A 187,431-nucleotide genomic window follows, 5' to 3' on the forward strand; every position below is an offset into this window, starting at 1 on the left:
GTCCGTCCTCGGTCCGGCGGCTCGGTCGCTTGAGTGGTGCTCGGTTCCGGACGCCGGCCGCTGCGGGCGGACACCCCCCACCCCGTCCCCTTCACGCCGCCGTCGACTGCAGGCGCGTCCACCGTCCCACGCTGTTAGGCGTCCAAAGGCACGTCCACCATCCCCACCCAGGGGCGCGGGGCCGTGTGCGTCCGAAGACGCGTCCACCGTCCCCACCCAGGGGCGCGGGGAACTGCGCGACCAGCCCCCACCCCGTACGCGTCCAAAGGTGCGTCCACTGTCCCCACCCAGGGGCGCGGGGAACTGCGCGACCAGCCCCCACCCCGTACGCGTCCAAAGGTGCGTCCACTGTCCCCACTCAGGGGCGCGGGGAACTGCGCGAACGGCCACGACGGGTCCGCGGCCGCCGGTCGGCGTCACGTGGCACAGCCCCCCGCGCGCGGCGCTACTCCGTGTCCGTCTCCTTCACCGGCACCGGTGCCACCGGCTTCAGCTTGAGCCAGATCAGGAAGAAGATGCCGAGGGCCAGCATCCCCAGCCCGGTCCAGAGGTTGATGTTGACGCCCTCGGCCTTGTCGAGCGTGGCGTCGGACGGGTTGATGCCGGCGATCGTGACGATGACGCCGTAGAGGACGAACAGGCCGCCGATGATGCGGCGCAGGTCGAAGATGCGGGCCGCGGTGGCGGACTTGGCCTGGAGTTCGGTGACTTCCCGCTGGACGTCGTGTTCGGAGTGCTCGGACATGGTCTCTCAATCCTTCCGCGGCTAGAACGAGAACGGGATGTAGCAGGCGGCGGCCAGGACGACCGCGCCCCAGCCCAGCAGGGCCGGCCTGCGGTACCAGGCGTCGTCGCCGGCGGCGGGGGCCTCGGTCATGCCGGGTGAGGTGGTGCCGTAGACCAGGCCCTGGAGTTCCGCGGCCGGCTTGGGGGCCGTGAAGAGGGACACGGCGACCATGACGACCGCACCGGCCACGAAGCCGACGATCGCGGAGACGAAGTTGGCGCCCTGGTCGGAGGGGATGTCGATGATGCCCTGCTTGTAGATCCAGAAGTAGTTCACCATCGCGGAGACCGTGCCGGCGAGCAGGCCCCAGAAACCGGACTTCACGGACGCGCGCTTCCAGAACATGCCGACGACGAAGACGACGAACATCGGCACGTTGAAGAAGGAGAACAGCGTCTGGAGGTAGCTCATGATGTTGGAGAAGGAGGACGCCAGGAAGGCTGTGCCTACCGAGGCCGCCACGCCGATCACCGTGATCAGGCGGCCGAAGCGGACGTAGTACTCGTCCTCGCGGCCCTGGCGTACGTACCTGCCCCAGATGTCGTTCGTGAACACCGTGTTGAACGACGAGACGTTCGCCGCCATGCCCGCCATGAAGGCCGCCAGCAGGCCGGTGACGGCGATGCCGAGGACGCCGTTGGGCAGGAGCTGTTCCATCAGGTACGGGATGGCGTCGTTGTACTGGTAGCCCGAGTCGGGGGTGCCGAAGCCGGGGATCAGGGCGGCGGCCGTCAGGCCCGGGATCATCACCAGGAAGACGATGAAGATCTTCGGGAACGCCGCGATCAGGGGCGTTCGCTGGGCCGCTGAGAGGTTCTTCGCCGACAGCGCTCGCTGGACCTCCGCGAAGTTCGTCGTCCAGTAGCCGAAGGACAGCACGAAGCCGAGGCCGAGCACGATCGTCAGCCAGTTCGCGCCCAGCGGGTTCGCGCTGCCGATGCCGGTGCCGCCCCAGGCGGTGGTGAAGTTCGCTCCGTGCTCCGCCGTGAGTTTGTCCGTGAGGCCGCCCCAGCCGCCGACCTTCTTCAGGCCCAGGACCACCAGCGGGATGAGGGCCGCCAGGATCACGAAGAACTGGAGGACCTCGTTGTAGATGGCGGAGGACAGGCCGCCGAGGGTGATGTAGGCCAGGACGAAGGCGCCGGCGACCACGATGGCCACCCATTGCGGCCAGCCGAGGAGGGCTTCGACCACGATGGCCAGGGCGTAGAGGTTCACGCCCGCGATCAGGATGGCCGCGAAGGCGAACAGGGCCGAGCTGAGGAGGTGCGCCCACTTGTCGAAGCGCAGGAGGAGCATCTCGGGGACCGAGCGCACCTTGCTGCCGTAGTAGAAGGGCATCATCACCAGGCCGAGGAAGACCATGGCCGGGATGGCGCCGATCCAGTACCAGTGGACCGTGTACGCCCCGTACTGCGCGCTGTTGGCGGCCATGCCCAGGATCTCGGTGGCGGCCAGGTTGGCGGAGATGAAGGCGAGGCCCGTGATCCAGGCCGGCAGTGAGCGGCCGGAGAGGAAGAAGTCCAGGCTCGTCTTCACCGAGCGGCGGGCCGCGAAGCCGATGCCGAGCACGACGACGAAGTAGATGCCGAGGATCATGTAGTCGAGCCAGTTGGTGGGGAGCCTCAGCTCGGCCGCCATGTATGTGGCGTTTGCGGCATTTGTGGGGGATTGCATAGTCAGCAATTGAACACCTCGACTGGTGCGCTTTGTTTGTTTCCGATGTTGACGTGGGTGAGCGGTTATGGTTACTTGTGTTTAGTTATGTTTGAGTGAAGGAGTCCAGCGGTGAAGAAGACCTCGACCCGGCTGGCCGACGGTCGCGAGCTCATCTACTACGACCTGCGCGACGACACCGTCCGCGACGCCGTGGACCGACGTCCGCTGGAGCGGACCGTCACCACGTCCGAGGTTCGTCGGGATCCGCTGCTCGGCGACTCCGTGGCCATCGCCTCGCACCGACAGGGGCGCATCTACCACCCGCCCAAGGACGAGTGCCCGCTGTGCCCCTCGCAGGGGGAGCGGCTGAGTGAGATCCCGGACTCGTCCTACGACGTTGTGGTGTTCGAGAATCGTTTTCCCTCGCTGGCAGGTGACTCGGGCCGCTGCGAGGTCGTCTGCTTCACCTCCGACCACAACTCCTCCTTCGCCGATCTGACCGAGGAGCAGGCGCGGCTCGTTCTCGACGCCTGGACCGACCGGACCTCGGAGCTGTCGCATCTCCCCTCCGTCGAGCAGGTCTTCTGTTTCGAGAACCGCGGCGCCGAGATCGGTGTAACCCTGGGTCACCCGCACGGCCAGATCTACGCCTACCCGTTCACCACCCCTCGCACCGCGCTGATGCTGCGCTCTCTCGCCGCCCACAAGGAGGCGACCGGAGGGGAGAACCTCTTCGACGCCGTCCTGGAGCGCGAGCTGGCCGAGGAGCGGGTCGTGCTGGAGGGCGAGCACTGGGTGGCCTTCGTGCCCTGGTCGGCGCACTGGCCCTACGAGGTGCACCTCTACCCGAAGCGCCGGGTGCCGGACCTGCTGGGCCTGGAGGAGGAGGCGCGCACAGAGTTCCCCAAGGTGTACCTGGAACTCTTGAGGCGCTTCGACCGGATCTTCGGGGAGGGTGAGACTCCCACGCCGTACATCGCCGCCTGGCACCAGGCGCCGTTCGGCGCGCTGGAGGAGTTCGAGGGCGTCAACCGCGACGACTTCGCGCTCCACCTGGAGCTTTTCACCATCCGCCGCACGTCCGGCAAGCTGAAGTTCCTCGCGGGCTCCGAGTCCGGCATGAACGTCTTCATCAACGACATCAGCCCGGAGGCCGCGGCACAGCGACTGCGAGAGGTAGCGAGTTCATGAGCAGCGGGAAGTACCTGGTCACGGGTGGCGCGGGATACGTCGGCAGTGTCGTCGCCCAGCATCTGCTGGAGGCCGGCCACGAGGTCGTCGTCCTCGACAACCTCTCCACCGGCTTCCGCGAGGGCGTCCCGGCCGGGGCCGCCTTCATCGAGGGCGACATCCGCGACGCCGCCAAGTGGCTCGACTCCTCCTTCGACGGTGTGCTGCACTTCGCCGCGTTCTCGCAGGTCGGCGAGTCGGTCGTGAAGCCCGAGAAGTACTGGGAGAACAACGTCGGCGGGACGATGGCGCTGCTCAGCGCCATGCGCGAGGCCGGCGTGCGCCGACTGGTGTTCTCCTCCACGGCCGCCACCTACGGGGAGCCCGAGGAGGTGCCGATCGTCGAGTCGGCGCCGACGAAGCCCACCAACCCCTACGGCGCCTCCAAGCTCTCCGTCGACTTCATGATCACCAGCGAGGCGAACGCGCACGGCCTGGGTGCCGTGTCCCTGCGCTACTTCAACGTCGCCGGCGCCTACGGCAAGCAGGGCGAGCGGCACGACCCCGAGTCGCACCTCATCCCGCTGATCCTCCAGGTCGCCCAGGGCAGGCGGGAGGCGATCTCCGTCTTCGGCGAGGACTACCCGACGCCGGACGGCACCTGCGTCCGCGACTACATCCACGTCGCCGACCTGGCCGACGCGCACCTGCTGGCGCTGAAGGCCGCCCAGCCGGGTGAGCACCTCATCTGCAACCTCGGCAACGGCGAGGGCTTCTCGGTCCGCCAGGTCATCGAGACCGTCCGCCAGGTCACCGGCCACCCGATCCCCGAGGTCGTGGCCCCGCGCCGGGCCGGCGACCCGGCCACCCTGGTCGCCTCCGCCGCCACCGCCCGCGAGAAGCTGGGCTGGAACCCGACCCGCGCGGACCTCGCGGGGATCGTCGCGGACGCGTGGGAGTTCGCTCAGACCATCAGCGCAGCAAGGGAGCAGTAAGTGTCGGCACAGCAGGTCCGGGACGGTTTCACCGAGCTCTACGGAACCGAGCCCGAGGGTGTCTGGTCGGCGCCGGGCCGCGTCAACCTCATCGGTGAGCACACCGACTACAACGACGGCTTCGTGATGCCCTTCGCGCTGCCGCACACCGCGGTCGCGGCCGTCTCCCGGCGCGAGGACGGCGTCCTGCGCCTGCACTCGGCGGACGTCGAGGGCGGTGTCGTCGAACTGCGCCTGGACGACCTCGCCCCCGACAGCGACCGGAACTGGACCGCCTACCCGGCCGGTGTCGTCTGGGCCCTGCGCGAGGCGGGCCACGCGGTCACCGGCGCGGACATCCACCTCGCCTCCACGGTCCCCTCCGGCGCGGGCCTGTCCTCGTCGGCGGCCCTGGAGGTCGTGGTCGCCCTCGCGCTCAACGACCTGTACGAACTCGGTCTCCAGCGCTGGCAGTTGGCCCGTCTGTGCCAGCGCGCCGAGAACGTCTACGTCGGCGCCCCCACCGGGATCATGGACCAGACCGCGTCCGCCTGCTGCGAGAGCGGCCACGCCCTGTTCCTCGACACCCGGGACCTCTCCCAGAAGCAGATCCCCCTCGACCTCGCCGCCGAGGGCATGGTCCTGCTCGTCGTCGACACCCGCGTCAAGCACTCCCACAGCGAGGGCGAGTACGGCAAGCGCCGCGCGGGCTGCGAGAAGGGCGCCGCGCTGCTCGGCGTCGACGCCCTGCGGGACGTTCCCTACGGCGAGCTCGACGCGGCGCTGGCCCGGCTGGGCGACGAGGAGGAGGTCGTACGCCTGGTCCGGCATGTCGTCACCGAGGACGAGCGGGTCGAGAAGGTCGTCGCCCTGCTGGAGTCGGGCGGGGACACCCGTGCGATCGGCCCGGTGCTGGTCGAGGGGCACGCCTCGCTGCGGGACGACTTCCGCATCTCCTGCCCGGAGCTGGACCTGGTCGTCGACACCGCCCTCGCCTCGGGAGCCCTGGGCGCCCGGATGACCGGCGGCGGCTTCGGCGGCTCGGCGATCGTGCTGGCGGAGGCGGCCGACGCGGAGAGCATCACCAAGGCGGTCGAAGAGGCGTTCGCCGCAGCGGAGTTCACCGCCCCGCGGGTCTTCGAGGCGGTGCCCTCGGCGGGTGCTCGGCGTCTCGCCTGAGGCCTGACGGCCACTGTTTTGCCCGGCTTGATCCGAACTTGGGGAAAGCCGGGCCTCTCCCTGACACACGCCCCAGTAGCGTCGGAGCGTGAGTCGAAGGCGCCATCGCATCCTGTCGGCGATCGGCATCGGCTGCTACGTGCTGGCCGCGATCGTCGGCCTGTTCCTGCTGGGGGGCACCCAGGGCACCGGTCTCCTGGTGCCCCTGTGGATCGCGCACGGCGTGCTCCTCGCCGTGCTGCTGACGAAGCTGTGCGCCGACGAGACGGGCGCACCCCTCGCCCTGTTCGTCATCGGGGCCTCCCTGGCCGCGGTGTACTTCGCCGACCTGGCCCGCGACGACCTCACCCTGGAGCGGCGGGGCGAGCGGATCGACGCCACCGTCGTACGGGAGTGGCTCGCCCCTGACCAGGGCCGGCAGGTGAACACCTACGACTACGCGCTCGCCGGCCGCGACGGCACCAGGCTGCCGGGCCCCGCCCTCCAGGCCCGGGCAGGCCGCTTCGCCGTCGGCCAGTCCGTCACCGTGCTCGCGGACCCCGAGGGCGTCCTGCGCCCCCGCACCCCGGGTGACGCGGACGCCACCGGAACCGTCCTGGGCGTGGGGGCCTTCGCGCTGGTGGCGCTCGGCATCGTCGCGGCCACGGCCCGCCGGGGCGCGACCGTCGCACGGCAGCGGGAGGAGCGGGCCAAGCTGGACGAACAGGAACACACGCTCCGCGAGGCCCTGCGCACCGCCTCGGCCGACGCCAACGGCTTCGTCGAGGTCCACCCGGAGCACTACCCCGACATCTCCCACCGCCGCGCGGCCGGTATCGCCGGGGAGCTGGGCCTGGAGCCGGCCGACGACCCGGGCTCCTGGCGCTTCAGGGACTGACCGCTCACCCCAGCCGCTTGGTCAGCGTGTACTCCGTGACCCCCGGCGGATAGTCCGGGATCACACACACCACCTCGTACCCCTGCTTGCGGTAGAACTCCGGCGCCTGGAAGTCCCACGTCTCCAGGCGTACGGCGGTGCAGCCCCGGCCGCGCCGGGCCAGGCGCTCCGCCCGTGCGAGCAACTGCGAACCCAGGCCCGCCCCGCGGTGCCGCCCGTCGACCCACAGCTGGCTCACGTGGAGCCAGCTCGTCCAGGTGTGGCCGACCAGTCCGCCGGCCAGGTCGCCGGAGTCGTCCAACGCCCAGACATGGAGCGGAAGTTCCCGTCCACCAGGGGTTCCGCGCAGTGCGCGCAGGACCGGGGAGGCCGCCGTGTTGGTGTCCAGCAGACGTTTGCGGAGCAGATCTTGCCGGGCCTTGTCGACTTCTGTCTCCAGACGAAACATGCGGCTCACCATAAACGCACCGGACAGCCAGTTCTGCAAATAACCTTCCGCTCCTGCCCCCCGGCCGTACCCTGATGAACAGCACCGGTGGGGGCCGGTGCTGATCAGGGGGCGAGACAGTCGGGTACGGCACCCGAAGCGGGGGTAGCAGTTCTTGCGCGGCGGCGGCCGTGCGGCCATCGTGCTTCGGGAGTCGTACCCGCGGCGGTGTCGTCTCCCGAGTCGTCCTCAGACGAAGACGATGGAGTATCCCCCGCTCTTCGAGAGCTTGGGGAAGGGGGTTTCGTGGTTCGCATCCGAGTCCTGGTCGTCGACGACCATCGCATCTTCGCCGAATCGCTCGCCGCTGCGCTGGCGGCCGAGCCCGACGTGGAGGTCTCCGCGGCCGGCAGCGGTCCCGCCGCGCTGCGCAGTCTGGAGCGCGCGGTCGCCGAGGGCCGCCGCTTCGACGTGCTGCTCGTCGACGCGGATCTGGGCGGCAACGTCCAGGGCATCAGGCCCGCCGTGTCCGTGCAGGACGGCAACGAGGAGGGGCTGGTCGACGGCATCTCGCTGGTCGCCGGGGTCCGCTCGGGACAGCCGGCCGTACGCATCGTCGTGCTCGCCGAGAAGGACGATCCGCGGCGGGCCGCGCTCGCCCTGCAGGCCGGCGCCTCGGGCTGGGTCGCCAAGGACTGCTCGCTGTCCCGGCTGCTCACGGTCATACGAGGGGTCCTGCGCGACGAGACCCATCTCCCGCCCGCCCTGCTCACGGGCGTACTGCGGGAGCTCACCGCCGCCCGCAAGCACCGCACCGAGAGCGAGCTGCTGGTGGAGTCCCTCACACCGAGGGAGCGGGAAGTGCTCAGGTGCATGGTCGCCGGGCTGGGGCGCAAGGCGGTCGCCGAGCGCCTGTTCCTCTCCCCGCACACCGTCCGCACCCATATGCAGAACGTCCTCGGCAAGCTGGGCGTCCACTCCACCCTGGCCGCCGTCGCGTTGGCGCGGCGCGCGGGGGTCGGACCCGTCGACCTGGCCGGGGATGTCGTCGAACGGGGCGGTCAACTGGCGTAGGGGAGCAACGGCGTCCAGTCCGACGACGACCTGGCGTGGCACAGCCCGAACGGCTCTCGCAGCGGAGCGCCTAGCCGGGGATGTTGTCGAACGGGGCGGTCAACTGGCGTAGCAGCCCGGCCAGTTCGCCGCGCTGGGCGCGAGAGAGCTCGGCGAGGATCGCGCGTTCCTGTTCCAGCAGACCGGCGAGGGCCTGGTCCGCGCGGTCCTTGCCGTCCTCGGTGAGCCTGACCAGCACCCCACGCCGGTCGCTCGGGTCGGGCAGCCGCTCCACCAGGTCCTTCTTGGCCAACCGGTCGATGCGGTTGGTCATCGTGCCCGAGGTGACCAGAGTCTGCGTCAGAAGCTGTCCCGGAGAGAGCTGATACGGCGTTCCCGCGCGCCTGAGAGCGGTCAGCACGTCGAACTCCCAGGGCTCCAGGCTGTGCTCGGCGAAGGCCAGCCGGCGCGCCCGGTCCAGGTGCCGGGCCAGTCTGCTCACCCGGCTGAGGACCTCGAGCGGTTCCACGTCGAGGTCCGGGCGCTCCCGGCGCCACGCAGCGACCAGCCGATCGACCTCGTCCTCCATGACGATCAGTGTAGTGGTTGTGTCGACGTGAAGTCTCTTGAAGTCAAGTCTCTTGACGTCAAGACAAAAATGGGGGGACAGTGGGTCCCATGACGACCTGGGACCCCGCTCAGTACCTCCGCCACGCGGACCACCGCGCCCGCCCCTTCACCGACCTCCTCGCCCGCGTCGGGGACCTGCCGGGCGACCGGCCGGTGATCGCCGACCTGGGCTGCGGCCCCGGCAACGTGACGGCGCTGCTCGCCGAGCGCTGGCCCACAGCCGACATCACCGGCTACGACACATCGGCCGAGATGCTCGACAAGGCACAGGCCGAGCACGCGGGCCCCACGTCCGGCGGAGGGCACCTCGACTTCGCCCACGCCGACGTCCGCACATGGACGCCCGCACAGCCGTACGACCTCATCGTCAGCAACGCCACGCTGCAGTGGGTGCCGGGGCACGTGGAGCGGTTCCCGGAGTGGATCGACGGCCTCGCCCCCGGTGGCACCCTCGCCTTCCAGGTACCCGGCAACTTCGACTCCCCGAGCCACCGGCTGATGCGCGAACTCGCCGGCCCGGCGGGGATCGCGGAGACACTGCGCCACGACGACGCCGTCCTCCCGCCCGAGGCCTATCTCGCGGAGCTCGCCGACCTGGGCTGCGAGGTGGACGCGTGGGAGACGACGTACGTGCACCTGCTGCGGGGCCAGGACCCGGTCCTGGACTGGGTGAAGGGAACCGGTCTGCGGCCCGTGCTGGCCGCGCTCGCCGACGACCCGGAGGCCCGGGAGACGTTCCTGGCCCAGTACCGGGCGGCCCTGCGCGAGGCGTACCCGGCCGGGCCGCACGGCACGCCGTTCCCGTTCCGCCGCATCTTCGCCGTCGCCCGGAAGAAGGCCTGATGCTCACCGCCGTCGACCACGTGCAACTGGCCGCCCCGCCGGGCTCCGAGGACCTGTTGCGGGCGTACTACGTCGGCGTCCTCGGAATGACCGAGGTGTCCAAGCCGCCGGTACTCGCGGCACGCGGCGGATGCTGGTTCCGGGCGGGCGCCGTGGAGCTGCACCTGGGCATCGAGGAGGGTTTCCGGCCCTCGGCCAAGGCCCACCCCGGGCTCAGGGTCACGGACATCGCGGCGTACGCCGCCCGGCTGGAAGCGGGCGGGGCGAGAGTGGTGTGGGACGAGGGCCTGCCGGGGCGCCGGCGGTTCTATTCGTACGACCCCGTGGGCAACCGGCTGGAGTTCCTTGTTTGACCGGCCCGGTCGGGGTCACCCGCAGTGAGGACAGCGGAGTCGCTAACGCTGGGAGTGAGAGCAGTGGCAGGAGACCAGAAGGCCAAGGGCAAGAAGGAACAGGCCAAGGGCAAGGCCAAGGAGGCCATCGGCCGCGCGGTCGGCAACGAGCGCATGGAGGCCGAGGGCCGCGCCGGACAGGCCAAGGGCGACGCCCGTCAGGCCAAGGAAAAGACGAAGGACGTCTTCAAGCACTGACGGTGGCCACAGGTCAGCTGTGGTTGCTCGCGCAGTTCCCCGCGCCCCTGGGAACGGGGCTTCGCCCCGACTCCCCAGGGGCGCGGGGCTGTCTCGATGTGCGGCCTAGCTCTTGCGGCGCCCTATCAGGCGCGGCTTGGCCTCCAGGCCGTCCAGCCCGTGCCACGCCAGGTTGACCAGGTGCGCCGCCACCTCCGCCTTCTTCGGGCGGCGGACGTCCAGCCACCACTGGCCGGTCAGCGCGACCATGCCGACCAGGGCCTGGGCATACAGCGGGGCCAGCTTGGGATCGAAGCCCCTCCTCTTGAACTCGCGGCCCAGGATGTCCTCGACCTGCGTGGCGATGTCCGAGATGAGCGACGCGAAAGAGCCCGTGGACTGCGGGATGGGAGAGTCCCGGACCAGGATCCGGAACCCGTCCGTGTACTCCTCGATGTAGTCAAGGAGCGCGAAGGCCGCCTGTTCGCACAGTTCACGGGGATGACCTGCCGTCAGGGAACTCGTCACCATGTCCAGCAGGCGCCGCATCTCACGGTCCACCACCACCGCGTACAGGCCCTCCTTGCCGCCGAAGTGCTCGTACACCACCGGCTTGGAGACGCCCGCCTTCGCCGCGATCTCCTCCACCGACGTGGCCTCGAAACCCTTCGTGGCAAAGAGCGTGCGACCGATCTCGAGCAACTGCGCGCGGCGCTCGGCCCCCGTCATCCGGGTGCGCCGCACGCGCCGCGGCTTCGCTTCGTCGCTCGGGGTGCTGCTGGAGTCGGTCGCCACGGCGTCCATCATGCCGCCTCGACGGCCTCCTTCTGACGCCCGGAGCCGTCCCCGTCCGTGTTCCGGCGGGAATCGATACGCGAGCGTGACGGCCAGCGCACGTCGTATGCCCATCCGAGCATCTCGAACCAGCGGATGAACCGCGCCGACGAGTCCACCTGCCCCCGCATCACCCCGTGCCGCGCCGACGTCGGTTCCGCGTGGTGCAGGTTGTGCCAGGACTCACCGCAGGACAGCACCGCCAGCCACCACACGTTGCCCGAACGGTCCCGCGACTTGAAGGGCCGCTTGCCGACCGCGTGACAGATCGAGTTGATCGACCACGTCACGTGGTGCAACAGGCAGACGCGGACCAGCGAGCCCCAGAAGAAACCGGTGAACGCGCCCCACCAGGACATCGTCACCAGACCGCCGATCACGGCCGGCAGGGCCAGGGAGAGCAGGGCCCAGAAGATGAACTGGCGCGAGATCGCCCGCATCGCCGGGTCCTTCACCAGGTCCGGCGCGTACTTCTCCTGAGGGGTCTGCTCCTCGTCGAACATCCAGCCGATGTGGGCCCACCACAGGCCCTTCATCAGCGCCGGGAGCGTCTCCCCGAACCGCCACGGCGAGTGGGGGTCGCCCTCGGCGTCGGAGAACTTGTGGTGCTTGCGGTGATCGGCCACCCAGCGCACCAGCGGCCCCTCGACCGCCATCGACCCCATGATCGCCAGCGCGATCCGCAGCGGCCGCTTGGCCTTGAAGGAGCCGTGCGTGAAATAGCGGTGGAAGCCGATCGTGATGCCGTGGCAACCGAGGTAGTAGAAGAAGACGAGAAGGCCTAGGTCCAGCCAGCTCACACCCCAGCCCCACGCCAGCGGCACCGCCGCCAGCACTGCCAGGAACGGAACGATGATGAAGAGGAGCAGCGTGATCTGCTCGAGTGAGCGCTTCTGCTCACCCCCCAGTGTCGCGGACGGCGGTGCCGAGCCGTCGTTCGCCTGCGGGGCGTCTCCGATCACATCGGAGCTCGTGGTCATGGGCGTCCCCTGTGGGGTTTCGAGGATGGAGAACAGGTGCCGGGCTCCGGGAATCCTTCCCGGGTTCCGTTACAGCGGACCCTACGGTTCCGTAACCTACGGCGTCGTAAGTATGGCAGTGCGTGGCCGCCCGGCGGCAAGAGCCCAGAAGTCCGCGCGCCCGCGTCGACACCTATCCTTGGAGTCGGTCGGACAGCGCGGTCCGTTCTGTTTCTTCCCGGATGTCCGGCCCGTATGCGGCGGCTGCCGCACGACCGAACACCCGGGTTCCCTCCCGGACGAGCTTCAACACTGCAAGGAGCCGCACCTGTGAGCAGTGCCGACGACCTGACCACCAGCGCCACATCGACCAGCAGCGAGCTGCGCGCCGACATCCGCCGGCTGGGCGACCTCCTGGGCGAGACCCTCGTCCGCCAGGAGGGCCCCGAGCTGCTGGAACTCGTCGAGAAGGTGCGCCGCCTCACCCGTGAGGACGGCGAGGCCGCCGCCGAGCTGCTGCGTGGCACCGAACTGGAGACCGCGGCCAAGCTGGTCCGCGCCTTCTCCACCTACTTCCACCTGGCCAACGTCACCGAGCAGGTCCACCGCGGCCGCGAACTGCGGGCCAAGCGCGCCGCCGAGGGCGGCCTCCTCGCCCGTACGGCCGACCGCCTCAAGGACGCCGACCCCGAGCACCTGCGCCAGACCGTCGCCAACCTCAACGTCCGCCCGGTCTTCACCGCCCACCCGACGGAGGCCGCCCGCCGTTCGGTGCTGAACAAGCTCCGCCGGATCGCCGCCCTCCTGGAGACGCCGGTCATCGAAGCGGACCGCCGCCGCTACGACACCCGTCTGGCCGAGAACATCGACCTCGTCTGGCAGACCGACGAGCTCCGTGTCGTACGCCCCGAGCCCGCCGACGAGGCCCGCAACGCCATCTACTACCTCGACGAGCTGCACGCCGGTGCCGTGGGTGACGTACTCGAGGACCTGACGGCCGAGCTGGAGCGCGTCGGCGTCCAGCTCCCCGACGCCACCCGCCCCCTGACCTTCGGCACCTGGATCGGCGGCGACCGCGACGGCAACCCCAACGTCACCCCGCAGGTCACCTGGGACGTCCTGATCCTCCAGCACGAACACGGCATCAACGACGCCCTCGAACTCATCGACGAGCTGCGCGGCTTCCTGTCGAACTCCATCCGCTACACCGGCGCCACCGAGGAACTCCTCCAGTCCCTCGGCGCCGACCTGGAGCGGCTGCCCGAGATCAGCCCCCGCTACAAGCGCCTCAACGCCGAGGAGCCGTACCGCCTCAAGGCCACCTGCATCCGGCAGAAGCTGGAAAACACCAAGCAGCGCCTGGCCAAGGGCACCCCGCACGAGGACGGCCGCGACTACCTCGGCACCGGCGAGCTCCTCCAGGACCTCACCCTCATCCAGACCTCCCTGCGCGAGCACCGGGGCGGCCTGTTCGCCGACGGCCGGATGAACCGCACCATCCGCACCCTGGCCGCCTTCGGCCTCCAGCTCGCCACCATGGACGTCCGCGAGCACGCCGACGCCCACCACCACGCCCTCGGCCAGCTCTTCGACCGCCTCGGCGAGGAGTCCTGGCGGTACGCGGACATGCCCCGCGAGTACCGCGGCAAGCTGCTCGCCAAGGAGCTGCGCTCCCGCCGCCCCCTCGGCCCGACCCCGGCGCCCGTCGACGCGGCCGGCGAGAAGACCCTCGGCGTCTTCCAGACCGTGAAGCGGGCCCTGGAGGTGTTCGGACCCGAGGTCGTCGAGTCGTACATCATCTCCATGTGCCAGGGCGCCGACGACGTCTTCGCGGCGGCCGTCCTGGCCCGCGAGGCCGGACTCCTGGACCTGCACGCCGGCTGGGCGAAGATCGGCATCGTGCCGCTCCTGGAGACCACCGACGAGCTCAAGGCCGCCGACACCATCCTGGAGGACATGCTCTCCGACCCCTCCTACCGGCGCCTGGTCGCGCTGCGCGGGGACGTCCAGGAGGTCATGCTCGGCTACTCCGACTCCTCCAAGTTCGGCGGCATCACCACCAGCCAGTGGGAGATCCACCGCGCCCAGCGCCGGCTGCGCGACGTCGCCCACCGCTACGGCGTACGCCTGCGCCTCTTCCACGGCCGCGGCGGCACCGTCGGCCGCGGCGGCGGCCCCTCCCACGACGCGATCCTCGCCCAGCCCTGGGGCACCCTCGAAGGCGAGATCAAGGTCACCGAACAGGGCGAGGTCATCTCCGACAAGTACCTCGTGCCGTCCCTGGCCAGGGAGAACCTGGAGCTCACGGTCGCCGCCACCCTCCAGGCGTCCGCCCTGCACACCTCCCCGCGCCAGTCCGACGAGGCCCTCGCCCGCTGGGACGCCGCGATGGACATCGTCTCGGACGCCGCGCACGCCGCGTACCGCAGGCTCGTCGAGGACCCGGACCTGCCGACCTACTTCCTCGCGTCGACACCGGTGGACCAGCTCGCCGACCTGCACCTCGGCTCACGGCCCTCCCGCCGCCCCGGCTCCGGCGTCTCCCTCGACGGACTGCGCGCCATCCCGTGGGTGTTCGGCTGGACCCAGTCCCGGCAGATCGTGCCCGGCTGGTTCGGCGTCGGCTCCGGACTCAAGGCCCTGCGCGAGTCGGGCCTGACGGCGACATCGGGAGGAGAGGGCGTCCTCGACGAGATGCACGAACAGTGGCACTTCTTCCGCAACTTCGTCTCCAACGTCGAGATGACCCTCGCCAAGACGGACCTGCGGATCGCCGGCCACTACGTCGACACCCTCGTCCCCGACGAGCTCAAGCACGTCTTCGACACCATCAAGGCCGAACACGAGCTCACTGTCCGCGAGGTCCTGAAGATCACCGGCGAACAGGAACTCCTCGACGCCACCCCGGTGCTGAAGCAGACCTTCACCATCCGCGACGCCTACCTGGACCCCATCTCCTACCTCCAGGTGACCCTGCTCAAGCGCCAGCGCGACGCGGCCGCCGCCGGTGAACAGCCCGACCCGCTGCTCGCCCGCGCCCTGCTCCTGACGGTCAACGGCGTCGCCGCGGGCCTGCGCAACACCGGCTGACCCCGCCGCAGTGCACAAGGCGGTGCCCCCGAGCCCTACGGCCCGGGGGCACCGCCTTGTGGGTCCAGGTCAGGCCCGGCGGCGCCTGACGACGAGGTAACCGCCCGCCACCGTCAGCGCGGCGGCGACACCGGCGAGCAGCCCGACGGGAGCGCTGTTACCGGTCTCGGCGAGATCACCGGCGGAGCCCTGCGCAGAAGCCGAGGCAGAGGCCGACGCAGACGCGGAAACGGGCGCGGAAGCGTCAGCCGAGGTCGAGGCGGAGGCCGACGAGGTGGCAGTGGGCGTCGACGTGGGAGCGGACGCGGTGGGCGTCGCCGTACCGCTGCCGCCGCCTTCCTCCTCCTCGCAGTCCGTCCAGAACACCTTGTGCTTCGCGGCACCCTTCTCACCGTCGAAGTTCCAGAACAGCTTGTAGTGCCCGTCCGGCAGCGACAGGTCGTCCGTACGGCCGTGACCGTCGCCGTCCAGCGTGATCGCACCGGACTTCACGGTCTCGCCCTTGACGTCGGCCGTCGGCGCCCAGGCCTCGATGTGCCAGTCGACCTCCTGGACGGCGTCAAAACCGAACGCGTCCAGATAGAAGGCGCAGACGTGCGGCTCGTTCTTGCGGAGTTCGTCGCCGGTCGTGGCGTCGTGGATCTTCACGGTCCCGTTGTCACCGGGAGCGGTCGCCTGGGCGGCCGGAGCGATGAGAAAGGCCGAGGTGGCGACGGCGGACAGGACGCCGGCGCGGATGAGGGTTCGCATGGGGCAGTGATCCATCTTCGAGAGAGAACGGAAGATGTGGAGGGGGCGGCTCAGCCTCCAGCCCCGACTGACTCCTGGTCAATCACGAACAGGACACGAACAGATCGTTCACAGAAACGACGCCCCCACAACCCGCTCAGATCACCACGAAAGCCGCCGTGAGCAGCGCGACCCCCGACCCCGCCATCACCCACGCCACCCCGTTCCTGCGCAGCCCGCCCGCCACCACCACCGACGCGAGAAGCAGCGCCCCGCCCATCGGCACCCACGCATACAGCACCCCGGCAGGCCCGGACCGCACGACATCGGCACTGCCGGGCTTCACGATCACCGTGTAGGTCCGCCCCTTCCGCACCGCCACCGTCTTCTCGATGACGGCCCGCTCCCGAGCCTCGGACCCGTGCGACAACGGCGTGTACGGCCCACTGCACACATCCTCCGCGCAGCTCGCCACCTCGATCGTGCCGCGCTCACGCCCCTTCGTCAGCATCACGTACTGCGCACTGCCCCAGGACGCCCACACCCCCGCGATCAGGATCAGCACCGCGACCGCGCCCATCGACGCGAGCCGCCCGAACCGCAACAGGACAGCCGAGGCCGGGCGGGAGGCTCTGCGGGAATGGGCGGCTGGGGCACGCATGGCCGGGATCATTGGCCATGGGCCCGCACGTGGTCAACTCCGGCCCCGCCCGCCGGGCGGACAAGTCAGGAGTTGTACGTGCTTTGCGCCCGCTCCAGCCCCTCGGCCACCAGAGCCTCCACCGCGTCCGCCGCCCGGTCCACGAAGAAGTCCAGCTCCTTGCGCTCACCCGACGAGAAGTCCTTCAGCACGAAGTCCGCGACCTGCATACGCCCCGGAGGACGCCCGATCCCGAACCGCACCCGGTGGTACTCCGCACCGAACGCCTTCGTCATCGACTTCAGCCCGTTGTGGCCGTTGTCCCCGCCACCCAGCTTCAGCCGCAGGACGCCGTAGTCGATGTCCAGCTCGTCATGGATCGCCACGACGTTCACGACCGGCACCTTGTAGAAGTCCCTCAGCGCGTTCACCGGCCCGCCCGACAGGTTCATGAACGACATCGGCTTCACCAGCACCACCCGCCGGCTCGCCGGACCCGGCGGACCGAACCGCCCCTCCACGACCTGCGCCTGCGCCTTCCCGGCCCGCTTGAACCGGCCCCCGACCCGCTCGGCCAGCAGATCGGCCACCATGAAACCCACGTTGTGCCGGTTGCCCGCGTACTCGGGCCCCGGATTGCCCAGGCCGACGATCAGCCAAGGGGCGGTGGCAGGGGTGGTCACGTCCATCTCTCCTCACGTGCAACAGCCGCCGCCCCCCGAAGGGAGCAGCGGCTGGAGCTTATACGGCGACTTCCGGGGCTCAGGCCTCGGCGGCCTCGTCGCCCTCGCCCTCGCCCGCGGCCTCCTCGGCCTGCGCGGCCAGGACCTGCAGGACGACGGTGTCCTCCTCCACGTCCAGCGTGGTGCCCTTCGGCAGGGTGATGTCCTTCGCGAGGATGGAGTCACCGGCGGTCAGGCCCGCGATGGAGACGGTGACCGACTCGGGGATGTGCGTGGCCTCGGCCACGACCGGAAGCGCGTTCAGGACGTGCTCCAGCAGGAAGGCACCCGGGGCCAGCTCGCCCTCGGTGTGCACGTAGATCTCGACGTTGACCTGCTCGCCGCGCTTCACCAGCTGCAGGTCGACGTGCTCCAGGAAGCCCTTGATCGGGTCACGCTGCACGGACTTCGGGATCGCCAGCTCGTTGGACTTGCCGTCGATGTCCAGGGAGATCAGGACGTTCGACGTACGCAGGGCGAGCTGCAGCTCGTGGCCCGGCAGGGTCAGGTGGATCGGGTCGGAACCGCGACCGTACAGAACACCGGGAACCTTGCTGTCACGGCGGATGCGGCGGGCGGCACCCTTGCCGAACTCGGAACGGGTCTCGGCGGAGATCTTGACCTCGGACATGTGGATCACTCCTCGTAGAACTGGGGACGGACGCGGTCACCCGGCCACGAACGGCCTGCTACGAAGAGCGCGTCGATAACGGACCGCCGTATCCCCTTCTCACGAAGCGGAACGGCCTCCCTCGCCGAGCAACTGGAGCAGTCTACTCGGAGGGGGAGGCCGTACCAAAAGGATCTTCAGCAGAACCCTTACTGCACTTCTGCCGCGCTTCTACTGCTCGTCGAAGAGGCTCGTCACCGAACCGTCCTCGAACACCTCACGCACCGCACTCGCGATCGTCGGCGCGATCGACAGAACCGTGATCTTGTCCAGATCCCGGCCCAGCTCACCCGGCGTCGGCAGGGTGTTCGTGAACACGAACTCACTCACCCGCGAGTTCTTCAGCCGGTCCGCGGCGGGGCCGGAGAGCACACCGTGCGTGGCGGTGACGATGACGTCCTCGGCGCCGTGCGCGAACAGGGCGTCCGCCGCCGCACAGATCGTGCCACCCGTGTCGATCATGTCGTCCACCAGGACACACACCCGACCCTTGACCTCACCCACGACCTCGTGGACGGTCACCTGGTTCGCCACGTCCTTGTCACGCCGCTTGTGCACGATCGCCAGCGGCGCACCCAGCCGGTCGCACCAACGGTCCGCGACCCGCACCCGGCCGGCGTCCGGGGACACGACCGTCAGCTTGCTCCGGTCCAGCTTCCCCTTCACGTAGTCCGCCAGCAGCGGAAGCGCGAAGAGATGATCCACCGGACCGTCGAAGAAGCCCTGGATCTGATCCGTGTGCAGATCCACGGTCAGGATCCGGTCCGCACCCGCCGTCTTCATCAGGTCCGCGATCAGCCGCGCCGAGATCGGCTCACGGCCACGGTGCTTCTTGTCCTGCCGCGCATAACCGTAGAACGGCACGATCACCGTGATCGAGCGGGCCGACGCCCGCTTCAGCGCGTCGATCATGATCAACTGCTCCATGATCCACTGATTGATCGGAGCCGTGTGGCTCTGGATCACAAAGCAGTCCGCACCGCGCGCCGACTCCTGGTAGCGGACGTAGATCTCACCGTTCGCGAAGTCGAAGGCCTTCGTCGGGACAACCCCGACACCCAACTGCTGGGCGACCTCCTCGGCAAGCTCGGGGTGGGCGCGGCCGGAGAAGAACATCATCTTCTTCTCGCCGGTCGTCTTGAACCCGGTCACAGCACTGTCTCCTCAGAGGTGTCTCAGCCGACCTCGACAGACCGCGCCGCTGGGCGCGACGGGCCATCTCGGCTGGTGGGGTGCGGGTGTGCACTTATCACGGTACGACGACTTCGGCGCACCTGTTTCCGGTCAGTCCTCGCTCGAGCCCTCCCGGGAAGCCGCCTCGGCAGCCCTCGCCGCGGCACTCCCCGGACGCTTCCGGGCCACCCAACCCTCGATATTCCGCTGCTGGCCACGGGCCACGGCCAACGAACCGGGCGGCACATCCTTCGTGATCACCGACCCCGCCGCGGTGTACGCACCGTCCCCGACCGTGACAGGAGCCACAAACATATTGTCCGAACCCGTCCGACAATGCGACCCGACCGTCGTGTGGTGCTTGTCCTGCCCGTCGTAATTCACGAACACGCTCGCAGCACCGATGTTCGTGAACTCGCCGATCGTCGCATCCCCGACATACGAGAGATGCGGGATCTTCGACCCCTCCCCGATGGACGCGTTCTTCGTCTCCACATACGTCCCGATCTTGCCCTTCGCGCCCAGCCGGGTACCCGGACGCAGATACGCGAACGGCCCCACGGACGCCGCCTCGCCGATGTGAGAGCTGTTGGCGACGGTGTTGTCGACCCGGGCGCCCGCCCCCACGTGAGTGTCCTTGAGCCGGCTGTTGGGACCCACCTCCGCGCCCGCACCGACATGCGTGGAGCCGTGCAACTGCGTACCCGGATGCACGACCGCGTCCTGACCGAACGTGACCGTCACATCCACCCACGTCGTCGCCGGATCGATCACGGTGACACCGGAGAGCATGGCGCGCGTCAGCAGCCGGTCGTTGAGGGTCCGCCGCGCCTCCGACAACTGCACCCGGTTGTTGATCCCGGCGATCTCACGATGATCACCGGCCACGCAGGCACCCACCCGATGACCGGCCTCGCGAAGAATCCCGAGAACATCCGTCAGGTACTCCTCACCCTGCGAGTTGTCCGTCCGCACCTTGCCCAGCGCATCCGCCAGCAACTGCCCGTCGAACGCGAACACCCCGGAGTTGATCTCCCGGATCGCCCGCTGCTCGGCACTCGCATCCTTGTGCTCGACGATCTCGGTCACCGCACCCGAGACACCGTCCCGCACAATCCGCCCGTACCCGGTCGCATCCGGCACCTCGGCACTCAGCACCGTCACCGCGTTGCCGTCCGCGGAATGCGTCGCGGCAAGGGAGTTGAGCGTCTCACCCGTCAGCAGGGGAGTGTCCCCGCACACGACCACCACGGTCCCGTCGACACGACCACCGAGCTCCTCCAGCGCCATCCGCACGGCATGCCCGGTGCCGTTCTGCTGCGCCTGCACGGCGGTTCGTACGTCGGCGTCCGTGGCGGCGAGATGCGCGGTGACCTTCTCGCGGGCGTGCCCCACGACCACGACGAGGTTCTCGGGGTCCAACTCACGGGCCGCGGCGAGCACATGACCCACCAGGGTCCGGCCGCACAGCTCATGCAGGACCTTGGGTGTGGCCGACTTCATACGGGTGCCCTCACCCGCTGCGAGAACAACGACGGCTGCCGGGCGAATGGCGCTCACGGGATGCCCTTCGGCTGTGGAGGGGGTGGGGTGACATCCGCAGGATACCGGGGCGTTTCCTGGGGGACATGAGAGCGGGCCCTGACAGTGCTGTCAGGGCCCGCTCGAGTAGGGCTCCCGGGGAAGGAATCGAACCCTCATTCAATGGACCAAAACCATTTGTCCTGCCGTTAGACGACCCGGGATGGTATGTGCTCTATGCCCGATTTCGGTGATCGGCCTCACGCACGGACACCACTATGCCGTACCAGGAGCCCTCGATGCGACGGTACAAGTCGGCACCCTTCAGGACTTTGATCACCAGGCAACCCCGGTATGAATCGCCGACATTCTTGCGCACCGTCTTGGGGTTGTGCTTCTTGACGGTCGTCTTGTTGAAGGCGGAGCGGTCGGCGCCAACCAGGTCGGCCCAGTACTGTTCCGCGCCTGCGATGTCTGCGGTTTCGTGAATCATCACGGCGAACCGGAGGCGTTCCCGCTCTACTTGCAGGAGGTCGAGCCAGGCCAGGAACACCTCGATCATGCCGGGGTCGCTGTTGATGAAGGCGACGATCTCCCGGCGGTCGTAGGGCTTGTCCTTGCCGCCCTCGGCCCAGTACAGGCCGACGCCGAGCAGGAAGAGTTCACGGTCGGACAACTCCCCGATCGCGTCTGCTGCGGCCGACTTGGTCCGTTGTCGTTCTTCGTTCCGAATGGCCAGCTCGTGCTCCCACCTCTTCCTGCCTGCCAGCCGAGCCTGCTCACTGAGGTCGCGTCGCTCCGGCTTCGGCAGGTCCCGTACCCACAGTGAGATCGAACTCTTCGAGCACCCCAGCTCCAGCTGGATCTGGTCGTACGTCCAGCCCCGGAGTCGTAGCTCCCTCGCCCTGTCCCGTAGGTCGTCCTTCGCGTTCGGGCGCTTGGTCCATTCCGGAGCCGGCTCGCCCTCCAGGAGCCGGTTGAGGATGTCGTTGTTGTCGATGTGCAGTCGGTCGCGGATCTGGCGTCGGCTGAGTCCCTGCCGCCGTAGCGCGACCGCCTGCCCCCGCAGCCCCTCGAAGTCCGCGTACTTGCCTTGTGGATGTGCCATGGGCATACCCTCCGGCCGGAATTCGGTCTTCCGGGATCGAACGGTGAGCGATTCGGCAGTTCGAGGGATATCGGGTGGTTTCGTGGTCGATCGGTCACTCGATGTGGTGTAGGCCAGTCGTCGAAAGTCACCGGAAATCCGGCGGGCGCCGAACGTAGGCTGGAGGCATGACCACGACGGGGGAAGACACCGCGACGGCTCAGACGGGGCCGTGGTGGTGGTCACGGTGGCGTAGTGCGGTGCTGGACGTCGGGCTGGCGTCGGCGTCCGCGGTGGAGTGTGCGTTCGAGGGAATCCGGTTCGCGGAGGACGCGGGGATCCCGATGGCCGCGGGGATCGTGTTCGGTGTGCTGGCGGGGTCCGTGCTGGTCGTCCGGCGGAAGTGGCCGATCGCCGTCGTTCTCGTCTCGATCGCGATCACGCCCGCCCAGATGGGCTATCTCATGGGCATCGTCGGCCTGTACACGCTCTCCGCGTCCGAGCTGCCGCGCCGGATCATCGGTTCGCTGGCGGGGATGTCGCTGGTCGGGATGCTGATCGTGATGTTCGTGCGGGTCCGGCAGGATCCGGGGCGGGCGAATCTGGACCTGGGGGACTGGTTCGTACCGTTCGTGTCGATCACGACCGCGATCGGGATGACCGCGCCGCCCCTGCTGCTCGGGCTGTACGTGGGGGCCCGGCGCCGGCTCATGGAGAGTCTGCGGGAGCGGGCCGACAGTCTCGAGCGGGAGCTTCAGCTGCTGGCCGAGCGGGCGGAGGAGCGGGCGGAGTGGGCGCGGAACGAGGAGCGGACCCGTATCGCCCGTGAGATGCACGATGTCGTCGCGCATCGGGTGAGCCTGATGGTGGTGCACGCGGCCGCGCTTCAGGCGGTGGCCCGGAAGGATCCGGAGAAGGCGGTGAAGAACGCGGCTCTGGTGGGGGACATGGGGCGGCAGGCGCTCACCGAACTGCGGGAGATGCTCGGGGTGTTGCGCAGCGGGGACGGGTTCGGGCGCCGGGAGCGGGCGGCGGTGCCGCTCGTCGCGGTGGGGGTGGCGGCGGCAGCGGCGGCCTCTCGGGTCGTGGAGGAGGCCGACGGGCCCTGTCTGGACGATCTGGACGTGTTGATCGGGCAGTCGGCCGCGGCGGGGATGGCGGTGGATCTGTCGGTGGAGGGTGAGGTGCGCACGTATGCCGCGGAGATCGAGCAGACGGCGTTCCGGGTGGTGCAGGAGGCGCTGACGAACGCGCACAAGCATGCGGCGGGGGCGAAGACGCACGTACGGCTCGCGCACCGGGTGTCGGAGATCGCGATGCAGGTGGAGAACGAGCCGCCGCCGGATGTTCCGTCGCCGGCGTCGGCGCGGTTGCCGTCGGGGGGCAACGGTCTGGTGGGGATGAAGGAGCGGGTCTCCGCGCTGGGCGGGGTGTTTGTGTCGGGGCCGACGGATGCGGGGGGTTTCCGGGTGTCGGCGGTGATTCCGGCGGCGTGAGGCTGTGGGGGGCCGTGGGTGCCGTTGGGTTCAGCCCGCGGTGAGGCGGGCCGGTTCGATGCCGGAGACGAGGCCGGCGAGGGCCTGGTCGATGTCGGGGCCGAGGTACCAGTCGCCGGTGTGGTCGAGGACGTAGACGCGGCCTTCGGTGTCGATGGCGATGAGGGCCTGGGTGTCGGTCTCGGCGCCGAGGGGGCAGACCTCGGTGTCGAGGGCGCGGCCGAGGTCGCCGAGGGTGCGGGCCATGTGGAGGCCGTGCAGGGGGTCGAGGTGGAGGTGGGCGGGGGCGACCTGGCGGCCGGGGCCGGTGGGGGTCAGGTGCAGTCCGCCGAACTCGGCCCAGGCTTCGACGGCGGCGGGGAACACGGCGTGCCGGTGTCCGGCGGGTGAGGTGTGTTCGCGTAGGGCGTCGGCCCAGATCTCGGCCTGCTTTATGTCCCAGCGTCCGGGTTGCCAGCCGGCGGTGCGCAGGGCGGCGTCCACGGGGGCGGGGAAGCGGGTGCTGTTGGTGCGGTCGGGGTGCATCTGCCCTTCGCGTTCGTCGAGGTCATGGGTGGGCGCCGGGGTGTGCGTGGGCGCCGTCGTACGGGTCCTGCGGGGTGGGGGGTGTCAGCCGCCGTCCTGCGCGGGGTCGACGATGCGTACGCCGAAGTGGGCGCTGAGGGCGGTGCAGGCGCGGCAGGGTGGGGCGAAGCTGCCGTGGAGCGGGTCGCCGTCCTCGCGGATGCGGCGGGCGGTGAGTTTGGCCTGCTTGAGGGCGCGGCGGGCCTCGCCGTTGGTCATGGGCTTGCGGGCGGCGCGCCTGGTGCGGGCGTCGTCGGCGGCGGTGATGTGCCGGGATATGAGCATGGTCTCGGCGCAGCGGCCGGTGAAGCGGTCGCGTCGGTCGCTGCCGAGGCTGTCGAGGAAGTCCTGGACGAGGGGGTGGAGCGGTGGGGCCAGGTCGCCGCGGGCGGCGGTGGAGGTGAGGGTGGCGCCGCGGACCGAGAGGGCGGCGGCGACGGTGGGGAGTATGCCGTCGCGGCGGTGCCGCAGGGCGGGTGCGTGGGGTCTCTCCGCGCTGCTCCAGCCGATGCGTGGGTCGCCGCCAGGGCCGGTGTGCGGGCTGCCGTCGGTGGCGCTCGTCGTGCCGGTGTGCGGTCCTTGGCGCGGTCCCGTCTGCGTCGTGTTCATGATCGTCTTCCCCTCCCGTGCATCCCCCCGGATGTCACAGACTGCCAAACGGCGTGCCTGGTGCGGTAGCTGGGGCCGTGCGACACGCCCGGGTTTGGGCTGGCTGTCACGGCGGGGTGACGGCTGGTCACGGAAGCGGAGGGGGGCTGGCCGGTGCCCGGTGACCGGTGTCGTCGTACCGCATAGGCTGTCGGCACCGCGATCCAAGTGGTTGCCGCGATGCGCGCGGTTGACGCGTGGAGACGGACGAGACAGTCGATACGGCGTGTGGTGGCCCGCTTTCGCGGAAGGGGTCGCCGTGGGCCGTACCAGAGCGCCGCAGGGGGCTTTCGCCATGACGACAGGTCGGCTCGGGGTGGGGGCTCCGCCCAGCCGCCAGGCCGGGGAGCAGGCTGCGCCGCCGAACGCGGCCTATGCCGGGCAGGTCGTGCATTTCCCGGATCCGGTCCGGGCCGCGCGTCATCCCAGAGGGGTGCGGGTGGACGAGCGTGGCTATCCGGACTTCTCGCCCTATGCGCGTGCCGCGGCGGAGATCGCCGAGCCGCCGGAGGGTTTCGGGGTCGACGAACTGCGGCTGACGGACTATGTGTCGGCGAACGCGGCGTTGTCGGCGACCGGTCACGAGTTGTGGGACACGGTGCCGGCGGTGGCGACGCCGCACGGCTGGACGTGGCATCACGTGGTCGGGACGCGGCGGCTGGAGCTGGTGCCGGTCGAGGTGAAGGCGCTGCTGCGGCACCACGGTGGGATCTCCACGACACGTGTCGACCAGAACAAGCGGGGGACGCGGCCGTTGCAGGAGACACGGCCGGCGCATTTCGGGCTGCCGAAGTCGGCTGTCGCGGTGACCGAGTCGCAGGTGCTGGGGGTCGAGGAGGATCTCGGGTACCGGCTGCCGGGTGCGTACCGGTCGTTCCTGAAGGCGGCGGGCGGGTCGGCGCCGGTGGGGGCGGCTCTGGACGCCGAGTTGGGGCTCCTGGTGGATCAGCCGTTCTTCACGGTGCGGGACGAGGCGGCGGTCAATGACCTGGTGTACGCCAACAAGTGTCTGCGGGACCATCTGACGAAGGACTATCTCGGCGTCGGTTTCGTCCAGGGCGGTCTGCTGGCCGTGAAGGTGAGGGGCGAGGGGGCCGGTTCGGTGTGGTTCTGCGCGTACGACGACGCGCGCGATGTCGATCCGACGCTGCCGCCCGCCGAGCGGGTGGGACGTCTGTTGCTGCCCTGTGGGGCGGACTTCGACGTGTTCCTGTCCCGACTGGCCGGTAATCCGCCGGAGTTGGAGACGGTGGCGAACCTGATGGTGGACGGCGGGTTCGCGCGGTCCGTTCCGGTGGCTGGGGAGTGAACTGACCGATGGTGACGTTCGCGCAGGCGCAGGAGCGCGCGGAAGAGTGGATCAACGGGGATGTGCCGTCGTATCAGCATCGTGAGGTGCGGGTGCGGGAGTTCGGCCTCGGGTTCGTGGTGTGGGCCGAGGATCGTGCGGAGGGGCCGCGGTCGGACGGGGGTGCGCAGCGGCTGGTGATCGCCCGGGACAGCGGGGAGGCCACGCTGTGGCCGTCGTTGCCGGTGGGTGAGGTGATCCGCCGTTATGAGGAGGAGTACGGGCGCGAGGACGGGGTCGAGGACGTGGGGCCGGGGGGTGCGGCCGCGGCGGCTCGGGTCGATCTGAACCAGACGTCGTTTCTTCTGTCTCCGCCGGAGTGGTTGCAGGACGCGGCGGACAAGTTGGGTATCGGCGGGGCGGGGGCGGGGGCGGAGGCCGGGGGTGGCTCCGGTGCCGACGGTGATTCGGCCGGCGGAGACTCGGCCGGCGGTGCCGAGGTGCCTGCCGTGGCGAGGCCGTGGACCGGGACCGACACCAACGGGGGTGAGGACCTCTCCGTGGCGTTGCCGGAGACGGTGTTCTCGCCGCCGCTGAACGAGACGGGCGATGCGGCGGAGGAGCCCGCGCCGGGCTCGGAGATCACCGACTCCAGGACCGCGCGGATCTCGGCAGCACGGAGCGACGCCGGGTCGGGTGTGGCTGGGGTTGTGCCGCCGTCGGCTCCGGCGCCGGGCGGGTCGTCGTACGGGTATCCGCAGGGGCCCCTGGTGTCGGGTGGGCCTGGTGCGGGTGGGACGGGTGGGTCGGGTGTGCCTGGGGCTGTCCCGCCGTCGGCTCCGGCGCCGGGCGGACCGTCGTACGGGTATCCGCAAGGGGTCGGTGGTGGGGCGGGGGCGCCTCGGCCGGGAGGTCCCGGGGGGCATGGTGCTTCGGCGCCGCCACCGCCGCCGCCCGTGCCGAGTGCCGGGGACATCGCCGATGTCGCCACCAGCAGGCTGGCGCCTCCGTCGCGGGGCGGGCCGGCCGGGGGTTCGACCCCGCCGCCTCCTCCCGCCGCCCCGGGAGCGCCGGGCGCGTGGCAGGGGAGCAGTCCGACTCCGCCGCCCGGCCCCGGTGCGACGGGGGGCGGTTATGTGCCCACGCAGTTCGTGTCGGCACCGGGAGCCGAGGGGACCGTGAGTCCGGGGACGCCGCAGCCTCCGGCCGCGCCGTCGGCTCCCCGCCCTGCCCCTGCCCCTGTCGCGGCTCCGCCCGGGGCTCCGGGTATGCCGCATCCGCCGGGCCCACCGGGGTTTCCGGGCGCGCCGGGCGCGTCTGGTGCGCCGCAGTCGTCCGGAGGCCCCGGCGCGCCGCAGCCTCCTGGCGTTCCCGGTGCTCCGGGGGCCGCGGGCGGGGCCGTGCATCACGCGGAGACCATGCTGTCCGCGCCCCCGGTGGGCGGGCCCGGTGTGCCTCCGCCGCCGCAGGCTCCCGGCGCACCGGGAACCGGGACCGCCCCGATGCCGCCCCCGCCTCCTGGCGCCGTACCGTCTCCGGGCCCGGTCCCTCCGCCCGGGCAGCCGGTGCCGGGACAGACCGTGTCGGGGCCGCCCCCGGCCTACGGCTATCCGCAGCCGTCCCAGCCCACCGTCGGCCCCGGCTACCAGGCCGTCCTTCGCTACCGTGCGCAGGACGGGTCGGAGCAGCAGTTGATCCGGCGGTCGGCGCCGGGGACGCCGCACCCGGAGTGGCAGATCTTCCATGAGCTGCGGGGCATGAACGTGCCGCCGGACCAGGTGCTGGAGCTGCACACCGAGTTGGAGTCGTGCGAGCTGCCGGGTGCGTACTGTGCGCGGATGATCCGGGAGCAGTGGCCGCAGGCGCGGCTCGCGAGCATCGCGCCGTACGGGACGGATCACGCGAGCCGTCAGCAGGGTATGCATCAACTGTTGGCGCACCAGGGCGAGTTGCACCAGGTGGCCGACGGGCCGGCGCGTCCGGCGCCGGTGCGCATGCCGCTGCCTCCGGTGCAGGCCGCGCCGCCGGTTCCGCCGGAGGGTGTGGCGCAGGAGCTGGCGGGGGCGTTCGGTCCTGGCATCTTCCGGTTCGAGCAGGCCGCGGTGTCCCGGCAGGGCGTGCCGCCGGTCGTGGCGCACTCGCTGGTGGTGGCGGGACTGCCGTTGGACATGGGCCCGTTCTTCTGGGCGCAGGCCCAGCCGGGGCGGCCGGTGCCGACGCTGGCGGAGCTGGCGGCCGAGCGCGGGGTGCAGCCGGCCTCGGACGCGGGTTCCTACCTCGTCATGGGCAGCGACTTCGGCAAGGCGGTCTGCGTGCAGTACGGGACGGCGAACATCGTCGCCGTACCCGTGGAGGCGGGGCCGGGCGGTGGGCCCGTACCGCCGCAGTTCGTCAACACGGGGCTGCCCGAGTTCCAGCGCTGTCTGGCGTTGCTCGGCCGGATGTGGCGGCTTCGCTTCGGTCTGAACCAGGAGCAGGCGGGGCGCTGGACGGTGGACTTCCAGGCCCAGTTGGCCTCGCTCGATCCGGCCGCGCTGGGTTCGCCGGAGAGCTGGTGGTCGGTACTGCTCGAACAGATGTGGGACGGGCTGCTGTGACGCCCCGCCGCTGATACATGCGCGTGTGTGGAGGGCCGGGCCGGGTCGTGGAGACCGGTCCCGGTCCCGGCCCTTGCGCGTGCGCACGACGGCGACGGCGACGGCCGCGGTGAACGTGGTGCCCGTGACCCCTACGCGGAGTGTCGCGTTATGAACATTTCCGTCCGATACATCAAGATGTGCGCGAAATCATCATTTCGCGTCCGTTCGTGTTGTTTCGGCGGAGAGGGATTCCAGGATGAGCAGCGCACCGGTGTCGCCCCGGGGGTTCGTGGCCGTACGGGGGCGCGGTTACCGCCCGGAACAGGTCGACGCGTACGCCGCCGCCCTGTCCCGGAACCGCGACGCCGCCTGGGAACGGGCCGCCCGGCTCACGGTGCTCGCCAGGGAGATGGAGGCGGAGGCGGTCCGGCTGCGGGAGGTCGTGGCGGCGCTGGCTCCGCAGTCGTACGAGACGCTCGGCGAGCGCGCGCGGCGGCTGTTCGAGCTGGGACAGGAGGAGGCCGCGGCCGTCCGTGAGGGCGCCCGGCAGGAGGTGCGGCGACTGGCGGACGAGGCGCGTGCGGACGGCGTACGGGATGCCGCGCAGGCGCACGCCGACGCGGTGCGCGCCGAGGCCGACGAACGCGCCTGCCATCGACTGCTCGCCGCACGCGCCGAGGCCGACGAGATCCGTGTCGCAGCCCGGCGTGAAGTGAAAGAAGGGCGCGGGGAGGCGCTCGCCGCACTGCGCGAGGTACGCCGGCGCACCGTCGGGATGCTCGCCGAGCAGGCCAAGGAGCATGCGGAGCGCTGGGCCGAGGTGGAGCGGGCCGAGGAGAAGCGGGCGGCCGAGGCGGACGCGCGGGACGCCGAGCGGGTGCGGCGGGCAGAGGCGGCGCTGGCGGAGGCCGAGCGGGGCTTCGCGGAGGCGGAGGCGTCCGTGGTTCGGGGCGAGGAGGAGGCACACGCGCGTGCCGCGGAGATCCTCGCGGAGGCACGGGCCCGTGCGGAGCGGATCGCCCGGGAGACGGAGCGGGTGCTGCGGGAGCACGGGGAACGGTGGGACGACGTACAGGCCCAGATGGACCACGTACGCAGCAGCCTGACGGCCCTCACGGGGAGGGCGACACCGTCGGAGTGACGTGGCGGCGCGGGGGAGCAGGGGCGACTGAACCCACTCAAGGGGCGCGGGGAACTGCGCGACCGGCCCCCACCGGCCCGCGCCCGACAACGGCCCCCGCCCCACCCCCACGTCACCCCTTCCGTACGGCCCCCGCCAGAATCCACCCCTCCACCGCTTCGTACTGCCTGCGCTGCTCGTCCGACTTCCGCCGCCCGGAGACCACCGTCCCCAGCCAGCCGAAGGCGAAGCCCGCCGGGATCGAGATCAGCCCCGTGGTCGTGAACGGCAGCCAGTTGAAGTCGGCTTCGGGAAACGCGGACAGCGGTGACCCGGAGACGAGATTGGTGCCCGGCATCAGCAGCAGCACCGTGAGCGTGCCGCCGATCAGCGTGCAGAGCAGTCCCGTGCGGGTGTAGCGCCGCCAGAAGAGGCCGTAGATGAGGGCGGGGGCGATGGCCGACGCGCCGACGCAGAAGGACAGGATCACCAGCGGCTGCAGGCTCCGGTGCTGGATGAGCGTCGCGAGGAGGATCGTGGGGACGCCGACGGCCAGCGCGGACACCCGGGCCAGCAGGATCTCGCGGCGCGGTGACATCGACGGGGTCCGCGCCGCGAACACGTCGTGGGCGAGGGAGTTCGCGCAGGCGAGGATCATGCCGGCGACGGAGGCGAGGAGGGTGAGGAAGAGGGCCGTGGTGACCGTGGTGAACAGAAGGGTCTCCCCGGTCGACACCTGCGGTCCGAACGCCGCCCGCGACCCCAGCAGATACGCCGTGTTGCCCCGCGGATCCGCCTGTGCGATCGCCGCGCGCCCGACCAGCGCCGTCGCCCCGACCCCGACGACCGTGATGACCAGGACGAACACGGCCACGGCCGACACCGCCCAGGACATCGAACGCCGCACCTGACGGGCGCTGGAGGCGGTGTACATGCGCATGGTCACGTGCGGCAGACAGGCGCCGCCGATGACGACGGCGAGTTGCGAGGTGATCATGTCGACGCGCGGATACGGCCCGCCCGCGAACTCCAGTCCCGAGGTCAGGAAGTCCTGCCCCACCCCGCTCTGCCGGGCCGCGGTGCCGAACAGCGCACCCGGGTCCCAGGAGAACCGGTGCATGACCAGTACGGCGACCACGGCGCCCGACCCGAGCAGCATGACCATCTTCAGGATCTGGATGAGCGCGGTGCCCTTCATTCCGCCGATGGCCGCGTAACTGATCATCAGCAGGCCGAGACCGATGATGAAGCCCGTCTTCAGCGATTCGCCGGAGAACCCCAGGATGAACGCCAGGAGTTGGCCGGCCCCGGCGAGTTGCACCAGCATCAGCGGCAGCAGCGCGGCGAGGGTGACCAGGCACGCGGCGATCCGCACGGCACGCCCGGGCATGCGGCGTGCGAGGGCGTCCCCCATGGTGAACCGGCCCGCGTTGCGCAGCGGTTCGGCCAGCAGGAACATCAGCAGCATCAGCGACAGGGCGGTGCTCAGGGCGAGAACGACGCCGTCGTAGCCGCAGAGCGCGATGACCCCGCCGGTGCCGAGGACGGTCGCGGCGGAGATGTAGTCGCCCGCGATGGCGAGGCCGTTGCGCACGGGGGACAGGGAGTTGTAGCCGGTGTAGAACTCGTCGAGGTCGTCGCCGTCCGGGCCGGTCATCACGCACAGCAGGAGGGTGAGGGTGGCGACGGCGGAGAACGCCACCAGGCTCATCGCCTGCGCGGAGTCGCTGAACCCGCTCATCGCGCCCCCGCCCCTCGCCTGGCGTCGACCTCGGACTGCTTGCGGATGCGGTCGGCGAGCGGGTCGACGTAGCGGCGCGCGGTGTGCTCGTACACGGCGATCGCCAGCCAGGTGACGGGCAGTTGGAGCAGGGCGAGGAGCAGTCCTGTGGGCAGCCCGTCGGTGCCGCCGCTCGCCATGAAGGACGGGGCGTACGCCGACAGCACCAGGAAGAGCGTGAAGTAGCCGAGTGCGGTGAACGTGGCCGTGCGCCGTTGCCAGCGGTACGCGCTGCGCAGGATCCGCAGGTCGCTGTGGTGGCCGATCGGGGGGCGGTGACGCGGGGCGCGCCTGACCGGTTCGGCCGGTTCGGGCGGCTGCCAGGGGTAGGTGGGATACGGCTGGGAGCGGTCGTACGACATCCCGGTGCTCCTTGGACGGGTGAGCGGAGCCCCGCACGTTACCCGCCGGTTCGGAGTTGTCCACCCCTTTCACCAAACTGATCGGTCGGTATGCGCTTACTTCGCTGACCTGCGGTGTTACCCCCGTTAACTCGGACTTTTGAGCGCGCCGGAGTGTGTGCGGGTGCGTACGTGGGGTGCATGGAACGAATCCGCCCACCCTGTTCCCGGTCCCTACAAGGCGGCGATCACCGCACTCCTGCTGTTCGGCACCGTGGGGTTCGTGCTTGTCGAGATGGTCTGCTGTCCCGCTGTCCCGCTGACCCGCTGACACTGGAGGGGGTGCTGCGGGCCGCGGAGGCCGCCTGGCACTGACCGCCTCGACGCACCACCCGCGGCCGTCGCCCGACTGCCGCGCCGTCGTGGCCGGTCGCGCAGTTCCCCGCGCCCCTGGGAAGGCGCCGCCGGTCACGAATGCCAGCCGGTACCGAGTGCACCCCACCCGCGGCCGTCGTCCAGCTGCCGCGCCATCGTGGCCGGTCGCGCAGTTCCCCGCGCCTCTGGGAAGGCGCCGCCGGTCACGAATGCCGGCCGACGCCGAGTGCACCCCACCCGCGGCCGTCGCGCCTGCGCTCACCGTTCCTCGAGCACCGGGAACCTCCGCGGTGCCAGCAGCAACAACGCCATGAAGGCCAGGGCCGCCGCGCACCCCGCGCCCACGTACACCGCGTGCACCGCGTCCGCGATGGCCGCGCGGGTCGCCTCCGGGGCCGTACCGGCGTCCAACGCGCGCGTGACGGAGTCGAGGTCGCCGGCGCCGCCCAGGCGGGAGGCGAGGACGCCGTTGGCCACCGCGCCGAAGACCGCCGCGCCGACCGTCTGGCCGGTCTGGCGGCAGAAGAGGACGGACGCGGTCGTGGTGCCGCGTTCCGCCCAGCCGACCGTCGACTGCACCCCGACGATCAACGGGAGCTGGAACAGGCCGAGTGCGCCGCCCAGGAGCAGCATCAGCAGGGTCGGCTGCCAGGCCGCGCCCGGGTAGGGGAGGAAGGGGAAGGCGAACAGGATCAGGGTCGCCGTACCGATGCCCAGCATCGCCGTGTTGCGGAAGCCGATGCGCCGGTACACGTGCTGGCTCAGCGCCGCCGACACCGGCCAGCTCAACGTCCATACGGACAGCACGAATCCGGCGGCGACCGGGGTGAGGCCGAGCACCGACTGGGCGTACGTCGGCAGGAAGACCGTGGGGGCCACCATGAGGAGTCCCAGGGCGCCGAGGGCCAGGTTCACCGCGGCGATCGTGCGGCGGCGCCACACCCAGCCGGGGATGATCGGCTCGGCCGCCCGGCGCTCCACCAGGACCACGACGGCCACCAGGGCGAGTCCCGTACCGAACAGGGCCAGTGACGGCCCCGACAGCCATGCCCACGCCACCCCGCCCTGGACGAGCGCCGTCAGCAGCACACCCCCGCAGGCGAACACCGCGAGGGCGCCCGCCCAGTCGACACGCGCGCGTGTGCGCGACGCGCGTCCGGGCTCGTGCAGGTGACGGACGATCAGCCACAACGCGACCACGCCGACCGGCAGGTTGACCAGGAAGATCCACCGCCAGTCCGCGTATGCCGCGAGGACCCCGCCGACTCCCGGCCCCGCGACCGCCGCCACCGCCCACACCGTGGACAGCTTGGCCTGGATCTTCGGTCGCTCCTCAAGCGGGTACAGGTCGGCGGCGAGCGTCTGGACCGTGCCCTGAAGAGCCCCGCCGCCGAGCCCCTGCACGATCCGGAAGGCGATCAGCGCGCCCATGTTCCACGCCACCGCGCACAGCAGGGACCCGAGCAGGAACACCGCCGTGCCCGCGATCAGCACCGGCTTGCGTCCGAAGGTGTCGGACAGCTTGCCGTACAACGGCAGCGTCACCGTCACGGCCAGCAGATAGCCGGAGAACAGCCAGGAGAAGACCGAGAAGCCGCCCAGGTCGCCGACGATCTGCGGGACCGCTGTGGAGACGATGGTGGCGTCGAGGGCCGCCAGTGCCATCGCGAGCATCAGGGCCGCTACGACAGCCCCGCGCCGGTTCGTGGAGACGCGCTGCCCGGACTCCCGTATCGCCGGCCTCGTGTCGCCCACGCGGATTCCTTCCCCCTGCATCTATCTGCCGGAGACCACTCTCCCACTTGCCCCTCACGTGGCGGCAGGGTGCAGGCTGACTGCGCCGGAGGGTGGAGCCGGACCCCTAGATCGCCTCCACCTGTCGGTGGACTGCCCCTAGGGGTACCTCCGTACAAGGGCTCGGGGCGGGTTCGTACCGCCGGAGGACGAGAAGGGGCACGGTCCGTCCTTAACCTGGCTTTACGCCGCTGGGGAGCGGTGGGAGGGGAAGGACCGGAGCCGCGGGGGTGGGGTTTTCCCCCGTAGAAGAGGGTGCTGAGCACCAGCGCGCCGGCCCGCCTCGCGGGACCAGACTGAACGCCGTAACCAAGCACCGAACCGATCGCCCTGCTGATCGGCTGTCTATTCGCTGACCGATATAGGAGACATACCGTGACATCGGCTGTGACCATCACCAGGCACGGGGGCACTGGAGGGCGTACGGCCGTTGCCGCGCGAGCGCGACAGGTCGTCAAGGCGTACGGGTCCGGTGAGACCCGCGTCGTCGCCCTCGACCATGTGGACGTGGACATCGCTCGCGGTCAGTTCACCGCGATCATGGGCCCCTCCGGGTCCGGCAAGTCCACCCTCATGCACTGCCTCGCCGGGCTCGACACCGTGACCAGTGGTCAGATCCACCTGGACGACACCGAGATCACCGGCCTGAAGGACAAGAAGCTCACGCGACTGCGCCGGGATCGCGTCGGGTTCATCTTCCAGGCGTTCAACCTGCTTCCGACGCTCAACGCCCTCGAGAACATCACGCTGCCCATGGACATCGCCGGGCGCAAGCCCGACAAGCAGTGGCTGGCACGCGTGGTGGACACGGTCGGCCTGTCCGACCGGCTCAAGCACCGGCCCACCCAGCTCTCAGGCGGCCAGCAGCAGCGCGTCGCCGTGGCCCGCGCCCTGGCCGCCCGGCCCGAGATCATCTTCGGTGACGAGCCGACCGGAAACCTCGACTCGCGCGCGGGTGCCGAAGTGCTGGGCTTCCTGCGCCGCTCCGTCGACGAGCTGGGGCAGACCATCGTCATCGTCACGCACGACCCGGTGGCCGCCTCCTACGCGGACCGGGTGCTGTACCTCGCCGACGGCCGGATCGTCGACGAGATGTACAAGCCGACCGCCGAGGCCGTCCTGGACCGCATGAAGGACTTCGACGCCCGGGGGCGTACGTCATGACCGTCATGAAGACCTCCAGGCGCAACTTCTTCGCGCACAAGGGACGCATGGCCCTGTCGGCCGTGGCCGTCATGCTGTCGGTGGCCTTCGTGTGCGGGACGCTGGTGTTCACGGACACCATGTCCACCACGTTCGACAAGCTGTTCGCGGCCACCTCCTCGGACGTCACGGTGAGCGCCAAGGGCGCCTCCGACAGCGGCGAGACGACCTCCGACAACGGCAGGCCGCCGGTCATGCCGGCCGCCGTTGTGGACGAGGTACGCAAGGCGCAGGGCGTGAAGACGGCGGAGGGGACCGTCTTCTCGACCTCGGTGACCGTGGTGGACGCCGACAAGGACAGCCTCTCGCCGTCCGGCGGCGGCCCGACCATCGTCGGCAGCTGGAACGGCAACGACGCCCGCACCATGAAGGTGACCTCCGGTGCGGTGCCGACGAACCCCGGTCAGGTCATGGTCGACAAGGACACCGTCGACAAGCACCACCTGAAGCTCGGTGACGAGATCGGCGTGATCAGCGCGGTCGGCACACACACCGCGAAGATCTCCGGTATCGCCGCCTTCCAGGTCACCAACCCCGGTGCCGCGATCTTCTACCTGGACAGCAAGACGGCCCAGGAGACGCTGGTCGGCAGGACGGGCGTGTTCACGAACGTCAACGTCACGGCGGCATCCGGTGTCACCGACGACCAGTTGAAGAAGAACGTCGCCGCCGAGATCGGCGGCGGCTACAAGGTGCAGACGGCCAAGGAGACCGCCGACGCCAACCAGAAGGACGTCGAGGGCTTCATGAACGTCATGAAGTACGCGATGCTCGGCTTCGCCGGGATCGCCTTCCTCGTCGGCATCTTCCTGATCATCAACACCTTCTCGATGCTGGTCGCGCAGCGCACCCGCGAGATCGGCCTGATGCGGGCCATCGGTTCCTCGCGCAAGCAGGTCAACGGCTCCGTACTCGTCGAGGCGCTCCTGCTGGGCGTGTTCGGGTCGGTCCTCGGGGTGGGCGCCGGTGTCGGGCTCGCGGTCGGGCTGATGAAGCTCATGGGCTCCATGGGCATGCACCTGTCGACCAGTGACCTCACGGTCGCCTGGACGACCCCGGTGGTCGGCCTGATCCTCGGTGTGGTCGTCACCGTCCTGGCCGCCTGGCTGCCGGCCCGCCGCGCGGGCAAGGTCTCGCCCATGGCCGCCCTCCGCGACGCGGGCGCCCCTGCCGACGCCAGGGCGGGCCGGGTACGTGCCCTGCTGGGCACACTCCTGACCGGTGGCGGCGCCGGCGCGCTCTACCTGGCCGCCACCGCCGACAAGGCCAAGGAGGGCTCCCTCTGGCTCGCCCTCGGCGTGGTGCTTTCCCTGATCGGCTTCGTCGTGATCGGCCCGCTCCTCGCGGGCGGCGCGGTGCGCGTCCTCGGAGCGGTCGTCCTGCGGGTGTTCGGCCCCGTCGGCCGCATGGCCGAGCGCAACGCCCTGCGCAACCCGCGCCGTACGGGAGCCACGGGCGCCGCCCTGATGATCGGCCTCGCGCTGGTGGCCTGTCTGTCGGTCGTCGGCTCGTCCATGGTCGCCTCGGCCACGGACGAACTCGACAAGACAGTAGGTACGGACTTCATCATCCAGTCCGACAGCGGACAGATGGTCACGCCGGCGGCCGTGAAGGCCGTGAAGGACACACCCGGGCTCGAGCAGATCACCGAGTACAGGACGACGGAGGCCGACTACACGACCCCCGACGGCAAGACGCTCAAGGACACCGACATCACGGCGGCCGACCCGACGTACGCGACCGTCCTGCAGACCAAGACGGTCGCCGGGAAGCTCGCCGACGCCTACAAGCCCGACTCGATGTCCGTGCACGACAAGTTCGCCAAGGCGCACGGCATCCACCTCGGGTCGAAGATCAGGATCGCCTTCAAGGACGGCGCGACCGCCAACCTGACGGTGCGGGCCATCACGAGCAGCGAGGGGCTCATCGACGCGGGCTCGAAGTACATCTCCACGGCCACCCTCGCCAAGTACGTGCCGGCCGACAAGATGCCGCTCGACCAGCTGGTCTTCGCCAACGCCAAGGACGGGCAGACGGACGCCGCGTACAAGTCCCTGAAGGCGTCGCTGCACGACTACCCGCAGTACACCGTGCGCGACCAGACCGACTACAAGGAGGCGTTCAAGGACCAGATCGGCCAGCTCCTGAACATGATCTACGGCCTGCTGGCCCTCGCGATCATCGTCGCGATCCTCGGTGTCGTGAACACCCTGGCGCTCTCGGTGGTCGAGCGGACCCGGGAGATCGGCCTCATGCGGGCCATCGGCCTCTCGCGGCGCCAGCTGCGGCGGATGATCCGCCTGGAGTCGGTGGTGATCGCACTCTTCGGTGCCCTGCTCGGCCTGGGGCTCGGCATGGGCTGGGGCGCGACCGCCCAGAAGCTCCTCGCCCTGCAGGGCCTGAAGATCCTGGAGATCCCCTGGCCGACCATCATCGCGGTCTTCGTCGGCTCGGCCTTCGTGGGCCTGTTCGCCGCCCTGATCCCGGCGTTCCGGGCGGGCCGGATGAACGTCCTGAACGCGATCGCGACCGAATAGCCACCACAGACGGGGGAACGGGCCCGGCGCCGAGGAGTCACGGGGGACTCCTCGGCGCCGGGTTCGCGCTTTCAGCCCGTCCGGCGTTTGAGGACGAGGCCCTTCGGGCCGACGGGGGTCTGGGGGCGAAGCCCCCAGAACCGGGGTCGAAGGGGCAGCGCCCCTGGGGACGGGACGGGTAGGGGCGGCGGGGGCGAGAAAACCACAAGGCCCGCCCCCGCACCCACCCTGTGGAAAACGGACCCCGCGGAAACCGGCGTTATCCACAGCCCCCGCACCGTCCGCCACCGCGTCGTACGCTGGAGACCCCCCGGCCGGTCACCGCGTCGGGCCCTTCGCGTTGCCCACCCCCCCCAGACAACTCCCCGGACGGAAGCCGCCAGAATGAGCCTGCACGGTCTGCTCGACGCCGTCGTCAAGGACCCCGCCCTCGCGGAAGCGATCACGGCGGCCCAAGACGGCAACCGCATGCACGTCGACCTGGTCGGCCCCCCGGCGGCCCGCCCCTTCGCGGTCGCCGCCCTCGCGCGTGAGGCGGGCAGGCCGGTGCTCGCGGTGACGGCGACGGGCCGCGAGGCGGAGGACCTGGCCGCGGCCCTGCGCACCCTGCTCCCGTCGGAGGGGGTCGTGGAGTACCCGTCCTGGGAGACCCTCCCGCACGAACGCCTCAGCCCCCGCAGTGACACCGTCGGCCGCCGCCTGGCCGTCCTGCGCCGGCTTGCCCACCCCCGCTCCGACGACCCCGAGACCGGCCCGGTCTCCGTGGTCGTCGCGCCCGTACGGTCCGTGCTCCAGCCCCAGGTCAAGGGCCTCGGCGACCTGGAACCGGTCGCCCTGCGGACCGGGCAGACCGCCGACCTGAACGCGATCGTGGAGGCCCTCGCCGCCGCCGCGTACGCGCGCGTGGAGCTCGTCGAGAAGCGCGGGGAGTTCGCCGTACGAGGCGGCATCCTCGACGTCTTCCCGCCCACCGAGGAACACCCCCTGCGCGTCGAGTTCTGGGGCGACGACGTCGAGGAGATCCGCTACTTCAAGGTCGCCGACCAGCGCTCCCTGGAGGTCGCCGATCACGGCCTGTGGGCCCCGCCCTGCCGCGAACTGCTCCTGACGGACGACGTACGCGCACGCGCGCGTGCCCTCGCTGAGCAGCACCCCGAGCTGGGTGAGCTGCTCGGCAAGATCGGCGAGGGGATCGCCGTGGAGGGCATGGAGTCCCTGGCTCCCGTCCTCGTCGACGACATGGAACTGCTGGTCGACGTCCTGCCCAAGGGCTCCATGGCCGTCGTGTGCGACCCGGAGCGGGTACGCACGCGTGCGTCCGATCTCGTCGCGACCTCGCAGGAGTTCCTCCACGCCTCCTGGGCGGCCACCGCGGGCGGCGGCGAGGCGCCCATCGACGTCGGCGCGGCCTCCCTGTGGTCCATCGCGGACGTCCGCGACCGCGCGCGTGAGCTGGACATGATGTGGTGGTCGGTGTCGCCGTTCGCGGCGGACCTCGAGTTCGAGGCGGACACGCTCCAGCTCGGCATGCACGCACCCGAGAGCTACCGCGGCGACACCGCGAAGGCGCTCGCCGACACCAAGGGCTGGCTGGCCGACGGCTGGCGCACGGTCTTCGTGACCGAGGCGCACGGCCCCGCGGCCCGTACGGTCGAGGTGCTGGGCGGCGAGGGCGTCGCGGCCCGCCTGGCCGTGTCCGACACGAAGACGGGCGACCTGGTGGGGGAGATCTCCCCGTCCGTCGTGCACGTGGCGTGCGGCTCGATCGAGTACGGCTTCGTCGACCCGGCGCTGCAACTCGCCGTCCTGACCGAGACCGACCTGACCGGGCAGAAGGCGGCCGGCAAGGACGGCGCCCGCATGCCCGCGCGGCGCCGCAAGACGATCGACCCGCTCACCCTGGAGGCGGGCGACTACATCGTCCACGAACAGCACGGCGTCGGCCGCTACATCGAGATGGTCCAGCGGACCGTGCAGGGCGCCACGCGCGAGTACCTCGTCGTCGAGTACGCCCCGGCCAAGCGCGGCCAGCCCGGCGACCGTCTCTACATCCCCACCGACCAGCTCGAACAGATCACCAAGTACGTCGGCGGCGAGTCCCCCACCCTGCACCGGCTCGGCGGCGCCGACTGGACGAAGACCAAGGCGCGCGCGAAGAAGGCCGTCAAGGAGATCGCCGCCGACCTGATCAAGCTGTACAGCGCGCGGATGGCGGCCCCGGGCCACACCTTCGGACCGGACACCCCGTGGCAGCGCGAGCTGGAGGACGCCTTCCCGTACGTGGAGACGCCCGACCAGCTCACCACCATCGCCGAGGTCAAGGAGGACATGGAGAAGTCGGTCCCCATGGACCGCCTGATCTGCGGCGACGTCGGCTACGGCAAGACCGAGATCGCGGTCCGGGCCGCCTTCAAGGCCGTCCAGGACGGCAAGCAGGTCGCGGTGCTGGTGCCGACCACGCTGCTGGTGCAGCAGCACTTCGGGACGTTCAGCGAGCGGTACTCGCAGTTCCCGGTGGTCGTGAAGGCGCTCAGCCGGTTCCAGACCGACACCGAGGCGAAGGCCACTTTGGAGGGCCTGCGCGAGGGCTCGGTGGACGTCGTCATCGGCACCCACCGCCTGTTCTCCTCGGAGACCAAGTTCAAGGACCTCGGCCTGGTCATCGTCGACGAGGAGCAGCGCTTCGGCGTCGAGCACAAGGAGCAGCTGAAGAAGCTCCGCGCAAACGTCGACGTCCTGACCATGTCCGCGACCCCGATCCCGCGCACCCTGGAGATGGCGGTCACCGGCATCCGCGAGATGTCGACGATCACCACGCCCCCCGAGGAGCGCCACCCGGTGCTCACCTTCGTAGGACCGTACGAGGAGCGGCAGATCGGCGCGGCCATCCGCCGTGAACTGCTGCGCGAGGGCCAGGTCTTCTACATCCACAACCGTGTCGAGTCGATCGACCGGGCGGCCGCGCGCCTGCGCGAGATCGTCCCCGAGGCACGCATCGCGACCGCACACGGCCAGATGTCGGAGCAGGCGCTCGAGCAGGTCGTCGTCGACTTCTGGGAGAAGAAGTTCGACGTCCTCGTGTCGACCACGATCGTCGAGTCCGGCATCGACATCTCCAACGCGAACACGCTCATCGTGGAGCGCGGCGACAACTTCGGCCTCTCCCAGCTGCACCAGCTGCGCGGCCGGGTCGGGCGCGGGCGCGAGCGCGGTTACGCCTACTTCCTGTACCCGCCGGAGAAGCCGCTCACGGAGACGGCGCACGAACGGCTCGCCACCATCGCCCAGCACACCGAGATGGGCGCGGGCATGTACGTGGCGATGAAGGACCTGGAGATCCGCGGCGCGGGCAACCTGCTCGGCGGCGAGCAGTCCGGGCACATCGCGGGTGTCGGCTTCGACCTGTACGTCCGCATGGTCGGCGAGGCCGTCGCGGACTACCGGGCCGCCCTGGAGGGCGGGGACGGGTCTTCGGAGGAGCAGGCGCCCCTGGAGGTCAAGATCGAGCTCCCGGTCGACGCGCACGTCCCGCACGACTACGCGCCGGGCGAGCGGCTCAGGCTGCAGGCGTACCGGTCGATCGCCTCGGTCAACACCGAGGAGGACGTCAAGGCCGTACGCGAGGAACTCGTCGACCGCTACGGCAAGTTGCCCGAGCCGGTCGAGAACCTGCTGCTGGTGGCGGGACTGCGGATGCTCGCACGTGCGTGTGGCGTCGGCGAGATCGTCCTGCAGGGCACCAACATCCGCTTCGCCCCGGTGGAGTTGCGGGAGTCGCAGGAACTGCGGGTCAAGCGGCTGTACCCGGGCACCGTCATCAAGCCGGCCGCGCACCAGGTGCTGGTGCCGCGCCCGAAGACGGCGAAGGTGGGCGGGAAGCCGTTGGTCGGGCGGGAGTTGCTCGGCTGGGTGGGGGAGTTCCTCACGTCGATCCTGGGGTCGTGAGGGTGCGGCCTGCGGTCGGGCCGTGCGCGTGTCGCTGTACCTTGCGGTCGGGCCAGTGCGTGACTGTGTGGGCCGGGGTGGGGCCGGGGGTGTGAGGGGCGTGGCTCGTGGTCGGGCCGCGGGTGCGGCGCTGTGCCGTGCGGTCGGGCTGTGCGCGTGACTGTGTGGTCCGAGGCGGGGCGTCCGCGGGCGTGAAGGCGTGAAGGCGTGGCTCGCGGCTTGGGGTCGGGTCGCGTGGTCGGGTCGCGCGGCTGGGGGCGGCGCGTGTGGTGAGGTCCCTCGGCTCGGGGATGCCCCGGCATGGTCGAGTTCCGCGGCTTGGGGGCGCCCCGGCGTGGTCGAGGCCCACGTCTCGGGACGCCCCGCGCGGGCGGGTCCCGTGGCTCCAGGTCTCCGTGTGGTCGGGTCCCTCGGTGCGGTGCGGTGCGGTGCGGTGCGGTGCGGTGCGGTGCGGTGCGGTGCGGTGCGGCGCGGCGCGGTGCGGTGCGCGCGGGCAGGGCGTGCGGCCGGGGTTCCCGTGTGCGGTCAGGTCCCGCGGCTCCGGAGATCCGCACGATCAAGGCGTGCGGAACAACGTGGTCGCCAGGGTCCTGAACACCTCCTCGGGGTCCTTGTCGCCGACCGGGCCGTCCAGGTTGTGACTGAGGAGCAGCGTGGCGAAGCCGTGGGCGAGGGACCAGGCGGCGACTCCCGCGAGGCGACTGTCGATGCCGAAGTCCTCGGCCTGTACGGCCGAGACCGAGGTGCGCAGGGCGTCGGTGGCCAGGGCGCGGGCCGTGGTCAGTTCGAGGTCCTCGGCGCGCAGCAGCTCGGGCGCGAACATCACCTGGAAGTGAGCCGGGTGCTCGCGGGCGAAGCGTACGTAGCGCACGCCCGCGTCCTTGAGGTCCGAGGTCTCCTTGAGCGTGGCCGCGAGCAGTCCGAAGCCTTCCGCGGCGATCGCCGTGAGGAGCCCGGTGCGGTCCCTGAAGTGGTGGGCCGGGGCCGCGTGCGAGACGCCGGCGCGGCGTGCGAGATCACGCAGGCTGAGCCCGGCGGGGCCGTCGACGGCGATGGCGTCGAGCGCGGCGGTGAGGATCGCGTGGCGCAGGTCGCCGTGGTGGTAGGGGCGGTTGGGCTGCTTCGTTTCCGCGGGTGCCATGGCCAGCAGCGTACGCGGGATCTAGGCATTGACAAGTTGAGGGACCGTGAGGCAATCTAGTCAGTGTCAAGTTGTGGTGGCGGAGGAGGGGGCAAGCCATGTCGAAGTACGACGATGAGGCGGTGGCCGGTGCGGTCGGCGGCGCTGTGGAACCGGCCCGTGTGCGTCAGCTCTGGCATCTCCTGGAACCCCTGCACGCGGTGCTCTACTACGCGCCGGAGGTCTTCGAGGAAGCGGCGGCGCTGGGTTACGACACGAAGGAGCGCTGGCCGAGCTACTTCCCTCTGCGTGCGGTGCCGCTGGGGCCGGTGGGTGCCGGGCGCGTGGCCTCCGCCTTCTACAGCTTCAGCCCGCGCATGGTCGCCGAGCACATCGACTCGGCGTGGGCGGTCGCCGACCCCGACGCGGTACTGGCGGCGAGACTGCGGGGGATCGACCGGGCCTACCGGGCGATCCTCGGTGACCGCGTCGACGGTCCCGAACTGGCGGAGGCCGCAGCCCTCGCCCGCAGGGCCGCCGATGCGGCGAACACGGCCGGTCGTCCGCTCGCCGCGGCCAACGCCGCGCTGGAGTGGCCCGAGGCCCCGCATCTCCAGCTGTGGCAGGCGGCGACGATCCTGCGCGAGCATCGAGGTGACGGCCATATAGCGGCGCTGCTGGTGGCCGGTCTCGATCCGGTCGAGTCGCTGGTCTCCTTCGCCGCGATCGGCGCCGCTTCCGTGGAGCGCTTCGCGAGTCGGGGCTGGAGCGCCGCGGAGTGGGAGTCCGCGCGGGAGCGTCTGACGGCCCGTGGGCTGGTCGACGAGAAGGGCGGGGCCACAGACGCCGGCCGCGACCTCCGGCACCGAGTGGAGCACCAGACCGACCAACTCGCCGGCACGCCATGGCAGTTGCTCGGCGCGAAGGGCACGGACCGCCTGGTGGACCTGCTCGGCGACTTCTGGGTGGCGGTGCTGTCTTCCGGACTGCTCCCGTCGGAGACGACCCTGGGCATAGGGAAGGTCTGATCGTGATGGGCAGGGCGGATGCTGGGCGACTGTCTCTCATGGAGCAGTTGGACGAGTTCCGTTCGGTGCTCGGCCGCAACGAGATCCTGACCGAGGTGCTTGCCGGAACGGCGACGCTTGACCTGCCGGGTTGGTACGTGACGGCGGGCTGCCTGTTTCAGACCGTGTGGAACGGGGTCACCGGCCGACCACCGGTCCACGGCATCAAGGACTACGACGTCTTCTACTTCGACGACACCGATCTCTCCTGGGAGGCCGAGGACGCGGTGGTCAAGGCGGGGAGGGAGGTCTTCGACGGCCTGCCGGCCGACGTGGAGATCCGCAACGAGGCACGGGTGCATCTCTGGTACGAGCAGAAGTTCGGAGTGCCCTGCCCGCCCTACGACTCCACCGAGTCCGCCATCGACCGCTTCGCCGCGACGACTTGCTGTCTGGGCGTTCGGCTGGAGCCCGGCGGCAACTGGCGCGTCTACGCACCCCACGGGCTGTCCGACGTGTTCAACCTCGTGATCCGGCCCAACCCGGTGCTCGCACCCAAAGAGGTCTATGAGGCCAAGGCCGCGCGCTGGAAGGAGGAGTGGCCGGAGCTCACAGTGCTGCCGTGGCCGGCCTGACGACCCCTCCGGAACGCCGAAGCCGCCCGCGGGAGACGGAGCTCCGCGGACGGCGTCTGGTTCGGAGTGTGGAGGGGGAGCCGGGAGCCCGCTCGGCCGTACCCGGTGCCCGGCGGGTGGTCCGGTGTTCTCCGTGAGGCTTCGGTCCTATGGCTGTTCGGGCCTGTCGCGATCCATGCCGAGCGACCCTTCGATCTTCTGTTGCGCGTCGTCGACCTGGCTCTCGTACTTGTTGCCCGTCTTGTCGTTGGCCTTTCGTTCCGCCATGTCGGACATGCCCTTGGCCTTGTCCTGCATCTGGCGGTTGCTCTTGAACCTGTCGAGGATGCCCATCCAGAGCTCCTTCCGGAGAAGACTCAGAAACGACGATACGGCCGTTATGTCCGTGATGCCCACTCGGGGTGATTGAGGTCCGGGCCTCTCGAATGCAGCGGTGCGCCCGCTCGCTACGGTGTGCGCGACGTCGTTCAAGGGAAGGCGCTCCCTGCGGGGACGGACCGGGTTGCAAGGGGAGGGGCGCACGTGATGCGTCTGAGGGGCGGGACTGCGGCTGCCGTCGTGCTGGTGTTCGCCGTGGCCGGATGCAAGGCGGAGACGACCGTAGGGTCCGGCGGGCCCGAGAAGAGCGGGGGTTCGGGCGCGGCCCTCACCGCCGCGGAGTCGCTCACCGTGAAGGGGCGGGCGCCGAAGACGGGATACGACCGTGACAGGTTCGGCACCGCGTGGGCCGACACGGACTCGAACGAGTGTGACACCCGCGACGACATACTCAAGCGCGACCTGGAGGACGTGAAGTTCACCGACGGGGACTGCAAGGTGTCCTACGGCGTGCTGGAGTCGGACCCGTACTCGGGCAAGGAGGTGACCTACCGGCGCGGGCGCAGCCAGGTCGACATCGACCATGTGGTCGCGCTCTCCGACGCCTGGCAGAAGGGCGCCAAGTACTGGGCCGCAGGCAAGCGCATAGCTCTCGCCAACGACCCCCTCAACCTCCTCGCCGTGGACGCGAGCACCAACCGCTCCAAGGGCGACGGTGACACGGCGACGTGGCTGCCGCCCAACAAGGCGTACCGGTGCACTTATGTGGCCGCCCAGGTCGCCGTGAAGAAGAAGTACGACCTGTGGGTCACGGCCGCCGAGAAGTCCGCGATGGAGAAGGTCCTCTCGGGCTGCGCAGGCCAGAAGCTGCCGACCGGCGGCAACCCGACGGCCGCGCCGCCGAGGTTCCACGCGGACTGAGGGGTCTCGCGGGCTGGGGAGTTGGGCTGCGGCTGCGGCTGCGGCTGCGGCTGTTGCGGGCTCGGCGCCGGGCGGTCGTGTGCGGTGGCGGGCGGGAAATGCGCTGTCCGGTGCCCGGTGCCGCGCCTACGGTGACCGCATGGAGCTGAAGGTATCGAGTCTCGCCGAGCGTCCCGAGATGCGGGAGCGCGTCCTCGACATGGCGAACAGCTGGCCGGAGTTCGTGACCGAGGACCCCGTGGGCAACGCCCACTACGGACGCATCTCGGGCGAACTCCCCGAGTACGTACTGTTCGCCGAGGACGAGCGGGGCGAGATCGTCGCACACGCCCATAGCGTGCCCTTCGCCCTCCGCACCGAGGAGCGCGGTGAACTGCCCGCCCGGGGCTGGGACGAGGTGCTCGTGTGGGCCTTCGACGATCTGCGCCGCGGTGTACCGCCCGACACGGTCAGTGCGATCTCGGTCGTCGTCGATCCCCGTCTCCAGGGCCACGGCCTGTCCGCCCGGATGCTCTCGGCGATGCGGACCAACGCCCGCGCCCAGGGCTTCGGCGAGGTCGTCGCCCCGGTCCGCCCCAGCGCCAAGCACCTGGAGCCGCGCACCCCGATCCGGGAGTACGCCTACCGCGTACGCCCCGACGGCCTGCCGTATGACCCCTGGCTGCGCGTCCATGCCCGGGCCGGGGCCGTTGTCCACGCGGTGGCACCCGCCTCCATGACGGTGTCCGGCTCGCTGGACCAGTGGCGCCGCTGGACCGGACTGCCCTTCGACAGCAGGGGCGACATCGAGGTGCCCGGGGCACTGGTGCCGGTGCGATGCGAACCGGAGCGTGGGTACGCGGTGTACGTCGAGCCCAACGTGTGGATGCGGCACGCCCTTTGAGCGTGCCGCAGCGAGATGCGGCGTGTCCTGGAGACGGGGCCGCGTCCTCGGAGTGGTGGTGGGCCGGCTCCGCGAATCAGCCGCCCAGGGTGTCGAGGTCCAGGATCGCGCCGGCAGGCTTCGCCGTCGGGACCGGCTTGTCGAAGTCGCTGAAGAAGATGGACCCCTGATCCGCTCCTGCCGTGCTGTCGATCCGCAGCAGATACGGCTTGCCCTCGGTGGCGACGAACAGGGTGTACCGGTCCTTGCCGTCCTTCACGTGCAGCGTGATCGCCGGTGCCCCGTCGACGGTGGTCGCCTTTCCACGGCCCGCGTCGGAGTTGGTGTCCTCGGCGCCGTCGAGCACCGTGCCCAGGTCGCAGAAGTCCTCGAACTCCTTGGCGTCGGCGCCCGTCGCCTTCGTCCTGGTCCACTTGCCGGCCAGCATGGCCACAACCGCGTCGGTGTCCGACTTCGACTCGCCCTTGCTCTGCTCGCGCAGCAACGCCTCGTCGAACTTCATGTAGACGGTTTCGCCGGTCTTGATCAACTCGGCCTTGCCCTTGCCGCCCATGCCGATCGTGCCGGCGCACTCACCCTTCTTGTTCAGGGTGACGTCGACGCTGATGATGCCGCCGCTCTCGTCGTCGGGAATGTCACCCTTCATGCGCAGAGAGGAGGCACCGGTCGTCGCCTTCGTGGCCCGGTCGGCTATCTCTCCGCCGGTCAGCCCGGCGAACGCTTCCTTCTTCCCGGCCGGCTTGCCCGGTGCGGCGGATGCGCTGGACGTGCCCGTCCCGCTGTCCGACTGGTCCTGGTTCTGGCCCGGCCCGCAGCCGGTGAGTCCTGCGGTGGCCGCGGCGGCGATGCAGAGAGCGGCAAGTGCGGTACGACGCATGACGATTCCTTGGTGGGGATGCGGTGAGGTGATGGACTGAGGCGTGACGTGGGGCGCGAAGCGCCGGGGCCGGTCGCACCGGGGCGATGCGGCGCGGCAGGCCGCACCTCGGCGGGGCGACCGAGCAGCCGGCTCAAGGGAGTTGGCCGGGGCTGAGGGTCGACGGCGGCGGCCGGGTCAGCCGGTCTTCTTCCAGTCCTTGCAGCCGTCCGTCTTGAAGTAGGCGTCCGAGGCGCTGATCTTGACGACCGCCGTGCCGTTGACGTTGTCGTTCGCGAGGATCGAGTCGATGCCATGGTCGGCGTCCTTGGCGCGCTCCCAGTAGCAGGAGTCGTCGGTGTTGCCGGTGGACCTGTACGTGCCCGGGGCGATGTCGGCGCCGACTCTGAACATGCCGCCGTCGCCGGAGATCCCGGCCGCGGGGGAGCCCTTCGCCTTCTCGTCGACGGCTGCCCAGTCGTTGCAGTCGCTCGACTTGAAGATCTTGTCGGTGGCCTTGACGGTGACGTAACTCGTGCCGGTGACATTGTCATTGGCCAGCAGCGAGTCCATCTCGCCCGAGGCGTCCTTGGCCCGCTCCCAGTAGCACATGCCGTCTCGGTTGCCGGTGGTGCGATAGGTGCCGGGCTTGACGTCCGAACCGACCTGGAAGTCGCCGTCTCCCGAGAACGCGGCCTTCTTCTCGGCGACTTCGGCCCCGTCGGTGGACTTACCACGCTTGTCGCTCTTGTCGCCCGCGGCGTGTTTCCCGTTCTCGCCGCCCCCGGCGTCGCGTTCCGCCGAGGCCGAAGAGTCCTTGCCGCTGTCGCCGGAGATGTCGCCGTCTCCGTTGTTCCCGGCGTTCGCCGATACGGCTCCGATGACGACGAATCCCACAACAGCGCTCAGCGCGATCTTGCCCTTCATGCCCATGGCTGTGTCCCCCTCCCGAGTCGGCGACCACCGTCTTTCGGCAGTCACGCGTTCGCTGGGTCAATGAGAGCAGAATGTGTGAACCGAGTCAACAAGGTTCACACTGTCTAGTGTGTACACGGGCGTGAACGGGTAGATCTTGCGCACGTCGGTATGCTCGGTGCACAAGCAGGGCGCAGGACCGGCCCGTACGACGAGGGGAGCGCCCGGGTGCAGGACAACGCGACTGAGGTGACCGCTGCCGGTATCGCACGGCTGGCCGGGGTGGGCCGAGCGGCCGTCAGTAACTGGCGCCGTCGGCACGCGGACTTCCCGAGGCCTGTCGGTGGCACCGAGACCAGCCCGTCCTTCGGGCTCGCCGAGGTCGAGTCCTGGCTGCGCAAGCAGGGGAAACTCGCCGAGGTGCCGCTGCGGGAGCGCGTCTGGCAGCAGCTCTCCGGCCATCCCGAGGGTCCGGTCACCGCACTCACCCACGCGGGCTGCGTCCTGCTGTTGATCCACGACCGCCCGCCGGTCTGGCTGGACGTGGGCGCCGGCTCCGACGAGCGCCTCGCGGACATGCTGCCGGGTGCGTTGCGGGAGGTGCTGACGCCGCGATTCGGATCCGCGCCGACCGTGAACACACCTCCAGCTGTGAACACCTCAGTCGCCTTGAACACCCCGGCCCCGGTTCACGCGACCGAGAGCACCGAGAACACGGAGAGCACCGCGAACGCCGGGAACACCGCCAACGCCGTGACCGACGCGAACCGCGTGAACACCCTGCCCTCCGCGCCCTCCGGCGTTCACACCCCCTCGGCTGTGAACACCCCTGCCCCCGTGAACGCCGCGTTCCCCGTGAACACCCACCCTGCCGTTCACGCCCCCACCGCTCCCGAGCTGCTTCCCTCCGTTCCCCTCCTGCGCGGGGTCGCCGAGCTGGCCGCAGAGTTGGGCGCCCGCCAGACGTTCGAGTTCCTGCTCGCCCGGTACCTCGACGCCAACCCGCGCCAGTACACGCTCACCCCCGCCGACCTGGCCGCCCTCATGGCCGACCTCGCCGGCCCCGCCCGCACCGTCCTCGACCCGGCCTGCGGCACCGGCGCCCTGCTGCGGGCCGCCGCCACCCGCCCCGACCAGGAGCTCTACGCCCAGGACAGCGCCCCCGAACTCGCCGCGCTCACCACGCTCCGGCTGGCCCTGCACACCTGGTCCACCATCCACGGCGCCACCGGCGACACTCTGCGCGCCGACGCCCACCCTCACCTGCACGCCGACGCCGTCCTGTGCCACCCGCCGTTCAACGAACGCAACTGGGGCCACGACGAACTCGCCTACGACCCACGCTGGGAGTACGGCTTCCCGGCCCGCACGGAGTCCGAGCTCGCCTGGGTGCAGCACACGCTCGCCCGCCTCAAGGACGGCGGCGCCGGCGTCCTGCTCATGCCGCCCGCCGCCGCCTCCCGCCGCTCCGGCCGCCGTATCCGCGCCGACCTGCTGCGCCGCGGTGCCCTGCGCGCCGTGATCGCCCTGCCGGTCGGGGCGGCACCGCCGTACAACATCCCGCTGCACCTGTGGGTGCTGCGCCGGCCGGAGAGGGCGCCCGCGCAGCCGGAGGTGCTGCTCGTGGACGTGGGCCAGTTCGCGGGGGAGGCGCGCGGCGGACCGGACTGGCGGGCCGTGCGCGAGGTCGTTCTCGACGCCTGGCAGGCCTTCGGCCGGGCCGGCCGTTTCGCCGAACGGCCCGGACTGGCCCGCGCACTGCCCGTCATCGAACTCCTCGACGACGACGTGGACCTCGCCCCCGCCCGCCACCTGCCGCCGCCGACGATGGCCGACGGCGCCGAACAGCTCACGGCCGTGCGCGAGCACCTGAACGAGACGCTCCGTCTGACCGTCGACCTCACCCCGCCGCGTGCCGACGCCGCGCACCCCGCGCGCTGGCCGCTGACGACCATCGGCGAACTCGCGCGCGGAGGCGCTCTGTTGCTGCGCACGGGCGGAAGCGGCGGCCACGCGCGTGTGCCCGTCCTCACCGACCACGACGTCCTCTCCGGGGCCGACCCCTCCGGGACGCTTCCCGAGAGCGACGAGGAGGCCGTGCTGACCGAGCCGTGCGACGTCGTCGTACCGGTGCTCGGAGGGGGCTCGGTGGCGCGTGTGATCGACGGGGCGACCGGGGGCGCCGTCCTGGGGCGCAACCTCGTGCTGCTGCGCCCCGATCCCACGGCGCTCGACCCCTGGTTCCTCGCCGGCTTCCTGCGTGGCACCGCGAACAACCGGCAGGCCAGCAGTTACGCCTCCACCGCGACACGCCTGGACGTGCGCAGGCTTCAACTGCCCCGGCTCCCGCTCGACGAACAACGGCGTTACGGCGAGCGCTTCCGTGCGCTGGACGAGTTCGAACGCGCACTCAGGCGCGCGGGTCGGCTCGGGGAGCAGCTCGTACGCGGGATGTACGACGGGCTGACGGACGGAACGGTCGCGCCCGGCTGAGGCGGAACGCGTAACTCCGCGCGACCTGCGCGGCGGTGGGAAGCGATCGGCTCGACAACGGTTCGGTACAACCCGGGAACGCATGTCCGTGTCGGCCTATACGCTCGAACTCCGTCCCCATCGGCTTCACCCGGTCCAGGAGCAGTCATGTACGGCCACGGCGCGGTGCCGCCCACCCGCAGCGCAGGCACCGTCATCACCCTGCGCGTGCTGTTCGCCGCCGCCGGTTTCCTCTCGTGCGGCCTGTTCGCCTGCGCGCCGCTGTTCCGGGTCGCCTTCCTGCGCGGACGCGGGATCGACTGGGTGCTGGCCTGGGCGAGCCTTCCGGTGTCCATCGCGTGCCTCTCGGTGGTCGGCGCGCTGCCGGAGGGCGACCACAGGACCGATGTCGCCCTGTCGCTGGTCCTGCTGCTGGGTCTCTTCAGCAGCGTGTACTTCCTGGTGACCGACATCCGCATCCACCAGCAGTGGCGGTTCACCGGCTACCCGCCGCCCCAGGGCCCGACCGCACACTCCGGCTACGGCTATCCGCATCCGGCGCCGCAGCCCGTCCCGCAGCCCGCCCCGCCGTACACCTCCACCCTCCTGCCACAGCCACAGCCACAGCCCCGGCCGCCCGTGCCGCCGGTCCCGGCCCCCGGTGTCGTACCGCCCCCGCCGCAGCGCCCCGCGCCCGTCCGTATCGACCAGGTGCGCGCCGAACTCGACGAGCTCAGCGACTACCTGCGCAAGCACGACGGCAACCCCGAGGGCGGCAGGTGACCGTGGCGACAGGACGTGTCGTCGCGGGCCGCTATGAACTGTCCACGCTCATCGGACAGGGCGGCATGGGACAGGTCTGGACGGCGTACGACGGAAGGCTCGACCGGCGCGTGGCGGTGAAACTGCTGCGCCCCGACAAGGTGGCCGGACAGGAGGCCGACGAACTGCGCCGCCGGTTCGTGCGCGAGTGCCGGGTGACCGCGCAGGTCGACCACCCCGGGCTCGTCACCGTGCACGACGCGGGCAGCGAGGGCGAGGAGTTGTTCCTCGTCATGCAGTACGTCGACGGCGCGGACCTCTCCGACCATCTCGCCGAGCACGACCCGTATCCCTGGCAGTGGGCGGTCGCGGTCGCCGCGCAACTGTGCGCCGTACTGAGCGCCGTGCACGCCGTGCCGATCGTCCACCGTGACCTCAAGCCCCGCAACGTGATGGTGAAGCAGGACGGCACGGTCACCGTCCTCGACCTCGGTGTCGCCTCCGTCATGGACACCGACACCACCCGCCTCACCCACACCGGCTCGCCCATCGGCTCACCCGCCTACATGGCGCCCGAGCAGGCGATGGGCGGCGCGGTCGGCCCGTACACCGACCTCTACGCACTCGGCGTACTGCTGCACGAACTCCTCAGCGGCGACGTCCCGTTCGCCGGCTCCACGGCGCTCGGCGTGCTGCACCGGCACCTGTACGAGCCGCCGCTGCCCGTGCGCCGCACCCGCCCCGAAGTCCCCGAGGCGCTGGAGGCCCTCGTCCTGCGCCTGCTCGCCAAGGACCCGCAGCACCGCCCGGCCTCGGCGCAGGACGTCTACGAGGACCTGGCGCTGCTCCTGCCCGCGCGCGGAACGCCCACCGGAGCACCCCTGGACCCCACGCGCCCCTTCCTGCGTCCGCACGCCCCCTGGCCGGACCGTGCGCGCACACCGGCGCCGCAGCCCGCCCCGGTCACGCCCGTTCCCGAGAAGGCCGAGAAGCCGGACGTCGCGCGCGCGGTCGACGAGGTCAAGCGGCTCCTCGGCGAGGGCCGCATCACCCAGGCCGTCGACATCCTCGGCGCGATCCTGCCCGCGGCCGCCGAACAGCACGGCGTGCACTCCCCGGTCGTACGCACCCTGCGCAAGCAGTACGCCGCCACCCTCATGGACGACGGCCAGTACCGGCGCGCGCTGCCCGAACTGCGCCGCCTCGCCGACGAACGCGCCGCGGAGGCGGGCCAGGCCGACCCGCAGTGCCTGCGCTTCCGGTACGACGCCGCCCAGTGCCTGGAACAGCTCGGCGAACCGGCGGCGGCACTGGCCGAGTACCGCGCGCTGCTGCCGTACTACGAGAACCAGTACGTGGCCGGCGGCCCCGAACTCGCCCACGACGTCCGTCGCCGCATCGGCCTCCTTCTCCTCGCCCTCGGCGACCGCGCGGCCGCCCATGACACCCTCGCGCGACTGCTGCACGACGTGGAACGGCTCCAGGGGCCCGGACACCCGCTCGCGGCAGAGGTCCATCGGACGCTGCAGTGGCTGAGCCAGGTGCGCGGCTAGAATTTGCCGCCCCCTGAGAGAGATTTGTGATCCCTGGGGGCTTACCTTTCCGCAAGCCATGGGCGGCGCCAGTTAGCTTTACGCTTCGGTTCAGTAGGCACGTCATGCACAGCACAACCAGGGGTGGGGTCGTCCATGTCCAGCCATCGGCAGTCGAAGAAGCGCAGATACGTCACTTGGGGTGTCGCCGGAGCGGCCGTCGTCGCCGGAGCGGGGCTCGCCGCGCAGAGCTCGATGGCCGCGACCACCTGGCCCGCACAGAAGACGTACACCGGCCGCGCGTTCGACACCTGCGCGGCACCCTCCCTCTCCGCGATGAAGGCCTGGCACGGCGGCCTCTACGGCGCCGCGGCCGTCTACATCGGCGGCAAGAACCGCGGTTGCGCCCAGCCCAACCTCACCGCCTCCTGGGTCAAGTCGGTCAGCACGGTCGGCTGGAAGCTCATCCCCCTCTACGTCGGCGCCCAGCCGTCCTGCCAGACGGGCTCCAGCCCCGAGAAGCTCACCGCCTCCACCGCCGCGTCCCTGGGCGCGAAGGACGGCGCGGATGCGGTGGCCAAGGCCTCCGCGCTCGGTATGAAGGTGGGCAGCCCGATCTACCTGGACATGGAGTCGTACGACATCACGAACAAGGCGTGCAACGACGCCGTGCTCACCTATGTGCGCGCGTTCGACAAGACCCTGCGCGCGAAGACGTACCGCGCGGGCTACTACGGCTTCACCAGTTCCAGCGCCAAGGCGATCGCCAACGCGACCGACAAGACCGACCTGCCGGGCAACCTCTGGTACGCGCTGTGGGACAAGCAGAACACCACCACCGCGGACTGGCCCTTCGGCGCCAAGCAGTACACCGATCACAGCCGTGGCCACCAGTACCTGGTGAACAGCAAGGAGAGCCGGGGCGGCTACACGATCACCGTGGACCGGGACGCCTGGGACGGGCCGGTGGCGATCACCGGCTGAGAGCCGCACACGCGTGCGTGGCGGTCGCGGCGCGTCACGGGCCGCGCGGCGGTGCCCGAAGTCCCGGTGAATCGTTGGTCGAATGGCTTGGCCCCAGCCGTGCCACTGCCTACCATCGATCACCGCAAGACCTTGTGCACCGTCGCACAATCTCCTCGGGAGGCTTCCTTGCACCGCCGTCGTCGCACCGCGCTAGTCCTCTCCGCCGCACTCGCCGCCGCGGCACCACTTCTCACCGCCTGCGGAAGCGACGCGCATCCCGGCGCGGCGGCCGTCGTCGGCAACCAGCGGATCACCGTGGCGCAGCTGGAGAACCGGGTGACCGAGGTGCGGGACGCACAGCGGACGGTCGCCACGGACCAGAACGCGCAGGCCGTCCCCGAGAAGGGCACTCTCGCCCGCGCCGTCCTGCACAACATGGTCCTCGACCGGGTGCTGCACCGGGCGGCCGAGAACGCGGGTGTGACCGTGACCCGCAAGGAGGTCCAGGAGCTGCGGTCCGCCCTGGAGCAGCAGGCCGGCGGCGCCAAGGCCCTGGAGGCGGCCTGGGTCGACCAGTACGGCATCGCGCCCGAACGCCTAGACGACAACCTCCACCTCCGCCTCGAGGCCCAGAAACTCGCCACCGATCTCGGCACCGAAACCGGCACCCCGGCCTTCTGGAGCGCCCTCAGCAAGGCCTCCAAGGAACTCGACGTCGACCTCAACCCGCGCTACGGCACCTGGGACGTCAAGACGAGCAGCCGCGTCGACACGAAGACCCCGTGGGTACGGGAGGTCACGACGACGGGGAGCGAGCAGACGACGTGACGGGGCCGCGAAACCGAGCGGCTGCGAAACCGGGCGGCTGAGGGGCCGACCGGACCGACGGGCGGCGAGTGAGGCGAGGTGACACACACCTCCCACAGACGGAAGATCGTACGATCGCATCACCACCCCCGGCCTGTGGACAAACCGATCTCCCTGTCGGCGGCGTGCGTTAGCTTCGAATCGTGAACGCAACCGGCTTCGAGCCCGCCCCTGACCAGGACCCCGACACGGCGTCCGCCCCCGGCCGCATCGTCCTGCTCACCACCAGCCACCGCGTCGCCCCGGGTCTGCTGTCCTGGCCCGCCTGGCAGGCGCTGCACACCGCCGACCGTGTTCTCTGCGCGGACGGGGCCCACCCCCAGCTGCCGTATCTGCACGAGGCGGGCATACGGGTCGACGAGACGTCCCCGACCGCCGAGGAACTGGTCGGCGCCTGCGCGGGCGGGCACACGGTGGTCGTCGTGGCCACGGGCGAAGGAGAGCCGGCCCTCACCGACGGCCTGGCCCGCCTCGCCGGCTCCGGACACACACAGATGCCCGAGCTGGAGCTGCTCCCCGCCTCCTACGACCTGCCGGGTGCCCGCCTCCTCGACCTCGTCCAGGTCATGGACCGCATCCGCGCCGAGTGCCCCTGGTCCTCCCAGCAGACCCACAAGGGCCTGGCGAAGTACGGCATCGAGGAGGCGTACGAACTCGTCGAGGCCATCGAGGAGGGCGACCGCGACGAACTGCGCGAGGAGCTCGGAGACGTTCTGCTCCAGGTCGTCTTCCACTCCCGTATCGCCGAGGACGACCCGGACACCCCCTTCTCCATCGACGACGTCGCCGGTGGCATCGTCACCAAGCTCATCCACCGCCACCCGCACGTCTTCGGCGACGAGACAGCGACGACACCGGAAGAGGTCAAGGCGCACTGGCTGCGCACCAAGGCGACGGAGAAGCAGCGCACCTCCGTGACCGAGGGCGTCCCCCTCGGTCAGCCTGGCCTGGCCCTCGCCGCCAAGCTCACCTCCCGCGTCCGCACGGCCGGCCTGGACGTCCCCCTCCCGGACACCGACGGCATCGGCTACGAACTCCTCGCCCTGGCCGCCCGAGCCGAGACGGAGGGCATCGACCCGGAAGCCGCCCTGCGCGCGGCGGCACGGGTGTACCGGGACGCGATCCGGGAGGTCGAGACACCGCACCAAGCCGGATGACCACGACCACGCCGGATACCGTCGAGGAGTGACCGACCAGCCCGCCGCCACTCCCGCGACTCCCGCCCCCGCGATTCCCGACGCGACAACTGCCGCTCCCCGGCCTCCCGCCTCCGGGACTGACACGCCCGGGGTTGCCGCCTCCGGGGGTGCCGCCGCTGGTGCTCCTGCCTCCGGGGGTGCCGAACCTGGGGATCCCACCCCCGGAACCCCCGCCCCCGCGCACCCCGCCCCCGGGACCCCCACCCCCGAACTGTTCTCCTGGGAGTTCGCCACCAACCCCTATCCCTCCTATGCCTGGCTCCGCGAGCGCGCCCCCGTTCACCGGACCCGGCTTCCCAGCGGGGTGGAGGCCTGGTTGGTGACCCGGTACGCCGATGCCAAGCAGGCCCTCGCCGACCCGCGGCTCAGCAAGAACCCGGCGCACCACGACGAGCCCGAGCACGCCAAGGGCAAGACCGGTATCCCGGGGGAGCGCAAGGCGGAGCTGATGACGCATCTGCTGAACATCGACCCGCCGGACCACACCCGCCTGCGACGGCTCGTCAGCAAGGCGTTCACGCCGAGGCGGGTCGCCGAGTTCGAGTCGCGGGTGCAGGAGTTGACCGACCGTCTCATCGACGGGTTCGCGGAGAAGGGGTCCGCCGACCTGATCCACGAGTTCGCCTTCCCGCTGCCCATCTACGCGATCTGCGACCTGCTCGGCGTCCCCCGTGAGGACCAGGACGACTTCCGGGACTGGGCGGGCATGATGATCCGCCACGGTGGAGGCCCACGGGGTGGGGTCGCGCGGTCCGTGAAGAAGATGCGGGGCTATCTCGCCGAACTCATCCACCGGAAGCGGGAAGCCCTCTCCGCCGAACCGACACCCGGCGAGGACCTCATCTCAGGGCTCATCCGCGCCTCCGACCACGGTGAGCACCTGAGTGAGAACGAGGCCGCGGCCATGGCCTTCATCCTCTTGTTCGCAGGTTTCGAGACCACGGTGAATCTCATCGGCAACGGGGTCTACGCCCTTCTCACCCACCCCGAACAGCGAAACCGGCTCCAGGCGTCCCTGGCCGATCAGGAGAGAGGACTTCTGGAGACCGGCGTGGAGGAGCTTCTCCGGTACGACGGCCCGGTCGAGGTGGCCACCTGGCGGTTCGCCACCCAGGCGCTGCGGATCGGCGGGCAGGACATCGCGGCCGGTGACCCCGTGCTCGTCGTGCTCGCCGCGGCGGACCGGGATCCTGAACGGTTCGCCGACCCCGATGTCCTCGATCTCTCCCGCCGTGACAATCAGCACCTCGGTTACGGCCACGGCATTCACTACTGCCTCGGTGCCCCGCTCGCCCGGCTGGAAGGACAGACCGCGCTCGCCACGCTCCTCACTCGCCTCCCCGACCTGCAACTCGCGGTGGATTCGGCCGATTTGCGCTGGCGTGGCGGGCTCATCATGCGTGGACTGCGCACTTTGCCCGTGGAGTTCACGCCCGTGCGGTAATCGACCAAGACGTCCGGCCTGACCCGGTGAAGAGCCGCTTAAACATGACACGCCCTCAAGTCTGTGATCTTCACGTGATCTACGCGGCATTAACTTGTGACAAGTGATCGAACCCCTATACGTTCACGGACCAGCGCGGTGCCCCTCGTGGAGCGCCGCGCGCGTTTCTGCTGTCTCGGGAAAGGTCCCCTCATGCTCTCCGGGAACGGTCGTCACCGTCGCCCCCGTCAGGCTCCGGCACTCCTCGTGGCGGCCGGCGTGACGGGATCCGCCATCGCGATCCCACTGCTCGGGGCGACCGGAGCCAGCGCCGCGACCGGCACCACCTGGGACCATGTCGCGGAGTGCGAGAGCGGCGGTTCCTGGAGTGCGAACGACGGCAACGGCTACTACGGCGGTCTGCAGATGTCCCAGCAGAACTGGGAGAAGTACGGCGGCCTCGCGTACGCCGAGACCGCGGACCAGGCCAGCCGCAACCAGCAGATAGCCGTGGCCGAGAAGCTCCTCGATGATCAGGGCATCGCCGCGTGGCCGACCTGCGGTCTGCTCGCCGGGCTCAGCAAGGACTCGAGCTCGGCCGACGTCGACACGGGTGTGGGCAGCGGGACACCCTCGGCCTCCGCGCCGGACTCGTCGCAATCGTCCGGTTCATCCGGTTCCTCGGACTCCTCCAACTCGTCGGGACCCGTGGATTCTTCCGGTCTGCTCGACGCGCTGGACGGGTCGACCGCGACGCCCTCGCCGTCGACCACTCCGTCCAGCGGTGACGACGATTCGAACAAGTCGGACAAGTCCGGCTCTTCTGGATCCGAGGGGTCCGAGGGCTCCGCCAAGGGGGACACGCAGTCTTCCGACAGCTCACCCGTGGTGAGCCCGGAAGAGGATGAAGCGGACAAGTCGTGGCAGCAGGGCGCCTCTTCGGCCCTCGTCGACGTCGGCGCCCTCGGCTCCGGCAAGCACCGCGGCGGCAGTGACGCCGAAGTCGCCACGAAGAGCGCGACCGCCGCCGGCGGCCGCCACGCGGCCCCCACCTACATCGTCCAGGAAGGCGACTCCCTCGCCTCCATCGCCGACTCCCTTGGCCTCGACGGCGGATGGCGCGCCCTCTACGCCGAGAACAAGGACCGCATCGGGTCCGACCCGAGCAACATCGTCGCCGGTCAGACGCTCGACACCGGGGCTGAATAGGACTGAAAAGTCCAGAAAAACAGCGGGAGTTCACGTCACACTTCGCACCTAATGTCCACTTTGGTGAAAGTGTGGGATGAGTCTCAGAAGCCCTGATCGTCTTTGAAATTCCGCCGAGCGCGTGTCTACGGTCGTGACCGCTCGGCAACCCGAGCCCCGTCTGTCGCAACGCCGAATCCTGCCAGCGGCCGAACGGGAACAGTCGTCGCGTCAAGCGCCGTAGGCAGGAGCGGGGGACCCAAGGTAAGTGCCGGACCCAGCAGTTCACGCTGGACCGGCTTGGGGTTAAGTCGCGCACCGGGAGGTGCGCGGCCGGGCAACTCAACCGGCCCGAACCCGACAGCTCACCTCGCAGGCGTCGGTGAGGGGATCCACCATGCTGTTTTCCGGACAGGGCAAGCACCGTCGTCCTTCCAAGGCCACCCGCGTCGCCGCCCTCGCCGGCGTCACCGGTGTCGCCATCGCCGCCCCGCTGATGGCGGCCGGCAGCGCCTCCGCCGCCACCGCCTCCGAGTGGGACACCGTCGCCCAGTGCGAGTCCGGCGGCAACTGGTCCATCAACACCGGCAACGGCTACTACGGCGGCCTGCAGTTCTCGGCCTCCACCTGGGCCGCGTACGGCGGCACGGCGTACGCCTCCACCGCCAACCAGGCCAGCAAGTCCCAGCAGATCGCCGTCGCCGAGAAGGTCCTGGCCTCGCAGGGCAAGGGTGCCTGGCCGAGCTGTGGTGTGGGCCTGTCCGGCGCCTCCTACAGCGGCGGCAGCAGCTCGTCCTCCTCCGGCAACTCCTCCTCCGGCTCCTCGAACACGAGCAGCCGTTCGACCGAGGAGCAGAGCGCCTCGCGTTCGACCGAGCGTCCGGCCGCCAAGAAGAAGACCGTCACCACCCCGACCGGCAAGAAGGTCAAGAAGGGTGACGGCGAGTACAAGGTCGTCAAGGGTGACACCCTCAGCTCGATCGCCGAGAAGCACAAGGTCAAGGGCGGCTGGCAGAAGGTGTTCAAGCTGAACAAGGACATCGTCACCGACGCCGACTTCATCTACCCGGGTCAGCAGCTGCACCTCAAGTAACAAGGGGTGCTCGTAGCTGAACCACAGCGCCCTCACATCCGTGTGCTTCAGAATGAAGGCCTCGTGAGGGTCCCCCCGTCCCCACGGGCTCCCCGCTCCGGTGCGTGTTCCCCCGTACGCACCGGGGCGGGGCTTTTTTCTGCCCAGTTTCCGGGACTGTCTTTGTTCAGTTCAGAAACAATTTACTCTCGGTTCTGTCCAGGGGGCGGTCCACGCGGTGGCTGATCCCCCGGAGCCGGTTAGGCTCGGTCTCGCAGAACCCACCGCGGTCCCGGCGGACCGTGTCACATCCCAAGAAGGAGATGCTCGTGCCGTCCATCGACGTCGTCGTAGCCCGGGAAATCCTGGACTCCCGAGGCAACCCCACGGTCGAGGTCGAGGTCGGCCTCGACGACGGCAGCACGGGTCGTGCCGCCGTTCCCTCCGGTGCCTCCACGGGTGCCTTCGAGGCCATCGAGCTGCGTGACGGTGACCCCAACCGCTACCTCGGCAAGGGTGTCGAGAAGGCCGTCCTCGCGGTCATCGAGCAGATCGGCCCGGAGCTCGTCGGCTACGACGCCACCGAGCAGCGCCTGATCGACCAGGCGATGTTCGACCTGGACGCCACCGACAACAAGGGTTCGCTCGGCGCCAACGCCATCCTCGGCGTCTCCCTCGCCGTCGCCCACGCCGCCTCCGAGGCCAGCGACCTCCCGCTCTTCCGCTACCTGGGCGGCCCGAACGCGCACCTGCTGCCCGTTCCGATGATGAACATCCTGAACGGCGGCTCGCACGCCGACTCCAACGTGGACATCCAGGAGTTCATGATCGCCCCGATCGGCGCGGAGTCCTTCTCCGAGGCGCTGCGCTGGGGTGCCGAGGTCTACCACACCCTCAAGAAGGTGCTGAAGACCAAGGGCCTGTCCACCGGCCTCGGCGACGAGGGCGGCTTCGCCCCGAACCTGGAGTCCAACCGCGCCGCCCTGGACCTCATCATCGAGGCCATCAAGCAGGCCGGTTACATCCCCGGTGAGCAGATCGGGCTCGCGCTCGACGTCGCCGCGTCCGAGTTCTACAAGGACGGCAAGTACGAGTTCGAGGGCAAGTCCCGCTCGGCCGCCGAGATGACCGAGTACTACGAGGAGCTCGTCTCCGCGTACCCGCTCGTCTCCATCGAGGACCCGCTGTACGAGGACGACTGGGCCGGCTGGAAGGTCATCACCGACAAGCTGGGCGACAAGGTCCAGATCGTCGGCGACGACCTCTTCGTCACCAACCCGGAGCGCCTGGCCCGCGGTATCGAGGAGGGCTCCGCCAACGCCCTGCTCGTCAAGGTGAACCAGATCGGCTCGCTGACCGAGACCCTGGATGCCGTCGAGATGGCCCAGCGCAACGGCTTCAAGTGCATGATGTCCCACCGCTCCGGCGAGACCGAGGACGTCACCATCGCCGACCTCGCCGTCGCGGTGAACTGCGGCCAGATCAAGACCGGCGCCCCGGCCCGCTCGGACCGCGTCGCCAAGTACAACCAGCTCCTGCGCATCGAGGAGATCCTCGACGACGCCGCGGTCTACGCCGGCCGCAGCGCGTTCCCGCGGTTTCGCTCCGCGAACCAGTAAGCACAGCAAGGGCTGATCCGCGGCCCTGTAGCAGCGTCGTACGTACGTCCCCGTACCCGGTCCCGTACCGTGTGCGGGGACGTACGCACGTAGAAGGGGAGGCGGAGAGCCGATGCCAGTGAAGGACCGGGACCGTTTCTCCACCACGACCAGGATCAGACTGCTCGGCGAACAGACGGCGGCCCGTGTCTACCGTTCACAGACCAAACGGCAGGCCCGCCGCTCCCGGCTGACCGGCCGGGCCGCGCTGCTCGCCCTGGTGGTGTGCACGCTGGTGGTGGCGCTGGCGTACCCGATAAGGCAGTACGTGTCCCAGCGCGCCGAGATCTCCGACCTCCAGCGGGACAAGGCACAGGCCGCCGCGCGGGTCGAGAAGCTGCGCGACCTCAAGGCACGCTGGCAGGACGACACGTACGCGGAGCAGCAGATCCGGCAGCGGCTGCACTACGTGATGCCGGGGGAGACGGGCTTCGTCGTCGTCGACCCGGACGCGGCCAGGCAGTCCCGCACCGACCTCGGCGCGGCCGACCGCCCCTGGTACGCGAACGTCTGGGACGGCGTCGACAAGTCCGACGCCTCCGACCGGTGAACCGACAGACCCACAGACCCACGGACCCGTAGAAAGACAGGCATGGAAACGCCCCCGCCCTCCACCCCCCGCACCGAGCCGACCGACGCGGATGTCGAGGCCTTCGAGCAGCAGCTCGGACGGCCGCCGCGCGGACTGCGGGCGATCGCGCACCGCTGCCCCTGCGGACAGCCGGACGTGGTGGAGACGGCCCCGCGCCTCCCCGACGGCACGCCCTTCCCGACGACGTACTACCTGACGTGCCCGCGCGCCGCCTCGGCGATCGGGACGCTCGAGGCGAACGGCGTCATGAAGGAGATGACGGAGCGGCTGCAGACGGACCCGGAGCTCGCCGCCGCGTACCGGGCCGCGCACGAGGACTACATCGCGCGCCGTGACGCCATCGAGGTCCTGGAGGGCTTCCCGAGCGCGGGCGGCATGCCGGACCGGGTGAAGTGCCTGCACGTCCTGGTGGGGCACTCGCTGGCCGCCGGCCCGGGGGTCAACCCGCTGGGCGACGAGGCGATCGCGATGCTGCCGGAGTGGTGGGCGAAGGGGCCGTGCGTGGCGTCGGTCGAGGAGGAGGCCCGATGACCCGTGTCGCCGCCGTCGACTGCGGTACGAACTCCATCCGGCTCCTCGTCGCCGACGCCGACCCGGACACGGGTGAACTCGTCGACCTGGACCGGCGGATGACCATCGTGCGGCTCGGGCAGGGCGTCGACCGGACCGGACGGCTGGCCCCCGAGGCGCTGGAGCGGACCTTCGCCGCGTGCCGGGAGTACGCGGCCGTCATCAAGGAACTCGGCGCCGAGCGGCTGCGGTTCGTCGCCACCTCCGCCTCCCGGGACGCCGAGAACCGGGACGAGTTCGTCCGCGGGGTCATCGACATCCTCGGGGTCGAGCCCGAGGTGATCTCCGGCGACCAGGAGGCGGAGTTCTCCTTCACCGGGGCGACCAAGGAGCTCACCGGCAGCGACCACCTCGCCAAGCCCTACCTGGTCGTGGACATCGGCGGCGGGTCGACGGAGTTCGTCGTGGGCGACGACACCGTGATCGCGGCCCGGTCCGTCGACATTGGCTGCGTACGGATGACCGAGCGCCATCTGATCGACGAGAACGGCGAGGTCAGCGACCCGCCGACCGCTGAGCAGGTCGAGGCGATCCGGCAGGACATCGTCGAGGCCCTCGACCTGGTGACTCAGGTGGTTCCGCTGACCGCGGCCCGCACGCTGGTCGGCCTGGCAGGCTCGGTGACGACGGTGGCGGCACTCGCGCTCGGCCTGGACGAGTACGACTCCACGGCGATCCATCAATCCCGTGTTCCCTTCGAGAAGGTCGCCGAGCTCACCGACTGGCTGCTGACCTCCACGCATGCCGAGCGCGCGGCCAAGCCGGTCATACACCCGGGCCGGGTCGACGTGATCGCGTCCGGTGCCCTGGTGCTGCGTCTGATCATGGAGTGGATCGGCGCCGAGGAGGTCGTCGTGAGCGAGCACGACATCCTCGACGGCATCGCGTGGTCCGTCGCCTGAACCTCGTCGCTGCCCTCCCCTGAGCAGGCAGAACAACGTATGAGCGCGTCCGAGGGGCCCTTCGGGGCCCCTCTCCCATGTGCCGTCGAGAAAGTTCGTGAAGTTCTTCACAAGGAATTGGGTCCTGTCGGACGACGAATGTGGTCCGGTTGGCCCTTCCGAGGGCCCAACACCCCTGTGAACACGTTCAAAACGGTGGGATGCGGACCTCACGCGAGGGGTGCGTGAGGGAGTCGCGGGGGTGCCTCACGGGAGGGCTTTCGGCACGGAGAGGCAGCTCACGCGGCATTGACAACGGTGATCCCTACACCCTGGTTCCCGCTTCCCGCCATGACCTGGATCACGTGAGTCGCGGAGGATAACACACCCTCTGCAAGAGCTTGTGAAGGGGCGCACGAGCGACCCCCCTGGGGCGGGTGGATACTCGATGGCATGAGCACCACGGAGCGTCCCAGGATCCTCGTAGTAGGCGGTGGGTACGTAGGCCTGTACGCAGCTCGGCGCATTCTCAAGAAGATGCGCTACGGCGAGGCGACCGTCACGGTCGTCGACCCCCGGTCGTACATGACCTACCAGCCCTTCCTCCCCGAAACCGCCGCCGGCAACATCTCCCCGCGCCACGTCGTCGTCCCGTTGCGACGCGTGCTGCCCAAGGCGGAGGTTCTCACCGGCCGGGTCACCACCATCGACCAGGACCGCAAGGTCGCCACGATCGCCCCGCTGGTCGGCGAGGCGTACGAGCTGCCCTTCGACTACCTGGTGATCGCGCTCGGCGCGGTCTCCCGCACCTTCCCGATCCCCGGCCTCGCCGAACAGGGCATCGGTATGAAGGGCGTCGAGGAGGCCATCGGCCTGCGCAACCACGTCCTCGAGCAGCTCGACAAGGCCGACTCCACGAAGGACGAGGAGATCCGCCGCAAGGCGCTCACCTTCGTCTTCGTCGGCGGTGGCTTCGCGGGCGCGGAGACCATCGGCGAGGTCGAGGACATGGCCCGCGACGCGGCCAAGTACTACACCAACGTCTCGCGCGAGGACATGCGGTTCATCCTCGTCGACGCCGCCGACAAGATCCTGCCGGAGGTCGGCCCCAAGCTCGGCCAGTACGGCAAGGAGCACCTGGAGAGCCGGGGCGTGGAGATCTACCTCTCCACCTCGATGGACTCCTGCGTCGACGGCCACGTGGTGCTCAAGAACGGCCTCGAGGTCGACTCCAGCACCATCGTGTGGACCGCCGGCGTCAAGCCGAACCCGGTTCTCTCCCGCTACGGCCTTCCGCTGGGCCCGCGTGGTCACGTCGACACCCAGGCCACGCTCCAGGTGCAGGGCACCGACTACATCTGGGCCGCCGGCGACAACGCCCAGGTCCCGGACCTCGTCGGCCGCAAGGCCGGCAACGAGAACGCCTGGTGCCCGCCGAACGCGCAGCACGCGCTGCGGCAGGCCCGTGTCCTCGGTGACAACGTGATCTCCGGCATGCGGGGCTTCCCGCAGAAGGAGTACAGCCACGGCAACAAGGGCGCCGTCGCGGGTCTCGGCCTGCACAAGGGCGTCGCGATGATCGTCATGGGCAAGATGAAGATCAAGCTCAAGGGCCGTCTCGCCTGGTACATGCACCGCGGCTACCACGGTCTGGCCATGCCGACCTGGAACCGCAAGGTCCGCGTCTTCGCCGACTGGACCCTCGGTATGTTCCTCAAGCGCGAGGTCGTCTCCCTCGGCGCGATGGAGCACCCCCGCGAGGAGTTCTACGAGGCCGCGAGGCCCGTACCGGCGGCCGAGCCGAAGAAGACCGAGGCGAAGGCCTCCTGACCGGCTCCGGTCACTGATCCACCCCGAAGGACCTTCCGCCATCCGTGGTGCGGGAGGTCCTTCGGCGTGTCCGGAGATGTTCGGGGGGTTTCGTTCCCCCGGGATGTCTGACCGACCGTCACAACCCTTACGCCTGTGGGTGATGCAGCGGATACTTTTCGTTGCACTCGGTGCGGCGGCCCGACGGGGGGTCGGGGGAGGGGGCTGCGTGTGATCGCGGATCTGGACAGGATCCACACGAGGATCGGGGACGATGTCGTCGAAGCGCTGCTGGGCGGAAGAGTGCTGGCGCCCCGGACGGTCAGGGCGATGCTCATCGACGAGCTGCGCAAAGAGGCCGGGCATGTACCGGAACCGGACGAGAACCTGCCGCCGCGCATGTGGTTTCTGCAACTGGTCCGTTCCTGCACGCCGGACGACGAGTCGTGCCTGCTGCCGCATCTCGTCAAGGTTCTCGACCGGATGGACCCGGGCAGTCATCAGACGCTCACCGTCCACCGGCTCGCCGACGAGTGGAACGCCCTCGCCGCCCTGCCGCTTTTCGCCCCCAAGTGGGACTGGCTGCAGCGGAAGTTGAGCGGCGACGCGGCGGAGGCCGTCCGGTTCGCGACGGGGGGACGAGTCACCGTCGCACCGTCTCACTGCAGAACGGCGTGGAACGCGCTGCACTACCTCGTCGGACACACAGCACTGCCGAGCGGGGGGCCGCCCTGGATGCGTCTCATGATGCGGCTCTGGAAGCAGACCAGCGGTGAGACCGAGGGGCGCGAGCTGTACGCGCTGACCCGGTTGACCGTCGGCAAGAGCCTTGCACTGGCTGCGCAGTTGGACCTCTTGGTCCCCCAGGCACCCATCGCCGCAGCCGAGCGGCAGCAGACCCCGGATTACCTGATCATCGGTATCGCCCACGATGACCGGTCCTCCGACCGGTACCGGGTCTCGTACTGGTTACAGGCGCCGGGCGACCCGATGCCTCTGCCCGGGGTCGAACACCGCACCGCCGACCGTCAGGGGCTGGAGGTCGCAGTCGACGAGATGATCTCGCTGGCCGAGAGGGAGGAGGGCATCCGGCTCAGCGAGGAGGAGCTTCAGCTGGAGATTGTCCTTCCGTTGGAACTGCTCAACCTCCCCGTGCACGGCTGGTCGGTCGGCCGCCCCGGGCCACAGGCCGAGCTCGCCGCCCACTACCAGGTCGTCCTCCGGAGTCTGGACCGGCTGCGCAACCACAACTGGCACCGGGTCTGGCGGCAGCGCTGGGCGCAGCTTCACGAGCCCAGCCCCAAACACAAGTTCATGGACCCGGTGGACTTTCCGCCGGGCCCCGGGGACCTGACGCGGCTGGTGGCGCAGCTCAAGGAGGAGAAGTGTGTCGCAGTGGTGCTGAGCGGACCTCCTGAGCACGAACGCTCACGGGGGCGGCGTGAAGCCGAGGCAGCCCTTCTGACCGGGACGCCGGTGCTGGTGTGGCATCGCACCAAGGAGACCAACGAGGAGTTCAGGAACTACGTTCTCCGCTTGCTCCGACCCCGGCTCACAGAGCTTCCCGGCAAGGTCACCGACGCCCGCCGCCACGACCTCGCCGAGGCCCAGGACTCACCCAGTCGCCATCTCGCCGTCCTCTGGGACGACCCCGACCGCAACCCGTACGCACCTCCGCTCAACCCGTTCGCCCTCGACGACTCACTGGGCTCGGGGGCCCTGTAGATGGGAGTTCGCGTTGGAAGCCGAGTCCTGGTGGCTGTATCGCGGGGAAGGGCAGCCGACGACCCGCGAGAGGTCCGAACCTTGGCCGCAGCCCCCGCCGTGGCGCCGTTTCCAGGGCGGGGCCTTACGTCCCACCCCGCCGGACGAGGCCCCCGCCTCCGCCCGCTACCTGGGCGACGGCCTTCCGGCAGGGCCCGACCTCGACGCGGCCGGGCTCGCCGTGGTGAACGCCGCCATCCTGCTGCGCCGCCCCCTGCTGGTGACCGGCCCGCACGGCGCGGGCAAAACCAGCCTCGCTCACCGCATCGCACGCGAACTCGGCCTCGGCCGGGTGCTGCGCTGGTGGATCAGCAGCCGTACCACACTGCGTGAGGGGCTGTACACGTACGACACGATCGGCCGGCTCTCGGCCGGCGTGGCGGGACAGGCGGACGGCAATCCGGGTCGCTTCGTCCGGCTGGGCCCGCTGGGCACCGCCCTGCTGCCGTACGAACGACCCCGGATGCTGCTGATCGAGGGACTGGACCGCAGTGACGTGGCCCTCACTGACGAGTTGCGGGGTGTCTTCGAGGACGGTGGCTTCGACGTCGCCGAGTTGCGGGCGGTCCCGTCGGCCCTGGTCGCCGCAGAAGACGGACCCGGTGCCGAGGTGGCCCAAGGGCGCGTTTGCTGTGGCGAGTTCCCCGTCGTGGTGATCACGGCTGAGGACGACGAGAGCCTGCCGCCGACCTTCGTGGAGCACTGCATGCTGCTGCGAATACCGGATCCGCCCGAGCCCGAGCGGCTGGCCGCCTCCTGGCTCTCTTCCGAGACGGCCGAGGCGGGGTGGCGTTCGGCGCTGCGGGTGGTGGAGGGGACGGATCCCGGGCGGGTGCCGTCGGTCGCTGCGATGCAGGACGCGATGTGGTTGGGAGTGGTCCGGGCCGGGGCGGATGGCTGGAGCCCGGAGGGGGAATACCCGGGGCAGGCAGCCCTTGACGCGCTGTGGTGCCGGGGCCGCGGGGGGAGGGGCGAATGAACACCTGCAGGGGTGATCCTCCAGGTGCGTTACCCGACCCGCACACCCTGCTCCGCGCGCTGCGCCGGTTCGCCGGCCTGTCCGGGCGACCCGACGCCGTGGTGATGCTGGACGACGGCCGTGCCGCAGATGTCTGGCGACAGACCGCCCGGGAACTCGCCGAACTCCTGCGCCGCAGCGGGGCGTTCGACCGTGTCGCGGTACGTGAGCGGAGTGCCGGGCGAGCGCTGCCGGGCGGACCGGGGCGGGTTCTCCTGCTGCTCGCCGACGGTTGGGAGCCCGGCTGGGCGTCCGGCAGCACCGTGGCGGCACTGGCCCGCTGGGCGGCGCACGGTCCGGTGGCCGTCGTCCACCTGCTGCCCCGCACCCTGTGGAGCCGGGGCGCGCTCACCACCTGGCCCGCGTTCCTGCGCCCCGCCGGACGCGGCGCCCCGGGCCACCGGCTGCGCTGCCGGGTCCGGGGCGTCGCCCCCGACATGGCCGGCCTGTCGGGTACAGGCACCCTGATCCCCGTACCGGTCCTGGAACTCGATGCCGGCGAACTCGCCTGCTGGGCCCGGCTGCTGACCGCGCAGGAGACCGGTCCCGTCCCCTTCCCCATCACCTTCGCGGGCCGCATCGCGAACGGAACACCCTCCCTGCCGCCCGCCCTGCCCGTCGGCCCGTACGAGATCGTCGAGGGGTTCCAGCGCTGGGCGCCGCCCGAGGTCTTCCAGCTGGCGATGTTGCTCGCGGGGACCCCGTTGACCTGGCCGCTGGTCGACCGGGTTCGGCGGCTGTGCGTGCCGAAGGCGGGACGGGACGGATTGGCGCAGCTGTTCGTCTACGGTCTGCTGCGGCCGGTGCCCCGGGTCCGTACCGACGCCCAGCGGGTGCGTTGGGACTTCATCCCCGGGGTGCGCGAGGAACTCCTGGCGCACCTGCGCAAGGACGAGCTGGGCCGGCTTGTGGCCACGGTCACCGAAGGGATCGGTCAGGGTTCTCGGCGACTGTGGCTGTTGCCCGGCCTGATGGCCGAACCGCACACGTCGACCGCTTTTCGGGTCGACGAAGAGAACTTCCCCTGGCTCACCGCCCAGAAGGCCGTTCTCGGCGCTCTTTCCGGCCCGAGCCTGGAGCCCGCGGCCCGGCTGGGCCAGGCTCTGGACGGGCACCTGGCCGAGCGGCGGCTGCGCCGGGCGCAGGTCCAGCCTCTGGGAGAACGCCTGGTATCCAGGCGACCACCGGCATCCACACAAGCGGTCACCGACGAAAGGGGCCCGGAGATGGTCGAGGTCAGCCGGCCGCAAAGCGGTACGCGGTCCGGGAGCACCCCTGCGGTCTGGGGCAACATACCGCCACAGAACGCCAACTTCATCGGCCGTGAGGATCTGCTGGACAACTTGCACGGCCGCCTGCAGCGCGAACGCGCCACGGCCGTCCTGCCGAACGCCCTGCACGGTATGGGCGGCGTCGGCAAGACCGCCTTGGTCGTCGAGTACCTGTACCGGCGGCTGAGCGATTACGACGTCGTGTGGTGGATCCCCGCGGAACGCACCAGCCAGGTCGTCCGCTCGCTGGCCGAACTCGCCCTGCGCATGGGCCTGAAGACCAGCGGTGAGGCGGGCACTGCCGTGCCTGCCGTGCTGGAGGCGCTGCGCCGTGGGGACCCGTACGAGGACTGGTTGCTCGTCTTCGACAACGCGGAGAGCCCCGACAACGTACGGGCCTACTTTCCGGCCGGCGGCACCGGGAACATACTCGTCACCTCCCGCAACCCTCAATGGTCCAGCGTGGCGCGGCCGTTGGAGGTCGACGTGTTTGCCCGCCCGGAGAGTGTGCAGCTGCTGCGACGCCGCACCCCCGAGCTCACCGAGGAGGAGGCGGACCGGCTCGCTCAGGCACTCGGCGACCTCCCCCTGGCAGTGGAACAGGCCGCCGCCTGGCTCGCCGAGACGGGCATGTCGGCGGACGAATATCTACGGCTGTTCGAGGAGAAGCGGCTGGAGCTGCTGGACGAGACCGAGTCCCCGGACTACAAGGCGCCTGTGATCGCGGCCTGGAACGTCTCGCTGGACCAACTTGAGTCGAAGAACCCGGCCGCCTTGCAACTGCTCCAGGTGTGCTCGTTCTGCGCCCCCGAGCCGATTCCGCGGAACTTCTTCAACATGCTCCGGGACCGCCCCATCGTCCCCGCACCCGTGTCCGAGTCGGATCAAGGCCCCTTGGAGCTGGACCAGGCGCTACGCGATCCGATCAAGCAGGCGCAGACCATTCGCGAGATCGGACGCTTCTCGCTGGCGCGCATGGATCACCGTGCGAACGCCATTCAGATGCACCGGCTGGTTCAGATGGCGCTGCAGGCCCGGATGACCGACGAGGAGCAACGGCGTATGCGCCGCGGCGCCCACCAGCTTCTCGTCGCCAACGACCCGTCCGACCCGGAGAACGCCGGCCACTGGGACCGCTACGGTGAACTGACCCCGCACGTCATGGCCTCCGGCGCGGTGCACTCGGACGACCAATGGGTGCGGGCACTGATCATCAACCAGATCAAGTACCTGTGCCGGTGGGGGGATTATGACACCGGCGGTGAATTGGCCACCGAGGCGCACGAGGTCTGGCGAGACAAGTTCGGCGGCGACGAGGACCAGACGCTCCTGGCAACGAAGTGGTTGGGGGTGCTGAACTTCAACCGGGGGCGCTACGAGGACGCGGCACGCCTCAACGCCGAGGCACTCGAGTCGTACCGGCGCACGCTCGGCGAGGATCACCCGGAGACCCTCGACGCGCTGGGCAACGTGGCGATCGACCGGAGGGTGCAGGGGGAGTTCGGCGAGGCGCTCGAACTCTCCGAGACGATCCACCGACGTCTGGTGAGGCTCAACGGCGACGACGACCCGGAAACGCTGCGGGCGGCCCACAACGCGGGCGTGAGCCTCAGGCTGGCCGGGCTGTTCAAGCGGGCGCGGCAGCTGGACGAGGACACCTGGAACCGCAAATGGCGGATCTTCGGCCTCGATCACGCGCTCAGCCTGGTCACTCGGCTGGGGCTGATCGTGGACATGCGCGAACTCGGTAACTACCACGAGTCGCTCACCTACCAGGAGGACATCACCTCGCAGTGCAGGCGCGCCCTCGGCAGTGAGAACCCGCTCACCATGTCCTGTCTGCGCCACCTCGCGGTCGGCCGCCGCAAGGCCGGCCGCCACGACGAGGCCCGACAGGCGGCGAACGCCGCTCTGCGCCGGCTCCTCGGCCGCTACGGCGAGCACGACCCGGAGTCGCTCGCGGCGAACCTGGAGGTGACCGTGAACATGCGGCACTCCGGCGAACTCGACGAGGCCTACGAACTGGGCACCCGGATCCACAGCCGGTACGCGGCCACCTTCGGCGCGACCCACCCGCACACCGTCGCCGCACAGGTGAATCTCGCGGTGACCTTGCGGCTCAACGGCGACCTGCGGAGGGCCCTGGAGATCGACGAGGAATCCCACGGCCTGCTGAGCGAACGGCTCGGTGACAGGCACCCGCTGACCCTGGTGTGCGCCACCAACCTGGCCAGTGACCGCTTCGCCCTGGGCGACGTGGAAGCGGCCCGCGACCTGGACACCGAGACCCTGGCCCGCTCGGTCGAGGTGTTCGACGAAAACCATCCGTCGGTTCTGGCCTGTGCGGCGAACCTGGCGCTGGACCTGCGGGCGACGGGGGAGGTGCAGCGGGCCCAGGTGCTGCATGCCGAGACTGCCGACCGCCTCGGCGCCACCCTGGGCTCGGATCACCCCGCCGTCCTCCAGGCCCTGGACTGGGACCGACGGGCCAACTGCGACATCGACCCGATGCCGCTGTGACCCGGCGGCCGATCAGTCCCGGGCCAGCCCGGCGGCCAGTGACACCAGTCGCCGTGAGCTGACCCGGTCGCCGAGTTCGGCGGCGACCGCCCGGAGCAACTCGGGCTGTTCGAGCAGCAGTCGAGGTGCCTGGCCGCCCTCTTCCCGCAGGGTCAGCCCGAGCCCGGCCCAGGCGCTCGCCCGCCCGCCGCCGTCCAACTCGGCGGAGTAGAGCCGCTTCGCGAGGGCCAGCTCGCCGGTGACCAGAGCGAGATCGGCCGACGAGGAGCCGGGCACATCGCCGACGCCGTCCCGGAGTCGGCCGAAGGCCACCGGGTCGCTGAGCCGTAGCCGGGCCAGCAGGGCGAGGACGTCCAGCCGACACCCGTCGGGGTCGGTGCTCACGGTGGCGCCGCGGTGTGTTGTGCCACCGGGCGCCATCCCGGAGGCGACGGCGGCGGCGGCTTCCCGGACCGCGGACGGTACGGGACGTACATGGTGCGCCCGCCAGGAGGCACGATGGTGCACCGCGGCAAGGTCGGCGAGCGTACCCGGGGACTCCGGCACCTCCTCCGCGAGCCAGGGGCCGAGCTCCAGGGAAAGGCCCTCGACCAGCCGGTGGCCGGCCGCCGTCAGTCCCGGCCGTCCCCTGAGCGTGTCCAGGACGGCCCGGGTCTGGCGCCGCCACAGCGCGAACTCGAAGTGGGCGAGCTGTCCGGTCGGCCCCTCGTCGAGTTCGCGCCGGGTGCGCCAGAAGGCGGTCACCCCGGCGAAGGCATACGCCCCGTGCAAGAGTCCGATCAGCGGGCGCGGGTCATCCCGCCACGGTGCGTGATAGAGGCCGTCGTCCGTGCCGTCGTGCAACGGCGCGAGCCGCATCAGCCCGTTGAGCACGGAGTGCCGGAACTCGTGGATGAGTGTGACCGCCAACTCCGCTGCGACCGCGGCCTCGTCGTCCGGATGCGGGGCGGACAGCACGACGCAACCGAACGCGTCCGACGACGTTGCACTGTGCGGCCGCAACCGTTCGCCGTGCGGAAGAGGTGTCAGTGACAGCAGCCCTGCCGAGAGGGCGGCGGCGCTGTCCGGGTGGTCGCGCACCAGGGTGCTCCAGGTCCGCTGGACCCGCAGCTCCCAGTCCGCGTACTCCTCGTCGGTGAGCCGCGCGGGAGTGCCGGTGCCGCCGGTGGGCGGACAGCCCAGATCGTCCAGAACGACCTCCAGGACCTGACCGTCACACTCGGCCCGCAGCCGCCGCAGCCCCGACCAGCCCTCAGCGGACACCTCTGGATCCGTGGGGACGCGAATGCCGTCCACGTGCAGGCCGTCCGTCCCGCCCCGCACCTCCGCCGTCGAGTACACCTCGGCGGACGCCGTTTCGGCCCGGCCCAGGCACGGCAGCAGCACCTGACCCAAGGTGACGGGCACCTCGATGCGGAACTCCAGACCGGCCAGTGCGGCGGCCGAAGCGGCGAGTCGGTGCAGGCCGCCGTAGTGCGCCCAGAAGGGCACCGCATCGGTCGGCTCCGCCGTCCCGGCCGTGTCGCCCTGGGGCATCGCGCGCAGGGCGCCCGCGACCCACGCGCCGGACTGCGGATCCAGCAGTACCTGCCGCACGCGCTCGGGAGCCTGCCGCTGGGCCCGTACGAGCAGATCCCAGGCCGCTTCGCCGGACGGCAGCCGGCCCGCGGCACCGGCCGCGGGCGCGCCCTGCTCCAGCAGGATCCGCAACAGCAGAAGCCTGCGGCTGTACTCCGCCGACAGCAGTTCCCGGACCGTCGGCGCACTGTCCCCGGCTGAGCCAAGCGCCTTCAAGGAGTCCGCGGACAGCCGGTGTTGTGTTGCCATGTAAGGGCTCAGCTTCCCTGGCTGCCTGCCACGGTACTGAGGGGACGCGCTACGTCGGACAGCACGGCCGCGACAGCCGGCGCGACGGCCGGATCGTCGAGCGGCGGAAGCTGATCGAGGGGCATGTCGGACAAGTCGGGAATAAGGGTGCTGGCGACTGGCGCGTCAGTCGCCACGTGCTGTCTCGTCATGGAACGGAATCGTAGGTCAAGGAAACGATGTAGGCAGGGCGAAGTCCCCTACGCCCCACACAGCTGGCCTTCCGACGTCTCCGCGCGGTGAGTCAGGCCGATCGCGCAGCCGCAGCGACCGCCGTGCCGAGGGCCTCGACCTCGGGTACGTCCCCGGCGCAGAGCCGGGCCGCTTCGACCAGCTCGGCCAGGGCGCCGGGAAAGCGCAGACACGTGCGGACGACGGCGAGCGCCGTCGTCCGGACCGTCGGCATCTCCGGTACGACTGCCCAGAGTCCGATGTCTCCGCGCACCAGGCCGATCATCTCCTGCCGGGAGACCGGCGCCCGGAACTCGGGCACGGCGAGCAGCGCCTCGACCACGGCGGCGACCGCGGCGTTGGACGGCTGTGCCGGGGACGGCTGGAACGGGGCCCCTGGCTCGGGCGCGGCCAGCAACTGCCCCTCTGTACCGTCCCAGCCCCGTGACCACAGGTGGATAGGGGTCTGACGGGCCAGCCCGCGCTGTCGTAAGGCGGTGAACGTGTCGCGGAGGGACGCGTACAGGGCCTCCGTGTCGGGCGGCCAGAGGTCGGACCCGTCGGCGGTGAGCAGGCGCAGCACCTCCCGGCTGAACAAACCCGTGCGCTCGCCGGAGAGGTTGAGGGCCCGTTCACCCGCCCGTACCGCGAAGAGGGCGGTCTGGTTGTGCCCGGCGGTGGAAGTGCCCGGGGAGAGGGTGGAATGGGGCAGCGCGCGGCGGGCGCGCCGCACATCGTGCACCACCTGGCACGCATCGACCAGCCATATCTGGCGCCGGAACGCGGGAACGGCATTCGAACGGAAGAACGAAAGGGCCAAGTCGAGATCGACATTGACGCGGTCCTCCGAGACGGCGTCGGAACAGAAGACCCGTCGGTGCCCCTCGGCGTCCACCACACCGTGCCCGCCCCACACGACCCAGAGCAGATCACCGTCCTCGCCCGGGACGCCGCGCAGCAGCTCACGGCGTACGGTCGCCTCGTCGGCGCGGTGCACGGGGTGTGGGCGCCCGTTCCATATCGCGGAGTTGCGGGCGAGTGGCGCGACCAGGGCTCTCACTCGCTCCGGCGGCACGCCTCGGTCCAGGAACCAGTCGGCGAATCGGAGGGCGTCCTCCGCGGGCCCGTCCAGGTCCCAGTCCGGGCCGGCCTCGTAGGACTCGACACCGACGACGACCACGCTGGTGCGGGACGGGGACAGCGGGTTCATGGCAGCTCCCGGGCGAGCAAGGAGTACAGATCCGGGTGCGACCAGTAGGCGCTGTGTGCGTAAGGGAACGGCTGGCGGCTGTCCAGCGGGACGTCCCGGGCCCGGCCGGGAAAGACGCGCTCCGCGACGAACGCGAGCAGGTCCCGGCGGTCGTACACATTGGTCCACGGTGGGAAGTCGGGCCGCAGCGGAGCGCCGAACGGCAGACTGGGCAGTGCGCCGATCTCGTAGAGGAACGGGGCCTGAGAGCCGACAGTCACCAGGTGCGCCACCTCCGGCCGCGGTCCGGGCGCGGCCAGCAGGTCCACTGCCGCGATCCCGCCGAGGCTGTGGCCGAGAACAGCCACCTGGCCGTCTCCATCGGCCACACACTCCGCGATGCGCCGGGCGAGCAGGGCGCGGATGGCGTCGCCTCGGGCCAGGTAGAGCAGGATGTCGCCCGCGGCCGGGTGGCCGACATCGGTCAGGGCGCCCCGGCGGCGTTCCACGGCCCGGGCCCCGCCCAGCCGCAGAGCGGTACGGGCAGCCAGCAGGCCGACCCGGGACGCGACCGAGCGCACTTGCGTATCCGGCCCCGCCCCGCCCAGCGCCGCGGCGAGCGCCCCGACCAGTTCGTCGCGGGCCCGGCCGTCCCCCTCGACGGCACCGGCCGCGTCCTTCCGATCGCCTGCCTCGGCCACGGTGGCACGGGCGAGCAGTAGCGACAGCCCGGGATCGTCGGCGAACACGGCACGGGCGTCCGCCCAGGCATCGCTGTCCAGTACGGCGGCCAGGGCGCCCGGCAGTCGGCCGGTCAGGCCCGCGGCGTCGGCCAGGGCGCGTAATCGCCCGGGAGCGCCGGGCGCCAGCAGGGACTGCACGGTCTGCTCGGCCTCTTCGCCCGGTAGTTGCGCACCGGGCGGGGGGTCGGTCACCTCCCCGACGCCTGCCAGGCGTAGCTCGTACAGCGGGTCGGCGTACAGCAGCAGCCAGGCGTCCACCGGATCGGGTGTGGCCTCGTCGTCCGGGGCTCGGGTGCGGTCGTAGTCCGGGACCGAGGCGCCGCCCGCGTTCAACCGGGCACCTTCGGCGGTTCCCCAGGAGCAGACTGCGACGGTCATGTCCGGCCGCAGCGGCGCCAGCCGCTCGGCGAGCAGGTCGACGACGGCCCGTACCCCCGTCTCGCGAACACCCGTCCCGTGCACGAAGAGCAGCGTCGGCATGCCGTCAGTGTGCGGGCTTCCCAGCTTGTGGAACAGAGGGGCGCGGACCCCGCACAGACGCATGGCATCCACATGTATTTTGCCCAGCTGTGACGCCGACGGGGGACTGCGCAGGCCGGGTGTGGGTGTTTACGTGGTACTGGACATTCCGGGATCGTTGTCACGGAGGTGTGGGCCATGGCCGACGCCGCGTTGCGGCTCAAGAGGCTTGTCGAACCACTGCTGGGAGTGCCGCTACCGGTGCGGATCCGCGCCTGGGACGGTTCGGAGGCCGGGCCGCCGGACGCTCCCGCGCTGGTCGTGCGCAACCGGCGGGCCGTGCGCCGGCTGCTGTTCAAGCCGGGAGAACTGGGGCTGGCCCGCGCCTGGGTCGCCGGTGACCTGGGCCTGGACGGCGACCTCTACACCGCGCTCGGTCTGATCTCCGGGCTGGTCTGGGAGCGTGGCGAGGACGCCCGCGGTCTGGGCCGGGCCCTGCGCGACCCCGAGGTGCGGGCCGCCGTACGCGGACTCGTCGTCCTCGCCGGGCCGCCGCTGCCCCCCGCCCCGCCTCCCGAGGAGGTCCGCAGGCCGCGCCGGCATCTGCACACCAAGCGCTCCGACAAGCGTGCCATCAGCCACCACTACGACGTCGGAAACGACTTCTACGAGCTCGTCCTCGGGCCGTCGATGGTGTACTCCTGCGCCTACTGGGAGGCCCCCGACCCCGATGGCACCCTGGAGGGCGCCCAGCGCGACAAGCTCGACCTCGTCTGTCGCAAGCTCGGGCTCGCACCCGGACACAGACTCCTCGACGTCGGCTGCGGCTGGGGCTCGATGGCCGTGCACGCCGCGCGCGAGTACGGCGTGAGCGTCGTCGGCGTCACCCTCTCCCAGGAGCAGGCGGCCTACGCCCGCAAGCGCGTCGCCGGGGAAGGGCTCACCGACCGGATCGAGATCCGGGTGCAGGACTACCGGGACGTCACCGACGGGCCCTACGACGCGATCTCCTCCCTCGGCATGGCCGAACACGTCGGCGCCGAACGGTACTTGGAGTACGCCGAGGACCTGCTGAAGCTGCTCAGGCCGGGCGGGCGGCTGCTCAACCACCAGATCGCCCGGCGCCCGCACCGCGACGAATCGGCGTACACCCTCGACGGGTTCATCGACGCCTACGTCTTCCCCGACGGCGAACTCGCCCCCCTCGGCACCACCGTCACCCAGCTGGAGCGCGCCGGGTTCGAGGTGCGGGACGTCGAGTCGATCCGTGAGCACTACGCCCTCACCCTGCGTCGCTGGGTCGCCAACCTGGAGCGTGAGTGGGCGGATGCGGTGCGGCTCGCCGGGGCCGGGCGGGCCCGGGTGTGGCTGCTGTACATGGCCGCCTGCGCCCTCGCCTTCGAACGCAACCGCCTCGGCGTCAACCAGGTCCTGGCCGTCCGCGCCCCCGAATCCGGCACCTCGGGACTGCCGTTGCGGGCCCGCACCTGGAACTGAGGCCGGGGCGGGGCGGGTTGTCCGGCTGCGGGTTGTGTGTGGCCGGTCGCGCAGTTCCCCGCGCCCCTGGGGTGTCCGGGTCGCCGGTGTCGGGATCCTCGGGTTCGTCGTCGGCGGGCTCGTCGTCCGGCTGCGGGTTGTATGTGGCCGGTCGCGCAGTTCCCCGCGCCCCTGGGGTGTCCGGGTCGCCGGTGTCGAGATGGGTCGGCTCGTCTTCGGCGTTTTCGTTCTCGGGCCGGGAGGAGGGCCCTCCTCCCGGCCGGGGGTCGGCTACTCCGCCTTGATGGCGGCCAGCATGTTCATGCGGGCCGCCCTGCGGGCCGGCCACAGTGCGGCGAGGATGCCCACCGTCGCCGCCAGGAGGAGGAAGACCGCCATCCTGGCCCAGGGCACGACGAGTTCGTACGTCGCCATCTTCGCGCCGAGGAGCTCGCCGGCCGCCCAGCCGAAGAACACGCCCAGGCCGATGCCGAGCACCCCGCCGAAGAGCGAGATGACCAGGGACTCCAGGCGGACCATCCGCTTGATGCCCTTGCGGTCCAGGCCGATCGCGCGGAGCATGCCGATCTCCTGGGAGCGCTCGAAGACCGACATCGCCAGGGTGTTGATGACTCCGAGGACGGCGACGATCACCGCCATGGCGAGCAGGCCGTAGAGCATGTTCAGCATCAGCGTGAACATCTGGGCGATGGAGTCGGACAGGTCCTTCTTGTCCTGGACCTTGATGGCCGGGTTGGAGCCGAGGGCCTTCTCCAGCCTGTCCTTCGTGGCGTCGGAGGCGCCGTCGGACGTCTTCAGCATGATCTGCATGTCGGCCACGTCGTTCAGGTGCGGGGAGACCGTCGCGGTGTCGAGCATGATGCCGCTGATCAGGTCGTTGCCCTCGTAGACGCCGGCGACGGTGAGCCGCTGCGCCTTGCCGTCCTCATAGTGGGCGGTGAAGGTCGAACCCGCCTTCCAGCCGAAGGACTTGGCCCTGTCCTTGTCCACGACCACCTTGGTGCCGCCGACCTCGAACGCGCCGTCGTCGACCTTCAGGTCGGTCAGCTCGCCGATGGCCGAGCCGTTCACGCCGGTCAGGTACTCGGTCTCGCCGTCGATGCGGGCCGCGGCGTTGCGCAGCGGGCTGACGGCGGTGACGTCGTCGACCTTCGCCAGCTTCTTCTCGACGTCCGGCGAGAGCTCGTTGCCGTTCGCCATGGAGACGACGTAGTCCGCGCTGATCGCCGCGGTCGCCATCTTGTCGATCGACTTCTGGAGGCTGCCCGCCATCACCGTCATACCGGTGATCAGGGTGAGGCCGATCATCAGCGCGGAGGCGGTGGCGGCCGTACGGCGCGGGTTGCGCACCGAGTTCTGGCGGGCCAGCTTCCCCGAGATGCCGAACACGCGCATGGCCGGGGCCGCGGCCGCGATCAGCGGGCGGGAGAGGAGGGGGGTGAGGATGAAGACGCCGATGATCAGCAGGACCGCGCCCATCCCCATGGGGGCCTGGCCGTCCGAGCCGTCCATCGTCGTGGCCGCCAGGATGACGGCGACACCCGCACCGCTGAACAGCGCGCCCAGCGTGTTGCGCAGCACCAGCGACCTGGTGGTCGCCTTCGCGTGCACGCTGCTCATCGCCGCGACCGGCGGGATCTTCGCCGCCCTGCGGCCCGGCAGCCAGGCCGCCAGCATGGTGATCAGGACGCCGACCACCAGGGCCGCGCCGACCGTGCCCGGCGTGATGATCAGCGGCCCGTCGGGGACGGTCGCGCCGAGCGAGCCCATCAGGGACCTGAGACCGGCCCCGATGCCGATACCGGCGACGAGGCCTGTCACGGCGGCGACCAGACCGACCACGAACGCCTCGACCAGCACCGACCGCGTCACCTGCCTGCGGGAGGCGCCGACCGCCCGCAGGAGCGCCAGTTCCCTGGTGCGCTGGGCGACCAGCATGGTGAAGGTGTTGGCGATGATGAAGGTGCCGACGAACAGCGCGATGCCCGCGAAGACCAGCAGGCCCTGCTTGAGACCGGACATGGACGAGGAGATCAACCTGGCCTGGCTGTCGGCGAGTTCCTTGCCCGTCGTGGTCTCCACCCGGTCGGCGGGCAGCGCCTTCTTCAGGGCCGCCTGCAGAGCGGTCTGGGAGGTGCCGGAGGCCGCCTTCACGTCGATCTCGTCGTACGTTCCCGGCTTGCCGAACAGCTTCTGGGCGGTGGCCGTGTCGAACAGCGCGAGGCTGCCGCCGGCCGCGACATTGCCGTCGTCGGTGGTGAAGATGCCCGTGACGGTGGGCTGGAGAACCGGGCCGTCCACCGAGATGCGCACGGTGTCACCGACCTTGTAGCCGGCCCGCTTCGCGGTCTCCGAGTCGATCGCGACCTGGTTCGCGCCGTGCGGCGCCGAGCCCTTCGCCAGCGGGTACCGGGGGTCCTCGGTGCCCGAGTAGTTGCCGCCCTGCGACTGGAAGCCGCCGCCGATGAGCTTGCCGTCCTTGTCGGCGATGGCGGTGAAGCCGTTGACGACACCGATCGCCCGGGCGGCGCCCGGCACTTCGGCGCTGCGGTCCAGCAGGGCCTGCGTCAGCTCGTGGCTCTTGCCGATCGTGTCGCCCTTGTCCTCCTCGGACTTGGCGGTGACGGCCACGTCGACCTGGTCGAAGCCCTTGGCCGAACTCTTCTGGTAGGCCTCGGAGATGGTGTTGGTGAAGACCAGCGTGCCGGACACGAACGCCACACCGAGCATCACGGCGAGCACGGTCATCAGCAGTCTGGCCTTGTGCGCGAACACGTTGCGCAGGGCGGTGCGGAACATCAGGAGGTACGGCCCTTCGCGTCGAAGCGCTTCATGAAATCGAGCACGTTGTCGGCGGTGGGCTTGTACATCTCGTCGACGATCCTGCCGTCCGCGAGGAACACCACCCGGTCCGCGTACGCCGCCGCCACCGGGTCGTGCGTCACCATGACCACCGTCTGCCCCAGCTCCCGTACGGAGTTGCGCAGGAAGCCCAGGACCTCGGCGCCGGCGCGCGAGTCGAGGTTGCCGGTCGGCTCGTCCCCGAAGATGATCTCGGGCCTGGAGGCCAGGGCCCGGGCCACGGCGACGCGCTGCTGCTGGCCGCCGGAGAGCTGCGAGGGGCGGTGGCTGAGACGGTCCTGCAGGCCGATCATCCGGATGACCGAATCCAACCACTCCTTGTCCGGCTTACGGCCCGCGATGTCCATCGGGAGCGTGATGTTCTCCAGGGCGGTCAGGGTCGGCAGCAGGTTGAACGCCTGGAAGATGAAGCCGATCTTGTCCCGCCGCAGCTTGGTGAGCTGCCTGTCCTTCAGCGAGCCCAGCTCCGTGTCGCCGATGCGGACCGAACCGGAGGAGAAGGTGTCCAGTCCGGCCACGCAGTGCATCAGCGTGGACTTGCCGGAACCGGAGGGGCCCATGATCGCGGTGAACTCGGCCTGCCGGAACTCGAAGGTGACCCGGTCAAGGGCGACCACCTGGGTCTCGCCCTGTCCGTAGATCTTCGACAGATCCGTGGCGCTCGCGGCCACGGTCGTGGTCCGGCCGGCGACGGGTGTGGTGGTCACGGGATGGAACTCCTTGAGGGACGACATCGTTGAGGACGTCTTCCATCGTGCTGGCCGGAGCGCGCCGTGTAGTCAGCCGCAGTTCTGGTTCCGAGGGCAGACTTCGGAGGGACCGGACGGCTCGCCGTCATACCTGGGGATGACGGCGGCCCTGATGGGGGCATGTGCAGAGAACAGGTGGAGCGTCCTTGTTCGGACGGTGAAATTCCGTCATTCCGCGTGCGTGGCCGGGGGCCCCGCGCAAGGCTATTGGCAAGTGCGGATGGCCTGTTCCATGGTCTGATGCACCCTCAGACATCAATAAAATAAGACAACATCGGTCCGCCCGCCCGCTGTTGGAAGGATGCGTCCCGATAGGCTCGGAACTTCAAACGCGGAGCCCATGACCTGCCCGGATGGTGGAATGCAGACACGGCGAGCTTAAACCTCGCTGCCCCTTCGCGGGCGTGCCGGTTCAAGTCCGGCTCCGGGCACTTTCGCGCCCACGCGGCGGTTCTGCGCGTGTGGGTCGTCACCCTTCGTAGACCGTCAGTACGGCTCCGTCGATCTCGATCCGGCGGCCCGCGCGCAAGCCGTCGCGGCGCAGCGTTCTCAGACAGGTGTGGAAGAGGGGCAGCTCGTCCGCGTCCAGGACGGCGGCGGCCAGTTCCACGAGTTCGGTCACTGACTCGTCGGTCAGTACGTGGGGCAGCTCGCCGGAGAGCAGAACGACCGATTCACCGGCGGGCCCGCGGACCACGACCGTGGCCGGACCGCCATGCACGAACAACACATTCCCCCCTGGGAGCCCGGGGTCGTGCGGCTCTCGCTCCTCGGGCAGGACGAGAGACTAGCGGGCGGGCCCGACACTTTCGGGCGCAGTCGAATTCTTTTTCCGAGTTCACGGAAGAGTGAACATCCGCGGTCGCGGAGCGCCGGGACCGGCTTCCGGACGGTCAGTTCCTTGGCCGGGACCCGTCGGGACGGGGGCGTGGGCGGTGGCTCCTCGGCCCGAGGGAGGGGTGCCGGTCGCTGAATGATCGGTCTTCGTACGGCCCTCGGGTAGTGGTTTCCACGATCGGGGCCCGGTTGCCGGGTGACGGCTTTCTCGGTCCGGAACCAGGTCGCGGGCGGTCGCTCCTCCTGGCCGACGGTCCCGATTCGCGGAGGTCATGTCCTCGGCGCGGTGCGGCCGTTCGCGGTCTGTCGCCTCCGGGCCGGCCGCGATGGGCGCCCGCCCGGCCCGGCGCGCCCGCCCGGCCCGGCGCGCCCGGCCGGCCCGGCGCGCCTGGCCCGGGGTGTCCGGGCGTCGGGGTTCGTGGCCGGGGTGGAGCGTCGGCGAAGGTGAGCGGGGGTGCGGCGGGGCGTTCCCGTTGCGGCCCGTCCGGGCTAGTGGGCCCGGGGGAGCCGTCGGCGGCCGAGCCCAAGGGTGAGCCGGTGAACGCCGGTTCAGGGCCGGCGGACGCCGCCGGCGCCGGGGCGGAGGCCGCGCAGGAGGACGAGGCGCGGGGGAAGTCCGGGGCGGCCGACGGGCATGAGCGCGCGGCCGCCACCACCTCGGTCGGAGCCGCCCAGCAGCCCGCCGGGTACTTCATCGCGCCCACCGCGGTGGCGGTCGTGCCGGCGGCTCCCGAGCGGCGCCCGCGGGTCGAGGGCGGGTTCGACTTCTTCGGTACGAAACCGGGGGTTACTTCTTCGGCGCGGGGGGCGTGGAGCGGTCCAGCAGGGACTCCACGAGGGCGGCCACGTGGCGGCGGTCGTCGGCCGAGAGTTGCTGGACGCTCGCGATCAGCAGGTCCACCTCGGGGTCGGCCGGGCGGGCGGCGCCGTCGGAGTCCTGGCCGGCCGGGGTGCCGTACACGTGGATGCCGCAGGCCTCCGCGGCGGAGCGGCGCACGGTGTCCAACGGGAGTTCCAGCCCCTTGGACAGGCCCTCCAGGGTGGTCGACTGGGGCATGCGGACGACCCGCTCGGTGGTCGCCAGATGGTGGACGGTGGAGCGTGGGATGCCGCCGCGGCGCGCCACCTCGCCGTAGGACCAGCCCTTCCGGTCCAGGCGCTCACGGATCAACTGCTGGAGTGCGTTGGCCACGGGTGGGTCACTTCCTGCTCGCCGCTCGGCGGAACCGTCCATGTCGGGGCCGATTCTACGGGCGGGCCCACCCGGTGCCGAAAGGGTGATTCCCCGAACGGGTTGCGCGACGGCCCCGCGAGGCCCTAGTGTCCAATCTCGTTGGACAGCACGTCCGACCAAGTTGGACAGAGTGCGGGGGGAACCTGACTCGGTCCGACCGGAAATGCCCATCCCTGAGGGGGAACTGATCATGATGGATGCACACGAGCTCGAGGCCGAGTCCGCGGAGCTGCTGCCGGGCCGGGAGGCCCTGGGCAAGCTGAAGTTCAGCTTCAACCGGACGACCAACGTGACCAAGCACGTCGCCAACGTCGAGGCGCACAACTCGTCCCTCGCCCTCAACGACCACTCCGTGGGGTCCGCGGCCGCTTCCAGCGCCTCGCAGACCATCAGCATCACCCAGTAGCAGCCGCGCACCACCTCCACAGCCTTCGTCATCATCTGAAAGGACATCCGTCATGAGCATGGACATGCACGAGCTGGACACCGAGTCCGCGGAGCTGCTGCCGGGCCGGGAGGCCCTGGGCAAGCTGAAGTTCAGCTTCAACCGGACGACCAACGTCACCAAGCACATCGCCAACGTCCACGCCGACAACCAGTCCGCGGCCGTCAACGACCACTCCGCGTGGTCGGTCGCCGAGTCGCAGGCCGGGCAGACGATCTCCGTCAAGCAGTGACCCTGCGCTGACGACGGCCGCCGGGGCGGACCGCGCACAGGTGCGGTTCGCCCCGGCGGTCATGAGGGGGGCAGGACATGGGGGGAGACCACATATGACAGTGCTCGGAGACGGGGCCCCGGCGCTGTACGACACCGGGCCGGTGCCCGGGCCCGGCGGCTGGCCGGTGACCTACGAGCAGGTGGCGACGGGCAGTCTGCCGGTCGTCGAACTGCGGCTGGTGCCCCGGCTGAGCGCGGGACTGCGGCTGCACGGCGAGTACCAGGGGTCGGGCTTCACCGAGCCCAAGTACATCGCCCGTCGGGGGGACGGGCAGGTCGTGCAGCTGTCACGGCTGCTGCATCTCGTGGCGTCGTCGGTCGACGGCGTACGCGACATCGAGTCCATCGCCCACCGGGTGAGCGCGAGATTCGGCCGCGAGGTCAGCTCCGACAACATCCGCTACCTGGTGGAGAAGAAACTCGAACCGCTCGGGGTGACCGTCCCCGAGGGCCAGGAGAGCGACGAGGTCGACGCACCCCGCTCCGACCTGCTGCTCGCGCTCAAGGGGCACCGGGTCATCTTCGACGAGCGGCGCACGGACCGGATCGCACGGATGCTGGGCTGGCTGCACCGGCCGGTCGTGGTCGTGGCCGTGCTTCTGGCGACCGTGGCCATGGACGTGTGGCTGTTCGGTTTCTTCGGGGCGATCGAGCCGGTCCTGGAGGTCCTCGACCAGCCGGTGCTGATCCTGCTCGTCTTCGCCCTGACCGTGGCCTCGCTCGTCTTCCACGAGTTCGGCCACGCCTCCGCGTGCAGATACGGCGGCGCCCGGCCCGGGTGCATCGGCTGCGGGATCTTCCTCATCTGGCCGTCGATGTACACCGACGTCACCGACGTGTACCGGATCGGGCGGGGCGGACGGATCCGCACCGACCTGGGCGGGGTCTACTTCAACGTCGTCTTCATGCTGGGCATGGCCGGGCTGTACTTCGCCACGGGGGAGCCGTTCTTCCTGGCGGCGGTCTACCTCGGCCACTTCGAGATCCTCGAACAGCTGATGCCGGCCGTACGGCTGGACGGCTACTACATCCTGGGCGACCTCGCCGGGGTCCCGGACCTCTACGGCAAGATCAAACCGATCCTGCTCGGTCTGGTGCCGGGGCGGAAGGGCCGGGCCGCCCGCAAAGAGGTCGCCGGGCTGAAGAAGTCGGCGCGGACCATCGTGGCCGCGTGGGTGCTGACCATGGTGCCGCTGATCATCGGCGAGATGGGCTACGCGCTGTGGAACCTGCCCAGGATCCTCGCCACGATGACCCGGTCGATGGTCGAGCAGTTCTCCGGAACCGGATCGGCCCTCGCGGACGGCAAGGTCGTCGAGGGGCTCGTCGGGGTGCTCGGCTGTCTGATGCTGCTGATCCCGATGGGCGGGGTCGTCTACCTCTCCGTGAAGATCGGCGGGCGGATCCTCCGTGCGGCGAAGCGTGCCACGGCGGAACGGCCCCTGTTGCGGGTGACGCTGTGCGCGTTGATCCTCGCCGGGCTGACAGGCCTCAGCTATGCGTGGACATCAGGTCTGACACCCCAGCCCCTCCCGAAGAAACCCCCGATCGCACCGATCCTCCAGCCCGGGGTGTCGACGGAGGAACCAGAACCCCGGCAGGCCGCGACTCCGGATGGCGACGCGTCCACATCGGACGGGGACTCCGCGGACGACCCGGCGGGCGCCGGCACCGGCACGGTCCCGTCTTCGGCGGCGGGCCGTCCCTCGGGCTCCGAGGCTCCTTCACCGGGTACCTCCGCCGCCCTGTCGGCGTCCGCCTCACCGGCGGCGCCGGCGTCGAACGCGGGGGCGTCCACCGGTTCCTCCCGCGGGCCGGCGTCCCCGGCCCAGGGCACCACGGAGGGCCCTGAACCGTCGTCACCGAGCACGGGCGAGGGCCCGTCCAGTCCCGCCCCGTCCCCGATCCCGTCGGAGAGCGCCCAGCCCTCGCCCACCGAACCCCCCTCACCGCCGCCGACCGGCGGATCACCGGGGGTGACCTGAGCGGCCGGGGCCGCGGCCGGCCCCGAGCCGGGGGTGTGGCCGGGGCCCCCGGCCAAAACGGCGACCGGCCCCGAGCCCGGGTCGTGGCCGGTCCCGAACAAGGCCGAACAGGGCCGCGCGCCCCGGGCAGGCCGTGACCGGCCTCAAGCCGAGGCCGATTCCCACCCCGGGCGTGCCGACACCGGTCCGGTGTCGGGGCGGGGGTCGCCAACGGCTCGGAGCCGGGCCGGCGGTCGGCCGCAAGCCGAAACCGCGGTCGGCCGCAAGCCGAAACCGGAGCCGGCCCCGAGCCGGGCCAGTGGTCGGCCGTACGCCGAACCGGGCGGCCCGGCGGCAAGCAGATCCCGGACCGGCTGTACGCCGAACCGGGGCCGGCGGCAAGCAGATCCCGGACCGGCTGTACGCCGAACCGGGACCGGCGGCAAGCAGATCCCGGACCGGCCCTACGCCGAACCGGGACCGGTTGCAAGCACAACCCGGGCCGGCTGCAAGCAGAACCGTGGCCGGCCGTAAGGCCAACCGTGGCCGGTCTCGGGGCGGGGCGGTCGGTGGCCCCGTGTCCGCACTCATCCATGAACCCGAGGAGATCCCTTGAGCAGTCACCGAAAACGCCGTTCCACCTCTCCGCTCACCCGGCGGGCCGTCCGCGTCGGCCTGTTCGCAGCCGGTGTCGCCGGTGTGGCGACCGCCGTTCCGGCGCAGGCCGCCACCGGTGGGCCCGCGAAGGTCGCCGTCGCGTCGGACCATGTGTTCAGCCGTGCCAACCGGCTCGATCACACGGAGGCGAAGGACTCGTTCACCATCCGTCAGTACGGCAAGGTGAGCGCGGCCGGTGTGCGCAACCAGGCCAACGCGGTCTCGTCGGGCTGCTCCGCCGACGACGCCTGCCGTTCGGTCGCGCTGTCCTTCCAGATCGTGACGTTCGCCGGTGATCAGACGCGCCTGAACGCCGTGAATCTCAGCGACGCCGCCAACAAGAACTGCAACGGCTGCCAGACCCTGGCCGGTGCCTACCAGTTCGTGGTCTCCACGCCCACCCCGCTCACCCTCGACTCCGCCCACCGCCGCCAACTCGCCGACATCCACCGCCGACTGGACGCGCTGACCCGCTCCAAGGTCCCCGCGGCCGAACTGCGCACCCAGGCCGACGCCCTCGCCGCCGAGGTCAACGCCGTCCTCAAGGACGCCGTGGCCGACGCCCCGAAGGGTGACGCACAGGACGACGTCACCATGCACCGTCACCTGGACGGCTGGCCCGGCCGCTGACCCGTCGGCCGTCCCGGTCCGCGGCAGCCTTCCGCGGGCCGGGACGGCCGTGCAGACCGTTGACATCGGCAGACGCTGAGCGCAGACTCAGGACATCTAAGTGAAATAAACTTCACCTAGCGAACAGTGCACAACTACTGGCGTCAGCCGAGAACCAAGGTCTCCGAAGGGAACGCCCGATGCGCACCACCGTCGGCATCATCGGAGCCGGCCCCGCCGGTCTCCTCCTCGCCCGCCTCCTTCACAACGCCGGCATCGACTCGGTCGTCCTGGAGAGCCGCGACCGCGCCTACGTCGAGCACCGCCAGCGCGCCGGGATCCTGGAGCAGGGCACGGTCGACGTGCTGCGCGAGGCGGGCGCCGGTGAGCGCATGGACCGCGAGGGGCTCCCGCACGACGGCATCGAACTGCGCTACGACAAAAAGCGCCACCGCGTCGACTTCCCCGCCCTCACCGGCGGCCGGTCCGTGATGGTCTACGCCCAGACCGAGGTGTGCAAGGACCTCATCGCCCTCCAGCTCAAGGACGGCGGCCCGCTGCTGTTCGAGGCGGAGGCGCTGGCCGTCGAGGGGGCGGACGGGGACAGCCCGCGGATCCGCTTCCGGCACCAGGGCCGCGAGGACGTCCTGGAGTGCGAGTACGTCGTCGGCTGCGACGGCTTCTGGGGCGTGGCGAGAAAGGCGATCCCCGCCGAACTCACCCAGGTGTTCGAGCGGACGTACCCCTTCGCCTGGCTCGGCATCCTCGCCGACGTCCCGCCCTCCCACGACGAGCTGGTCTACGCCCGCCACGACCGCGGCTTCGCCCTCCTGTCCATGCGCTCCCCGTCCGTCTCCCGTCTCTACCTCCAGGTCCCCGAGGGCACGCACGCCGAGAGCTGGGGCGACGAGGAGATCTGGGACGAGCTGGAGCGCCGCTTCGAGACCGACGACGACTGGACGCTGGACCGGGGGCCGATCACGCAGAAGTCCGTCACCCCGATGCGCTCCCACGTCCACGAGCCCATGCGGTACGGCCGTCTCTTCCTCGCGGGCGACGCGGCGCACATCGTGCCGCCCACCGGTGCCAAGGGCCTGAACCTCGCCGTCGGTGACGTCGTGACCTTCGCGAGGGCGCTGGCGTACCAGAAGGAGACCGGTTCGGCGGAGCGCCTCGACGCCTACTCCGAGACCTGTCTGCGCCGGGTGTGGCAGGCCGAACGGTTCTCGTACGACATGACGAGCCTCCTGCACCGGGCGCCCGACGCCACCGCCTTCGAGGACCGGATGCAGCAGGCCCGGCTGGAGCGGATCGCCGGGTCCCGGGCGGCCGAGGCCGACCTCGCCGAGGGGTACACCGGCTTCCCCCTCGAGTGAGGCGGCCCCTCCGGTGCCGGGAATCACGCGTGCGCGTAGCGTGTTGGCCAGCACATCGAGGGAAGATCCTCCTCAAGCACTAGGGTCATTCCTTTGCCTACCTATTACTCTTGAGGGCAAGGCCCACACACGGTGGCCATGGAGGAGTGAAATGAGGAGCAGCAACCCGGTCTTCTCGCGACGGGGCTTCAGCCGCGACAACGGCTACGCCGGCTTCAACACCGCGCCGCAGGCCGGGGGCGCAGCAGTGGGCGCGCAGGGCACCAACCCGTACGCGACCAACCCCTACGCCCAGCAGGACCTTCAGCAGGGCGCGCCGCCGCAGGCCCCGGTGACCACCGGCCGGATGACGATGGACGACGTCGTCATGCGCACCGGCACCACACTCGGCATCCTGGTCGTCACGGCCGCGCTCGCCTGGGCGCTGCTGCCGGTCGACGACGCCAACATCGGCCGCTCGTACGGCATCGGTATCGGTGCCGCGGTCATCGGCATGGTCCTGGCGCTCGTCCAGTCCTTCAAGCGCAAGGCCTCGCCCGCGCTGATCCTGTCGTACGCCGCGTTCGAGGGCGTGTTCCTCGGCGTCGTCTCCAGCGTCGTCGACAACCGCATCGCGTCCGGTGCGGCCATGCAGGCCGTGATCGGCACCCTGGCGGTCTTCACCGCCGTGCTGGTGGCGTACCGGGCCGGCTGGATCCGCGTCAACCGGCGGTTCTACGGCTTCGTCATGGCGGCCGCGCTCGGCTTCGTCCTGCTGATGATGGTCAACATGCTGTTCGCCGTCTTCGGCGGCGGTGACGGCCTCGGCTTCCGCAGCGGCGGCCTCGGCATCATGTTCGGCATCATCGGCGTCCTGCTCGGCGCGTGCTTCCTCGCCCTCGACTTCAAGCAGGTCGAGGACGGCATCGCCTACGGCGCGCCGAAGGAGGAGGCCTGGCTGGCGGCGTTCGGTCTGACGCTGACGCTGGTGTGGATCTACATGGAGTTCCTGCGGCTCATCGCGATCCTCAACAGCAACGACTAGTGGACGTGGTGCACGCGTGACGTGTGAAAGGGCCCCGGGTTCCCACCCGGGGCCCTTTCCCGTGTGCGCGACTAGGAGTACCTGCGCGCGGCCCTCCTCAGGTCGTACTCGTGGATCAGCGCTTTCGCGTGGCCGTACGCGAGGTTGTGTTCGTGGCGGAGCCAGCTGACCTTCTCCTCGAAGCGGAAGAGAGCCGGCCCGTCGTCGACGGTGCGGAGCCAGTCGGATACTTCACGACCGGTGCAGTGAGGGATGCGGGCGAGCATGTTGCGGTGGGTCTCCTCGGAGAAAACTTGGGACATCGGCGCCTCCGTGCGCATGGGCTGTAAGCCGGTCCTTCAGGTCACCGTGCCTGAGCGTTCGCGTGTTGGCAACAGTCCCGGTGGGACGCGTACGGTTGCCGGGTGGCTGATACCTCGCGTCTGACCCAGGCTGTGGACCAATTCGCCGACCGGTTGCGGGCCGCGCCGCAGTCCCGCCTGCAGCGGGGCGCGGCCGCTGAGGCGCTGGGGCTGGCCCGGGAGTTCGCCCGTCGGACGCAGCTTCTGGAGGAGCCGGGTACGTCGTCGCTTCGCGAGATGCCGGATGCGGGGATGTTCGCCGCGGCCGACCAGATCACCGTCGCCGTGCATGACTTGGCCCTCGTGCTCGATGACGAGGGCCAGGTTTCCGAGGCTGTGCGGTTGGTGGAGGAAGCGCAGAAGCGGGCGGGGGTCTGAGGTTCGGCGGGGGCGACCAGCCCCGCGCCGTCAGAGGCTCGCTATGACCCTGTCCGCCAGGATGTAGACGTTCTCCTCGCCGCACGCGAACGTCAGCGTGTACGCGCCCGAGATGCCCGAGCCGCCCAGCAGGACCGGGGTCTCGCCGGCGCGCAGGGCCGCCGAGAGGCGCTCGGCCGTTTCGCGGTGGCCCGGGGTCATGCAGAGGGTCGTGCCGTCGGTGAAGACGTAGACGTCGAGGGTGCCGAGCGGGCCCGGGCGGACGTCGGCCAGTTCGGTGCCGGAGGCGGCCAGCTCCTCCAGGGTCGCCACCGTGCGTTCGTGGTCGCCCACGGCGGGTGAGCCGACCGGGACGAAGTCCGGGTGGGAGGGGTGGCGGCGGCGGGCCGCGGCCAGTTCGGCACTGTCACCGGCGAACTCGTCCGCGTCCGTGGTCGGCTCCGTCACCGGCTCCAGGCCCACGAAGTCGACCTGCCGGGGCAGGAACAGGTCGCTGTCGGGCAGACCGAGCAGCGAGGGCGCCTCGGAGGCGTCACGGGACTCCTGGGCGGCCCAGAAGGCGCGCGCCTCGGCGAGTTCGCGCTCGCGTTCCTCGGCGAGGGCCTCGGCCACGGCGGCGCGTATCTCGGCGACGTCAGTGGCGGGGCGGGCGGCCGGTACGAGACCTCGCAGCGGCGCGGTGTTGTTCTTGACGAGCTCGGTGTGCAGGGCGGCGACCTGCCGGCGCAGCACCATGAGGGTGCGCAGGACGGCGACGCCCACGGCGCCTGTGGCGGCCGTGGTGACCAGCAATGCGATCGGCATGGCGCTCACTGACGTACTCCCGGTTCAAAGTCGACCCCCGACTTCCTACATCAGCTTGAAGGGCGGACTATCCACCTGTCAGTGCGTAACGTCACGAAACGGACAGGACTTTGGGCCCGAGGTTTGGTGGTGAAACGGCTCTGACCTGCGCAAATCCCTTCCCGAAGGGAGATAGGTCACATCCTGAGGGAGATTGGATCACAAATAGGCCCAGAGCCCAGGAGTTTCCCGGGTTCCGGGCCAAAGGGTGGCGCTGTGTTCCCGTGCGGCTACTTTCCGTACGGATATGGGGTGTTGGTCAGCTCAGGCGCTCGATGACCATCGCCATGCCCTGGCCGCCGCCCACGCACATCGTCTCCAGACCGAACTGCTTGTCGTGGAACTGGAGGGAGTTGATGAGCGTGCCCGTGATGCGGGCGCCCGTCATGCCGAAGGGGTGGCCGACGGCGATCGCGCCGCCGTTGACGTTCAGCTTCTCCAGCGGGATGCCCAGGTCGCGGTAGGAGGGGATCACCTGGGCGGCGAACGCCTCGTTGATCTCGACCAGGTCGATGTCGTCGATGGTGAGGCCGGCGCGGCGCAGCGCCTGGTTCGACGCGTCCACCGGGCCGAGGCCCATGATCTCGGGGGACAGGCCCGAGACGCCCGTCGACACGATGCGGGCGAGCGGGGTGAGGCCGAGCTCGCGGGCCTTGGTGTCGCTCATGATGACGACCGCGGCGGCGCCGTCGTTGAGGGGGCAGCAGTTGCCGGCGGTGACCAGGCCGTCGGGGCGGAAGACCGGCTTCAGGCCGCCGACGGCCTCCATGGTGACGCCGGCGCGCGGGCCGTCGTCCTTGCTGACCACCGTGCCGTCGGGGAGCGTGACCGGGGTGATCTCGCGCTCCCAGAAGCCGTTCTTGATGGCTTCCTCTGCGAGGTTCTGCGAGCGGACGCCGAACTCGTCCATGTCCTGGCGGGTGACGCCCTTGGTGCGGGCCAGGTTCTCGGCTGTCTGGCCCATCGCGATGTACGGGTCGGGGAGCAGGCCGTCCTCGCGCGGGTCGTGCCAGGTCGTGCCCTCCTGGGCGGCCGTGGCGGCGGTGCGGGCCTGGGCCTCGGCGAAGAGCGGGTTCGTGGTGTCCGGGAGGCCGTCCGAGCTGCCCTTGGCGAAGCGGGAGACCATCTCGACGCCGGCCGAGATGAAGACGTCGCCCTCGCCGGCCTTGATGGCGTGCAGGGCCATGCGGCTGGTCTGCAGCGAGGAGGAACAGTAACGGGTGATCGTGCAGCCCGGCAGGTGGTCCATGCCCATCTGTACGGCGACGATGCGGCCCAGGTTGTAGCCCTGCTCGCCGCCGGGGAGGCCGCAGCCGAGCATCAGGTCGTCGATGTCGTGCGGGTCCAGCTCGGGGACCTTGGCGAGGGCGGCCTGGATGATCGTGGCGGTGAGGTCGTCCGGGCGCAGGTCCTTGAGGGAGCCCTTGACGGCGCGGCCGATGGGGGAGCGGGCGGTCGAGACGATCACGGCTTCGGGCATCACGGCTCCATTGGCATGCGGGGTGTTCTTCCGGGCGTGGTTGCTTGCGAAGTTACCCGGACGTATGGCCGAGGTCACGGGCGTGGCGGTGTGACCTATGTCTAAGCGCTTGCTTTTTCGCCCCCGCCGCCCCTACCCGTCCCGTCCGTTCCAGGGGGCTCTGCCCCCTGGACCCCCGCTCCTCAAACGCCGGAGGGGCTGAATGGGCGGCTGGGGTCAGACGCCTGACGTGCTGGTGGGCGTCGGCTCCGTCGCCCTGACCCGCCGCCTGCGCCTGCGCTTGAGGAGTACCCAGGGGCCCTTCGGGCCTGTCGGCATCGCCGCCACGACCTCCGTGCCCGGCTCCGACACCGCCTCCGCCGCCGCCCTCGCCACCGGCAGGAAGCCCTCGCGGCGGGACGCGTCCGGACGGTCCTCGTCGGCCGGCCACAGGCCCAGGGCCGCGCAGACCGTCGGCAGCACCGCCATCGCCGCTGTCGCGTAGCCCTCCGCGGAGGGGTGGTAGTTGTCCGGGCCGAACAGCTCCCGGGGGTTCGCCTCGAACTCCGGGCCCAGCAGGTCGCCCAGGGACACCGTGCGGCCGCCCTGCTCGACCGCACCGATCGTCTGGGCGGCCGCCAGCTGGCGGGAGGCTCTGCGGGCCAGCCAGCGCAGGGGCTGCTGGACCGGCTCGATCGTGCCCAGGTCCGGGCAGGTGCCGACCACGACCTCGGCACCGGCCGTGCGCAGCCGCCGTACCGCCGAGGACAGATGACGCACCGAGCGCGTCGCCGGCATCCGGTGCGTCACGTCGTTCGCGCCGATCATGATCACGCAGACGTCGGGGACCCGGCCGGGGTCCGCCAGCGTCAGCGCCACCTGACGGTCCAGATCGTCGGAGGTGGCCCCGGGCAGGGCGACGTTACGGAACTCCACCGGCCGTTCCGCCACCGCGGCCAGGCCGGACGCCAGCAGTGCGCCCGGTGTCTGGCCCGCCCGGTGCACACCCTGGCCCGCGGCCGTGGAGTCGCCCAGCATCACCAGCCGCAGGGCCGGTTCGCCGGGTGTGGCGTAGACATGGCCGTACCGGCCCTCGGCCTGGGGGACGTGCGGCGTCGCGCCGTTGCCCACCTGCCGTCTCGCCAGCCGCACCTCTGCCAGCAGCAGCCCCATGGCCGCGGCTCCGACCAGACCGATCCCGCCACCGCCGTACGCCGCGCCCGCCGCGATCCGCCGGGCCACCCTCGCCCTCGACATGCTCGTCATTCGTCGCCGCCACCTCCGTCGTACCCGCTACACCCACTCCTTGCCCCGCACGGACCGTGGCCCAATCCCAACGGGGAGTGAACGGCCGTCATGGCGCCCGAACAGGCCATAGGCTGACGGAACCATTTCGACCACTTCCTTGCAGCATCCGGAGACAACGGTGCAATTCCACGACTCGATGATCAGCCTCGTCGGCAACACCCCGCTGGTGAAGCTCAACAGCGTGACCAAGGGCATCCGGGCGACCGTCCTGGCCAAGGTCGAGTACTTCAACCCCGGCGGTTCCGTGAAGGACCGCATCGCGCTGCGCATGATCGAGGCGGCGGAGGAGAGCGGGGCGCTGAAGCCCGGGGGCACCATCGTCGAGCCGACCAGCGGAAACACCGGGGTCGGACTCGCCATCGTGGCGCAGCAGAAGGGCTATCACTGCATCTTCGTGTGCCCCGACAAGGTGAGCACGGACAAGATCAACGTGATGCGGGCGTACGGGGCGGACGTGGTCGTCTGCCCGACCGCCGTCGACCCCGAGCACCCGGACTCCTACTACAACGTCTCCGACCGGCTGGTCCGTGAGACGCCGGGGGCCTGGAAGCCGGACCAGTACTCCAACGCCAACAACCCGCTCTCCCACTACCACTCCACCGGCCCCGAGCTGTGGGAGCAGACGGAGGGGCGGATCACCCACTTCGTGGCGGGTGTCGGCACCGGCGGCACCATCTCCGGGACCGGGCGGTACCTGAAGGACGCCAGCGAGGGCAGGGTCCAGGTCGTCGGCGCCGACCCCGAGGGGTCCGTGTACTCGGGCGGCTCGGGGCGGCCGTACCTCGTCGAGGGCGTCGGTGAGGACTTCTGGCCCACCGCCTACGACCGGAACGTCGCCGACGAGATCGTCGCCGTGTCCGACAAGGACTCCTTCCAGATGACCCGCCGCCTCGCCAAGGAGGAGGGCCTGCTGGTGGGCGGTTCCTGCGGCATGGCCGTCGTCGCGGCCCTGCGGGTCGCCGAGCGCCTGGACGAGAACGGCGTCGTGGTGGTCCTGCTCCCGGACAGCGGACGCGGCTACCTCTCGAAGATCTTCAACGACGAGTGGATGGCCGACTACGGCTTCCTGGAGGACGAGGGCCCCAGCGCCCGCGTCGCCGACGTCCTCAACGACAAGGTGCACGGCGCCATCCCCTCCCTCGTCCACATGCACCCCGACGAGACCGTCGGCCAGGCCATCGAGGTGCTGCGGGAGTACGGCGTCTCGCAGATGCCGATCGTCAAGCCGGGCGCCGGTCACCCGGACGTGATGGCCGCGGAGGTCGTCGGGTCGGTCGTGGAGCGGGAGCTGCTCGACGCGCTGTTCACCCAGCGGGCCTCCCTCGACGACCCGCTGGAGAAGCACATGTCGTCCCCGCTGCCCCAGGTCGGCTCCGGCGAACCGGTCGGCGACCTGATGCAGGTGCTGGGTTCGGCGGACGCGGCGATCGTCCTCGTGGAGGGCAAGCCCACCGGAGTGATCAGCCGGCAGGACCTGCTGGCCTTTCTCGCCAAGGGCGGCAAGTAAGCGCATCCCGCGGGAAAACGTCCGGTGAACAGGGCGTGGACGCGGCGAACTTCCGGTTCCCCACCGAAAGGGTGGACTTCGCGGAACTGGTACGAGCGCGTCACGTCCACGCAGCACACGCTTAACACGAGTCCGGCACATTAGTGGATGTCGGCAGGGCGGGAGCGGCTCCCCGCCCCAGCCGACACCGAACGTCCAAGGACCTCCGGAGCGGCTCCCGGACCTCCAAGGACGCTGGGCGTAAGACCAGGCCTGACCCGGTCGACGTCCCTCGCGGGGACCGCCGTCGTCCCGCCCCCCGGCAACGGGGGTGCGGCGGTCCCCGCGCATATTTTTTTCTCCGCCTCAGTGGGCTGTCGCCCGACTACCCGGCAACTGCAGCCGTTCCGCGCCGCCTTCCGGTGCCCTCAGGCCTCCCAGTCGGTGTCGTCCTTGCGGTGGCGGCGGCGGAAGATGTCCGGGTTGGACTTCGCGGCCTGGAAGGCGTTCACGCCGACGATGCCCGCCCAGGCCGCCAGAAGCCCCGGAAAGTGGGCGATGCCGCCGCCGATCGCGGACAGCGGGATCGCCAGTACCAGGGAGACGATGCCGAAACCGAAGCGCTCCCCGAAGGAGTCGGTGGACTTGGGCGAACGGGCGCCCCGCGCCATCACCATCTGCTGCTCGGCGAGCTGCCTGCGCACCCGGCGGTCCACGGCGCCGTCGATCCGCTGTTCGACCTTCTCCAGGAACGAGTCGACCAGCGCGGACTCGTACTCCTCGCCCAGCTCCCTGCGGGCATGCAGGGTGGCGTTGAGTTCCTTCGTGAGTTCGGGGTCCCGCGCGTCCATTCCGGTCATGGGATCCAAGGTAGGGATCCGTGACCGGGCCCGCACTGGGGATAGCCCCCCTACTTTCGGGGGGCTGTCCTGGACCTGCGGCCGTGCCACCGCCGGTCGGTGGTCGGGGTGAGGCGGATGCCTACCCGGTGCGGGCGAGGTGTGACGTCAGGAGGTGGGAGTCGAGGAGGGCGACCTCGGCGGTGCGGTCGGCGCGGGCATAGCCGGCCAGCATGCGTTTGGTCAGGATGAGGGCCTCGTGCGAGCGCCGCAGCAGCGGTCTTGTCCAGCCGTCGACGACCTGGTCCAGCCGTTCCAGGGGAGCCACCTGGTGGAGGAGCCCGAGACGGTGGGCGTCGGCCGCGTCGAACTGGCCGCTGGTGAGCATGAGTTCGCGGATCCTCGCGACCCCGGCCTCGGAGATCAGACGCCCCATGGCACCTCCCCAGGCGGGCGGGAGCCCCACCCCGACTTCCGGCATGCGGAACCGACAGGTGTCCGCGCCTGCCCGCAGGTCGCAGTACGCGGCGAGCGCGAGGCCGGCGCCGAGGACGCTGCCGTGGAGCCGGCCGATGGTGATGGCGTGGGTGCTCTCCAGGGCCTGGCACAGGCGGTGGGCCTTGTCGGCGATGCGCCGCAGGGTGGCACCCGTCGGGTCCATGGCGAGAGCGGCCTGGTACTCGCCGCGATCGGCTCCCAGACAGAAGTCCTCACCCAGCGACGACAGGATCAGAACGCGGACGTCCGGCCGGTCGTGCAGGTCGTCGAGCAGACCGATGAGGGCGTCCACCACGGCGATGCTCAGGGTGTCGTCGTGCTGCGAGGGGTTGAGCCGGACGTGGAGCACGGGACCGTCCTGCTCGACCTGCAGGGCTTCGCGAGAGGGCGCGGTGAGGGCGGGTACGTCGTTCATGCGAGGGCGACATCCAGATTCAGCAGTCGTCTGAACGCCACCCGGGGCGCCATCGTCGGGCGACGCACGAGGGTGAGGCGGGGCAGACGACCGACCAGTTGACGGAGCAGGGTCTGGGCTTCCAGCCGGGCCAGCGGCGCGCCGAGGCAGTAGTGGATTCCTCCGCTGAAGGCGAGGTGGGCGGCTTTGCGGTGCGGATCGAACCGTTCGGGACGGGGATGTCTGGCCGGGTCCCGGTGGGCCGCTCCCACCATGAGGTGGACCATGTCGTCCGTGCGGATCTCGACACCCTCCAGGAGGCAGTCCCCGGCGGCGACGCGGCTGATGACGTGTGACGGAGGGTCGTAGCGCAGCGTCTCCTCGACGAACGCGGGCACCAGTGCGTCGGGGTCGGCGGCGACCAGGTCCCAGCGCGCCGGGTCCTCGACGAGCAGGAGCGTCATGGTCGACAGCAGGGTGGAGGTGGTCTCCAGAGCGGCCAGCAGCACGAACAGGGCCAGTAAGTAGACGGCTTCGTCGGCCTTTTCCCGGTCGGGCTCCAGGGAGTCCCATGTCGTGATCCACCGCGACACGGGGTCCTCGCCCAAGCGGGTACGCCGCTCGCTCACCAGGTCCAGGAAGTAGCCGCGCAGTTCGGCCATGGCCACGTCGGAGCGGGCCAACTGGCTTGCCGAGGGAAGCAGTTCCTGGGTGTAGACCTGCTCGTGGGTCAGCTCGCGCAGCCGGGGCCAGTCGGCCGCCGGGAGTTCGAGCCAGTTGCCGATGGTGGCGATCGGGAGCTGCTCGCTCACCAGGGCGGCGAAATCCGCCTCGCCGTCACGCAGTCGGTCGGCCAGGGAGTCGAGGAGATCATCGGTCGTCCGGGTGACGGTTCGGCCCAGTTGCTCGATGGTCCCGCGGTCGAAGGTGCCGGCCGCCCGGCGGACCCGGGTGTGGTCCGGGGGGTTGAGGGCGGGCAGCGTGCTGCTTATCTCTCGGGACGAGGGGGCGTTCCATCGGGTGCGCGGCCCCTGCCGCTCCCGCCAGCGCTTGTCCGGCTCCAGCCAGGCACCGCTGCGCAGTATCTGGTCGCACAGGTCGAAACTGGTCACGAGGAACCCGCCCCAGGGGGCTGGGATGACCGCACCCTTGGAGCGGAGTTCCTCGTAGATCGAGAAGGGATCGTCCTGGCCCTGTGCCGTCCGCAGACGGGAGATCAGGGCGACTGCGGCACGGCGATCGGACGACGGGGTCATGACATTCCCCACGATGACGGCTCCTTTCTGAGCACAGCCGTCATACGTACCCGTCGGGTTATTGAAGCATCCAATAACACAGTGTTCTTGTAGGGTTACTTACGTCACTCGCGTTCCCCTAGGACTCGCCCCTCGTCCATGCCAGGAAGCGGCTGAACATGCCCTGCTTGGCGTGCGGTGCGGCGTGAGCCGGCCGGGAGGCGGCGGAGGACTGCGGGGCGACAGACGCCGAGGAGCGCGCCGTCGCGGCGGACGCGGAACCCACCGGCGCGGACGCCGGCCCCGCGGACACCGGCACCACGGGCGGCGTGAACCGGATCGGAACGGTCACCAGTGACCGGCTCCACGGTCCCTCTCCCCAGGCGAGCGCCTTGAAGGGGATACGCGTCTCGACGTCGGGCAGCCGGTTGAGCAGCGCCTCGACGGCACTGACCACGATCATGATGGCCGGGTCCTTGGCCGGGCAGGCGTGAGGTCCGGCGCCGAAGGCCAGGTGCGCCTTGGCGCTGAGCTGCTCGCGGTGCTCGGTCAGCTTGGGGTCGGTGTTGGCCGCCGCGAAGGAGATCAGCACCGGGTCGTCGGCGCGCAGCGTCCTGCCGCCCAGCTCGACATCGTGGGTCGGGTAGTGGGCCGCGTAGTTGGCGATCGGGGCGTAGTTCCACAGCGTCTGGGCGACCGCGTCCTCGACCGGCAGGCCCACCGGCCAGCCCTCGCTGAGGTACAGGGCGCTGCTGGTGCCGATGGCGGCCGTCAGAGGTGCGGTGCCGCCGGAGAGCAGGGTCACCAGCTGGTGGAGCACCTCCTCGTCGGTCAGCTCGGCGGAGTGCTGCATCAGACGTGTCGTCAGGTCTGTGCCAGGGGTCCGGCGCTTGAGGGCGATCAGTTCCGACAGCGCCCCGCCGAGCACCTCGTCCGCACCGGGGGTGCCTTCGAAGATGCCGCTGATCCCCACGATGACGCGGTCGCCGATCTCGGGCGGGCAGCCGAACAGGTCGCTGAAGACGAGCAGCGGAAGCGGTGCCGCGTAGTCGGCCATCAGATCGGCCTGGCCACGGGAGCTGAAGCGGCTGATCAGATAGCCGGCGGACTGCTGGACCTGCCGGACGAGATGGAGTTCGTTGATCGTGGCCATGCTGTCGGTGACCGCCTGACGCAGGCGGGCGTGCCTCGCACCGTCCGCGAAGAGCGCGTTGGGGCGGTAACCCATCATGGGCAGGGCCGGACTGTCCGAGGGGACACGCCCCTGCTTGAGCGCGTTCCAGCGCCGGGAGTCCCGGACGAACCACGCCGGGTTCTGCAGGATGTACAGGGCCGCGTCATAGCTGGTGACCAGCTCGACCTCGACGTCGGGTGCGATGTCCACGGGAGCGCTCGGGCCGAGCGAGCGCAGGTACTCGTAGGTGCCCTCGGGGTCGGAGCCGAACTGCGGGCCGTACAGCGGAACGTTGCCGTGCGCGGGGCAACCGGGCGGTATCTCCGCCGAGTTGGTGTCGTAGTGGTGCTGCATGCCGTGGCTCCTAGGCGAGTGTGGACATGAGGTGTTGCACGAGGGTGATGAGCGCCTTGGCCGCCGACTGCTGATCGCGCACATCGACGTTCACGACGGGGATCTCCTCGGGGAGATGCAGGGCCTCGCGTACCTCGTCGAGCGGGTAGTCCGGCTTCCCGTCGAAGGTGTTGACGCCGATGGCCATGGTCAGGCCGAACTTCTCGACCAGGTCCAGCACGGCGAAGGCGTCGCCCAGCCGGTCGGGGTCGACGAGGACCAGGGCGCCCAGGGCACCCCTGGACAGCTCGTCCCACATCTCCTTGAAACGCTCCTGTCCCGGCGTTCCGAAGAGGTAGAGGACCAGCTGCTTGTTGAGGGTCCGCCGGCCGAAGTCCATGGCCACGGTGGTGGTTGTCTTGTCCGGTGTTTCCGAGAGGTCGTCGAAGCCCTCGCTGGCCTCGGTGATCTCCTCTTCGGTCTGGAGCGGTTCGATCTCGGAGATGCTGCCGATCAAAGTGGTCTTGCCGACTCCGAAGGGGCCCACTACGAGGATCTTCACTGCATGGGTGACGGCTGGATCCAGGTACACGAGTTATGCTCCGAGAGTCGTCTGCAAGCCGGCGATGACGGCCTTGAGCAGTTCGCGGTCGACGGGTTCGGCCCTTGGTGTGGGGGGCCGCACGAGGACGAGGCCGTCTTCGGCCATCTGCGCGACCAGGATGCGCACGATGCCCAGCGGCAGGTGCGTGAGACCGGAAACCTCCGCCACGGACAGGATCCCGTCGGAGACCAGATCCATCACCTCGCGTGCTTCCGGGGAGAGTGTGCGCGTCGCCGTCGAGATGCCCTCCTGGGCGGTCACGAGTGTGGTGCGCGAGTACTCGTGGTCCGGGGGAAGGTCCCGCCCGTTCGCGATCACGAACAACGGGACTAATTCGGACGTCAATTCCAGTGGCTGTTCTTGATCGTCATGCACCGCCCACCGTCCCTATCCGTGGTTCCGCGGCCGCGTTGAGCGCGGGCACCACTTCCTCCAGACGCGAGGTGAACTCCTCGATGTCACAGTCGTGTTCGGCCGCCGCCGCCAGGTAGGCGCCGTCACCGGCCGCGATCAGGAAAACCCAGCCGTGCTGGAACTCCACGACCGTCTGACGCCACTGGGTGTCGTTGAGACCGCCGGCGAACTGCGCGGTGGCCCGGCTGTAGGCGACCAGCCCCGACATCGCCGCGGAGATGATGTCCGCCAGGTCCTTGCCGATCCCCGAGGTCGTCCCCAGGGGCAGACCATGGGTGCCGAGCAGTACGGCGTGACGGGCTCCCCGGACCCCGGCGACCGCCTTGTCCAGCTCGGGGAGCACGAAGCCCGGCCCACCCGTCGCCTCGTTCTCGACCAACTGGGCATCGACGACGCCGGCACCCTCCGCGGCGTTCACCCGCGGCGCGGAGGTGAGGTTGTCCCCCAGCCGGGCGACCAGCCGGTGCATGCGGAAGGAGATCTGCTGCAGATCGACGTCCGGGTCGGCGGCGGCGGCCAGGTACGCGCCCTGCCCCGCTCCGATCAGGAAGATCCACCCGTGCGAGAACTCGACGACGGTCTGGTTCCACCGCCACTCCTTCACCGGACCCGCGAACCGGGCCGCGGCGCGGCTGAGTGACTGCATACCGGCCATGGCGGCGGAGATGTTCCGGACGCCGCCGTTCGTCAGGCCGTCCGTGGCCCCCTTGGATATGCCGTCCGCGGACAGCACCACCGCGTGCCGTGCCCCGGGTACGTTGTCGACGATGTCCTTGACCATCCACGACAGGTCAGCGGTCATACGTCCTCAGACCCTTCGCGAGACCCGTCGAGCGACCCTTCGAGCGACGCGACCTCGGATTCCCGGCCCGAGAGGGTGCCGCGCTGAAGGCCGCCAAGACCACGCCCGGACCCCCGGGCGGCGGTGACGTCGCGCACCCGCGATTCGCTCCGGCGGTCCCCACCGTCGGTGACGCTCGCGATCGGCGTCTGGCGCGCTCCCCGCTTCGGCAGTCCGTGCGCCGTGCGAGCGGCGGTCCGCGGCTTGCCCTCGTCGCGCCGGATGCTGCTGACAGGGGTGTCGTTCGCCGGTGGCGGTGTCTCCTCCATGGTCCACAGCTCCTCGGGCAGCAGAACGACGGCCCGGACGCCGCCGTACCGGGACACTCCGGTGACGTCGACGCTGAAGCCGTACTGGCGGGCGAGCAGACCGATGACGGGGAAGCCGAACTTGGGCTGGTTCCCCAGCTGGGACAGGCGGGGCGTCGTCTCGCCGGACAGCAGTTCGGTCGCCGCCTGCCGGTCCTCGTCGCTCATGCTGACGCCGGCGTCGTCGATCACGATGCACACGTTGTTCTGCACCCGCTTGAACGTGACCTCGATCGGCGCGTCCTGCTGGGAGAAGGAGGCCGCGTTGTCCAGCAGTTCGGCGACGGTCAGGGCGACCGGCGCGACCGCGGAGGCCTTCAGCGCGATGCCGTTGACCTGCATGATCTCGACCCGCTGGAAGTTGCGGATCTGGCTCTGGGCGCTGCGCACCACGTCGTAGACGCTCGCGGGCTTGTTACGGCGGCCGAGCGGGCCGCCGCACAGCACGGCGATGCCCTCGGCCTTGCGTGCCATCTGCGCGTTCGCGTGGTGCACTTCGAGCAGGTCGCTGAGGACGGCGTGCCCGCCGTACTTGAGCTGCATCGTGTCCAGGACCTTCGTCTGCTCGGCCGCGAGGCCCTGCAGGAATCGGGCGGCGCCCTTCAGAACGCCCCTGGTCCTGTCCTCCGCCGTCCGCTCGGCTTCGAAGATGACGTCGTCCTGCTCCTGCCGGAACTTCACCAGCTCGGCTCGCGCGGCTTCCACCTGCAGCTGAGCGTCGACGCGCTGCCGCGCCAGGTCGGTCTCGGCCTGCCGCTTCCTCGCCCCCAGGGCTCTGCTACGGACAGTGAGCACCACGACCGCGGCAACGGCTGTCGCCGCCACCGAGGCCAGGCACCATATGAGTACCTCTTGATTCATGGAAACCTTTCCCGGCGCACGGTTGCAGACATCGGTCGATCCACCTCGCGATGATCCACAGCGCATCCACCAGGAACAGAACGGCTGCGTTACACGTCAGGCAAGCCAAGCCCCAAAACGGCACCCGACCCGAGTGGATCAAGGTCGCGGACGGCGGAATGCTATCACCGCACTATTACTCCCAGGGGGCCCGGGGAGCCGACTTGACACAGCATCAACATGGCGGCCCCGCAACGCTGTTGGCGAAGGGTCGGCCCGCTTGTCCGACTGCCCTCCGAGCGGCCCCGGGCGGCCGGGGCGACGTGACACCGCGTGCTGCCGGCCAGGTTCACTTCGTCGTACCGCCCGGCCGGGACGACGTCGGCGAGCCGGGCGGTAAGAGATCCGCAAGAAGACTCCCTCTTTCATGGGCCGCCCTTGCCTTGAGCCGGATCACGCGCTTGTCCCTTGCCTGTCTGTATAACGTCATGCAGAGTTCTCCGTAGCTGAATAGATCGTCGATCTTTCAGTGGGTTCGAGAGGAGTTCCTGCCTTATGTCGTCCCGGATCATGGACGCAGCGCATTCCGTGTCGGTCGGGCACACCGGTCTCGTGGTTCTCGACGGGATCGGGCTCGGTGTCGCGGACGTCGTCCGCCTCGCCGACGGGACCGCGCGACCGGTGCCCGGGACCGACGCGATGAAGCGGGTCACCGAGTCCTGGGACGCCGCCCGGCAGATCGCCGCGACCGGACGCGTCTACGGCCGCTCGACCGGCGTCGGCGCCAACCGGAACGAGGACGTGCCCACCGAGACGGCCGCCGAGCACGGTCTGCGACTGCTGCGCAGCCATGCCGGTGCCATCGGCGAGGAACTCCCGGCCCGGCAGGTCCGCGCGATGCTCGCGGTCCGGGCCAACCAGCTGCTGGCGGGCGGCGCGGGGCTGCGGCCGACCGTGGTGACGGCTCTGTGCGAGGCGCTGGAGAGCGGGGCGCATCCGGTCGTCAACGAGTTCGGCTCGGTGGGCACCGGCGACATCGCGGCGCTGGCCCAGGCGGGGCTGGCGCTCGCCGGGGAGCATCCCTGGCGGGGCGCCGGTGGTGCTCCCGAACCCCAGTCGCTCGACAACAACGACGCGCTCGCCTTCATCAGCAGCAACGCCCTCACCCTCGGCCAGGCCGCCCTCGCCCTGCACGAACTGCGCGGGCTCGTCGAGGCGACCCAGGTCGTCGGGGCGCTGTCGCTGCTGGCCGTGGACGGCTCGCACGAGGCGTACGCCGCCCCCGTGCACGCCGCCCGGCCGCACCGCGGATCCACTGAAGTGGCCCGGCGGATGCGGGAGTTGATCGGGGCGGAGGACCGGCCCACCCCGCCGCTGGGCCGTATCCAGGACCCGTACGGCTTCCGCTGCCTGCCCCAGATCCACGGGCCGGCGCACGATGCCGCCGACGCCCTGGAGGAGGTTCTCGCCATCGAGATCAACGCGGCCGCCGAGAACCCTCTCATCTGTCCCGAGGACATGGCCGCCTACCACCACGGAGGCTTCTACCAGGCCCAGCTCGCCCTCGCCCTGGACCACTTCAGGCTGGCCCTCACCCAGGTCGCCCGCCTGTCCACCTCCCGGCTCTCCACGCTCAACGAGCCCGCCTTCACCCGCCTGCGGCCCTTCCTCGCCGACCAGGAGCCCGCCTCCTCCGGCGTGATGATCCTGGAGTACGCCGCCGCAGCCGCCCTCGGAGACCTGCGGGCCTTCTCCGCGCCCGCCTCGCTCGGCCACGCTGTACTCTCCCGGGGCGTCGAGGAACAGGCCAGCTTCGCCTCGCTCGCCGCCCGTCAGACACTGCGCGCGTGCGCCGCGTACCGTCTCGTCGTCGGCTGCGAACTCGTCTGCGCCGTAAGGGCGCTGCGCCAGCGCGGTCTGCGGCCCGGCCCGGACCTTGCGGTGGGCCGCGCGCTGGAGCTCGCCGAGGCGGTGCTGGAGGAGGACTCGGCGGACCGGCCGCTCACGGACGACGTGACGGCGGCGACCGCACTGCTCGACCGGTTCACGGACATCTGGAGGGGGAGCGAGGCATGAGCGACATGGGCGGGGCGGGTGTGGCGGACACTCCCGCGGGACGGCTGCAGGCACTGTTCGAGGGGCACCGGCTCACACCGACCCAGCGGCGCATCGCGCACAGCATGGTGCGGCGCGCCGCCGACGTGCCGTTCCTGTCCAGTGTGGAGCTGGCCGAACTCGCCGGGGTCAGCCAGCCCTCCGTCACCCGCTTCGCCGTCGCCCTAGGTTTCGACGGCTACCCCGCCCTGCGCCGGCACCTGCGCGAGGTCGCGCCGGCCGAACAGACGGCGGCCCCGGCGTCGTACAACGAGTACCAGCAGGCCGTCGAGGCCGAGATCGAGAACCTCAGGCATCTGGCGGAGGTCCTCGCCGACCCGCGGCCGGTGCAGCGGGCCGGCCGGCTGCTGGCGGCCTCCCGCCCCCTGCCGGTGCTCGGGCTGCGGGCCGCCGCCTCCCAGGCGTACGGCTTCGCGTACTTCGCCGCCAAGGTCCACCCGGACGTACGGCTGCTCAACGAGGGCGGCACGATGATCCACGACCGTATCGACGCCGCCGTCCGCGCGGGCGCCTCGACGCTGCTGTGCTTCGCGCTGCCCCGGCATCCCCGCGAGGTCGTGGACACCCTCGTCTACGCCAAGGAGGCCGGCCTGACCGTCGTCACGGTCGCCGACTCCGCCTTCGCCCCGGTCGCCAAGGCGTCCGACCTCCTCCTGCCCGCGGCCGTCGGCACCGGTCTCGCCTTCGACACGGCCTGCGCCCCGATGCTGCTGGGCCGGGTGCTGCTGGAGGCCATGTGCGACGAACTGCCGGAGGCGCAGGCGCGCCTGGAGGAGTTCGACGCCGGTGCCGCGGCGCGAGGACTGTTCGTGGAATAGCGGGCCTTTCTCAGCCTTGTCTCACGTTCGCCCGCTAATCTCCCCGCGCATCAGGACTGTGCCAGGACGACGAGGAGGCAGGACGTGGCACGCGGAGATCGCAGGGCTCAGGGGCTGGCCCGGGTGGCTGTCGTCGTGCGCGCCGGGGCGGCGCCGCTGTGGTGGCTCGGGGTGTTCGCGGCGGGGATCGGGCTGCTGATACCGGGGCTGACCGGACGCCGGATCGGCGTGATGGCGGGAGCGGCGCTGTTCATCGTCGCCGCGGCCGTGGTGTCGTACAGCCGTCGCAAGCGCTACATGACGCTCGGTCGTGCGGCCGCCCGGGCCGGGAAGCACGACGTGCTCCAGGACCGTGCGGTCAGTGTGCGCAACTGGCGCCGGGGGCACCGCTGGTGGCTGCTGGGAGCCTGGCTGGTGGCACTGCTGAGTTCGTTCGCCGTGCCCGTCGCGGGCGGCATGCTGCTCGCGGGGTGCGGTACGGGCCTCATGCTGAAGGCCGCCTGGCTCGGACGGCGCGAGCGGGCCGAGGACGCGCTGCTGTGGGTGCGGGTCGACTGGCTCGCCCCGAACGGCGGGCGCCCGGCCGGCAAGACCGTCAAGGCGTACCGCGGCACGGGTGTCGCGGCGGGCGACGCGGCCCCGGGCGGGGCGCGCCGCCGCACCGCGGCACTGGTCTAGCTAGCGCCCGGTCACACCTCCAGGTCCGTCTCGATCGCCCTCAGCTGGTGGCGGGCCATCGCCAGGTTGGACCTCTTGGCGTCGAGGACCAGGTAGAGGAACAGCCCGTTGCCGCCGCGTCCGGCGATCAGGCGGATCAGGTGGTACTGGTCGGACAGGGTGATCAGGATGTCCTCGATCTGGCCCTTGAGCCCGAGGTGCTCCATCGTGCGCATCTTCGCGCGGACGACGTCGGTGTTGCCGGCGGCGGCCACGTTCAGGTCGAAGCCCTTGCTGCCGCCCATGGTGCCGAGCGCCATGCCGCTCGTGTAGTCGACGAGCGCGACGCCGGTCGCGCCCTCGATGGAGGCGAGGGCCTCCTTCAGTGCGGTTTCGGTGTTGGCCATGACTGTGTCTCCTCGGTTCTCTCAACTTTCGGTGGTGGTGCGGGCCACCGTCGGAGCGGTGGCCGTGGCGCGGGTGTCCCCGGGCTTCGCCCTGGACGTGCGAGCCGCTCTGGCACGAGCCGGAACGGGTTTCGCGGGCGCCTTCGTGGTGGTCTCGGTGTGTTCGGGCTGTCCGGTGGGTCCGATGGGTCCGGTGGCGGCGCAGTCGACGAGCTCCCCGATGCGGGCGCCCGCCCGGCGGCCCTCCAGATGGAGGCGGCCGACGTTGACGCGGTCCTGGGCGAGCAGCGTGACGACGGCTCCGGCGCCCGCCGCGTAGGTGGCGACATAGCCGTACACGCCCCGCACGAGCAGTTCGCGCAGGTCTCCCTGGCCGGTCTCGTCGGCCAGCTGTGCGGCGAGCGCCCGGGTGGCCCCGGTGAGCGCGGCCACGGCCTCCGGGTCGACGCCCGGGGTGTCCTGGGCCAGGACGAGACCGTCGACATCGGCCGCGAGGGCGCCCGTGAGCTGCGGCACGCGGGCTCTGAGCCGGCGCAGCTCCTCCAGGATCCCGTCCTGAGCTGCTGCCATCAGGTCTCTCCTCTCGGCGCGGAACCGCTGCCGTTCAAAGGGCCTCCAGCGCATCCCTGAGCCTCTTCAGCAACGTGATGTGGGGATCGACGGGCGCGACGCTGCCGGTGAGATCGACGGGGGGACGGGTGACTTCCGGGCCGGTCGGCGGTCCCGGCATCGGTCCCGGCATCGGTCCGGGCATCCGTCCGGGCAGCGGTCCGCGCATCGGTCCGGACATCGGCTCGGGCGGTGCTCCCGACCACGGCCCGGCCATCGCCTCGGACAGCGGGCCGGGCAGCGGGCACGGCGAGACGGCCCCGGCCGCCACCAGCCGCCGTATGTCCACCAGGGTGTGGAACGCCGGGCGGCCCAGTTCGCGGGCGATGTCCGACGCCGTGCGGATGCCGTCCACGAGGGCCAGGACCGCCTGTCGCCGGGCCGGGAGCACCGGGGGCGCCGGGTGGTACTCGCGGATCAGCGGCACCTCGTCCGGCAGAGCGTGCGGCCAGATGCGGTGCAGCAGGTCACGCCGCCGCAGCGTCTCCCGCTCGAGGTCGGCGACCGGGACGGGGTGCGGGATGCCGGGGCCGGTGAGCGTGTCGACGGGGGTGGGCGTGGCGTCGGGTCCGCCGTCTTGTACACCGCCGGGCTCGCTGCCGGGGCCCGGGGTGTGGTCGCCGGGGTTGCCGGGGTCGTCCTCGGTGCCGTAGCGGAAGCGGCCCGGGGTGCTGCTCGGGGCGAGCGCGAAGTACGCCGCGTCGTACAGCGCGGTCAGCCGGCACATCTCCAGGGCGCCCGGGGTGAGCAGCCCGTCCTCGACCAGCCGGCGGCCCGCGTGGTGCACGACGTCCGCGCCGGTGAGGCGATGGGCTCCGGTTCCGACGAGCCCGGTGCTCCCCGGGCTTCCGGCACCCGCGGCACCCGCGGCGCTCGCCGCGCTCTCGGCCAGGGCCCGGCGCCAGACCTCGGAGTCGAGGGTGCCGTGGGCGGCGAGGAGGACGTGGGCGCCGGGGGCGGCCGGGCTCTCGGCGTGCACCACCTTGCCGTCGGCGAGGTGCAGCGTGCCGCGCTCGCGCACCAGGACACCGGTGGCGCGCTCGGCGGCCAGCCGGGTCAGCATGGGGGAGACGCCGCCCCAGCCGCGGCCCAGCGCCGCCGCCTTGTCACGGACCGGCAGACGGGGCGGTGGGGTGGTGGGAGTGGTCCGGACCGTCGTCATCCGAGCTCCAGCCGTCCGGCCATCTCGCCGAGCCGGATCCGGGCCAGCGCGAGATTGCCCTCCGCGCGGGCCAGCCACAGGTGCAGGAACACGCTGCTGTCGAAGGACGTCGGCACGAAGCGCAGGACGTGGTAGCTGTCCCTGTTGCTGAGGATCAGATCCTCCACAGGAGGGTCCGGTTCGTCCCCCGCGGCGCCCGCCCCGGTGGCGGAGCTCCCGGAGGCGAAGGCGCGCTGCTCGGCGGCCAGCCGGGCGAGCTCGGCGGCCTCCGCGGCGGCCGCCTCCTGGTCGCCGCCGGGGGATTCCCCCACGACGCCCAGCGCCAGCCCGCTGGTCCAGTCGACCAGCGCGGCGCCCCGCGCACCCGGCAGTCGCATGGCTTCCAGCAGGCACTCGTCGATTCCCTGCACCGTGGCTCCCCTCCCGCCTGGGGTTCGGCTGAGTGACGCCGAAACTACGCAACGTGTGCGTGAGGGGTGAGGGATCTGGCATTTTCCGGTGGAACATGCTCAGGGTGGCTAGAGTGGGTCAACTTGCCTTGTTTTACAGGCAATGTGATCAGTGGCCCCGGGGGTGTGCGTCAACGGCTCCAGGGTGCGCGAAGGGTGGTGAGCGCCTCGGCGTGCGCCCCACCGGACTCGGCCACGATCTCGGCGAGCGTCTGCGGTTCCCGCACGGTCGCGAACGCGACGCGTCCCGCCGCATCAGGTGCGAAGCCGTGGATGCCCGGCCGGGCGAGCGAGTTGTACGCGTAGTGGTGCGCGAAGTAGTACGCGCCCGTGTCCAGCGCCGCCGCGTAGTCCCCCTGGCCCAGGAGCGGCAGCGCGCGCCCCTCGGCCAGCAGGTCGCCCGCGAAGCAGGCGGGTCCCGCCACGTCCTGCACCACCTCGGGCCCGCTCTTGGGCCGTCCCTTGCCGTCGTACGCCGCGATCCTGAGCGGCCACGACCCCGGCGCGTACACCGTCCGCGTCGCCACCTGCACGCCCGCGTGCGTCACCGCGACCGGCCGCCCGCCCGCGCTCTTGGCGTACTCCACCCGCGCCACGATCGTGCCGTGCTCGGCCAGCAGCGACCGCCCGAACTCGGTCACCAGCCCGTACCGCCCGTCGAACAGCCCCGGGACCCCGGCCCTGAGCGCCCGGGCGTACTCCCGGTACGTCGGCGTCGTCACGTCCGAGGCGAAGTTCACCGGCAGCCCGCCGCCGATGTCGATCGTGTCGATCTGCGGCCGCCCGATGCGCCGGTTGATCTCCTCGGCGAGCGCGTACGTCTCCTCGACGCCCCTGACCATCAGGTCGAGCGGGACGCCCTGCGAGCCGGTGTGCGCGTGCAGCCGGCTCAGCCAGGGCCGCTCCGCGCAGGCGCGCACAACCCACTCCCGCGCCCCCTCGTCCCGCAGCGCCACCCCGAACTTCGAGGTCGCCGTGGCAGTGGAGGTCGCCCCGATGGAACCGCCGCCGATCTGCGGGTTGACGCGGATCCCGAGCGGGGAGCGGCTGACGGCCGACCGGACGAGGCCGTCGATGCGGTCCAGCTCCTGCGGGTTGTCCGCGTTGACGGCGATCCCCAGCGCCAGCGCCTCCCTGAGCTCGGCCGGTGTCTTGGCGGGCGAGTCGAGGACGGTCCGGGCCGGGGAAATCCCCGCCGCCCGCGCCAGGGCCAGCTCGCCCGGGCTCGCCACCTCCGCGCCGATGCCCTCCTCGCGCAGCAGCCGCAGCACCGGCACCAGCGGGGTCGCCTTCACCGCGAACGCATGCAGTACCGGGGTGCCGGGTGCGGTGACCTCGTCGAAGGCCGCGCGGAGCTCCGCGGCCGACCTCCGGATGCCGGTGACGTCGAGAAGCCCGACGATGGGGGAGTCCGGTCCCAGCAGACCCTGCTCCACGGCCGCGCGCACCGCCTCGTCCCGGCGCGCGGCCCGTTCCTCACCGGAGTTGCCGTACTCGTCCACCACGTCTCCTGCCTGTCGAAGGCCACGTTGTCGCCCGCGCCCGGGCGTCCTCGGCCGTCCTGCGGAACATCCCTGCCCCACTCACGCTGACGCGAGAACGTATTGACTAGTTCTATTCAGAACGCGAGTATGTGAATATCGACAGCAACAGGCCGTGACCACAGCCCCAGGAGGCAGACCATGTCAGGACCCCGCCCCGTACGAGCGCCGCGCGGTACGGAACTGAGCGCCCTGGGATGGCAGCAGGAAGCCGCCCTGCGGATGCTCCAGAACAACCTCGACCCCGAGGTCGCCGAGCACCCCGACAAGCTCGTCGTCTACGGCGGCACCGGCAAGGCGGCCCGTGACTGGCGCTCCTTCGACGCGATGGTCCGCACCCTGCGCACCCTCAAGCAGGACGAGACCATGCTGGTCCAGTCCGGCCGTCCGGTCGGCGTCATGCAGACCCACGAGTGGGCCCCGCGCGTCCTGATCGCCAACTCCAACCTGGTGGGCGACTGGGCGAACTGGGAGGAGTTCCGGCGTCTCGAGCAGCTGGGGCTGACCATGTACGGGCAGATGACCGCCGGTTCCTGGATCTACATCGGCACCCAGGGCATCCTCCAGGGCACCTACGAGACCTTCGCGGCCGTCGCCGCCAAGAAGTTCGGCGGCACCCTCGCCGGGACGATCACCCTCACCGCCGGCCTCGGCGGCATGGGCGGCGCCCAGCCCCTCGCGGTGACCATGAACGACGGCGTCGCGATCTGCATCGACGTCGACCCGCGCGCCATCGAGCGCCGCATCGAGCACCGCTACCTCGACGTCAAGGCTGACAACCTGCGCCACGCGTTGGAGCTGGCCGTCGAGGCCCGCGACGCGCGCCGCCCGCTCTCCATCGGCCTCCTCGGCAACGCGGCCGAACTGCTGCCGCGCATGCTCGCCGAGGGCGCCCCCATCGACATCGTCACGGACCAGACCTCGGCGCACGACCCGCTGGCGTATCTCCCGGTGGGCATCGACTTCGAGGACATGGCCGACGCCGCCGCCAAGGACCCGGCGGGCTTCACCACCCGTGCCCGTGAGTCCATGGCCCGGCACGTCGAGGCCATGGTCGGCTTCATGGACGCCGGGGCCGAGGTGTTCGACTACGGCAACTCCATCCGCGGCGAGGCCCAACTCGCCGGTTACGACCGGGCGTTCGCATTCCCCGGTTTCGTCCCCGCCTACATCCGGCCGCTGTTCTGCGAGGGCAAGGGCCCCTTCCGCTGGGCCGCGCTGTCGGGTGAGGCGTCCGACATCGCCAAGACCGACAAGGCGATCCTGGAACTGTTCCCCGAGAACGAGTCCCTCGCCCGCTGGATCAAGCTGGCCGGTGAGCGGGTCCACTTCCAGGGCCTGCCCGCCCGTATCTGCTGGCTGGGCTACGGCGAGCGGGACAAGGCAGGCGAGCGGTTCAACGACATGGTGGCGAGCGGGGAGCTCGCCGCGCCGCTGGCGATCGGGCGCGACCACCTGGACGCCGGGTCGGTCGCCTCGCCCTACCGGGAGACCGAGGCCATGCTCGACGGGTCCGACGCGATCGCCGACTGGCCGCTGCTGAACGCCATGGTCAACGTGGCTTCGGGCGCGTCCTGGGTGTCCATTCACCATGGCGGTGGCGTGGGCATGGGACGGTCCCTGCACGCCGGGCAGGTGACGGTGGCCGACGGTACGAAGCTGGGCGGGGAGAAGGTCCGGCGGGTGCTGACGAACGACCCGGGGATGGGTGTGATCCGTCACGTGGACGCGGGGTACGACATCGCGGAGTCCGTCGCCGACGAGCGGGGCGTGCGGGTGCCGATGCGCGAGGGTGACTCGGAGTGACGGCGGGCGCCGATTCCGCGACGGCTCAGGGCCGCAGCGCATCCTCCTTCCACCAGATGTGGCGCGAGCTGCTCCCCATCGGTCGGCACCCCGACTCCCACGGCTACCGCCGGTTCGCCTGGACCGGTGCGGACACCGACTGCCGGGCCTGGTTCAAGGAGCAGGCCGAGACCCGGGGACTGACCTACGAGGTCGACCGGAACGGCAACCAGTGGGCCTGGCTCGGGGATCCGGCCGCCGGGGACGCCGTCGTCACCGGGTCGCATCTCGACTCCGTACCCGACGGAGGGGCCTTCGACGGGCCCCTCGGGGTCGTGTCCTCCTTCGCCGCGCTGGACGAACTCCGGGCGCGGCGCGCCGAGTTCGACAAGCCCCTCGCCATCGTCAACTTCGGCGACGAGGAGGGGGCCCGGTTCGGCCTCGCCTGTGTCGGGTCGCGGCTCACCGCCGGGCAGCTCACCGTCGAGCAGGCGCACCGCCTGACCGACGGTGAGGGGATCACGCTCCCGCAGGCCATGGAGGCCGCCGGACACGACCCCGACCGCATCGGAGCCGACCCCGAACGGCTCGCCCGCATCGGCGCCTTCGTCGAACTGCACGTCGAGCAGGGCCGCGCGCTGGACCTGTCCGGCGACCGGGTCGGCATCGCCAGCGCCATCTGGCCGCACGGGCGCTGGAGGTTCGACTTCCGGGGCGAGGCCAACCACGCCGGCACCACCCGCCTCGTGGACCGGCGCGACCCGATGCTGTCGTACGCCGAGACCGTGCTCGCCGCCCGTCGCGAGGCCGAACTCGCCGGTGCCGTCGCCACCTTCGGCAAGATCTCCGTCGAGCCGAACGGCGTCAACGCCATCCCCTCCCTGGTGCGCGGCTGGCTCGACTCCCGCGCCGCCGACCAGGAGAGCCTGGACCAGGTGGTCGCCGGTATCGAGAAGGCGGCCAGGGAGTACGCCGACGCCCACGGCATTGCCCTCGACGTCGTCCGGGAGTCCTTCACCCCCGTCGTCGAGTTCGACCACGCCCTGCGTGACGAACTCGCCCGCGTCCTGGGCGCCGACGCCGACCTCAAAGTGCCCGTCCTCGGCACCGGCGCCGGACACGACGCCGGAATCCTCTCCGGGAGCATTCCGACCGCCATGCTGTTCGTGCGCAACCCCACCGGCGTCTCGCACTCCCCGGCGGAGTTCGCCGCCGAGGACGACTGCGTGGCCGGGGTCCTCGCGCTCGCCGACGTACTGGAAGGGCTGGCCTGCCGGTGACACCGAAGACCTACTGGCTGGAGCACGCCTGGCTCGACACCCACGTCGAGCCGGGCGTGGCCGTGTCCGTACAGGACGGCCGTATCAGCGCCGTCCGAACGGACACCGACACCCCGCCGCCCGGCGCCGAGATCCTGCGCGGACTGACGCTCCCGGGACTGGCGAACGCCCACTCGCACGCCTTCCACCGCGCCCTGCGCGGCACGGTCCAGGTCGGTTCCGGGACCTTCTGGACCTGGCGCGAGGTCATGTACTCGTTCTCCGACAAGCTGACGCCGGAGACCTACCACGCGCTGGCCCGCGCCGTGTACGCCGAGATGGCGCTGGCCGGCGTGACGGCGGTCGGTGAGTTCCACTACGTGCACCACGCCCACGGCGGCACCCGTTACGCCGACCCCAACGCGATGGGCGAGGCACTGATCGAGGCCGCCGCCGAAGCCGGTGTCCGCATCACCCTCCTCGACACCGCCTACCTTTCCTCCGGCTTCGGACAGCCCCCGAACACCCACCAGTTGCGCTTCTCCGACGGGACGGCTCAGGAATGGGCCGAACGCTGTTCAGTTCTCAAGGACCGGGATCACGCGAGGATCGGTGCGGCGATCCACTCCGTACGGGCCGTGCCCGCCGACCAGTTGGCGACCGTGGCGCGGTGGGCCGAGGAGCGGCGGGCCCCGCTCCACGTCCACCTGTCCGAGCAGACCGCCGAGAACGACGCCTGCCGTGAGGCCCACGGGTGCACGCCCACCCGGCTCCTCGCCGAGCACGGAGTCCTGGGCCCCCGTACCACCGGTGTCCACAACACCCACCTCACCGACGAGGACATCGCCCTGATCGGCGACAGCGGCACCGGCACCTGCATGTGCCCGACGACCGAACGGGACCTGGCGGACGGCATCGGACCGGCCGTCGCCCTCCAGAGGGCCGGCTCCCCGCTCTCCCTCGGCTCCGACAGCCACGCCGTCATCGACCTGCTCGAAGAGGCACGCGCGATGGAGCTCGACGAGCGCCTGCGCACCCGCAGGCGAGGTCACTGGACGGCGGCCGCCCTGCTGCGGGCGGCCTCGGCCGACGGCCACGCGGCCCTCGGCTGGGACGGCGCGGGCACCCTGGAGACCGGCGCGCTCGCCGACTTCACCACCATCGCCCTCGACACGGTCAGGACGGCAGGGCCGCTTCCGCGGCTCGGGGCCGAGACGGCCGTATTCGCTGCGTCGGCAGCAGACGTGTCGCACACGGTGGTGGGGGGTCGGCACGTCGTACGGGACGGGGTCCACGCTCTCGTACCGGATGTCCCGAAAGCCCTGGCGGACGCCGTAGCAGCCCTGCGCGGATGAAGCGCCGGAACCCGGGCAGCGAACCCGCCCCCACCGCCGACCAGGCCACCGAGGACGCCATGAGCAACGCGACGACCGTCAGCCCCGCCCACTCCGCGAGCACCGCCAGCACGCTCATCACCAACATCGCGACCCTGGTCACCAACAACCCCTCCTTCGGTGAGGGATCCCCCCTCGGACTGATCCAGGACGCGGCCGTCGTCATCGAGGGCGACCGCGTCGTGTGGACCGGTGATCAAAGCAAAGCACCCGCCACTGACAATCGGGTCGACGCAGGTGGGAGGGCCGTCCTCCCCGGCTTCGTCGACTCCCACAGCCATCTCGTCTTCGCGGGCGACCGCACCCAGGAGTTCAACGCCCGCATGTCCGGCCGGACCTACAGCGCGGGCGGCATCCGCACCACGGTCGCGGCGACACGGGCGGCGAGCGACGAGGAACTCGAACGCAACCTCACCCGCTACCTCGACGAGGCCCTGCGCCAGGGCACGACGACCTTCGAGACCAAGTCCGGCTACGGCCTGACGGTCGAGGACGAGTCGCGGGCCCTGCGCATCGCCGCCGCGCACACCGACGAGGTCACCTACCTCGGCGCCCACATCGTGTCCCCGGACCACGCCGACGACCCGGCGGCCTACGTCTCCCTCGTCACCGGCGAGATGCTCGACGCCTGCGCCCCGTACGCCCGTTGGATCGACGTCTTCTGCGAGAAGGGCGCCTTCGACGGCGACCAGGCCCGCGCGATCCTCACCGCCGGCAAGGCGAAGGGCCTGCATCCGCGCATCCACGCCAACCAGCTCTCCTACGGCCCGGGAGTCCAGCTCGCGGTCGAACTCGACGCGGCCAGCGCCGACCACTGCACCCACCTCACCGACGCGGACGTCGACGCCCTGGCCAACAGCGCGACCGTGGCCACCCTGCTGCCCGGCGCCGAGTTCTCGACGCGGGCCCAGTGGCCGGACGCCCGCCGCCTGCTGGACGCGGGGGTCACGGTCGCCCTCTCCACGGACTGCAACCCCGGCTCGTCCTTCACCTCCTCCGTCCCCTTCTGCATCGCGCTCGCGGTACGGGACATGGGGATGACCCCGGACGAGGCCCTCTGGTCGGCCACGGCGGGCGGCGCGGCGGCCCTGCGGCGCGAGGACGTCGGCCGCATCACCCCCGGCGCCTACGCCGACCTGATCCTCCTCGACGCCCCGAGCCATGTGCACCTGGCGTACCGGCCGGGGGTGCCGCTGGTCAGCGGGGTGTGGCGGCGGGGCACCCGCGTGGTCTGACGGCGGCCGCCCCTACGACGCCCCCGCCCGCCACCGCTGCCCCGCACCCCCGGTCAGCGGCTCCACCGAGAGTCCGTCACCGCCCCCCGGCGTCACCGCCGTCGCGATGGCGATCGCCGGGCGGATCACCCCGTCCGAGTCGACCGTGAAGCGCAGGTTGTCGCCGTGGTCGCCCTCGGCCGAGTCGCAGGACCAGATGCCGAGGCCCTTGTCGACGTCGCCGCGGCTGTCGAGGCAGAAGCCGGGGTCGGCCAAGGACTGGAGGACACCGCGGGCGGTGTCGACGCGCCAGCGCTGTGAGCGGGCCGAGGTGCAGGGGGCCGTGACGACGTCCGTGCCGTCGGCGAAGTCGCCGGAGACGTCCAGGCAACGGGCCGTGGAGACGTTGACCACCTGGGCGTAGGAGCCGCCCGGCGGGCGGAAGGGGGGTGGGCTCCTCCGCCGGGGCGGTGCCGAGCTCCTCGACGGGGACGGTGAGGGCGGCCTGCTCGTCGCGGAGAGGGTGGGCGAGGGCGAAAGGGAGGGCGAGACCGTCGTCGTCACCGTCACCTGCGGCGGACCCGGCAGCGTGCCGCTCGCCGAGGCGGAGGCCGATGCCCCGGACGGCCCGTCGCCGCCCCGCGCCACCAGGAACAGCAGCAGCGGCGCCAGCGCCACCCCCAGCGCCGCCGAGGCCAGCACGAGTCGACGTGGACGCGGCCCAGTACCGGACAGTGTACGGGACTTCACCCGTGATGGCGCCGCCGGCTCATCCGCGCTCCGCCCCGCGTACGCCGTACCGCCCCAGGGCAGCAGCCCCTCCGCCAGTGCCACCCTCGGGGTGTCCCGCAGAGCGCAGAGTTCCTCGTGTGCCGCCGTGCAGTGCGGGCAGTGCGCCATGTGGGCGTGCAGGTCGGTGCTGACCCGCGGGCTGTCCGGTCGTACGGACTCCTCGATGAGGCGGTGGAAGTCGGCGCAGCTCGGGTCGTCGGAGGCGGCGAGGCGGAGCTTCAGACACGTCCGGGCCAGGGACTGCAGGGCCCCCTCGGTGCCGTGGACCACGTCCGCGCGGGTGAGGCCCAGATGGTCGGCGGTGCGGTGTTCCGGCTCGGCCTCCACGAGGCCGTACCAGACGAGGCCCTGGGTGCGGGCCGGGAGGGACGCGAAGGCGGCGAGCATGGGCGGCACCGGGCTTCCCGGCGCGGCCGTGTTCAGGAGCAGGAGGACGTTCGGGTCCAGGCCGGCCGCCCGCTGGTCCCCGGCCCACTCCGCCGCCGACCGGGCCGTCAGCAGCAGGAGCCGGTGGCGCCAGGGGACGCCGGGGTCCACGCCGCGGGCCGTCTCCCGGGCCGCGAGCGTGAAGGTCTGCGCGGCCAGCTGCCGGGCGGAGCTCTCGCCGGCCGCGCAGAGGCGGGCGTAGGCCAGGACGGCGGGCTGGTGGCGGCCGCGGAGTTCCAGCAGGGCCGTGTACGCGGTGGTGGTGTCGGCGCGCAGCAGTTCGGTGAGCCGGGCGTCCGACGCTCCGGTGTGCACACCGTCTCCGGCCCCGTCGGCCCGCCCCATGCGCACCCTCCTCCTGACGTACCGGCCAGTCTGTGAGGGACCATAGTGAGGGAAGCGAACCCTTGGGGAAAGGGTTTCGCCGGGTAACCGCGAGACGTCCCGAACACACGGTGCCCGGTGTCCCACCGGACACCGGGCACACGCGCAGGTCAGTGGTGCCGACGCGTCACTCCTCGACGGTCAGCCCCTTGCGCAGCCGTACCAGCGTGCGCGAGAGCAGGCGCGAGACATGCATCTGCGAGATGCCGAGTTCGTCGCCGATCTCCGACTGGGTCATGCCCGCGACGAAGCGCAGCGAGAGGATCTGACGGTCCCGGGAGGGGAGTTCGGCGATCAGCGGCTTCAGGGACTCGACGTACTCGATGCCCTCGAGACCGTGGTCCTCGTAACCGATCCGGTCGGCCAGCGCGCCCTCGGAGTCGTCCTCCTCGGGCTGGGCGTCCAGTGAGGAGGCGGTGTACGCGTTGGAGGCGGCCATGCCCTCGACGACCTCGTCCTTGGACAGCCCCAGACGCTCGGCGAGCTCGCCCACCGTCGGGGCGCGGTCGAGCTTCTGGGCCAGCTCGTCGCCGGCCTTCGCCAGGTCGAGCCGGAGCTCCTGGAGGCGGCGCGGCACCCGCACCGACCACGAGGTGTCGCGGAAGAACCGCTTGATCTCACCCACGATGGTTGGCATCGCGAAAGTGGGGAACTCCACTCCGCGGCTGAGTTCGAAGCGATCGATCGCCTTGATCAGGCCGATGGTGCCGACCTGGATGATGTCCTCCATCGGCTCACTGCGGGAGCGGAAGCGGGAGGCTGCGAACTTGACCAGGGCGAGGTTCAGTTCGACGAGCGTGTTACGGACGTACGAGTACTCGGGCGTGCCCTCCTCCAGCGACTCCAGCCGCGCGAAGAGGGTCTTGGAGAGCGCGCGCGCATCCACGGCCCCGACCTCTTCGAAAGGTGGGATGTCCGGAAGCCCGGCGAGCACATCGCCTTCGCTGTCCTGCTCGATGGGATTCAGATGTTCCGGGGGGGATGTCGACGTCGCCTGATGGGTATGCGAGGCGTCGAGCCGGGGTGACATGATGTCCTCCATCGTTCTCGGCATATGGCTGCCGAAGCCAGTTCGTGCACTGCGGTGTGCGGCGCCTCCAAAGCCGGCCGTGTCGAGTACGTGTCTGTACTAGCCCTACCCGGTTTCCCGAGCCGACCGCAAGTGTCTTTTGTGTGGTTATGTCCGTTTGTGTGTGATTGTTCGGGTGTCGGAGGGTGTGGAGAAGGCGTAGTGTTCGAGGACGTCAACAGCAGCCACGACGTCGGGAGAGAGAGACGGCATGGACCGCGGGACGGTCGGCAGCGCACAGTCTGGCCGGCTTCTGGTTGAGGTGCGGCAAGAGGGCTCCAGCGCCGTCGTGACTCCAGCAGGTGAGTTGGATCACCACACGGCCGATTTGTTGCGTGAGCCACTCGAGGCCTGCCTCGCCAAGGGAACGAGCCGACTCGTCGTCGACTGCACACGGCTGGAGTTCTGTGACTCCACCGGGCTGAACGTGCTGCTGGGGGCGCGGCTGAAAGCCGAGGCGGCGGGGGGTGGCGTACATCTTGCGGGCATGCTGCCCGTCGTGGCGCGGGTCTTCGAGATCACGGGGGCCGATGCGGTCTTCACCGTGCACGACACGCTCGACGAGGCCCTGGCGGACGGGACCGGAGGCTGAGGCGGGGAGTCGAGCGGCGGCCCAGGTGCCCCCGCTCGCGCCCCGCTCGTCTCCTGCGACCGGCACTCACCAGGTGTCACTTTCCCCAGGGCGGACATACGTCCCGAATGGAGGGGTGTTCTACCGGTCCGCCCGGGCAGGAGACATCCGTACTGACTGTTTGGTGAGCGACCTTGCAGTGACGTTCCAAATCGTGAACCGGTGAATCGGTGAGGTGAAGCGCTGATGAGCACCACCCGGCCCTGCTCGCCGGGCGACCGTGACCCGGAGCCCAGCGTGGAGCCAGGCGGCGAAGCCGACGTGTCGACGGGGCGGCAGGTTCGCCGGCTGAGCTTCGACGGTGAGAGCGGGGTCGTTCCGCTCGCCCGCGACTTCACCCGGCAGGCGTTGTACGCGTGGGGCTGGCTGCCCGCGGCGTCCGCGGACCGGCGGGCCGCGGCCGAGGATGTGCTGCTCGTCGTCTCCGAGCTGGTGACGAACGCCTGTCTGCATGCCGCGGGGCCCGACCAGTTGTGGCTCTCCTGCGACAACAAGGTGATCCGCATCGAGGTCTCGGACGCGGGCAGCGGGGAGCCCTCGCCGCGGAATCCGCACCAGGCGGGACGCCCCGGCGGGCACGGCATGTTCATCGTGCAACGGCTCTGCCTGGACTGGGGGGTCGTACGGACTCCCGGGACGGTCGGCAAGACCGTGTGGGCGGAACTGGGAACACCCGCCTGACACCGGGCGGGCGGCCGGACGGCTCCCGCCCGGTTGTGTCCCCACAGTTCCGACACTTACTTTCTCTTCCTTCCTCTGGTGCCCCGGCGTACCTTGACGGCCGATCTGATGTGCCGTCAGGAACGAGTAAGGGGAGCGGAACCGTGTCATACCCGAAACGAACCGCCGTGCTCGCGTCCATCGCGGCCCTGGCCGGCTCGGCGGTGCTGATGACCGCCCCCGCTGCCCACGCCGAGGTCGTGAACGTCAACTACCAGTGCAAGACGCCGATCGGCGACAAGAGCGCCGTCTCGCCCATCGACATCAAGGGCGTCAAGAGCGGCAGCGGCTACAGGATGACCATGTCCTGGCAGAAGGGGGTCTCCTCCAGCCCGGTCGATCTCGGCAAGGGCGCGATGAACCCGAGTGCCACCATCAAGCTGGGCGGCGCGGACAGCGGGACGATGAACGTGACGGGCCCGGCCAACCAGGCCGTCGTGCCCGCCAACACCCCCATCAAGATCAACGACCTGACCGGGACGTACACCCCGAAGAAGTCCGGCAAGGTCACCTTCACCCCCGGCGTGCTCACCATCAAGGCGCTCGGTACGACGACCACGTGCACGCCGACCAACAGTCCCGGCGCCGCGCTGACCCTCGACGTCACCGCAGCCTCGGGCTCGTCCGGCGGCACCGGGAGCGACAGCGGCGCAGACGACCCGGGCGCGGCGCTCCCGCAGACCGGCCCCGAGGACTCGGTGATCGCCCTCGGCACGCTCGGCGGCACGGTGCTGCTCGCGGGCGCCGCGGGCGGGCTGTGGCTGACCCGGCGCAACCAGGCGGCCCGCGTACGCCGCTGACCTGCCCGGGCCGGTTTCGTGCACCCGCCCATGCTGCGTGACACCCCTCCTTTGCCGGAGCCCGCTGGAGCCGCTTATGCCGTCCGCCGCACGTGTCCCGCCGCCCCTGGCCCTCCCGTGGCCCCTGCCCCAGTCCCCGTGTGCGGAAGCCGAGTTGACGGGAGTGACGACGTGAGCCCGAACGGCAAGGCGCGGGTGGCGGTGTGGGCGGCGGTGCTCGCGCTGCTGTTCACACCCCTGGCCGGGACGGCGGCCGCGGCGGACGGACCGAGTGTGAAGCTGTCCAAGTCCCAGGCGGGGACCGGTGGTTCCATCACCGTGAGCGGCGACGGCTGGCGCGAGCGGGCGCTGCTGATGATCCTCGTCTGCGGACAGGCCGTGCCCTCGCGCGGGGTCCCCGGGGGCACCAACTCCTGTGCCAACGCGGACGGCCGGGCCGTCACCACGGACTCGGCCGGCCGCTTCAGCAAGAAGGTGCCGGTCTCGGAGCCGCCGGTGCCCTGCCCCTGCGTCGTGCACGTGGCCACCGTGACGGGGACCAAGGCCGAGGCCGACGCGATCTTCCAGGTGGCCGGGCACGCCGTGGAACCGCTCCCGGCGGACACCTCCGGCGGCCGGCTGTCCGTCCTCACCGACACCCGCCTTGATGGCTCCGGAGGCCTGCTGACCTGGTTCGGGGCACCCCCCACCCGCACCCTCGTCTTCACTGTCGGAAACATCGGCACCTCCGACGTCAAGAATCCCGTCTTCCAAGTCGGCACCGCGCACGGCGTGTTCGCCCCGCAGTGGGACGAACAGCAGTGGCGCGGCACGATCCGGCCGGGCGGGAAAGCCCGCATCGAACTGCCCGTCGAGCTCTCGGGCGGCGCGCACGGCGACTACACGGTGTCGTTGGAGTACGGCGGCAAGGTGCTCGCCGAACAGCCCTGGGGCGTAGGCCGGCCCTGGGGCGTGACCCTGTTCTGGATCCTGGTCTGCCTGGTCGTGCCGGCGGCGCTGTTCCGCATCGGCATGGCCGTCGTGGACCGGATCCGGCCGCGGCACACCGGGACCGTCCGGCGCCGTGGACCGCGACTGCCCGAACTCGCCCTGCGCCTGCCGGGATTCAAGCCCTCCACGGCCGCGCACGCGGCCACCCCGACGCCCACCCTGCCGTGGTTCACCCCGGACGCGGATCCGGGCGCGGCCGGTGGCCGGCTCTCCGCACCGCACGACGACAGCCCGACGAGTCCGACGACTCCCACGAGAGAGGGAACCACGTGAGCATGCGAAGGAGAGTCCCACCGGCCGGCGGGCCGAGACGAACGGGCGCGGCGGGCCTGGTGCTGGCGCTGACCGGGGCGGGCGTGGTCCTCGGCCTGGCCGCCGGGCCCGCCCAGGCTGCGGAGGTGTCGTTCGCGACCCGGTGCGTACCGCCCGCCGGCGTCGGACTCGACCCCGTCGACGGCACCACCAAGGTCGAGATCACCGCGCCGGCCACGGCGAAGGTCGGTGACGAGATCGACGTGGTGTGGAAGTTCACCCAGGCCGCGTCCAAGAACCCGAACATCATCGACCTGCCGGCCAACTCGGTGCAGCCGACCGGCACGTTGAAGGCGTCCGGCGCCCAGAGCGCCGACATCGCCATGACCGGGCCGCGCGAGAACCCGGCCATCCCCAAGGGCTCCGACATGGTGCTGTCCGACATGAAGGGCACGCTGAAACTGACGGCGGCCGGGGAACTCACGCTGACGCCGGGCGCGTACACGGTGAACGCGATGGGGACCAACACGGTGTGCACGCCGACGGAGACGGTTCCGAAGGCGGCGAGCATCGACGTGGCCGAGGGCGACGGGACGCCGACACCCACGGAGACCGGGACCGGGTCGCCCGACCCGACCGACAGCGCGACGCCGACCGACAGCGGCACGCCGACCGACGACGGGAGCCCGACCCCGACCGCGTCGGACGACGGGCAGACCGACTTCACCGGCGAGCAGGTCGACATCGACTACACCTGCCAGTCGCCCATCGGGGAGAAGAAGGCCACCTCCACGATCCAGATCAACGCCAAGAAGGACGGCGGCAGTTACGGCCTCACCGTGCAGTTCAAGAACTCCCCGATGGACAGCCCCGCCGACATCCCCGCGGACTCGGTGAAGCCCTCCATGGACGTCGTCCTGGGCGGCGCCGACACGGGCTCGGTCCACGTCGAGGGCCCCACCAACTCCGAGCCCATCAAGACGGGCGACCCGATGGAGATCACGGACATGACGGGCACGTACAAGCCGGGGGCGACGGGTGAGTCGACGCTGTCCCCGGGTGTCCTGACGATCAAGGCCCTGGGCACGACGACCACCTGCACACCGGACAGCACGCAGGTCTCCCTGACCCTGACGACGGAGGAGCAGGAGGGCGGGGCGTCGGGAGGTTCGTCGAGTTCGGGCGGCTCTTCATCGGGCGGGTCGACCAGCGGCGGCCTGGCCGCGACGGGCGCGGACGACCACGCGGCCCTGAAGTCCCTGGGCCTGGTGGCGGGAACGGCGGTCCTGCTGGGAGCGGCGGTGTTCACGTTCATGCCCGGAAGGCGGACGAGGTGAGGCAGTCAGGGGCGCGGGGAACCGCGCACATCGGTGAAGCACACGGGGCCGCCGCACCCGGGCAGGTGCAGCGGCCCCGTCGGTTCAGCCCGTGCGGGCCTAGCGGACGTCCCCCATGAGGGACTTCACCTTCCGCCGGTACATCCACACCGCGAACCCGGCGAGAGCCGCCAGCGCCGCCTCCCCGAACACCGCCGGCGTCCCGCTGAGGTCGACCCCCGCGATCGCCGGGTTGGACAGCAGACCGGTGATCGAGTCGCCCGCGGTGACCGCGAGGAACCAGACCCCCATCATCTGCGAGGCGTACTTGGCGGGAGCCATCTTCGTCGTCACCGACAGTCCGACCGGCGACAGGCACAGCTCACCCACGGTCTGGATGAAGTAGATGCCCACCAGCCACATCGGGCTGACCGCGGTGCCGTTCGCCGCCATGGCGATCGGGACCAGGAAGAAGAAGAACGAGACGCCGACCAGCACCAGGCCCATCGAGAACTTCACGATGGTGCCGGGCTCCCTGCCCTGCCGGTTCAGCCACACCCAGACCCAGGCGAAGACCGGGGCCAGCGCCATGATGAACAGCGGGTTCAGCGACTGGTACCAGGAGGTCGGGAAGTCGAAGCCGAGCAGTGAGCCGGAGACCTTCTGGTCGTTCGAGCCGAACGCCTGGACCGTGGACGCGCCCTGGTCGTAGATCATCCAGAACACGGCGGCCGCGACGAAGAACCAGATGTAGCCGGACATCTTCGACTGCTCGGTGGCCGAGAGCTCCTTGTCGCGCTTGATGCGCAGCAGCACACCCGCCGGGACGACGAGGCCGATGACGGTGAGCGGGATCATCGCCCAGTTCAGCGTGAAGTGACCGGTGAACCCGACGACGCCGTAGAAGACGGTCGCGGCGATCACCCACAGCAAACCCTTGCGCAGCCAGGCCGCGCGCTCCTCGGCCGCAAGCGGCTTGGGCACGACGGCGCTCTGCGGGCTCAGGTTGCGGGTGCCGAGCAGGAACGCGGCCAGACCGATCGCCATGCCGACCGCGGCCATGCCGAAGCCGAGGTGCCAGCTGACCTCCTGGCCGACGGTGCCGATGGCCAGCGGGGCGAAGAACGCGCCCGCGTTGATGCCCATGTAGAAGATCGTGAAGCCGCCGTCGCGGCGCGGGTCGTCCGGGCCGTCGTACAGGTGGCCCACCATCGTGGAGATGTTGGCCTTGAGCAGACCGGAGCCGGCCGCGACGAGCGCGAGGCCCGCGAAGAACGGCGCCTGGCCGCCGGGCAGCGCCAGCGTGAGGTGACCGGCCATGATCGTGACGGCCGCGATGGCCACCGTCTTGCGGGGGCCCCAGACGCGGTCGCCGAGCCAGCCGCCGGGCATGGCGAGCAGATAGACCATCGCCGAGTAGACGGAGACGATCACGGTGGTGGTCGCCACGTCCATCGCGAGGCCGCCGCCCATGCTGCCCTTGCCGGCATCGGCGCCGCCGGAGAGCAGATAGACGGTGAGCAGGGCCTTCATCCCGTAGTAGGAGAACCTCTCCCACATCTCGGTCATGAAGAGTGTGGCCAGTCCGCGGGGGTGGCCGAAGAAGGCTTTGTCGGAACCGGGGGTGCCCGGAGTCACCGAGTCCTTCGTCAGGCTGGACGCCATGGTCGTTCCTTGCTGGTGGAGGTGTACCGCACACAAAAGGGACCTTCGGCATCAAGCGCGCCAAAGGTCTCCACGGTGCTGGAGGCGTCCTATCACCATACGGCAGGACAGTGCCGGAAATGGAATGACTTGAGACATGGAACACAGGCAATCACGGAACCGTACACCCAGTTTCTAAGGCCTTTTCATGGTTCTCACCGCATGTACACAGGTTCGCTCGGGTAAGCCGAAAGGTAAGAATCACGGGGTGGCGATCACACCACAGCATCTGTCAAGAGGCGTCTACCATCAGCTCATGACCCGTGTACTGCTCGCCGAGGACGATGCGTCCATTTCGGAGCCGCTGGCCCGCGCCCTGCGCCGGGAAGGGTACGAGGTCGAGGTGCGTGAGGACGGCCCCACCGCACTCGACGCCGGAATGCAGGGCGGCATTGACCTGGTCGTGCTCGACCTGGGTCTGCCCGGCATGGACGGCCTCGAGGTGGCCCGCCGACTGCGCGCCGAAGGCCACGCCGTACCGATCCTCATCCTGACCGCGCGCGCCGACGAGGTGGACACCGTCGTCGGTCTCGACGCGGGCGCCGACGACTACGTCACCAAGCCCTTCCGGCTCGCCGAACTGCTCGCCCGGGTCCGGGCCCTGCTGCGGCGCGGGGCGGCCGAGCCGTCGCAGCCGCCCGCCACCCACGGGGTGCGGATCGACGTCGAGTCGCACCGCGCGTGGATGGGCGAGGAGGAACTCCAGCTCACGGCGAAGGAGTTCGACCTGCTCCGGGTCCTGGTACGGGACGCCGGCCGCGTCGTGACCCGGGACCAGCTGATGCGGGAGGTCTGGGACACCACGTGGTGGTCGTCGACCAAGACGCTGGACATGCACATCTCCTGGCTCCGCAAGAAGCTGGGGGACGACGCCGCGAACCCCCGGTACATCGCCACCGTGCGTGGAGTCGGGTTCCGGTTCGAGAAGAGCTAGGGGCCACGGGCCGACGCGCGACCGGCCGCCGTGTGCGGTCGGTCGCGCGGCCTTTGAGTGGGTCACCTGGCCGGAGGGCTTTGTGCGTCGCCGTTTGATTCAGTCCACGCTCGCCGTAGTGCTCGTGGTCATCGCCGTGTTCGGGGTGTCCCTCGTCATCGTCGAGACGCGGACCATCAGCAACAGCGCCCAGGAGCGCGTCGACTCCGAGGCGATCCGGCTGGTCGGCATCGTGGACAGCCGTTTGTTCGCCCACGAGGACGTGACCGCCGAGATACTGCGCGACCAGGTGGCGCAGGAACGGTACGCCGTGATCCGGCTCCCGGGGCAACCGCCGATCGAGGTCGGCTCCCAGGTGTCCGGCGAGGTCATCAGCTCCACGGAGAAGGGCGAGGAGGGCGAGACGGTCACCGTGCAGGAGCCGCGCTCCTCGGTGACCCGGGAGGTCGGACGCACGCTGCTGATCATCGGCCTGGTGGCGCTGCTCGCGGTGATCGCGGCGGTGCTCCTCGCGATCCGCCAGGCCAACAAGCTCTCCGCGCCGCTCACCGACCTCGCCGAGACCGCCGAACGACTCGGCTCCGGCGACCCGCGGCCCCGGCACAAGCGCTACGGCGTCCCCGAGCTGGACCGGGTCGCCGACGTCCTGGACTCCTCGGCCGAGCGCATCGCCCGCATGCTCACGGCGGAACGGCGCCTGGCCGCCGACGCCTCCCACCAGCTGCGTACACCGCTGACCGCGTTGTCGATGCGCCTGGAGGAGATCACCCTCACCGACGACCCGGACACGGTGAAGGAGGAGGCGAACGTCGCGCTCACCCAGGTGGAGCGGCTGACGGACGTGGTCGAGCGGCTGCTGACCAACTCCCGTGACCCGCGCGCCGGGAACGCCGTCACCTTCGACCTCGACGAGGTCATCCAGCAGCAGCTCGCCGAGTGGCGGCCCGCGTACCGCAGTGCGGGGCGGGCGATCGTCAGCTCCGGCAAACGGCACCTCACCGCCGTCGGAACGCCGGGGGCGGTCGCGCAGGTGCTGGCCGCGTTGATCGAGAACTCCCTGATGCACGGCGGTGGCACGGTGGCGTTGCGCACGCGCGTCACCGGGAACCAGTCCGTGATCGAGGTCACCGACGAGGGCCCCGGGGTGCCCGCCGATCTCGGTGCGCGGATCTTCGAGCGGACGATCAGCGGCCGCAACTCCACGGGCATCGGGCTGGCCGTGGCCCGCGACCTGGCGGAGGCCGACGGGGGCCGTCTTGAGATGCTCCAGGCCCAGCCGCCGGTGTTCGGCCTGTTCCTGTCCCGGACGCCGTTGAAGTCGGTGGCGATGGAGGACGACGAGCCGATGGTTCGGTGACCTGAGGCAGCCGGAATTCGGCGGCTCGGCTCAGCGCACCCGCTGCTCGGGCCGGGGCTTGCGCGCCGCCACCTGCTCGGCTTCCGTCAGGAAGGACTCCGCGCTGGCGACCGCCTCGCGGGCGGGCAGGGTCTTGAAGACCCAGCTGCGGTAGGACCAGAAGCGGAACAGGGTCGCGATGCCGATGCCGACGAACTTGAAGATGTTGCTCTGCAGCGGGCTGTCCCAGCCGAAACTGTAGGTCGCCACGTAGAGGATGCCGTTCTCGATGACCAGGCCGACCGCGCTGAACAGCAGGAACAGGGTCAGTTCCTTCGTGCGGCCGCTCTTGTCGCGGTCGCGGTACGTGAAGTACCGGAACCCTATGTAGTTGAAGACGATCGCGACGACCGTGGCGATCACGCTCGCCCGGACCACCGCGAGCTCGGTGAGATGCCGGACGAGGTTGAAGACGGCAAGGTTGACGAGGAGCCCCGCTCCGCCCACCGCACCGAATGTGGCGACCTCGCGCACGGCCCTTCGCAGCCCTGAGGAACCATGTCCCATGGTCGTACAGGCCCCCAGTCGGTCGGTTTCGTCAACTCAGCCATGCTAACCATCCGCCTTCCCGGTTGCCTGTGGATGAACTCACACTCATGGGAACAAGCTGGGAACAAGCTGGTAAGAGGACCGGTAAGAGGCGCGGAATCCGGCCGCGGTGGCGTGACCGATACCCTGGGCCCGTGACGTTCCCCGTAGTCGGCATGGTCGGCGGAGGCCAGCTCGCTCGTATGACACACGAGGCAGGCATCCCGCTCGGCATCAGGTTCAAGCTCCTCAGTGACACCCCTCAGGATTCCGCGGCGCAGGTGGTGAGCGATGTCGTCATCGGCGACTATCACGACCTCGACACGCTGCGTGAGTTCGCGCGCGGGTGCGATGTGATCACCTTCGATCACGAACACGTACCCACCGAGCACCTCAGAGCCCTGGAGGCGGACGGCATCCCCGTGCGCCCCGGCCCCGACGCGCTCGTGCACGCCCAGGACAAGGGCGTGATGCGGGCGAGACTCGACGCGATCGGCGTTCCGTGCCCACGGCACCGGATCGTCAGCGATCCCGAGGACGTGGCGGCCTTCGCGGAAGAGGGCGACGGCTTCCCCGTCGTCCTCAAGACCGTGCGCGGCGGTTACGACGGCAAGGGCGTGTGGGTCGTGGACTCCGTCGAGGAGGCCGCGGACCCCTTCCGGGCCGGCGTGCCCGTCCTCGCCGAGGAGAAGGTCGACTACGTCCGGGAACTCGCCGCCAACGTCGTACGGTCGCCGCACGGCCAGGCCGTCGCCTACCCGGTCGTCGAGTCGCAGCAGGTGAACGGCGTCTGCGACACCGTGATCGCCCCCGCGCCCGGCCTGGACGAGTCCCTCGCGCTCAGGGCCGAGGAGATGGCCCTCAACATCGCCAAGGAACTGGGCGTCGTCGGCCACCTCGCCGTCGAGCTGTTCCAGACCCGCGACGGCCGCATCCTCGTCAACGAGCTCGCGATGCGCCCGCACAACTCGGGCCACTGGTCGATGGACGGCGCGATCACTTCGCAGTTCGCCAACCACGTCCGGGCCGTCCTCGACCTCCCGCTCGGCGACCCGCGCCCGCGCGCGAAGTGGACCGTCATGGTCAACGTCCTCGGCGGCGACTTCCCCGACATGTACTCCGCGTACCTGCACTGCATGGCCCGCGACCCCAAGCTGAAGATCCACATGTACGGCAAGGACGTGAAGCCCGGCCGCAAGGTCGGCCACGTCAACACCTACGGCGACGACCTGGACGACGTTCTCGAACGCGCACGTCACGCTGCCGGCTACCTGAGAGGCACGATCACCGAATGAGCCCCGTTGTTGGCATCGTCATGGGTTCGGACAGCGACTGGCCCGTCATGGAGGCCGCCGCCCAGGCCCTCGACGAGTTCGAGATCGCGTACGAGGTCGACGTCGTCTCCGCGCACCGCATGCCGCGCGAGATGATCACGTACGGCGAGCAGGCGGACGGGCGCGGCCTGAAGGTCATCATCGCGGGGGCCGGTGGCGCCGCCCACCTCCCCGGCATGCTCGCCTCCGTGACCCCGCTGCCGGTCATCGGCGTCCCGGTCCCGCTGAAGTACCTCGACGGCATGGACTCGTTGCTCTCCATCGTGCAGATGCCGGCCGGTGTCCCGGTCGCGACCGTCTCCGTCGCCGGCGCCCGCAACGCGGGTCTGCTCGCGGCCCGGATCCTCGCCACCCACGACGAGGAACTCCTCGGCCGGATGCGGGAGTTCCAGCAGGAGCTGAACGACCAGGCCACCGAGAAGGGCAAGCGCCTGCGCGCCAAGGTCGAGAGCCCGGGCAACGGCTTCGGCTTCGGGAAGTGACGGCCGTGACCGCACTGGAGACAGCCCGGGAACTCCTCGCCGAGTTCCCGGTCGTCGACGGCCACAACGACCTGCCCTGGGCACTGCGCGAACAGGTCCGCTACGACCTCGACGCCCGTGACATCGCCACGGACCAGTCGGCCCACCTGCACACGGACCTGGCACGCCTTCGGGCCGGCGGGGTCGGTGCGCAGTACTGGTCGGTGTACGTCCGCTCGGACCTGCCGGGCGCGGTACCGGCGACGCTGGAACAGATCGACTGCGTACGGCAGTTGATCGCGCGGCACCCGTCGGATCTGCGCGCCGCGCTCACCGCGGCGGACATGGAGGCGGCGCGCGCGGAGGGCCGTATCGCCTCCCTGATGGGGGCCGAAGGCGGCCATTCCATCGCCAACTCCCTTGCCACGCTACGCGCGTTGTACGCGCTCGGGGTGCGCTACATGACCCTCACCCACAACGACAACGTGGACTGGGCGGACTCGGCGACCGACGAGCCCGGCGTCGGGGGCCTGTCCGCCTTCGGCCGTGCGGTGGTGGCGGAGATGAACCGTGAGGGCATGCTCGTCGACCTCTCGCACGTGGCGGCGACGACCATGCGGGACGCGCTCGACGCCTCGCTGGCGCCGGTGATCTTCTCGCACTCCTCCTCGCGGGCGGTGTGCGACCACCCGCGCAACGTCCCGGACGACGTGCTGGAACGGCTCCCGGCCAACGGCGGCATGGCGATGGTGACCTTCGTCCCGAAGTTCGTCCTGCAGGCCGCCGTGGACTGGACGGCCGCGGCCGACGAGAACATGCGCGAGCACGGCTTCCACCACCTCGCGACCACCCCCGAGGCGATGAAGGTGCACCGCGCCTTCGAGGAGCACCACCCACGCCCGGTCGCCACGGTCTCGACGGTCGCCGACCACCTGGACCACATGCGCGAGGTCGCCGGCGTGGACCACATCGGCATCGGCGGCGACTACGACGGCACGGCCTTCACCCCCGACGGCCTCGACGACGTCTCCGGCTATCCGAACCTGATCGCCGAACTCCTCGACCGGGGCTGGTCGAAGCCCGACCTGGCCAAGCTCACCTGGCGCAACGCGGTCCGCGTACTGGGCGCGGGGGAGGACGTGGCGCGGGACCTTCGGGCGACCCGCGCGCCGTCCAACGCGACCATCGAGTCGCTGGACGGCTGACCGCCGTCGGCCTCCGGGCGGGGCGGTCGGTGCAGCCGTCCGCCCCGCCCGCACACGTCAGCCACCGCGCCTGATCCGCCGTACCCCCGAACGCCGCGCCCACCGAGAAGCCCCCCGCGCTCCGTGCGACGGTGACCGTACGGCGATCAGGCGATCACGACGTACGGAGCCCGTCATGGCAGACCTCCAGGACGAACTGCACACCACGGCCGAGGTGGGCGAGCTGCCCCAGCTCTTCGAGGCTGTGCCGGAGCTGTTGGCGCCCGTCCATGACCCGGACACCGATCTTCTGGAACGCGCCCGCGCCATCCTCGCCGCGCACCCCGTCGCCGACGGCTACAGCGGACTGCCCTGGGCCCTGCGCCACCTGCCCTGGTTCGACCTGGAGCTCGGCGAGAGCGCCGTCGACACGGACGTGCCGCGGCTCAGGGAGGGGCACGTCGGCGCCCTGCTGTGGTCGCTGCACCTGCCCGAGGGGCTGGACGGGGACCGGGCGGTGGGCGCCACGCTGGAGCAGCTGGACCTGGTGAAGACGGTCGTACGGAACCACCCGGAGGGGCTGCGGCTCGCCCGCACCGCCAGCGAGACCATGGACGCCCGCAACTGCGGCCGGGCCGCCGTCCTGCTCGGTCCCGCGGGTGCCGCCGCCCTCGGCGACTCGCTCGGCATCCTGCGCTCCCTGCACGCCCTCGGCCTGCGCGCCCTCACCCTGACCGGGGTGTCCTGGGCGAGCGAGGCCGGGCTCACCCGGTTCGGCGAGGAGGTGCTGCGCGAGATGAACAGGCTCGGTGTGCTCGCCGACCTCTCCGGCGCCTCGGACGTCACCATGCGGCGGGCCCTGGGGGTCTCCAAGGCGCCCGTGCTGTTCACCCGCTCCGCCGCCCGCGCCCTGCGCCCCCACCCCGCCAACCTCCCCGACGACCTGCTCGCCGAGCTGGGCGCCGTCAACGGACTGTGCATGGTGCCGCTGACCGCCGAGCAGACCGGCCCGACGGTCCGGGACGTCGCCGACCACCTCGACCACGTGCGCGCGGTAGCGGGCGCCGAATGCGTCGGGCTGTCCGGCACCTACGACGCCGGCACCGCCCACCCGCAGGAACTCGGCGACGCCTCCTGCTACCCGCACCTCGTCGCCGAGCTGCTGCGCCGCGGCTGGACCGAGGCCGACCTCGCCCTGCTGACCTGGGGCAACGTCCAGCGGGTCCTGCGCGGGTCCGACTTCACGGCCCGGGCGGCGCAGCAACGGCGCGAGCCGTCCACGGCGAAGATCGCCGAGCTGGACGGCTAGGCCTCACAGGACCTCGTGCGCCTCGATCCGGCACAGGCAGAACGGGTGGCCCGCCGGGTCCGCGTACACCCGGAAGTCGTTCTTGTCCTCGGCCTGCAGCAGCCGGGCCCCCAGCTCCAGCACCTTGGCCTGTGCCGCGTCGATCTCCTCCCAGGTGCTGCCGCCGTCGAAGTCCAGGTGGAACTGCTGGGAGTTGCGGTCGGCGCGCGGCCACTCCGGCGGGGTGAACCCCGGTGCGCCCTGGAAGGCCAGCCGGGGTCCGCCGGGGACCTGCAGGACGACCCAGTCGGGGTCGTCGTCCTGCGGGGTGCCGCCCACGATCCCGGCGTAGAAGCGGGCGAGTGCGCGGGGATCGGGGCAGTCGATCACCACGGAACGAAAAGTCGCGACAGGCACGGGAGATCCTCCAGGTCAGCAGGCGCAGAGACAGAACGGGTGCCCCGCCGGATCCGCGTACACACGCCAGCTGCGCGAGCGGTCGTCGGTGTCGAGCGGCTTCGCCCCCAGTTCGAGGACGTACGCCTCGGCCGCGTCCAGGTCCTCGACGGTCAGGTCCAGGTGGAACTGCTGCGAGGCGTCGGGTGAGGGCCACTTCGGCGGTACGAAGCCGGGGCTGGCCTGGAAGGCCAGTGACGGCCCGCCGGGGATGCTGAGGTCGGTCCAGTCGCCCTCGCCCTCGACGCTGCCGCCGAGGACGGCGGCGTAGAAACCGGCGAGGGCGCGGGGGTCCGGACAGTCCAGGACGACGGTTCCGAGGGTGGCGACGGCCACGGCTTCCTCCTTGAAGCGCGGTTACCAGTAGAGCGCGGCAACCAGTAACGGTGTTACCGCATGCTCCCGTATTGGAGGTAACGTTGCAAGGGAATTCACCGGCCACCAGGTAGGCAGCGTGCAGCCATGAGTGAGCGATCGCCCGCTCCGGGGCGCCTCGGACTGATCCAGGACCTCGTCAACACGCTGAACCTGGAGTCCGGTGCCGACGCGCTGGACACGGCGGCGGGCCGGGCGCGCTTCGGGCTCGCCGAGAGCGAGGCGGCGGGGGCCCGTGAGCTGCGCGAGTCGCTGCGGGTCGCACTGCTGGCCCACGCGGGCCATCCGCCGCACCGGGCGGTCACGCCGCTGGGGGACCTGCTGGCGTCGGCGCCGCTGCTCCTGACCTTCACCGCGGATGGCTCTGCCGCGCTCGCCCCCGCCGACGCCCGGCCCCTCCACTCCCGCGTCGCCGCCGCCGTCGCCGAGTCGCTGGTCGCGGGAACGTGGAGCCGCTTCAAGGCCTGTGAGGCCCCGGACTGTCACTGGGCGTACTACGACCGCAGTCCGGCGGGGCGGGGGCGGTGGTGCTCGATGCAGGTGTGCGGGGCCCGGGCGAAGATGCGGCGGTACCGCGCCAAGGACTGACACCGCCCCGCGTCCGCTCAGGCAGCCGCTGTCAGGGCTCCTCCCTCTGCGCCCGGGACGTCCTGGAGCCCACCAGCAGGAGGCACAGGACCGCCACTCCGGCCACCAGACCCGCCAGGAGCAGCAGGGGATCCAGGGGGCGGACCGTCGAGGCCGTCGTCTGGATCACGGGCTGCTGTGCCGTCTGCGGTACGGCCGCCCCGCCTGCCCCGGCCGCCGTGGGGGACGGGGAGGGGGACGAGGGCGGCATCGTCATCGACATCGCCGGGGTCGAGCGGGCGGCACGCGGAGCGGTCCGGGCCGGTGTCGCCGCCTCCCGCTGCGTGGCGGACCCGGTGTGCACATGCTGCGCCGGTGCCGTCGAGGACCTCGCGGGAACCGGGGCCGGGGCCGCCGCCCGGACCGTGATCCCCGCCGTCATGTCCGGGTGAACCGTGCAGACGTAGCCGTAGGAACCGGCCGTGGTGAACGTGAAGCTCCAGCTCTGGCCCTTGTTCAGCATGGGGGAGTGGATCGAGAGCGGGCCGGAGGTGGTCTTCACGTCGTGCGGGGCCGTGTCGTAGTTGGTCCAGGTCACCGTGGAGCCGGCGGGCACGCTCAGGGACGCCGGTGAGAAGGCGTACCCCTTCATGGCCACGGAGTAGCCCGCGGCCGAGGCCTGCCCCGACGGCAGCAGCCACACGGTGAGGAGGGCGAGCGCCGCCGCGGCCCGCAGCAGGCCCCTCACGCGAACTCCGCCGCGACGAGCAGCCGCAGCCGCGTGGCCGGCAGTCGCCACGGCAGCCGGAATCCGGTGGCCCGGCGCAGCAGCCGGTACGGCAGCCGGGCCGTGCCCACGACGAGCAGCCGGTCCACCGCCCGCTCGACCACGCGCAGCCGCAGCAGGACGGGAAAGGCGACCTCGTCGAGGACGAGGTCGGCGGTGAGCTGGAGGCGGTCGCCGGGCAGGTCCTCGACCTGCTCGGAGGTGAGTACGGCCCGCAGCTCACGGTGGTCGAACTCGAAGCGGAACGCCGACTGCGCGGCGTCCTCGGACACCTCCAGGGCGGCCCCGGCGAGCGGCACCCGCCGCCGCCGTACCGGCAGCGGCCCGTACCAGGCGGTGAGTTCGGCGAGCGAGCGGCCGGGGGCCACGCCGAGCCGGCGGGGCGGAGGAACGGTGGGCAGGGTGACGGTTGTCATCCCGAACTCCTTGGAAAGCGGTTCCCGAAATGTGGCGGGGGTGTGGAGAATGACCGTGGACGCCGTTCCGGCCGGCTGAGCCCCGGCCGGAACGGCGTCCACCCAGCTGTCAGCAGCTGGTGGTGAGGAAGTCCGTGGTGGGCGTGAGCAGGTGCTCGGCCCAGACGGTGTGCATCTTCACGTAGGCGTCGGGGTTCAGCAGATCGGTGACCTGCTGCCCGAGCGACTCCTCCAGGTGCGCGGAGTTGATGTGGGCCAGCAGCACGCTGAGCGTGCTGTCGAGCACCGTGCCCCCGTCGTTGACGGCCGGCTTGAGGATGCTCTCGATCCACACCGTGTGCATCTTGATGTACGAGTCCAGCGACAGCGCGTCCTGCACCTGCTGGCCCGGCGACTCCTCCAGGTGCGCCGCGTAGATGTGCTGCAGGATCGGCAGGAGCTCGTTGCGGATGCTCGTGCACTGCTCGCCGGAACCGGAGCCGTCACCGCTGGTGGGCGTGGCCGTCGGAGTCGCCGTCGGCATCGGCATGCCGGTCGGTGTCGACGTGGGCGTGGCCGTCGGCGTGGCCGTGGGGCCCGTCGTCGGGGTCGCCGTGGGTGCCGTCGAGGTCGGCGTCGGCGCGGGCGTCGTACCGCCACCGCCACCGCCGGACGCCGCCACGACCTTCACCGACGACACCATGTCCGGGTGCACCGCGCAGTAGTACTCGTACGTCCCCACCTTGGTGAAGGTGTACGACCACGAGTCGCCCTTCTGGAGGGTCCCCGAGTCGAAGGCCACCGGGGCCTTGGTCGTGGTCACCGTGTGCGGGGCGCTGTCGTGGTTGGTCCATCGGACGGTCTGGCCGACCTCGACGACGAGCTGCTTACCGTCGCCGAACTTGTAGCCCGTGATGTCGACCTGGTAGTCGGGGGTGGCCGCGGCCTTCATGTCGGCCGTGTCGGCAGCGGGCGCCTGAGCCGCGCCCGCTGCCTGGGAGGCCGCCGTGGAGCCCGTGGCCGCGCTGAGCAGCCCGAGACTGAGCACCGCGGCGAGCGCCGCACCCAGTCCGGCGACCAGCAGGGACCGGTTTCCGGCCCGCCCGGTGCCCGGCTTGCGCCGCTCACCGGTGTCGTCGCTTCTTTTCACTTCAACTCCTATTGTTTCCCAGGGAGTTGTTTCCCATGGACCATGGAGGTCAGCGGCCGGGATCGGCCGTGACCAGCAGACTCGTCACGGCGAGCACGACGAGGACGAGCCCCGTCTCGGCCGCGACCGAGTAACCGAAGGGCCGCACGGTGGCGGCGTCGCCGCGCAGCAGCACGGCGAGATCGAGACGGGTGCGCACCCACTGGCGGCTCGCGAACGCGGCCACCAGGACGCCCCCGAGGACGGCCGTCTTGACGAGCAGCAGATGCCCGTACGACGTGTGCAGCAGGGCGTCGTACGACCCCACCACCTGCCACGCGAGCACCAGCCCGGCGCCGACGATGCCCGTGACGCTCAGCGCCGCGAGCCGCGAGTAGCCCGGCACCACCTCGGCCAGCTCCCCGGCCCGCCGGCGCGGCAGCACCGCCAGCGCGAGCATGGCGAGCCCGCCGATCCACAGGGAGGCCCCGAGCAGGTGGACGAAGTCGGCGATCGCGCCCCAAGTGGGCTCACTGCCCTCGGAGTTGTGGCCCGTCATGCCCGTGGTGCGCAGCAGCCCGAACGTCACCGCGAGCGCGCCCACCCGCCAGCCCGGCGAACGCGCGGCACCCTGGAGCAGCGCGGCGAGCACCACGGCCGCGAGCACCCACATCAGGCCGCGCGCGGCGAGCACGATGCCGGGTTCGGTGGCCAGGACGTCGGCGTACGTGGCCGGCCACAGCGCGTCCCGCAGTCCGCCCAGGGAGGCGTACGCCCCCTGCAGGCCTACGGCCGCCACGGTCGCCAGCAGCCCGCCCGTCCAGGCCAGCCCGAGCAGCGCCCGGGCCCTCGGCTCGTACGCCCCGCCCGGCCACAGCAGCGCGACGAACGCGAGCCCGCCGACGAACAGGGCCAGCGCGAGATATCCGGCCCAGCGCACGGCGACGAGACTCTTGCGCACCGTGGGGGACGGCGCGGGAGCGGCGGCCGTGACCGCGGTGTCACTGGTGCCGGGGGCGGCCGCCCCCACGGTGAAGGCGATCCGTCCGGAGGAGGCATGTCCGTCCTCCGCGTCCACGACCGACCAGACGACGGCGAACCGCCCGTCTGCGGGACTGCCGAGCGCGACCCGCACGACGTTGTTCCTCGCCGCGTGGGACACCGGCAGCCGGTCCCCCTCCAACGTCAGGACCCGCACGTCGGCCAGGTCGACGGCCTCGTCGAAGGTGAGGGTGAGATGGGTGGGCGTCTTCTCCGGGGTGGCCCCGTCCTTGGGGGAGGAACTCACCAACTCGGTGTGCGCGGAAGCGGGTTGGACGGTGCCGAGCAGGGCGCAGAGGAGGGCGGCGAGGAGCAGCAGGGCCCGGTGCGCGCTCCTCATGGCGTCGCCTCGGGCCGCGGGGAGGCGGACAGGGCTCCGCCGAGCAGGGCGGAGACGGGAGCGAGGCCCACGCAGGGGGACGGCGTGGGCGTCGCCGTGGGGGAGGCGCTCGCGCCGCCCAGGAGGCCGAGGACGGGCTCGGTGAGCCCGACGAGCAACGGCTGCACGAGGGTGACCTCGCCGTCCTGGCAGGTGTCCGTGGCGGAGGGCGAGGGCGTGGGGGTCGGGGTGGGGGTGGGTGTCGGCGTGGGGGAGTCGGAACCCGACGGCGGAGAGGTCGGGTGCCCGGTATGGCCGCCGCCCTGTCCTCCCCCTTGTCCTCCGCCCTCTCCTCCGCTTCCGCCGACGGGGACGGCACCGCTCACGAAGCCCCCACCGCCGTATCCGAGGTCAGTGCCTCCTGCGCCGTACGCCGGCAACTCCCCGGAACCCACCGGCATTTGCCCTGCCTCCGGGTCGCTCGCCACCGGAGCCGTGGCCGCGGGCGACGCGGCCGGGGGAACCGCCGCCTCGGCCGCCCCGGCGCCGGCGGGAGCGCCGATCCCCGACGCGTACCCGAGCACGATCACCACGGCTCCCACGAGCGCTCCGGCGACCAGTTCGTCGCGATGGTCGCGCGGCCACTCCCCCTTGCGGAACAAGGGCATGACTCAACTCCTGACATGCTCAAGTCAATTCGACCGAAGAACTCGGCGGATGACGAACAGTGGAGTGGAGGGCGGATTCCGCTCGACTACGCGTTGGTTAACCGATCGTTGCCTACCTCTCCTTTACGGGGGCATGGCCTGTGAGAACGGTCAATTCGCCACCGTGCTCGAATGCAAATCGAACCTGTCTTGAGGATTCCAGGGAAGCCTGCATATGCCGATCACGGACTTTGCCTGCTCCGGGTGTTCCATGAGCCACACGGAAAGGTGCTCCCGGACGGCCTGTTCGACGCAGGCATGTACCTCGGCACCGCCGAGCCGCCCCCTCGTGGCGCCCTCGAACTCGGGCCCGTCCAGCCACACCGACACGACCGACGTCAGGCCCCGGCCGATCCGGTCGGGGCCGAAGTCGGGATCGGCCGCCGTCAGCAGCCCGTGCGTCCGCCCGTACGCGCTGAGCGCGGCTGCCAGTCCGGCGCGGAAGCCCGCCGTGTGCGTACCGCCCTCGCCGGTGGCCCGGCTGTTGGCGAAGGACCGCATCCGCTCCTCGTCCGAGTCGGACCAGCGCAGGGCCACGTCCATGACGCCCGCCATGCGCGGGTCCTCCCGCTCGAAGTGGATGACGTCCGGGTGCAGGGGGCTGCCCGCTCCTTCTTCGAGGAGGGACACGAAGTCCCGTGTCCCGCCCGGGAATCGGAACCTCTGCGCCCGGGCCTGGTCCGGGGTGCGCTCGTCGGTCAGGGAGATCTCCAGGCCCGGGTTCAGCAGGGCCAGCTCCGCGAGGCGCTGCTCCAGTGCGGGGAGCGAGCACTCCGGCGTCTCGAAGATCCCGGCGTCGGGACGGAAGAAGAAGGCGGTCCCGGTGCCGGTCGCCGGACCGGCGGCGACGGGCGGACCGACGGCGACGCCTTGCTCGTACTCCTGGGTCCACCGGACCCCCTCGCGCCGCACCTCGGCCGTCAGGCGGCTCGACAGGGCGTTGACGACGAAGAGCCCGCTGCTGAAGAAGGGCGCCGCGTCCACGGCGTGGCGCCCCTTGGGCCCCTTTTCGCTCTCCCAGCGTGTCAGCACGGCTTCGAGTGCGGGCCCGCCCGAGTGCCCGGCCGCCTCGACCGGGATGCCGGGCCCGCTGTCGGCGACCCGCACACCGTCGGGGGCGAGCGTGACCTCCACGGAGCCGGTGCCCGCGGCGAGAACATCGTTCACGGCGCGGTCGACGACCGTGAACACCATGTGGCGCGGCCCGCGTTCACCGGTCGAACCGACCCACATCCCGGGCCGCTTCCGTACAGCCGCCCGTCCCTCCAGAACCTCGATGTGACTGGCGTCGTACCCACTGGCTTCCGCACCCACGAAGTCTCCCCACGACAGCGTCCGACAGACCTCGCCAGCCTAGGTGGAATCCTGGAAATTGCCAGGTCAGAGCATGTTTGCCGAAGGCGTGGACGGATGGCTGGGTGCCGACGGGAGGGCGGCCGACCAAAGGGGTTGCGCACCGCCACCGAAACGCGCCAGGGCCCCTGCCGGAGGCGCGCACGGGCCAATTCGCGGTCGCCCGCGGGCCGTTGATTCACGGACTCCGATGCGAAGACATTGCCGCCGGCGGCCGCGCAGAGCTCGGAGCGCGGAGCGGGTCGCCGGGGCGATCACGCGGGCACGGAAATCCTTCGTGTCCGTGTCCGTGTCCGTGTCCGTGCCCGTGCCGTGGACCTGGACCTCCGTGTATCCCGGACTTTCGAGCCGCGGGCTCTGATGCCGCCGCAGCCGTTCAGGCCGTCGGCCGTCCCATCGCCCGGTACGTCCAGCCGGCCTTCCGCCACAGGGCCGGGTCCAGGGCGTTGCGGCCGTCCAGGATCACCTTCGCCGACACGGCCTCGCCGAGCGCCGCCGGGTCCAGCTCGCGGAACTCCCGCCACTCCGTGAGGTGCAGTACGACGTCGGCGCCCCGTACCGCGTCCACCGCGGTGTCGGCATAGCCGAGGGTCGGGAAGAGGCGGCGGGCGTTGGCCATGCCCTTCGGGTCGTAGACCGTGACCTGGCCGCCCTGGAGGTGGATCTGCCCGGCGACGTTCAGCGCGGGGGAGTCCCGGACGTCGTCCGAGTCGGGCTTGAAGGTGGCGCCGAGCACCGCGACCCGCTTGCCGAGGAAGGGTCCGCCGCCCAGTATCTGCCGGGCCAGTTCCACCATCTGGCCGCGCTGGCGCATGTTGATCGAGTCGATCTCGCGCAAGAAGGTCAGCGCCTGGTCGGCACCGAGCTCACCGGCGCGGGCCATGAAGGCCCGGATGTCCTTCGGCAGACAGCCGCCGCCGAAGCCGATACCGGCCCGCAGGAACTTCTTCCCGATCCGGTCGTCGTACCCGATCGCCTCGGCGAGCCTCGCGACATCGCCGCCGGAGGCCTCGCACATCTCCGCCATCGCGTTGATGAAGGAGATCTTGGTGGCCAGGAAGGAGTTCGCGGACGTCTTCACCAGCTCCGCGGTCGGGAAGTCGGTCACCACGAAGGGCGTGCCCTCGCCCAGCGGCGTGGCGTACACCTGGCGCAGCAGCTTCTCCGCGCGCTCACTGCGTACGCCGACCACGATCCGGTCCGGGTGCAGCGTGTCGTCCACCGCGAACCCCTCGCGCAGGAACTCCGGGTTCCAGGCCAGCTCGGCGTCGGCGCCCGCGGGGGAGTGGTCGGCGAGGTAGCGGGCGAGCCGGTCGGCGGACCCGACGGGCACGGTGGACTTGCCGACGACGAGGGCCGGGCGGGTCAGGTGCGGGGCCAGCGAGGCGATCGCCGAGTCGACGTACGACATGTCGCAGGCGTACTCGCCGTGCCGCTGCGGAGTGTTCACGCAGACGAAGTGGACGTCACCGAACGCGCCCACCTCTTCGAAGTCCATGGTGAAGCGCAGCCGGCCGGTGGACCCTTCGATCCCCGCCACATGCTTGCGGAGCAGATCCTCCAGACCGGGCTCGTACATCGGGACCTCGCCCCGCTGGAGCATCTCGATCTTCTCGGGAACGACATCGAGTCCCAGCACCTCGAAACCGAGCTCGGCCATGGCCGCGGCGTGTGTCGCGCCGAGGTAGCCGGTGCCGATCACGGTGATCTTGAGGCTCATGATGCTCCAGACGAGTCTGCAGAGGGTCTGCGGTCATGCGGTGCCCGAGCATAGTCGGGCCGTGCGACGGGCAGTTTTCCCCCTGCCTTTCCCCCTGTCGCCAAGCTCACGTATCCGTCCCGTGAGCGTGCCCCTAAAATTTGAGTTACTTAACGGTAATTAGCACAGGCACCGCAGCGTCTTGGAGCGTGAGAGAACCTTGGCCGGATCGGCTGACTTCGACCTGTACCGCCCGTCCGAGGAGCACGACATGCTCCGGGACGCCATCCGCTCGCTGGCGGAGGCGAAGATCGCGCCGTACGCCGCCGCGGTCGACGAGGAGGCCCGCTTCCCCCAGGAGGCACTGGACGCCCTGGTCGCCAGCGACCTGCACGCCGTCCACGTCCCCGAGGAGTACGGCGGCGCGGGCGCCGACGCGCTCGCCACGGTGATCGTGATCGAGGAGGTCGCGCGTGTCTGCGTGAGCTCCTCCCTCATCCCCGCGGTCAACAAGCTGGGCTCGCTCCCGGTGATCCTCTCGGGTTCCGAGGACCTGAAGAAGAAGTACCTCGGCCCGCTCGCCAAGGGCGACGCGATGTTCTCGTACGCCCTCTCCGAGCCGGACGCCGGCTCCGACGCGGCCGGCATGAAGACCAGGGCGGTCCGCGACGGCGACCACTGGATCCTCAACGGCGTGAAGCGCTGGATCACCAACGCCGGCGTCTCCGAGTACTACACCGTGATGGCCGTGACGGACCCGGAGAAGCGCTCGAAGGGAATCTCCGCGTTCGTCGTCGAGAAGTCCGACGAGGGCGTCTCCTTCGGCGCCCCCGAGAAGAAGCTCGGCATCAAGGGCTCCCCGACCCGCGAGGTCTACCTCGACAACGTCCGCATCCCCGCCGACCGCATGATCGGCGCCGAGGGCACCGGCTTCGCCACGGCGATGAAGACCCTGGACCACACCCGCATCACCATCGCCGCCCAGGCCCTCGGCGTCGCCCAGGGCGCCCTCGACTACGCCAAGGGCTACGTCCAGGAACGCAAGCAGTTCGGCAAGGCCATCGCCGAGTTCCAGGGCATCCAGTTCATGCTCGCGGACATGGCCATGAAGATCGAGGCCGCCCGCCAGCTGACCTACGCGGCGGCCGCCAAGTCCGAGCGCGGCGACAAGGACCTCACCTTCCAGGGCGCCGCCGCCAAGTGCTTCGCCTCGGACGTGGCGATGGAGGTCACCACGGACGCGGTCCAGCTCCTGGGCGGATACGGGTACACGCGGGACTACCCGGTGGAGCGGATGATGCGCGACGCGAAGATCACCCAGATCTATGAAGGCACCAACCAGGTCCAGCGCATCGTGATGGCGCGGAACCTGCCGTAGCCGGTCCGACCGGCGACGACTGAGCCCCCGGAGGCGTTCCGGGGGCTTTTGTCGTGGTGTGAGGTGGGCGTTTCGGGGCGGATTGTTGGCGTCCGCCCGATGGCGCCCGGTCCGGGACAGGCGTAGGACGGTAGGGCACGGGGCCCGTCCCGGGTTCCCGCATCCCCCTCAGGAGGAGCCATGACCCAGGCCGAGAGCATGTCCGTGATGAGCAAGGAGATGCAGGACTGCGTGGCGGCGTGCATGGAGTGCCACAGCGTGTGCGAGGAGACCATGAGCTCCTGCATGCAGGCGGGCGGCCAGGCGCAGATGCAGGTCATGCGGGCGCTCATGGACTGCGCCGACATGACCCGCATGTGCGCGGACATGATGATGCGCCGCTCGCCCATGTCGGCGGAGATGTGCGCGATGTGCGCCAAGGCGTGCGAGATGTGCGCCGAGGCGTGTATGTCCATGCCGGACGATGCCCAGATGATGCGGTGCGCGCAGGCGTGTCGCCGCTGTGCGCAGACCTGTCGCGCGATGTCGGGCATGGCGATGTGACGTCGGTGTCCCAGTGACCGGATCGAGGGCACCCGGGAGGTGCCCTCGATCGTCGGTGCGGCAGGGTGAGGTGCGTGACCACAGAGAACACGAAGCCGCCCTGTACGGACGCCACCGAGGCCTTCGACGCTGCCGAGCGTGCGATGTGGCAGGGCCGTACCGAGGCCTATGCCGGGAGTTTCGCGCGGTTGTGCGCGCACCCCGTGGAGGAGCTGCTGGACGCGGCCGGGGTCCGGGCGGGGACGCGGGTCCTCGACGTCGGGACCGGGACCGGTACGGCGGCCGTGGCGGCGCGGGCGCGGGGAGCCCGGGTGAGTGCCGTGGACGCCGATGCCGGGATGGTGGCGGCGGCGCGCTCGCGCGGGATCGACGCACGGACCGGTGTGCTGCCCGAACTCCCTTACCGGGACGGTGAGTTCGATGCCGTCGTCGGCAACTTCGTGCTCAACCACGTCGGCCGCCCCCGCCCCGCTCTCGCCGGGCTTCACCGCGTTCTGCGTCCCGACGGCCGGCTCGCGCTCACGACGTGGAGTGAGCGCCGCGGTGCCGGGCAGGACCTGCTCGGCCGGGCCTGCGCGGCGGGCGGGGCCGTACCCCCGGCGTACATTCCGCGGCTGGATCCGGCCGAGGACTGGACCCGTACGCCGGAAGGGTTTTCCCAACTCCTCGGGGATGCCGGGTTCTTCGGGGTGGAGGCGGCCGAACTCGAATGGGACCACCGGGCCGGGGTCGAGGAGTGGTGGAGCGGGGCCTCGGGCGGGGTCGCCACCATCGGACTGGTCGTCACGTCGCAGGACGCGGAGACCGTGGTGCGGATCCGTCGGGAGTACGAGCGTCTGTGTGCCGAATACGCGGATGCGGAAGGGCAGTTGGCCCTTCCGCACATCGCGCTGCTCGCCTCGGGTCGGCGGACCCAGCTAGGGCCCACAGGCCCGTAGGCCCTCAGTTGCCGGTGACCGTGACCTTCTCGTCGTTGTTCAGCTCCTGCACCAGCTGCTTCACCTTCGCCTTGTCCCAGACGAGGTTGCCTCCGGTGGACCCGGAGATCGGCATGTTCAGCGAGGTGCCGTCGCCGCCGTTGACGCCCTTCATCGCGAAGAACATCGACCCCAGGTCGTACAGGCCCATGTCCTTGTCGACGATGAGCGAGTCCAGGCCCGCGCCAAGCGTCGGGTAGAGCTTGAAGGGGTTCAGGACCGTGCCGGGGGTGGCCACCTGGTGGGCGAGGGCCGCGAGGAACTTCTGCTGGTTCTTGGTGCGCTGCAGGTCGGACGCGGCGAACGCGTGCCGGGTGCGGACGAAGGCGAGCGCCTGGTCGCCGTTCAGCGTCTGCTTGCCCGCCTTGAAGTCGGCGCCGGAGTACTTGTCCTTGAACCCCTTGTCGATGTTGATCTCGACCCCGCCGACCGCGTCCACGATGCTCGCGAAGCCGGCGAAGCCGATCTCGACGTAGTGGTCGATGCGCAGCCCGGTGTTGAACTCGACGGTCCGCACCAGCAGCTCGGGGCCGTCCTCGGCGTACGCGGCGTTCAGCTTCACGTGCCGGCCGGTGCCCTTGTAGGTCTTGCCGGACTCGGAGCCCACGAAGCTCGGGATCTCCACGTCCGAGTCACGCGGCAGCGAGATCAGTGTGTCGCCGTTGCCGCCGGTGTGCAGGATCATCATCGAGTCGGTGCGCTTGCCCTCGGCGGAGCCGGTGTGCAGCTGCTTCTTCTGCTCGGAGGAGAGCCCGGCACGGCTGTCGGAGCCGACGATCAGGTAGTTCGTGCCGTCGCCCTGGTCCGGCCGGTCGATGACCTTGGACAGGTCGACGTCACGGTGGAGCTTGGAGTCGGCCCAGAAGTAGGTGCCGACGGTCGTCACGACCAGCACGGTGATCACGACGATCGCGGTCCACTTGATCCGCTTGCGCCAGTTCGGCGCCGGACGCGGACCCCGGGCACCGCCCGGATCTCCGGGGCCGCCGTGGCCACCGCCGCCGCCGGGGCTGCCGTAGACCTGGCCCGTGTTGTAGCCGCTGTCGTACTGGTCGTAGTCGCCGCCGTGACCCTGGCCGTTGACGTACGACGGCTGCTGCGGCACACCGCTGCCGTACGGCGGTGCGGACGGGCCCTGGGAGCCGTACGCGTCATGTCCGGGCGCCCCCCGGCCGCGGCCGACCTGCCGCATGACGCGGGCGCTCTCGGGCTGCGGGTTCGCGCTGCCGCGTCCGTACCGGTCGCCGCGGTTGTCGCCGGACCATCCCTCGGGCCAATCGTTCATGGGGCCCAGTGTGCAGGTACCTGCTGTGCCCTATACAAGGGTCGTCGGAAAATCAGGGCATCCCTGTTGCCAAGCTGACACAAATTCCCGGATTGTCGTCACGGCATAGGGTGAGGCCATGACAGACCAGGCCACCGGCGTCGCGGAACCGGTCACAGCCGAGATCCCGGGCAAGCCCACCTCAGCGTCCCGCACCACGCTCAGCCACATCATGACCCAGGCCGACACCAACCTCCTGGGCACCGTGCACGGCGGCGTGATCATGAAGCTGGTCGACGACGCGGCGGGCGCGGTGGCCGGCCGGCACAGCGGCGGGCCCGCGGTCACCGCCTCGATGGACGAGATGGCGTTCCTGGAGCCGGTCCGCGTGGGCGACCTCGTCCATGTGAAGGCCCAGGTCAACTGGACGGGCCGGACCTCGATGGAGGTCGGCGTCCGGGTCCTGGCCGAACGCTGGAACGAGTCCACTCCCGCCACCCAGGTCGGCTCCGCCTACCTCGTCTTCGCGGCCGTGGACGCCGACGGCAGGCCCCGCCGGGTCCCGCCGGTGCTGCCGGAGACGGAACGGGACGAGCGCCGCTACCAGGAGGCCCAGATCCGCCGCACCCACCGCCTCGCGCGCCGCCGGGCGATCATGGAGCTGCGGGAGAGGCGGGCGGCGGAGGGGTTCGGGGACTGAGCGGGGCGCCCTGCTCGCCGCCGTCCGCCGCGCCGACCACCGCCTGCCCCCCCCGGGGGGTGCGCCTACGCGCACCCCACCTCGTCCCCCGTCACCACCCCGAACTCCCCCTGCTGCTCGTCCTCGGCCCGTACCTTGCGTACCTTCTCGAAGTCCGTGCCCGCGATCACCTTCAGTACGGGTCCCTGTCCCTTCACCGCCCGCAGTTCGCTCCCGGGCAGTGCGGCCGCCAGGGAGCGGGCCGAGCGGTCCCAGCGGGGGTCGTAGGTGACGATCGTGCGCTTGACCGTGCGGTCGGCCGACGTCGTCGGGACACCCGTCGTACGGAAGCCCGTCGAGGCCAGCGCCGCGTCGACCCGCTGACCGAGCCCGCCCGTCGCCGTGCCGTTCTCGACCTGGACGCGGATCTGCTGCGGGGCCACGGGGACGAGCAGTGCCTTGCTCTTCGGCCGGTGTACGGCCAGCGGCTTGTCCTCGCGCAGGGACTCGAAGAGGCGCCCGGACTTCACCGGGTCCCACTTGAGGGTGGAGCCGACGCCCTTGACGGCGTATCCCATCTGCCCGATGGGCACGGTCGTGAACTCCGACGACGAAGGCGAGAAGTTCCGCATCGCGCGGCCCAGGTCGAGGAGTTCGTCCGTGCCGAACTCCTTGTCGGCCCGTACGGAGCCGAGGACGGCCCGGGTCACGTCGCGGAACCTCATCGGGTTGAGGAGGATGCCGGAAGAGGTCGCGCGGTCGATCAGCGCCGCGAGGAATCTCTGCTGCCGCTTCATCCGGCCGAGGTCGGAGGACCCGTCGGCGTGCCGGGAGCGGACGTACTGGAGGGCCTGGCCGCCCATCAGCTGGTGCCGGCCGGCGGGCAGGTCGAGTCCGGTGTAGGTGTCCTTCAGCGGGTCGGCGTTGCAGATCTCGACGCCGCCGAGCACGTCCACCGTCTTCATGAAGCTGGTGAAGTCGACCTCCAGGTAGTGGTCGACCTTCACATGGGTCATGTTCTCGACGGTCCGGACGGTCAGCTGGGGCCCGCCCTCGGCGTACGCCGCGTTGAGCTTGATGGGATGCCCGTGGTGGCTTTCGCCGGTGGTCTGGTCGACGTGCTCGGGTGTCATCGCGTACGAGTCGCGCGGCAGGCTCACCACGCTCGCCCGCTCCCGGTCCTCAGCGATGTGCACGATCATGATCGTGTCGGTGCAGTGGCAGGGCGCGCCGCCGAGCCGGTACTTCTGCCGCTCGGCCTCGGTGATCTTTTCGCGGCCGTCGGTGCCGACCAGCAGGACGTTCATGCCGTGCCCGGCGCGCGGCCGGTTCTTCATGTCCTTGAAGGGGTCCACGCGCGCGATGTCCGCGTCGAGGCTGGTGAGCACCGCGTGTCCGATCCCGGCGGAGGCCAGCACGACGACGGACAGCGTGGTCGCCGCCCGCATGGCCCAGCGGGGCCGTTTCCGTCGTGCGGGTGGCCGGGAGGGCCTGCGCTGTGGTGGGCGAGGGCGGGCGGCGGAGGGACGGGGCGGCGTGGCGGGCATGGGGGGACACCTCCGCGAGAACGGCCGAACGAGGGATCGTGAGCACCGTAGGCCCATACGATCTGCGACGGCCCGCACTGCCTGGGCGGGGCGCGGCGGAGTCCCCCGTTCGCGGTAACGTGAGCCCTCTATGAACGCCAAGCCCGACGTGCAGCTCCCCGCCGTTTCTGTGATCATGCCCGTCCTCAATGAGGAACGGCACTTGCGCGGAGCCGTCCAAGCGATCCTCGCGCAGGAGTACGCCGGCGAGATGGAGGTCGTGATCGCCCTCGGTCCGTCCACGGACCGCACGGACGAGATCGCCGCCGAGCTCGTACGCGAAGACCCCCGCGTCCACACCGTCCCGAACCCCACCGGCCGTACGCCCGCCGCGCTCAACGCCGCGATCAAGGCCTCCCGCCACCCGATCGTCGTCCGCGTCGACGGGCACGGCATCCTCTCGCCCAACTACATCGCGACCGCCGTACGGCTCCTGGAGGAGACCGGCGCGCAGAACGTCGGCGGCATCATGCACGCCGAGGGCGAGAACGACTGGGAGCACGCGGTCGCCGCCGCGATGACCTCGAAGATCGGCGTCGGCAACGCGGCCTTCCACACCGGTGGTGAGGCACAGTCCGCCGAGACCGTGTACCTCGGGGTGTTCCGGCGCGAGGCGCTTGAGCAACAGGGCGGCTACAACGAGGAGTTCATCCGCGCCCAGGACTGGGAGCTCAACTTCCGGATCCGGGAGGCGGGCGGGCTCATCTGGTTCTCGCCCGAGCTGAGGGTGTCGTACCGCCCGCGGCCGTCGGTGAAGGCCCTGGCCAAGCAGTACAAGGACTACGGCCGCTGGCGGCACGTCGTCGCCCGCTACCACGAGGGCTCCATCAACCTGCGCTACCTCGCCCCGCCGGTCGCGGTGTGCGCGATCGCGGCCGGGATCGTGGTCGGCGCCGTGCTGACCCCGCTCGGCTTCGTGATCCCCGGCGGCTACCTCGCGGCGATCGTGCTGGGCTCGCTGCCCGCGGGCAAGGGGCTGCCGCCGAAGGCACGGCTCCAGATCCCCGTCGCCCTCGCCACCATGCACATGTGCTGGGGGTACGGCTTCCTGACCAGTCCGCGTTCGCTGGCCCGGCGGGTCATCGCCTCGCGGCGCCCGGCGGTGCTGAACAAGGTGTGACGAAGGGCCCCTCCGCGGAGGGGCCCTCTGTTCACGACCAGGTGAACCCCGGGTTCACGTGCATGCAGGCCGAGTCGTCCGCCCCGTTGAGGGCCTCCGCGGTCTTGGGAGTCGTGTCGTCCGCCACGGGCGCCTTGTAGGTGCTCCCGGTCCGCCAGTCCGCTCCCACGACGAGCGTGACCCCGGAGACGTCGGTCGACTTCTTCACCGAACTCATGGGAATTCCCAGGGACTTGGCGACCGCCTGGGCGTCGCCCTGGAGTTCGGCGCTCGGATAGCGCACGAGCGTCGTCGCCTCGCTCAGGGAACTGGACCGGTCGGCGGACGCCTTGCCGTAGCCCTTGTCCGCGAGCAGTCCGGCCACGGTGCTCGCGCGTCCGCTCGCGGCGGCCAGGGTGTCGGTGCGGGTGCCGTTCCGCACCAGGATCCCGATCTCGTCCTTCGCGGCGGCCGGGTCGTCGGAGGCCGCCTCGGTCTTCTCGGCGGTCACCTTCTTCGCGTCCTTGCCGTCGAGCGCGATGTCCTCGCGCACCAGCCGGAAGAGCTGCTCGGCGTCCTCGGTGGGCTCCACGCGCGCACCGACGTAACGATTCGGCATGGTCGTCATGGTGATGCGGGCCGGCTGGACCTTGCGCAGTTCGTTGCTGAGGTCGTAGAGCTTCTTGACGGTGCCCAGGTCCTGGTCGACCGTGATGGCCCGGGTGGCCTGCTCGGCCAGCTCGCGCAGCTTGTTCGGGCTGCTCATGGTGGCGTTCTCACGCAGCTGGCGGACCATCGAGTTCATGTACATGTGCTGGGCCTTGGCGCGGGCGAGGTCGCTGCCGTCCTCGAAGCCGTAGCGGGTGCGCAGCCACTGCAGCGCCTGCACGCCCTTGATGGAGGTGGTGCCCTTCTTCAGCTTCAGGCCGGAACCGTGGTCCTGGCCGTCGCGGGAGAGGATGTTCGCGTCCACGCAGACCGGGACTCCGCCGATGGCGTCCGCCATGGACACCACGCCCGAGAAGTCGACCATCATGAAGTGGTCGATGTGGATGCCGGTGAGCTCCTGCCAGGTGGCCACCGTGCAGCCGGGACCGCCGTGGCCGAGGCTCTGGTTGGCCATCACCCGCCCCTCGCTCGCCGCGTACACCTTGCCGTCGTCCGGGTCGGTGCACTTGGGGATCTTCAGAAGGGTGTCGCGCGGCATGCTGACGACCGAGAGGTTGCTGCGGTCGGCGGACAGGTGCAGCAGCATCTGCACGTCGGCGAGCGGAGTGGAGCCGAACGTCTCCTTCGCGCCGCCGAGTTCCTGGTTCTCCTTACTGTCCCGGGCGTCGGACCCGATGAGCAGGATGTTCAGCGGGGTCTGGCCCGCGGAGTTCGGTGTCGGTTCGGCGACCTGGGTCTCCCCGAGGTTCAGCTCGTCCCTGTCGATGTTGGAGTTCAGGTGCCGGTAGTAGAGGTAGCCGGTGCCGGCCACCCCGAGTATCAGCACCGCGAGCGTGGCCGCGGACCATCTGAGCACCCGGTGCTTGCGCGGCGCGCACCTGCTGCCGGGGCCACCGTCCCCCTCGGTGACCGGCTCGACTTCCTTGACGCTGTATTGCGTTGTCAACGTTCCCGTCCTCCCACCCACCCCACCGGACCCGCGGTCATGCCAACGGGCCCGCCGCATGTCTTAGACATACGACGGGCCCGTGAGGTTGCCCTACGAACCTGTGCGAGACCTGGGGGCCGGCTCGCGGTCCTCCGAGGGCCTCAGCTCGCGCACTGGACCTTGTCGGCGGTGGACTTCCCGTCGACGTTCGCGGGGGCCGCCGTGGTGGAGCTGAGCTTCACGCCCGCGCCCTTGAAGTCCTTGCCGAGGGTCAGGGTCATCGTGGGCAGGCCCTGGGAGTTGATGACGCTCTTGCCGGGCTTCAGCGCCGAACCGGACAGACCCATGATGTCGGCGAGCCTGCGGGCCTGGTCTGCCTGGTCGGGGTCGTACTCGAGGGTGGTCTTCGCCAGCGACGCGTCGGCGTTGCCCGCGTTCTCCGACTTCAGTACGCCCTCCTCGTTCTGGAGGTACAGCAGCTCGGCCTGCGCGGCACCCCCGGCCGCACCGCCGTTGACGATGCGCACCCGCACCTCGGACGCGGCCGACTTGGTGCCCTTGAGCCGGGCCGCGACCGCCCCCTTCTCCTTCTTCTGCTGTGCCTTGACCTCGGTGAACGAGACGTCGTTCTTGATCGCGTCGAAGACCGGGGGAGCCTGCGACTTGTTGATGACCACCGTCACCGGGATCTCCTCGGCGGGGTTGTCGACCACCGGGATCGTCATGAAGCTGATGTTCTTCGTCGGCACCTTCTTCAGCTCCAGGGCGATGTCCTTGAGCGTGCCGACCTTGCCGATCGCCTTGTCCACGGTGAGCGCGTTGGTCGCGGCCTCCGCCAGCTTCAGCAGCTTGGTGGGGCTGGTGAGGGTGTCGCCCGAGGTCATCTTGCGCATCAGCGAGCCCAGGAACTGCTGCTGCACCTTGATCCGGTCCAGGTCGCCGCTGTTGCCGAAGGCGTGCCGGGTGCGCACGAAGGCGAGGGCCTGCTCGCCCTCCACCTTCGACTCGCCCGCGGGCAGCACGAGCTTGGACTGCTTGTCGTTGACGGCCTTCTCCACACAGACGTCGACCCCGTCCACGGCCGTGGTCAGGGTCTTGACCGCGTTGAAGTCGGCCATCACGAAGTGGTCGGGCTTGATGCCCGTGGCCGCCTCGACCGTGCGCATCGTGCAGCCCGCGTCCCGGCCGCTCTCGCCGAGGCTCCGGTTGAAGCGGACGCCCTCCTGCCCGCTCACAACCGTTTTCGTGCCGTCGTCCTGATTGGTCTCGCAGTCCGGGATGTCGATGATCAGGTCGCGCGGAATGCTGAGCGCGGTCGCGTTCGTACGGTCCTTGGAGACGTGCAGCAGGATGTTGGTGTCGGCATGGCCCACGCTGCCGGCGTCGCCGTAGCCCTCGTTGCCGGCGCCCGTGCGTTTGTCGGTGCCGATGATGAGGATGTTGAAGGCCTCGTCCTTGCTGAAGCTGCTCGCGGCCGCGTCGCCGACGTCGGTCGTGCCGACGTTGCCCTCGAGGTGCTTGAGGTAGAAGTAGCCCGTCGTGGCACCGGCGACCAGGACGAACGCCATGGTGCCGCCGGTCCACAGCAGGGCCTTCTTCGCCTTCGACGGCTGCTTGGCCGGCCGGCGTCCGCGCCGACCCGGCAGCGGCTCCTCGGGCGCGCCCCGGCGTCTGCGCGGCGGCGGGACGCCACGGCCGGGGGCGACGGGGGCCGTCGTACGGCCGCTCGGTGCGCCCGCCCTGTTCGGGACCGGCGCGGGCCTGCGGGGACCGGGAACGCCCGACTGCGGAGCGGAGGGGGTCAGTCGCAGTTCGTATTCACCGGTGTTCGGATTGAGCACCCACTGGTCTGCGGGATCGACGTCTTCCGCCCGCCCACGGCCTTGTGTGTCCACGGTCCGAATCCTCCGTCAGGGCCACGTGGCGATCGATGGATCGCTCACACTATCCGCCCGGTTGGGCCTTGAGCGACGTGAGTTGTTCCTGTTCCGCTTCTGTGAGGGTGTACGTACGCCCGCCCCGCTCCGTTCGGACCCCGGCCGACCGGTTCCGTCACCAGCGGTAGACCCAGTACACCTCCATGCACTTCGAGGTGTCCGAGCCGTTGATGGCGTCCGCGTTCCCGGGCAGATCACCGGCCTTGGCCGCGGTCTGCTTCGGATACGCCGTCCCGGTACGCCAGTCGGCGCCCACGACGAGGGTGACCCCGGACACATCGGTCGACTTCTTCACCGAACTCAGCGGAATCCCGAGGGACTTGGCGACGCGCTGGGCATCGCCCTCCAGGTCGGCGCTCGGGTAGCGCACGACGGTCCGGTCCTCGGAGAGCCCGGCCGTCGCGTCCTTGGAGGCCTGCGAGAACCCCTTGCGCACCAGCGCCTCGGCGAGCGTGCCCGCACGTCCGCCCACCGGGCCGAGGGTGGAGCTCGCGGTGGCGTTCTGCACGAGGACGCCGATCTCGCCGTCCGGCCCGGAGGGGGCGACCGTGGCCTGGGCGGTCTTCTTCGCGCCCGCGCCCGCGGCTGCCTTGCCGTTCTTGTCCAGGGCCACGTCGTCGCGGAGCATCTCCCAGAGCTTGTCGGCGTTCGCGCCGTCCGGCACGACATGGTCCTTGTTCCGCGAGTCCGGGACGTTCGGCATCGTCACCGAGGTGATCCGGTCCGTCGGCACCGACCTGAGCTGCGTGCCCAGGTCGTACAGCTTCTTGACGGAGCCGATCTCCTCGGACACCTGGAGGGACTTCGTGGCCGCCTCGGCCAGGTCCATCAGCCGCGGGGTGTCGGTGAAGACGTTCTGCCCCTTGAGCGTGCGCATCATCGAGTTCAGGTACATGTGCTGGGCCCGGGCCCGCATCAGGTCGCTGCCCCAGGCGTGCCGGGTGCGCAGCCACTCCAGGGCCTGCTTGCCCTCGACCTTGTGTGTGCCCGCCTTCATCTTGAGGCCGGAGCCGCCGGGCACCGTGGCCGTCGGGCGGTCCCAGACGTTCTGCTTCACGCAGACGGAGACACCGCCGATGGCGTCGGCCATCCGCACCACGCCCGCGAAGTCGATCGTCATCCAGTGGTCGATGTAGACCCCGGTGAGGTTCTCCCAGGTGGCGAGCGTGCAGCCGGCGCCGCCGCGGGCCAGGGAGGCGTTGATGATGTCGGTGGTCGCGGGGTAGGTCTTCCCGGTGTCCGGGTCCTTGCACTCGGGTATGTCGACCCGGGTGTCGCGCGGGATGCTCACCATCGCTGCGCTCTTGCGGTCCGCGGACAGGTGGATGAGCATCTGCACATCGCCCCGCGGCGGGTCTCCACGGTTGTCCCGGCTGCCGCCGAGCTTCACGTTCTCGTCGGAGTTACGGCTGTCCGAGCCGATCAGCAGGATGTTCAACGGCGTCTGGCCGGCCGCGTTGGCCTCGGACCTGTGCGCCTTGGAGTCGCCGCTGCTGCGCTCGCCCTTGCGGATGTTGCCGTTGAGGTGCTGGTAGTACAGGTATCCGGCGCCGGCCGTGCCGAGTATCAGTACGGCGAGCGTGGTCGCGGACCATCTGAGCACCCGGTGCTTGCGCAGGGCCCGCCGCCGTCCGTGCCGCCCGCTGCCGGCGTCCCCGCCGCCCGCGCTCCCCGACCCGCCCTCGCCGCCGCCCCCGTCGGCTTTCCGCGGACCCCGAACGGGCCGGGTAACCGGCCGCGTCCCGTCCTCGTGCACATCGCTGCGCGCCATCCCCTGTCTCCCCACCCTCACGCCGAACGAACGAAAGACCTGCCGTACGCCCCGTTAGACGCACGACAGGCCCCTCAGGTCACCGCGAGGCGGCTCTCACTTGGCGCACTCGACCTTGTCGGCCGTCGACTGCTGCACCCCTTCCGGTGCCTTGGTCGCCGTGGTGAAGGACACCCCGGCGCCCTTGAAGTCCTTGCCGAGGGTCAGGGTCATGGCGGGCAGGCCCTGGGAGTTGGTGACGCTCTTGCCGGGCTTCAGCGCGGATCCGGACAGGCCCATGATGTCGGCGAGCCTGCGCGCCTGGTCGGCCTGGTCGGGGTCGTACTCGAGGGTGGTCTTCGCCAGCGAGGCGCCCGCGTTGCCCGCGTTCTCCGACTTCAGTACGCCCTCCTCGTTCTGGAGGTACTCCAGCTCGGCCTGCGCGCTGCCCGCCGCCGCACCGCCGTTGAGGACGCGCACCCGCACCTCGGACGCGGCCGACTTGGTGCCCTTGAGCCGGGCCGCCTCCTCCGCCGCCTGGGCGCTCTTGGACGCGCTCGCCTTCTTCTTGACCTCGGTGAACGACACGTCGCCCTTGATCATGTCGAACACCGTGGGCGCCGTCGCGTCGTTGAGGACGACCGTCGCCTTCACCTTCTCCGCCGGGTTGTCGACGACCGGCACGGTGGTGAACGTCAGGTTCTTCACGTTGAGCTTGCCCAGCTCAAGACCGAGGTCCTTCAGCTTGCCGATGCTGTCGAGCTGCGAGTCGACGGTCAGCGCCTTGGTGCCCGCCTCGGCCAGCTTCAGCATCTTCGCCGGGTTGGTGAGTGTGTCGTTCGACTTCAGCTTGCGCATCAGCGCGCTCAGGAACTGCTGTTGGAGCGTGATCCGGCTCAGGTCGCCGCCGAAGCCGACCGAGTGCCGGGTCCGCACGAACGCGAGGGCGTCCTCACCCGAGATGGTGTGCTTGCCCTTGGACAGCTTGAGCTTGGAGTCCTTGTCGTCGATGTCCTTGGCCAGACAGATCTCGACACCGCCGACCGCCGTGGTCAGCGTCTTGACCGCGTTGAAGTCGGCCACGATGAAGTTGTCGGCCTGGATGCCGGTGAGCTCGGTGACGGTCCGCACCGTGCAACTGGGCGTCCGTTCGTCCTGGCCCAGGCTGGTGTTGAAGCGGACGTCCGCCGTGCCCGGGATGACCTTGGTGGTGCCGTCCGCCTGCGTGGTCGGGCAGTCCGGGACGTCGACGATCAGGTCGCGCGGGATGCTCAGCGCGGTCGCGTTCGAACGGTCCTTGGAGACGTGCAGCAGGATCGTGGTGTCGGCGTGCCCGACGCTGTCCTTGTCGCCGTAGCTCCCGTTGCCCGCGCCGGTGCGCTTGTCGGTGCCGATCAGCAGGATGTTGATCGCCTTGTCCGTCTGGAAGCCACCGGTGCTCGCGCCGTCGTCGGCGACGGAGGTGATGTTGCGGTTGAGGTGCTGGATGTAGAGGTAGCCGCCGCCGGCCGCCGCGACCAGCACGAACGCCATCGTGCCGCCGGTCCACAGCAGCGCCTTCTTCGCATTCGACTTCTTCTTGACCGGCCGCCGCCCGCGCCGCCCCGGCAGCGGCTCCTCGGGCGGAGCGCCCCGGCGTCTGCGCGGCGCCGGAACCTCCCGGCCGGGCGCCACGGGCGCTGTCGTACGACCGCCCGGCGCGCTCGCGCGGTGCGGTGAGGGCGTGGATCCACGAGGACCGGGAACGCCCGACTGCGGTGCGGAAGGGGTCAGTCGCAGTTCGTATTCGCCGGTGTTCGGGTTGAGAACCCACTGGTCGGCGGGGTCGATGTCGCCCGCCCGCCCACGGCCTTGTGCGTCCACGGTTGCTGAATCCTCCGTCGGCCGGATGCAACGGAGCGCTCACACTAGCCGTCCGATTCGCCGACAGGTTACGACGGTGAGAAATGGCACGCCCCTACAACCGGGCAATCCGCCCATTTGATCGGACACCGCTTCACTGCCTTGGGAAATGCTTTACCCGCAGGTGTCCTCGGCCGCCGTGTTGCCGTGGAAGGTGGGCACCCCGCCGCCGTGCTCAGATTCTTCATAGGGTTCTTCGTCATGAGAATGTTCTGAAACTTTCGGGACTTTCTTCGCCGCCGTCACCGTCACCGGCGCATCCCTGCGCAACCGTTCGAAAAGCCGCTGCGCCTCGGGCTCCACGAGTTGATCGCGATTGCTGTTGTAGACGTACGACTCCCGCGGAACGGTAAGGAATTGCACACGCTCCGTGGGGATGTCCCGCAGCCCGCGCACGAGTTCGTACAGCCCGCGCAGACTCGCCAGATCCGGATCGGTGGTGAGCGAGGAAGTCGCCGCGTCCAGCACGGGATAGAGCTTCACCGGATTCAGCAGTACGTCATTGCTCTGCACCTTGTTGACCAGCGCCCCGAGAAAACGCTGCTGACGGTCCATCCGGTCGGTGTCGCTGCCGTTGCCGAGGGTCTTGCGGGCGCGTACATAGCCGAGTGCCTCCTCGCCGTCCAGCGTCACCCGTCCCGCCGGAAGCCGCAGCTTGGCGGCCTTGTCGTCGATCGGCTCGGCGAGGCAGACCGCCACTCCGTCGACCGCGTCCACCATGTCCTTGAACCCGTGGAAGTCGACAACCATGTGGTGATCCACGCGAATGTTCGTGAGTTTCTCCACGGTCCGGATCGTGCAGGCCGAACCGCCTTTCTGGAAGGCGTAGTTGAACATGGTGAACACAGGCTCGCTGCGGGTCCCGTCGGACTCCCGGCAGGCCGGCACCTCCACCATCAGGTCCCGGGGCAGCGACACGGCGGTCGCGGTGCGCCGCCCGGCCGCCAGATGCAACAGGATCGTGGTGTCCGACCGCTCGGTCCCCGAGTCCCGCCCGTACCGCGCGTTCCCGTCCCCGGAACGCGAGTCCGACCCGATCAGCAGGATGTTCTGCGCGTCCTTCACGAGCGAGGTCGGCCGCTCCTTCTCGTACCGGGCGAGCTCGGCGGCGGCGTCGTCGTCCGGGGTGATGTTCCCGTCGAGCGCGGCGTAGAGCGCCCACCCGGTCCCGACGGTACCGGCGACGAGCAGCACGGCCCCGAGCCCGCCGTACCGGACCCACCTGCGCCGACGCCGCCGTAGGAGCCCTCTCCCGGTCGCGGACGATCCTGCGCCGGGCCCGAGGGTGCCTGCGCTGTCGGTCACGTGCGGGCCCCCTCGTGGTCTAAGAGTCTGCTCTTACGACCATGGCGTGGACGAGGGTCGGGGGGAGCCCGGTACTGCTCTGTTCGGGTGAGTGTGACTCCCTAGGGGCGCGGGGCTGTATCGATCTGCGGCTGCGCCGCGTGGGCGCGACCAGCCGCGGACAGCCCGCACCCGGCTCTCGACAGGCCTCGTCAACGGCGAGTAGCCGAAACCCGCTCACTCTCGACCCGCTTGGCAAGCCCCTCCTCGCCCAGCTGCTCCAGATGACGGCACAACACCACGGACCCCCCGTTCGCGAGCGGCCCGTACAACCCGGCGTTCAACCCGTCCCACGTGTCATACGGCAACCCGGACAACACCCGATCCCCCGTCCCCTCCGCCCGCGCCCGCTCCACGACCTCCGCCGCACTGAACTCCCGCCCGGCGACGATCAACGCGGGCTCGTCGGGATCCACCGGAGCGAACGGCACGAACCGGTCGCCCTGGCCCGGCACCTCCACGGCGTAGTCCGCGAATCCGGCCGGTGTCTGCGGAAACCGCCCGCCCGGCGGCCGCAGTGCGAGAGCGACCCGCTCCCCGGAACACGCCCGAGCCGCCTCAAGAGAGTCCGGCCCGCTCACCACCACATCGGCGGCCGACGGATCCCCGCCGACGTCCGCGACCACCCCCACCGACGCGCACGCCAGCAGCCACACCGCCGTCTGCCAGTGCGCGGGCAGCAGCAGCGCCACCCGGTCACCGGGCGTGGCGGCGAGGTCGCCCTGGAGGAGGTTCGCGGTCTTGGCCACCCAATTGGCGAAGGTGGCCACGGACAATTCGACACGTTCACCCGTGGCGTCGTCGTAGAAGGTCACCAGGGGGCGGCCGGGATCCGCGGCGAGCGCGGAACGCAGCAGGTCGGCAGGGGTGCGATCGGTGGCGTTCACCCGCAGAAGCGTACGCGGGCGCACGGCCGGACACCCTCGCCCGGGGCCACCGGTTCGGCGCAGTGGTACCCGACGGTCCGTCAGTTCCCGGATGGACAGATTTATATGACTATGTCCAATATCTGGAGCATGCGTGGACTTCTTGCTTCCTCGATCGGCGTCACCTGCGCCGCCGCCCTCGCCCTGCCCCTCACCTCGCCCGCGGTCGCGGCCAGACCGGCGTCCCCGGCGACCGTGAGACCGGCGTCGGGCGCGGAAGCCCTCGGCGGCACCCAGTCGCTGCCCCTCACGCCCCTCGCCTCCCGTGACCGCACCCTCGCCCCGGCGGCCGGCGAACAGGGCCTGGCCCGTCGGGACGTGCGGCACTTCTCCCTCGTCGGCGTGATCTGGGACGACCCGGACACCGTGCTGCACGGCCGGGTCCAGGTCCGCACCCGCGCGGCAGGCACGGACACCTGGTCAGGCTGGCAGGACCTGGAGACCCACAACGACGACGCCGCCGACCCCGGCACGGCCGAGCGCACCTCCGGCCGCGTCCGCGGCGCCACCGCCCCGCTGTGGGTGGGCGACTCGGACGGGGTCGAGGCGCGCGTCCGCGCGGAGAGCGACCGCAGGACCGAGGACACGGCCCGCGGCCCCCGTACGGCGACGACGGGCGCGTCCCTCCCGGCGGGCCTGCGTCTGGAACTCGTGGACCCGGGGGAGAGCGCGCCGGCGCCCGACGAGCGACAGGCCGCCGCGGGCGCCCCTCACCGCGGCACCGCGCTCCGGTCCGCCCCCGCCGACGAACCCGCCGCGGACCGCGCCACGCTGGACGCGTCCGCCGCCAACGCCGGCCTGGCCGCGCCCGGCGCCGCCGAGATCCCGGAGCTGAACCGGAAGCAGACCGAACAGGAGCTGTTCGCCCTGCGCGCAGGGGAGTTGACGGAGCAGCAGCGGGTGAAGCCGTACATCGGACCGCGCCCGCGCATCGTCACCCGGCGCGGCTGGGGCGCCGACGAGAGGCTGCGCGAGCGGAAGTTCGTCTACACGAAGAAGGCCAAGGCGGTCTTCGTGCACCACACGGCGTCCGGCGGCGGATACCGCTGTACCCAGGTTCCCTCGCTCATTCGCGGTATCTACCGCTACCACGTCGAGAGCATGGGCTGGCGAGACATCGGCTACAACTTCCTCGTCGACAAGTGCGGAAACATCTACGAGGGCCGGGCGGGCGGCGTGGCGAAGCCCGTCCTGGGCGCCCACACCCTCGGTTTCAACACCAACAGCGTGGGGATCGCCGTCCTCGGCAGCTACGGCTCCACCAAGCCGTCCGCCGCCGCGGTGAAGGCCGTCGCACGGCTCGCCGCGTGGAAGCTCGGACTCCACGGCGTCAATCCGAAGGGCAGGACATATCTGAAGTCGGGCGGTGGCAACCTCTACCGCAAAGGCACGAAGGTACGACTGAACGTGATCTCCGGCCATCGGGACGGCTTCGCCACGGAGTGCCCCGGCCGGCTGCTCTATCGCAAGCTCGGCTCCACCCGTACGACAGCCGCCCGTCTCCAGGGTCGCTGAGCATCCGGGGAGCCCTGGTACCACCCGTTTCACCGCCGTCGGGGGGCAGGCGCGAATGCCGCACGGTCGCCGAAGGTGCCGCACAACGGTCTGCATACACTGGCCGGTCGAAAGACAGTTCGGGCCGGTCCCGGCAGGAAGCGGAGACGACAGGTGACAGAAGCGATCCTCCTGGTCGGCGGCAAGGGCACCAGGCTGCGGCCCCTCACGGTCCACACGCCGAAGCCCATGGTCCGTGCGGCGGGCGTCCCGTTCCTCACCCATCAGCTGGCCAGAGCGAGAGCGGCGGGCGTCGACCACATAGTCCTCGCGACGAGCTATCTCGCGGAGGTCTTCGAACCGCACTTCGGCGACGGCTCGTCCCTGGGCCTGCACCTCGAGTACGTCACCGAGGAGGAGCCCCTCGGCACGGGCGGCGCGATCCGCAACGCGGCCGCCCGTCTGCACTCCGCCCCCGACGACCCGGTACTGATCTTCAACGGTGACATCCTGACCGGCCTCGACATCGGGGAGCTGGTCCGCACCCACCGGCGGACCGGAGCCGACGTCTCCCTCCACCTCACCAAGGTCACCGACCCCCGCGCCTACGGCCTGGTCCCCACGGACGGGACCGGCAGGGTCCTCGCCTTCCTGGAGAAACCCCAGACCCCCGAGGAGATCGTCACCGACCAGATCAACGCGGGGGCCTACGTCTTCCGCCGCTCGGTCATCGACACGATCCCGGCGGGCCGCCCGGTCTCGGTGGAACGCGAGACCTTCCCCGAACTCCTGTCGGCCGGCGCCCACCTCCAGGGCATGGTGGACTCCACGTACTGGCTGGACCTCGGCACCCCGGCCGCCTTCGTCCGCGGCTCGGCCGACCTGGTCCTGGGCCGGGCCCCGTCCCCGGCGGTTCCCGGCCGCTGCGGCGACCGCCTGATCCTGCCCACCGCGCGGGTCGCCCCCGACGCCAAGCTGACCGACGGCACGGTGGTCGGCGAGGGTGCGTACGTCGCGGACGGCGCGCGGGTCTCCGGCTCCACGATCCTGCCGGGCGCCGTGATCGAACCCGGCGCGGTGATCACCGACTCCCTGATCGGCACCAGGGCCCGCGTCGGCGAACGCTCCGTCCTCACCGGCACGGTCATCGGCGACGGCGCGGTCATCGGAGCCGACAACGAACTACGGACCGGAGTACGCGTGTGGTGCGACGCAAGAATCCCAGCAGGCTCGGTCCGCTTCTCATCAGACCAGTGAAGAACGGGACCCCCACCACAGTCAGCCCCTCCACCACAGTCAGCCCCTCCACCACAATCGGCCCCTCCGCCCCAATCAGCCCCTCCGGCGTTTGAGGAGCGGGGGTCCAGGGGGCGGAGCCCCCTGGAACGGACGGGACGGGTAGGGGCGGCGGGGGCGAAAAAAGCCCCTGTCCCCCCGGGGCCAAGTCACAACCGCCCGATGTCCCCCCGAGTCATCCGCGGGGCCCGCCGCGGCGGCGTACGCCCACTCAACAGAATCAACCGAGCCGCCCGATGCCGCTGCCCCGCATAAGGCTCCAGCAGCGACAACATCACCGCATCATCCGCCTCCCGGTCCCCCGCCAGCGCGAACCCCACGATCCTCGGCAGATGCAGATCCCCCACGGTCACCGCATCCGCCGCCCCATGACTCCGCTGCACCACCTCCGCGGAGGTCCAAGGCCCCACCCCCGGCACAACCTCCAACCGAGCCTGCGCGGCGGCAGCAGACATCCCCACCGCCTCCTCCAGCCGCGCGGCAACCCGCACGGCCCGCAGAATCGTCGACGCCCGCTTGTCGTCCACCCCGGCCCGATGCCACTCCCACGACGGGATCAACGCCCACGTCCGGGGCGCCGGCATCACCCACAGCCGCCCACCCGCCGCGGGCCCGGGCGCCGGCTCCCCGAACTTCCGCACCAGCAACCGCCACGCCCGGTACGCCTCGTCGGTCGTGACCTTCTGCTCCAGCACGGAAGGGATCAGCGACTCCAGCACCAACCCGGTCCGCGTCAGCCGCAGCCCGGGCCGCCGATGCCAGGAATGAGCGACGATCCGATGCCGGGGCACGAAAGCGGAAGGATCGTCCGCGGCCCCCAGCAACTCCGGCAACCGGGAGAGCAGCCACTCACCCCCCGGCCCCCAGGCCTGTCCGCGCACCTCACCGCCGTACACGGAAACCCGCAGCGTCCCGGGTCCGACCGGGGTACGACTGGCCCGCCACACGGACCCGTCCGGCATCGCCCGGAACGTCGGATCCCCGGGCCCCCGCCGCAGCGCCCCGAGCACCAGCCCGAGTTCGACGGGCCACCCGGGCACCCAGGTCCGCACCAGCCCGGCCTCGACCGCCGCCGCCGCCCGCCGCGGGGCAGGCACGGCAACCTCCCCACCGCGCACGGTCGTACGCGTGGGCTTCGGAGCGAAACGTCCTGCCACGGATGAAGTCCTGAGGTACGAGAGAAACCGGGAGCAGCCCTACGACACTAGACGCACCTCAGCGCACCTCGATGAAACTCCCCGCATCCCGCTCCGGCCGCGGCCGGGGTTCCTCCGCCGGATGCCCCACCGCCACGGCCCCCATCGGGTCCCAGCCCTCCGGCAGCCCGAGCGTCTCCCGCACCACGTCCCGGCAGAACATCGTGGACGACACCCACGCCGACCCCAGCCGCTCCCCGGCCAGCGCGACGAGGAAGTTCTGCACCCCGGCCCCCGCGGCGACGACGAACATCTCCCGCTCGGCCGCGTCCCGCCGCACGTCGCCGTACGTGTGCGAGCCGTCCATCACCAGACACGGCACGACGAGATACGGCGCCTTCCGCAGCACGTCACCCCGCCGCACCCGCTTGGCGACGGACTCCTCGGACTTGCCGTCCCGCCGCAGATCGGCGATCCAGGCGTCCCGCATGGCGTCCAGCAGCCCGGTACGCGCACCCTCGGACTCCAGCAGCACGAACCGCCACGGCGTCGTGTGATGCGGCGCGGGCGCGGTGACGGCCGCGGCGACGGCCCGTCGTACGGCCCCGGGGTCGACCGGCTCGTCGGTGAAGGCCCGGACGGTACGGCGCTGGGTGACCGCCTCCCGGACCGCCTCCGAGGTCCCCAGCCGGAACATGTCGTCGCGCGCATCGCGCACCATGGCCCGTGCTCCTTCCCCGGGCTCCTCGTCCACCACGTGCGCCAGCCCGCGCACGACGGCGACGGGCAGCCCGGCGGCCTTGCCCTTGACGAGATCACCGGCGGCGGCCAGTTCGTCGGCCGTCGCCACGACGGTCGCGCCGAGCGGATTGCCGTACGCGTCCGTGCCGCCCCGCAGATCGTCCAGCACCCGCACCCCGGCGGCGCCGATCGCGACATCGGTGAGCCCCGCGCGCCAGGGCCGCCCGAAGGTGTCGGTCACCACGACGCCGACCCGGACCCCGAGGAGGTCCCGCAGCCCGTCCCGGACCGCCCGCGCGGACGCGTCGGGGTCCTCGGGCAGCAACAGCACGGTCCCCGCGGGGGTGTTGGAGGCGTCCACCCCGGCGGCGGCCATCACGAGCCCCTGCCGGTTCTCGACGATCCGCAGCGCCCCGCGCCGCGCCACGACCCGCACGGTCTCGGCGTCGATCGCGGCCTCCCGGTCGCCCGCCTCGACGACCCGCCCCTCCGCCTTGGACACGATCTTCGAGGTGACGAGCAGGACGTCCCCGTCCACGAGGCCCGGTTCGGCGGCGGCGATCAGCTTGGCGAGGTCGTCGCCCCGGGCGACCTCGGGGATTCCGGAGACGGCCCACACGCGGTAGCCGTCGCCGGGCTCCGGCTTCTCCGCGGCCGACGTCTGCCGGGATTCCGGATCCCCTGCCGAGAACTCGCCGCTCAAGACGCCCGCACCTCCTCCGCCAGCTCCAGCGCCTCCCGGGCCATCCGCGCGGTCGCGTCGAGGTCGGTCATCATCAGCGGTACGGCCCGGCAGCGGACGCCCGCCGACTCGATCCGCCCGACAGCGTCCGCGTCGACGGTGTCGACGAGCCAGCCGTCCAGCAGCCCCGAGCCGTAGTGTTCGGCGACCGCCGCGGCACTCGACTCGACGCCGACCGCCGCGAGGACCTTGTCGGCCATGCCGCGCACGGGCGAGCCCCCGACGATGGGGGACAGGCCCACCACCGGCACGCCGGCCTCGGCGATCGCCTCCCGGATTCCGGGCACGGCGAGGATCGTGCCGATGGACACGACCGGGTTGGACGGCGGGAACAGCACGACGTCCGCCTCCGCGATCGCCTCCAGCACGCCCGGCGCCGGCTTGGCCTGCTCCGCGCCCACCGGCACGATCGCCTCGGCGGGCACCGAGGCCCGCAGCCGCACCCAGTACTCCTGGAAGTGGATGGCCTTGCGCTCGCCGTCGAGATCGACGGCGACATGCGTCTCGATGCGGTCGTCGCTCATCGGGATCAGCCGCACCCCCGGCTTCCACCGGTCGCAGAGCGCCTCGGTCACCGCGCTCAGCGGATACCCGGCACCGATCATCTGCGTCCGCACGATGTGCGTGGCGAAGTCCCGGTCCCCGAGCCCGAACCACTCGGGCCCGACGCCGTACGCCGCGAGTTCCTCCTTGAGGTGGAAGGTCTCCTCGGCCCGCCCCCAGCCCTGCTCCTCGTTGATACCGCCGCCGAGGGTGTACATCACCGTGTCGAGGTCCGGGCAGACCTTCAGCCCGAAGAGGTGGATGTCGTCCCCGGTGTTGCCGATGACCGTGATGTCCGCGTCCGGCGCGGTCTGCTTGAGACCACGCAGGAACCGGGCACCGCCGATGCCGCCTGCCAGAACCACAATGCGCATGGGAGCAAGTCTGGCAGGCGGGTACGACAACGCGTCATGCGGTCACGACGTCCGCCTCGCCGAGGGTCTCGCGGGCGGTGCAGGCGACGGGAGTCGCCCCGGTCGGACGAAGGTGGGACTCGGGGAGCATCGGCATCTCGGTCAGGCCCGGGTAGTAGACGTGCAGGCTCACCGTCGGCTCCAGCGCGTCGTTGACGACCTCGTGCACGTACCCCGGCGCGAACACCCGCTGCGCACCCGCGCTCAGCACGCGCGTGCCCCGCTCGGTCCGCTCCGTCAGCGTGCCCTCCAGGACGGTGAGGATCCCGGAGGAACGGCCGTGGTCGTGCAGCCCGCTGCCCTGCCCGGGCACCCAGGAGAGCAGCCACACCTCGTAGCCGGGACCGGTACGCAGCCGGTGGTACCAGCGGCTCGTCGCGTCGTACCGGACGAGATGCGCCCACTGCGAGCGGTCGTCGGCGATGGAGCGGGCCAGGCCGACGAACTCGGCGACGGTGGCCGGGTGCTCGCGCGGGGCCTGCAGGAGGTGCGGGACCTCGAGGAGGTCGCCGGCGATCTGGAGGTCGTTGTCGCTGTTCATGGAGTGCGGTGAGTCCTCAGCGGAAGAGTGTGGGGGAGGGCTGGGTGTGGCTGGGTGTCGCGTACCGCCCGCCCGGATCACGGGAGGACAGGAATGCCCTGGTGCGGGCGGGGAACAAGCAGCCGAGTCACGGTGGACTCAGGAACAGCCGGAGCGCGTTGGGCTCAACAGCTGGAACAGCAACAACAGCTACAGCGAGCGCGGGCAGCACCGTGGGACCCGGCGGAGCGGATCGAGGTGAGTGCCAAGTTCGCGAGCATGCCCACAAGGACAGCGGCTCACACCCGCACTGTCAACTCGACACCCAGGATGTGGGACATGTTTCACCTCATCCGGTTCATCTCCATGGCGAAAGGTTTGTTCATGCGTCTACCGGGACACATGGCGCACAACCGGGCGCACGGGCCGTGACCTTCCCCGCGACTTCCACGCGCGCGTACGGAACGAGATCGAACTGACGGGCGTCCTTCCCCGTACAGGCCCGAAAGGCCTGGCGCGGCTCGGCAGCCCTCTCGGGTCTCATTCGCTTGTCAAGGTTTATGCCGATTTGAACACTTTCTGCTAGGCCTTGGTTCCGCAGAGTGAATAAGGGGCCCAATAGCAGATCTCGGCTTGACTCGCCCGGAGCAGCACACTTGTAATTTCACTCGTGTCGTTCAGCCGACATCGGTAACGGCTACATCACGGGGACGCGAAAGACAGACGAGGGGCGCACATGACCGAGACGGTGCAGCAACTGCTGGTCGACGACGCGGACGAGGAACTCGGCTGGCAGGAGCGCGCGCTGTGCGCCCAGACCGACCCCGAGTCCTTCTTCCCGGAGAAGGGCGGCTCCACCCGCGAGGCCAAGAAGGTCTGCCTCTCCTGCGAGGTCCGCTCCGAGTGCCTCGAATACGCCCTCGCCAACGACGAGCGCTTCGGCATCTGGGGCGGCCTGTCCGAGCGCGAACGCCGCCGGCTGAAGAAGGCCGCCGTCTGACGCGGGGCGCTCTTGCCGGCACTCCGCGCAGCACTTCCCGCACGCAACCGAACGGCCCGTCGCACCTGGGTTATCCACAGGCGGCGGGCCGTCGTCCTGCCCAGCCGATAGTGTGGGCGCTCGTCCGAGACGCCTCGCCGCCCCCAGCGGGCACAGGCGTCCACCGCAGTCCACCGAACCGGGGCCCGTACCTCGATGTCCGTGCACAGCCACCCGGCAGTCCAAGACCACGCTGCCACTCCTGAGTTCCCGCGTCATGTGGTGACCGCGGTGCTCGTCTCTCACGACGGCGCCCGCTGGCTGCCCGACGCGCTCGCCGGGCTGCTCGGCCAGGAGCGCCCGGTGCAGTTCGCCATGGCCGCCGACACCGGCAGTGCGGACGACTCCGCCCAGCTGGTCACCGACACCCTGGGCGCCGACCGGGTTCTGCACCTCGCCCGGCGCACCGGCTTCGGCCAGGCCGTCGAGGAGGCGAACCGCACCGCTCCCGTCCTCACCCCGGACGAGCTGCCGTACCTGAAGCGGCCCAGCGGCTGGGACCCGGTCACGCGCACGTGGCGCGACGACGCGTACGACATGCCGGAGCTGCCGCACGGCGAGCCGGTCCAGTGGCTGTGGCTGCTGCACGACGACTGCGCCCCCGAACCCGACGCCCTGGCCCAGCTGCTGCGCGTCGTGGAGAACGAACTGGAACTCGGCCGCGACGACGTCGCCGTGGTCGGCCCCAAGCTCCGCGGCTGGTACGACAAGCGCCAGCTCCTGGAGGTCGGCGTCTCCATCGCCAACTCCGGCCGCCGCTGGACCGGCATCGACCGCCGCGAACAGGACCAGGGCCAGCACGACCACGTCCGGTCCGTGCTGTCGGTGTCCACCGCCGGCATGCTGATCCGCCGCGACCTCTTCGAGCAGCTCGGCGGCTTCGACCGGCGCCTGCCCCTCATGCGCGACGACGTCGACCTGTGCTGGCGCGCCCAGGCCGCCGGCCACCGTGTCCTCATCGCCCCCGAAGCCGTCGTACGCCACGCCGAGGCGGCCTCCCGGGAGCGCCGCGCCGTCGACTGCGCGGGCCGCACCACCGCGTCACCGCACAAGGTCGACAAGGCCGGAGCCGTCTACACCCTGCTCGTCAACACGCGTACGGCCGCGCTGCCCTGGGTGCTGGTGCGGCTGATCCTCGGCACCCTGGTGCGGACCGTCGCCTACCTCGTCGGCAAGGTCCCCGGACAGGCCCTCGACGAGATCCGGGGCCTGCTCGGCACCCTGCTGCGGCCCGAGCGGATCATCGCCGGGCGGAGCAGGCGCGGCAAGCCGGTCGTCGACAAGGAAGAGCTCAGGCAGCTGTTCCCGCCGCCCGGTGCGACCGTGCGGGCCACCGTGGAACAGGTCGCCGGCGACTTCTTCGGCGGCTCCGACGCCGAGACCACCGCGGCCGGACGCCATGGCGGCGGCATCGAGTCCGGGCCCGGCGGCGACGACGCGGACTTCCTGGAGATCGAGCAGTTCGCCCGCCTCAAGCGCATCGCCCGCAAGCCAGGACCGGTGCTCTTCCTCGCCCTGCTGCTCGTCGCCCTGGTCGCCTGCCGCAACCTCCTGGGAGGCGGCGCGCTCGCGGGCGGCGCCCTGCTGCCCGCCCCGGCCGACGCGAGCGACCTGTGGTCGCGTTACGCGGACGCCTGGCACGCGGTGGGCGCGGGCGGTACCTCGTCGGCGCCGCCGTACCTGGCGATCATCGCCGCGGTGTCCTCCGTCCTGTTCGGCTCGACCGGGATCGCACTGACGGTCCTGCTGGTCTGCTCGGTGCCGCTCGCCGGCGTCACCGCCTACTTCGCCTCCCGCCCGCTGGTCGAGTCCCGCCTGCTGCGCGCGTGGGGGGCCGTCGTCTACGCCTTCCTGCCCGCCGCCACCGGCGCCCTCGCCGGCGGCCGGGTCGGCACCGCCGTCCTCGCCGTCCTGCTGCCGCTCATCGCGCGCGCGGGCGTCGCGGCCGGCGGCCTGACGAACACCACGGGCGGGCGCGGCAGTTGGCGCGCCACCTGGGCGTTCGCGCTCCTGCTCACCGTCACCACCGCGTTCACGCCGATCATCTGGCCGATCGCCCTGCTCCTCGGCATCGGTCTGCTGGCCGTGCGCCGCACCGACATCACCGCCTACGGCCTGCGGTTCCTCGCCCAGTTCGGCACGCCTTTGCTGGTCCTCGCGCCCTGGTCGCTGACCCTGCTCCCGTTCGGCTTCTTCGAGCAGGCCGGTCTGGAGTACGGCTCCTCCGCCGCGTCCGCCCTCGACCTGCTCGGCGCGAGCCCCGGCGGCCCCGGCACGGTCGACGGACTGATGCTCATCGGCGTCGTGCTGGCCGCGCTCGCCGCCCTGCTGCGCAGCGAGCGGCAGTTCGGCATCTGGACGGCCTGGGCGGTGGCCCTGGTGGGCCTCGTCTTCGCGGTCCTGTCCAACGACTCGACCTGGGCGGGCCCGGCCACCCTCGTCTACGGCCTCGCCCTGCTGGCCGCCGCCATGCTCGGCGCCGACGGGGCACGCGCACGCGTGGCCGAGCAGAGCTTCGGCTGGCGCCAGCCGGTCGCCGCACTGATCGCCTTCGCCTCCGCCGCGGGGCCGCTGCTCGTCGCCGCGGGCTGGATGATCGGCGGCGCGGACGGGCCGCTGGAGCGCCGCGACCCCGTCCAGGTGCCCGCGTTCGTCGCCGAGGAGAGCGGCACTCGCGACCAGGCCCGCACCCTCGTCCTGGACAGCGACTCCTCCGCGCATGTCGGCTACATGCTGGTGCGCGGCTCCGGCGCCCGTCTCGGCGACGCCGAACTCGCGGCGGCCGACGGCGGGAACAGCAAGCTCGACAAGGTCGTCGCCAACCTCGTCGCCGGCTCCGGCGCCGACCAGGCCGACCAGCTCGGCGGCTTCGCCGTGCGCTACGTCCTCGTCCACAAGGGCGCGCCCCGCGCGGTCACCCGCGTCCTGGACGCCACGCCCGGCCTGACCCGGCTCAGCCAGCAGGACGGCAGCGGACTGTGGCGGGTCGACCAGGAGGTCGCGCGCGCGAGCGTCGTCGCGAAGTCCGGCTCCGGCACCGCGCAGCCCGTCGCCGCGGGCCCCGTCGGCATCCACACCACGATCCCGTCCGGCGCCGAGGGCCGGATCCTGCGCCTCGCCGACACCGCCGACGAGGGCTGGACGGCCACCCTGGACGGCACTCCGCTCACCCGCACCACCGTCGACGGCTGGGCCCAGGGCTTCGAACTCCCCGCCTCGGGCGGCACCCTGGACGTCACCTTCGACGACCCCTTCACCCACACCCTCTGGCTGTGGACGCAGGGCTTCCTCGCCGTCGTCCTGGTGGTGCTGGCCCTGCCCGGCCGCCGCCGTGACGTCGACGACGACCTCCCCGAGGAGCAGGCGGTCCCCGCCCAGGCCGTGGAGGGTGAAGGCCGCCGCGCGCGCCGCCTGCGCGCCCAGGCCGAGGAGACCGCGACGGGCGAGGACTCCCCTCCGCTCCCGGAGGAGGCCCCCGCCCCCGCCGCCGTCCCACAGCAGCAGCCCTACGGCGACTGGGACGTCCCGAACTACGCGAACGCCGAGTACGGCACCTACGCGGGCGACCAGTACCAGGGCACCGCCGAGCAGTACCCGGCGGGCGGCTACGACCAGCAGCCGTACCAGGCGGACCCGTACCAGAGCGGCCAGTACGACCCGTACGCCTACGGCGGGCAGCCCCAGCAGACGTCGTACGACCAGACGTACGGCGGCCCGTACGAGCAGCAGTACGACCAGGGCTACGACCCCGCCTACGACCCGGCGCAGCAGCACCCGGACTCCGCCGACAGTGAGCGCCCCGACGGGAGCCAGCAGTGAACCGCACCACCCTGTCCTTCCTCGCCGGCCTCGCCGCGCTCGCCGCCGTCACCGGCTTCGCCACGCTCAGCCCACCGCAGGCCGCGGGCACCGCGGGGACGGCCGCCGAGCTGCCCGTGGAGCGCACCAGCCTGCTGTGCCCGGCGCCGAGCACCTCCGACATCGCGGAGACGTCGTACACGTCGTTCACGCCCGTCACCAAGGGCGCGGGCAGCGGCGGCAAGGCGGAACTGAAGGCGGCCGCCGAGGAGTCGGACGGCAAGAGCGCGGGCAAGAAGAAGGCCGCCAAGCCGGTCCTCGCACCCGAGGAGCCCGGCAAGCCCGCCACCGGGGACACCTCCGGCGGCGACGCGTCCGCCCTCGTCGGCACCGCCGAGGGCGAGTTCGCGCCCGGCTGGACCGTCCAGGAGACCACGGAGGTCGCCGCGGGCGCCGGACGCGGGCTCCAGGGCGTCAACTGCTCCGCCCCCGACACGGAGTTCTGGTTCCCGGGCGTGAGCACGGCCGCCGACCGCACCGACTACGTGCACCTGACCAACCCCGACGACTCCGCCGCCGTCGTCGACATCGAGCTCTACGGCAAGGACGGCGCCCTCGACTCCACGCTGGGGGAGGGCATCACCGTCGCGCCGCACTCCAGCGACCCGATCCTGCTGTCCACGCTCACGGAGGAGAAGCAGGAGAACCTCACCGTCCACGTGAACGTCCGCAGCGGGCGGGTGGGCGCGGCGGTGCAGGCCCTGGACGACAAGCTCGGCGGCGACTGGCTCGCCGCGTCCACGGACCCCTCCGGCAGCCTGGTGCTGCCCGGCATCCCGAAGGACGCCACCGCCGTGCGCCTGGTCGCCTTCACGCCCAGCGACTCCGACGCCGACCTCAAGGTGCAGCTCGCGTCGCCGTCCGGCCTGATCACCCCGGCCGGGAACGAGACGCTGCATGTGAAGGGCGGCATGACGACCGCCGTCGACCTCGGCGACGTCACGCGCGGGGAGGCCGGTTCGCTGGTCCTGACCCCCACCGACACCTCCGTGCCGGTGGTCGCCGCCCTGCGGGTCGTCCGCGGCAAGGGCGACGACCAGGAGACGGCCTTCATCCCGGCCACGCGTCCCGTCGGTACGCGCGCGACGGTCGCCGACAACAGCGCCAAGGGCACCACGCTCTCCCTGACCGCCCCCACCCGTGCGGCCACCGTCAAGGTCACCGCCTCGGCGGGCAGCGAGGGCGGTGAGGCCGTCTCGAAGACCTTCACCCTCAAGGCGGGCACCACCGAGAACGTCGAGGTGCCCACTCCGACCGGCCTCAAGGGCACCTACGCCCTGACGGTGGAGCACGTCTCGGGCGGCCCGGTCTACGGCGCCCGCACCCTGGCGGCGACAGCGGACGGCGTCCCCGGCTTCACTGTCCAGACCCTCCCGGACGACCGGGGCATGGTGGCGGTTCCGGAGGCGGACGAGGATCTGTCGGTGCTGCAGAAGTAGGTGCTCCAGAAGGAGTGGTGGTGATCCGCGGTCGGCTCAGTCCTCGCCGTACCGCGGATCGACCGTCTCCGGGGTGAGCCCCAGCAGCTCGGCGACCTGTTCCACGACCACCTCGTGCACCAGCGCGGCCCGCTCGTCGCGCCCCTTGGTGCGGATCTCCACCGGCCTGCGGTAGACGACCACGCGCGCGGGACGGTCCTCGTGCGCGGGGATCGTCCCGCCCAGTGGCACCGCCTCGTCGTTCCAGGCCTCTCCGGGTCCGTCCAGCCGCGGTACCTCCAGGACCATGAAGTCGATCTCGGCGAGCTGCGGCCAGCGTCGCTCCAGGCGCTCCACGGAGTCCTGCACCAGGTCCGCGAACGCCTCGGCGCGACTCGCGGCGAGCGGCACCTGTGGCGGAGCGATCGGTCCACGCATGCCTCGCCCGTGGCGATCACGGCGGCGGGGCCCGGGGCCGGTGGCGCGGGGCGTTACGGGGTTGTCCATCACCGGTGAAGCGTAATGCCCGCCGCACTTCGGCGCCCGGCCCCCACGCGGTACCCGGACACCGTCCGGAACGAGGTACGGCCGCCTCGTACGTCATGTCGGCAGTTGACCATTCCAGCCAAGGTTGGGCTCGATTCCGTATCTCTCCGCGACCGCCTTTATCTATGCAATTGACATGTTTTCCACCAAGTGGTGAGGGGACTCAGGTGTGTTCGGCCCCTCGAAAACGGATGTCCGCGCAGGTCATCGCGGTGTGATCGGTGAGGCGTGTGGGGTGTTTCACAGCACGACACGGTGGAGTGACCTGGGGGAGTGTCGTCGCGGCCCGCTCAAGAGTGCGGTACCGTCCAACGTCGTGAGCCCTGTACGTCGCTGTTCGCGCACCGCTTGCGGCCGCCCCGCCGTCGCGACGCTGACGTACGTCTACGCCGACTCGACCGCGGTCCTCGGCCCGCTCGCCACCTACGCCGAACCCCACTGCTACGACCTGTGCGCCGAGCACTCCGAGCGCCTCACCGCCCCGCGCGGCTGGGAGGTCGTCCGTCTCCTCGACAGTTCGGCGCCCGCCCGGCACAGCAGTGACGATCTGGAAGCGCTTGCCAACGCCGTGCGTGAGGCGGCCCGTCCGCAGGAACGCGCCGCCGAAGCGGGCGGGGCCCGGCGGGCCGATCCGATGGAGGTCGCACGCCGCGGCCATCTGCGGATCCTGCGCTCACCCGACAACTGAGCCGCTCCGCCCACCACTTGTGCCACACGTGTTCCGCTGAGTGAAGCGCGGCCATTGACGTGTGCTCGGCGCGGACACGACCATTCCGTAAGCCGAAGTGAGTGAGAAATCGCTTTCCGCATGACGGAACGGGGAGGCGCCCGTGTACGTCCAGGAACTCGAACCCGTCGCCGACTCGCTCGGGCTGTCCGCCCTCGTCGCGGCCCTTCCCCTGCTGCTTGTCCTCGTCCTGCTCGGCGGCGTCCGCATGAAGGCGCATCTGGCGGGCCTCACAGGCCTGTTGGCGGCCGCACTGGTCGCCTGCCTCGCCTACGGCATGCCTGTGGCGCAGACGGTCTCCAGCGCCGCCCAGGGGGCCGTCTTCGGCCTCTTCCCCATCCTGTGGATCGTCGTCAACGCCCTGTGGGTGTACCGGATGACCGTCCGCACCCGGCACTTCGACATCCTGCGCCGCTCCTTCGGGCGGCTGTCCGACGACCCGCGCATCCAGGCCCTCGTGGTCGCCTTCTGCTTCGGCGCGCTTCTGGAGGCCCTCGCCGGTTTCGGCGCCCCGGTCGCGATCTGCTCGGTCATGCTCGTCGCCCTCGGCTTCGACCCGGTGCGCGCGGCGGTCGTCGCACTGGTCGCCAACACCGCGCCCGTCGCCTTCGGCGCCATGGGCACACCGGTCGTGACACTCGCCCAGGTCACCGGGTTGCCGTTGGAGGACGTCGCCTCCGTGGTGGGCCGTCAAACGCCGTTGCTGGCCCTGGTGGTGCCCCTGGTGCTGGTCTTCCTGGTCGACGGGAAGCGTGGCCTGCGCGAGACGTGGGTCCCCGCGCTGGTCTGCGGAACCGCCTTCGCCGTCGCCCAGTTCGCGGCCTCCAACTTCATCTCCGCACAACTTGCCGACATCGGTGCCGCCTTGGCGGGCGCGGGCGCCCTGGTCGCCGTACCCCACGCGCGCAGGCCCGCCGCCGAACCGGTGCGCACGGCCGTCCTGACCGGCGCGCGCAGCGAGGACCTCGACGAGAGCGACCCGCGCGGTGAAGTCGTCCGCGCCTACGCCCCGTACGGGCTGATCGTCGTGATCTTCTCCGTTGCGCAGATCCCGGCCGTCAAGGACTGGCTGGCGAAGGCGACCCGGACGTACGACTGGCCCTTCCTGAACGTCGTGAACGCTGACGGAGATCCGGTCGGAGGCAATGTCTTCACCTGGCCGATCGTCTCGACCGGCGGCACCCTCGTGCTGCTCGCCGGGATCCTCACGGCGGTCCTGCTCGGCGTGCACGCGCGTGTGGCCGTTCGCGAATGGGCCGCCACCGTGCACGAGTTGAGGCTCGCGATCCTGACCGTGACGTCCGTCCTGGCGCTCGCCTATGTCATGAACCTCTCCGGACAGGCGGCCACCATCGGCCACTTCGTGGCCGCGGCCGGCGCCGGACTGGCCTTCCTGTCACCGGTTCTCGGCTGGTTCGGCGTGGCCGTGTCCGGCTCCGACACCTCCGCCAACGCGCTGTTCGGAGCACTTCAGGTGACCGCGGCCCGCGAGTCCGGGCTCTCCCCGGAGCTGCTGGCCGCCGCCAACAGCTCCGGCGGTGTCCTCGGCAAGATGATCTCCCCGCAGAACCTCACCATCGCCTGCGCGGCCGTCGGGCTCGCGGGCCGCGAGGGGGACCTGCTGCGCAAGGTGCTGCCCTGGAGCCTCGGGCTGCTGCTGGTGATGTGCCTGATCGTGGTCGGGCAGAGCTCGCCGCTGCTGGGCTGGATGCTGCCCTGACCCCGCGCACGCCTTCTGACCTCAGATTACGGCTGGGCGTCCGCTCGGCCGTCGCACAGCGCGCTGTCAGTGCGTGCGGGTAGTTTGTGGTGACCGACAGGACTTTCAGAAGGGTTGGCCGTGACCGATCTGTCACAGCTCGTGAAGGCGTACGACGTGCGCGGAGTCGTCCCGGACCAGTGGGACGAGACGCTGGCGGAGCTCTTCGGTGCCGCCTTCGTGCAGGTGACGGGCGCGAGCGCGATCGTGACCGGCCACGACATGCGGCCCTCCTCCCCGGGCCTGTCGCGTGCCTTCGCGCGCGGAGCGGCCGCCCGCGGAGTGGACGTCACCGAGATCGGCCTGTGCTCGACCGACCAGCTGTACTACGCCTCCGGCGCGCTGGACCTGCCGGGTGCGATGTTCACGGCCTCCCACAACCCCGCCCAGTACAACGGCATCAAGATGTGCCGCGCGGGCGCGGCCCCGGTCGGCCAGGACACCGGCCTCACCGAGATCCGCGAACTGGTCGAGAGGTGGAGCGGGACGGGCGCCCCGGCAGCGGCCGCCGAGGCGGGCACCCTCACGCGGCGGGACACGCTGAAGGACTACGCGGCCCACCTGCGTACCCTCGTCGACCTGACCTCCATCCGCCCGCTGAAGGTCGTCGTCGACGCGGGCAACGGCATGGGCGGTCACACCGTCCCCACCGTCTTCGCGGGTCTGCCCCTGGACGTCGTCCCGATGTACTTCGAACTGGACGGCACCTTCCCGAACCACGAGGCGAACCCCCTGGACCCGGCCAACATCGTCGACCTCCAGAAGCGGGTCCGTGAGGAGGGGGCCGACCTGGGCATCGCCTTCGACGGCGACGCCGACCGCTGCTTCGTCGTCGACGAGCAGGGCGCCCCGGTCTCCCCGTCCGTCATCACCGCCCTGGTGGCCTCCAGAGAGCTCGCCAGGAACGGCGGCAAGGGCACGGTCATCCACAACCTGATCACCTCCTGGTCGGTCCCGGAGGTCGTCAAGGAGCACGGCGGCACACCGGTACGCACGCGCGTGGGCCACTCCTTCATCAAGGCAGAGATGGCGAAGAGCGGCGCGATCTTCGGTGGCGAGCACTCCGCGCACTACTACTTCAAGGACTTCTGGAACGCCGACACGGGCATGCTGGCCGCCTTGCACGTCCTCGCCGCGCTGGGCGGCCAGGAAGCCCCCCTGTCCGCCCTGGTCGCCCAGTACGACCGCTACGTCGGCTCCGGCGAGATCAACTCCACGGTCGCCGACCAGACCGGCCGCCTGGCAGCCGTCAGGGCGGCCTACGAGAGCCAGGAGGGCGTACAGCTCGACGAACTGGACGGCCTCACGGTCACCGCCACCGACTGGTGGTTCAACGTCCGCCCCTCCAACACCGAACCCCTCCTGCGCCTGAACGCGGAGGCGAAGGACGAGGCGACGATGGCGAAGATCCGCGACGAGGTACTGGCAGTCATCAGGGCCTGATCCAACGCTTCCACCCATCCCGGTCCCCCGGAGCCTTCTCTCCCGGCCCCTTCCGGATCCACGTAACCCAGCCTCTCCGGCGTTTGAGGAGCGGGGGTCCAGGGGGCGGAGCCCCCTGGGAGCGGGGCCGAAGGGGCGGCAGCCCCTGGAGGACGGGACGGGTAGGGGCGGCGGGGGCGAAATCCGCAACAGCACCCCGCCTCCGAACCCCGCCCCCGGACCCCGCCCCCGGACCCCGCCCACGGACCTCGCCCCAACCCCGGCACCCCCCTCTCCCCGGCGGTACCCTGACCAGGCACATCCGCACAAGCAGCCGTACCGCCCCCGAAGGGAACCCCCATGCCGCTCGAAGCCGGCCTCCTGGAGATCCTCGCCTGCCCGGCCTGTCACGCCCCCCTCGAGGAGCAGGACACCGAGCTGATCTGCACAAGCCAGGACTGCGGCCTCGCGTACCCCGTCCGCGACGGCATCCCCGTCCTCCTCGTCGACGAGGCCCGCCGCCCCGCGTAGGCGCGCAGCGGCCGCAGGCGGAACAGCACCCCCGCCGCCGTAGGCGACAACGACACAGCGACCACCGGCGTCCCGGCCCCGCACGACCGACGACCCGGCGAAGCGACAATCCGGTGTCCCGGTGTCCCGGAGACCCGGCGATCGGAGGCTGCCGCCCCATGCTCGACGAATCGCTGCTAGACACCCCCGAGGCCCTCTCGGAGGCCGACCGCCGAGGCCTGCTCCGAGGCGCCGCGGAGGCCGGCGCCCGCGTCCGCACGGCCGCCCGGCATGCCGCCGAGGCCGGGGTGAACGACCTCAAGCCCGACGGCCGCCCGCGCGCGGTCCTCATTGCGGGCCCCGGCGCCGCCGCCACCCACGTGGCCGACCTCCTCGGCACCCTCGCCGGCGCCGGCAGCCCCGTCACCCGCCTCGCCCCCAACGGTGTCGCCCCCGCCGCGGGCGCCCTGCGCTGGGAGCTCCCCGGCTGGACCGGCTCGGTCGACCTGCTTCTGATCGCCACCCCCGACGGCACCGAACCGGGCCTGTCCCTCCTCGCCGACCAGGCCTACCGGCGCGGCTGCACGGTCGTGGCCGTGGCCCCCGCCGGCACCCCGCTCTCCGAGGCGGTCGAGGGCGCCCACGGCCTGTTCGTGTCGCTGGCGACAGCCCCGTACGAGCAGGACACGCCCCTCACCGCCTCCGCCCCCGGTGTCCTGTGGGCCCTGCTCACCCCCCTCCTCGCGATCCTCGACCGCACCGGCCTCCTCGCCGCCCCGCCCGACGTGATCGAAAAGATCGCCGACCGCCTCGACCACATCGCCGAGCGCTGCGGCCCCGCGATCGCGACCTACAGCAACCCGGCCAAGACCCTCGCCACCGAACTCGCCGACTCGCTCCCCGTGATCTGGACCGAGGGCACCTCCGCGGGCCCCGCGGGCCGCCGTTTCGCCGCCGCCCTCGCCGAGCTCTCCGGCCGCCCCGCCGTCGTCGCCGAACTCCCCGAGGCCCTTGCCGCGCACAGCACCCTGCTCGCCGGCCCGCTGGCCGCCGGCGCGGACCCCGACGACTTCTTCCGCGACCGTGTCGAAGAGGCGCCCGCGCTGCACGCACGCGTGGTGCTCCTTCGCGACCGCCCGATCGGCGGACTCAGCGCCGCGCCGGCCGCCCGGGACCTGGCCCTCGGCCACGACACCCCGATCAGCGAACTCGAACCGGAGTCCGGCGGTGAGATCGAGACCCTCGCGGAACTGATCGCCGTCACGGATTTCGCCGCCGTTTACCTGGCGCTCGCCTCGGGGGCCTGACGTTGCCCGGGACGCCCCGAGCGGCGCACGCCAGGACCCGCTGAACGCCGTACGTACAGAAAGAGCCTGATGGATCGCCTCGACAACACCGTCCGCCCCTACGCCTGGGGATCCACCATCGCCATTCCCGAACTGCTCGGCGCCCGGCCGACCGGGGAACCGCAGGCGGAGATGTGGATGGGCGCCCACGCGGGAGCCCCCTCACGCACCGGCCGCGGCACGCTCGTCGAGGTCATCGACGCGGACCCGTCACATGAGCTGGGGGAGAAGGCGGTCGCCAAGTTCGGCCCCCGCCTGCCCTTCCTCCTCAAGATCCTCGCCGCGGGCGCCCCGCTCTCCCTCCAGGTGCACCCGAACCTCGCGCAGGCGAAGGAGGGTTACGAGGAGGAGGAGCGTCGCGGCATCCCGGTGGACGCGGGACACCGCAACTACAAGGACGCCAACCACAAGCCCGAACTGATCTGCGCGCTCACCGAGTTCGACGGTCTGTGCGGCTTCCGCGAGCCCACGCGCGCGGCCGAGCTGCTCGACTCGCTCGGCGTCGACTCCCTCAAGCCGTACGTCGACCTCCTGCACGCCCGCCCGGAGGAGGCGGCCCTGCGCGAGGTCCTGACGGCCGTCCTCACCGCCGACCGGGAGGAGATGGCCCACACCGTCACCGAGGCCGCGGCCGCCTGCGCCCGCCTCGGCGGCGACCACGCCCCCTACGCCGACATCGCCCACCACTACCCGGGCGACCCGGGCGTCATCGCCGCGATGCTGCTCAACCACGTCCGACTCCAGCCGGGCGAGGCCCTGTTCCTCGGCGCCGGCATCCCGCACGCCTACCTCAACGGCCTCGGCGTCGAGATCATGGCCAACTCCGACAACGTCCTGCGCTGCGGCCTGACCCCCAAGCACGTCGACGTCCCCGAACTCCTGCGCATCGTCCGCTTCGAGGCCGCCGACCCCGGAGTGCTCCGCCCCGAGGCGTCCCCCGCGGGCGAGGAGGTCTACGACACCCCCATCGACGAGTTCCGGCTCTCCCGCTACGTCCTGGCCGAGGGCTCCGCCGATCGCGACCTCACCCGTCCGGCCCCGCAGATCCTGCTCTGCACGGCAGGTTCCGTCCGTACCGGGGAACACGAACTGAGCCCCGGCCAGTCGGTCTTCGTGCCGGCGGGGGAGAAGGTCGCGGTGTCCGGGGCGGGAACGCTCTTTCGGGCCACCGTCATCGTGTGACCGGGACTTTGTGATCGTATGACTGGGGCTGTGGACGCTTGAGACGTCCGTGCCGGGAGAGGCTGCAAGAATGGCCCACCGGCAAAGGACGGGCAAAGGCCTGTACGGCGTAGAGGCACTTGAGGCGAAGGGACAACGCGAGCAGATGAGCGCGTCAGGCGGAAACAAGGCGATCGTGGCGGCACTCGGTGCCAACCTCGCGATCGCGGCATCGAAGTTCGTGGCGTTCGCGTTCAGTGGCTCGTCCTCGATGCTCGCCGAAGGCGTGCACTCGCTCGCCGACTCCGGCAACCAGTTCCTGCTGCTGCTCGGCGGCAAGAAGGCCCAGCGCGAGGCCACCCCGCAACACCCCTTCGGCTACGGCCGCGAGCGTTACATCTACGCCTTCCTGGTCTCCATCGTGCTCTTCTCGGTCGGCGGCATGTTCGCGATCTACGAGGGCTACGAGAAGATCAGGCACCCGCACGAGATCGAGCACTGGTACTGGCCGGTGGGCGTTCTCCTCTTCGCGATCATCGCCGAGGGCTTCTCCTTCCGGACCGCCATCAAGGAGTCCAACCCGCTGCGCGGCGACCTCTCCTGGAAGGAGTTCGTGCGCCGCGCCAAGGCGCCCGAGCTCCCGGTCGTCCTCCTCGAGGACTTCGGCGCGCTCGTCGGTCTGATCCTCGCCCTCGGCGGCGTCGGCCTGGCCCTGCTCACCGGCGACGGCGTCTGGGACGGCATCGGCACCCTCTGCATCGGCATCCTGCTCATCCTGATCGCGCTCGTCCTGGCCGCCGAGACCAAGTCCCTGCTGCTCGGCGAGTCCGCGGGCGTCGAAGAGGTCAAGCGGATCGAGACCGCGATCGTCGACGGACACACCGTCACCGGCATCATCCACATGCGCACACTCCACCTCGGCCCCGAGGAACTGCTCGTCGCCGCCAAGATCGCCGTCCAGCACGACGACACGGCCGCCGAGGTCGCCTCCGCCATCAACGCCGCCGAGTCCCGTATCCGCGACGCCGTCCCGATCGCCCGCGTCATCTACCTCGAACCGGACATCTACAGCGAGACCGACGCCGCCAAGGGCGCCGACCGGGAGGCAAGCCCCGGAGGACCGGCCCAGCAGCCGACCCCCGGCCACTGACGGCCCGCCGTACTACGGCGACGGGGCCGACCGATCTTCTCGGCAGGCCCCGTCACTTCTCGGCCGTAGGGCTGGCAGCTACCGGATCTCGCTCAACACCTCCAGCACGGCCCTCACGTCCGGCGCCGCGGTCAGCCGCTCCCGGAACCCCGGATCCATCAGCTTCCGCGACAACAGCGCGAGGATCCGCAGGTGCTCGTCGCCCGCGGCCGCCCGCGGCACCGCGATCATGAAGACCAGCCTGGCTTTCGTACCGTCCAGCGAGCCCCACTCGATGCCCTCGGCGGACCGCGCGAACCCGACGACGGGCGCGGTCACCGCATCCGTCTTGGCATGCGGGATCGCGATCTCCTCCCCGAGCCCGGTCGTGCCCTGCTCCTCTCGCCGCAGGGCACTGGCGACCAACTCGTCGACATCCGTCACCTTGCCGGTCCGGGCGAGGAGCTCCGCCATCTCCCGGATGGCGGCCTCCTTGGCCCGTGCGTCGAGGCCGGCCTTCACGGTTTGCCCGGTGAGGTAGCCCGAGAGAACCTCGCCGTCGGCGCCAGTGTGTGCGTGGGTGTCGGTGGGTTCCGGAGCTTCGGCCGGCACCGGCTTCGTAGCGGGGGCGCCCGAGGACACAAGGCTCTGTGCCATCACGGCTCCGACCGCTCCGGCTCCCGCCGCACCGGCGCCCACCCCGACCAGCGCGGGCTCGAGCGGGCCGGGCTCGGGCGGCCCGGACGCGCCGGGCACGGCCACCGGCGGCGCCCCCTTGCGCCTCCGCTCGCCGATGTCGATCAGCGTGACGGTCGTCAGCGCGGTGACCATCGTGCCGATCACCACGGCCACGAAGAACATCGGCACCCCGCTCACGGCGCCCAGCACCGCCACGATGGGCCCACCGTGCGGCACCGCGTCCTCCACCCCGGCAACACCGGCCACCGCACCGGCCACACCGCCACCGAGCATGTTGGCCGGAATGACCTGTGCGGGCCGGGCCGCCGCGAACGGGATGGCGCCCTCGGAGATGCCGAAGCAGCCCATGAACAGCGCGGCCAGACCGGACTCCCGCTCCTGCTCGGTGTAGAGCCGCTTCCTTATGAGGGTCGCGAGGCCCTGCCCGAGCGGCATGACCGGGATCGCGGCCGCGCACATGCCCATGACCGTCTGGTTGCCGGTCGCGATGAGCCCCGTGCCGAACAGGAACGCCGTCTTGTTGACCGGCCCACCCATGTCGAACGCGATCATGAGCCCGAGAATCGCGCCCAGCATGATCGCGCTCGTGCCCGTCATCCCGCTGAGCCAGCTGGTGAGGTGCTGGAACACCCAGGAGATCGGCCTCCCGATGACATGGATGAAGAACAGCCCGAGCGCCGTGGTCGCAACGATCGGGATCACGATGATCGGCATGATCGGCTGCACGAACTTCGGAACCCTGACCTTCTTGATCCACAGCACCAGATACCCGGCGAGGAACCCGGTCACGATCGCCCCGATGAACCCGGCACCCGCCTTCGAGTCGTACAGCGCACCGTTGTTGGCGATCCAGCCACCGATCACGCCGGGCACGAGTGCGGGCCGGTCGGCGACGGCGTAGGCGATGTATCCGGACAGGATCGGGATCATCAGCTGGAAGCCGATGACACCGATCTGGTTGACGTCGAACCAGAAGGTGCCTTTGGGGATCACATAGCCCTTGGCCGTCGCGTCGCCTCCGAGAGCGAGCGAGACCGCGATCAGCAGACCTCCGACCACGACGAAGGGGATCATGTACGAGACGCCGTTCATCAGCGCCTTGTAGACCGTGCTCCGCTGTTTGCCACCGTCGACCGATGCGGCAGCCGCGGGCGCACCGCCCGCCGTGTGCACGGGCGCCGACCGCACCCGCTCGATCAACTGCTCGGGGTGGCGGATTCCCTCCGCCACCCCCACGGTCAGGACCCGCTTGCCGACGAAACGGCTCAGGTCCACGTCCTTGTCCGCGGCGATGATCACGCCGTCCGCGGTGCTGACATCGTTGTCATCCAGGACGTTCTCGGCCCCGATGGATCCCTGGGTCTCCACCTTCATGTCGATGCCGCGGCTCTCGGCGGCCTGCGCGAGCTTCTCCGCGGCCATGTACGTGTGGGCGATGCCGGTCGGGCACGCGGTCACCGCGAGCAGCTTCAATCGCTGCTGCTCGCCGCTGCCGCCGCCCGTGGGGGGAGGTCCGGCCGGACTGGTCACGTCGATCTCCTAACGCCTTTGTCACGCGGAAACGCCGTCCCGGACGCCCCCGCAAGATCGATCAGATGTTCCGATCGCTTCGATTCATCCCTCACCTGCCCCGACCGCCCAAGCAGCAAAAGTCCCTTGGTGACCTGGTCTGTTGCCGCCTGTTCCATGGTTCATGGGCCTGATGTCACCGTCGCCGGGGCACCCTGCCAGGACGGCCGACACCACCCGGGCGACATCCCGGACGGCAGCCCCTGATAGGCCTGATGTATTCGGATGCGGACTGGGGTCGCCCGGCCGACCGGTGTAGCTTGGGACGAAGCCAGACGTCGCTGCTGATGGCGGTCGGGCGGTCCCACCGCGGACCGACCGAGGGAGAGAGGGCCTCCGACGGACTGCGCTGCGCGCACCGGGCATGCCTATGTCCTCTTCGGGCACCCCTGTGTCCGCCGCCGCGCAGACCAGCCGTACCCACCTCGCCCCAACCCCGAGGAGCAGCTCGAATGACGACTGTCGAAAACCGACAGGACTTCAAGGTCGCCGATCTCTCCCTGGCCGACTTCGGCCGCAAGGAGATCACCCTCGCCGAGCATGAGATGCCCGGCCTGATGGCGATCCGCCGGGAGTTCGCCGCCACCCAGCCGCTGGCCGGCGCCCGCATCATGGGCTCCCTGCACATGACCGTGCAGACCGCCGTTCTCATCGAGACCCTGGTCGCCCTGGGCGCCGAGGTCCGCTGGGTGTCCTGCAACATCTTCTCCACCCAGGACCACGCGGCCGCCGCTGTCGCGGTAGGCCCGAACGGAACGCCCGAGAACCCCCAGGGCATCCCGGTCTTCGCCTGGAAGGGCGAGACCCTGGAGGAGTACTGGTGGTGCACGGAGCAGGCTCTGACCTGGCCGAACACCCCCACCGGCGGCCCGAACATGATCCTGGACGACGGCGGTGACGCCACCCTCCTCGTCCACAAGGGCGTCGAGTACGAGAAGGACGGCAAGGTCCCCTCGGTCGACACCGCCGAGAACGAGGAGCACCGGGTCATCCTGGAGCTGCTCAACCGCACCATCACCGACGGCTCCCAGAAGTGGACCCAGCTCGCCTCGGAGATCCGTGGCGTGACCGAGGAGACCACGACCGGCGTCCACCGCCTCTACGAGATGCACCGGGACGGCACCCTGCTGTTCCCGGCGATCAACGTGAACGACGCCGTGACGAAGTCGAAGTTCGACAACAAGTACGGCTGCCGGCACTCCCTGATCGACGGCATCAACCGCGCCACCGACGTCCTCATCGGCGGCAAGACCGCGGTCGTGTGCGGCTACGGCGACGTGGGCAAGGGCTGCGCGGAGTCCCTGCGCGGACAGGGTGCCCGCGTCATCGTCACCGAGATCGACCCGATCTGCGCGCTGCAGGCGGCGATGGACGGTTACCAGGTCACGACGCTGGACGAGGTCGTCGACAAGGCGGACATCTTCATCACCACGACGGGCAACAAGGACATCATCATGGCCGCGGACATGGCCAAGATGAAGCACCAGGCGATCGTCGGTAACATCGGCCACTTCGACAACGAGATCGACATGGCCGGCCTCGCCAAGATCCCGGGCATCGTCAAGGACGAGGTCAAGCCGCAGGTCCACACCTGGAAGTTCCCCGACGGCAAGGTACTGATCGTCCTCTCCGAGGGCCGTCTGCTGAACCTGGGCAACGCCACCGGGCACCCGTCGTTCGTGATGTCCAACTCCTTCGCGGACCAGACCCTGGCCCAGATCGAGCTGTTCACCAAGCCCGACGAGTACCCGACCGACGTCTACGTGCTGCCCAAGCACCTCGACGAGAAGGTCGCCCGCCTCCACCTGGACGCTCTCGGCGTGAAGCTGACCGAGCTGCGCCCGGAGCAGGCGTCGTACATCGGCGTCGAGGTCGACGGCCCGTACAAGCCGGACCACTACCGCTACTGAGCCGTAAGGGCACAGCAGTAGTTCCTCCGAGGCAGGCCCCCGCACCCCCGTGCGGGGGCCTGCCCCATTGGCCTTGTGACCCTTCGCCATGTGCGACCGTCAGGCCGGACATCCCGTCAGAACCCAGGACATCCATGCCCCGCGGCCGTTATTCGCTTCACGATCCGCACGATCACACCCCTCTCGCAGACGAGCACTTCCAGTGCGCCCCCGGCCCCTCGGGCTGGCGTTACGTCTCCCAACTGACCACCCTCGCCGGTGATCACAGCGGCTCCGTCGACCTGACGCTCGACGAACTCGGCCGCCCACTCCGCCTCGAACTGCACGCCGCGAGCTGGCAGGTGCGCGGTGCCGCGCTCAACGGTGTCACCTGGGTCCGCACGGACCCCACCGGGGCGCATGCCACGGAAGGCAACGTCGCCGCTCATGCCTTCACCGGCACATCCCCCGCATTCCTCGTCGCGACCACCCGTCTCCTGCGCCTCACCCCCTCCGCCTCAGCAACTCGCGTACGCCTCGTGGCCTTCACGGACCCCGTCCTCGCCCCGCGCACCGTGGACCAGTCCTGGACCTTGCTGAAAAGAGAAGCACACGCCACTGACAACGGCCCCCTGACCGTGGAGGAATACCAGGTCACAGCCCTGGACACCGGCGAGCAGCACTCCGTGCACATCGCTGGGGACGTGGTCCTCGCAGCCCCGGGAATCGAGCTGGAAGACCTCGAATCCCCGCCGTCGGCGTTCCCCGAACCACCCCTCGACTGAACCGACTTCAGCGGGTGTCCCTCCGGTCCACCCCGGCACCAGCAGGATCACGCAGGCGGAACGAACCCGGACGCGGGCCGGCCCTCCTCAGAGACAGCCTCGGACGAGGCCCGGTCCGCCGGGACATCGGGACGCTCTGCGACCGGATCCGCCTCGTAGCCGTAAGAAACAGGTGGCTGAGGGGAGTAGGGCGCCGCAGGCTGCGCCCCCGGGTACGGATAGCCGCCCGGAACCCCGATCGGCGTATGGCCGGGACCCGCCATGGGCGCCGGCCCGAACTGAGCCGCAGCGTTGCCGAAGGCCCTCCGGGCCTCGCGGGCCTGCCGTTCCTGCACCACGGCTGCCAGATACGCGCCCGGCGGCACACCCTGCGGCGCCGGAGCCCCTGTCCGAGCCGCGAGATCGGACGCCAGCCGCTCCGCCATGGCGCGGCCGACCTGCTGATCCAGCTGGTGCATCCGCGTCAGGTACTGCCGGATGGCGAGCCACAGGTCATCGGAAACCGCCGACAGATCGAGCTCCGAGAACCGACCGGCCAGCCAGGGCGGAGGAGGCGGCACGAATCCGCTGGGCGCGACGGGGATCCGTTCCCGTACGACCAGCGTCCCCGCGAACACGTCACCGAGCCGGCGCCCACGCGCCGAAACAAGCGACGCGACACAGGCGACGACCCCGAACGTCGCCAGGATCTCGACCACACCGATCGCACCGCGCACCAGCGCATGCCGGAACCGAATCGGCCCGCCGTCGTCCCGAACCACGCGAAGCCCGACGGCAAGCTTCCCCAACGAGCGCCCATGACTCAGCGTCTCGACCGCGATCGGCCCACCCACCAGCACGAGCAGGAACGCGGCGATCGACAGGGCGACCTGCGCCGCGTCGTCCAACGAAGCGGAAGACGCAATCAGCGCAATGGTCACAGCGATGTACACGACCATGACCACGATCAGATCGATCAGCACGGCCAACACCCTGCTGGGCAACCTCGCAGGGCGCAGCTCAAGCGCCACCGCCTCGCCCGTCACCAGCTCGCTCACGCCCGCCGTCCTTCCCCTGCCCTGCCGTGTGAACAGCCAGTCTGCCAAGCTGAGGGCGCATCGCGCCGCAGTACGACAAGCTGACACCCGCGACGGACCGCCGCCGATCAGCCGAGGAGCAGGCACACCGATGGACCTCGACGTCTTCGTCACCGCCCACCGAGCCGAATGGGACCGCCTGGACGCCCTGCTCCGGCGCCAGCGTCGCCTCAACGGCACCGAGGTGGACGAACTCGTCGCCCTCTACCAGCGCACCGCCACCCACCTCTCTTTGATCCAGACCAGTGCTCCCGACCCACAGCTGACGGGCCGACTCAGCCAACTCGTGGCACGCGCGCGTAGTGCCGTGACAGGAACCCGCCGCGCCTCTTGGCGCGACGTCACCCGCTTCCTCACGCACGGTTTCCCCGCCGCCGTCTACCGGTCGCGCCACTGGTGGGTCCCCACCGCCCTGCTGTCCACCGTCGTTGCCGCCCTCCTGGGCTGGTGGATCGGCACCCATCCCGAGGTGCAGTCCTCGATCGCCGCCCCCAGCGAACTGCGCGAGCTCACCCGCCCGGGTGGCCAGTACGAGACGTACTACTCAAGCCACCCCGCGGCCTCCTTCGCCGCCCAGGTGTGGACGAACAACGCCCAGGCCGCTGCCATGTGCCTGGTCCTAGGGATCTTCCTGGGCCTTCCGGTCCTGTGGATCCTGTTCCAGAACATGCTCAACCTCGGTGTCGGCCTGGGGCTGATGTCCTCGGCCGGCCGCCTCGACACCTTCCTCGGCCTCGTCCTCCCACACGGCCTGCTCGAACTCACAGCGGTCTTCGTCGCCGCGGGCACAGGTCTGCGTCTCGGTTGGACCCTGATCGACCCGGGCCCTCGTTCCCGGCGAACCGCACTGGCCGAGGAGGGCCGAGCCGCCGTGAGCATGGCGATAGGCCTGGCCCTGGTCCTGTTCGTCTCAGGAGCCATCGAGGGCTTCGTGACCCCTTCAGGCCTGCCCACCTGGGCACGCATAGCCATCGGGATCGCTGCTGAGCTGACCTTCCTCGCCTACGTCTTCGTTCTGGGCGGACGAGCGGCTCGTGCCGGCGAAACGGGTGACATCGACGAAGCCGAACGCAGCGCCGTCGTCCCGACCGCTGCCTGATGTGCAGTTGACCGTACCGAGCTGCTACTGTCTCCTTCGCTCCGCAAGAGCCGTTGACACGGACGATGCGGGGAGGTAGATTCGAACAGTTGCCTGGAGCCGGGTTCATCCCGCTCGGTAGCCGTGAGTATCTGTCTGCTTCTGAAAATCTTGATTTCGAAGAAGCCTCTTCCCGATGAAATCGGAAACAGATGGTCGGTCAGTCCGGCCTGAAAGTTCTGATAATGTTGGGAGCGCCGGAAAGGGAAACGCGGAAGCGGGAACCTGGAAAGCACCGAGGAAATCGGAGCCGGAAACGGTCTGATAGAGTCGGAAACGCAAGACCGAAGGGAAAAGCCCGGAGGAAAGCCCGA

160 protein-coding genes, 2 tRNA genes and 1 riboswitch are annotated in these 187,431 nt (G+C 70.7%); of the genes, 86 read left to right on the top strand and 76 right to left on the bottom strand.

The genetic code is table 11. The annotated features are described in order from the left end of the window. Positions 1–445 precede the first annotated feature (445 nt). Complete coding sequence (locus tag ACFYRX_RS37375) at positions 446–745, bottom strand: hypothetical protein (protein WP_389109957.1); 300 nt, start codon at positions 743–745, stop codon at positions 446–448. Positions 746–766: 21 nt separating this feature from the next. Then, positions 767–2,464: a sodium:solute symporter family protein gene (locus ACFYRX_RS37380; protein WP_389109960.1), complete on the bottom strand. Its 1,698-nt coding sequence runs from the start codon at positions 2,462–2,464 to the stop codon at positions 767–769. 111 nt (positions 2,465–2,575) lie between these two features. Here ACFYRX_RS37380 and galT point away from each other — a divergent pair, with 111 nt between their 5' ends. The 4 genes from galT (at position 2,576) to ACFYRX_RS37400 (ending at position 6,646) form a co-directional block, all read left to right on the top strand. Beyond that, on the top strand, positions 2,576–3,637 hold the full coding sequence (gene galT, locus ACFYRX_RS37385) for a galactose-1-phosphate uridylyltransferase (protein ID WP_389109961.1): 1,062 nt from the start codon (positions 2,576–2,578) through the stop codon (positions 3,635–3,637). After that, positions 3,634–4,611 (top strand): UDP-glucose 4-epimerase GalE, encoded by a 978-nt coding sequence (galE, locus tag ACFYRX_RS37390; RefSeq protein ID WP_389109965.1) that lies wholly within the window; start codon positions 3,634–3,636, stop codon positions 4,609–4,611. The genes galT and galE overlap by 4 nt, the downstream gene beginning before the upstream one ends. Beyond that, positions 4,612–5,769 carry a galactokinase gene (galK, locus tag ACFYRX_RS37395; protein ID WP_389109968.1) on the top strand — a complete coding sequence of 386 codons (1,158 nt, stop codon included), beginning with the start codon at positions 4,612–4,614 and terminating at the stop codon, positions 5,767–5,769. It begins immediately after the preceding gene. 88 nt (positions 5,770–5,857) lie between these two features. Continuing rightward, entirely contained in the window at positions 5,858–6,646 is a 789-nt protein-coding gene (locus ACFYRX_RS37400; protein ID WP_389109971.1) for a hypothetical protein, read from the top strand. Positions 6,647–6,650: 4 nt separating this feature from the next. Here ACFYRX_RS37400 and ACFYRX_RS37405 read toward each other — a convergent pair whose 3' ends face one another. Then, entirely contained in the window at positions 6,651–7,106 is a 456-nt protein-coding gene (locus ACFYRX_RS37405; RefSeq protein ID WP_389109973.1) for a GNAT family N-acetyltransferase, read from the bottom strand. 273 nt (positions 7,107–7,379) lie between these two features. Here ACFYRX_RS37405 and ACFYRX_RS37410 point away from each other — a divergent pair, with 273 nt between their 5' ends. Then, a complete protein-coding gene (locus ACFYRX_RS37410; protein WP_389109976.1) occupies positions 7,380–8,147 on the top strand; it encodes a LuxR C-terminal-related transcriptional regulator in 768 nt (255 codons plus the stop codon). Between the two features lie 70 nt (positions 8,148–8,217). Here ACFYRX_RS37410 and ACFYRX_RS37415 read toward each other — a convergent pair whose 3' ends face one another. Further along, on the bottom strand, positions 8,218–8,715 hold the full coding sequence (locus tag ACFYRX_RS37415) for a MarR family winged helix-turn-helix transcriptional regulator (RefSeq protein ID WP_062044135.1): 498 nt from the start codon (positions 8,713–8,715) through the stop codon (positions 8,218–8,220). 89 nt (positions 8,716–8,804) lie between these two features. Here ACFYRX_RS37415 and ACFYRX_RS37420 point away from each other — a divergent pair, with 89 nt between their 5' ends. The 3 genes from ACFYRX_RS37420 (at position 8,805) to ACFYRX_RS37430 (ending at position 10,189) form a co-directional block, all read left to right on the top strand. After that, on the top strand, positions 8,805–9,599 hold the full coding sequence (locus ACFYRX_RS37420; RefSeq protein WP_389109979.1) for a trans-aconitate 2-methyltransferase: 795 nt from the start codon (positions 8,805–8,807) through the stop codon (positions 9,597–9,599). Further along, a complete protein-coding gene (locus tag ACFYRX_RS37425) occupies positions 9,599–9,952 on the top strand; it encodes a VOC family protein (protein WP_389109981.1) in 354 nt (117 codons plus the stop codon). Before ACFYRX_RS37420 ends, ACFYRX_RS37425 begins: the two co-directional genes overlap by 1 nt. A gap of 63 nt (positions 9,953–10,015) precedes the next feature. Continuing rightward, positions 10,016–10,189 carry a CsbD family protein gene (locus ACFYRX_RS37430; protein ID WP_389109983.1) on the top strand — a complete coding sequence of 58 codons (174 nt, stop codon included), beginning with the start codon at positions 10,016–10,018 and terminating at the stop codon, positions 10,187–10,189. A gap of 105 nt (positions 10,190–10,294) precedes the next feature. On the opposite strand, the gene ACFYRX_RS37435 is transcribed toward ACFYRX_RS37430, so the two are convergent. Further along, positions 10,295–10,975: a TetR family transcriptional regulator gene (locus ACFYRX_RS37435; RefSeq protein WP_389109985.1), complete on the bottom strand. Its 681-nt coding sequence runs from the start codon at positions 10,973–10,975 to the stop codon at positions 10,295–10,297. Beyond that, positions 10,972–11,982, bottom strand: coding sequence for an acyl-CoA desaturase (locus tag ACFYRX_RS37440; RefSeq protein ID WP_389109988.1), 1,011 nt, complete (start codon positions 11,980–11,982; stop codon positions 10,972–10,974). The genes ACFYRX_RS37435 and ACFYRX_RS37440 overlap by 4 nt, the downstream gene beginning before the upstream one ends. Positions 11,983–12,291: 309 nt before the next feature. Here ACFYRX_RS37440 and ppc point away from each other — a divergent pair, with 309 nt between their 5' ends. Further along, on the top strand, positions 12,292–15,051 hold the full coding sequence (gene ppc, locus ACFYRX_RS37445) for a phosphoenolpyruvate carboxylase (RefSeq protein ID WP_389109991.1): 2,760 nt from the start codon (positions 12,292–12,294) through the stop codon (positions 15,049–15,051). A 69-nt stretch (positions 15,052–15,120) separates the two neighbouring features. On the opposite strand, the gene ACFYRX_RS37450 is transcribed toward ppc, so the two are convergent. From ACFYRX_RS37450 to ACFYRX_RS37485, 8 genes are all read right to left on the bottom strand, one after another. Then, the gene (locus ACFYRX_RS37450) at positions 15,121–15,801 is read right to left on the bottom strand and encodes an LPXTG cell wall anchor domain-containing protein (protein ID WP_389109994.1); all 681 of its coding nucleotides are present in this window, start codon (positions 15,799–15,801) and stop codon (positions 15,121–15,123) included. A 136-nt stretch (positions 15,802–15,937) separates the two neighbouring features. Next, complete coding sequence (locus ACFYRX_RS37455; RefSeq protein WP_389109996.1) at positions 15,938–16,453, bottom strand: hypothetical protein; 516 nt, start codon at positions 16,451–16,453, stop codon at positions 15,938–15,940. A gap of 53 nt (positions 16,454–16,506) precedes the next feature. After that, positions 16,507–17,109, bottom strand: coding sequence for an aminoacyl-tRNA hydrolase (gene pth, locus ACFYRX_RS37460; RefSeq protein ID WP_389109998.1), 603 nt, complete (start codon positions 17,107–17,109; stop codon positions 16,507–16,509). 73 nt (positions 17,110–17,182) lie between these two features. Continuing rightward, positions 17,183–17,773: a 50S ribosomal protein L25/general stress protein Ctc gene (locus tag ACFYRX_RS37465; RefSeq protein ID WP_389110001.1), complete on the bottom strand. Its 591-nt coding sequence runs from the start codon at positions 17,771–17,773 to the stop codon at positions 17,183–17,185. A gap of 210 nt (positions 17,774–17,983) precedes the next feature. Then, a complete protein-coding gene (locus ACFYRX_RS37470; RefSeq protein ID WP_389110004.1) occupies positions 17,984–18,964 on the bottom strand; it encodes a ribose-phosphate diphosphokinase in 981 nt (326 codons plus the stop codon). 132 nt (positions 18,965–19,096) lie between these two features. Beyond that, positions 19,097–20,545 carry a bifunctional UDP-N-acetylglucosamine diphosphorylase/glucosamine-1-phosphate N-acetyltransferase GlmU gene (glmU, locus tag ACFYRX_RS37475; protein ID WP_389110007.1) on the bottom strand — a complete coding sequence of 483 codons (1,449 nt, stop codon included), beginning with the start codon at positions 20,543–20,545 and terminating at the stop codon, positions 19,097–19,099. Between the two features lie 114 nt (positions 20,546–20,659). Then, positions 20,660–20,730: transfer RNA gene (locus ACFYRX_RS37480), tRNA-Gln, on the bottom strand. Positions 20,731–20,741: 11 nt separating this feature from the next. Further along, positions 20,742–21,614 (bottom strand): hypothetical protein, encoded by an 873-nt coding sequence (locus ACFYRX_RS37485; protein WP_389110009.1) that lies wholly within the window; start codon positions 21,612–21,614, stop codon positions 20,742–20,744. 167 nt (positions 21,615–21,781) lie between these two features. Here ACFYRX_RS37485 and ACFYRX_RS37490 point away from each other — a divergent pair, with 167 nt between their 5' ends. After that, positions 21,782–23,089, top strand: coding sequence for a sensor histidine kinase (locus ACFYRX_RS37490; protein WP_389110012.1), 1,308 nt, complete (start codon positions 21,782–21,784; stop codon positions 23,087–23,089). Positions 23,090–23,119: 30 nt separating this feature from the next. On the opposite strand, the gene ACFYRX_RS37495 is transcribed toward ACFYRX_RS37490, so the two are convergent. Both ACFYRX_RS37495 and ACFYRX_RS37500 read right to left on the bottom strand, forming a co-directional pair. After that, complete coding sequence (locus ACFYRX_RS37495; protein ID WP_389110015.1) at positions 23,120–23,614, bottom strand: SUKH-3 domain-containing protein; 495 nt, start codon at positions 23,612–23,614, stop codon at positions 23,120–23,122. An 84-nt stretch (positions 23,615–23,698) separates the two neighbouring features. After that, entirely contained in the window at positions 23,699–24,262 is a 564-nt protein-coding gene (locus tag ACFYRX_RS37500; RefSeq protein WP_389110018.1) for a YwqJ-related putative deaminase, read from the bottom strand. Between the two features lie 334 nt (positions 24,263–24,596). On the opposite strand from ACFYRX_RS37500, the gene ACFYRX_RS37505 reads away from it, so the two are divergent. The 3 genes from ACFYRX_RS37505 (at position 24,597) to ACFYRX_RS37515 (ending at position 29,309) form a co-directional block, all read left to right on the top strand. Beyond that, entirely contained in the window at positions 24,597–25,610 is a 1,014-nt protein-coding gene (locus ACFYRX_RS37505) for an SMI1/KNR4 family protein (protein ID WP_389110021.1), read from the top strand. 8 nt (positions 25,611–25,618) lie between these two features. Then, entirely contained in the window at positions 25,619–28,186 is a 2,568-nt protein-coding gene (locus ACFYRX_RS37510; RefSeq protein ID WP_389110023.1) for an SUKH-4 family immunity protein, read from the top strand. Positions 28,187–28,424: 238 nt separating this feature from the next. Next, positions 28,425–29,309, top strand: coding sequence for a cellulose-binding protein (locus ACFYRX_RS37515; protein ID WP_389110026.1), 885 nt, complete (start codon positions 28,425–28,427; stop codon positions 29,307–29,309). 112 nt (positions 29,310–29,421) lie between these two features. Here ACFYRX_RS37515 and ACFYRX_RS37520 read toward each other — a convergent pair whose 3' ends face one another. From ACFYRX_RS37520 to ACFYRX_RS37530, 3 genes are all read right to left on the bottom strand, one after another. Next, entirely contained in the window at positions 29,422–31,029 is a 1,608-nt protein-coding gene (locus tag ACFYRX_RS37520) for a cation acetate symporter (RefSeq protein WP_389110029.1), read from the bottom strand. Next, entirely contained in the window at positions 31,026–31,430 is a 405-nt protein-coding gene (locus ACFYRX_RS37525) for a DUF485 domain-containing protein (RefSeq protein ID WP_389110031.1), read from the bottom strand. Before ACFYRX_RS37525 ends, ACFYRX_RS37520 begins: the two co-directional genes overlap by 4 nt. 612 nt (positions 31,431–32,042) lie before the next feature. Next, entirely contained in the window at positions 32,043–33,539 is a 1,497-nt protein-coding gene (locus ACFYRX_RS37530; protein WP_389110034.1) for an MFS transporter, read from the bottom strand. 414 nt (positions 33,540–33,953) lie between these two features. On the opposite strand from ACFYRX_RS37530, the gene ACFYRX_RS37535 reads away from it, so the two are divergent. From ACFYRX_RS37535 to mfd, 3 genes are all read left to right on the top strand, one after another. After that, positions 33,954–34,742, top strand: coding sequence for an ABC transporter ATP-binding protein (locus ACFYRX_RS37535; protein ID WP_389110037.1), 789 nt, complete (start codon positions 33,954–33,956; stop codon positions 34,740–34,742). Next, positions 34,739–37,318, top strand: coding sequence for an ABC transporter permease (locus ACFYRX_RS37540; RefSeq protein ID WP_389110040.1), 2,580 nt, complete (start codon positions 34,739–34,741; stop codon positions 37,316–37,318). Before ACFYRX_RS37535 ends, ACFYRX_RS37540 begins: the two co-directional genes overlap by 4 nt. 384 nt (positions 37,319–37,702) lie before the next feature. Beyond that, on the top strand, positions 37,703–41,263 hold the full coding sequence (mfd, locus tag ACFYRX_RS37545) for a transcription-repair coupling factor (RefSeq protein ID WP_389110043.1): 3,561 nt from the start codon (positions 37,703–37,705) through the stop codon (positions 41,261–41,263). Between the two features lie 556 nt (positions 41,264–41,819). Here mfd and ACFYRX_RS37550 read toward each other — a convergent pair. Then, entirely contained in the window at positions 41,820–42,404 is a 585-nt protein-coding gene (locus tag ACFYRX_RS37550; RefSeq protein ID WP_389110045.1) for a TetR/AcrR family transcriptional regulator, read from the bottom strand. A 98-nt stretch (positions 42,405–42,502) separates the two neighbouring features. Between ACFYRX_RS37550 and ACFYRX_RS37555 the strand changes: the two genes are divergently transcribed. Beyond that, positions 42,503–43,411: a hypothetical protein gene (locus ACFYRX_RS37555; RefSeq protein ID WP_389110048.1), complete on the top strand. Its 909-nt coding sequence runs from the start codon at positions 42,503–42,505 to the stop codon at positions 43,409–43,411. Between the two features lie 38 nt (positions 43,412–43,449). Next, positions 43,450–44,025, top strand: a complete 576-nt coding sequence (locus tag ACFYRX_RS37560) for a nucleotidyltransferase family protein (RefSeq protein ID WP_389110050.1) — start codon at positions 43,450–43,452, stop codon at positions 44,023–44,025. 147 nt (positions 44,026–44,172) lie between these two features. Here the strand turns inward: ACFYRX_RS37560 and ACFYRX_RS37565 are convergent, their stop codons facing one another. Next, positions 44,173–44,358, bottom strand: a complete 186-nt coding sequence (locus ACFYRX_RS37565; RefSeq protein WP_389110053.1) for an antitoxin — start codon at positions 44,356–44,358, stop codon at positions 44,173–44,175. Between the two features lie 192 nt (positions 44,359–44,550). On the opposite strand from ACFYRX_RS37565, the gene ACFYRX_RS37570 reads away from it, so the two are divergent. Then, positions 44,551–45,264 (top strand): HNH endonuclease family protein, encoded by a 714-nt coding sequence (locus ACFYRX_RS37570; protein ID WP_389110360.1) that lies wholly within the window; start codon positions 44,551–44,553, stop codon positions 45,262–45,264. Positions 45,265–45,403: 139 nt separating this feature from the next. Next, complete coding sequence (locus tag ACFYRX_RS37575; RefSeq protein ID WP_389110056.1) at positions 45,404–46,147, top strand: N-acetyltransferase; 744 nt, start codon at positions 45,404–45,406, stop codon at positions 46,145–46,147. Between the two features lie 76 nt (positions 46,148–46,223). On the opposite strand, the gene ACFYRX_RS37580 is transcribed toward ACFYRX_RS37575, so the two are convergent. Together ACFYRX_RS37580 and ACFYRX_RS37585 are read right to left on the bottom strand one after the other, a co-directional pair. Next, complete coding sequence (locus ACFYRX_RS37580; RefSeq protein WP_389110059.1) at positions 46,224–47,024, bottom strand: hypothetical protein; 801 nt, start codon at positions 47,022–47,024, stop codon at positions 46,224–46,226. Positions 47,025–47,201: 177 nt separating this feature from the next. Beyond that, a complete protein-coding gene (locus tag ACFYRX_RS37585; RefSeq protein WP_389110062.1) occupies positions 47,202–47,936 on the bottom strand; it encodes a hypothetical protein in 735 nt (244 codons plus the stop codon). Between the two features lie 210 nt (positions 47,937–48,146). Between ACFYRX_RS37585 and ACFYRX_RS37590 the strand changes: the two genes are divergently transcribed. The 17 genes from ACFYRX_RS37590 to fxsT all read left to right on the top strand — a co-directional run bounded on the left by ACFYRX_RS37590 (position 48,147) and on the right by fxsT (position 71,482). Continuing rightward, positions 48,147–50,411, top strand: a complete 2,265-nt coding sequence (locus ACFYRX_RS37590; RefSeq protein WP_389110064.1) for an N-6 DNA methylase — start codon at positions 48,147–48,149, stop codon at positions 50,409–50,411. A 147-nt stretch (positions 50,412–50,558) separates the two neighbouring features. Then, entirely contained in the window at positions 50,559–51,173 is a 615-nt protein-coding gene (locus ACFYRX_RS37595; protein WP_389110067.1) for a hypothetical protein, read from the top strand. Positions 51,174–51,211: 38 nt separating this feature from the next. Further along, the gene (locus ACFYRX_RS37600) at positions 51,212–52,705 is read left to right on the top strand and encodes a protein kinase (protein ID WP_389110362.1); all 1,494 of its coding nucleotides are present in this window, start codon (positions 51,212–51,214) and stop codon (positions 52,703–52,705) included. Positions 52,706–52,840: 135 nt separating this feature from the next. Further along, complete coding sequence (locus ACFYRX_RS37605; RefSeq protein ID WP_389110070.1) at positions 52,841–53,668, top strand: glycoside hydrolase domain-containing protein; 828 nt, start codon at positions 52,841–52,843, stop codon at positions 53,666–53,668. Positions 53,669–53,836: 168 nt separating this feature from the next. Beyond that, complete coding sequence (locus ACFYRX_RS37610) at positions 53,837–54,478, top strand: SurA N-terminal domain-containing protein (RefSeq protein ID WP_389110073.1); 642 nt, start codon at positions 53,837–53,839, stop codon at positions 54,476–54,478. 182 nt (positions 54,479–54,660) lie between these two features. Continuing rightward, entirely contained in the window at positions 54,661–55,674 is a 1,014-nt protein-coding gene (locus tag ACFYRX_RS37615) for a nucleoside triphosphate pyrophosphohydrolase (RefSeq protein ID WP_389110076.1), read from the top strand. Between the two features lie 253 nt (positions 55,675–55,927). Then, positions 55,928–57,160 carry a cytochrome P450 gene (locus ACFYRX_RS37620; RefSeq protein ID WP_389110365.1) on the top strand — a complete coding sequence of 411 codons (1,233 nt, stop codon included), beginning with the start codon at positions 55,928–55,930 and terminating at the stop codon, positions 57,158–57,160. Positions 57,161–57,352: 192 nt separating this feature from the next. Beyond that, the gene (locus tag ACFYRX_RS37625; protein ID WP_389110078.1) at positions 57,353–58,348 is read left to right on the top strand and encodes a transglycosylase family protein; all 996 of its coding nucleotides are present in this window, start codon (positions 57,353–57,355) and stop codon (positions 58,346–58,348) included. Positions 58,349–58,553: 205 nt separating this feature from the next. Next, a riboswitch (cyclic di-AMP (ydaO/yuaA leader) is annotated at positions 58,554–58,721 on the top strand. Positions 58,722–58,724: 3 nt separating this feature from the next. Beyond that, the gene (locus ACFYRX_RS37630; protein WP_389110081.1) at positions 58,725–59,420 is read left to right on the top strand and encodes a transglycosylase family protein; all 696 of its coding nucleotides are present in this window, start codon (positions 58,725–58,727) and stop codon (positions 59,418–59,420) included. 302 nt (positions 59,421–59,722) lie between these two features. Then, entirely contained in the window at positions 59,723–61,018 is a 1,296-nt protein-coding gene (eno, locus tag ACFYRX_RS37635) for a phosphopyruvate hydratase (protein WP_389110367.1), read from the top strand. A gap of 112 nt (positions 61,019–61,130) precedes the next feature. After that, entirely contained in the window at positions 61,131–61,607 is a 477-nt protein-coding gene (locus ACFYRX_RS37640) for a septum formation initiator family protein (RefSeq protein WP_389110083.1), read from the top strand. Between the two features lie 42 nt (positions 61,608–61,649). Next, complete coding sequence (locus ACFYRX_RS37645; protein ID WP_389110086.1) at positions 61,650–62,180, top strand: DUF501 domain-containing protein; 531 nt, start codon at positions 61,650–61,652, stop codon at positions 62,178–62,180. Next, complete coding sequence (locus ACFYRX_RS37650) at positions 62,177–63,121, top strand: exopolyphosphatase (RefSeq protein ID WP_389110088.1); 945 nt, start codon at positions 62,177–62,179, stop codon at positions 63,119–63,121. The genes ACFYRX_RS37645 and ACFYRX_RS37650 overlap by 4 nt, the downstream gene beginning before the upstream one ends. A 432-nt stretch (positions 63,122–63,553) precedes the next feature. Then, positions 63,554–64,930: an NAD(P)/FAD-dependent oxidoreductase gene (locus ACFYRX_RS37655; RefSeq protein WP_389110091.1), complete on the top strand. Its 1,377-nt coding sequence runs from the start codon at positions 63,554–63,556 to the stop codon at positions 64,928–64,930. A gap of 210 nt (positions 64,931–65,140) precedes the next feature. After that, positions 65,141–66,634, top strand: a complete 1,494-nt coding sequence (locus tag ACFYRX_RS37660; RefSeq protein WP_389110093.1) for a hypothetical protein — start codon at positions 65,141–65,143, stop codon at positions 66,632–66,634. A gap of 13 nt (positions 66,635–66,647) precedes the next feature. Beyond that, on the top strand, positions 66,648–67,652 hold the full coding sequence (locus ACFYRX_RS37665) for a MoxR family ATPase (RefSeq protein WP_389110096.1): 1,005 nt from the start codon (positions 66,648–66,650) through the stop codon (positions 67,650–67,652). Then, a complete protein-coding gene (fxsT, locus tag ACFYRX_RS37670; protein WP_389110099.1) occupies positions 67,649–71,482 on the top strand; it encodes an FxSxx-COOH system tetratricopeptide repeat protein in 3,834 nt (1,277 codons plus the stop codon). Before ACFYRX_RS37665 ends, fxsT begins: the two co-directional genes overlap by 4 nt. Before the next feature lie 12 nt (positions 71,483–71,494). Here fxsT and ACFYRX_RS37675 read toward each other — a convergent pair whose 3' ends face one another. From ACFYRX_RS37675 to ACFYRX_RS37685, 3 genes are all read right to left on the bottom strand, one after another. Further along, the gene (locus ACFYRX_RS37675; protein ID WP_389110101.1) at positions 71,495–73,309 is read right to left on the bottom strand and encodes an HEXXH motif domain-containing protein; all 1,815 of its coding nucleotides are present in this window, start codon (positions 73,307–73,309) and stop codon (positions 71,495–71,497) included. A 283-nt stretch (positions 73,310–73,592) separates the two neighbouring features. Next, entirely contained in the window at positions 73,593–74,729 is a 1,137-nt protein-coding gene (locus ACFYRX_RS37680; RefSeq protein WP_389110104.1) for a hypothetical protein, read from the bottom strand. Further along, entirely contained in the window at positions 74,726–75,931 is a 1,206-nt protein-coding gene (locus ACFYRX_RS37685) for a hypothetical protein (RefSeq protein WP_389110106.1), read from the bottom strand. Before ACFYRX_RS37685 ends, ACFYRX_RS37680 begins: the two co-directional genes overlap by 4 nt. 177 nt (positions 75,932–76,108) lie before the next feature. Between ACFYRX_RS37685 and ACFYRX_RS37690 the strand changes: the two genes are divergently transcribed. Then, positions 76,109–77,407, top strand: coding sequence for a class I SAM-dependent methyltransferase (locus tag ACFYRX_RS37690; RefSeq protein WP_389110109.1), 1,299 nt, complete (start codon positions 76,109–76,111; stop codon positions 77,405–77,407). 270 nt (positions 77,408–77,677) lie between these two features. Here ACFYRX_RS37690 and ACFYRX_RS37695 read toward each other — a convergent pair whose 3' ends face one another. Both ACFYRX_RS37695 and ACFYRX_RS37700 read right to left on the bottom strand, forming a co-directional pair. Then, positions 77,678–80,206, bottom strand: coding sequence for an ABC transporter permease (locus ACFYRX_RS37695; RefSeq protein WP_389110112.1), 2,529 nt, complete (start codon positions 80,204–80,206; stop codon positions 77,678–77,680). Then, positions 80,206–80,976, bottom strand: coding sequence for an ABC transporter ATP-binding protein (locus tag ACFYRX_RS37700; protein WP_389110115.1), 771 nt, complete (start codon positions 80,974–80,976; stop codon positions 80,206–80,208). Before ACFYRX_RS37700 ends, ACFYRX_RS37695 begins: the two co-directional genes overlap by 1 nt. 389 nt (positions 80,977–81,365) lie before the next feature. Between ACFYRX_RS37700 and ACFYRX_RS37705 the strand changes: the two genes are divergently transcribed. Continuing rightward, positions 81,366–81,449: transfer RNA gene (locus ACFYRX_RS37705), tRNA-Leu, on the top strand. A gap of 38 nt (positions 81,450–81,487) precedes the next feature. On the opposite strand, the gene ACFYRX_RS37710 is transcribed toward ACFYRX_RS37705, so the two are convergent. Together ACFYRX_RS37710 and ACFYRX_RS37715 are read right to left on the bottom strand one after the other, a co-directional pair. Further along, positions 81,488–81,748: a hypothetical protein gene (locus ACFYRX_RS37710; protein ID WP_389110117.1), complete on the bottom strand. Its 261-nt coding sequence runs from the start codon at positions 81,746–81,748 to the stop codon at positions 81,488–81,490. 894 nt (positions 81,749–82,642) lie between these two features. Continuing rightward, positions 82,643–83,047 (bottom strand): helix-turn-helix domain-containing protein, encoded by a 405-nt coding sequence (locus ACFYRX_RS37715; RefSeq protein ID WP_389110120.1) that lies wholly within the window; start codon positions 83,045–83,047, stop codon positions 82,643–82,645. A gap of 232 nt (positions 83,048–83,279) precedes the next feature. Here ACFYRX_RS37715 and ACFYRX_RS37720 point away from each other — a divergent pair, with 232 nt between their 5' ends. The 6 genes from ACFYRX_RS37720 to ACFYRX_RS37745 all read left to right on the top strand — a co-directional run bounded on the left by ACFYRX_RS37720 (position 83,280) and on the right by ACFYRX_RS37745 (position 89,437). Then, a complete protein-coding gene (locus tag ACFYRX_RS37720) occupies positions 83,280–83,495 on the top strand; it encodes a hypothetical protein (protein ID WP_389110123.1) in 216 nt (71 codons plus the stop codon). Positions 83,496–83,547: 52 nt separating this feature from the next. Next, entirely contained in the window at positions 83,548–83,766 is a 219-nt protein-coding gene (locus ACFYRX_RS37725) for a hypothetical protein (protein ID WP_389110126.1), read from the top strand. Positions 83,767–83,860: 94 nt separating this feature from the next. Then, entirely contained in the window at positions 83,861–85,792 is a 1,932-nt protein-coding gene (locus ACFYRX_RS37730) for a hypothetical protein (RefSeq protein WP_389110128.1), read from the top strand. A gap of 591 nt (positions 85,793–86,383) precedes the next feature. Further along, a complete protein-coding gene (locus ACFYRX_RS37735; protein ID WP_389110131.1) occupies positions 86,384–87,058 on the top strand; it encodes a hypothetical protein in 675 nt (224 codons plus the stop codon). Between the two features lie 179 nt (positions 87,059–87,237). Then, complete coding sequence (locus tag ACFYRX_RS37740; protein WP_389110134.1) at positions 87,238–88,413, top strand: 4-hydroxybenzoate 3-monooxygenase; 1,176 nt, start codon at positions 87,238–87,240, stop codon at positions 88,411–88,413. A 151-nt stretch (positions 88,414–88,564) separates the two neighbouring features. Beyond that, a complete protein-coding gene (locus tag ACFYRX_RS37745; RefSeq protein WP_389110137.1) occupies positions 88,565–89,437 on the top strand; it encodes a Bax inhibitor-1/YccA family protein in 873 nt (290 codons plus the stop codon). Positions 89,438–89,508: 71 nt separating this feature from the next. Here ACFYRX_RS37745 and ACFYRX_RS37750 read toward each other — a convergent pair whose 3' ends face one another. Next, positions 89,509–89,739, bottom strand: coding sequence for a DUF4287 domain-containing protein (locus tag ACFYRX_RS37750; protein ID WP_389110140.1), 231 nt, complete (start codon positions 89,737–89,739; stop codon positions 89,509–89,511). A 132-nt stretch (positions 89,740–89,871) separates the two neighbouring features. Between ACFYRX_RS37750 and ACFYRX_RS37755 the strand changes: the two genes are divergently transcribed. Continuing rightward, complete coding sequence (locus ACFYRX_RS37755) at positions 89,872–90,156, top strand: hypothetical protein (RefSeq protein ID WP_389110370.1); 285 nt, start codon at positions 89,872–89,874, stop codon at positions 90,154–90,156. A gap of 30 nt (positions 90,157–90,186) precedes the next feature. Here the strand turns inward: ACFYRX_RS37755 and ACFYRX_RS37760 are convergent, their stop codons facing one another. From ACFYRX_RS37760 to ACFYRX_RS37770, 3 genes are all read right to left on the bottom strand, one after another. Further along, the gene (locus ACFYRX_RS37760) at positions 90,187–90,969 is read right to left on the bottom strand and encodes a hypothetical protein (protein WP_389110143.1); all 783 of its coding nucleotides are present in this window, start codon (positions 90,967–90,969) and stop codon (positions 90,187–90,189) included. A gap of 289 nt (positions 90,970–91,258) precedes the next feature. Further along, positions 91,259–92,479 carry an acetyl-CoA C-acetyltransferase gene (locus ACFYRX_RS37765; RefSeq protein ID WP_389110145.1) on the bottom strand — a complete coding sequence of 407 codons (1,221 nt, stop codon included), beginning with the start codon at positions 92,477–92,479 and terminating at the stop codon, positions 91,259–91,261. Between the two features lie 216 nt (positions 92,480–92,695). After that, positions 92,696–93,724 (bottom strand): SGNH/GDSL hydrolase family protein, encoded by a 1,029-nt coding sequence (locus ACFYRX_RS37770; protein ID WP_389110148.1) that lies wholly within the window; start codon positions 93,722–93,724, stop codon positions 92,696–92,698. Between the two features lie 160 nt (positions 93,725–93,884). Between ACFYRX_RS37770 and ACFYRX_RS37775 the strand changes: the two genes are divergently transcribed. Then, positions 93,885–95,273 carry a cystathionine beta-synthase gene (locus tag ACFYRX_RS37775; RefSeq protein WP_389110151.1) on the top strand — a complete coding sequence of 463 codons (1,389 nt, stop codon included), beginning with the start codon at positions 93,885–93,887 and terminating at the stop codon, positions 95,271–95,273. A 407-nt stretch (positions 95,274–95,680) separates the two neighbouring features. Here the strand turns inward: ACFYRX_RS37775 and ACFYRX_RS37780 are convergent, their stop codons facing one another. The 8 genes from ACFYRX_RS37780 to ACFYRX_RS37815 form a co-directional block, all read right to left on the bottom strand. After that, positions 95,681–96,103, bottom strand: a complete 423-nt coding sequence (locus ACFYRX_RS37780; protein WP_389110371.1) for a hypothetical protein — start codon at positions 96,101–96,103, stop codon at positions 95,681–95,683. A 130-nt stretch (positions 96,104–96,233) separates the two neighbouring features. Continuing rightward, positions 96,234–97,004, bottom strand: a complete 771-nt coding sequence (locus ACFYRX_RS37785; protein ID WP_389110154.1) for an enoyl-CoA hydratase/isomerase family protein — start codon at positions 97,002–97,004, stop codon at positions 96,234–96,236. Then, the gene (locus tag ACFYRX_RS37790) at positions 97,001–98,239 is read right to left on the bottom strand and encodes a cytochrome P450 (protein WP_389110375.1); all 1,239 of its coding nucleotides are present in this window, start codon (positions 98,237–98,239) and stop codon (positions 97,001–97,003) included. Before ACFYRX_RS37790 ends, ACFYRX_RS37785 begins: the two co-directional genes overlap by 4 nt. A 118-nt stretch (positions 98,240–98,357) precedes the next feature. Further along, on the bottom strand, positions 98,358–99,746 hold the full coding sequence (locus ACFYRX_RS37795) for a cytochrome P450 (RefSeq protein WP_389110157.1): 1,389 nt from the start codon (positions 99,744–99,746) through the stop codon (positions 98,358–98,360). Positions 99,747–99,756: 10 nt separating this feature from the next. Then, on the bottom strand, positions 99,757–100,317 hold the full coding sequence (locus tag ACFYRX_RS37800) for an ATP/GTP-binding protein (RefSeq protein ID WP_389110160.1): 561 nt from the start codon (positions 100,315–100,317) through the stop codon (positions 99,757–99,759). A gap of 3 nt (positions 100,318–100,320) precedes the next feature. After that, complete coding sequence (locus ACFYRX_RS37805) at positions 100,321–100,704, bottom strand: DUF742 domain-containing protein (RefSeq protein WP_389110163.1); 384 nt, start codon at positions 100,702–100,704, stop codon at positions 100,321–100,323. Continuing rightward, positions 100,697–101,545: a roadblock/LC7 domain-containing protein gene (locus ACFYRX_RS37810; RefSeq protein ID WP_389110165.1), complete on the bottom strand. Its 849-nt coding sequence runs from the start codon at positions 101,543–101,545 to the stop codon at positions 100,697–100,699. The genes ACFYRX_RS37805 and ACFYRX_RS37810 overlap by 8 nt, the downstream gene beginning before the upstream one ends. Next, positions 101,542–102,753 carry an ATP-binding protein gene (locus tag ACFYRX_RS37815; RefSeq protein ID WP_389110168.1) on the bottom strand — a complete coding sequence of 404 codons (1,212 nt, stop codon included), beginning with the start codon at positions 102,751–102,753 and terminating at the stop codon, positions 101,542–101,544. Before ACFYRX_RS37815 ends, ACFYRX_RS37810 begins: the two co-directional genes overlap by 4 nt. A 534-nt stretch (positions 102,754–103,287) precedes the next feature. Here ACFYRX_RS37815 and ACFYRX_RS37820 point away from each other — a divergent pair. From ACFYRX_RS37820 to ACFYRX_RS37830, 3 genes are all read left to right on the top strand, one after another. Then, positions 103,288–104,808 carry an aromatic amino acid ammonia-lyase gene (locus tag ACFYRX_RS37820; protein WP_389110171.1) on the top strand — a complete coding sequence of 507 codons (1,521 nt, stop codon included), beginning with the start codon at positions 103,288–103,290 and terminating at the stop codon, positions 104,806–104,808. Next, the gene (locus tag ACFYRX_RS37825) at positions 104,805–105,665 is read left to right on the top strand and encodes a MurR/RpiR family transcriptional regulator (protein ID WP_389110174.1); all 861 of its coding nucleotides are present in this window, start codon (positions 104,805–104,807) and stop codon (positions 105,663–105,665) included. Before ACFYRX_RS37820 ends, ACFYRX_RS37825 begins: the two co-directional genes overlap by 4 nt. Before the next feature lie 84 nt (positions 105,666–105,749). Beyond that, positions 105,750–106,343, top strand: coding sequence for a hypothetical protein (locus ACFYRX_RS37830; RefSeq protein WP_389110177.1), 594 nt, complete (start codon positions 105,750–105,752; stop codon positions 106,341–106,343). An 11-nt stretch (positions 106,344–106,354) separates the two neighbouring features. On the opposite strand, the gene ACFYRX_RS37835 is transcribed toward ACFYRX_RS37830, so the two are convergent. The 5 genes from ACFYRX_RS37835 to ACFYRX_RS37855 form a co-directional block, all read right to left on the bottom strand. Next, complete coding sequence (locus ACFYRX_RS37835; RefSeq protein ID WP_389110179.1) at positions 106,355–106,729, bottom strand: hypothetical protein; 375 nt, start codon at positions 106,727–106,729, stop codon at positions 106,355–106,357. 21 nt (positions 106,730–106,750) lie between these two features. Beyond that, complete coding sequence (locus ACFYRX_RS37840; RefSeq protein WP_389110183.1) at positions 106,751–107,299, bottom strand: roadblock/LC7 domain-containing protein; 549 nt, start codon at positions 107,297–107,299, stop codon at positions 106,751–106,753. Positions 107,300–107,333: 34 nt separating this feature from the next. Next, positions 107,334–108,500, bottom strand: coding sequence for a hypothetical protein (locus tag ACFYRX_RS37845; RefSeq protein WP_389110186.1), 1,167 nt, complete (start codon positions 108,498–108,500; stop codon positions 107,334–107,336). Next, positions 108,497–108,910, bottom strand: coding sequence for a hypothetical protein (locus ACFYRX_RS37850; protein WP_389110188.1), 414 nt, complete (start codon positions 108,908–108,910; stop codon positions 108,497–108,499). The genes ACFYRX_RS37845 and ACFYRX_RS37850 overlap by 4 nt, the downstream gene beginning before the upstream one ends. A 170-nt stretch (positions 108,911–109,080) precedes the next feature. After that, positions 109,081–110,451, bottom strand: coding sequence for a diaminopimelate decarboxylase (locus ACFYRX_RS37855; RefSeq protein WP_389110191.1), 1,371 nt, complete (start codon positions 110,449–110,451; stop codon positions 109,081–109,083). A 180-nt stretch (positions 110,452–110,631) separates the two neighbouring features. Here ACFYRX_RS37855 and hutU point away from each other — a divergent pair, with 180 nt between their 5' ends. From hutU to hutI, 4 genes are read left to right on the top strand one after another with little or no spacing between them, the layout of a single operon-like run. Then, positions 110,632–112,296, top strand: a complete 1,665-nt coding sequence (hutU, locus tag ACFYRX_RS37860) for a urocanate hydratase (RefSeq protein WP_389110194.1) — start codon at positions 110,632–110,634, stop codon at positions 112,294–112,296. A 56-nt stretch (positions 112,297–112,352) separates the two neighbouring features. After that, complete coding sequence (locus ACFYRX_RS37865) at positions 112,353–113,555, top strand: allantoate amidohydrolase (protein WP_389110378.1); 1,203 nt, start codon at positions 112,353–112,355, stop codon at positions 113,553–113,555. Next, positions 113,552–114,889 (top strand): formimidoylglutamate deiminase, encoded by a 1,338-nt coding sequence (locus tag ACFYRX_RS37870; RefSeq protein ID WP_389110197.1) that lies wholly within the window; start codon positions 113,552–113,554, stop codon positions 114,887–114,889. The genes ACFYRX_RS37865 and ACFYRX_RS37870 overlap by 4 nt, the downstream gene beginning before the upstream one ends. Next, positions 114,886–116,163, top strand: a complete 1,278-nt coding sequence (gene hutI / locus ACFYRX_RS37875) for an imidazolonepropionase (RefSeq protein ID WP_389110200.1) — start codon at positions 114,886–114,888, stop codon at positions 116,161–116,163. The genes ACFYRX_RS37870 and hutI overlap by 4 nt, the downstream gene beginning before the upstream one ends. A 12-nt stretch (positions 116,164–116,175) precedes the next feature. Here hutI and ACFYRX_RS37880 read toward each other — a convergent pair whose 3' ends face one another. Both ACFYRX_RS37880 and ACFYRX_RS37885 read right to left on the bottom strand, forming a co-directional pair. Continuing rightward, positions 116,176–117,705: a ricin-type beta-trefoil lectin domain protein gene (locus ACFYRX_RS37880; protein WP_389110203.1), complete on the bottom strand. Its 1,530-nt coding sequence runs from the start codon at positions 117,703–117,705 to the stop codon at positions 116,176–116,178. A gap of 166 nt (positions 117,706–117,871) precedes the next feature. Beyond that, a complete protein-coding gene (locus ACFYRX_RS37885) occupies positions 117,872–118,786 on the bottom strand; it encodes an RNA polymerase sigma factor SigF (protein ID WP_389110205.1) in 915 nt (304 codons plus the stop codon). Positions 118,787–119,024: 238 nt separating this feature from the next. On the opposite strand from ACFYRX_RS37885, the gene ACFYRX_RS37890 reads away from it, so the two are divergent. From ACFYRX_RS37890 to ACFYRX_RS37910, 5 genes are all read left to right on the top strand, one after another. Further along, complete coding sequence (locus ACFYRX_RS37890) at positions 119,025–119,405, top strand: STAS domain-containing protein (protein ID WP_389110208.1); 381 nt, start codon at positions 119,025–119,027, stop codon at positions 119,403–119,405. Positions 119,406–119,630: 225 nt separating this feature from the next. Beyond that, positions 119,631–120,125 carry an ATP-binding protein gene (locus tag ACFYRX_RS37895; protein WP_389110210.1) on the top strand — a complete coding sequence of 165 codons (495 nt, stop codon included), beginning with the start codon at positions 119,631–119,633 and terminating at the stop codon, positions 120,123–120,125. A gap of 143 nt (positions 120,126–120,268) precedes the next feature. Continuing rightward, the gene (locus tag ACFYRX_RS37900) at positions 120,269–120,964 is read left to right on the top strand and encodes an LPXTG cell wall anchor domain-containing protein (protein WP_389110213.1); all 696 of its coding nucleotides are present in this window, start codon (positions 120,269–120,271) and stop codon (positions 120,962–120,964) included. A 171-nt stretch (positions 120,965–121,135) separates the two neighbouring features. Further along, the gene (locus ACFYRX_RS37905; RefSeq protein ID WP_389110215.1) at positions 121,136–122,227 is read left to right on the top strand and encodes a hypothetical protein; all 1,092 of its coding nucleotides are present in this window, start codon (positions 121,136–121,138) and stop codon (positions 122,225–122,227) included. A gap of 2 nt (positions 122,228–122,229) precedes the next feature. Further along, positions 122,230–123,543 carry a hypothetical protein gene (locus tag ACFYRX_RS37910; RefSeq protein ID WP_389110218.1) on the top strand — a complete coding sequence of 438 codons (1,314 nt, stop codon included), beginning with the start codon at positions 122,230–122,232 and terminating at the stop codon, positions 123,541–123,543. A 99-nt stretch (positions 123,544–123,642) separates the two neighbouring features. Here ACFYRX_RS37910 and ACFYRX_RS37915 read toward each other — a convergent pair whose 3' ends face one another. Further along, the gene (locus tag ACFYRX_RS37915; protein WP_389110221.1) at positions 123,643–125,187 is read right to left on the bottom strand and encodes a peptide MFS transporter; all 1,545 of its coding nucleotides are present in this window, start codon (positions 125,185–125,187) and stop codon (positions 123,643–123,645) included. A gap of 295 nt (positions 125,188–125,482) precedes the next feature. On the opposite strand from ACFYRX_RS37915, the gene ACFYRX_RS37920 reads away from it, so the two are divergent. Then, entirely contained in the window at positions 125,483–126,160 is a 678-nt protein-coding gene (locus tag ACFYRX_RS37920; protein WP_389110224.1) for a response regulator transcription factor, read from the top strand. Between the two features lie 82 nt (positions 126,161–126,242). After that, positions 126,243–127,517, top strand: coding sequence for an ATP-binding protein (locus tag ACFYRX_RS37925; protein ID WP_389110227.1), 1,275 nt, complete (start codon positions 126,243–126,245; stop codon positions 127,515–127,517). Between the two features lie 30 nt (positions 127,518–127,547). On the opposite strand, the gene ACFYRX_RS37930 is transcribed toward ACFYRX_RS37925, so the two are convergent. Further along, a complete protein-coding gene (locus ACFYRX_RS37930) occupies positions 127,548–128,063 on the bottom strand; it encodes a GtrA family protein (RefSeq protein ID WP_389110230.1) in 516 nt (171 codons plus the stop codon). Between the two features lie 176 nt (positions 128,064–128,239). Here ACFYRX_RS37930 and ACFYRX_RS37935 point away from each other — a divergent pair, with 176 nt between their 5' ends. The 4 genes from ACFYRX_RS37935 (at position 128,240) to ACFYRX_RS37950 (ending at position 132,372) form a co-directional block, all read left to right on the top strand. Continuing rightward, entirely contained in the window at positions 128,240–129,379 is a 1,140-nt protein-coding gene (locus ACFYRX_RS37935) for a 5-(carboxyamino)imidazole ribonucleotide synthase (protein WP_389110233.1), read from the top strand. Beyond that, positions 129,376–129,900: a 5-(carboxyamino)imidazole ribonucleotide mutase gene (gene purE / locus ACFYRX_RS37940; protein ID WP_389110236.1), complete on the top strand. Its 525-nt coding sequence runs from the start codon at positions 129,376–129,378 to the stop codon at positions 129,898–129,900. The genes ACFYRX_RS37935 and purE overlap by 4 nt, the downstream gene beginning before the upstream one ends. 5 nt (positions 129,901–129,905) lie before the next feature. Beyond that, entirely contained in the window at positions 129,906–131,084 is a 1,179-nt protein-coding gene (locus ACFYRX_RS37945; RefSeq protein ID WP_389110239.1) for a dipeptidase, read from the top strand. Positions 131,085–131,259: 175 nt separating this feature from the next. Beyond that, on the top strand, positions 131,260–132,372 hold the full coding sequence (locus ACFYRX_RS37950) for a dipeptidase (RefSeq protein WP_389110242.1): 1,113 nt from the start codon (positions 131,260–131,262) through the stop codon (positions 132,370–132,372). A gap of 3 nt (positions 132,373–132,375) precedes the next feature. Here ACFYRX_RS37950 and ACFYRX_RS37955 read toward each other — a convergent pair whose 3' ends face one another. Together ACFYRX_RS37955 and ACFYRX_RS37960 are read right to left on the bottom strand one after the other, a co-directional pair. Further along, complete coding sequence (locus ACFYRX_RS37955; protein WP_389110244.1) at positions 132,376–132,768, bottom strand: VOC family protein; 393 nt, start codon at positions 132,766–132,768, stop codon at positions 132,376–132,378. Positions 132,769–132,783: 15 nt separating this feature from the next. Continuing rightward, positions 132,784–133,143: a VOC family protein gene (locus tag ACFYRX_RS37960; RefSeq protein WP_389110247.1), complete on the bottom strand. Its 360-nt coding sequence runs from the start codon at positions 133,141–133,143 to the stop codon at positions 132,784–132,786. A 126-nt stretch (positions 133,144–133,269) separates the two neighbouring features. On the opposite strand from ACFYRX_RS37960, the gene ACFYRX_RS37965 reads away from it, so the two are divergent. Further along, positions 133,270–133,770 (top strand): CGNR zinc finger domain-containing protein, encoded by a 501-nt coding sequence (locus ACFYRX_RS37965; protein WP_389110249.1) that lies wholly within the window; start codon positions 133,270–133,272, stop codon positions 133,768–133,770. A gap of 31 nt (positions 133,771–133,801) precedes the next feature. Here the strand turns inward: ACFYRX_RS37965 and ACFYRX_RS37970 are convergent, their stop codons facing one another. The 7 genes from ACFYRX_RS37970 to ACFYRX_RS38000 form a co-directional block, all read right to left on the bottom strand. Then, positions 133,802–134,497, bottom strand: a complete 696-nt coding sequence (locus tag ACFYRX_RS37970) for a plastocyanin/azurin family copper-binding protein (protein ID WP_389110252.1) — start codon at positions 134,495–134,497, stop codon at positions 133,802–133,804. After that, a complete protein-coding gene (locus ACFYRX_RS37975; protein WP_389110254.1) occupies positions 134,494–134,952 on the bottom strand; it encodes a hypothetical protein in 459 nt (152 codons plus the stop codon). Before ACFYRX_RS37975 ends, ACFYRX_RS37970 begins: the two co-directional genes overlap by 4 nt. Positions 134,953–135,061: 109 nt before the next feature. Then, positions 135,062–136,081: a plastocyanin/azurin family copper-binding protein gene (locus tag ACFYRX_RS37980; protein WP_389110256.1), complete on the bottom strand. Its 1,020-nt coding sequence runs from the start codon at positions 136,079–136,081 to the stop codon at positions 135,062–135,064. A 49-nt stretch (positions 136,082–136,130) separates the two neighbouring features. After that, positions 136,131–137,441 (bottom strand): copper resistance CopC/CopD family protein, encoded by a 1,311-nt coding sequence (locus ACFYRX_RS37985; protein WP_389110259.1) that lies wholly within the window; start codon positions 137,439–137,441, stop codon positions 136,131–136,133. Further along, the gene (locus tag ACFYRX_RS37990; RefSeq protein ID WP_389110262.1) at positions 137,438–138,088 is read right to left on the bottom strand and encodes a hypothetical protein; all 651 of its coding nucleotides are present in this window, start codon (positions 138,086–138,088) and stop codon (positions 137,438–137,440) included. Before ACFYRX_RS37990 ends, ACFYRX_RS37985 begins: the two co-directional genes overlap by 4 nt. Positions 138,089–138,238: 150 nt before the next feature. Then, positions 138,239–139,441, bottom strand: coding sequence for a DNA gyrase subunit B (locus tag ACFYRX_RS37995; protein WP_389110265.1), 1,203 nt, complete (start codon positions 139,439–139,441; stop codon positions 138,239–138,241). Positions 139,442–139,856: 415 nt separating this feature from the next. Beyond that, on the bottom strand, positions 139,857–141,200 hold the full coding sequence (locus ACFYRX_RS38000; RefSeq protein ID WP_389110267.1) for a UDP-glucose dehydrogenase family protein: 1,344 nt from the start codon (positions 141,198–141,200) through the stop codon (positions 139,857–139,859). Positions 141,201–141,399: 199 nt separating this feature from the next. Here ACFYRX_RS38000 and ACFYRX_RS38005 point away from each other — a divergent pair, with 199 nt between their 5' ends. From ACFYRX_RS38005 to ACFYRX_RS38015, 3 genes are all read left to right on the top strand, one after another. Beyond that, positions 141,400–142,557: an acyl-CoA dehydrogenase family protein gene (locus tag ACFYRX_RS38005; RefSeq protein ID WP_389110269.1), complete on the top strand. Its 1,158-nt coding sequence runs from the start codon at positions 141,400–141,402 to the stop codon at positions 142,555–142,557. A 180-nt stretch (positions 142,558–142,737) separates the two neighbouring features. After that, complete coding sequence (locus ACFYRX_RS38010; RefSeq protein WP_389110272.1) at positions 142,738–143,100, top strand: four-helix bundle copper-binding protein; 363 nt, start codon at positions 142,738–142,740, stop codon at positions 143,098–143,100. A 143-nt stretch (positions 143,101–143,243) separates the two neighbouring features. Then, complete coding sequence (locus tag ACFYRX_RS38015) at positions 143,244–144,038, top strand: class I SAM-dependent methyltransferase (protein WP_389110380.1); 795 nt, start codon at positions 143,244–143,246, stop codon at positions 144,036–144,038. A 4-nt stretch (positions 144,039–144,042) separates the two neighbouring features. Here ACFYRX_RS38015 and ACFYRX_RS38020 read toward each other — a convergent pair whose 3' ends face one another. Then, a complete protein-coding gene (locus tag ACFYRX_RS38020; protein WP_389110275.1) occupies positions 144,043–145,362 on the bottom strand; it encodes an LCP family protein in 1,320 nt (439 codons plus the stop codon). Between the two features lie 118 nt (positions 145,363–145,480). Between ACFYRX_RS38020 and ACFYRX_RS38025 the strand changes: the two genes are divergently transcribed. Next, positions 145,481–146,041, top strand: coding sequence for an acyl-CoA thioesterase (locus tag ACFYRX_RS38025; RefSeq protein WP_389110276.1), 561 nt, complete (start codon positions 145,481–145,483; stop codon positions 146,039–146,041). Positions 146,042–146,106: 65 nt separating this feature from the next. Here ACFYRX_RS38025 and ACFYRX_RS38030 read toward each other — a convergent pair whose 3' ends face one another. Next, the gene (locus tag ACFYRX_RS38030) at positions 146,107–147,567 is read right to left on the bottom strand and encodes an LCP family protein (RefSeq protein WP_389110279.1); all 1,461 of its coding nucleotides are present in this window, start codon (positions 147,565–147,567) and stop codon (positions 146,107–146,109) included. 130 nt (positions 147,568–147,697) lie between these two features. Here ACFYRX_RS38030 and ACFYRX_RS38035 point away from each other — a divergent pair, with 130 nt between their 5' ends. Next, positions 147,698–148,726 carry a glycosyltransferase family 2 protein gene (locus ACFYRX_RS38035; RefSeq protein ID WP_389110282.1) on the top strand — a complete coding sequence of 343 codons (1,029 nt, stop codon included), beginning with the start codon at positions 147,698–147,700 and terminating at the stop codon, positions 148,724–148,726. Positions 148,727–148,757: 31 nt separating this feature from the next. Here ACFYRX_RS38035 and ACFYRX_RS38040 read toward each other — a convergent pair whose 3' ends face one another. The 6 genes from ACFYRX_RS38040 to ACFYRX_RS38065 form a co-directional block, all read right to left on the bottom strand. After that, complete coding sequence (locus ACFYRX_RS38040) at positions 148,758–150,320, bottom strand: LCP family protein (protein ID WP_389110284.1); 1,563 nt, start codon at positions 150,318–150,320, stop codon at positions 148,758–148,760. Positions 150,321–150,463: 143 nt separating this feature from the next. Then, complete coding sequence (locus ACFYRX_RS38045) at positions 150,464–152,197, bottom strand: LCP family protein (protein WP_389110286.1); 1,734 nt, start codon at positions 152,195–152,197, stop codon at positions 150,464–150,466. 157 nt (positions 152,198–152,354) lie between these two features. Further along, on the bottom strand, positions 152,355–154,010 hold the full coding sequence (locus ACFYRX_RS38050; RefSeq protein WP_389110288.1) for an LCP family protein: 1,656 nt from the start codon (positions 154,008–154,010) through the stop codon (positions 152,355–152,357). A 96-nt stretch (positions 154,011–154,106) separates the two neighbouring features. Continuing rightward, entirely contained in the window at positions 154,107–155,852 is a 1,746-nt protein-coding gene (locus tag ACFYRX_RS38055) for an LCP family protein (protein ID WP_389110291.1), read from the bottom strand. A 153-nt stretch (positions 155,853–156,005) separates the two neighbouring features. Continuing rightward, positions 156,006–157,196 (bottom strand): LCP family protein, encoded by a 1,191-nt coding sequence (locus ACFYRX_RS38060; protein WP_389110294.1) that lies wholly within the window; start codon positions 157,194–157,196, stop codon positions 156,006–156,008. Positions 157,197–157,387: 191 nt separating this feature from the next. Then, entirely contained in the window at positions 157,388–158,122 is a 735-nt protein-coding gene (locus ACFYRX_RS38065; RefSeq protein WP_389110296.1) for a TIGR03089 family protein, read from the bottom strand. A gap of 129 nt (positions 158,123–158,251) precedes the next feature. On the opposite strand from ACFYRX_RS38065, the gene ACFYRX_RS38070 reads away from it, so the two are divergent. Together ACFYRX_RS38070 and ACFYRX_RS38075 are read left to right on the top strand one after the other, a co-directional pair. Continuing rightward, on the top strand, positions 158,252–159,676 hold the full coding sequence (locus tag ACFYRX_RS38070) for a peptidoglycan recognition protein (protein WP_389110299.1): 1,425 nt from the start codon (positions 158,252–158,254) through the stop codon (positions 159,674–159,676). 153 nt (positions 159,677–159,829) lie between these two features. After that, a complete protein-coding gene (locus tag ACFYRX_RS38075; protein WP_389110301.1) occupies positions 159,830–160,912 on the top strand; it encodes a sugar phosphate nucleotidyltransferase in 1,083 nt (360 codons plus the stop codon). A gap of 188 nt (positions 160,913–161,100) precedes the next feature. Here the strand turns inward: ACFYRX_RS38075 and ACFYRX_RS38080 are convergent, their stop codons facing one another. The 4 genes from ACFYRX_RS38080 to ACFYRX_RS38095 are packed head-to-tail and all read right to left on the bottom strand — an operon-like array spanning position 161,101 to position 165,067. Further along, the gene (locus ACFYRX_RS38080) at positions 161,101–162,108 is read right to left on the bottom strand and encodes a DNA-3-methyladenine glycosylase family protein (protein WP_389110303.1); all 1,008 of its coding nucleotides are present in this window, start codon (positions 162,106–162,108) and stop codon (positions 161,101–161,103) included. 58 nt (positions 162,109–162,166) lie between these two features. Further along, complete coding sequence (locus ACFYRX_RS38085; RefSeq protein WP_389110305.1) at positions 162,167–163,531, bottom strand: coenzyme F420-0:L-glutamate ligase; 1,365 nt, start codon at positions 163,529–163,531, stop codon at positions 162,167–162,169. After that, a complete protein-coding gene (gene cofD, locus ACFYRX_RS38090; RefSeq protein WP_389110307.1) occupies positions 163,528–164,487 on the bottom strand; it encodes a 2-phospho-L-lactate transferase in 960 nt (319 codons plus the stop codon). Before cofD ends, ACFYRX_RS38085 begins: the two co-directional genes overlap by 4 nt. A gap of 34 nt (positions 164,488–164,521) precedes the next feature. After that, the gene (locus tag ACFYRX_RS38095) at positions 164,522–165,067 is read right to left on the bottom strand and encodes a cysteine dioxygenase (RefSeq protein ID WP_389110310.1); all 546 of its coding nucleotides are present in this window, start codon (positions 165,065–165,067) and stop codon (positions 164,522–164,524) included. Positions 165,068–165,782: 715 nt separating this feature from the next. On the opposite strand from ACFYRX_RS38095, the gene ACFYRX_RS38100 reads away from it, so the two are divergent. The 3 genes from ACFYRX_RS38100 to ACFYRX_RS38110 all read left to right on the top strand — a co-directional run bounded on the left by ACFYRX_RS38100 (position 165,783) and on the right by ACFYRX_RS38110 (position 171,382). Then, a complete protein-coding gene (locus ACFYRX_RS38100) occupies positions 165,783–166,046 on the top strand; it encodes a WhiB family transcriptional regulator (protein WP_020137941.1) in 264 nt (87 codons plus the stop codon). Between the two features lie 195 nt (positions 166,047–166,241). Next, the gene (locus ACFYRX_RS38105) at positions 166,242–169,904 is read left to right on the top strand and encodes a glycosyltransferase family 2 protein (protein ID WP_389110313.1); all 3,663 of its coding nucleotides are present in this window, start codon (positions 166,242–166,244) and stop codon (positions 169,902–169,904) included. Next, positions 169,901–171,382, top strand: coding sequence for a DUF5719 family protein (locus ACFYRX_RS38110; RefSeq protein ID WP_389110316.1), 1,482 nt, complete (start codon positions 169,901–169,903; stop codon positions 171,380–171,382). Before ACFYRX_RS38105 ends, ACFYRX_RS38110 begins: the two co-directional genes overlap by 4 nt. Positions 171,383–171,418: 36 nt before the next feature. On the opposite strand, the gene ACFYRX_RS38115 is transcribed toward ACFYRX_RS38110, so the two are convergent. After that, on the bottom strand, positions 171,419–171,868 hold the full coding sequence (locus tag ACFYRX_RS38115) for a metallopeptidase family protein (protein ID WP_389110319.1): 450 nt from the start codon (positions 171,866–171,868) through the stop codon (positions 171,419–171,421). A gap of 355 nt (positions 171,869–172,223) precedes the next feature. Between ACFYRX_RS38115 and ACFYRX_RS38120 the strand changes: the two genes are divergently transcribed. The 7 genes from ACFYRX_RS38120 (at position 172,224) to ACFYRX_RS38150 (ending at position 179,982) form a co-directional block, all read left to right on the top strand. Then, positions 172,224–172,595 (top strand): DUF3499 domain-containing protein, encoded by a 372-nt coding sequence (locus tag ACFYRX_RS38120; RefSeq protein WP_389110322.1) that lies wholly within the window; start codon positions 172,224–172,226, stop codon positions 172,593–172,595. Between the two features lie 142 nt (positions 172,596–172,737). Beyond that, complete coding sequence (locus ACFYRX_RS38125) at positions 172,738–174,354, top strand: L-lactate permease (protein WP_389110325.1); 1,617 nt, start codon at positions 172,738–172,740, stop codon at positions 174,352–174,354. Between the two features lie 114 nt (positions 174,355–174,468). Further along, a complete protein-coding gene (locus ACFYRX_RS38130) occupies positions 174,469–175,836 on the top strand; it encodes a phosphomannomutase/phosphoglucomutase (protein ID WP_389110328.1) in 1,368 nt (455 codons plus the stop codon). 339 nt (positions 175,837–176,175) lie between these two features. Then, positions 176,176–176,346 carry a Trm112 family protein gene (locus ACFYRX_RS38135; RefSeq protein ID WP_389110331.1) on the top strand — a complete coding sequence of 57 codons (171 nt, stop codon included), beginning with the start codon at positions 176,176–176,178 and terminating at the stop codon, positions 176,344–176,346. A gap of 158 nt (positions 176,347–176,504) precedes the next feature. Beyond that, positions 176,505–177,632, top strand: coding sequence for an SIS domain-containing protein (locus ACFYRX_RS38140; protein WP_389110334.1), 1,128 nt, complete (start codon positions 176,505–176,507; stop codon positions 177,630–177,632). A gap of 69 nt (positions 177,633–177,701) precedes the next feature. Further along, entirely contained in the window at positions 177,702–178,853 is a 1,152-nt protein-coding gene (manA, locus tag ACFYRX_RS38145; RefSeq protein WP_389110337.1) for a mannose-6-phosphate isomerase, class I, read from the top strand. A 145-nt stretch (positions 178,854–178,998) separates the two neighbouring features. Further along, entirely contained in the window at positions 178,999–179,982 is a 984-nt protein-coding gene (locus ACFYRX_RS38150) for a cation diffusion facilitator family transporter (RefSeq protein WP_389110340.1), read from the top strand. 78 nt (positions 179,983–180,060) lie between these two features. Here ACFYRX_RS38150 and ACFYRX_RS38155 read toward each other — a convergent pair whose 3' ends face one another. Continuing rightward, positions 180,061–182,190: a fructose-specific PTS transporter subunit EIIC gene (locus tag ACFYRX_RS38155; RefSeq protein WP_389110343.1), complete on the bottom strand. Its 2,130-nt coding sequence runs from the start codon at positions 182,188–182,190 to the stop codon at positions 180,061–180,063. Positions 182,191–182,681: 491 nt separating this feature from the next. Here ACFYRX_RS38155 and ahcY point away from each other — a divergent pair, with 491 nt between their 5' ends. Then, positions 182,682–184,139: an adenosylhomocysteinase gene (gene ahcY, locus ACFYRX_RS38160; RefSeq protein WP_389110345.1), complete on the top strand. Its 1,458-nt coding sequence runs from the start codon at positions 182,682–182,684 to the stop codon at positions 184,137–184,139. Between the two features lie 134 nt (positions 184,140–184,273). Further along, positions 184,274–184,903: a hypothetical protein gene (locus tag ACFYRX_RS38165; protein WP_389110347.1), complete on the top strand. Its 630-nt coding sequence runs from the start codon at positions 184,274–184,276 to the stop codon at positions 184,901–184,903. A gap of 47 nt (positions 184,904–184,950) precedes the next feature. On the opposite strand, the gene ACFYRX_RS38170 is transcribed toward ACFYRX_RS38165, so the two are convergent. Continuing rightward, positions 184,951–185,940: an RDD family protein gene (locus ACFYRX_RS38170; RefSeq protein WP_389110350.1), complete on the bottom strand. Its 990-nt coding sequence runs from the start codon at positions 185,938–185,940 to the stop codon at positions 184,951–184,953. A 130-nt stretch (positions 185,941–186,070) separates the two neighbouring features. On the opposite strand from ACFYRX_RS38170, the gene ACFYRX_RS38175 reads away from it, so the two are divergent. Then, positions 186,071–187,078: a stage II sporulation protein M gene (locus tag ACFYRX_RS38175; RefSeq protein WP_389110353.1), complete on the top strand. Its 1,008-nt coding sequence runs from the start codon at positions 186,071–186,073 to the stop codon at positions 187,076–187,078. A gap of 105 nt (positions 187,079–187,183) precedes the next feature. On the opposite strand, the gene ACFYRX_RS38180 is transcribed toward ACFYRX_RS38175, so the two are convergent. Continuing rightward, positions 187,184–187,431, bottom strand: a 248-nt coding sequence (locus tag ACFYRX_RS38180) for a hypothetical protein (protein WP_389110355.1), incomplete at its 5' end; no start/stop codon positions are given.

It is taken from the genome of Streptomyces sp. NPDC005374 (assembly GCF_042872225.1).
Taxonomy (GTDB): domain Bacteria; phylum Actinomycetota; class Actinomycetes; order Streptomycetales; family Streptomycetaceae; genus Streptomyces.

Excerpts from the sequence above, each read along its gene's own strand:
- ACFYRX_RS37375 (WP_389109957.1), bottom strand. The coding sequence starts at position 745 with ATGTCCGAGCACTCCGAACACGACGTCCAGCGGGAAGTCACCGAACTC.
- ACFYRX_RS37380 (WP_389109960.1), bottom strand. The coding sequence starts at position 2,464 with ATGCAATCCCCCACAAATGCCGCAAACGCCACATACATGGCGGCCGAG.
- galE (WP_389109965.1), top strand. The coding sequence starts at position 3,634 with ATGAGCAGCGGGAAGTACCTGGTCACGGGTGGCGCGGGATACGTCGGC.
- ACFYRX_RS37405 (WP_389109973.1), bottom strand. The coding sequence starts at position 7,106 with ATGGTGAGCCGCATGTTTCGTCTGGAGACAGAAGTCGACAAGGCCCGG.
- ACFYRX_RS37415 (WP_062044135.1), bottom strand. The coding sequence starts at position 8,715 with ATGGAGGACGAGGTCGATCGGCTGGTCGCTGCGTGGCGCCGGGAGCGC.
- ACFYRX_RS37420 (WP_389109979.1), top strand. The coding sequence starts at position 8,805 with ATGACGACCTGGGACCCCGCTCAGTACCTCCGCCACGCGGACCACCGC.
- ACFYRX_RS37425 (WP_389109981.1), top strand. The coding sequence starts at position 9,599 with ATGCTCACCGCCGTCGACCACGTGCAACTGGCCGCCCCGCCGGGCTCC.
- ACFYRX_RS37435 (WP_389109985.1), bottom strand. The coding sequence starts at position 10,975 with ATGATGGACGCCGTGGCGACCGACTCCAGCAGCACCCCGAGCGACGAA.
- ACFYRX_RS37440 (WP_389109988.1), bottom strand. The coding sequence starts at position 11,982 with ATGACCACGAGCTCCGATGTGATCGGAGACGCCCCGCAGGCGAACGAC.
- ACFYRX_RS37450 (WP_389109994.1), bottom strand. The coding sequence starts at position 15,801 with ATGCGAACCCTCATCCGCGCCGGCGTCCTGTCCGCCGTCGCCACCTCG.
- ACFYRX_RS37455 (WP_389109996.1), bottom strand. The coding sequence starts at position 16,453 with ATGATCCCGGCCATGCGTGCCCCAGCCGCCCATTCCCGCAGAGCCTCC.
- pth (WP_389109998.1), bottom strand. The coding sequence starts at position 17,109 with ATGGACGTGACCACCCCTGCCACCGCCCCTTGGCTGATCGTCGGCCTG.
- ACFYRX_RS37465 (WP_389110001.1), bottom strand. The coding sequence starts at position 17,773 with ATGTCCGAGGTCAAGATCTCCGCCGAGACCCGTTCCGAGTTCGGCAAG.
- ACFYRX_RS37485 (WP_389110009.1), bottom strand. The coding sequence starts at position 21,614 with ATGGCACATCCACAAGGCAAGTACGCGGACTTCGAGGGGCTGCGGGGG.
- ACFYRX_RS37490 (WP_389110012.1), top strand. The coding sequence starts at position 21,782 with ATGACCACGACGGGGGAAGACACCGCGACGGCTCAGACGGGGCCGTGG.
- ACFYRX_RS37495 (WP_389110015.1), bottom strand. The coding sequence starts at position 23,614 with ATGCACCCCGACCGCACCAACAGCACCCGCTTCCCCGCCCCCGTGGAC.
- ACFYRX_RS37500 (WP_389110018.1), bottom strand. The coding sequence starts at position 24,262 with ATGAACACGACGCAGACGGGACCGCGCCAAGGACCGCACACCGGCACG.
- ACFYRX_RS37505 (WP_389110021.1), top strand. The coding sequence starts at position 24,597 with ATGACGACAGGTCGGCTCGGGGTGGGGGCTCCGCCCAGCCGCCAGGCC.
- ACFYRX_RS37510 (WP_389110023.1), top strand. The coding sequence starts at position 25,619 with ATGGTGACGTTCGCGCAGGCGCAGGAGCGCGCGGAAGAGTGGATCAAC.
- ACFYRX_RS37515 (WP_389110026.1), top strand. The coding sequence starts at position 28,425 with ATGAGCAGCGCACCGGTGTCGCCCCGGGGGTTCGTGGCCGTACGGGGG.
- ACFYRX_RS37520 (WP_389110029.1), bottom strand. The coding sequence starts at position 31,029 with ATGAGCGGGTTCAGCGACTCCGCGCAGGCGATGAGCCTGGTGGCGTTC.
- ACFYRX_RS37525 (WP_389110031.1), bottom strand. The coding sequence starts at position 31,430 with ATGTCGTACGACCGCTCCCAGCCGTATCCCACCTACCCCTGGCAGCCG.
- ACFYRX_RS37540 (WP_389110040.1), top strand. The coding sequence starts at position 34,739 with ATGACCGTCATGAAGACCTCCAGGCGCAACTTCTTCGCGCACAAGGGA.
- mfd (WP_389110043.1), top strand. The coding sequence starts at position 37,703 with ATGAGCCTGCACGGTCTGCTCGACGCCGTCGTCAAGGACCCCGCCCTC.
- ACFYRX_RS37550 (WP_389110045.1), bottom strand. The coding sequence starts at position 42,404 with ATGGCACCCGCGGAAACGAAGCAGCCCAACCGCCCCTACCACCACGGC.
- ACFYRX_RS37555 (WP_389110048.1), top strand. The coding sequence starts at position 42,503 with ATGTCGAAGTACGACGATGAGGCGGTGGCCGGTGCGGTCGGCGGCGCT.
- ACFYRX_RS37560 (WP_389110050.1), top strand. The coding sequence starts at position 43,450 with ATGGAGCAGTTGGACGAGTTCCGTTCGGTGCTCGGCCGCAACGAGATC.
- ACFYRX_RS37565 (WP_389110053.1), bottom strand. The coding sequence starts at position 44,358 with ATGGGCATCCTCGACAGGTTCAAGAGCAACCGCCAGATGCAGGACAAG.
- ACFYRX_RS37570 (WP_389110360.1), top strand. The coding sequence starts at position 44,551 with ATGCGTCTGAGGGGCGGGACTGCGGCTGCCGTCGTGCTGGTGTTCGCC.
- ACFYRX_RS37575 (WP_389110056.1), top strand. The coding sequence starts at position 45,404 with ATGGAGCTGAAGGTATCGAGTCTCGCCGAGCGTCCCGAGATGCGGGAG.
- ACFYRX_RS37580 (WP_389110059.1), bottom strand. The coding sequence starts at position 47,024 with ATGCGTCGTACCGCACTTGCCGCTCTCTGCATCGCCGCCGCGGCCACC.
- ACFYRX_RS37585 (WP_389110062.1), bottom strand. The coding sequence starts at position 47,936 with ATGGGCATGAAGGGCAAGATCGCGCTGAGCGCTGTTGTGGGATTCGTC.
- ACFYRX_RS37595 (WP_389110067.1), top strand. The coding sequence starts at position 50,559 with ATGTACGGCCACGGCGCGGTGCCGCCCACCCGCAGCGCAGGCACCGTC.
- ACFYRX_RS37605 (WP_389110070.1), top strand. The coding sequence starts at position 52,841 with ATGTCCAGCCATCGGCAGTCGAAGAAGCGCAGATACGTCACTTGGGGT.
- ACFYRX_RS37625 (WP_389110078.1), top strand. The coding sequence starts at position 57,353 with ATGCTCTCCGGGAACGGTCGTCACCGTCGCCCCCGTCAGGCTCCGGCA.
- ACFYRX_RS37630 (WP_389110081.1), top strand. The coding sequence starts at position 58,725 with ATGCTGTTTTCCGGACAGGGCAAGCACCGTCGTCCTTCCAAGGCCACC.
- eno (WP_389110367.1), top strand. The coding sequence starts at position 59,723 with ATGCTCGTGCCGTCCATCGACGTCGTCGTAGCCCGGGAAATCCTGGAC.
- ACFYRX_RS37640 (WP_389110083.1), top strand. The coding sequence starts at position 61,131 with ATGCCAGTGAAGGACCGGGACCGTTTCTCCACCACGACCAGGATCAGA.
- ACFYRX_RS37645 (WP_389110086.1), top strand. The coding sequence starts at position 61,650 with ATGGAAACGCCCCCGCCCTCCACCCCCCGCACCGAGCCGACCGACGCG.
- ACFYRX_RS37650 (WP_389110088.1), top strand. The coding sequence starts at position 62,177 with ATGACCCGTGTCGCCGCCGTCGACTGCGGTACGAACTCCATCCGGCTC.
- ACFYRX_RS37655 (WP_389110091.1), top strand. The coding sequence starts at position 63,554 with ATGAGCACCACGGAGCGTCCCAGGATCCTCGTAGTAGGCGGTGGGTAC.
- fxsT (WP_389110099.1), top strand. The coding sequence starts at position 67,649 with ATGAACACCTGCAGGGGTGATCCTCCAGGTGCGTTACCCGACCCGCAC.
- ACFYRX_RS37675 (WP_389110101.1), bottom strand. The coding sequence starts at position 73,309 with ATGGCAACACAACACCGGCTGTCCGCGGACTCCTTGAAGGCGCTTGGC.
- ACFYRX_RS37680 (WP_389110104.1), bottom strand. The coding sequence starts at position 74,729 with ATGAACCCGCTGTCCCCGTCCCGCACCAGCGTGGTCGTCGTCGGTGTC.
- ACFYRX_RS37685 (WP_389110106.1), bottom strand. The coding sequence starts at position 75,931 with ATGCCGACGCTGCTCTTCGTGCACGGGACGGGTGTTCGCGAGACGGGG.
- ACFYRX_RS37690 (WP_389110109.1), top strand. The coding sequence starts at position 76,109 with ATGGCCGACGCCGCGTTGCGGCTCAAGAGGCTTGTCGAACCACTGCTG.
- ACFYRX_RS37695 (WP_389110112.1), bottom strand. The coding sequence starts at position 80,206 with ATGTTCCGCACCGCCCTGCGCAACGTGTTCGCGCACAAGGCCAGACTG.
- ACFYRX_RS37720 (WP_389110123.1), top strand. The coding sequence starts at position 83,280 with ATGATGGATGCACACGAGCTCGAGGCCGAGTCCGCGGAGCTGCTGCCG.
- ACFYRX_RS37725 (WP_389110126.1), top strand. The coding sequence starts at position 83,548 with ATGAGCATGGACATGCACGAGCTGGACACCGAGTCCGCGGAGCTGCTG.
- ACFYRX_RS37730 (WP_389110128.1), top strand. The coding sequence starts at position 83,861 with ATGACAGTGCTCGGAGACGGGGCCCCGGCGCTGTACGACACCGGGCCG.
- ACFYRX_RS37740 (WP_389110134.1), top strand. The coding sequence starts at position 87,238 with ATGCGCACCACCGTCGGCATCATCGGAGCCGGCCCCGCCGGTCTCCTC.
- ACFYRX_RS37745 (WP_389110137.1), top strand. The coding sequence starts at position 88,565 with ATGAGGAGCAGCAACCCGGTCTTCTCGCGACGGGGCTTCAGCCGCGAC.
- ACFYRX_RS37750 (WP_389110140.1), bottom strand. The coding sequence starts at position 89,739 with ATGTCCCAAGTTTTCTCCGAGGAGACCCACCGCAACATGCTCGCCCGC.
- ACFYRX_RS37765 (WP_389110145.1), bottom strand. The coding sequence starts at position 92,479 with ATGCCCGAAGCCGTGATCGTCTCGACCGCCCGCTCCCCCATCGGCCGC.
- ACFYRX_RS37770 (WP_389110148.1), bottom strand. The coding sequence starts at position 93,724 with ATGACGAGCATGTCGAGGGCGAGGGTGGCCCGGCGGATCGCGGCGGGC.
- ACFYRX_RS37780 (WP_389110371.1), bottom strand. The coding sequence starts at position 96,103 with ATGGACGCGCGGGACCCCGAACTCACGAAGGAACTCAACGCCACCCTG.
- ACFYRX_RS37785 (WP_389110154.1), bottom strand. The coding sequence starts at position 97,004 with ATGAACGACGTACCCGCCCTCACCGCGCCCTCTCGCGAAGCCCTGCAG.
- ACFYRX_RS37790 (WP_389110375.1), bottom strand. The coding sequence starts at position 98,239 with ATGACCCCGTCGTCCGATCGCCGTGCCGCAGTCGCCCTGATCTCCCGT.
- ACFYRX_RS37795 (WP_389110157.1), bottom strand. The coding sequence starts at position 99,746 with ATGCAGCACCACTACGACACCAACTCGGCGGAGATACCGCCCGGTTGC.
- ACFYRX_RS37810 (WP_389110165.1), bottom strand. The coding sequence starts at position 101,545 with ATGACCGCTGACCTGTCGTGGATGGTCAAGGACATCGTCGACAACGTA.
- ACFYRX_RS37815 (WP_389110168.1), bottom strand. The coding sequence starts at position 102,753 with ATGAATCAAGAGGTACTCATATGGTGCCTGGCCTCGGTGGCGGCGACA.
- ACFYRX_RS37820 (WP_389110171.1), top strand. The coding sequence starts at position 103,288 with ATGTCGTCCCGGATCATGGACGCAGCGCATTCCGTGTCGGTCGGGCAC.
- ACFYRX_RS37825 (WP_389110174.1), top strand. The coding sequence starts at position 104,805 with ATGAGCGACATGGGCGGGGCGGGTGTGGCGGACACTCCCGCGGGACGG.
- ACFYRX_RS37835 (WP_389110179.1), bottom strand. The coding sequence starts at position 106,729 with ATGGCCAACACCGAAACCGCACTGAAGGAGGCCCTCGCCTCCATCGAG.
- ACFYRX_RS37840 (WP_389110183.1), bottom strand. The coding sequence starts at position 107,299 with ATGGCAGCAGCTCAGGACGGGATCCTGGAGGAGCTGCGCCGGCTCAGA.
- ACFYRX_RS37845 (WP_389110186.1), bottom strand. The coding sequence starts at position 108,500 with ATGACGACGGTCCGGACCACTCCCACCACCCCACCGCCCCGTCTGCCG.
- hutU (WP_389110194.1), top strand. The coding sequence starts at position 110,632 with ATGTCAGGACCCCGCCCCGTACGAGCGCCGCGCGGTACGGAACTGAGC.
- ACFYRX_RS37865 (WP_389110378.1), top strand. The coding sequence starts at position 112,353 with ATGTGGCGCGAGCTGCTCCCCATCGGTCGGCACCCCGACTCCCACGGC.
- hutI (WP_389110200.1), top strand. The coding sequence starts at position 114,886 with ATGAAGCGCCGGAACCCGGGCAGCGAACCCGCCCCCACCGCCGACCAG.
- ACFYRX_RS37880 (WP_389110203.1), bottom strand. The coding sequence starts at position 117,705 with ATGGGGCGGGCCGACGGGGCCGGAGACGGTGTGCACACCGGAGCGTCG.
- ACFYRX_RS37885 (WP_389110205.1), bottom strand. The coding sequence starts at position 118,786 with ATGGAGGACATCATGTCACCCCGGCTCGACGCCTCGCATACCCATCAG.
- ACFYRX_RS37890 (WP_389110208.1), top strand. The coding sequence starts at position 119,025 with ATGGACCGCGGGACGGTCGGCAGCGCACAGTCTGGCCGGCTTCTGGTT.
- ACFYRX_RS37895 (WP_389110210.1), top strand. The coding sequence starts at position 119,631 with ATGAGCACCACCCGGCCCTGCTCGCCGGGCGACCGTGACCCGGAGCCC.
- ACFYRX_RS37910 (WP_389110218.1), top strand. The coding sequence starts at position 122,230 with ATGCGAAGGAGAGTCCCACCGGCCGGCGGGCCGAGACGAACGGGCGCG.
- ACFYRX_RS37915 (WP_389110221.1), bottom strand. The coding sequence starts at position 125,187 with ATGGCGTCCAGCCTGACGAAGGACTCGGTGACTCCGGGCACCCCCGGT.
- ACFYRX_RS37920 (WP_389110224.1), top strand. The coding sequence starts at position 125,483 with ATGACCCGTGTACTGCTCGCCGAGGACGATGCGTCCATTTCGGAGCCG.
- ACFYRX_RS37930 (WP_389110230.1), bottom strand. The coding sequence starts at position 128,063 with ATGGGACATGGTTCCTCAGGGCTGCGAAGGGCCGTGCGCGAGGTCGCC.
- purE (WP_389110236.1), top strand. The coding sequence starts at position 129,376 with ATGAGCCCCGTTGTTGGCATCGTCATGGGTTCGGACAGCGACTGGCCC.
- ACFYRX_RS37950 (WP_389110242.1), top strand. The coding sequence starts at position 131,260 with ATGGCAGACCTCCAGGACGAACTGCACACCACGGCCGAGGTGGGCGAG.
- ACFYRX_RS37965 (WP_389110249.1), top strand. The coding sequence starts at position 133,270 with ATGAGTGAGCGATCGCCCGCTCCGGGGCGCCTCGGACTGATCCAGGAC.
- ACFYRX_RS37975 (WP_389110254.1), bottom strand. The coding sequence starts at position 134,952 with ATGACAACCGTCACCCTGCCCACCGTTCCTCCGCCCCGCCGGCTCGGC.
- ACFYRX_RS37985 (WP_389110259.1), bottom strand. The coding sequence starts at position 137,441 with ATGAGGAGCGCGCACCGGGCCCTGCTGCTCCTCGCCGCCCTCCTCTGC.
- ACFYRX_RS37990 (WP_389110262.1), bottom strand. The coding sequence starts at position 138,088 with ATGCCCTTGTTCCGCAAGGGGGAGTGGCCGCGCGACCATCGCGACGAA.
- ACFYRX_RS38000 (WP_389110267.1), bottom strand. The coding sequence starts at position 141,200 with ATGAGCCTCAAGATCACCGTGATCGGCACCGGCTACCTCGGCGCGACA.
- ACFYRX_RS38010 (WP_389110272.1), top strand. The coding sequence starts at position 142,738 with ATGACCCAGGCCGAGAGCATGTCCGTGATGAGCAAGGAGATGCAGGAC.
- ACFYRX_RS38015 (WP_389110380.1), top strand. The coding sequence starts at position 143,244 with ATGTGGCAGGGCCGTACCGAGGCCTATGCCGGGAGTTTCGCGCGGTTG.
- ACFYRX_RS38020 (WP_389110275.1), bottom strand. The coding sequence starts at position 145,362 with ATGAACGATTGGCCCGAGGGATGGTCCGGCGACAACCGCGGCGACCGG.
- ACFYRX_RS38025 (WP_389110276.1), top strand. The coding sequence starts at position 145,481 with ATGACAGACCAGGCCACCGGCGTCGCGGAACCGGTCACAGCCGAGATC.
- ACFYRX_RS38030 (WP_389110279.1), bottom strand. The coding sequence starts at position 147,567 with ATGCCCGCCACGCCGCCCCGTCCCTCCGCCGCCCGCCCTCGCCCACCA.
- ACFYRX_RS38035 (WP_389110282.1), top strand. The coding sequence starts at position 147,698 with ATGAACGCCAAGCCCGACGTGCAGCTCCCCGCCGTTTCTGTGATCATG.
- ACFYRX_RS38050 (WP_389110288.1), bottom strand. The coding sequence starts at position 154,010 with ATGGCGCGCAGCGATGTGCACGAGGACGGGACGCGGCCGGTTACCCGG.
- ACFYRX_RS38070 (WP_389110299.1), top strand. The coding sequence starts at position 158,252 with ATGCGTGGACTTCTTGCTTCCTCGATCGGCGTCACCTGCGCCGCCGCC.
- cofD (WP_389110307.1), bottom strand. The coding sequence starts at position 164,487 with ATGCGCATTGTGGTTCTGGCAGGCGGCATCGGCGGTGCCCGGTTCCTG.
- ACFYRX_RS38095 (WP_389110310.1), bottom strand. The coding sequence starts at position 165,067 with ATGAACAGCGACAACGACCTCCAGATCGCCGGCGACCTCCTCGAGGTC.
- ACFYRX_RS38100 (WP_020137941.1), top strand. The coding sequence starts at position 165,783 with ATGACCGAGACGGTGCAGCAACTGCTGGTCGACGACGCGGACGAGGAA.
- ACFYRX_RS38105 (WP_389110313.1), top strand. The coding sequence starts at position 166,242 with ATGTCCGTGCACAGCCACCCGGCAGTCCAAGACCACGCTGCCACTCCT.
- ACFYRX_RS38115 (WP_389110319.1), bottom strand. The coding sequence starts at position 171,868 with ATGGACAACCCCGTAACGCCCCGCGCCACCGGCCCCGGGCCCCGCCGC.
- ACFYRX_RS38135 (WP_389110331.1), top strand. The coding sequence starts at position 176,176 with ATGCCGCTCGAAGCCGGCCTCCTGGAGATCCTCGCCTGCCCGGCCTGT.
- ACFYRX_RS38140 (WP_389110334.1), top strand. The coding sequence starts at position 176,505 with ATGCTCGACGAATCGCTGCTAGACACCCCCGAGGCCCTCTCGGAGGCC.
- manA (WP_389110337.1), top strand. The coding sequence starts at position 177,702 with ATGGATCGCCTCGACAACACCGTCCGCCCCTACGCCTGGGGATCCACC.
- ACFYRX_RS38150 (WP_389110340.1), top strand. The coding sequence starts at position 178,999 with ATGAGCGCGTCAGGCGGAAACAAGGCGATCGTGGCGGCACTCGGTGCC.
- ahcY (WP_389110345.1), top strand. The coding sequence starts at position 182,682 with ATGACGACTGTCGAAAACCGACAGGACTTCAAGGTCGCCGATCTCTCC.
- ACFYRX_RS38165 (WP_389110347.1), top strand. The coding sequence starts at position 184,274 with ATGCCCCGCGGCCGTTATTCGCTTCACGATCCGCACGATCACACCCCT.
- ACFYRX_RS38175 (WP_389110353.1), top strand. The coding sequence starts at position 186,071 with ATGGACCTCGACGTCTTCGTCACCGCCCACCGAGCCGAATGGGACCGC.